General features: G+C 35.7%; 212 protein-coding genes, 1 pseudogene and 4 riboswitches (2 of these 217 only partly in view). Of the genes and pseudogenes, 61 read left to right on the top strand and 152 right to left on the bottom strand.

What is annotated here, in order from left to right; all coding sequences use genetic code 11:
- From opp4B to ilvD, 12 genes are all read right to left on the bottom strand, one after another.
- Positions 1 to 828: the 5' portion of an oligopeptide ABC transporter permease gene (opp4B, locus tag AQ616_RS08565; protein ID WP_017797800.1), read on the bottom strand. The gene continues 135 nt to the left of window position 1, outside the view; the window shows 828 of its 963 coding nt (coding positions 1-828); the start codon lies at positions 826 to 828; its stop codon lies off the left edge, out of view.
- 7 nt (positions 829 to 835) lie between these two features.
- Positions 836 to 1,771: an ABC transporter ATP-binding protein gene (locus tag AQ616_RS08560; protein WP_017797801.1), complete on the bottom strand. Its 936-nt coding sequence runs from the start codon at positions 1,769 to 1,771 to the stop codon at positions 836 to 838.
- Complete coding sequence (locus AQ616_RS08555; RefSeq protein WP_017797802.1) at positions 1,758 to 2,765, bottom strand: ABC transporter ATP-binding protein; 1,008 nt, start codon at positions 2,763 to 2,765, stop codon at positions 1,758 to 1,760. Before AQ616_RS08555 ends, AQ616_RS08560 begins: the two co-directional genes overlap by 14 nt.
- A gap of 586 nt (positions 2,766 to 3,351) precedes the next feature.
- Positions 3,352 to 4,368, bottom strand: a complete 1,017-nt coding sequence (gene ilvA, locus AQ616_RS08550; protein WP_017797803.1) for a threonine ammonia-lyase — start codon at positions 4,366 to 4,368, stop codon at positions 3,352 to 3,354.
- A 52-nt stretch (positions 4,369 to 4,420) separates the two neighbouring features.
- On the bottom strand, positions 4,421 to 4,999 hold the full coding sequence (gene leuD / locus AQ616_RS08545; RefSeq protein ID WP_017797804.1) for a 3-isopropylmalate dehydratase small subunit: 579 nt from the start codon (positions 4,997 to 4,999) through the stop codon (positions 4,421 to 4,423).
- Between the two features lie 13 nt (positions 5,000 to 5,012).
- Positions 5,013 to 6,419, bottom strand: coding sequence for a 3-isopropylmalate dehydratase large subunit (leuC, locus tag AQ616_RS08540; RefSeq protein WP_069685551.1), 1,407 nt, complete (start codon positions 6,417 to 6,419; stop codon positions 5,013 to 5,015).
- Between the two features lie 16 nt (positions 6,420 to 6,435).
- Positions 6,436 to 7,536: a 3-isopropylmalate dehydrogenase gene (gene leuB / locus AQ616_RS08535; protein WP_069685550.1), complete on the bottom strand. Its 1,101-nt coding sequence runs from the start codon at positions 7,534 to 7,536 to the stop codon at positions 6,436 to 6,438.
- A 15-nt stretch (positions 7,537 to 7,551) separates the two neighbouring features.
- Positions 7,552 to 9,099 (bottom strand): 2-isopropylmalate synthase, encoded by a 1,548-nt coding sequence (locus tag AQ616_RS08530; protein ID WP_069685549.1) that lies wholly within the window; start codon positions 9,097 to 9,099, stop codon positions 7,552 to 7,554.
- Positions 9,086 to 10,120 (bottom strand): ketol-acid reductoisomerase, encoded by a 1,035-nt coding sequence (ilvC, locus tag AQ616_RS08525; protein ID WP_017797808.1) that lies wholly within the window; start codon positions 10,118 to 10,120, stop codon positions 9,086 to 9,088. Before ilvC ends, AQ616_RS08530 begins: the two co-directional genes overlap by 14 nt.
- Before the next feature lie 51 nt (positions 10,121 to 10,171).
- Positions 10,172 to 10,696, bottom strand: coding sequence for an acetolactate synthase small subunit (gene ilvN / locus AQ616_RS08520; RefSeq protein ID WP_011067015.1), 525 nt, complete (start codon positions 10,694 to 10,696; stop codon positions 10,172 to 10,174).
- Complete coding sequence (gene ilvB / locus AQ616_RS08515; protein ID WP_069685548.1) at positions 10,693 to 12,414, bottom strand: biosynthetic-type acetolactate synthase large subunit; 1,722 nt, start codon at positions 12,412 to 12,414, stop codon at positions 10,693 to 10,695. Before ilvB ends, ilvN begins: the two co-directional genes overlap by 4 nt.
- A gap of 796 nt (positions 12,415 to 13,210) precedes the next feature.
- Positions 13,211 to 14,896, bottom strand: coding sequence for a dihydroxy-acid dehydratase (gene ilvD / locus AQ616_RS08510; protein WP_017797810.1), 1,686 nt, complete (start codon positions 14,894 to 14,896; stop codon positions 13,211 to 13,213).
- Positions 14,897 to 15,115: 219 nt separating this feature from the next.
- On the opposite strand from ilvD, the gene AQ616_RS08505 reads away from it, so the two are divergent.
- Together AQ616_RS08505 and serA are read left to right on the top strand one after the other, a co-directional pair.
- A complete protein-coding gene (locus tag AQ616_RS08505; RefSeq protein WP_017797811.1) occupies positions 15,116 to 16,273 on the top strand; it encodes a pyridoxal-phosphate-dependent aminotransferase family protein in 1,158 nt (385 codons plus the stop codon).
- Positions 16,274 to 16,276: 3 nt separating this feature from the next.
- Positions 16,277 to 17,863, top strand: a complete 1,587-nt coding sequence (serA, locus tag AQ616_RS08500) for a phosphoglycerate dehydrogenase (RefSeq protein ID WP_017797812.1) — start codon at positions 16,277 to 16,279, stop codon at positions 17,861 to 17,863.
- A 176-nt stretch (positions 17,864 to 18,039) separates the two neighbouring features.
- On the opposite strand, the gene AQ616_RS08495 is transcribed toward serA, so the two are convergent.
- Positions 18,040 to 18,819, bottom strand: coding sequence for an HAD family hydrolase (locus tag AQ616_RS08495; RefSeq protein WP_069685547.1), 780 nt, complete (start codon positions 18,817 to 18,819; stop codon positions 18,040 to 18,042).
- Positions 18,820 to 18,965: 146 nt separating this feature from the next.
- Between AQ616_RS08495 and AQ616_RS08490 the strand changes: the two genes are divergently transcribed.
- On the top strand, positions 18,966 to 20,060 hold the full coding sequence (locus tag AQ616_RS08490) for a branched-chain amino acid aminotransferase (protein ID WP_017797814.1): 1,095 nt from the start codon (positions 18,966 to 18,968) through the stop codon (positions 20,058 to 20,060).
- Between the two features lie 328 nt (positions 20,061 to 20,388).
- On the opposite strand, the gene AQ616_RS08485 is transcribed toward AQ616_RS08490, so the two are convergent.
- Positions 20,389 to 21,303, bottom strand: coding sequence for an aldo/keto reductase (locus AQ616_RS08485; RefSeq protein WP_069685546.1), 915 nt, complete (start codon positions 21,301 to 21,303; stop codon positions 20,389 to 20,391).
- A gap of 378 nt (positions 21,304 to 21,681) precedes the next feature.
- Complete coding sequence (locus AQ616_RS08480; RefSeq protein ID WP_017797817.1) at positions 21,682 to 21,891, bottom strand: alpha/beta-type small acid-soluble spore protein; 210 nt, start codon at positions 21,889 to 21,891, stop codon at positions 21,682 to 21,684.
- A 208-nt stretch (positions 21,892 to 22,099) separates the two neighbouring features.
- On the opposite strand from AQ616_RS08480, the gene AQ616_RS08475 reads away from it, so the two are divergent.
- Both AQ616_RS08475 and AQ616_RS08470 read left to right on the top strand, forming a co-directional pair.
- Entirely contained in the window at positions 22,100 to 22,579 is a 480-nt protein-coding gene (locus tag AQ616_RS08475) for an SRPBCC family protein (RefSeq protein ID WP_017797818.1), read from the top strand.
- A gap of 77 nt (positions 22,580 to 22,656) precedes the next feature.
- Positions 22,657 to 23,523, top strand: a complete 867-nt coding sequence (locus AQ616_RS08470) for a YitT family protein (RefSeq protein ID WP_017797819.1) — start codon at positions 22,657 to 22,659, stop codon at positions 23,521 to 23,523.
- A 178-nt stretch (positions 23,524 to 23,701) separates the two neighbouring features.
- On the opposite strand, the gene AQ616_RS08465 is transcribed toward AQ616_RS08470, so the two are convergent.
- The 4 genes from AQ616_RS08465 to mbcS all read right to left on the bottom strand — a co-directional run bounded on the left by AQ616_RS08465 (position 23,702) and on the right by mbcS (position 28,602).
- On the bottom strand, positions 23,702 to 24,997 hold the full coding sequence (locus tag AQ616_RS08465) for an O-acetylhomoserine aminocarboxypropyltransferase/cysteine synthase family protein (RefSeq protein ID WP_017797821.1): 1,296 nt from the start codon (positions 24,995 to 24,997) through the stop codon (positions 23,702 to 23,704).
- A 77-nt stretch (positions 24,998 to 25,074) separates the two neighbouring features.
- A riboswitch (SAM riboswitch) is annotated at positions 25,075 to 25,181 on the bottom strand.
- Positions 25,182 to 25,308: 127 nt separating this feature from the next.
- Positions 25,309 to 25,617: a hypothetical protein gene (locus AQ616_RS08460; protein ID WP_017797822.1), complete on the bottom strand. Its 309-nt coding sequence runs from the start codon at positions 25,615 to 25,617 to the stop codon at positions 25,309 to 25,311.
- 59 nt (positions 25,618 to 25,676) lie between these two features.
- On the bottom strand, positions 25,677 to 26,630 hold the full coding sequence (locus tag AQ616_RS08455; protein ID WP_017797823.1) for a dipeptidase: 954 nt from the start codon (positions 26,628 to 26,630) through the stop codon (positions 25,677 to 25,679).
- A gap of 379 nt (positions 26,631 to 27,009) precedes the next feature.
- Complete coding sequence (gene mbcS, locus AQ616_RS08450) at positions 27,010 to 28,602, bottom strand: acyl-CoA synthetase MbcS (protein WP_069685545.1); 1,593 nt, start codon at positions 28,600 to 28,602, stop codon at positions 27,010 to 27,012.
- A gap of 182 nt (positions 28,603 to 28,784) precedes the next feature.
- Between mbcS and AQ616_RS08445 the strand changes: the two genes are divergently transcribed.
- Positions 28,785 to 29,789, top strand: coding sequence for a YcjF family protein (locus AQ616_RS08445; RefSeq protein WP_017797825.1), 1,005 nt, complete (start codon positions 28,785 to 28,787; stop codon positions 29,787 to 29,789).
- A 79-nt stretch (positions 29,790 to 29,868) separates the two neighbouring features.
- On the opposite strand, the gene AQ616_RS08440 is transcribed toward AQ616_RS08445, so the two are convergent.
- The 12 genes from AQ616_RS08440 to AQ616_RS08385 all read right to left on the bottom strand — a co-directional run bounded on the left by AQ616_RS08440 (position 29,869) and on the right by AQ616_RS08385 (position 40,772).
- On the bottom strand, positions 29,869 to 30,432 hold the full coding sequence (locus AQ616_RS08440) for a GNAT family N-acetyltransferase (protein WP_069685544.1): 564 nt from the start codon (positions 30,430 to 30,432) through the stop codon (positions 29,869 to 29,871).
- Between the two features lie 101 nt (positions 30,433 to 30,533).
- Complete coding sequence (locus AQ616_RS08435; protein ID WP_017797827.1) at positions 30,534 to 31,943, bottom strand: SpoVR family protein; 1,410 nt, start codon at positions 31,941 to 31,943, stop codon at positions 30,534 to 30,536.
- A gap of 278 nt (positions 31,944 to 32,221) precedes the next feature.
- Positions 32,222 to 33,394 (bottom strand): sporulation protein YhbH, encoded by a 1,173-nt coding sequence (gene yhbH / locus AQ616_RS08430; protein ID WP_017797828.1) that lies wholly within the window; start codon positions 33,392 to 33,394, stop codon positions 32,222 to 32,224.
- Positions 33,395 to 33,516: 122 nt separating this feature from the next.
- Entirely contained in the window at positions 33,517 to 34,305 is a 789-nt protein-coding gene (locus AQ616_RS08425) for a sulfite exporter TauE/SafE family protein (protein WP_069685543.1), read from the bottom strand.
- A 316-nt stretch (positions 34,306 to 34,621) separates the two neighbouring features.
- Positions 34,622 to 34,861 carry a sulfurtransferase TusA family protein gene (locus tag AQ616_RS08420; RefSeq protein WP_017797830.1) on the bottom strand — a complete coding sequence of 80 codons (240 nt, stop codon included), beginning with the start codon at positions 34,859 to 34,861 and terminating at the stop codon, positions 34,622 to 34,624.
- A 31-nt stretch (positions 34,862 to 34,892) separates the two neighbouring features.
- The gene (locus AQ616_RS08415) at positions 34,893 to 36,014 is read right to left on the bottom strand and encodes an MBL fold metallo-hydrolase (protein ID WP_069685542.1); all 1,122 of its coding nucleotides are present in this window, start codon (positions 36,012 to 36,014) and stop codon (positions 34,893 to 34,895) included.
- Positions 36,015 to 36,066: 52 nt separating this feature from the next.
- A complete protein-coding gene (locus tag AQ616_RS08410; protein WP_069685541.1) occupies positions 36,067 to 36,645 on the bottom strand; it encodes a sulfurtransferase TusA family protein in 579 nt (192 codons plus the stop codon).
- Between the two features lie 19 nt (positions 36,646 to 36,664).
- Positions 36,665 to 37,141: a DsrE/DsrF/DrsH-like family protein gene (locus tag AQ616_RS08405; RefSeq protein ID WP_084822452.1), complete on the bottom strand. Its 477-nt coding sequence runs from the start codon at positions 37,139 to 37,141 to the stop codon at positions 36,665 to 36,667.
- A gap of 148 nt (positions 37,142 to 37,289) precedes the next feature.
- Positions 37,290 to 37,550 carry a metal-sensitive transcriptional regulator gene (locus AQ616_RS08400; RefSeq protein WP_017797834.1) on the bottom strand — a complete coding sequence of 87 codons (261 nt, stop codon included), beginning with the start codon at positions 37,548 to 37,550 and terminating at the stop codon, positions 37,290 to 37,292.
- Between the two features lie 172 nt (positions 37,551 to 37,722).
- A complete protein-coding gene (locus AQ616_RS08395) occupies positions 37,723 to 39,618 on the bottom strand; it encodes a PrkA family serine protein kinase (RefSeq protein ID WP_069685540.1) in 1,896 nt (631 codons plus the stop codon).
- 390 nt (positions 39,619 to 40,008) lie between these two features.
- Entirely contained in the window at positions 40,009 to 40,308 is a 300-nt protein-coding gene (locus AQ616_RS08390) for an iron-sulfur cluster assembly accessory protein (RefSeq protein ID WP_069685539.1), read from the bottom strand.
- Between the two features lie 23 nt (positions 40,309 to 40,331).
- Positions 40,332 to 40,772, bottom strand: a complete 441-nt coding sequence (locus AQ616_RS08385; RefSeq protein WP_069685538.1) for a putative periplasmic lipoprotein — start codon at positions 40,770 to 40,772, stop codon at positions 40,332 to 40,334.
- Positions 40,773 to 40,964: 192 nt separating this feature from the next.
- On the opposite strand from AQ616_RS08385, the gene AQ616_RS08380 reads away from it, so the two are divergent.
- Complete coding sequence (locus tag AQ616_RS08380; RefSeq protein ID WP_069685537.1) at positions 40,965 to 42,194, top strand: MFS transporter; 1,230 nt, start codon at positions 40,965 to 40,967, stop codon at positions 42,192 to 42,194.
- Between the two features lie 61 nt (positions 42,195 to 42,255).
- Positions 42,256 to 43,044 (top strand): Cof-type HAD-IIB family hydrolase, encoded by a 789-nt coding sequence (locus AQ616_RS08375; RefSeq protein WP_069685536.1) that lies wholly within the window; start codon positions 42,256 to 42,258, stop codon positions 43,042 to 43,044.
- 279 nt (positions 43,045 to 43,323) lie between these two features.
- On the opposite strand, the gene AQ616_RS08370 is transcribed toward AQ616_RS08375, so the two are convergent.
- From AQ616_RS08370 to AQ616_RS08280, 18 genes are all read right to left on the bottom strand, one after another.
- The gene (locus AQ616_RS08370; protein WP_069685535.1) at positions 43,324 to 44,151 is read right to left on the bottom strand and encodes an aldo/keto reductase; all 828 of its coding nucleotides are present in this window, start codon (positions 44,149 to 44,151) and stop codon (positions 43,324 to 43,326) included.
- Positions 44,152 to 44,230: 79 nt separating this feature from the next.
- Positions 44,231 to 45,172 carry an MBL fold metallo-hydrolase gene (locus tag AQ616_RS08365; protein WP_069685534.1) on the bottom strand — a complete coding sequence of 314 codons (942 nt, stop codon included), beginning with the start codon at positions 45,170 to 45,172 and terminating at the stop codon, positions 44,231 to 44,233.
- Between the two features lie 317 nt (positions 45,173 to 45,489).
- Positions 45,490 to 47,082 carry a long-chain-fatty-acid--CoA ligase gene (locus AQ616_RS08360; RefSeq protein WP_069685533.1) on the bottom strand — a complete coding sequence of 531 codons (1,593 nt, stop codon included), beginning with the start codon at positions 47,080 to 47,082 and terminating at the stop codon, positions 45,490 to 45,492.
- A gap of 59 nt (positions 47,083 to 47,141) precedes the next feature.
- Entirely contained in the window at positions 47,142 to 48,308 is a 1,167-nt protein-coding gene (locus tag AQ616_RS08355) for an acyl-CoA dehydrogenase family protein (RefSeq protein WP_069685532.1), read from the bottom strand.
- A 15-nt stretch (positions 48,309 to 48,323) separates the two neighbouring features.
- Positions 48,324 to 49,106: an enoyl-CoA hydratase/isomerase family protein gene (locus tag AQ616_RS08350; protein ID WP_017797845.1), complete on the bottom strand. Its 783-nt coding sequence runs from the start codon at positions 49,104 to 49,106 to the stop codon at positions 48,324 to 48,326.
- A 12-nt stretch (positions 49,107 to 49,118) separates the two neighbouring features.
- Positions 49,119 to 50,087 (bottom strand): NAD(P)H-dependent flavin oxidoreductase, encoded by a 969-nt coding sequence (locus AQ616_RS08345; protein WP_069685531.1) that lies wholly within the window; start codon positions 50,085 to 50,087, stop codon positions 49,119 to 49,121.
- 291 nt (positions 50,088 to 50,378) lie between these two features.
- On the bottom strand, positions 50,379 to 51,992 hold the full coding sequence (locus tag AQ616_RS08340) for a long-chain fatty acid--CoA ligase (RefSeq protein WP_069685530.1): 1,614 nt from the start codon (positions 51,990 to 51,992) through the stop codon (positions 50,379 to 50,381).
- Between the two features lie 58 nt (positions 51,993 to 52,050).
- Complete coding sequence (locus AQ616_RS08335) at positions 52,051 to 53,172, bottom strand: CaiB/BaiF CoA transferase family protein (protein WP_069685529.1); 1,122 nt, start codon at positions 53,170 to 53,172, stop codon at positions 52,051 to 52,053.
- A gap of 14 nt (positions 53,173 to 53,186) precedes the next feature.
- Positions 53,187 to 54,344, bottom strand: a complete 1,158-nt coding sequence (locus AQ616_RS08330) for a thiolase family protein (RefSeq protein ID WP_069685528.1) — start codon at positions 54,342 to 54,344, stop codon at positions 53,187 to 53,189.
- 110 nt (positions 54,345 to 54,454) lie between these two features.
- Entirely contained in the window at positions 54,455 to 55,222 is a 768-nt protein-coding gene (locus tag AQ616_RS08325; protein WP_416375725.1) for a 3-hydroxyacyl-CoA dehydrogenase, read from the bottom strand.
- Entirely contained in the window at positions 55,219 to 55,830 is a 612-nt protein-coding gene (locus AQ616_RS08320) for a TetR/AcrR family transcriptional regulator (RefSeq protein ID WP_017797851.1), read from the bottom strand. Before AQ616_RS08320 ends, AQ616_RS08325 begins: the two co-directional genes overlap by 4 nt.
- A 241-nt stretch (positions 55,831 to 56,071) precedes the next feature.
- Positions 56,072 to 57,490, bottom strand: coding sequence for a hypothetical protein (locus tag AQ616_RS08315; RefSeq protein ID WP_069685526.1), 1,419 nt, complete (start codon positions 57,488 to 57,490; stop codon positions 56,072 to 56,074).
- 649 nt (positions 57,491 to 58,139) lie between these two features.
- On the bottom strand, positions 58,140 to 59,090 hold the full coding sequence (locus AQ616_RS08305) for a 5-oxoprolinase subunit C family protein (protein WP_069685524.1): 951 nt from the start codon (positions 59,088 to 59,090) through the stop codon (positions 58,140 to 58,142).
- Positions 59,083 to 59,856: a LamB/YcsF family protein gene (locus AQ616_RS08300; RefSeq protein ID WP_069685523.1), complete on the bottom strand. Its 774-nt coding sequence runs from the start codon at positions 59,854 to 59,856 to the stop codon at positions 59,083 to 59,085. Before AQ616_RS08300 ends, AQ616_RS08305 begins: the two co-directional genes overlap by 8 nt.
- Before the next feature lie 19 nt (positions 59,857 to 59,875).
- The gene (gene pxpB, locus AQ616_RS08295; RefSeq protein WP_017797856.1) at positions 59,876 to 60,589 is read right to left on the bottom strand and encodes a 5-oxoprolinase subunit PxpB; all 714 of its coding nucleotides are present in this window, start codon (positions 60,587 to 60,589) and stop codon (positions 59,876 to 59,878) included.
- A gap of 26 nt (positions 60,590 to 60,615) precedes the next feature.
- Entirely contained in the window at positions 60,616 to 61,839 is a 1,224-nt protein-coding gene (locus tag AQ616_RS08290) for an NRAMP family divalent metal transporter (protein WP_017797857.1), read from the bottom strand.
- Between the two features lie 380 nt (positions 61,840 to 62,219).
- Positions 62,220 to 63,374 (bottom strand): toxic anion resistance protein, encoded by a 1,155-nt coding sequence (locus AQ616_RS08285; protein ID WP_069685522.1) that lies wholly within the window; start codon positions 63,372 to 63,374, stop codon positions 62,220 to 62,222.
- A gap of 17 nt (positions 63,375 to 63,391) precedes the next feature.
- Positions 63,392 to 64,015: a 5-bromo-4-chloroindolyl phosphate hydrolysis family protein gene (locus AQ616_RS08280; RefSeq protein WP_017797859.1), complete on the bottom strand. Its 624-nt coding sequence runs from the start codon at positions 64,013 to 64,015 to the stop codon at positions 63,392 to 63,394.
- Between the two features lie 311 nt (positions 64,016 to 64,326).
- Here AQ616_RS08280 and coaW point away from each other — a divergent pair, with 311 nt between their 5' ends.
- The 3 genes from coaW (at position 64,327) to AQ616_RS08265 (ending at position 66,558) form a co-directional block, all read left to right on the top strand.
- Entirely contained in the window at positions 64,327 to 65,115 is a 789-nt protein-coding gene (gene coaW / locus AQ616_RS08275) for a type II pantothenate kinase (protein ID WP_069685521.1), read from the top strand.
- Positions 65,116 to 65,205: 90 nt separating this feature from the next.
- Positions 65,206 to 66,282, top strand: coding sequence for an MBL fold metallo-hydrolase (locus AQ616_RS08270; protein ID WP_069685520.1), 1,077 nt, complete (start codon positions 65,206 to 65,208; stop codon positions 66,280 to 66,282).
- 15 nt (positions 66,283 to 66,297) lie between these two features.
- A complete protein-coding gene (locus AQ616_RS08265) occupies positions 66,298 to 66,558 on the top strand; it encodes a DUF3006 domain-containing protein (protein WP_069685519.1) in 261 nt (86 codons plus the stop codon).
- 56 nt (positions 66,559 to 66,614) lie between these two features.
- Here the strand turns inward: AQ616_RS08265 and AQ616_RS08260 are convergent, their stop codons facing one another.
- Genes AQ616_RS08260 through pdxS form a run of 3 tightly spaced genes read right to left on the bottom strand, consistent with a single transcriptional unit; the run spans position 66,615 to position 68,371 of the window.
- Positions 66,615 to 66,803, bottom strand: coding sequence for a CsbD family protein (locus AQ616_RS08260; RefSeq protein ID WP_069685518.1), 189 nt, complete (start codon positions 66,801 to 66,803; stop codon positions 66,615 to 66,617).
- A 54-nt stretch (positions 66,804 to 66,857) separates the two neighbouring features.
- Positions 66,858 to 67,460, bottom strand: a complete 603-nt coding sequence (gene pdxT / locus AQ616_RS08255) for a pyridoxal 5'-phosphate synthase glutaminase subunit PdxT (protein ID WP_017797864.1) — start codon at positions 67,458 to 67,460, stop codon at positions 66,858 to 66,860.
- Between the two features lie 23 nt (positions 67,461 to 67,483).
- A complete protein-coding gene (gene pdxS / locus AQ616_RS08250) occupies positions 67,484 to 68,371 on the bottom strand; it encodes a pyridoxal 5'-phosphate synthase lyase subunit PdxS (RefSeq protein WP_069685517.1) in 888 nt (295 codons plus the stop codon).
- A gap of 125 nt (positions 68,372 to 68,496) precedes the next feature.
- Between pdxS and pdxR the strand changes: the two genes are divergently transcribed.
- From pdxR to AQ616_RS08225, 5 genes are all read left to right on the top strand, one after another.
- Complete coding sequence (gene pdxR, locus AQ616_RS08245) at positions 68,497 to 69,897, top strand: MocR-like pyridoxine biosynthesis transcription factor PdxR (protein WP_069685516.1); 1,401 nt, start codon at positions 68,497 to 68,499, stop codon at positions 69,895 to 69,897.
- Between the two features lie 48 nt (positions 69,898 to 69,945).
- Positions 69,946 to 70,575: a Bax inhibitor-1/YccA family protein gene (locus tag AQ616_RS08240; RefSeq protein WP_069685515.1), complete on the top strand. Its 630-nt coding sequence runs from the start codon at positions 69,946 to 69,948 to the stop codon at positions 70,573 to 70,575.
- Positions 70,576 to 70,609: 34 nt separating this feature from the next.
- Positions 70,610 to 72,031 (top strand): alanine/glycine:cation symporter family protein, encoded by a 1,422-nt coding sequence (locus AQ616_RS08235; protein ID WP_069685514.1) that lies wholly within the window; start codon positions 70,610 to 70,612, stop codon positions 72,029 to 72,031.
- A 264-nt stretch (positions 72,032 to 72,295) separates the two neighbouring features.
- Complete coding sequence (locus tag AQ616_RS08230) at positions 72,296 to 73,405, top strand: nitric oxide synthase oxygenase (protein WP_069685513.1); 1,110 nt, start codon at positions 72,296 to 72,298, stop codon at positions 73,403 to 73,405.
- A gap of 69 nt (positions 73,406 to 73,474) precedes the next feature.
- Entirely contained in the window at positions 73,475 to 74,899 is a 1,425-nt protein-coding gene (locus AQ616_RS08225) for a dipeptidase (protein WP_069685512.1), read from the top strand.
- Positions 74,900 to 74,978: 79 nt separating this feature from the next.
- On the opposite strand, the gene purU is transcribed toward AQ616_RS08225, so the two are convergent.
- The gene (gene purU, locus AQ616_RS08220) at positions 74,979 to 75,881 is read right to left on the bottom strand and encodes a formyltetrahydrofolate deformylase (RefSeq protein WP_017797871.1); all 903 of its coding nucleotides are present in this window, start codon (positions 75,879 to 75,881) and stop codon (positions 74,979 to 74,981) included.
- Positions 75,882 to 76,131: 250 nt separating this feature from the next.
- On the opposite strand from purU, the gene AQ616_RS08215 reads away from it, so the two are divergent.
- Positions 76,132 to 76,599 carry an Hsp20/alpha crystallin family protein gene (locus tag AQ616_RS08215; protein WP_017797872.1) on the top strand — a complete coding sequence of 156 codons (468 nt, stop codon included), beginning with the start codon at positions 76,132 to 76,134 and terminating at the stop codon, positions 76,597 to 76,599.
- Between the two features lie 326 nt (positions 76,600 to 76,925).
- On the opposite strand, the gene AQ616_RS08210 is transcribed toward AQ616_RS08215, so the two are convergent.
- The 16 genes from AQ616_RS08210 to AQ616_RS08135 all read right to left on the bottom strand — a co-directional run bounded on the left by AQ616_RS08210 (position 76,926) and on the right by AQ616_RS08135 (position 91,199).
- Positions 76,926 to 77,216 carry a YppG family protein gene (locus AQ616_RS08210; RefSeq protein ID WP_017797873.1) on the bottom strand — a complete coding sequence of 97 codons (291 nt, stop codon included), beginning with the start codon at positions 77,214 to 77,216 and terminating at the stop codon, positions 76,926 to 76,928.
- Between the two features lie 109 nt (positions 77,217 to 77,325).
- Positions 77,326 to 78,291, bottom strand: coding sequence for a Gfo/Idh/MocA family protein (locus AQ616_RS08205; RefSeq protein ID WP_017797874.1), 966 nt, complete (start codon positions 78,289 to 78,291; stop codon positions 77,326 to 77,328).
- Between the two features lie 204 nt (positions 78,292 to 78,495).
- Complete coding sequence (hxlA, locus tag AQ616_RS08200) at positions 78,496 to 79,119, bottom strand: 3-hexulose-6-phosphate synthase (protein WP_069685511.1); 624 nt, start codon at positions 79,117 to 79,119, stop codon at positions 78,496 to 78,498.
- Between the two features lie 15 nt (positions 79,120 to 79,134).
- Positions 79,135 to 80,085: a sugar kinase gene (locus AQ616_RS08195; protein ID WP_017797876.1), complete on the bottom strand. Its 951-nt coding sequence runs from the start codon at positions 80,083 to 80,085 to the stop codon at positions 79,135 to 79,137.
- A 15-nt stretch (positions 80,086 to 80,100) separates the two neighbouring features.
- Complete coding sequence (gene rpiA, locus AQ616_RS08190) at positions 80,101 to 80,781, bottom strand: ribose-5-phosphate isomerase RpiA (RefSeq protein WP_069685510.1); 681 nt, start codon at positions 80,779 to 80,781, stop codon at positions 80,101 to 80,103.
- Between the two features lie 19 nt (positions 80,782 to 80,800).
- Positions 80,801 to 82,087: a TRAP transporter large permease gene (locus AQ616_RS08185; RefSeq protein ID WP_017797878.1), complete on the bottom strand. Its 1,287-nt coding sequence runs from the start codon at positions 82,085 to 82,087 to the stop codon at positions 80,801 to 80,803.
- On the bottom strand, positions 82,087 to 82,572 hold the full coding sequence (locus AQ616_RS08180; protein ID WP_069685509.1) for a TRAP transporter small permease: 486 nt from the start codon (positions 82,570 to 82,572) through the stop codon (positions 82,087 to 82,089). Before AQ616_RS08180 ends, AQ616_RS08185 begins: the two co-directional genes overlap by 1 nt.
- A 19-nt stretch (positions 82,573 to 82,591) precedes the next feature.
- A complete protein-coding gene (locus AQ616_RS08175; RefSeq protein WP_069685508.1) occupies positions 82,592 to 83,620 on the bottom strand; it encodes a TRAP transporter substrate-binding protein in 1,029 nt (342 codons plus the stop codon).
- A 38-nt stretch (positions 83,621 to 83,658) separates the two neighbouring features.
- Positions 83,659 to 84,291, bottom strand: coding sequence for a bifunctional 4-hydroxy-2-oxoglutarate aldolase/2-dehydro-3-deoxy-phosphogluconate aldolase (locus AQ616_RS08170; RefSeq protein WP_017797881.1), 633 nt, complete (start codon positions 84,289 to 84,291; stop codon positions 83,659 to 83,661).
- A 13-nt stretch (positions 84,292 to 84,304) separates the two neighbouring features.
- Positions 84,305 to 84,871, bottom strand: a complete 567-nt coding sequence (hxlB, locus tag AQ616_RS08165) for a 6-phospho-3-hexuloisomerase (protein ID WP_017797882.1) — start codon at positions 84,869 to 84,871, stop codon at positions 84,305 to 84,307.
- A gap of 13 nt (positions 84,872 to 84,884) precedes the next feature.
- The gene (locus AQ616_RS08160; RefSeq protein ID WP_069685507.1) at positions 84,885 to 85,886 is read right to left on the bottom strand and encodes a LacI family DNA-binding transcriptional regulator; all 1,002 of its coding nucleotides are present in this window, start codon (positions 85,884 to 85,886) and stop codon (positions 84,885 to 84,887) included.
- Positions 85,887 to 86,085: 199 nt separating this feature from the next.
- Positions 86,086 to 86,343, bottom strand: a complete 258-nt coding sequence (locus AQ616_RS08155; RefSeq protein ID WP_069685506.1) for a hypothetical protein — start codon at positions 86,341 to 86,343, stop codon at positions 86,086 to 86,088.
- A 126-nt stretch (positions 86,344 to 86,469) separates the two neighbouring features.
- Positions 86,470 to 87,930 carry an aldehyde dehydrogenase family protein gene (locus AQ616_RS08150; protein ID WP_069685505.1) on the bottom strand — a complete coding sequence of 487 codons (1,461 nt, stop codon included), beginning with the start codon at positions 87,928 to 87,930 and terminating at the stop codon, positions 86,470 to 86,472.
- A 13-nt stretch (positions 87,931 to 87,943) separates the two neighbouring features.
- A complete protein-coding gene (locus AQ616_RS20190; RefSeq protein WP_260049339.1) occupies positions 87,944 to 88,351 on the bottom strand; it encodes a methyl-accepting chemotaxis protein in 408 nt (135 codons plus the stop codon).
- A gap of 899 nt (positions 88,352 to 89,250) precedes the next feature.
- The gene (locus AQ616_RS08140; protein WP_069685504.1) at positions 89,251 to 90,372 is read right to left on the bottom strand and encodes a M20 peptidase aminoacylase family protein; all 1,122 of its coding nucleotides are present in this window, start codon (positions 90,370 to 90,372) and stop codon (positions 89,251 to 89,253) included.
- Complete coding sequence (locus tag AQ616_RS08135) at positions 90,372 to 91,199, bottom strand: MurR/RpiR family transcriptional regulator (RefSeq protein WP_069685503.1); 828 nt, start codon at positions 91,197 to 91,199, stop codon at positions 90,372 to 90,374. Before AQ616_RS08135 ends, AQ616_RS08140 begins: the two co-directional genes overlap by 1 nt.
- A gap of 117 nt (positions 91,200 to 91,316) precedes the next feature.
- On the opposite strand from AQ616_RS08135, the gene AQ616_RS08130 reads away from it, so the two are divergent.
- The 4 genes from AQ616_RS08130 to AQ616_RS08115 all read left to right on the top strand — a co-directional run bounded on the left by AQ616_RS08130 (position 91,317) and on the right by AQ616_RS08115 (position 96,795).
- Positions 91,317 to 92,723, top strand: a complete 1,407-nt coding sequence (locus tag AQ616_RS08130) for a YfcC family protein (RefSeq protein ID WP_017797889.1) — start codon at positions 91,317 to 91,319, stop codon at positions 92,721 to 92,723.
- Positions 92,724 to 92,880: 157 nt separating this feature from the next.
- A complete protein-coding gene (gene menC, locus AQ616_RS08125) occupies positions 92,881 to 93,993 on the top strand; it encodes an o-succinylbenzoate synthase (protein ID WP_069685502.1) in 1,113 nt (370 codons plus the stop codon).
- Between the two features lie 219 nt (positions 93,994 to 94,212).
- Positions 94,213 to 95,019, top strand: a complete 807-nt coding sequence (locus tag AQ616_RS20060) for a collagen-like domain-containing protein (protein WP_084822451.1) — start codon at positions 94,213 to 94,215, stop codon at positions 95,017 to 95,019.
- 381 nt (positions 95,020 to 95,400) lie between these two features.
- The gene (locus tag AQ616_RS08115) at positions 95,401 to 96,795 is read left to right on the top strand and encodes an L-cystine transporter (RefSeq protein WP_069685501.1); all 1,395 of its coding nucleotides are present in this window, start codon (positions 95,401 to 95,403) and stop codon (positions 96,793 to 96,795) included.
- A 68-nt stretch (positions 96,796 to 96,863) separates the two neighbouring features.
- Here AQ616_RS08115 and AQ616_RS08110 read toward each other — a convergent pair whose 3' ends face one another.
- The 4 genes from AQ616_RS08110 to AQ616_RS08095 all read right to left on the bottom strand — a co-directional run bounded on the left by AQ616_RS08110 (position 96,864) and on the right by AQ616_RS08095 (position 99,882).
- Positions 96,864 to 97,628, bottom strand: coding sequence for an SDR family NAD(P)-dependent oxidoreductase (locus AQ616_RS08110; protein ID WP_069685500.1), 765 nt, complete (start codon positions 97,626 to 97,628; stop codon positions 96,864 to 96,866).
- 191 nt (positions 97,629 to 97,819) lie between these two features.
- Positions 97,820 to 98,170: a fluoride efflux transporter CrcB gene (crcB, locus tag AQ616_RS08105; protein WP_017797896.1), complete on the bottom strand. Its 351-nt coding sequence runs from the start codon at positions 98,168 to 98,170 to the stop codon at positions 97,820 to 97,822.
- Positions 98,167 to 98,556: a fluoride efflux transporter CrcB gene (gene crcB, locus AQ616_RS08100; RefSeq protein ID WP_069685499.1), complete on the bottom strand. Its 390-nt coding sequence runs from the start codon at positions 98,554 to 98,556 to the stop codon at positions 98,167 to 98,169. Before crcB (AQ616_RS08100) ends, crcB (AQ616_RS08105) begins: the two co-directional genes overlap by 4 nt.
- A 432-nt stretch (positions 98,557 to 98,988) precedes the next feature.
- Positions 98,989 to 99,882, bottom strand: a complete 894-nt coding sequence (locus tag AQ616_RS08095) for a 3-hydroxyacyl-CoA dehydrogenase (RefSeq protein ID WP_069685498.1) — start codon at positions 99,880 to 99,882, stop codon at positions 98,989 to 98,991.
- 340 nt (positions 99,883 to 100,222) lie between these two features.
- On the opposite strand from AQ616_RS08095, the gene AQ616_RS08090 reads away from it, so the two are divergent.
- Positions 100,223 to 100,495 (top strand): hypothetical protein, encoded by a 273-nt coding sequence (locus AQ616_RS08090; RefSeq protein ID WP_069685497.1) that lies wholly within the window; start codon positions 100,223 to 100,225, stop codon positions 100,493 to 100,495.
- Positions 100,496 to 100,553: 58 nt separating this feature from the next.
- On the opposite strand, the gene AQ616_RS08085 is transcribed toward AQ616_RS08090, so the two are convergent.
- Positions 100,554 to 101,678: a zinc-dependent alcohol dehydrogenase family protein gene (locus AQ616_RS08085; protein WP_069685496.1), complete on the bottom strand. Its 1,125-nt coding sequence runs from the start codon at positions 101,676 to 101,678 to the stop codon at positions 100,554 to 100,556.
- A gap of 395 nt (positions 101,679 to 102,073) precedes the next feature.
- Here AQ616_RS08085 and AQ616_RS08080 point away from each other — a divergent pair, with 395 nt between their 5' ends.
- Positions 102,074 to 102,640, top strand: a complete 567-nt coding sequence (locus tag AQ616_RS08080) for a glycerol-3-phosphate responsive antiterminator (protein WP_069685495.1) — start codon at positions 102,074 to 102,076, stop codon at positions 102,638 to 102,640.
- On the opposite strand, the gene AQ616_RS08075 is transcribed toward AQ616_RS08080, so the two are convergent.
- From AQ616_RS08075 to AQ616_RS08050, 7 genes are all read right to left on the bottom strand, one after another.
- A complete protein-coding gene (locus AQ616_RS08075; RefSeq protein WP_069685494.1) occupies positions 102,597 to 103,415 on the bottom strand; it encodes an HAD-IIA family hydrolase in 819 nt (272 codons plus the stop codon). The two genes, AQ616_RS08080 and AQ616_RS08075, sit on opposite strands and share 44 nt — an antisense overlap.
- A gap of 27 nt (positions 103,416 to 103,442) precedes the next feature.
- A complete protein-coding gene (locus AQ616_RS08070) occupies positions 103,443 to 105,140 on the bottom strand; it encodes an ABC transporter permease (protein ID WP_069685493.1) in 1,698 nt (565 codons plus the stop codon).
- Positions 105,137 to 106,261 (bottom strand): ABC transporter ATP-binding protein, encoded by a 1,125-nt coding sequence (locus tag AQ616_RS08065; RefSeq protein WP_017797904.1) that lies wholly within the window; start codon positions 106,259 to 106,261, stop codon positions 105,137 to 105,139. The genes AQ616_RS08070 and AQ616_RS08065 overlap by 4 nt, the downstream gene beginning before the upstream one ends.
- Before the next feature lie 13 nt (positions 106,262 to 106,274).
- Positions 106,275 to 107,309: an ABC transporter substrate-binding protein gene (locus tag AQ616_RS08060; RefSeq protein ID WP_069685492.1), complete on the bottom strand. Its 1,035-nt coding sequence runs from the start codon at positions 107,307 to 107,309 to the stop codon at positions 106,275 to 106,277.
- Between the two features lie 229 nt (positions 107,310 to 107,538).
- Positions 107,539 to 107,685: a hypothetical protein gene (locus AQ616_RS19595; RefSeq protein WP_168156635.1), complete on the bottom strand. Its 147-nt coding sequence runs from the start codon at positions 107,683 to 107,685 to the stop codon at positions 107,539 to 107,541.
- A gap of 104 nt (positions 107,686 to 107,789) precedes the next feature.
- Positions 107,790 to 107,966, bottom strand: coding sequence for a YjfB family protein (locus AQ616_RS08055; RefSeq protein WP_069685491.1), 177 nt, complete (start codon positions 107,964 to 107,966; stop codon positions 107,790 to 107,792).
- An 83-nt stretch (positions 107,967 to 108,049) separates the two neighbouring features.
- Positions 108,050 to 109,066: a flagellin N-terminal helical domain-containing protein gene (locus tag AQ616_RS08050; RefSeq protein WP_069685490.1), complete on the bottom strand. Its 1,017-nt coding sequence runs from the start codon at positions 109,064 to 109,066 to the stop codon at positions 108,050 to 108,052.
- Positions 109,067 to 109,681: 615 nt separating this feature from the next.
- Between AQ616_RS08050 and AQ616_RS08045 the strand changes: the two genes are divergently transcribed.
- On the top strand, positions 109,682 to 109,942 hold the full coding sequence (locus tag AQ616_RS08045; RefSeq protein WP_240490480.1) for an aspartyl-phosphate phosphatase Spo0E family protein: 261 nt from the start codon (positions 109,682 to 109,684) through the stop codon (positions 109,940 to 109,942).
- 401 nt (positions 109,943 to 110,343) lie between these two features.
- On the opposite strand, the gene AQ616_RS08040 is transcribed toward AQ616_RS08045, so the two are convergent.
- Positions 110,344 to 112,314, bottom strand: coding sequence for a methyl-accepting chemotaxis protein (locus tag AQ616_RS08040; protein WP_069685488.1), 1,971 nt, complete (start codon positions 112,312 to 112,314; stop codon positions 110,344 to 110,346).
- Positions 112,315 to 112,657: 343 nt separating this feature from the next.
- On the opposite strand from AQ616_RS08040, the gene AQ616_RS08035 reads away from it, so the two are divergent.
- Positions 112,658 to 112,909, top strand: a complete 252-nt coding sequence (locus tag AQ616_RS08035; RefSeq protein ID WP_017797910.1) for a GlsB/YeaQ/YmgE family stress response membrane protein — start codon at positions 112,658 to 112,660, stop codon at positions 112,907 to 112,909.
- Positions 112,910 to 113,079: 170 nt separating this feature from the next.
- On the opposite strand, the gene AQ616_RS08030 is transcribed toward AQ616_RS08035, so the two are convergent.
- Positions 113,080 to 113,952, bottom strand: a complete 873-nt coding sequence (locus AQ616_RS08030) for a transporter substrate-binding domain-containing protein (RefSeq protein ID WP_069685487.1) — start codon at positions 113,950 to 113,952, stop codon at positions 113,080 to 113,082.
- A 249-nt stretch (positions 113,953 to 114,201) separates the two neighbouring features.
- Between AQ616_RS08030 and AQ616_RS19785 the strand changes: the two genes are divergently transcribed.
- Both AQ616_RS19785 and AQ616_RS08020 read left to right on the top strand, forming a co-directional pair.
- Complete coding sequence (locus AQ616_RS19785) at positions 114,202 to 114,555, top strand: hypothetical protein (RefSeq protein ID WP_017797912.1); 354 nt, start codon at positions 114,202 to 114,204, stop codon at positions 114,553 to 114,555.
- A gap of 236 nt (positions 114,556 to 114,791) precedes the next feature.
- Positions 114,792 to 116,954: a YhgE/Pip domain-containing protein gene (locus tag AQ616_RS08020; protein ID WP_084822450.1), complete on the top strand. Its 2,163-nt coding sequence runs from the start codon at positions 114,792 to 114,794 to the stop codon at positions 116,952 to 116,954.
- Between the two features lie 442 nt (positions 116,955 to 117,396).
- Here the strand turns inward: AQ616_RS08020 and AQ616_RS08015 are convergent, their stop codons facing one another.
- The 6 genes from AQ616_RS08015 to AQ616_RS07990 all read right to left on the bottom strand — a co-directional run bounded on the left by AQ616_RS08015 (position 117,397) and on the right by AQ616_RS07990 (position 124,721).
- Positions 117,397 to 118,857: a CoA-acylating methylmalonate-semialdehyde dehydrogenase gene (locus AQ616_RS08015; protein WP_017797914.1), complete on the bottom strand. Its 1,461-nt coding sequence runs from the start codon at positions 118,855 to 118,857 to the stop codon at positions 117,397 to 117,399.
- A gap of 21 nt (positions 118,858 to 118,878) precedes the next feature.
- Positions 118,879 to 120,222 carry a GntP family permease gene (locus tag AQ616_RS08010; protein ID WP_069685486.1) on the bottom strand — a complete coding sequence of 448 codons (1,344 nt, stop codon included), beginning with the start codon at positions 120,220 to 120,222 and terminating at the stop codon, positions 118,879 to 118,881.
- Between the two features lie 22 nt (positions 120,223 to 120,244).
- Positions 120,245 to 121,444 carry an iron-containing alcohol dehydrogenase gene (locus tag AQ616_RS08005; RefSeq protein WP_069685485.1) on the bottom strand — a complete coding sequence of 400 codons (1,200 nt, stop codon included), beginning with the start codon at positions 121,442 to 121,444 and terminating at the stop codon, positions 120,245 to 120,247.
- Between the two features lie 143 nt (positions 121,445 to 121,587).
- Entirely contained in the window at positions 121,588 to 123,369 is a 1,782-nt protein-coding gene (locus AQ616_RS08000; protein ID WP_084822449.1) for a sigma 54-interacting transcriptional regulator, read from the bottom strand.
- 175 nt (positions 123,370 to 123,544) lie between these two features.
- The gene (locus tag AQ616_RS07995) at positions 123,545 to 124,279 is read right to left on the bottom strand and encodes a tyrosine-protein phosphatase (protein ID WP_069685484.1); all 735 of its coding nucleotides are present in this window, start codon (positions 124,277 to 124,279) and stop codon (positions 123,545 to 123,547) included.
- A 34-nt stretch (positions 124,280 to 124,313) separates the two neighbouring features.
- Positions 124,314 to 124,721 carry a secondary thiamine-phosphate synthase enzyme YjbQ gene (locus AQ616_RS07990; RefSeq protein WP_017797919.1) on the bottom strand — a complete coding sequence of 136 codons (408 nt, stop codon included), beginning with the start codon at positions 124,719 to 124,721 and terminating at the stop codon, positions 124,314 to 124,316.
- A gap of 139 nt (positions 124,722 to 124,860) precedes the next feature.
- Between AQ616_RS07990 and AQ616_RS07985 the strand changes: the two genes are divergently transcribed.
- Positions 124,861 to 126,174, top strand: coding sequence for an alpha/beta hydrolase (locus AQ616_RS07985; RefSeq protein WP_084822448.1), 1,314 nt, complete (start codon positions 124,861 to 124,863; stop codon positions 126,172 to 126,174).
- Positions 126,175 to 126,188: 14 nt separating this feature from the next.
- Positions 126,189 to 126,659: a DUF3887 domain-containing protein gene (locus AQ616_RS07980; RefSeq protein ID WP_069685483.1), complete on the top strand. Its 471-nt coding sequence runs from the start codon at positions 126,189 to 126,191 to the stop codon at positions 126,657 to 126,659.
- Positions 126,660 to 126,987: 328 nt separating this feature from the next.
- On the opposite strand, the gene AQ616_RS07975 is transcribed toward AQ616_RS07980, so the two are convergent.
- The 17 genes from AQ616_RS07975 to AQ616_RS07900 form a co-directional block, all read right to left on the bottom strand.
- On the bottom strand, positions 126,988 to 127,473 hold the full coding sequence (locus tag AQ616_RS07975) for a hypothetical protein (RefSeq protein WP_069685482.1): 486 nt from the start codon (positions 127,471 to 127,473) through the stop codon (positions 126,988 to 126,990).
- Between the two features lie 33 nt (positions 127,474 to 127,506).
- Positions 127,507 to 128,283 (bottom strand): hypothetical protein, encoded by a 777-nt coding sequence (locus tag AQ616_RS07970; RefSeq protein ID WP_069685481.1) that lies wholly within the window; start codon positions 128,281 to 128,283, stop codon positions 127,507 to 127,509.
- A 52-nt stretch (positions 128,284 to 128,335) separates the two neighbouring features.
- Positions 128,336 to 128,716 carry a hypothetical protein gene (locus AQ616_RS07965; RefSeq protein ID WP_069685480.1) on the bottom strand — a complete coding sequence of 127 codons (381 nt, stop codon included), beginning with the start codon at positions 128,714 to 128,716 and terminating at the stop codon, positions 128,336 to 128,338.
- A 657-nt stretch (positions 128,717 to 129,373) separates the two neighbouring features.
- Positions 129,374 to 130,222 (bottom strand): Cof-type HAD-IIB family hydrolase, encoded by an 849-nt coding sequence (locus AQ616_RS07960; protein WP_017797925.1) that lies wholly within the window; start codon positions 130,220 to 130,222, stop codon positions 129,374 to 129,376.
- 98 nt (positions 130,223 to 130,320) lie between these two features.
- A complete protein-coding gene (locus AQ616_RS07955) occupies positions 130,321 to 131,676 on the bottom strand; it encodes a tripartite tricarboxylate transporter permease (RefSeq protein ID WP_017797926.1) in 1,356 nt (451 codons plus the stop codon).
- A 2-nt stretch (positions 131,677 to 131,678) separates the two neighbouring features.
- On the bottom strand, positions 131,679 to 132,140 hold the full coding sequence (locus AQ616_RS07950; protein WP_017797927.1) for a hypothetical protein: 462 nt from the start codon (positions 132,138 to 132,140) through the stop codon (positions 131,679 to 131,681).
- A 320-nt stretch (positions 132,141 to 132,460) separates the two neighbouring features.
- Positions 132,461 to 133,531: a galactitol-1-phosphate 5-dehydrogenase gene (locus AQ616_RS07945; protein ID WP_069685479.1), complete on the bottom strand. Its 1,071-nt coding sequence runs from the start codon at positions 133,529 to 133,531 to the stop codon at positions 132,461 to 132,463.
- A 20-nt stretch (positions 133,532 to 133,551) separates the two neighbouring features.
- On the bottom strand, positions 133,552 to 133,710 hold the full coding sequence (locus tag AQ616_RS19585) for a hypothetical protein (RefSeq protein WP_168156634.1): 159 nt from the start codon (positions 133,708 to 133,710) through the stop codon (positions 133,552 to 133,554).
- A gap of 54 nt (positions 133,711 to 133,764) precedes the next feature.
- The gene (gene deoC, locus AQ616_RS07940) at positions 133,765 to 134,436 is read right to left on the bottom strand and encodes a deoxyribose-phosphate aldolase (protein WP_069685478.1); all 672 of its coding nucleotides are present in this window, start codon (positions 134,434 to 134,436) and stop codon (positions 133,765 to 133,767) included.
- A gap of 24 nt (positions 134,437 to 134,460) precedes the next feature.
- Positions 134,461 to 135,495 carry a zinc-binding dehydrogenase gene (locus AQ616_RS07935; RefSeq protein ID WP_069685477.1) on the bottom strand — a complete coding sequence of 345 codons (1,035 nt, stop codon included), beginning with the start codon at positions 135,493 to 135,495 and terminating at the stop codon, positions 134,461 to 134,463.
- A gap of 118 nt (positions 135,496 to 135,613) precedes the next feature.
- Complete coding sequence (locus tag AQ616_RS07930; RefSeq protein ID WP_069685476.1) at positions 135,614 to 136,873, bottom strand: galactitol-specific PTS transporter subunit IIC; 1,260 nt, start codon at positions 136,871 to 136,873, stop codon at positions 135,614 to 135,616.
- Positions 136,874 to 136,939: 66 nt separating this feature from the next.
- Complete coding sequence (locus tag AQ616_RS07925) at positions 136,940 to 137,218, bottom strand: PTS sugar transporter subunit IIB (protein ID WP_069685475.1); 279 nt, start codon at positions 137,216 to 137,218, stop codon at positions 136,940 to 136,942.
- Positions 137,218 to 137,706 carry a PTS sugar transporter subunit IIA gene (locus AQ616_RS07920; RefSeq protein WP_069685474.1) on the bottom strand — a complete coding sequence of 163 codons (489 nt, stop codon included), beginning with the start codon at positions 137,704 to 137,706 and terminating at the stop codon, positions 137,218 to 137,220. Before AQ616_RS07920 ends, AQ616_RS07925 begins: the two co-directional genes overlap by 1 nt.
- A 38-nt stretch (positions 137,707 to 137,744) precedes the next feature.
- A complete protein-coding gene (locus tag AQ616_RS07915) occupies positions 137,745 to 139,805 on the bottom strand; it encodes a BglG family transcription antiterminator (RefSeq protein WP_069685473.1) in 2,061 nt (686 codons plus the stop codon).
- 581 nt (positions 139,806 to 140,386) lie between these two features.
- Positions 140,387 to 141,241, bottom strand: a complete 855-nt coding sequence (locus tag AQ616_RS07910) for an ROK family protein (RefSeq protein ID WP_069685472.1) — start codon at positions 141,239 to 141,241, stop codon at positions 140,387 to 140,389.
- 19 nt (positions 141,242 to 141,260) lie between these two features.
- Positions 141,261 to 141,758, bottom strand: coding sequence for a PTS sugar transporter subunit IIA (locus tag AQ616_RS07905; RefSeq protein ID WP_017797937.1), 498 nt, complete (start codon positions 141,756 to 141,758; stop codon positions 141,261 to 141,263).
- A 166-nt stretch (positions 141,759 to 141,924) separates the two neighbouring features.
- Positions 141,925 to 142,728, bottom strand: coding sequence for a histidinol-phosphatase HisJ family protein (locus AQ616_RS07900; protein WP_069685471.1), 804 nt, complete (start codon positions 142,726 to 142,728; stop codon positions 141,925 to 141,927).
- A 367-nt stretch (positions 142,729 to 143,095) separates the two neighbouring features.
- Here AQ616_RS07900 and AQ616_RS07895 point away from each other — a divergent pair, with 367 nt between their 5' ends.
- The 5 genes from AQ616_RS07895 to AQ616_RS07875 all read left to right on the top strand — a co-directional run bounded on the left by AQ616_RS07895 (position 143,096) and on the right by AQ616_RS07875 (position 148,562).
- Positions 143,096 to 143,401 carry a PTS sugar transporter subunit IIB gene (locus AQ616_RS07895; protein WP_069685470.1) on the top strand — a complete coding sequence of 102 codons (306 nt, stop codon included), beginning with the start codon at positions 143,096 to 143,098 and terminating at the stop codon, positions 143,399 to 143,401.
- Positions 143,402 to 143,458: 57 nt separating this feature from the next.
- Positions 143,459 to 144,775 carry a PTS cellobiose transporter subunit IIC gene (celB, locus tag AQ616_RS07890; protein ID WP_240490479.1) on the top strand — a complete coding sequence of 439 codons (1,317 nt, stop codon included), beginning with the start codon at positions 143,459 to 143,461 and terminating at the stop codon, positions 144,773 to 144,775.
- A gap of 34 nt (positions 144,776 to 144,809) precedes the next feature.
- Positions 144,810 to 145,121, top strand: a complete 312-nt coding sequence (locus AQ616_RS07885) for a PTS sugar transporter subunit IIA (RefSeq protein WP_017797942.1) — start codon at positions 144,810 to 144,812, stop codon at positions 145,119 to 145,121.
- A gap of 13 nt (positions 145,122 to 145,134) precedes the next feature.
- Complete coding sequence (locus tag AQ616_RS07880; RefSeq protein ID WP_069685469.1) at positions 145,135 to 146,532, top strand: glycoside hydrolase family 1 protein; 1,398 nt, start codon at positions 145,135 to 145,137, stop codon at positions 146,530 to 146,532.
- A gap of 83 nt (positions 146,533 to 146,615) precedes the next feature.
- Positions 146,616 to 148,562: a BglG family transcription antiterminator gene (locus AQ616_RS07875; protein WP_069685468.1), complete on the top strand. Its 1,947-nt coding sequence runs from the start codon at positions 146,616 to 146,618 to the stop codon at positions 148,560 to 148,562.
- Positions 148,563 to 148,657: 95 nt separating this feature from the next.
- Here the strand turns inward: AQ616_RS07875 and manA are convergent, their stop codons facing one another.
- From manA to AQ616_RS07850, 5 genes are all read right to left on the bottom strand, one after another.
- Complete coding sequence (manA, locus tag AQ616_RS07870; RefSeq protein WP_069685467.1) at positions 148,658 to 149,617, bottom strand: mannose-6-phosphate isomerase, class I; 960 nt, start codon at positions 149,615 to 149,617, stop codon at positions 148,658 to 148,660.
- 179 nt (positions 149,618 to 149,796) lie between these two features.
- On the bottom strand, positions 149,797 to 150,912 hold the full coding sequence (locus tag AQ616_RS07865) for a Ger(x)C family spore germination protein (protein WP_069685466.1): 1,116 nt from the start codon (positions 150,910 to 150,912) through the stop codon (positions 149,797 to 149,799).
- Positions 150,902 to 151,975 (bottom strand): GerAB/ArcD/ProY family transporter, encoded by a 1,074-nt coding sequence (locus AQ616_RS07860; protein WP_069685465.1) that lies wholly within the window; start codon positions 151,973 to 151,975, stop codon positions 150,902 to 150,904. The genes AQ616_RS07865 and AQ616_RS07860 overlap by 11 nt, the downstream gene beginning before the upstream one ends.
- Positions 151,962 to 153,287, bottom strand: a complete 1,326-nt coding sequence (locus tag AQ616_RS07855; protein WP_069685647.1) for a spore germination protein — start codon at positions 153,285 to 153,287, stop codon at positions 151,962 to 151,964. Before AQ616_RS07855 ends, AQ616_RS07860 begins: the two co-directional genes overlap by 14 nt.
- A 260-nt stretch (positions 153,288 to 153,547) precedes the next feature.
- A complete protein-coding gene (locus tag AQ616_RS07850; RefSeq protein ID WP_017797949.1) occupies positions 153,548 to 155,080 on the bottom strand; it encodes a DHA2 family efflux MFS transporter permease subunit in 1,533 nt (510 codons plus the stop codon).
- Between the two features lie 57 nt (positions 155,081 to 155,137).
- Here AQ616_RS07850 and AQ616_RS19580 point away from each other — a divergent pair, with 57 nt between their 5' ends.
- Together AQ616_RS19580 and AQ616_RS07845 are read left to right on the top strand one after the other, a co-directional pair.
- On the top strand, positions 155,138 to 155,302 hold the full coding sequence (locus tag AQ616_RS19580; protein ID WP_168156633.1) for a hypothetical protein: 165 nt from the start codon (positions 155,138 to 155,140) through the stop codon (positions 155,300 to 155,302).
- A 250-nt stretch (positions 155,303 to 155,552) separates the two neighbouring features.
- Positions 155,553 to 156,446 carry a TetR/AcrR family transcriptional regulator gene (locus AQ616_RS07845; RefSeq protein ID WP_069685464.1) on the top strand — a complete coding sequence of 298 codons (894 nt, stop codon included), beginning with the start codon at positions 155,553 to 155,555 and terminating at the stop codon, positions 156,444 to 156,446.
- Between the two features lie 77 nt (positions 156,447 to 156,523).
- On the opposite strand, the gene AQ616_RS07840 is transcribed toward AQ616_RS07845, so the two are convergent.
- Positions 156,524 to 157,204: a ribonuclease YeeF family protein gene (locus AQ616_RS07840; protein WP_017797951.1), complete on the bottom strand. Its 681-nt coding sequence runs from the start codon at positions 157,202 to 157,204 to the stop codon at positions 156,524 to 156,526.
- A gap of 391 nt (positions 157,205 to 157,595) precedes the next feature.
- Here AQ616_RS07840 and AQ616_RS07835 point away from each other — a divergent pair, with 391 nt between their 5' ends.
- Positions 157,596 to 158,309, top strand: coding sequence for a DUF6612 family protein (locus tag AQ616_RS07835; RefSeq protein ID WP_069685463.1), 714 nt, complete (start codon positions 157,596 to 157,598; stop codon positions 158,307 to 158,309).
- A 186-nt stretch (positions 158,310 to 158,495) separates the two neighbouring features.
- On the opposite strand, the gene AQ616_RS07830 is transcribed toward AQ616_RS07835, so the two are convergent.
- The 3 genes from AQ616_RS07830 to AQ616_RS07820 all read right to left on the bottom strand — a co-directional run bounded on the left by AQ616_RS07830 (position 158,496) and on the right by AQ616_RS07820 (position 162,737).
- Complete coding sequence (locus AQ616_RS07830; RefSeq protein WP_069685462.1) at positions 158,496 to 159,059, bottom strand: sigma-70 family RNA polymerase sigma factor; 564 nt, start codon at positions 159,057 to 159,059, stop codon at positions 158,496 to 158,498.
- A gap of 329 nt (positions 159,060 to 159,388) precedes the next feature.
- Positions 159,389 to 160,987, bottom strand: coding sequence for a BCCT family transporter (locus tag AQ616_RS07825; RefSeq protein WP_017797954.1), 1,599 nt, complete (start codon positions 160,985 to 160,987; stop codon positions 159,389 to 159,391).
- Between the two features lie 172 nt (positions 160,988 to 161,159).
- The gene (locus AQ616_RS07820; protein ID WP_069685461.1) at positions 161,160 to 162,737 is read right to left on the bottom strand and encodes a glutathione ABC transporter substrate-binding protein; all 1,578 of its coding nucleotides are present in this window, start codon (positions 162,735 to 162,737) and stop codon (positions 161,160 to 161,162) included.
- A 643-nt stretch (positions 162,738 to 163,380) separates the two neighbouring features.
- Between AQ616_RS07820 and AQ616_RS07815 the strand changes: the two are divergent.
- The 4 genes and pseudogenes from AQ616_RS07815 to AQ616_RS07800 all read left to right on the top strand — a co-directional run.
- Positions 163,381 to 163,650 (top strand): annotated as a pseudogene (locus tag AQ616_RS07815) (TIGR04197 family type VII secretion effector); the annotation flags it as partial.
- A gap of 74 nt (positions 163,651 to 163,724) precedes the next feature.
- On the top strand, positions 163,725 to 164,069 hold the full coding sequence (locus AQ616_RS07810; RefSeq protein ID WP_069685460.1) for a DUF3958 family protein: 345 nt from the start codon (positions 163,725 to 163,727) through the stop codon (positions 164,067 to 164,069).
- A complete protein-coding gene (locus AQ616_RS07805; RefSeq protein WP_069685459.1) occupies positions 164,069 to 165,610 on the top strand; it encodes an LXG domain-containing protein in 1,542 nt (513 codons plus the stop codon). The genes AQ616_RS07810 and AQ616_RS07805 overlap by 1 nt, the downstream gene beginning before the upstream one ends.
- Before the next feature lie 16 nt (positions 165,611 to 165,626).
- A complete protein-coding gene (locus tag AQ616_RS07800) occupies positions 165,627 to 166,247 on the top strand; it encodes a hypothetical protein (protein WP_017797959.1) in 621 nt (206 codons plus the stop codon).
- Positions 166,248 to 166,314: 67 nt separating this feature from the next.
- Here the strand turns inward: AQ616_RS07800 and AQ616_RS07795 are convergent, their stop codons facing one another.
- The 3 genes from AQ616_RS07795 to AQ616_RS07785 all read right to left on the bottom strand — a co-directional run bounded on the left by AQ616_RS07795 (position 166,315) and on the right by AQ616_RS07785 (position 170,137).
- Positions 166,315 to 167,835 carry a sodium:solute symporter family protein gene (locus AQ616_RS07795; protein ID WP_069685458.1) on the bottom strand — a complete coding sequence of 507 codons (1,521 nt, stop codon included), beginning with the start codon at positions 167,833 to 167,835 and terminating at the stop codon, positions 166,315 to 166,317.
- Positions 167,836 to 168,031: 196 nt separating this feature from the next.
- Complete coding sequence (locus tag AQ616_RS07790; RefSeq protein WP_069685457.1) at positions 168,032 to 169,402, bottom strand: LLM class flavin-dependent oxidoreductase; 1,371 nt, start codon at positions 169,400 to 169,402, stop codon at positions 168,032 to 168,034.
- Between the two features lie 66 nt (positions 169,403 to 169,468).
- Complete coding sequence (locus AQ616_RS07785) at positions 169,469 to 170,137, bottom strand: carboxymuconolactone decarboxylase family protein (protein WP_069685456.1); 669 nt, start codon at positions 170,135 to 170,137, stop codon at positions 169,469 to 169,471.
- Positions 170,138 to 170,341: 204 nt separating this feature from the next.
- A riboswitch (SAM riboswitch) is annotated at positions 170,342 to 170,450 on the bottom strand.
- Between the two features lie 426 nt (positions 170,451 to 170,876).
- Here AQ616_RS07785 and AQ616_RS07780 point away from each other — a divergent pair.
- Complete coding sequence (locus tag AQ616_RS07780; RefSeq protein WP_017797964.1) at positions 170,877 to 172,094, top strand: hypothetical protein; 1,218 nt, start codon at positions 170,877 to 170,879, stop codon at positions 172,092 to 172,094.
- Between the two features lie 169 nt (positions 172,095 to 172,263).
- Here the strand turns inward: AQ616_RS07780 and AQ616_RS07775 are convergent, their stop codons facing one another.
- On the bottom strand, positions 172,264 to 173,721 hold the full coding sequence (locus AQ616_RS07775) for a catalase (RefSeq protein WP_069685455.1): 1,458 nt from the start codon (positions 173,719 to 173,721) through the stop codon (positions 172,264 to 172,266).
- Positions 173,722 to 173,869: 148 nt separating this feature from the next.
- Between AQ616_RS07775 and AQ616_RS07770 the strand changes: the two genes are divergently transcribed.
- Positions 173,870 to 174,073 carry a hypothetical protein gene (locus AQ616_RS07770; protein ID WP_017797966.1) on the top strand — a complete coding sequence of 68 codons (204 nt, stop codon included), beginning with the start codon at positions 173,870 to 173,872 and terminating at the stop codon, positions 174,071 to 174,073.
- Between the two features lie 83 nt (positions 174,074 to 174,156).
- Here the strand turns inward: AQ616_RS07770 and AQ616_RS07765 are convergent, their stop codons facing one another.
- Positions 174,157 to 174,840 carry a copper homeostasis protein CutC gene (locus AQ616_RS07765; RefSeq protein ID WP_017797967.1) on the bottom strand — a complete coding sequence of 228 codons (684 nt, stop codon included), beginning with the start codon at positions 174,838 to 174,840 and terminating at the stop codon, positions 174,157 to 174,159.
- A 175-nt stretch (positions 174,841 to 175,015) separates the two neighbouring features.
- Between AQ616_RS07765 and AQ616_RS07760 the strand changes: the two genes are divergently transcribed.
- The 5 genes from AQ616_RS07760 (at position 175,016) to AQ616_RS07740 (ending at position 181,533) form a co-directional block, all read left to right on the top strand.
- Positions 175,016 to 176,158, top strand: a complete 1,143-nt coding sequence (locus AQ616_RS07760) for a CdaR family transcriptional regulator (protein ID WP_069685454.1) — start codon at positions 175,016 to 175,018, stop codon at positions 176,156 to 176,158.
- Between the two features lie 138 nt (positions 176,159 to 176,296).
- Positions 176,297 to 177,565: a GntP family permease gene (locus AQ616_RS07755; RefSeq protein ID WP_017797969.1), complete on the top strand. Its 1,269-nt coding sequence runs from the start codon at positions 176,297 to 176,299 to the stop codon at positions 177,563 to 177,565.
- 18 nt (positions 177,566 to 177,583) lie between these two features.
- Positions 177,584 to 178,726 (top strand): glycerate kinase, encoded by a 1,143-nt coding sequence (locus AQ616_RS07750; RefSeq protein WP_139136340.1) that lies wholly within the window; start codon positions 177,584 to 177,586, stop codon positions 178,724 to 178,726.
- Between the two features lie 338 nt (positions 178,727 to 179,064).
- Positions 179,065 to 179,166: riboswitch (purine riboswitch) on the top strand.
- A 196-nt stretch (positions 179,167 to 179,362) separates the two neighbouring features.
- Positions 179,363 to 180,181 carry a purine-nucleoside phosphorylase gene (locus tag AQ616_RS07745; RefSeq protein WP_017797971.1) on the top strand — a complete coding sequence of 273 codons (819 nt, stop codon included), beginning with the start codon at positions 179,363 to 179,365 and terminating at the stop codon, positions 180,179 to 180,181.
- 131 nt (positions 180,182 to 180,312) lie between these two features.
- Positions 180,313 to 181,533, top strand: a complete 1,221-nt coding sequence (locus tag AQ616_RS07740) for a NupC/NupG family nucleoside CNT transporter (protein ID WP_017797972.1) — start codon at positions 180,313 to 180,315, stop codon at positions 181,531 to 181,533.
- Positions 181,534 to 181,811: 278 nt separating this feature from the next.
- On the opposite strand, the gene AQ616_RS07735 is transcribed toward AQ616_RS07740, so the two are convergent.
- From AQ616_RS07735 to AQ616_RS07725, 3 genes are read right to left on the bottom strand one after another with little or no spacing between them, the layout of a single operon-like run.
- On the bottom strand, positions 181,812 to 182,300 hold the full coding sequence (locus AQ616_RS07735) for a hypothetical protein (protein ID WP_017797973.1): 489 nt from the start codon (positions 182,298 to 182,300) through the stop codon (positions 181,812 to 181,814).
- Positions 182,300 to 183,091, bottom strand: a complete 792-nt coding sequence (locus AQ616_RS07730; protein ID WP_017797974.1) for a DUF3100 domain-containing protein — start codon at positions 183,089 to 183,091, stop codon at positions 182,300 to 182,302. The genes AQ616_RS07735 and AQ616_RS07730 overlap by 1 nt, the downstream gene beginning before the upstream one ends.
- A gap of 12 nt (positions 183,092 to 183,103) precedes the next feature.
- Complete coding sequence (locus AQ616_RS07725; protein ID WP_069685452.1) at positions 183,104 to 184,378, bottom strand: M20/M25/M40 family metallo-hydrolase; 1,275 nt, start codon at positions 184,376 to 184,378, stop codon at positions 183,104 to 183,106.
- A 332-nt stretch (positions 184,379 to 184,710) separates the two neighbouring features.
- Between AQ616_RS07725 and AQ616_RS07720 the strand changes: the two genes are divergently transcribed.
- Positions 184,711 to 186,252 carry an AbgT family transporter gene (locus AQ616_RS07720; protein WP_069685451.1) on the top strand — a complete coding sequence of 514 codons (1,542 nt, stop codon included), beginning with the start codon at positions 184,711 to 184,713 and terminating at the stop codon, positions 186,250 to 186,252.
- A gap of 15 nt (positions 186,253 to 186,267) precedes the next feature.
- Positions 186,268 to 186,687: an OsmC family protein gene (locus AQ616_RS07715; protein ID WP_017797977.1), complete on the top strand. Its 420-nt coding sequence runs from the start codon at positions 186,268 to 186,270 to the stop codon at positions 186,685 to 186,687.
- Positions 186,688 to 186,754: 67 nt separating this feature from the next.
- On the opposite strand, the gene AQ616_RS07710 is transcribed toward AQ616_RS07715, so the two are convergent.
- Together AQ616_RS07710 and bla are read right to left on the bottom strand one after the other, a co-directional pair.
- Complete coding sequence (locus tag AQ616_RS07710; protein WP_017797978.1) at positions 186,755 to 187,546, bottom strand: SDR family oxidoreductase; 792 nt, start codon at positions 187,544 to 187,546, stop codon at positions 186,755 to 186,757.
- Between the two features lie 133 nt (positions 187,547 to 187,679).
- Complete coding sequence (gene bla, locus AQ616_RS07705; protein ID WP_084822446.1) at positions 187,680 to 188,597, bottom strand: class A beta-lactamase; 918 nt, start codon at positions 188,595 to 188,597, stop codon at positions 187,680 to 187,682.
- 160 nt (positions 188,598 to 188,757) lie between these two features.
- Between bla and AQ616_RS07700 the strand changes: the two genes are divergently transcribed.
- Both AQ616_RS07700 and blaI read left to right on the top strand, forming a co-directional pair.
- On the top strand, positions 188,758 to 190,542 hold the full coding sequence (locus AQ616_RS07700; RefSeq protein ID WP_069685450.1) for a BlaR1 family beta-lactam sensor/signal transducer: 1,785 nt from the start codon (positions 188,758 to 188,760) through the stop codon (positions 190,540 to 190,542).
- 20 nt (positions 190,543 to 190,562) lie between these two features.
- The gene (gene blaI, locus AQ616_RS07695; protein ID WP_017797981.1) at positions 190,563 to 190,949 is read left to right on the top strand and encodes a penicillinase repressor BlaI; all 387 of its coding nucleotides are present in this window, start codon (positions 190,563 to 190,565) and stop codon (positions 190,947 to 190,949) included.
- A gap of 95 nt (positions 190,950 to 191,044) precedes the next feature.
- Here the strand turns inward: blaI and AQ616_RS07690 are convergent, their stop codons facing one another.
- A complete protein-coding gene (locus tag AQ616_RS07690) occupies positions 191,045 to 192,247 on the bottom strand; it encodes a M20 family metallopeptidase (protein ID WP_069685449.1) in 1,203 nt (400 codons plus the stop codon).
- Between the two features lie 506 nt (positions 192,248 to 192,753).
- On the opposite strand from AQ616_RS07690, the gene AQ616_RS07685 reads away from it, so the two are divergent.
- A complete protein-coding gene (locus AQ616_RS07685) occupies positions 192,754 to 193,422 on the top strand; it encodes an N-acetylmannosamine-6-phosphate 2-epimerase (RefSeq protein WP_017797982.1) in 669 nt (222 codons plus the stop codon).
- 216 nt (positions 193,423 to 193,638) lie between these two features.
- On the opposite strand, the gene AQ616_RS07680 is transcribed toward AQ616_RS07685, so the two are convergent.
- A complete protein-coding gene (locus AQ616_RS07680) occupies positions 193,639 to 195,153 on the bottom strand; it encodes a CoA-acylating methylmalonate-semialdehyde dehydrogenase (RefSeq protein ID WP_017797983.1) in 1,515 nt (504 codons plus the stop codon).
- A gap of 32 nt (positions 195,154 to 195,185) precedes the next feature.
- Positions 195,186 to 196,553 (bottom strand): aspartate aminotransferase family protein, encoded by a 1,368-nt coding sequence (locus tag AQ616_RS07675; protein WP_069685448.1) that lies wholly within the window; start codon positions 196,551 to 196,553, stop codon positions 195,186 to 195,188.
- A gap of 251 nt (positions 196,554 to 196,804) precedes the next feature.
- On the opposite strand from AQ616_RS07675, the gene AQ616_RS07670 reads away from it, so the two are divergent.
- On the top strand, positions 196,805 to 198,460 hold the full coding sequence (locus AQ616_RS07670) for a PucR family transcriptional regulator (protein WP_017797985.1): 1,656 nt from the start codon (positions 196,805 to 196,807) through the stop codon (positions 198,458 to 198,460).
- 154 nt (positions 198,461 to 198,614) lie between these two features.
- On the opposite strand, the gene AQ616_RS07665 is transcribed toward AQ616_RS07670, so the two are convergent.
- From AQ616_RS07665 to AQ616_RS07620, 10 genes are all read right to left on the bottom strand, one after another.
- A complete protein-coding gene (locus AQ616_RS07665) occupies positions 198,615 to 199,850 on the bottom strand; it encodes a Zn-dependent hydrolase (RefSeq protein ID WP_069685447.1) in 1,236 nt (411 codons plus the stop codon).
- Positions 199,851 to 199,868: 18 nt separating this feature from the next.
- Positions 199,869 to 200,090: a hypothetical protein gene (locus tag AQ616_RS07660; protein WP_017797987.1), complete on the bottom strand. Its 222-nt coding sequence runs from the start codon at positions 200,088 to 200,090 to the stop codon at positions 199,869 to 199,871.
- A 31-nt stretch (positions 200,091 to 200,121) separates the two neighbouring features.
- Entirely contained in the window at positions 200,122 to 201,600 is a 1,479-nt protein-coding gene (locus AQ616_RS07655; RefSeq protein ID WP_017797988.1) for an NCS1 family transporter, read from the bottom strand.
- A gap of 130 nt (positions 201,601 to 201,730) precedes the next feature.
- A complete protein-coding gene (gene hydA / locus AQ616_RS07650) occupies positions 201,731 to 203,143 on the bottom strand; it encodes a dihydropyrimidinase (protein ID WP_069685446.1) in 1,413 nt (470 codons plus the stop codon).
- 28 nt (positions 203,144 to 203,171) lie between these two features.
- Positions 203,172 to 204,443 (bottom strand): NAD-dependent dihydropyrimidine dehydrogenase subunit PreA, encoded by a 1,272-nt coding sequence (gene preA / locus AQ616_RS07645; protein ID WP_069685445.1) that lies wholly within the window; start codon positions 204,441 to 204,443, stop codon positions 203,172 to 203,174.
- A 17-nt stretch (positions 204,444 to 204,460) separates the two neighbouring features.
- Positions 204,461 to 205,777 (bottom strand): NAD(P)-dependent oxidoreductase, encoded by a 1,317-nt coding sequence (locus AQ616_RS07640; RefSeq protein ID WP_069685645.1) that lies wholly within the window; start codon positions 205,775 to 205,777, stop codon positions 204,461 to 204,463.
- A gap of 839 nt (positions 205,778 to 206,616) precedes the next feature.
- Positions 206,617 to 208,008, bottom strand: a complete 1,392-nt coding sequence (locus tag AQ616_RS07635) for a sugar porter family MFS transporter (RefSeq protein ID WP_017797992.1) — start codon at positions 208,006 to 208,008, stop codon at positions 206,617 to 206,619.
- 207 nt (positions 208,009 to 208,215) lie between these two features.
- Entirely contained in the window at positions 208,216 to 209,640 is a 1,425-nt protein-coding gene (gene araA, locus AQ616_RS07630) for an L-arabinose isomerase (protein WP_017797993.1), read from the bottom strand.
- Between the two features lie 37 nt (positions 209,641 to 209,677).
- Entirely contained in the window at positions 209,678 to 210,373 is a 696-nt protein-coding gene (locus AQ616_RS07625) for an L-ribulose-5-phosphate 4-epimerase (protein ID WP_017797994.1), read from the bottom strand.
- 20 nt (positions 210,374 to 210,393) lie between these two features.
- Positions 210,394 to 212,004, bottom strand: coding sequence for a xylulokinase (locus tag AQ616_RS07620; protein WP_069685444.1), 1,611 nt, complete (start codon positions 212,002 to 212,004; stop codon positions 210,394 to 210,396).
- A 314-nt stretch (positions 212,005 to 212,318) separates the two neighbouring features.
- Here AQ616_RS07620 and AQ616_RS07615 point away from each other — a divergent pair, with 314 nt between their 5' ends.
- Positions 212,319 to 213,407: a GntR family transcriptional regulator gene (locus tag AQ616_RS07615; protein ID WP_017797996.1), complete on the top strand. Its 1,089-nt coding sequence runs from the start codon at positions 212,319 to 212,321 to the stop codon at positions 213,405 to 213,407.
- Between the two features lie 309 nt (positions 213,408 to 213,716).
- On the top strand, positions 213,717 to 214,844 hold the full coding sequence (solA, locus tag AQ616_RS07610; RefSeq protein ID WP_084822445.1) for an N-methyl-L-tryptophan oxidase: 1,128 nt from the start codon (positions 213,717 to 213,719) through the stop codon (positions 214,842 to 214,844).
- A 53-nt stretch (positions 214,845 to 214,897) separates the two neighbouring features.
- On the opposite strand, the gene queE is transcribed toward solA, so the two are convergent.
- Both queE and AQ616_RS07600 read right to left on the bottom strand, forming a co-directional pair.
- Positions 214,898 to 215,620 carry a 7-carboxy-7-deazaguanine synthase QueE gene (queE, locus tag AQ616_RS07605; protein ID WP_069685443.1) on the bottom strand — a complete coding sequence of 241 codons (723 nt, stop codon included), beginning with the start codon at positions 215,618 to 215,620 and terminating at the stop codon, positions 214,898 to 214,900.
- Positions 215,617 to 216,054 carry a 6-pyruvoyl trahydropterin synthase family protein gene (locus AQ616_RS07600; protein WP_017797999.1) on the bottom strand — a complete coding sequence of 146 codons (438 nt, stop codon included), beginning with the start codon at positions 216,052 to 216,054 and terminating at the stop codon, positions 215,617 to 215,619. Before AQ616_RS07600 ends, queE begins: the two co-directional genes overlap by 4 nt.
- A gap of 193 nt (positions 216,055 to 216,247) precedes the next feature.
- A riboswitch (PreQ1 riboswitch) is annotated at positions 216,248 to 216,295 on the bottom strand.
- Between the two features lie 227 nt (positions 216,296 to 216,522).
- On the opposite strand from AQ616_RS07600, the gene hxlR reads away from it, so the two are divergent.
- The 5 genes from hxlR to AQ616_RS07575 all read left to right on the top strand — a co-directional run bounded on the left by hxlR (position 216,523) and on the right by AQ616_RS07575 (position 220,358).
- Positions 216,523 to 216,897 carry a transcriptional activator HxlR gene (gene hxlR, locus AQ616_RS07595; RefSeq protein ID WP_017798000.1) on the top strand — a complete coding sequence of 125 codons (375 nt, stop codon included), beginning with the start codon at positions 216,523 to 216,525 and terminating at the stop codon, positions 216,895 to 216,897.
- Between the two features lie 170 nt (positions 216,898 to 217,067).
- On the top strand, positions 217,068 to 217,700 hold the full coding sequence (gene hxlA / locus AQ616_RS07590; RefSeq protein WP_017798001.1) for a 3-hexulose-6-phosphate synthase: 633 nt from the start codon (positions 217,068 to 217,070) through the stop codon (positions 217,698 to 217,700).
- 9 nt (positions 217,701 to 217,709) lie between these two features.
- Positions 217,710 to 218,267, top strand: a complete 558-nt coding sequence (hxlB, locus tag AQ616_RS07585) for a 6-phospho-3-hexuloisomerase (protein WP_069685442.1) — start codon at positions 217,710 to 217,712, stop codon at positions 218,265 to 218,267.
- A 455-nt stretch (positions 218,268 to 218,722) separates the two neighbouring features.
- Positions 218,723 to 219,502, top strand: coding sequence for a DeoR/GlpR family DNA-binding transcription regulator (locus tag AQ616_RS07580; RefSeq protein ID WP_017798003.1), 780 nt, complete (start codon positions 218,723 to 218,725; stop codon positions 219,500 to 219,502).
- Between the two features lies 1 nt (position 219,503).
- Positions 219,504 to 220,358, top strand: a complete 855-nt coding sequence (locus tag AQ616_RS07575) for a Cof-type HAD-IIB family hydrolase (protein ID WP_017798004.1) — start codon at positions 219,504 to 219,506, stop codon at positions 220,356 to 220,358.
- A 170-nt stretch (positions 220,359 to 220,528) separates the two neighbouring features.
- On the opposite strand, the gene AQ616_RS07570 is transcribed toward AQ616_RS07575, so the two are convergent.
- The 12 genes from AQ616_RS07570 to AQ616_RS07515 all read right to left on the bottom strand — a co-directional run.
- Positions 220,529 to 221,323: a hypothetical protein gene (locus tag AQ616_RS07570; protein WP_069685441.1), complete on the bottom strand. Its 795-nt coding sequence runs from the start codon at positions 221,321 to 221,323 to the stop codon at positions 220,529 to 220,531.
- A gap of 47 nt (positions 221,324 to 221,370) precedes the next feature.
- Positions 221,371 to 221,991: a hypothetical protein gene (locus AQ616_RS07565; protein ID WP_069685440.1), complete on the bottom strand. Its 621-nt coding sequence runs from the start codon at positions 221,989 to 221,991 to the stop codon at positions 221,371 to 221,373.
- A gap of 24 nt (positions 221,992 to 222,015) precedes the next feature.
- Positions 222,016 to 223,614, bottom strand: a complete 1,599-nt coding sequence (locus tag AQ616_RS07560; RefSeq protein ID WP_069685439.1) for an LXG domain-containing protein — start codon at positions 223,612 to 223,614, stop codon at positions 222,016 to 222,018.
- Positions 223,615 to 223,649: 35 nt separating this feature from the next.
- On the bottom strand, positions 223,650 to 223,934 hold the full coding sequence (locus tag AQ616_RS07555; RefSeq protein WP_069685438.1) for a YwqI/YxiC family protein: 285 nt from the start codon (positions 223,932 to 223,934) through the stop codon (positions 223,650 to 223,652).
- 2 nt (positions 223,935 to 223,936) lie between these two features.
- Positions 223,937 to 224,329, bottom strand: a complete 393-nt coding sequence (locus AQ616_RS07550; RefSeq protein WP_017798009.1) for a YwqH-like family protein — start codon at positions 224,327 to 224,329, stop codon at positions 223,937 to 223,939.
- 452 nt (positions 224,330 to 224,781) lie between these two features.
- Positions 224,782 to 225,615, bottom strand: a complete 834-nt coding sequence (kduI, locus tag AQ616_RS07545; RefSeq protein ID WP_069685437.1) for a 5-dehydro-4-deoxy-D-glucuronate isomerase — start codon at positions 225,613 to 225,615, stop codon at positions 224,782 to 224,784.
- A gap of 25 nt (positions 225,616 to 225,640) precedes the next feature.
- Complete coding sequence (locus AQ616_RS07540; RefSeq protein WP_069685436.1) at positions 225,641 to 226,396, bottom strand: glucose 1-dehydrogenase; 756 nt, start codon at positions 226,394 to 226,396, stop codon at positions 225,641 to 225,643.
- A complete protein-coding gene (locus AQ616_RS07535; protein ID WP_069685435.1) occupies positions 226,396 to 227,412 on the bottom strand; it encodes a zinc-dependent alcohol dehydrogenase in 1,017 nt (338 codons plus the stop codon). The genes AQ616_RS07540 and AQ616_RS07535 overlap by 1 nt, the downstream gene beginning before the upstream one ends.
- Positions 227,413 to 227,459: 47 nt before the next feature.
- Entirely contained in the window at positions 227,460 to 228,767 is a 1,308-nt protein-coding gene (locus AQ616_RS07530) for a TRAP transporter large permease (protein ID WP_017798013.1), read from the bottom strand.
- A gap of 24 nt (positions 228,768 to 228,791) precedes the next feature.
- Entirely contained in the window at positions 228,792 to 229,277 is a 486-nt protein-coding gene (locus tag AQ616_RS07525; protein WP_017798014.1) for a TRAP transporter small permease, read from the bottom strand.
- 14 nt (positions 229,278 to 229,291) lie between these two features.
- Entirely contained in the window at positions 229,292 to 230,311 is a 1,020-nt protein-coding gene (locus AQ616_RS07520; protein ID WP_069685434.1) for a TRAP transporter substrate-binding protein, read from the bottom strand.
- Positions 230,308 to 230,686 carry the end of a C-terminal binding protein gene (locus AQ616_RS07515; RefSeq protein WP_069685433.1) on the bottom strand. Its footprint extends 611 nt past the window's final position, so 379 of the gene's 990 nt are visible here — the last part of the coding sequence; the start codon falls outside the window, past its right edge; the stop codon is at positions 230,308 to 230,310. The genes AQ616_RS07520 and AQ616_RS07515 overlap by 4 nt, the downstream gene beginning before the upstream one ends.

Below are 230,686 nucleotides of genomic sequence, written 5' to 3'. Positions count from 1 at the left end.
GAATAGTACACCCATTCCAGGATAACTAAAAATTCTCTCCACAAAGACCGTACCAGTAATTAATAACGTTATTTCCCATCCAAAGAATGCCGCGATCGGTAATAATGAATTACGGAAAATATGCTTGTTATATACTCTTCTTTCAGTTGCTCCTTTTGCTCTTGCGGTTATAATAAAATCTTTCTGCTTCGTATCTATAATCTCACTTCGCAAATATTGAACAGTGGATACAACTTGAATGAGAGCCATTGATAAACCAGGTAAGAAAGCATGATGGAACTTACTAACATAGTATTGGAATGATCCAGGTTCTAGACCAGGTTGAACACTTCCGCTTGTCGGTAACCAACCTAAGTAATAACCAAAAACCCATAACATGACGAGCGCAAAAATAAATAATGGTGTCGCAAAGCCTACATACGTGTAACCGGATATACCCTGATCTAATAAACTATCATTGTAACGCCCACTTATAATGCCCAATGGTAATGCAATTAAATATGTAAATATTAATGTAACGACAGAAAGAATAATTGTATTCTCCATTCGTTGCCCAATTAATTCAGTAACTGGCATCTTAAATCGGAAAGATTGCCCAAAGTCACCCTGCATAATTCCAGCTATCCAATCTTTATATTGAACATACCAAGGATTATTTAACCCTAAACGTTCTCTTTGTTCAGCGATTGTAGCTGGATCGACATTTGGATCTAATAAGCCTGATAAAGCATCTCCAGGCATCATTTGAGCCATTAAGAAAACTAAAACACTTAGTAGTATGATTTGAGGAATTGTTATAAATAAACGGCGAACTGTAAATTTCCACATAGATGAATCAACCTTTCTGTTGTGGCAGAGCAACTTTATGACTTTCAGAGATAGACTGTAAATTGAACGCTAATCCCGCTTGATCAAAATAATCATTATATGCGTTGTTATACTCGTCTAAAATTTTATTACGATAGTTGAATTGCTCTTCTCGATTTCTTGGATTAATATCAGGTATTGCTGCAATCAATCGTTTAGTATAAATATGCTGGGGACTTTCAAAAATATCATTTCTAGTCCCTTGCTCTACATACCTACCTTTGTACATAATTGAGATATCATCACACATATGTTTTACAATCCCTAAATCATGACTGATAAACAAATAGGTCAGGTTGAGTTCACTTTGAATATCTTTCAAAAAGTTTAATACTTGTGCTTGTACAGACACATCAAGAGCAGATACAGGTTCATCCGCTATGATTAACTTGGGTTTTAAAGCGATTGCTCTTGCAACTCCAATCCGTTGTCTTTGCCCCCCAGAAAATTCATGAGGATACTTATAAATACTATCCGGGCTAATTCCTACAATTTCCAATAAACTTTGTACTCGCATTATTTCTTCTTTTTTTGTTAGTTTCTCAAAATTTCTAATTGGCTCAGCAATAATATCAATAACCCGTTTTCTAGGATTTAAAGATGAGTACGGATCCTGAAAAATCATTTGTACATCTTTCCTAAATGCTTTATCTTTACTTTTTTGACTTGTAATATCTTTTCCATTAAAGAAAATTTGTCCACCGGTAACTTCCTCTAACCCGATAATCGCTCTACCTGTAGTAGATTTGCCTGATCCTGATTCACCGACTAGTCCATAGGTTTTTCCTTCTTCTAATTCAAAAGAGACCCCATCAACCGCTTTTATATGATCTACTGTGCGGTTAAATATCCCACCTTTAATAGGAAAATAGACTTTTAGATCTTTGACCTCAAGAAATGCCATTGGATTGTTCCTCCTTGACTTCCTCTGGGAAGTAAAAATTCTCGTAGCAAGTACATCTAACAAAGTGACCTGGCTCTACTTCATGTAGATCCGGATTCTCCTCATGTGCAGATTCATCAATCCATGGAATTCGAGCAGCAAAACGACAACCTTTTCTTGGTAGATTTTTTAAATTCGGCACGATACCTTGTATAACATGAAGTTTATCTTCCCCTTCTTGGGGTACAGAGTGTAATAAAGACTTTGTGTAAGGATGTAATGGATTTTCAAACAACGTGTGCACTTCCGCTATTTCAACAATTTGACCTGCATACATAACTGCCACACGGTCAGCCATTTCAGCTACTACACCTAAGTCATGCGTAATCAATATAATTCCCGCATGGATTTTTTCTTTTAAATCCCGAATCAAGTCTAGTATTTGAGCTTGAATGGTTACATCTAACGCTGTTGTAGGTTCATCCGCAATCAGTAATTGTGGTTCATTTGCAATTGCAATTGCAATAATAACTCTTTGTCGCATACCACCAGATAACTCATGAGGAAATTGCTCATAAACATTTTTAGGCCTTGGTATGCCAACCATCTCAAGAAGTTCTATCACTTTAATTTTCCGTTCATTTTGTCCCATTTTTTTATGTAGCAAAAGTACTTCTTCAATTTGTTTTCCTATAGGCATCAGTGGATTTAATGCAGTAAGTGGATCTTGGAAAATCATCGCCATTTCGTCTCCACGCATTTGATCCAAATTAGACTTAGACATGTTAACGATATCTTTATTATTTAAAAGAACTTTCCCTTCAATTTTTGCTCGATTATGTAATCGCATAATAGAAAATGCCAGTGCGCTTTTACCAGAACCAGATTCACCAACAATTCCTAATACCTCATTTTTATGCAAGGTTAGACTAACATCATCTACCGCTGCATAGTATTCACTTTCAATACGAAAAGATGTTTTTAAGTTTTCAATCTTTAACAGTTCTTTACTCAATCTTAATCTCCCCCTAATGAAATTAATTTATATTATATATGTCTAGAATCTATTGGACGGTTACAAATTTCATCAGGATAATACCTAACTTAAACGCATGCTCTATTTTTATAAGAACTTACGATATAACCTACTACCCTTTGATTTTTTATTGTTGTGATTTTTCTAATAATTAAATGTAAATATAAATTTGTTAAGATAAATACTTTAACTGTATAACGTAGATTTACTTGAGACGATTTATTCAACTAGAAATATAATCGTAAACAAATCTTAATATATTAAAAAATTATAGTTCATAATTTTTAGAAAAGCAATAAGTTTTGATAAAAATTAACATTAGTAATTTACAAAAAACTTCGTTTCACCTTCTAAAATGCTTTAATACCAAGCTGCTTCACAATTTCTTTATGGTGGAAATTTATAATTTTTTTACGACAGAAAAGTGTCGTTTTATGGGTTTGATTAACCTAAAATGTTACAAAATTCGTCTTAACTGAATCTCACTTTTTAACTTTTAAACTTATTTTCTTATACACAGAAAAAGTCCTTTAACCCTTCTTCCTAGGCCAAAAGACTTTTTCTTTTACAGAGCAACATAAGCTTTTTCACGATTATTATTGATATGACTGGATAGATGTTGTATTTTTTGCATATTACTGATGTCCAAGTTTCCTCCACTAACTATAACACCACAATGTCTGGATGAGATGATGTCATTATGTGCAAATAATGCAGCTAAAGCTGCAGCACCAGCACCTTCCATTAACGTCTTATTTCTTTCCAACATGTAAATGATCGCTGAAGCGATTTGTTCATCATTTACTGTAACAATATCATCAACATAGGATCGAATAAGTGGCAATGTCAATTCACCTGGATGTTTTACTGCTATTCCTTCTGCTATTGTCGAAACATTTGATAAAGAATGTACTTTGCTCGAATGATAACTTCGATGTATTGCAGCAGCACCTTCAGCCTGTACGCCGATTATTTTGATATTCCTATTCACATGTTTAGCAGCAACTGCAATGCCACTTATTAATCCTCCACCACCAATTGGCGCAATAATTGTATCAATACGGTCCTCTTGGCGAAGTAATTCCATTGCAATTGTTCCTTGACCAGCCATAATATCATAATCATCAAAAGGGTGGATATAAGTAGCACCAGTTACTTTTTGATGTTGAAGTGAAGCTTCATAAGCTTCCTGAAAGCTTTCACCAACAAGGTTTACTGTTGCTCCATAATTTCTTGTCGCATTAATTTTCGCTAAAGGCGTTCCTTCAGACATAAAGATCGTTGCCTTAATACCTAATTTTGCTGCGGCATGAGCTACACCTTGCGCATGATTTCCAGCTGAAGCTGTAATTACGCCGTGTTGTAGTTCTTCTTTTGAAAGTTGCATTAATTTATAACTTGCTCCTCGAAATTTAAATGCCCCAGTTTTTTGTTGGTTTTCCATTTTACAGTAAACATGTTTTCCAACAATATCATCCGTTGTATGTGATGTTACTAATGGTGTACGATGAACAATCGGTGTTAATTTTTTCATAGCTTGGTATACTTTTTCACCAGTTAAGCGATCCCCAACACAACTCACTCTCCTTCTATTCTGTAACGATAAAATAAAATCTCATTCAGCGGAATATACCTTATTTTGCAGATTCATAAGCTGCAATCTTTTCTTCTTTTAATAAAGTTAAGGCAATATCATCCCAACCATTGATTAATTTCTCACGTTGGTATGGTGTAATTTCAAATGAAGTTGTCGTTCCATCAGAGGCTTGGATAGTTTGTTGTTTTAAATCAACATCTAATGTTAACCCATCTTCTGCCTTATGCATCCATGACTTCACTTGCTGCTCATCCATCTTAATAACTAATATGCCATTTTTTAACGCATTATTATAAAAAATATCCGCAAAGTCTGGAGCAATAATGACTTTAAACCCATAATCGGCAAGTGCCCACGGGGCATGTTCACGACTCGACCCACACCCAAAATTATCGCCAGCAACTAAAATAGTAGCATCTTGATAGTTAGGATCATTTAAGACAAAATCACTTCGCTCTGTTCCATCATCATTGAACCTCCAATGAAAAAATAGAAACTGCCCAAAACCAGTTCGTTCAATTCGTTTTAGAAATTGTTTTGGAATGATTTGATCCGTGTCTACATTAGCTCTATTTAATGGACAAACCTTTCCACGATGAAATTCCAATGGATCCATTTAAGATCTCCTCCTAACTCGGGACGCTTGCATAGGTTCTCACATCAACAAAGTGCCCTTCTATTGCTGCTGCTGCAGCCATTTCTGGACTCACGAGATGTGTTCTAGCCCCGTTTCCTTGTCTTCCTTCAAAATTTCGGTTGGAAGTGGAAGCACATCTACCTCCAGCTGGCACTATATCATCATTCATCCCTAGACACATACTACATCCGGAATTTCTCCATTCAAAACCAGCGTCCATAAAAATTTGATCTAACCCAATTTCTTCGGCTTTTTGTTTCACAAGAAAAGATCCAGGCACTACCATCGCACGAATACCAGATTTCACCTTTTTTCCTTTCACAATCGCTGCGGCTTTTTTCAAATCACTTAGTCTTGAGTTCGTACATGAACCAATAAATACATGGTCTACTTCAATAGAAGTCATTAATTGATTTTCTTTTAATCCCATATATTCAAGTGCACGTTCTACTTCGTCTGGGTACGTTGCTTTTTCAATAGATGGTGTAGTCGAGCTTATAGGTACACACATACCCGGATTTGTCCCCCATGTAACCTGGGGTTCAATTTCATTAGCATGAATAATAACCGTGTGATCGTAGACAGCATCTTCATCCGTAGCTAATTGTAACCATTCAGCTGCTAATTTATCATATGCGTCTCCATCTGGAACCATTTCACGTCCTCGTAGGTAATCTACAGTAGTTTGATCTGGACTAATTAAGCCCGCTCTAGCACCTGCTTCAATAGACATATTACAGATTGTCATTCTTTCTTCCATAGACATTTTACGAATAAGCTCACCTGTATATTCCATTACATAACCAGTACCAAATTGAACACCAAACTTTGCAATAATCGCTAAAATTAAATCTTTTGCAGTTACCCCTATTCCTAGTTCACCTATAACTTTGACATTTAATGTTTTTGGTTTGTCTTGCCAAATGGTTTGTGTGGCTAAAACATGTTCTACTTCACTTGTACCTATCCCAAATGCCAAAGCACCAAATGCTCCATGTGTTGAAGTATGACTGTCTCCGCAAACAATTGTTTTTCCTGGTTGCGTTAAACCAAGCTGTGGCCCAATGACGTGTACAATTCCTTGATCTGGATGGTACATATCAGCAAGTTTTATTCCAAATTCTTCACAATTTTTCTTCAGTGCTTCCATTTGCTTTTTGGATATTTCATCTTTAAATGATTCCCTATTCACAGTTGGAACATTATGGTCCATAGTTGCAAAGGTTAAGTCAGGTCGACGAACCTTACGATTATTTAAACGAAGTCCCTCAAAAGCTTGCGGAGAAGTTACTTCATGAACTAAATGTTGATCAATATAAAGAAGACTTGGTTTCCCTTCTTCCTCATGAACAATATGATTTTGCCATATCTTTTCGAAAATAGTTTGTGGTTTTTGCACGTCTTACACCTCCGTCCTATACATACGATTTACATATAGAATCTGAAATACTTTTTGTTGTTACATTTTCTAAAACTGCTTCTGTCATTTGCTTTGTACCAACTTGAACTCCGCCTGGTATATGGATATCCGCTGTATGAAAACCTTGTAATAAACAATCATTTACCGCTCGCTCTATTTCTTTTGCTTCATCTACTAAACCAAAAGAATGCTCTAGCATTAATGCAGCAGATAAGATCATCGCTAATGGATTAGCAATTCCTTTTCCCGCAATATCAGGAGCTGAACCGTGAACAGGCTCATATAAACCAAGTCCATCAGAACGTAAACTCGCTGATGGAAGCATTCCTAAAGATCCAGTAAGCACTGACGCTTCATCACTCAATATATCTCCGAACAAATTCTCCGTTACGATTACATCAAAGAAACTTGGCTGTGTGACAAGCTTCATTGCAGCTGCATCAACAAGAAGATGGGTTACTGATACATCAGGATATTCTTTAGACTTTTCCTCAACGATTTCTCTCCATAGCTTGCTAGACTCTAAAACATTTGCCTTATCAACGGATGTAAGATGTTTTCTTCGAATTCTTGCAGCTTCAAATCCACGCTCGACAATTCGTTCTATTTCTTCTCGCGTGTAACGAAGCGTATCGACTACACCATTAGGGGTCCGTTCACTAGGTGTGCCAAAATAAATTCCTCCAGTTAGCTCTCGAATGATTAACATATCTGCCTGATTTACAATTTCTTCTTTTAATGGTGATGCATATAATAAGGAAGAAATTGTTTTAACTGGTCGTAAATTGGCAAAAAGTTCAAGTTGTTTTCGAATCCCTAATAATCCTTTTTCTGGTCGTAAATGAGATGGGTTGGCGTCCCATTTAGGACCACCAACAGCTCCCATTAAAATTGCGTCTGCTTTTGAACAGGCATCTACTGTTTTATCGGGCAATGGTGTATTATAATCATCTATGGCATTTCCACCAATCGCATGTTCTTCAAATGTAAATCGGTGGTTATATTCGCTTGCTATCGCTGTTAATACTTGTTTAGCAGAATCAATAATCTCTCTACCTATTCCATCACCAGGAAGCAAAATGATATGTTTCTCCATTTCTTTTTCCTCCTTTTATGACTCATAGACAAGTCGAGATAGATTTGCTTTCTTTTGAACGTAATACCGATTTACTGCCTGTATAAATGCTACTGCTGATGCTTGCAATACATCCTGAGCAGATCCTCTTCCATTAATTGTTTCGCCATTAATTATAATTTGAACATGGGATTCTGCCAGGGCGTCTTTACCACCACCAACTGAATTAATCTGATAATCTACCAATGTGATATTTTCTGCAATCAAATAATTTATCGTTTTATATAATGCCTCCACACTACCATTTCCTTGTTGTGTTGCTTCAATTAGTGACCCATTGGGAGATTCTAAGATGACATTTGCTTTTGGAGTATCCGCTGTATCATAAGATACTCCAAATTGTATTAACTTGTATTTATCAACTACAGTTGAATCTGTTTTAATATCCATCAAAATGGTATATAAATCATCATCTGTTACTTCTTTCTTTTGATCTGTTAATAATTTAAATTGGTCAAATGCCGTTTTGAGCTCTTTTTCTGATAGTTCAACACCGAACTCTTTTAATTTATCTTTAAACGCATGCCTTCCAGAATGTTTTCCAAGAAATAGCGTATTGGAGGACACTCCTACCATTTCTGGAGTAATAATCTCATATGTCTCCGTATTTTTTAATACACCATCTTGGTGAATACCGGATTCATGAGAAAAGGCATTTCTTCCAATTACCGCCTTATTTGCTTGCACATACATACCAGTTAGTTTTGCTACCAAATCACTCGTCCGTTTCGTCTCTTTCAGATTTAATCCTGTTTCAAATGGATAATAATCGGAACGAATTTTTAACGCAACAACCACCTCTTCTAACGCTGCATTTCCTGCTCGCTCACCAATACCATTGATCGTTCCCTCTACTTGTGTAGCCCCATTTTCCACAGCCGCTATTGAATTCGCTACTGCCATCCCAAGATCGTTGTGGCAATGACAAGACAAAGCAACTTGATCAATGTTTGAAACTGTTTCTTTTATAAATCGAAATAATTTCCCATATTCTTCAGGAGTTGTATAACCCACCGTATCCGGCAGATTAATCACGGTTGCTCCAGCTTCAATAACTTTTTCAATAATTTGAGCTAAGAAATTCCAATCCGAACGAGTTGCATCCTCAGCAGACCATTCAATTTCATCAAATCGTTCTTTTGCATAAGCGACCATGTTAACCGCTGTTTCAATCACTTGTTCTGGTGATTTCTTCAATTTATAAGTCATATGAATCGGAGATGTTGCCAGGAAAATATGAATCGCAGGTTTCTCTGCTCCTTTTAACGCTTCATATGCGGTATCGATATCAGATTTTACCGCACGAGCAAGCGCAATGACTGATGAATTCTTGATCGTTGAAGCAATTTGTTTTACCGATTCAAAATCCCCTTTAGAGGAAGCAGGAAACCCTGCCTCCATCCGATCCACACCATATTTTTCAAGTTGCTTTGCTATCTCAAGTTTTTCCGCTTTATTCAAGTTAACTCCTGGAGACTGCTCTCCATCTCGTAATGTTGTGTCAAAAATCTTAATTCGGGACATGAACGTTCACATCCTTTTTCTTAGCATTAATTGGCTGTTTAACAAATGGCATCAACTCACGTAACTCCCTTCCCACAGTTTCAATTGGATGACTATTTTCTCTGCGATTAATCGCATTAAATTGTGGTCTGCCAGCCTGGTTTTCTAAAATCCATCCTTTAGCAAATGATCCAGTTTGAATATCATCAAGAATAGATTTCATACGTTCTTTTGTTTGATCGTCTACCACACGCTGTCCCGATACAAAATCTCCCCATTGTGCTGTATCCGAAATAGAATAACGCATATTTTCTAATCCACCTTCATAAAGAAGATCAACAATTAATTTCATCTCATGAAGACATTCAAAGTATGCTACTTCTGGTTGATATCCAGCATCCGTTAATGTTTCAAATCCTGCTTTGATTAGACTAGTAACTCCTCCGCATAATACTGCTTGCTCCCCGAATAAATCTGTCTCCGTTTCTTCTTGGAAACTTGTTTCGAGTACTCCTGCTCTTGCAGCACCAATTCCTTTTGAATAAGCAAGTGCTACGGCTGTTGCTTCACCAGTATAATCTTGGTGTACTCCATATAGTGCAGGTACTCCAGCTCCCTCTTCAAACGTGCGGCGAACTAAATGTCCAGGTCCTTTTGGAGCAACTAAGAATACATCCACATTCGCTGGAGGTACAATTTGTGTGAAGTGAATATTAAAGCCATGTGCAAATACAAGTGCGTTCCCTTGCTCAAGATTATCTTTAATACTCTCCTCATACACTTTTGGCTGCATTTCATCCGGGAGTAGTACCATTACGACATCTGCCTGATTACTTGCCTCTGCTACAGACAACACATTAAATCCATCTTCTTCCGCTTTTTGCTGTGATTTTCCTTGACGTAATCCTACGACTACATCATATCCAGAATCCCTTAAATTCATCGCATGTGCATGCCCTTGTGATCCATAACCAATTACTGCAATCTTTTTATTTTTTAATACTGCATCCTGAATGTCTTTTTCATATAATACTTTTGCCATTTTAATCTCCCTCTCCATTTATCATTATTTTTAATTTGTGTTCAAAAGTAATTAACCTTTTGCCACTAGATTGAAATCACTGATCGATTGTTCCGGCTGCTGCCCTCTCAAGAAAGCAGTTAAGCCTGTTTTTGTAAGTTCCTTAATTCCATATGGTCTTAACAGAGCAATTAAAGCATCCACCTTATCTGGTTTACCTGTTACTTGAATAATTAGGCTATCTTTACTTACATCAATCACCGCTGCTCGAAATGGTGTAATAATACTTTGGATTTCAGCTCTTGTTTGATTGGTTCCAACCACTTTTATAAGAGCTAACTCTCTTGCAACTAAGGCTTTATCAGTTACATCCATCACTTTTAATACGTCGATTTGTTTATTTAATTGTTTAGTTAGTTGTTCTAGTTTTTGTTTGTCATTAATTTCAACAACGAATGTCATTTTGGATATACCTTCTGTTTCTGATGCTCCTACAGAAATACTTTCAATATTGAATTGCCTTTTATGAAGCATCCCTGTAATGCGGTTCAGCACTCCTCCTCTATCCTGTACAGTAGCGATGATAATTCTCTTCATCTTCTCACCCCAATCATTTCTTGGATTCCTGTACCTGGAGCAATCATTGGATAAACTGATGTTTTTTGAACCACTCTGCAATCAATAACTACTGGGCCATCATACGCAAATACTTCAGATAAGATATCGGGTACATCCGCTTCCTTTTCTACCCTCATCCCTCTCACGCCATAACTTTCTGCTAATTTCACAAAGTCTGGGTTTTCTGAAAACAAAGAGTGTGAATATCTTTCTTCGTAAAAACTTTCCTGCCATTGACGCACCATCCCAAGTGCTTCATTGTTTAAAATTATTACTTTTACTGGGAGATTCTGCGATTTCAAAATGGACAATTCTTGTAAAGTCATTTGAAAACCACCATCTCCAACTACTGCTAATACTAAACTGTTTGGTTTAGCAATTTGAGCTCCAATTGCTGCAGGAAAACCAAATCCCATCGTCCCTAACCCACCAGATGTCACCCAATTATGGGGATCCTTAAATGAATAATATTGTGCCGCCCACATCTGATGCTGACCTACATCTGTTGTTACAACAGCTTCTCCATTGGATAATTCATATATTTGCTCCATTAACCATTGGGGAGAGATTAATTGATCCGAACGATCGTACCATAACGGGAAATCCAACTGATTATGTTTCAATTGATGCAGCCAATTTTGATGATTGCATTTTTCTGTTTTATTTTTTAAAAGAGCTGTTAACGCTCGTTTTGCATCAGCAACTACCGGAATATTCGTCTTGATATTTTTACCAATTTCTGCAGGATCGATATCAATGTGCACGATTTTCGCATTTGGTGCGAAATGTTTAATATTCCCTGTCAACCGGTCATCAAATCGTGCTCCAATATTTATTAACAAATCACATTCATATATCGCCATATTCGCTGCATATGTTCCATGCATCCCAGCCATTCCTAGAGATAATGATTCCTTTCCAGGATAGCTTCCTAACCCAAGTAAGGTTGTAACTACCGGCAGTTGATAGTGATCAGCAAATTGTTTTAATTCATTGGAGGCATCGGAGATAAGAATTCCCGCTCCAGCTAATAGTACCGGCTTCTCCGCTCGTTTTAATGCTTCATTTACTTTTGTGATTTGTAATGGATTCGGTGTGATTGTTGGCTGATAACCAGGTAAATGAAAATCTGCTTCATAATCATTCACTGTCACTGTTGAAGAAATATTCTTAGGAATATCAACAACGACTGGTCCTGGTCTACCTGTTGTCGCAATGTGAAATGCTTCATTTACAATACGAGGCAGGTCAGCTATTTCATTCACTTGGTAGTTATATTTGGTAATAGGTGTGGTGATTCCCATTACATCTGCTTCTTGAAACGCATCTGTTCCAATAACTCCTTTTGCAACTTGACCAGTAAATATGACAAGAGGAATAGAGTCCATCATCGCATCCGTTATCCCAGTAATTAAATTTGTCGCCCCTGGTCCTGAAGTAGCTATCACAACTCCGGGTTTGCCAGAGACCCTCGCATAACCTTCTGCTGCATGAATAGATCCTTGCTCATGTCGCGAAAGCACATGCTCAAAAGATGTTTGATTTCGATGTAACGCATCGTAAATCGGTAATACAGCACCTCCAGGATAACCAAAAACTACTTCGACATTTGCTCTTTCCAATGCTTGCACAAACAAATCAGCACCCGTCACTAAATTACTTTTAACCTCTACCTGCTGGTTTGCATCTACTTTCACAACAGTACCCTCCTTCAGTTAATTTATCTGCTAACAAAAAGACCCTTCTCACCCACATACATGTTCTCTATCATGCATGGGATGAAAAGAGTCTTCTTTTCACGGTACCACCCAGTTTCACAGAATCCTCACGAATCCTGTCTCATCAGCTGCATATCAGCTGTTGGATAACAGGTACACGTTTATGTGCACCCGGCCACATCTACTTAGATAAAAACTATTCAAGTCTAGCTATTGTAAGAAGCAGCTAAACATGAAAAATCTGTTCCATATGGCACTCAGGGACGATGTCAGATCAAAGCACATTTCTGGGCTTCCAGCAACCCCAGCTCTCTGTGAATGCAACTCTTTTGATCCTTTATTCCCGTCAACGAATTAACGATATTAAATTCACATTATGCAGATGTCAGAATAATTCTTCTTGTTAGTTAATTGTTATATTGCGGTTAATCATATCTGGTTTTTTTTATGTCGTCAATAGGTTTTCAAAAGTTTTTTAATTATTCCGGATTGTCAGATTTTATGAATGCGTTTACATCATTAACGTGATTAGGTATAGAGTTTTTTATTACATTTATGTAATAAAGTGAAAAAGAACTGACTTTGTTAGATGGAATATATGTCAGAAAACCTTACATATCAATATTTATGGGTAGTAAGAATGAAAAAATTAGCTTTCTCGATAAAAAGCATTAGTTTTGTCTAATTATAGAATTGACTTTTATTTATAAAACGAATAATCAAAAGAAAAAAGCTACCAATGAAGTCTGATTTGACCTCACTGACAGCTTTTGGTTTAGTCTCGATGTAAATAATCTGTTACCGCGCCTTTGGATGAGCAAGTTACATTATGCACGTACTTTCCAAGAATCCCTTTCTTATGTAGTTCAGGGGCTTTCCATTTTCCTTGACGTAGTTTAATTTCATCTGCTGAAACGTCCATGAAAATCTCTCTTTTATCAGAATCTATAGTCACCATATCCCCTTCTTGCAGGAATGCAATCGGTCCACCATCTTGTGCTTCGGGACTTATATGCCCCACGACAAGTCCATGTGTACCACCAGAGAATCTACCATCCGTCAATAAAGCTACCGATTCTCCCATTCCTTTACCTACAAGAATACTAGAAACAGACAACATCTCCGGCATCCCCGGACCACCTTTTGGTCCAACATAGCGAATAACTAATACATCTCCCTCTTTTATTTTGTTATCCAAAATTGCTTGGGTTGCCTCTTTTTCTGTATTAAAAACACGCGCAGGACCTGTGTGTCTTTTCACTTTAACTCCAGATACTTTCGCCACTGCTCCCGTTGGAGATAAATTTCCCTTTAAGACAATCAGAGGACCATCTTCTCTTTTTGGATTATCAAATGGCATAATCACTTGTTGGTTTTCTTTAAGATTAGGAGCTTCTGCTAGATTTTCTGCGATAGTCTTCCCTGTTACGGTTAGACAGTCGCCATGTAAGTAACCATTTTCATATAACAATTTCATTACTGCTTGTACCCCACCAACTCGATGAAGATCTTGCATAACGAAACGCCCGCTTGGTTTTAAGTCTGCTAAATGAGGAACTTTTTTCTGAATACGATTAAAATCATCAATCGTCAAGTCCACTTCTGCTGCATGAGAAACTGCAAGTAAATGCAAAATCGCATTTGTAGAACCACCCAATGCCATAACGACTGTAATAGCATTTTCAAAAGCTTTTTTTGTAAGTATATCTTTTGGATAAATGTCTTTTTCTAATAAATTCTTAATCGCTTCTCCAGCTGCCTCCACATCGGCTCGCTTTTCTTCTGATTCAGCTGGGTTAGAAGAGCTTCCAGGTAAACTGATTCCTAAAGCTTCCGCTGCAGATGCCATTGTATTTGCAGTATACATTCCTCCACATGCTCCTGCGCCTGGACAAGCATGACATTCTACTCTTCTTAATTGACCATCGTCAATAGTACCTGCATTATGTTGTCCTACACCTTCAAAAACAGAAACAATATCTATGTCTTTCCCATCAATATTTCCTGGTGCAATGGTGCCACCGTATACGAATACAGACGGAACCCCTGCATTAGCAATCGCAATTAAGCACCCTGGTATATTCTTGTCGCATGCTCCAATTGCTACTAATCCATCTAAATTTTCCGCTCCAACAACGGTTTCGATAGAATCAGCAATGATATCTCTACTTGGCAAAGAATAATTCATACCTTGCGTACCCATGGAGATTCCATCTGAAACTGTTATCGTATTAAAGATTAATGGAACAGCATCAGAATGCCGTACTCCTTTTTTTGCAAGAAGAGCTAAATCATTTAAATGTATGTTACACGGGGTTACTTCTGCCCATGTACTCGCTACACCAATCATCGGCTTTTTAAAATCTTCATCTGTTACACCGACCGCACGAAGCATCGCTCTATTTGGAGCTCGCATTGTACCGTCAAATGCTTTACTTTTTATCCGCAAATCTTTTCCCATAAATATTCCACCCTTCTTTTCGGACTATTATATGACTAATATTTTTATAGTTCAATGAATTTCGTCTTTTTAATTTATTTTCTGATAATCAAGCACCTTAAAACTATCGTTGTGTTTTTGAATTTCAGAAATATATTGACAATGGTTTTCAGATTGCTATATTGATAACAACACATCAAATACTTTGCTGATTTACAGCATTAAAAAGGAGTAATAATTATGCTTACTGACCAACACCTCCTTCGTATACCTGGTCCAAGTCCAATACCACCTAGTGTACAACAAGCTATGAATGGCACGATGATTGGACACAGAGGTAAGGAAACAAAAGAACTATTGCAACGTATATTACCTAGATTAAAACCAATTTTTGGCACAAAACAGGATGTAATTCCAATTGCTGGCAGTGGTACTGCAGGGCTGGAAATGGCAGTTACAAATGCTGCAAAACCGGGTGACCATGTACTAGTTATAGTTACTGGGGCATTTGGCGATCGCTTTACAAAGATTTGTAACGCATATAACTTACATGTAAACCGAATTGATGTACCATGGGGAGAGCCAATTGATCCATCTTACATAGAATCATATTTACAAGATCATCCAGAAATTAGTGTAGTTTTTGCAACATTTTGTGAAACTTCTACAGGAGTTTTAAATCCTATTCAAGCTTTAGGGAAAGTAATTCATCATAAATCTAATGCTTTATTGGTTGTAGACGGTGTCTCATGTGTAGCTGGAGTAGAAACAAAAATGGATGAATGGGGAGTAGATATCCTCGTAACTGGTTCTCAAAAAGCATTTATGCTACCAGCTGGTCTAATGTTTATCAGTGCTAGTGAACGTGCCTGGGAAGTCATTGAGAACAATCCACAACAGCGTTTCTATCTTGACATGCGAACCTATAAAAAAAGCTTAGCGGATACTTCTACTCCATTTACACCTGCTTTGTCTTTATTATTTGGTTTGGATCAAGTATTGAACTTAATTGATCAAGAAGGATTAAGTAATGTGTTTAGACGACATCTTCTTGTACGCGATATGACGAGAGAGGCTTTTAAGGCATTAGATATTCCGCTTTTAACCACAGACGAATCAGCTTCACCGACTGTTACTGCTGTTCAACCAAGTGATTTTAATTCTGAAGAACTCAGACAAACATTAAAATCACATTTTAATCTATCACTTGCAGGAGGCCAGCAACATCTAAAAGGAAAAATATTTCGGATAGGACATATGGGATATTGTTCCCCAGCAGATACTTTGCAAACAATCAGTTTAATTGAAATTGGTTTACAACTGATCGGAAAGAATATTGAATTAGGACAAGGCACAGCTGCAGCTCAGCAAATTTATATACAGCAGGAGGTAAGATAAATTATGGCTTTTCAAGTACTTATTAGTGACCCATTAAGTGAAGATGGACTCAAACCACTTCAAGAGGCTGAAAATATTGAACTCGTGATTAATCCGGGATGGAATGAAGAAGAATTATTAGACCAAATTGATGCTTTTGATGCCATATTAGTTCGAAGCCAGACGCAAATTACCCGTTCCTTAATTGAACAAGCGAGTAATTTAAAAATTATAGGTCGCGCTGGTGTTGGTGTCGATAATATAGATCTAGACGCTGCTACAGAGAATGGAGTTATTGTCGTTAATGCTCCAAATGGTAATACAAACTCTGCAGCAGAGCATACAATGGCAATGATTATGGCCTTATCACGAAATATCCCACAAGCTTACCATGCGTTAAAACAAAAACAATGGGATCGAAAACGTTTTGTAGGCGTTGAGTTAAAGCAAAAGACTTTAGGTATTGTCGGGTTAGGAAGAATCGGTGCTGAAGTAGCTGCACGAGCAAAAGGTCAGCGAATGAACGTCATTGCCTACGATCCATTCTTCACAGAAGAAAAAGCAGAGCAGATGGGAGTTCAATATGGGACACTAGAAGATGTATTACGTGCTGGAGATTTTATCACCGTGCATACACCACTGCTTAAGGAAACAAAGCATTTAATTAACAAAGATGCTTTTCACCTAATGAAAGATGGTGTACAAATTATTAATTGCGCTCGTGGCGGAATTATCGACGAAGACGCATTATACGATGCAATTCAGTCAGGAAAAGTAGCAGGTGCTGCACTTGATGTCTTTGAACAAGAACCTTTTACAGATCATAAGTTATTAACACTACCTGAAGTGGTTGCTACACCTCACTTAGGTGCAAGTACGGTAGAAGCACAAGAAGTGGTTGCTATCGATGTTAGTCATGATGTACTTCGGTTCTCTCAAGGGAAAGCAGTTCGTAACCCAGTAAATATGCCATCAGTTCCAAGCGAGATTATGTATAAAATTGAACCATACTTCCACCTCGCTGAAAAACTTGGTACATTTATTACGGATTTAACAAAAGAAGTGGTAAGCGAAGTGAAAATTACGTATGCTGGTGATTTAGCGGATATCGAAATTGCACCATTAACTCGAAACGCTGTTAAAGGACTTCTAAAGCGCTACTTAGGAAGTAGGATCAATGATGTAAATGCACTGTTCCTAGCTGATCGAAAGGGTATTGAAGTTAGTGAGAGTAAAACGTCGTCTAAAAAAGGGTTTACAAACCTAATCACAATCGAAGTTTCAGGAAAGTTTGGGACTAGAAAAGCAGCAGGGACATTATTAAACGGATTAGGTCCACGCTTAGTTCGTGTAGATGAATATCGTGTAGATATAACACCAGAAGGTCATATGGTCGTTATCCAACATCGTGACCAGCCAGGAGTAATTGGTAGAATGGGGAGTACCATCGCAAAACATAATATTAATATTGCTACGATGCAAGTGGATCGATCAGATATTGGTGGTGACGCTATTATGATTCTTACCATAGATCGACATCTAGCGGATGAAGCATTAAACGAGATTGAAAGCCTAGATGAAATTAAATCCGTTACTGCGATTGATTTATAAATAGTCTTAACCTAATTTCCCAAGAAACTATGGGCGCCTTTTGCGGACACGATTCAACTAACTTGGCTATTTCCAAGTAGATTTTAAATTTGTGCTGTTTCCGCTGGAGTCGCCCATTTTCTTTTTTTATAGTATTAAATCTACTTCCTACACATATTGCATTAATTCAGATGAATTTATAAAATTAGCGTTAATAATTCGTCTAAAGATTTTATTTCATACGTAGGTTGAATATCCGTTTCATTGTTTTGATTAAATCGATTTAGCCATACAGAAGGAATTCCTTGATGATTCGCTCCAATAATGTCTGTATGCAAATTATCTCCAACCATCAACACATCTTGAGACCGTAACTCTAGTGTTGATAATGCTAGATTAAATATCACTGTATCAGGTTTACCTACACCCACATCACCTGAAATAATAATATGTTCAAAATAAGGTACTAATTCCGGCGATAAATCCAATTTTAGATTTTGTAAGCTAGGCGAACCATTTGTCAAAAGTAACAGTGGTAACTTCTTTTGTAACTTTTCCAGTACTTCTATTGCTTCAGAAAATACACAGGCTGTTTGTTTTCTATTTTCACGAAAAGCATTTGCAAGCTGATTTGCATAGTTCTCATCTTCAATTCCAAAATCTCGTAGGCCTTGATTCCAAGATTCTTTTTGATAATGCGGAGCAATTTCTTTTAAATTTTCAAAGCTGCTTCCTTTATCATCAAACGTAGCCCATAGACCTTCAAAAGGATTTATACCAATTTTTTTAGTGAATTCATAGGTTTCGTATGATGCATACAGGTTTCGAGCATGCTTTCTTACACTATCCTCTAGACTTTTAGCATCAACACCTTTAGCTTGATTTGCCTTTTGACATGTGAGATCAAATGCATCTTGTACACTTTTTTTATCCCACAGCAATGTATCATCTAAATCAAACATGATTGCTTTAACCAAAATATATCCTCCCTTATCCAATAATTCTCTTTAATAAACAATATATTACTAATTTAACATAATTAATTTAAAATTTAGGCTTGATAAAATCTTTTTTATGTCTTATGATAAATAGAAATTTACCAACAGCAAGGGAGACGTTTGATATGGAAGAACAAACAATTCGCGTACAACGAAGTGAAACAAAGAAAGAGAAACCTCAGTCCGATCAGTTGATTTTTGGAAGATCTTTTACGGATCATATGTTTGTCATGGATTACTCTGATCCTTTGGGATGGCATAATGCGAGTATTGTACCATATCAACCACTAACGATTGACCCTTCTTCAATGATTTTTCATTATGGTCAATCTGTTTTTGAAGGATTAAAGGCATTTCGTACCGATAGCGGAGATATTCAATTATTCCGTGCGGAGAAAAACCTAGAGCGTTTAAATCGGTCAAATGATCGTCTATGTATTCCGCAAATCGATGAAGAGTTCACACTAAAAGCAATAAAACAGTTAATCTCCATCGATAAGGATTGGGTTCCGAGCGCAGAAGGAACATCCCTATATATTCGTCCGTTTATTATTTCAACAGAGGCTTATATTGGGGTAGCACCATCGATGAGTTATAAGTTAATCGTCATTTTATCTCCAGTAGGTGCTTATTACAAAGAAGGAATAAACCCGGTCAAAATTGCTGTTGAAGATCACTATGTACGAACGGTGAAAGGTGGTACTGGTGAAGCAAAAACTGGTGGAAACTATGCATCAAGTCTAAAAGCACAAGAAATTGTAGCTAAACAAGGGTTTGCACAAGTTCTTTGGTTAGATGGTGTTGAGAAAAAGTATGTTGAAGAAGTTGGAAGTATGAATGTCTTCTTCAAAATTAATGGAGAAGTTTTCACTCCTCAATTGAACGGAAGCATTCTTTCAGGAGTGACTCGTAGTTCTGTTATTGAACTATTAAAACATTGGGGCGTTCCTGTATCTGAAAAACGAATTTCAATTCAGGATTTATATCAAGCTTATTTAGACGGCGAGCTAGAAGAAGCTTTTGGATCAGGTACAGCTGCTGTTATTTCACCAATCGGTCAACTTACTTGGGAAGGTAAAGATATGATTATCAATAATGGTGAAACCGGCGAACTTTCTAAACGCATTTACGATACAATTACTGGTATTCAATATGGCGATTTAGATGATCCATTCCAATGGGTTCAAGGCATTGAAGCAAAGAGTCCAGTGAAACATTGAAAAAACCGTAATAAATATTAATATGATAAATCCCCCTTATAATTGTATCAAAAGGGGGATTTTGTTCATTAATACTATATTGGTTACAATTATCATATAGACTTGTTCTACTTACCCCTAAAAGTTTCCATTTTGTATTGACTTTTCTGCATCCATTACTACTTCTTCAATCTTCCTTTCTTTCTTTCTCATCATTTTTCTCATCCTGGATTTTCTGTCTTTCTTCTAATTCTATATTACGAATATAGAGTGGTAATGATGTTATAAAATAGTATTATCTTTAAATAGACGTGATTTTATAAACAACATAATCATGTCCTCTACTCTTTTATAGTAATTTATTACCTGCAGCTTGCCATAATCCATACCATTCTTGCCTAGTTAAATCTACTTCCGATGCTTTTACAATATTTGTAAGTCGAATTGGTGTCATAGTACCAATAATTGTTAGTATATTTGCAGGATGGCGTAAAATCCATGCTACTGCAATTGCTGACTTACTTACATCATACTTATCCGCCAACTGTTGTAGTTCTGCATTTAACTCTGGATAGTCATCACTATCAACAAATAACCCATCAAAGAAACCATGACGGAAGGGTGACCACGCTTGTATGGTAATATCATTCAAACGACTATAGTCTAAAATACTACCATCACGATCTGATGCTTGCTCAAAGTTCGTATTTACGAAAAGTCCCTGATTCATCAATCCTGAATTAGTAAGACTTAATTGGAGTTGATTCGTTATAATAGGTTGTTTTAAGTACTTTTCCAATAATTTAATTTGCATCGAATTATGATTACTTACACCAAAGAAACGCACCTTGCCACTTTCATGAAGTGCTGAAAATGCTTCAGCTACTTCTTCTGGTTCCATTAGAGCATCTGGACGATGTAGTAAAAATACATCTAAATAATCCGTATTCAATCTTTGTAAACTTTCCTCTGCTGATTTAATGATATGTTGTTTTGAAAAATCATAATACCCATTTCTAATACCTGTTTTCGATTGAATGATGATATCTTCTCGTCGTACTTCACGAGGGAGACCTTTTGCAAAAATTTCCTCCGATTTACCTTTCCCATAAATATCTGCATGATCAAAGAAATTTACACCATGCTCTATTGAATTTGAAATAACTCTTTCAGCTTCGGCTTTTGTTAGTTTGTTCATACTCATACAACCTAAAGCAATAGCAGGTACTTCTAATCCACTTTTACCTAATTCCATTTTTTTCATCTGATCACCTCTAAAACTACTATATCATTTAATAGAGCATTTAAGGTGATGTTTAGTAATCGTGCAACTGTCTTTTGAAAGAGAATTATTAAAGAACTACAGTCCAAAAGCATTTATCCTATCTTTTGGATTGCTTTTATTTTGGGAACATATATGAAATTTACTTTACCTATTTGATTTGTTACCTTTACTTTTGGGAATATATCGCGATTTATTTTACTTTTTTGATTTATTTCTTTTACTTCTGGGAACATAAACAAATTTCTCTATGCACTCCATATAATTACTATTCGAATTTTCAACCTATGATAGAGAAGGACCGTGCTAAATAGCACAGCCCTCTTAGATCATCAATGTTCTGTTACTCAGATTGACGATCTAGTGCTGGTCATCATTTCGATAAGCCATGCTATCTTCAGCAATGCTTATCATTCTTTTGACCATCTCGCCACCCACCGATCCGTTTTCCCGTGCTGTGGTATCAGCACCTAATTGAACGTGCATCTCACTCGCGATTTCTTCTTTCATTTGGTTTAATGCACGATCTGCCTGCGGTACTAACAACTTATTTCTACGTCTGTCAGCCACATGATCACTCCTCGGTGTAATTGAACAGCAGTTATACACACTGTTCTTTCATCATTTTTTGTCAATTTATCTTTTTTATGCTCGGAAAACACTTCCAGCCTAACTGTTATCTTATTTTCACAGTAAAGGAAAAATTATCGTTCTAATCCTACATTTAATTTCATACATTACCCATGTGCGATTTTTTAGTACTGGGAGGAAATAGTAAATGGTAAAGTGTTATCATGAAGTTAAATTAAACAGTAATAGTATACAGGTTTGGGAATTTATTGAAGACTGGTCCAATTGGGTAGAAATTGTTCCCGGCTATCAAAGTCATCAAATCGTATCTAATGAAGAATCGATTTGGAAAATACATGGCGAATTTGGCTCTTTAAAAAAGGACACACACATCCATGTACGCATTTTAGAAATAAAAGCTCCTTCATCCATTCTTTTTAAGGTTGATGCTTTAAAAGAACAATGTATTGGTGAAGGTAGCTTCCATGTAAAATCATTTAATCAGAATGACACCATAGTTTCTGTAAATATGAAATTAACAATAAAAGGCTGGAAAGGTACGATGCTTTATCCCGTCGTAAAGCAATTACTCCCAAAAATATTGGAAGATTTCATGGAAAAAATTTCGACAAAAATAAAAACACCAAATAAACAACAACGTTCCATGAGAGTGAATATTCCAATATAAATAAAGATAGTATTTACTCCTCTCCCCTCCAGTGATACAGTATAAGAGGTATGTTTGAGGGAAAGGATACAGTTTACATGGATAAATTAAAACAAAACAAAGTTATAAGAGAATATTTGTATATTATTGTCGGAGCAACACTTGTAGGACTTTCTTATAATATCTTCTTTTTACCTGCAAGGCTTGCTGCAGGCGGTATTTCTGGCATTAGTACAATTTTATTTGAATTATATGAACTAAGTCCTGCATTAACACAATTAGTTATTAATATTCCAATTTTTATTATTGGTTGGATTGCATTAGGAAAAGACTTTAGTTTCAAAACATTGGTTGGAACATTCTGGGTTCCTTTTATTATATTTTTAAGTGCTGAAATACCTGTTACAGTGACGAATCCACTTTTGGGTGCGTTATATGGTGGTTTATTACTTGGTGTAGGGTTAGGTATTGTATATAAAGGAAATGGATCTACTGGTGGAACAGCAGCAATTGCCCAGATTGTTAAAAAGTTCACCGGTATATCTAGCGGATACTCCCAGTTTATTGTTGATGGACTTGTCGTAATAGGTTCCATTATTGTATTTAGTGTCGAGCTTACTTTATTTGCACTAATGGCTATTTATATTTCTGGAAAAGCAATTGATTTCGTACAATTGCGTACTTCGTCCACTAAATTAATTATGATCATTACCGAAGATGAAGAAGGCGTTCAAAAACTGATCCAAAATGGAATCGATCGTGGACTTACAAAAATCCGTTCCGTAGGTGGTTACTCCAAACTTGATAAAACCATGATACTTTGTGTTGCAGAACAAACTGAAGCAGTAAAATTAAAAAGACTCTTACAGACTGAATCTCCAGAGTCCTTTGTCATATTTATAAATGCATCTGAAATTCTTGGAAAAGGATTTTCACTCGATCGTTATTCTGGACAAAAATTATAAGGTTTTATTATACAGAACTACAATTCAAGAGATTGTAGTTCTGGTTTTGTCTTACTTGGTTTTTTAACGTTGAATAACTTAATTCTGGTAGCGATAATTGAATGTCCTCTCAGTGTATTCGTGCACTTCTTGTTAAAAGAATTCGTATTACCTGTTCTACGGATCGTGCCATCTCAAATTACCCCCTACTTTTTTGAAGAGCTTGATGAATATCGCTTTTTATATCCTCCACATCTTCTAATCCAACTGATATACGAATCTGATCTGGTGTCACACCCGTCCTTTTTTGTTGTTCTGGGGTTAATCTTGCGTGTGTCGTACTTGCAGGATGAATTACCAGCGTCTTCGAATCGCCAATATTTGCAACGTGTGATAATAAATTTAACGATTGAATAAACGTTTTCGCTGCTTCATGCCCTCCTTCTATTCCAAATGTAAAAATCGCTCCGGCCCCTTGAGGTAAATAGGTTTTTGCAAGTTCATATTGATGATTTCCTGATAATCCAGGGTAATTTACCCAGGTTACTCTTTCGTGTTCACTTAAATACGTAGCAATTTGTCTCGTATTTATTACGTGTTGCTTCATTCGTAATGGTAGTGATTCTAATCCTTGAATAAATAACCACCCATTAAACGGAGATAATGCTGTCCCAATGTCATGTCCTAATTCAAATCGCGCTTTTGAAATAAATGCATTGGCATTTTTTAGTTCGATATAAGATTGATTGTTTAAAGAACTTTTAGGTGTTGTAAATTCAGGGAAATTTCCGTTTGCCCAGTTAAATTCCCCTGAATCAACGATAATCCCACCGATAGATGTTCCATGTCCTCCTATAAACTTTGTAGTTGAATGGACTACAATATCTGCACCAAATGTAAATGGCCGTTGTAAATATGGAGTAGTAAATGTAGAATCAACGACTAAAGGTATTCCATGATTATGCGCTATAGTGCTTAACGCTTTGATATCAGCTATTTGCAATCCAGGATTACCAATTGTTTCCGTAAAGATTGCCTTCGTATTCTCATTAATGGATGAGGATATTTCCGAGAAGTTTGTGCCATCGACAAAACGGACCGTTACACCAAAGCGTTTAAACGTCTCAGAAAATAGATTATAAGTACCACCATACAACTCATTTGTTGCCACAATTTCATCGCCTACTTTCGCAAGTGTTAATAAAGCAATGGTAATAGCGGACTGTCCAGAAGAAACTGCAAATGCATCAATTCCTCCCTCTAATTCTGCTATGCGCTTTTCCAGAACTCGGTTTGTTGGATTTGCATTACGAGAATAAATGTAGCCAGCTTCTTGCATTTGAAAAAGAGACGCAGCTTGTTCCGGACTTTCGAACCCATAGGATGTAGTTTGATAAATAGGTACCGCCCTAGCATTCGTTTCCTTATCAAACTCCTGTCCTCCATGTTGAGCAATCGTATTAAAATTTAATGTTCCATCAGATTTATTAGTCAATATTATTCCTCCCTCTTCATTCAAAAAACCTCTATTCTGCAATAAGAATAGAGGTTAGCAACTAAAAAGTCATTCTATTCTTATCTTCCAAGCGACTCGCTTGATGGAATTGGCACAGTATCCTATGAAGAACCTGTTGCCGAGGTTTCTTAGGGCCATATCCCTCCACCTCTCATGATAAGAAAAAACATATATAAAGTTATTGGTAGAATAATAATGCAAAATGTACGAAATGTCAATAAATTTTTTCGTATTAATCTTAGTGTGATATGAAAGTAGTATGTCAACCAACGCATCACTTTTATCATTTATTATGAATGATCTTCACTATGTTCAATCTTTTCTAAAACCGTTTCTACTTTTGTATGTCCATGTATCTCACAATAGTAAACAATAGTACGTATATGATGATAAATTTTACAAGGTCTTGTTTCTTTAATAAAATTTCGACGATATTCAATATAATGAGTATCTACATGTATTTTTTCTACATGATTTTCGATTTCTTTCCATTCATGTATCGTATTCTTTGGAGTATCCAATTCCAAAGGCTCAGCAGAAGTCTCTATATGATTAATACTAAATAATAATACCAGTGTTAAAACGAGGAATCGTAACATGGAAAGCACCTGCCATTCTTTTCATTTCTAATGGCTAGTATTAGAAAAATCAAGGCTTCTTATACATGAGGTAAATGATTAATAAAGTTTTGATATATAAATCCTCTTACTAAATGCTCAGAATAATGCTTTTGTAACTCATCTCGCAATAACTCATACTTAGAAGCATCCTCGAGTCCTTCAATAAAATATGAAATACCATCAAAATCTGATCCAAATCCAATGTGTTTCTCACCACCTAACGCACATATATGATCTATATGATGAAAAAGATCCGTTAGTTTAGCAGACTCTGCATTTTTTACAAGAAATGGTGGATACAACGCAAGCTGTATTTGTCCGTTGCAATCAATCAACGCCTTAATTTGATCATCATATAAATTTCTTGGATGATCGCAAATTGCGCGAACATTAGAATGTGAAGCAAAAGGATATTTTGCACTTTTCATTACATCCCAAAAGCCTTCTACGGTTAAATGAGAAACATCCGTAAAGACCATGTGGTTATTGTTCATTTCAACAACCGACTTACCTAATCTTGTTAATCCACCACCTCGTGGTTCCTCCGCACCGTCTGCACATAAATTAGCATGATTCCATGTTAACCCAATCGAAAGAACTCCTAAACGATATAGATATCTCAATTTCACCAAGTCATTACCTATTGCTTCTGCTCCTTCTAACGTTAGGACTGCACCAATTTGATGTTCTTTAAGATTGTTAATTTCATCCCATTGTTTAATATGTTTTATTTGCGGATGTTTCTCAATAATCTCCGAATAAAACAAATCTATTTGTTCTAAAGCATGTTGCCATTGCTCATTTGTCGGTACATCTGGATGTATGAAAACAGCAAAGAACTGTACTTGTACCCCACCTTGCTGCAATCTTTCTAAATTTGTATTTAGTTCATGATCATTTTCAAAATTCAATACCCTTTTTGGTTGTTGAAAGCCCCTTTTTGCCATCTGCAATTTAAGAAGTGCATCACAATGTGTGTCGATAAATCTCATTACTTTCACCCTCCTTTACATATACAATACATTAAAAACCACCTATATTATTGACTTTGTAAGATGAATCAATTTCATAATTACCAAGTTATATAAATAATTACTGAGAGTAGATATTAATTTTCGGATTCTAGCAAAAACCTGGCTTTGATTGGAATGAAAGATGGTGACTCCTGCAGGAATTGCACGAGCTGAAGATCCACTTAAAAAGTGTTCTTCTTTTCAAGTTAGCTGAGGCCGTGCCTGTTAAAAAGCGTTCGTCTGCAATGAAATCAAACAGAGCATTATTCGAGTTTCACACACAATATCTTGATTATGAAATTGATTCAAGTAAAAAACCCGAATTCATTTTCATAAATTCAGGCAACTCTAATCTATTCTAACGCTTAATATCATCCATCACGTTTTGTTTTTCTTTCTGTCTTAGTTCCACTCTCCGTATTTTACCTGAGGTAGTTTTCGGTAATTCAGATACAAATTCTATTTTCCTAGGATATTTGTATGGAGCAACACTATTTTTCACATGATCTTGTAATTCTTTTACTACTGCATCATTTCCAATTATATCTTCTTGTAAAATAATAAATGCTTTAACAACATTTCCTCTTTCCACATCCGGACTTGCTACAACAGCACACTCTTTAACCAAGGAGTGCTTAACTAATGCATCTTCTACCTCAAAGGGTCCGATCGTATATCCCGAAGTAATGATAATATCATCACTTCTTCCTTCAAACCAGAAATATCCATCTTCATCAATTCGCGCTTGATCACCAGTTACATAATAATCCCCGCGTCGTGATTTCATTGTGCGTTCTTCATCCTTATAATATCCGATAAATAGAGCAGGCGTATCTAGCGGTATAGCAATATCTCCTACTATTCCATTTTTAACCGGATTTCCGTCTTCATCAATTACCAGTACGTTATTGCCCGGTGTTGGTTTCCCCATTGATCCTGGCCTTACTTCCATTCCTTTTAAAAATCCAAGTAATAATGTATTCTCTGTTTGTCCATATCCATCACGTACGGTAACATTAAAATGGTTGCGAAAACGCTCAATCACTTCTCGATTCAATGGTTCCCCCGCAGATACTGCACTGTGTAAAGCATCTAACTGGTATTCAGATAAATTTTCCAGTTTTGCCATTAAACGATATTCAGTTGGTGTACAACAAAATACATTTACTTGATGTCTTTCAAGGATTTCAAGATACTTGTTTGGCTCGAATTTCCCCTGATAAACGAGAGCAGTACCACCCTTATATAACACGGATAAGAATGGACTCCACACCCATTTTTGCCATCCTGGAGCAGCTGTTGCCCATACTGTATCTCCCTCTTCTATACTAAGCCAATGTTCTGGCGCCGTTTGCATATGAGCATAGCCCCAGCCATGTGTATGCATAACTGCTTTTGGATTACCCGTTGTTCCTGATGTATAAGGTAAGAAAGCAATATCATCTTTTTTAGTAATCGTAGTCTCTAATTTGGAAGAAGCTGTTTGTTTCAAATAATCTAAAGACAACCATTCAGATTTCTCCTCCCCAACAGAAAACTTTATTAAATCATGAAATTCCCCTACATTTTGGAATTCGCTAGTGTACGCTGAATAACTTACAACACCCTTCACTTCACCATGAGTTATACGATATTGTAAATCCTTTGATCGAAACATTTCAGAACTGGGAATAATAATAATTCCTGTCTTTAGTGCTGCAAGATAAATTTCATAGGTTTCCATCAATCTCGGAAGCATGACAAGAATCTTATCACCTTTTGATAATCCATTTTCTAGAAATAAGTTCCCTATTTTGTTGGCATTATCAAATAATTGTTTGTACGTTATCTGTTTAGATTCACCTTTTTCGTCTTCCCATTTCACTGCAATTCTCGTTTGATCTTCTGCATATTTCTCAAAATCATTTATAATATTGTACTGCTCTGGTGCAATTAAATCAGATTGCTTCATCAATTATTTCCCCCTCCTCAATTTAGTACCTACTACTATGTTCTGATTATTATAGCAGAAACTAACATTAATTCAAAACGATATTAATATTCAGATCATATATCGTACTTACTAGCTAGAATCGAATAACTGGTGTATGATTCGATATATTAGGGAATAGTACAGTTAAGGAGTGTGAGAACGTGCAAGAATTTAATGAAAAAGATTTTGAACAGGCTTATAATCAAGAAACTTCTAAAATAAATAATCAGTTAGATAAAGAGATATTATTTGCAATGATAGGTGATGTAAACACTGGGAAATCTTCTACCATAAACCAATTAATTGGTGATGAAGTAGCAAAGGTTGGAGCAAAACCAGGAGAAACGACTGGAATTGATAAGTATATTTATCGAGATAAAATTATTTTTGCAGATACTCCAGGTCTAGATGATATTAATCATAAAAATTCGGAGGAAACTATTTCTTTCTACCAACAAGCAGATGTTGTTTTATTTTTCTTAAACGCTGCAGGTACTGTATTTTCTGATGGGGAACGAAAATCCTTCGAACTAATTGAAAAACACAACAAAAATATTGTATTTGTATTAAATAAAATTGATGCTGCAGATGATATTCCGACTCTTGTTCAATATATAAAGAAGCATACGAAAAATCGTTACACTGTCGTACCGATATCATCACGTACCGGTGAAAATATTCATCAATTGCGCGATGAAATTTTAAGTATTCTTAAAAAAAAACATAAAGAAATTCAGTTCGCACGACTAATCAAAGAAAAGTCTGCTACTGCAAACAAATGGATTTTAGCAGCTTCCGGATCTGCAACAGCTGTAGGCGCTGTTCCATTACCAGGTTCTGATTTCGTTCCGCTTACTGGAATACAAGTTGGTCTAATTGTTCGTTTAGCTGCCCTTTACGAAAAACCTCTCTCCAAAAAGAAAGCAAGAGAACTTACCATTGCTACCATTACAGGTAATATTGGTAGAACTATCTTTCGACAGGTGACAAAATTTGTTCCAGGTGCAGGCTCTGTTATAGGTGGAAGTGTTGCTGGTGGAATGACTTTAGCCTTAGGTTATGCAGTGAAATATGCATTTGAAAATAATATTGAATTAAATGCTGATACATTAAAATCGTTATATACGTACTTTCAGGAAAAAGATAAGAAAGCTTCTCGTCAATAGCAGCGAGAAGCTTTTTTGCACGAATCAGTTTCATAATAACTGAACTAACCACGTCAGGCTTTGCTTGCGCCTATGTTAATTACACATATTCATTTCGCAATATAGAGTACATCTTTATATCTTCTTGTTTTCCTTTACGAAACATTGATTTTCGCAGCGTACCCTCATATGTCATCCCTACTGTTTCCATTAGACGATAAGAAGCAATATTATCCGGTACACACCTTGCTTGAATCCGTTCTAACTCCATTTCTTTAAAGCCAAAGTTAATTATTTTCTTTACTGCTTCAGTACCTAGACCTTGCCTCCAAAATTCTCGAGATATTGCATAAGCTAATTCTGCACTGTAATGATTTTTATTCCAAACTAAATCAATTGTTCCAATTACCTGATTTTTTTCTTTCCATACAATTGCCCAAGGACCAACACCATTTTCCTCGTATTGCTTAAATGCGAACTGAATAAAAGCATGAGTATCTTGTAACGTTCGATGGGCGTCCCAAGTTAAATGTGTTGTTAACATTGGATCCGATGCATAAGCATGGATATCATCTATATCACTTTCCTCCACTTGCCTTAAGATTAATCGATTTGTGTCTAATCTCGGATATGGTGTAAACAAATCCTGTATCGGCAATTTCATCTCTCCTCCCATTTAAGTGAAAATTATAATTATTATAAAGGATTAGAACTACGATGTCACCAAGAGGAGGGATAAAAGATATTTTTATTTTTCCCCGTTTGTTATATTTTTCGTTTTAGCATTTCTTTTCCATCATACGTGTATAACATTTCTTTTTCTTCCAAAACGGTCTCTAAATGAATGGTTCTTCCCCATAACTGATAAATATATGGCATTACGTGTTCCAAGTATTTTATATCTAACTCAATTCCCTCGTACCCGTGTACAAGATACAGTTCACCATTGCGAAGATAATCTCCATTCTCTACCGTAATATACGGAAAACCACCATTAACCCGCATGGAGATAAGTTGATCGCGAATTTGCTGATGATCTTTTTCCGTAATGCGATAATCTCTTCCTTTTTTCTCAAAAAGATACATATCTTCTTGCGCAACAAGATCTTTTGTTAAGTAATTACGAATAAACGAAATATCCGATTCAATTTCTCTGACTTCAAAGATTTTTTCTCTTCCACCATTCGGTTTGTAACCATTTTCTATCATTTCTTTTGTAGGATGGTTATATCGATCCTCGATGTCTTCAAATATTTTTATGCCTAAATAATATGGATTTATGGAAGTTCGAGATGGCTGTACTACGCCTGCATTTAATTTAGAGTATTCAATAGTTTCATTCGTTGTTAAATCAAGTTCTCGCATAATACGTTGGTGCCAATAAGATGCCCAACCTTCATTCATAATTTTTGTTTCCAGTTGTGGCCAAAAGTAAAGCATTTCTTCACGCATCATCGTTAAAATATCCCGTTGCCAACCTTCAAGTTCACGACTGTATTTTTCAATAAATAGAAGAATATCTTTCTCTGGTTGTGCTGGTATTTTCTTCGTTTTTTTTCTTTTCTTTGGTTCTTGTTTTAATTGATCTTCATCTAATTTCCATAAATCATCATACTCAGATACTCTCGATTTTGTAGTATCCTCTATTTCTTCCTCCTCGTTTTGTGGTAATTTAGAACGAACGATAGATGGATCAATATGCTCTTGAATCGATAATACTGCATCGAGAAAACTTTCCACTTCGTCTTTACCATAAACCATTTCATAATGAGCAATTCTCTCTGCAGTAGCAGTCATACTCTCCACCATATCACGACGTGTATTAGAAAAACGAATATTATTTTTAAAGAAATCACAATGAGCAAGAACATGTGCAATAATCAATTTGTTTTGCACCAAGCTATTTGTATCTAATAAAAAAGCGTAGCATGGATCTGAATTAATGACTAATTCATAAATTTGGCTTAATCCTAAATCATATTGAAGTTTCATTTTATGAAATTGTTTTCCAAAACTCCAATGGGTAAACCTGGTAGGCATACCATATGCACCGAATGTATAAATAATATCCGCTGGGCAAATCTCGTACCTCATCGGATAAAAATCAAGCCCAAATCCCTTTGCCACTTCCGTAATTTCTTCAATTGCATATGATAATTCTTTTGTCTGATCCAACAAATATCCCTCCTCAATCACTTATTAATAGTCTATGATACAGAGCTAAAAAATTTACGTAGAATTGCCAGAGTTTTAAATATCTAGATTTTAAACAAGTAAAAAATGCTTGTGAACAATAAAGTGAAACATACAGTCGGTTTTTTACTACTCTCAGTATAAAGGGATTTAATAATCATTAGAGAATAAAAATTAACAATGCTTCGCTTATAATCCCTTTCAAAGAAAATATTAAAAGGCTCAAAAGCATGTGTTACCTTACTTTTGAGCCTTTACCACTATACTTTTTCGGACTGCTTATGAAAGAAACTTTTCATCGCATGATAGACATCTGCTTTTTCTTTTAATATATAATGCTTAAATTTCGGATCTTCAATATTCTTATAGGCATTCATTAACGTAGAATAGCGATTATAGCCATTAACCTCGCCATATCCAAACATATTCGATTTTTCCATAATTTCATGGACTAGATCTATACAAGTAGCATTATCTGAGCTAATATTCTCACCATCAGAAAAATGGAATGGATAAATATTATAGCTTCTTGGATTAAACTTCTCTTCAATAACTTCTAATGCTTTATAATAAGCAGAAGAACAAATCGTTCCACCACTCTCTCCTTTAGAAAAGAAATCTTTCTCAGAAACAACTTTTGCTTCGGTATGATGCGCTATAAATTCAAATTCTACAGTATCATACTTCGTACGCAAAAAACGATTCATCCAAAAGAAAAAGCTTCGTGCCATATACTTCTCAAAAGTCCCCATAGAAGCACTTGTATCCATCATTGCTATAACAACTGCTTTAGAGTCTCGCCTAATTACTTCATTCCATGTTTTAAAACGGAGATCATCATTATAAATAGGAGTAATTTGCGCCTTCCCTTCACGTGCATTTCGTTTTAATGCAGTTAAAATAGTACGCTTCTTATCAACATTTCCCATTAGACCTTTTTTACGAACATCATTAAATTCAATTTTTTCTGTGGTAATTTCCGCTTCATCTTTCTGTTCAAGATTTGGTAGCTCTAACTCTTGAAACAATGCTTCTTCAATTTCCGCAATAGATACCTCAGATTCATAAAAATCGGTTCCTGGCTGATCTCCTGCTTTCTTTCCATTACCCTGCCCTTGTTGTCCTTGTTGGGAAGCATTCGGATCACGAGCTACGACATCTCCAACTTCTGATTCTCCATCCCCTTGCCCGACATGTTTTGATTTCTCATAATTATATCGAATTTTATATTCATCTAGTGAACGTATCGGTATCTTCACGACATCGCGACCATTGGACATAATAATATTCTCTTCACTAACCAGATCAGGTAAATTGTTTTTAATCGCATCTTTAACTTTATCATTATGTCGTTGCTGATCTTGATATCCTTTACGATGGAGAGACCAGTTTTCCTGGGAAACTACAAAATTATGCTCATGTTCTTCCGGCATGTTAACCCTCTCCTATTATTATAATTTTCAGTATTTTCAAGCTATAAAATACTTTCTTTATCCTATGCAATAGAATACAAGTTATTTCCTAATAATTGAAAATAGGGCTAACAAGTCTAGCCCTATAAATTAAAAATAATATCTGTCCATATTTTGATTGCAGTTCCAGTAATTAATATCGCTAGAATCCACTGAAGTAACGATGTATTAACTTTTTGTCCTATCTTCGCTCCAAGTGGTGCTGCAATTAAACTTGAAATAATCATAATAACAGCTGGAAGCAGCGGGACCTGACCTGTCGAAATCTTACCGATTGTTGAACCAATAGAGGAGATAAAAGTAATTGCTAAGGATGATGCAATTGTAACTCTCATTGGAATTTTTAAAAGGGTAAGCATAATCGGTACTAATAAAAATGCTCCAGCTGCCCCCACAATCCCTGCTCCAATTCCAACAATTAATGCCAACACACTCGCTACTACTCTATTAAACTGGATCTGATCAGATTTAGCATTAACCGTTTTTCTTGGAATAAACATCATGATTGCTGCTATTATTGCTAATAAACCATAAACAATATTGATGATTCCTTCAGAAAAAGAACTAGACCCGAAACTTCCAATAATACTACCAATTAATACACTCACACCCATATATCCAATTAACGAACCGTGTAAATAACCAGTGTTACGATAAGCCCAAACACCACCAATAGTTGCAAAAAATACCTGTACGGCACTAATTCCTGATACTTCATGCGCAGTGAAAGCAGTTAAACCTAGCATAGACGGGATGTATAACAACAGTGGATATTTTATGATCGATCCACCGATCCCAATCATTCCGGAAATTAATGATCCAATAAATCCAATCATAAAAACCGTAATCATTAATAAAATATCAAATTCCACAATTTTCCCTCCTCACAAAAGAAAGGGGTTGAGACAAAAATATTTACACAAAAGTTAAATCCGAATGAATAGGTTTTGAAAACCCGCTTCAGAAATATACTTCGCTTTCCGTGGGTGACTTATGAGCCTCCGGTTGCTTCGCAATCCGGGGTCTCACCTAGGCCTTACTCCCACAGGACAAGGAAGACCTCGACAGCATTGCATCGCACGCAGAAAATCGATTTTTGATTTTCAAGGAGATTCCGTATATTTCTTACGCTTATTCTAGCTATCATTCATTTGACTTTTGAAAAAAACTTTTTGTTATGTCCAATCTCTATTGTTTGTCACGAGCTTTTTTAATCCAAAATTTGAATACACCGTCTTCTTCCCTAGACTCTAGTAGTTCATGACCACCTGATTTAGCCCAAGCAGTCAAATCATTTTTTGCACCTGGGTCGGTTGCGTGGATTTCGATAATCTCACCTGAATTAATTTTTCCTATTGCTTTCTTTGTTCTTACGATTGGCATTGGGCATGCCAATCCTTTTGCGTCTAACACTTTTTTTACATTCATTTTTTATCCTCCTAATCAGTTAAAGTTTAAGTTAGCGAATAGCACATCGGTTTGGACCAATCTCCATTTCACGCTGTTTTTCTATATCTGGGTTAATTTTACCTATATTGGTTTCACGAATTTGTTGATAAGCATTTGGTTGTGGCGGTAAATTTTTTGTAACAGATCTTGTAAACGCTTCTTCGTCCATATTCAATCCGTGGTTTTCTGCATATAGCTTGGCTAATTTTTTCGCTACAGTACCATCCTCATTCAACTCTTCCATAATCATAAAATGTGCTGGCAATACAATTAATTCACCAGACAGTTCTTTATACTTGTTATACAGGCTATCTCTTAAATTATCACTCCATGATTCAGCTTTTCCGGCTAAGTCTGGTCTTCCGATGGAATCAATAAATAAAATATCGCCTGTCAATAGATACATATCATCAATAATCAACGATGTTGAACCAATCGTGTGCCCTGGTGTATAAATTGCTTTTATATCAATCGTTGAAGAACCAACTGTCAGTTGACTGCCGTCTTCTAGTCTTTCATATTGAAAGGTAACCTCTTCTGCATCCCGTGGTGGTAGCCAATAAGACCCACTTGTTTGTTCTGCAAGTTTGCGTCCTCCGGAAATATGATCTGCATGTAAGTGCGTATCAATCGCGTGTATAATTTTGACTTCTTTTTCTTCCGTAAATTTCATATATTTATCTATCATTCTTGTCGAATCGATAATTGCCGCTTCTCCATCTGAGATAATCATATAAGATAAACATCCTTTTCCGATTCGTACAAATTGATACAATTCACCTTTACCACTTAAATCACCTAATTTTATTGGCTCTAAATGCTCACTCCATGCTTTCATTCCACCTTCAAGATAGAAAACATCAACATCTTTCTCAACAAGCATTTCCGCTACCATCACCGAAGAGCCTTCTTTTGCACAAACCACCAGAATATCTTTATCAGATGGCAGTTCCGTTACTAAACCATCGACACCTTCTAATAATTCAAAATAAGGAATGTTCTTGTACGTAAGTTTTTCACCTTCTATTTTCCAATCTTCAAAATCTGATTGATTACGAACATCCAAAATAAACAATTCTTCTTTTTGCAAAATGCGCTGTGTTAATTCATCTGTGCTCATCTTTGTTATCATTTTTATACCCCCATCTGTATCTGAAATATTAAAAATAAAATGCCTTCTCGGCTTAAATATCGCTTTGCATATACCCTGACCATTCACTCATCCCTGGTTTGACATTAACTACATTTCCAAAACCGCTATCAGTGAGCTTTTGAGCTGCCATCCCGCTACGTGTACCAGTTCGGCAAATAATATAGATTGTCTTGTCTTTATCTAGTTCGTCCTTGCGATTATCTATTTCTCCTAAAGGAATGGAAATCGCCTGTGGAATATGGCCAAATGCATATTCTGCTTGCTCACGCACGTCTACCAATATTGCTTGATCGGTATGATAGTCCAATAACTTTTTCATTAATTCTTCGTTATCTATAGTTTTTGAGAATATCATTTCTTCTTTTTCCACCTCTGTAGTCTTTCGTAAATAATGCTTGAGTACATTACCTTCTTCGATTGTTCCCAAATATTGGTGTCCAGCACTGTTTGTCCAAGCCTGTATATCCGCTTTTGAACCTTGATCAGTTGCAAGAATTTCAACTATTTCCCCTGCATTCACATTATTCATCGCTTTTTTCGTTTTTACAATTGGCATTGGACATGCAAATCCCTTAGCATCAACTTGATGATCTGTTTTCAAGTATTCCATCATAGTTTCCTCCCTTAGATTATATGAATAGGTTAATTTGTCCCTCCTCAGCATCACCAATATATGCAGCCACTCCTGCGTACTCGATGTAATCTATCAATTCTTCTTTTTGAAGTCCTAGCAAATCCATTGTCATCGTACATGCAATTAACTTCACATCTTGTTCTTGAGCAAGATTAATCAAATCTGGTAATGGCATCGCATTATGCTTTTTCATTATTTGCTTTATCATTTTGGGTCCCAATCCACCATAATTCATCTGGGATAATCCCATTTTATTTGCACCACGTGGCATCATTTTCGCAAACATTTTTTCCATGAAACCTTTTTTGAGAGGCATTTGTTCTTCTTTTCTTAGCGCATTTAGTCCCCAAAATGTATGAAAGATGGTTACCTCATGGTCATATGCTGCTGCACCATTTGCAATAATGTATGCTGCCATTACTTTATCGTAATCCCCACTAAACAGGACAATGGTTGTCTTCCTCTTTTCCAATTCTTTTCTCCTCCTTCTACATACCTATACACGCATAGGTATTTTACTATCGCAATAAAAAACGAGTGAACAGATAACATCTAACATCAATTACCAATACCCGTATACGTATATATTATTGGTAAAAAAAGGGCTGCCAACCTTTTTACTATCTACTCTTTACAAGCATGTTGACAGCTTCTTTTACTAATTCATCACTATCTTCACCACGTTCTTCTGCGTTTCGGACACACTCAATTAAGTTAGTACTAACTAAAACACCAATCGTACGATCAATGGCAGTACGACTTGCAGACAACTGTGTAATAATATCCTTACACTCTTTTTCTTCTTCCATCATCTTTAAGACTCCCCGAAGTTGCCCTTCAATTCGTTTTAATCTATTTTTAGTTTGAACATCATATTCCATTATTTTCCCTCCTTTTCTTCTACATTATTATAACATTGCCCTTATTTTATACCCCTATAGGTATAATGTCAATGTATAAACTTTTAATTTTGGAATCAGATCAAGTTATAAAATGAAAAACCCAAAAAGTTAGTGTATCGAATCTAACTTTTTGGGTTTTTCATTTCTATTTTTATCTATTCAATAAACTTCCAACATACCGAAGTAATTCATTAGCAGAAACTGAATTATAACCATGTTCATCAATAAGACGAGCAATTACTTCATTTATTTTCTTAAGTTGGGATTCATCCGGTGTTTTTGACGAGGTAGTGATTTTAACAACATCTTTTAAATCTGCAAATAGCTTTTTTTGAATTGCTTCTTTTAAGCGTTCATGCGAATTATAATCAAAGCGTTTTCCTTTTCTTGCATAAGCTGATAATCGTATTAAAATTTCTTCTCGGAATGCTTTTTTCGCATTTTCTGAAATTCCTATTTGTTCTTCAATCGAACGCATTAATTTTTCATCTGGATTCATTTCTTCTCCAGTCAATGGATCACGAAGCTTATTCTTATTGCAGTATGCTTCCACGTTATCGAGATAATTGTCCATTAATGTCTTTGCAGATTCTTCGTATGAATAAACAAATGCTTTTTGTACCTCTTTCTTTGCAATTTCATCATATTCTTTTCGTGCAATCGAGATATAATTTAAATATGTTTCCAAATCATCTTTTGAAATGGATGGATGTTGATCCAAACCTTCTTTCAATGAACGAAGAACATCTAATGCATTAATGGAAGGGATTTCTTTACGAATAATAGTAGAAGATATACGATTAATGACATATCTCGGATCTATTCCATTCATACCTTCATCTTGATATTCTTTCCGTAGTTCTTCAACATCTACTTGATTAAACCCTTCTACATTCTCTCCATCATATAGACGCATTTTCTTAACAACATCCACGCCTTGCTTTTTCGATTCTTTTAATCTACTTAAAATAGAAAAGATTGCTGCTGCTCGTAAAGCATGTGGTGCTACATGTACATGTGATATATCACTTTCCTTAATCATTTTTTGATATATGCGTTCTTCTTCACTTACTTTCAAATTATAAGGTATTGGCATAACAATCATTCGTGAATGTAATGCTTCGTTTTTCTTATTCGATATAAAAGATTTATACTCTGATTCATTCGTATGCGCGATTATCAGTTCATCTGCCGATATCAGAGCGAACCTTCCAGCTTTAAAATTCCCTTCTTGTGTTAAGGAAAGCAGATGCCATAAAAACTTCTCATCACTCTTTAAAATTTCTTGAAATTCCATCATACCACGATTCGCTTTATTCAGCTCTCCGTCAAAACGATAAGCGCGCGGATCCGATTCAGAACCAAACTCTGCTATTGTAGAAAAATCAATACTTCCTGTTAAATCAGCGATATCTTGTGATTTTGGATCGGATGGACTAAACGTCCCAATCCCGATTCTTTTATCTTCAGAGAAAAATATCCGCTCTACTTTTACATTTTCAATTTTCCCACCATATTCTTTATCTAATCTCATCGTATTTAATGGTGATAAACTACCTTCAATACGAATACCATATTCTTGGAAAAAATCTTCTCTTAAGTGTTGTGGGATTAAATGTAGAGGATCTTCATGCATCGGACAACCTTTAATCGCATACACTGCACCTTCATCTGTTCGAGAGTAATGTTCTAACCCTCGCTTCAACATGCTAACAATAGTTGATTTCCCACCGCTTACTGGACCCATTAATAATAAAATACGTTTTCTAACATCGAGACGTTTGGCGGCTGGATGAAAATATTCTTCTACTAATCGTTCGATTGCGGACTCTAAGCCAAAAATGGATGACCCAAAAAACTCATACATTCTACGACCATCGCGCTCCTCTACTCCTGCACTTTTAACCATATTATACACACGTGAATGTGCGGTTTGAGCAACTTCTGGACGGTTCTTTACAATTTCTAAATAATCTGCGAATGTACCTTCCCATTCTAATCGTTTTTCTTCATCTCTCAAGTTTTTCACTTTGTTTATTATATCCATCGATGACTCCCTCCATCTTGCAACGATTTCTATATCCTATGCATAGGCAGTTTAAATCATGCTTGTACGAATTATTTTGACGAATAGTCCTTATGAGATAACTCCAAAATCGACAAATATAAAAACAAAAGCGAAAGCGCCCGTGTAAAGCGTAGCGAGTTCGCCACCGTTTTTAAGGAGTGGTTTGACAATGGTCGAAACTCCTTTGAGATAAAGGAATCACGGTCAGGTAACGAAACGATGATTAGTTTCACCAAAGTATAAGTGCGACTAAGCCTTATAAGTAACATTCGGTAATTCTTCTTTTTACAAGAGTATAATCTTTATACTTTCTTATATAATTAAAAAAGTCTGTAGATAGCAAAATTGCTCTACAGACTTGAATTACGATTAATGATGATGGTGGTGTCCTTTCGTTGGATTTGTTATTACAAATCCCTCATCTTCTACAAAAAAGTATTGAATCCAAATTCCATCTAAAAATTCTTCTCTAGAATCTAATATAACATCAACATCTTTATCGGTTTGTACAACTACATCATGTTCACCGGGAGTATCTAAAGACATCCCATAATGAGCGTGATCACCATGCATATGAGAGATATATATACGAACTTTTTTATCAGAACCGTCCTCTAACAACATACGTTTTAACACCTTTGCTGCATTACGATTAATTTTTACTTTCATCTTGTCATCTCCATTCCTTTAGTTTAGCTAATAACTTCTTCATTATATCTATCAAAACTCATTCGATCACTATTGACAAGAATATAGCTTGCTTCACCGCGAATTATCGTCCAAACAACCACTTCTTGATCATTCGTTTGAGCCACTACAATATGCCAATCATCATTACCATACTGCTTTTCTACTTCCTTTAAATAAGAATCTTGCATTTCTTTATTACGTAATTCTTTTAGATTCATCATGTTTACACCATAGCGGTTTCTTACATCTTCCGCCATTTCTTGTGTTAGTTCTTCAGCGGAATGTTGTGCCAAATACTCCTCAGAAAAATATCTAGCAACTAATTCATCGTCTTCCACAATTGCAGCTTCATATGCATCCGCTACTACCTTTACGGAAGTTGGACTAAGGCAGCCTACTAATAATAGCGGGATACATAGGATAATTGGCAATATTTTTTTCATTTTTTAACTCCTAACTGACAACATTCTAGTATGATTGTAAGCGATTTGTTGAATTTTGTGAAACTAAAAGTCGAAAAATAATAGAAAATAAGAACTAAATTTATGATACTGCTACTCCTATCTTTAACAGATTGTGTTATAATAAAATGTTATTTTCTGAAAATACATACATAGTAGGAAGGTGCTAACTTCATGAATTTTTCTTCTCGTAGTAAGGTTGCATGGATTGCCATTATTACGGGGGTTGCGGTTATGGGTGATGCCATGTTATTTATCGTGCTCCCGTTATTTTGGCAAGATTTTGGACTTACGGAAATATGGCAAATTGGAGTATTGTTATCGATTAATCGTTTTATTCGATTGCCATTAAATCCATTAGTGGGCTTTTTTTATAAACATTTCCAACTGAGGACAGGCGTTTTTATTGCACTCATTCTTGCCGTAATTACCACATTATCTTATGGTATCTTTGAAGGATTTTGGATGCTTGTTATTATGCGGGCTTTATGGGGAGTAGCCTGGTCGTTTATAAGATTAGGAGGATTTTTAACAGTCATAGATGTAACAACTGATAATAATCGTGGATGGCATATGGGGTTGTATAATGGATTATGGGGATTAGGTGGTCTTACCGGTATGTTAGCAGGAGGATTCTTAGTCGATCAAACTTCTATTCTATTTGTAACTATGTTATTTTCCATTATTAGTTTACTAGCAATACCAGTGGCTTGGTTTGCGGTCCCTCCTAATAGAGGTGAGAAACAAGATTCTCCCGCTCCTATTTCAGTCCAAAAAACAAAATGGCTGACTCCTTTCACTGTACTCGTTCTAGCTACAGGGATTACCCAAGGCTTTATTATTATGGGATTATTTAATTCAACTATCAGTCCTTTACTAGAAAATGTATATCAACGTCCAATACAAATAGGAACTATTATTCTAGGAGTAGCTACGTTAGCTGGTACTATGCAAGCTATCAGATGGGCATGGGACCCATTTATTGCTCCAGCCATCGGTAAAATGATCGATCAGCGTACTCTCATTTATCCAATTATTCTTGTCCCGCTAATTGGTGGATCTATTCTATTATCAGCAATGGCATATACTTCTTCCATTGCAATGTTAATTTTATTTATATTCTTATTCCAATTATTATCAACAATATTTACCACTACCACAGACACACTCGCGGCTCGTGCTGCCGTTCGTACGGATCGTGTTAAAATGATGACCGCTCATACGGTAGTTGTAGATGTTGGTTCAGCATTAGGTCCGATGGTTTCATTCATAATTTTAATGTATTTGCCACTTTCTGCAGTGTACATTTTTGCTAGTTTTTTAATGATAACTTTAGCCATTTTTTGGATTGTATTTCGCAGGCTTGAATTAGAAATAGAAAACGTACAAAGTAATATAAGTTGAATACTATTATTACTTTCTCCATAATAGAGTCGTATGACATCGTTAAGAATAGAGGGATATAATGGTTAAAGAATCAGGTATTATATTTTTTGATATTGATGGAACACTTCTAACTGAAGGAGATAAAATATTACCGCCATCAACAAAGGACGCAATATTTCAATTAAAAAATCTTGGACATGAGGTTGCGATTGCTACTGGTCGAGCACCATTTATGTTTGAAGATATACGAAAAGAACTGGAGATTGAAACGTACGTCTGTTATAACGGTCAATATGTTGTATATGAAGGTAATGTTATTTATGCAAATCCACTAAAAGCAAGTTCCTTAGAAAATCTTACTCAGTTCGCACTTGATCGTGATCATCCAATTGTGTTTATGAATCATGAATCCATGAAAGCGAATGTACCAGAAGACCATGATTATATTCAAGAAAGTATTAAAAGCTTAAAATCAGCACATTATCCTACTCATGATCCAGCTTTTTATAAAGGCAGGGAAATATATCAAGCACTTTTATTTAATACAGCTGGAGAAGAAAAACAATATGAAAAATCGTTTAATGATTTTCAATTTGTTCGTTGGCATGATAAATCCGTAGATATATTGCCAGCAAACGGGTCTAAAGCAAATGGGATCAAACAATTATTAGCTTACTCGGACTATCCTGTTGAAAGACAATATGCATTTGGTGATGGTCTTAATGATATCGAAATGCTTACAGAAATCCAAAACAGTGTAGCTATGGGGAATGGGCAACCAGAAGCAAAGGCGGCAGCAAGTTATATTACTAAAGACGTAGACAAAGATGGAATATTACATGGATTAAAAATGGTTGGATTAATATAATTAAAAATTAGACCCTTGCAATTAGAATTTAAACTAATAGCAAGGGGATTTTCTCCTGCGATAAAAAATTATACGTACTTACCAGTCATCTCTAACTCTGACATGGATACACTCTTAAAAGAAATTCTCTCCTGATAGTACTGATAAAATAAAAGACTACAATTGATGCCTAGGTAGCTATGTATTATGAAGAAGCTTTATGGGCTTTTATTTCTGTTTTGCGTTTTTAGAGCTGCTTAATAATTGTTTCGGTAATACATAGGACAATTCCTTGCTATATCAATCAAAACTATCTGGATTACTACCAGAACGATCATTTTGATTCATCGCATCAATCTGGTTCATTTCTTCATCTGTTAAAGAAAAATCAAAGATATCCGCATTCGCTATTATTCTTTCTTTTGTAATTGATTTAGGTATCGTAATCACATCATGCTGAATATCCCAACGTAGAATAACCTGTGCTGCAGATTTACCATATTTCTTAGCTATTGTTTGAATAATATCCTCTTCTAACAATTGCCCTCTTTTCAACGGAGACCAAGCTTCTAGTTGAATATTATGTTGATGACAAAATGCACGTAATCCTTCTTGTGTTAGATGCGGGTGAAATTCAACCTGATTCACTGCTGGAATAATTTCAGCATTCGCAAATAACTTTTCTAGATGTTGTACATGGAAATTACTTACACCAATGGCTCTTACTTTGCCTTCACGATAGAGTTCTTCCATCGCCTTCCATGTTTCTACAAAAGTATCTTTCACTGGCCAATGGATTAAATATAAATCCAAATAATCAGTTCCTAATTTATCTATACTTCTTTGAAATGCCTGTTTGGTAGAAGTATATCCTTGCTCATCATTCCATACTTTAGAAGTAAGAAAAACATCGTCACGAGGAATCCCAGAATTTTTGATCCCCTCCCCTACTCCTTTTTCATTATCATAGAAGGAAGCAGTATCAATACTGCGGTATCCATTTTCCAAAGCTGTTCTCACTGCCTCTTCTGCAACTGATCCGTCCTCAACTTTATAAACTCCTAAACCGAATCCTGGCATTTCTACTCCATTATTTAATGTAAATGTATCCTGTAAATGCTTAATCATGTAGCGCACCTCCATATTCATTGTTACTACCATCATACATGAAATACCTTTTTTTCTTAAATATATTGACATTCAATATTTAGTTTGCTCTATATCGATAGACTCCATTAATTAACTCTTTGGTACACTCTCCTGCTATTCTTAAATATTCTAAGTGGGCAATTGTCTCACCAACAGCAAATCGGGAATCATGTACAGACAGTTTTTTTGGAAACAGTTTGTCGGTTGCTTCATAAACGGTAGTTTCTACTTTTATCTCTTCCAATAAATAGGATAGTCGATCTTCATGATGTGATTTTATTTCTTCAATTCGTTTATTGGCATCTGGGAACGGATTACCATGAGAAGGAATCACCCATTCTACTTGTAACTTTTTAATCTTTTCTAGTGAAGCTAAATAATTTTTTAATGGGTTTGCCTCACCATGAAACCAATATGAGATATTTGGGGTAATCTTTGGTAAAATATGATCTGTTGATAAAAGGACATTTTTCTCTTGGTTATAAAAGGTTACTAATCCATCTGAATGACCTGGCGTATAAATAATTTCATACTCATATGTACCGAACTGAATTTGTTCTCCTTCTTTTAAGTGCCCATGAACAGTTGGATACGGAGTTACATATGGATAAAAAGATGATGTGTTATCCGCTAATTGCGATGCTATTTCTTTCGGGATACCAGCTAATTCATAATTATCATTTAACTGTTGCAGAAATGGTTTTTCCCAAGAGGATAATGCTGCACGCTCATCAACCTCTGTCATCCATAAATTTGCTCCCGTTTGTTGTTGCAATCCCCCTGCATATCCAAAATGATCTGGATGATAATGAGTAATGATAATATCGGAAACATGCTTTCCTCGAAGTTCTTCATTCCAACGTTGTACAGTTTGGTTACGATGTAGTCCTGTATCCATCACTTTCACGCCATAATCTGTTTCTCCGATAAAACAATTTACATGATTTAATCGAAATGGTAAATCTAAGGTTACTTTTTTAATTCCAAGCTGATCTAACAAACAAATCCCTTCCTTCACTAAGCTGTTGATGGATATATGAAGAAGAGATTGGGAGATGGTCAAAAAACGGATGATAGCTAGAATAAGAACAAGAAATACACGGAGAATCCGCTGAGAGCAAGGCATAGGTGAAACCCCGGTAATAAGCATTCGGGGGCTCACAGCCGCCTTAGGATAAGCGCAGTATGTTTCTGAATAGGTTTTCAAATCTACTCTCATCTATTAGGTAAATACTTTTCTCCCAACCTCTATCGAACAAAAAATCTAGTTACTTAACTCTCTCCAAGTTATCAACTTTTCAGCTTCAAAACGCTACATTAATTTACTCTCTTTGCTCTCTCCCAGTATAACTCTCTTAAACGGAATTTTTGTAGCTTTCCTGTAGCTGTTTTTGGTAATTCTTCAACAAATTCAACTTTTTTTGGAGCTTTAAAGTGAGCAAGATTCTCCCGACAATACGATATGACTTCCTCTTCTATCATAGTTGAATTTGGCTGTGGAACAATAATTGCTAAAGGTACTTCTCCCCACTTTTCATCAGGAATTGCAATTACTGCTACTTCTAATACATCTGGATGTTTATAAAGAACTCCCTCCACTTCTGTAGATGAAATGTTCTCTCCACCAGAAATAATTAAATCCTTTGCTCGATCTCGAATTTCAATATAACCATCTGAATGAATGACAGCTAAATCACCCGTGTGGAACCATCCGTCTTTCATCGCTGCATCGGTTCTTTCCACATCTTTATAATAACCTCTCATCACTACATTTCCACGAGTGACAATCTCCCCTAACTCCTCACCATTCCAGGCAACTTCTTCTCCATCTGGACGAATGACCGTTGTTTCACCATTAAACGCAAGCTCAATTCCCTGTCTCGCTTTAATGGTTGCTTGTTTATCTGTGGATTTGTCATTAAAATCTTGTTTCCATTCACAATATAAGATAAAAGGTGATGTTTCTGTTAGCCCATATACATGTATCATTTCTAAACCTAGAATATCTTGTGCTTTTTGAATTAATGCCGCTGCAGGAGGAGATCCAGCTGTTGCCATCCTAAGTTTCGACTGTAAATTTAATTGTTTTGCTTTCGGCTCATTCACCAACATATTTACCACTGTAGGTGCCCCGCACAGCATGGTTATCTGTCGTTGTTCAAATATATCTAATATTAATGACGGGTCCACTTTGCGCAAACAAACATGCGTACCACCTGCAGCAGTTATTGCCCAAACTCCTCCCCAACCATTAGCATGAAACATCGGTAATGTGTGCAAATAGCGATCATCATGAGAAACATTAATATGATAAAGAAAGTTGGCTGCATTTATATAGTTGCTACGATGGGTTAGCATGACACCTTTTGGATTCGATGTCGTACCACTCGTATAATTAATCGTCATTAACTGATTTTCATCAATTTCTACTACTGGTAATTCTACCTTATCATTATCATGATGTATGAACGATTCATAAAGTGTCCCTTGTAAGGAAGTGTTCTCTCCATCAACTTCTACAATAATAATTTCTTCTAAGGTCAAACTATTTTGAATATCTTCAATTGGACCAGCGAATGCCTCATCAACAATTAATAACTTAGCATCACTATGATTAATGATATAGTTTAAATCTTTTGCTGAGAGACGATAGTTTAATGGAACCATCACTGCTCCAATCTGACATATTCCATAGAAGCATTCCAGCATATAATGTGTATTCGGAAGCATCACAGCGACATGGTCACCTTCTTTAATACCTTTATCGAGTAAACCTTTAGATAATTGATCAACTCGGCGGCCAAATTCTTTATACGTAAACGATTTGTCTCCATCAACGATAGCTATTTTTTCCGGATAATATTTAATTGCTCTCCGTTTCCAATCTAGTGGGGTTAGTGGTGCTAGCATTTGCAAACAACTCCCTTATAGTAAGATTTGTTCCATACTTCTCACTTTAAAACAGCCAATTACTTTGACAACAATTCTCTACTAATGATTAGCTTCATCACTTCTGATGTACCACCATAAATACGTTGGACTCGAGCATCCGCATAAGCCCGGGCTACAGGATACTCTAGCATATATCCATATCCTCCAAATAACTGCAGACAACGATCAATCACTTCTCCTTGAACTTCAGTACAACTCAGTTTTGCCATACTAGCTGTAGCAGTGTCTAAATTCCCTTCTATACACCTCGTAGTACATTCATCGGCAAAAGACCGTTGGACACGTACTTTGGTTTGCAACTCAGCCAATGTAAATTGTGTATGCTGGAATTGATCAAGGGTTGTTCCGAATAACTCTCTTTCCTTCACATAGGTAACCGTGTCAGTAAGTACACCTTCCATACAAGCAACGGCACAATTTGCAACAATTAAACGTTCACGAGGCAATTCGTTCATTAAAATGGAAAATCCTTGATTCACTTCTCCGAGAATGTCACGATCATCTAGCAGAATATCTTCAAAATATAATTCAGAGGTATCGCAAGCATGTAATCCTATTTTTTCAAGATTCTTTCCTTTGGTAAAACCATTCTTCCTTGTGTCAACGATAAATAACGATATACCTTTGGATGGTTTTACATCAGATTTCGTTTTCGCTACGACAATTGCAAAATCACAATGCTGACCGTTCGTAATAAATGTTTTCGAACCATTTAATACATATCCATTTAGTCCTTCATCAAAATTGGCTGTTGTATTTATTCGTTGAAGATCGCTCCCCGCACCCGGCTCAGTCATTGCGATTGCACCAACTAATTCACCTGAAATCATTCTCGGCAAGTAATATTTCTTTTGTTCTTCGGTTCCATATTGCAAGAAATAGTTTGCAAGAATCGTATCATGCACTGATAGATTTGCTGCTATCGAGCTATATCCATGTCGGCAAAACGATTCTATTATTGTTGTGGAATAAAGAAAGCTAGCACCAAGACCTCCATATTCTTCTGGTACTTCTGCAAGTAGAAATCCTTGTTCTCCAAGCTTATTCCAAAATTCTCTTGGAACCATTCCTTTTTCTTCCCACGTGGAATAATATGGTGCGACCTCCTGTTTGCAAAAGGTCTCCACGCTACGTTTTAGCAAATCTAGTTCTGTTTGTTCCGATGAAGAAATAGATAAATTCATTACTGTCCTCTCCTTTTACTTCCCTTTAAAAGCAGGTTTTCTTTTTTCAAAGAAGGCAGCAATCCCCTCTTTATTATCTTCTGACTGTAAAAGTAAGGTTTGCACAGCTAATTCCTGTAAATCATTCGTATCCTGGTTGTATTCACTAGCATGATTCACCATGTGCTTTACAAATTGATTTGCTAACGGCGGACCATGTACAATAAATTGCGCAAATTCCGTCGCTTCTTCTAATAGATCTCCTTCTACTACCCGGTTTACTATTCCTCGCTCATAAGCTTCTTGTGCAGTTACTTGCCTCCCAGATGAAATCCACTCTTTTGCAACTGCTGTTGGTAGTTTATCAGCGAGCCCTTTTAACAGACCTAAATCTGGAATAATCCCTACATTTGTAAAACTACAAGCAAAACTAGCATCTTTCTTTGCTACTATAAAGTCTGCCGCAATTGCAATGCTAAATCCCGCTCCTGCTGCAAATCCATGCACGGCACTGATTACATATTTATCTAAGTCTTTCATCGTTTGGATAATTTGCAATGCTTTCTTCATATAATTCATAATTTGTGCGGAATTATTTAATGTGTGCAATACTTGTAAATCCCCACCAGCAGAGAAGCCTTTTCCTTCACCGGTTAATATTACTACCTTTACTTCAGGATCTTTCTCTGCCTGATGTAGTGCAGCTATTAATTCTTCCGCCATTTCTATTGATAATGCATTTCGTTTTTCTGGTCGATTCATTACTATATAAGCTATTTGATTTTCTTTTTGATAAAGAACAGCAGACGAAATTGTCACTTTTTCACCCCTTTAATTTTGTTCAATAGCAATCCCCATTTTATTTTTTGCCTGTTCATATTGTTGCTGTAGTTCATCTACTACTTGTTGAATTGACTGTACTTTCGTTGTTCCTGCGACACCTTGACCAGCCCCCCAGATGTCTTTCCATGCTCTTATTGATGGATCTCCGAGCTCAGAGAAATCTATCTTCTCTTTTTTTGGTAGTTTTTTAGGGTCGAGCCCTGACTTAACTATACTAGGTATTAAATAGTTTGCTGGAATCCCACTAAATGCAGGAGTATAGAGTATATCTTTACTGGTTGCCTCAATCGTTGATTGACGATATTCTTCATTTGCTCCACTTTCTTCTGTTGCAATAAAGTGAGTACCTATATAAGCAAAATCAGCGCCTAATATTTGCGAAGCTAGCACCTGCTCTCCTTGTGAAATAGCTCCTGCTAAAGCAATCGGTCCATTAAAGAACGTCCGTACTTCTTGAATAAAAGCAAACGGATTTAACGTTCCACCATGACCACCTGCACCATTGGCAACAAGAATTAATCCGTCGCTTCCTTTTTCTAAGGCTTTTTTGGCAAATTTAAGATTGATTACATCAGAGAGTACCATTCCACCGTATGAATGGACAATTGAAACTACTGGAGATGGGTCACCTAACGATGTAATGACAATTGGAGGTTGATGTTTTTCTATCAACTTTAAATCCTCGTAAAACCGTTTATTCGATGAATGACTAATAAAATTAATCCCCCAAGGTGCTATCTTTTTATTCGGATTAACAGCTCTTTTCTCATCTAATTTTGTATTAATTTCTGTCATCCACTCATCCAAAATATCCGTAGTGCGGGCATTCAATGCTGGAAAAGTACCAATTATCCCTGATTCACATCCACGAATCACCATATTCGGATTTGAAATTAGAAACATCGGCGCCATCATTATCGGTAATGTCATCTGATTCTTTATATCTGTTAATTGCATAATTAAATCTCCTTTTTTATACTTGAATCAATTAAGGGTATGTGTGAAATCTGAATATAATGCTCTGTTTGATTTCCATTACAGTGGACGCTTTTTAGCAGGCACGACCTCAGCTAACTTGAAAAGAAGAACACTTTTCAAGTGGATCTTCGGCTCGCGCTATTCCTGCAGTAGTCGCCGTCTTCCATTACAATCAAAGCCAAGTATTTCCTATAAAACCGGATATTAATATTTACTCTCCCTAATTATTTATAAAACTTGGCAATTATGAAATTAACTCATTATTTTTCACTAATCTTTTATAGATAACGTTTCTTTTACTTGATCTCTCAATGCTTTTTTTAGGAATTTACCAACAGATGTTTTCGGAATTTCCTTCATGAATATCACTTCATCTGGCAACCAGAATTTTGCAAATTGAGGTTGTAAAAATTGCAATATATCTTCCTTTGTTAGTTCTTTATTTTCTTTACACACCACACATGCAACTGGGCGCTCTTGCCATTTAGGATCTGGTATCGCTACTACGGCTGCTTCGAATACATTTTCATGTGCCATTAAAGCGTTTTCTAAATCGACAGAGGAAATCCATTCTCCTCCGCTTTTAATAAGATCTTTTGTCCGATCTACAATTTTAATGGTACCTTCTTCATCTAAAGTGACCACATCACCGGTGTGTAGCCATCCATCGTGAAATGCGTCCCCACTGCGATCATCTTTATAATATTGATTGGCAATCCACGGACCTCTAATTATCAATTCCCCCATATCTTCTCCGTCTCGGGCAATATCTCCATTTTCGTTAATAACCCTAACTTCAATGCCAGGTACGACCATGCCTTGTTTAGATCGTAATTCAAGTCGGTCCTCCTCGTCCATATTGAATTGATAACTTTTTAATCTGGATACTGTAACTAAAGGTGAAGTCTCTGTCATCCCGTACGCATGTAAAAATGGTATATTATACTTTGTTTCAAATGTTTTTATCATACCCTTTGGAGCAGCAGATCCACCACAAAGAATGTTTCTTAAACTTTTCATCGAGTAATTGCCTGACTCTAATTCTTTTAGCAACCCTAGCCAAATCGTTGGAACTCCAGCAGTGGTTGTTACTTTATATTCATCAATTAATTGAGCTAAGACTTGGGGCGTTGGCATTGGACCAGGTAATACTTGTTTTGCTCCAAACCAAGTAGCAGCAAATGGCATACCCCAAGCGTTCACATGGAACATCGGTACTACTGGCATTGTTGTATCCATTTCTGATAATCCGACTGTATCTGTCATTCCTAAAGCCATACTGTGTAAGTAAATACCTCGATGTGTATACACAACACCTTTAGGTTTTCCGGTTGTTCCTGATGTATAACAAATTCCTGCAGGATCTTGTTCGTTTAGTTCCGTAGTAAATTCATACTCCGCATTTGCTCTTTCTAATAGTGATTCATAGGAATAGACAGAACTTAAGCTAGTTTCAGGAAGATTTTCTCGGTCTGTCATAACGATATAAGCTTCCACATGTTCTAATTGATCCTCCACTCTTTCAATCAATGGCAATAGATCTTCATCAACTAGAATCACTTTATCTTCAGCATGGTTGATAATATAAACTAAATCTTCCGAAGCTAATCTAATATTTATTGTGTGTAATATTGCTCCCATACTCGGAACAGCAAAATATGCTTCAAGATGTCGATGGTGATTCCACGCAAATGTACCCACTTTATCACCTTTTTTAATACCAAGTGATTCTAAAGCATGGCCAAGGCGTTTCATACGTTGTATCGTTTCTTCATAAGTAAACGTCTGTACACCAGCTAACGTTCTTGATATCACTTCTTTCTTTGGAAAATATTTTTCCGTATGTTTAATCATCGATGCTAAAGTTAATTGTGTGTTCATCATAACAATCTACCCCTTCATTATTTTTTTAGATTGATGGAAACAACTGCATCAAAATGATTTATTTAATGGTTCTTGCTGGGTTTAATAGTTCTTCATTATGCTCACCAAGAGAGGGCGACTTAGATCGGATTTCTCCTGGGGTTTCTGACATCTTAATTGGGATTCCGATTTGTTTCATCCCTCCTTTATCAATAATCATCTCTCGGTGAGAAACATGTGGATCTACTACTAGTTCATCTAGGGTTTGTAATGCTGTAACACATGCTTCTTCCCCATCAAATAAAATCATCCATTCATCTAATGTTTTTTTCTTGATGATATTTTGGATAGATGTAATCATTTCACGTTGTATCTCAAGTGAAGCATGTAATTGTGATATAAACTCATATTTACCTATAACTCTACAAAACGTTGACCAAAATTTATCTTCTAATCCTCCCATGGACAAATAGCGTCGATCTTTCGTCTCATATATTTGATAACATGCGTAACCACCGTAAAGCAGTGATTTCTCACGGTCCACCGACTGCCCGTGAAAGGTTGCAGGTAACAGCATATGCAGCCATGAAACCGCCCCATCTAACATGGAGACATCAATATACTGGCCTTCTCCAGTATTCTGACGATGAATATATGCCATTAAAATTCCGATTAATGCTGGATAAGCCCCCATTCCTATATCTGCAATTTGAACAGATGGTAATACTGGTTTTTTGCTGTTATCGCTCATCATTTGAAGGATACCTGCCGTACTTAAGTAATTAATATCGTGTCCTGCTTTATCTTTATACGGTCCTGTTTGGCCATAACCAGTTAGAGAACAATAAATTAAACTAGGTTGATATTCTTTTAGTGTGTCGTAGTCAAGTCCAAGATTTTTCATTACTCCTGGACGAAAAGATTCTATTAAAATATCAGAACTAGATAGTAATTCTAAAAAGCTTTGTTTATCCTCTTCATCTTTTAAATCTAGACAAACACTCTTTTTGTTTCTATTTATTGACTGAAAAAGCACACTATCTTCATTTCCGTATTTAGGATCAAAATTACGTAGATAATCACCGCCATTCGGTTGTTCTATCTTGATTACCTCCGCTCCAAAATCTGCTAGCATCATCGAACAATATGGACCAGGAAGTAGCCTTGTTAAATCTAATACTCTTATATTGGATAACGGCATACTGCTCCTCCTCTTTATGATTCATCCAATCTTTCGATAATGGTTGCGTTTGCCATTCCATGCCCTTCACACATGGTTAGAAGACCATATTTCCTACCTGTTCTTTCCAGTGTATGTAACATGGTAGTCATTAATCGAGCACCACTAGCACCAAGTGGATGTCCTAATGCAATCGCTCCTCCATCTTTATTCAGCTTCTTCGGATCCGCTCCAGTCTCTTTCAACCACATCAATGGTACAGAAGCAAATGCTTCATTCACTTCAAATACATCAATTTCCTCTAACTTTAACTTCGCTTTTTCAAGCACTTTTTTTGTAGCTGGAACAGGACCAGTAAGCATTAATGTTGGGTCTGATCCAATTACAGAGCGCGCAATAATTCGAAAGCGTGGTTTTAAGCCCAGTTCTTCTGCTTTTTCTCGGGACATAATCAATAATGCAGCCGCACCATCACTAATTTGACTCGCATTTCCAGCAGTCACACTACCATTCTCTTCAAACGGCGACGATAGTCCAGCTAATTTTTCCATCGAAGTATTTTCTCTTGGTCCTTCATCTGTATCTAAGATCACTTTTGTTCCGTCAGCTCTTGTGATTTCTACAGACATAATTTGTTCGGAAAAATAACCTTTTTTTCTTGCTTTAATTGCTTTTTGATGGCTTTCTAAAGCGAATGAATCCATTTCTTCTCTGGAAATATTCCATTGCTTTGCAATCCTCTCTGCAGACAATCCTTGATTAATAATGTCGTATTTCGAAGTTAATGATTTACTTAGCTTTACTCCCTGTTGGTTTGATCCCATAGGAACACGCGACATACTTTCTATTCCAGCAGCGACAACTATATCCATGTCTCCACTTAAAATTGCCTGTGCTGCAAAATGAATAGCTTGTTGACTCGAACCACATTGCCGATCAATCGTAGTACCAGGAACTTCTATCGGGTATCCTGCGATTAAGGCTGCTTGTCTACCAATATCAAAAGCTTGTTCTCCGCTCTGAGTGACGCAACCCATAATGACGTCTTCAATTAATCCTGAATCCAATCCAGTACGATTTATTAACTCTTTTAACGGCATTGCTGCCAAGTCTTCTGCTCTAATTTCACTAAGTGAACCGTTTCGTTTTCCAACTGGTGTACGAACCGCTTCTACTATTACTGCTTCACGCAAACGAACTCCTCCTTTTAAATGTTTTTCACTATCTCAAGAGAAAGACCATTGTCGCCCCCTAAAAAGGGGCGCATTTTGTATGTTGCTTTTCAGACACTATCGATTTTCTATTACTTTGGTTGCATTCGGAGTGCTCCGTCAAGACGTATCACTTCTCCATTTAACATAGGATTTTCGATAATACTTTGTGCAAGTTTTGCATATTCGATAGGTTTACCTAATCGTGCTGGAAAAGGTGTCATTTTTCCTAATTCATCTTTTGCTTTCTCTGGTAGCTTTTCAAATAGAGGCGTTAAAAATAAACCAGGAGCAATGGTCATAACCCGAATACCATGTGTAGATAAATCTCTAGCAATCGGAAGCGTCATGCCTGCAACTCCTCCTTTTGAAGCACTGTATGCTGCCTGTCCAATTTGACCTTCAAACGCAGCTACAGAAGCAGTATTAATAATAACTCCTCGTTCTCCCTCTTCGTTTGGTTTATTTAGTGCCATTTTATCAGCAGCTAGTCGAATCACATTAAACGTACCGATTAGGTTAATTTCTATGACGTTTGAAAAATGTTGTAATGAATGAACACTTTTTTTCCCAATCGTTTTTTCTGCAATTGCAATACCAGCACAATTAACAACTGCATGAATGCCATTACCTTGTTCCACTACATTATCCAATGCTTTTTGAACACTAATTTCATCAGTTACATCGACTTGGTAATAACGAACACCATCTCCCAATTCTGTCGCTAAACGTTCTCCATTCTCTTTATTCAAATCAAAAATAGCTACTTTTCCGTTTTGATTTTTTAGTCGTCGTACGGTCGCTTCTCCCAGACCTGATGCACCGCCTGTAACAACTGCAGTCATTTGATTTATAATCACAGACATTCTCCTTTTCTGACTTGTTTTACTACAATATTTAATAGATATTCGGCCATTTGTTCTAGCATATCTTGCTTCTGTTTCTTACCCTCATTGTCATACCATTGCGTTAACCAATTCATTGCTCCTAGATAAATATTACGCGTGATCTTCGGATCTAATGCTTGAAATACGCCTTCTTCTATCCCAATTACTATTAATTGATCCAATAATTCCGTATAGTTTCGATGGAGTTGCAGAATAATTTCTAATTGTTGATGTGAAAAAAATTGCTCAGGTTTATGCATGAGTTCAAATCCATATTTATCTTCTAACAAATGGTCCATATGTGCGATCATTGCTTTTTTTAATTTTTCTCTTGGATGTAGTGGTTGATCGTGGATGTTTTTTAAGTTTTCAATGCTATTTTTAAGAAGTAGTTGATGGCTTTGAAATAATAAATCTTGTTTATCCTGAAAATAATAATATACAGTGCCCTTTGTAATTAAAAGCTTTGCAGCAATGTCTTCTATAGTGGTGCGATAGTAACCTTTTTCAGCAATAATTTGCATCGCTGAATGTATGATTTCTTTCTTTTTCTTCTCCGTTTTCTGTTCACGTAGAGACAAAAGATCCCTCCTTTTCTCTTCTACATTATTGAAATCGCTTTCATATTTACATTCTAGTAAGTATAAATTTGAATGTCAAGTATAATTTCTGAAAATTTAGTCATGAGGTGATTCATTCCGTTGAGGTTCACGGACTGTTGCGTGCAGGATAGATTTTAATAGCATATCTTTCTATATAAAAAGCAGATAACTAATCGCCTATTCTCAATAAACGATGTTATCTGCTTAGATAGTTACTATATTAAGTCGTAAGGAAAACCATGATTTGAATATATGCCATCACCACAATATAAAAGACTAAGGCAAACCAACCATTAAAACGCAGGCCATTTTTAAAACCGCTAAGCCCATTCGAGCCACTTAATATAATAATTGGCATAATCACTGGCGATAACATTATAGAAATCGAACTTCCCAATGTTACTGCCAAAACAATTAACTCAGGTGGATATGGCAAATGGATCGATTGTAAAATTCCTGCAACGAGTACCATCACAGTTAGTGGCCCAAGTCCAAAGAATCCTAAAATGATTACCATAATTGGCAATAAATATAAAACATTAACAAATGGAATTACATCTTGGATAGAATAAATGCCAGTCACTACATTTTCAGCAAACGAAGTATAACCTAAGGAAGTAATTAACATTCCAGCTCCTAGCATTACGCATAGTTGATAAGACTTACTTGCCATTTCATCTTTAATATACCTCGTTGCAATTTGAGCTAATTTATATACTCTACGCTTCATTATGTAATAACAAACTATCCAAATTACAATAGTTAAAGGAATTAGGACTAAGAGCTCTATTTCAACGAAAAAGCTCAATATAAAAATAGAACCAAATAACGTAATAAATAAAATAGCAAATTCACGAACTACTCGATTCATTTCTTTTTTATTTTTAGAATGATGCAGAACTTCATCGATTTCTTTTTGTAACCCTGCTGTGAAATTCACTTGATAGCGTTTCTGTTCTTTCGTAGTAAATACAAGTGTTAAAAGTGTGCCGAATATAGCTACAGCAACCCCTTGTAGAATAGCTGAACTTAAAGAAGCATCCATAATTTCAACCACGTAGGCAAACGATGGAATACTCAACACCCACATAACCGAAAGAGCAAATCCACGAAGTAACGCAGTTCCTTTAAAATATTCCCAAGCTTCTCCTTTCTCATCTTTTAAAATCATACTGACAAATTGATACATCATTGGAATCGCACCAAATAATAAGAAGTATGCAATGATTTGAGTAAAAGAAACCATCCCAAGGTAAAACTTTCTGCTGGAATTTAACAACCGATGCCCGAAGCTGATAATTGATTCTAGAAAAGCTTCCTCTCGTAATACCCAACTGACCATAGGAATTACTACCAACAAGCCGATCATATTGCGCATTTGTTGTAGTCCTTCTCTGAGTCCATTTATGAGATTCGTATCTGTAAAAAGAAAAATTACCATTCCTGTTACGAATAGCCCTAAAGGCATTTTTAAATTTGACGGTCCATAATAAAATGTAGCAAATAAAACAATGGCAAATCCACAAACTGCCATAATTACAACTAAGCTATCTAGCTCTTGGAAATACGTAAAGAAATGAAGGATAGTGAAACCTATAATTCCTGTTGTTAAACCCGCTGTTACAGCTCGATTACGCATATAAATTAACTCCTATACAATTGAGTCAATTTCATAATAAGATATTTGATGCGAAATTCAAATGTAGCTCTTTTAATTTCCATTACAGACGGACGCTTTCCGCAGGCACGGCCTCAGCTAACTTGAAAAGAAGGACGCTTTTCAAGTGGATCTTCATCTCGTGTATTTCCTGCAGAAGTCGCAGTCTTTCATTACAATCAAAGCCAAGTTTATGCTATAAACCGAACATTTTTATATAACTTCCACTTAGATGTTCGTATTTTACATTAAACTTAGCAATTATGAAATTGACTCATACAATTACTTTCTATATTTAACTATACACCCTTTGTCAAACCAAATAATAAGCGACTCTTTTACATAGTATTGAAAGATCAATATCTTTTCCAATAGTTGAGAAGCCTACGGGAGTTTGTTAAATTTATGGGAGTGTTAAGTTGGAGGATTGAGGTTGATTATTTTCTCGGATTTCCAATACGTTTTGGTTATAGGATTAGTCTATTCACTACTTTTACAGATTTCTCAAGTTGTTTTGGATTTTACCTCTTTGCCAGACAACGCAAATCAATAACAAAAGCTAATCATCCCGATGTCGTGAATGATTAGCTTTCATTATTTTCCTCTGTATTTCTGGCTGAAGTTATAAAGATTAAGAAATTGCTAAATAACGTAAAAAGCTTTCTTGTCTTTTATAGAGTCGTTGTGCCTCAGCCAAAGAAATTAATTCAAACGTAAATGTAGCTCCACTCATTCTTTGAATAACCTGTGGTAAATCGACAGAAATCACCGTAGCAATACGAGCATATCCTCCGCTTGTTTGCCGATCAGCTAATAAAATAATTGGTTGTCCATTTGCTGGAACTTGGATAGTACCTGGTAGTATGGCATCTGAAATAATATCCGCACTATCTTCATCAATATGGGATATTGGCTCTCCTTCTAATCGATATCCCATTCGATCTGATTGTGAAGACATTTTATATGTAGAAGCAAAAAAAGTATCATACGTAGTTGATGAGAAAAGCTGTTGATCCGGCCCTTTAATAACTCGAATTGGTCGTTCATTATCATAATCCGGAATATCTTTATATTTTAGGTGTCTACCAGCGCGAGCATTTACTTCATAACTATTATGATGGCTAAGAATATCTCCTCTTTGTAGATAACGGCCATGGAAACCTCCCAATTTAGCCTTTACAAAAGTAGATTTACTTTCCATTATTAATGGTACATCAATTCCACCTGCTACAGCTAAATAAGCATAGCTTCCATGTACCGGTTGCCCAAAGGAAAGAATTTGTCCTTTACGAGCTTTATAAGACCGCCATGGTTGAATCGATTGATTGTCTAGCTTGGCAGATAAATCCGCTCCACCTATTGCAATAATTATATCTGCCAAGATTTTTATTTTTGGTCCCATAATTACGATTTCTAAGCCAGCTTCATTTCTATCATTTCCAACTAATACATTGGCCGCTTGAAGTGCAAAAGCATCCATCGCTCCTGATACAACTACTCCATATTGCTGAAATCCAGTTCTTCCAAGGTCTTGTACTGAAGTAGCTAAACCAGGCTTCATCACTTCGAAGCATTTAGCCATGGTGTATCCCTACTTTTTTAATAGATATGCCTTGGTTTTTAAGTTCACGTGATAACTGTCTAGAAAACTCCAATGATTTTGGACCATCACCGTGTACACAAATGGTATCAGCAATAATACTAACATCTGTTCCATCAATTGCTGTTACTTTATTATCTTTCACCATTCGTATCACACGTTCTACAGCTTCGTCCGTATCATGGATCATAGCGTTCGAAGATATACGAGGAGTTAGACTTCCATCTGGTTGATAAGTTCGATCAGCAAAAACTTCATTTGCAACATGAAGTCCAACCTCTTTTCCCATTCGAATCAATTCTGAATTAGCAAGTCCGAATAAAATTAAATTCGAATTATAATCATATACTGCTTGTGCAATAGCTTTAGCAATTGCTGCATCTTTTACTGCCATATTATATAGAGCTCCATGAGGTTTGACATGGTGAAGTTTATATCCTTTTACCTGCGCAAAAGCTTGTACTGCTCCAATTTGATAGATCGTTAGTTGATAGACTTCTTCTGGTGAAATTTGCATTGGTCTTCTGCCAAATCCGATCAAGTCTTGTAATCCTGGGTGTGCACCAATTGCTACGTCATTGTCATTCGCCATCTCAACTGTGCGGTGAATAATATTATGATCCCCAGCATGATACCCACATGCGATGTTGGCTGAAGTAATGAATTCCATTACTTCTTCATCTCGTCCAATTGTATAAGCACCATAACTTTCACCGATGTCACTGTTTAAGTCTACTTGATATTGCATCGTCATTTCCCCTTAAGATTTAAGTCTCTATCGTAGGATGAAAACTTCCTGTCTCCACCTTTTTTGTAATTTCGTCGAATTCTTTACGGTCAATTGGTATAAAACGAATATAATCTCCTGCTTTTAATAATATAGGAGGTGCATCCTCCGGATTATATAAAGAAATTGGAGTCTGACCAATAATTCTCCAACCACCTGGTGACTCCAATGGATATATTCCTGTTTGCTCTCCTGCTATTCCAACACTACCTGCTGGAATACTTCTCCTTGGTTTTTCTAAACGCGGAGTAGCAATTTTCTCTGACATTCCTCCCAAATACGGAAAACCAGGTATAAATCCCATCATATAAATAAGATAATCGGAATTAGCATGAAGTGACACTACTTCTTCTGTAGTTATTCCATGGTATTGTGCCACTTCATTTAAATCCGGTCCTTTCTTCCCTCCATAATAAACAGGAATATGAACTACGCGAACTGGAGAAATATCTGCATTATTCATTTTTTCTCTTACATTTAAAATTTTTTCCTCCAATGACTCATAAACAAATTCAAACGGATCATACCAAATCGTTACTGCTGTATAGGTAGGAATCCATTCAAGTACGCCTTTGATATGCGATTTTTCTAAAACAGAGCAAAAATCTCGTATCTCGTTATTGACTGCTTTATGAATAGACTTCCCAAATTGAACTCTTACTCCTCTATCCCCATAGGGTTGAACCTCAAACATCTTGAACCAACCACTTTCTATGAATTTTACATATTAAATAGTTGTGGGATTTGTGTGATTAAAGTTTGGATTCCTAAATAAGTAGTTAGGATAACTACAATAGCACCAAAGACAGTTAACCAAACTGGATGTTTATATGTTCCCACGATTGATTTTTTATGTGCTGCAAATAGAATGGAACCTAATGTTAATGGTAAAATTAAGCCATTTACTGCACCTGCTAGTACTAATAATAAAGCAGCATCTCCTATGAACACAAATACAACGGTTGAGAAAACGATAAAACCAATTATCCAATAACGGTAGTGTTCATCAATTTTTTTATGAAACGTTCGTAAGAATGAAACAGACGTGTAGGCTGCACCAATCACAGAGGTGATACCTGCTACCCATAGTGCTAATCCAAATAATCGTAATCCTATTTCACCTGCGGCATGTTGGAATACAGATGCAGCAGGATTCACTGGATCGAGTCGTAAACCAGCAGAAACTACTCCAAGAACTGCTAAAAACAGCAGAATCCGAATTATGGAAGCTACAAGGATCCCCATAACCGATGTTCGTGTTACTTCAGGTATACTCTCTTTACCAGATATCCCTGCATCGAGTAACCGATGTCCACCTGAGAATGTAATATAACCACCGACAGTTCCACCAACAACGGTAATAATTGCATAGACATCTAATTCAAGCGGTATAAATGAGCGATGAATTGCTTCACCTACTGGTGGTTGACTGACAATCATCACGTAAGCAATCAGCAAAATTAATAATCCACCAAGCCATTTAACAATTTGGTCCATTGCTGCACCGGCTTCTCTAGATAAAAATACAAAAATTGCAATACCTGCTGTTATAATCGCTCCGAGTCTAGGATCAATGCCTAACAATGCATTGGTTCCTAAACCAGCTCCACCAATATTACCGATATTAAATGCTAAACCACCGATAACGACAAAGATGGCTACGACAAATCCTAAACCTGGTAATACTTCATTGGCAATTTCTTGTCCCCGCTTTTTAGAGACTGCAATTATTCTCCATACGTTTAATTGTGCCCCTATATCTAAAATGATTGACGCTAAAATAACAAACCCGAAACTAGCTAACAATGTTTCCGTAAAAATGGCAGTTTGTGTCAAAAAACCTGGTCCAACAGCTGAAGTTGCCATTAGAAAGGCTGCGCCAATCAAGGAATTTCTTCTATTCTTTTTTTCTTCCTTTGACATCAATTGAGAATTTTTTTCCATGATGTCCACTCTCCTTCCAATACAATTAATTTACAGCAATTAGTTTCTCCGATTTAACCTAATTTATTTGATAATTTCTAAAAAATGGAAGGTGGCTGGAAAATTTCAACTCATTATATCACAGGATGTTTTTTATGACACCCCGAAATTTAAATTTAAAAAAGATTATTTTGTGCATTATTTCTGATATTTTTTCCTTACTATTCACAGCTTATACTTGTCAGTTTGAGTTAACTCTGTAACTAAACTTGTTATTCTACATTCTTCTGATTATTTTTTATTTTCAGTACTTTTCTTCATCTCATTGCAATTTTTTAGTATCTTCCCAAATAAAAAAAGCATCGTTAACGATTCGTCGCTAAAACGATGCTTCAAACATTTTATTCTTTAAACTCTAACATTTTCTGTTTGAGTTCTTCTTCCATTCCCATTAATTCTTTTTCTGCTTCTGTTCTTTTCTTACGTCCTTCAGATTGAATTTGCAACGTTTCCTCAATCGTTGACATTAATTTTTCTTGTGTTTGTTTTAATGTATCTAAGTCGATAATTCCTCGTTCGTTTTCTTTCGTAGTTTCTACTGCATTTTCATTTAATAGTTCAGCATTTTTTAATAATAAATCATTCGTTGTTTTCGACACTTGCTTTTGTGCTTCCATAGCATGACGTTGACGTAATAATGTCAGCGCTATAGCAACCTGATTTTTCCATAAAGGAATTGCAGTGAGTACGGATGATTGAATTTTTTCTACTAATGCTTGATTTGTATTTTGAATCAAGCGAATCTGAGGTGCACTTTGCATCGTTATTTGCCTACTTAGTCGTAAATCATGGGTTCGTTTTTGCAGGCGATCTGCAAATTGCCTCATATCATTTACTTCTTGTACATCCATTTGACTTTGACTTTGATCAGCTTTGCTACGCAACGAAGGAAGAAGTTCTTGTTCGATTTCTTCTTGCTTTAATTCTCCAGCTGCAATATAGATATTTAGTGCATCATAATAATCCCTATTTGTTTGAAATAGTTTATCTAACATCTCATTATCTGATGTTAAAATATCTTTGTTACGTTCTAAACGTACACTTATTCGATCTATCTGTGCACTTGTTTTTTGATAACGAGATATTACTTCATTTACTGACTTAGAAAATTTCCCTAAGACCTTGGCGATAATCCCCTTCTTTTCTTGCTGTAATTCACTTGGATCTACTTGCTCTAGCCTTTTCATTAAATTTTCTAAAATAGACCCTACTTGACTTATATCTTTTTCTTGAACATGCTCTAACATTTCATGTGAAAACTGAATCAGCTTTGATTGAGCTTCGGTTCCAAACTGAACGAGCGCTTGATGATTGTTTGTATCTATTTGAGCAGCTAAGTGTTCTGCTTTTTTTCTGTTCTCCTCCGGCAACTGATCTACCAGTCTTTTGTTTTGATTTGGAGATTTATCTATTTCATTATTAGATGCCTTTGATTCTCCAAATGGATTATTTAATAATTCATCCATCGCATCTTGTCCATTTGTTTGAGCTGTCATAAGTGAAACCTCCTAAACTATTTTTTCGTCCTATTTAAAGATTGCTTTGCCACATCTAATTCGTAATCCAAAGTGTCCAGATCTTCATTAAGCATTACATGTAAATCCTTTTGAATCGTCCCTCCCAATTCGGTTAACGTATGCCTCGTTTGTTTTAGAGACTGTTGCATTTCTATAGATTTGGAAGGCTGATTATATAGATAAGCATACTTTTCAGCTAATTCTACAAGGGAGTCAAGATGATTGTAAAAGAATGACTCTGCTTGGTAAAAACGTGCTGGCTCTTTTCTAGCGTTACTATAAATTTTCTGTGCTGTTCGAGCAATGGATAAATTTTCACGTGCATGCTGTAATGAACGAACTCGAAACAATGCTTTTTGCATTCGAGATATTTTCTGCTTTGCTTCTTTTAGATTTGTATCAATATATTTATACTCTTTCTTTTTCAAACCATGTCGTTTTACAAAACGATACTCCAGAAGTTGTTTTGAAGAGACATACATTACAACTCCGCCAATCGCTGCAAATAAACTAGTTAATAAAACGGTTTGACTATATATAAAAAAGCTAACCAACCAAATAGCTGTCATACTACTAAAACCAATCATACTTTGTATAAAAAATTGAAATACTGCTCTCATCCCATCACTCCTAGATCATATAGCCGTCTTACATCATACTTATATTATACTATTACGAATGAAAGCTTTAAAAGTTTCACCTTCTCTTTTTTCTATTATTTCCATATAAGGAAGATGGAATTCCTTGTTTTCTAATTTTAAAGTCATCACTTTCCATTAATAAAAGATCGTTCCAACAATAGCTTTTCTCTGATGTTTAGTGAAACTTACTTACCTGGGTGTGAGCGTTCGATAACTCCGGTTTTACGGACACTTATTCACCGTGGTAAACTATTAGCAATAACTTGAGCGAGATAGAAAGGGGTATGTAGGTGAAACGAATCGGGATCGATGCTGGAGGTTCGCTAGTAAAAGTAGCATTTGAAGAAAAAGGAAAAATGCATCTGAAGACATACTCATCTTATAAAATGGATGAAGTGATTCAGTGGTTAAAGACTTTATCTCCATATGCTTCATTCCATATAACCGGCGGAAGAACAAATCAATTAAATTTAGAAGGATATCGTGTCTATACGATTCCAGAATTTAATGCCATCGTTGAAGGAACATCCTATCTACTTCACCAAGAACGCAAACTACCACAAAACAACTATTTACTTGTGAATATTGGTACAGGTACTTCGATTTTTTATAATGAAAATCGTATTTCTGGAACAGGAATTGGAGGAGGTCTATTAACCGGACTCGGCAAACTATTAACAAATGAATCTGATTATAATCAACTTATCCAGATGGCAAAACAAGGTGACCGTACAAAAAGTGACTTGCTGGTCAGAGATATTTATAACGATTCGATTTCTCCTATCGATGAAACACTTACCGCTGCTAATTTTGGAAAAGTCGGATTTAATCATTCAGGTTCAAAAGAAGATCATATAGCTGCTCTAATACAATTAATAGGAGAAACAATACTTTTGATATCCAATGCAGCTGCACAATCAGTAAATACGAGCCAGATTGTTTTTATTGGCGGAACACTAACAAATAACCAACCATTAAAAGAAGTATTGCTTCATTTCCAAGAAAAAATGAACTATACCGCCACCTTTTTAAATAACGGAGGTCATGCTGGAGCAATTGGGGCCATGCTATCTACCTAATGTTATTTATCATACCTTTGTTGGATAGTCCCCCCTCCCATCTTTTGGTAATCTATTAGTCTAAACAAACAAAATGGGAGATAACAAACATTGAGAAAAAAAATAGTTCTAGTCTTATCAATCTTATTATTTCTGATTGGCTGTGGAGATACTCATACATCTGAAGCCAATAACTCTTCTAATTTACCTATAGAAAATGGAAACTTAAAAGTACACTTTATTGATGTTAAACAAGCTGATGCAACTCTATTTTCCTTTATTAGTGAAGATGAAAATTATGCTGTTCTGTTTGATACCGGAGATTGGCAAGGAGTTGAAGTAGTTCCTTATCTACAGGAACAAAATATATCTCATCTTGATCTTGTCATTATCAGTCACCCAGATGCGGATCATATCGGACAATTAACAGATGTAATTGAAAATATTCAAGTCGATGAAGTATGGATGTCTGGAAATGAAAGTACTTCCCAAACTTATTTAGATGCAATGGAAGCTATATTAGATCAAGATATTACCTATCAAGAACCCCGTACTGGTGAAGAGTACACAATAGGACCACTTGATATAGAGATATTATATCCAGAAACCATTTCAGGTAAATCTAACGAAGAATCCGTATCAATTCGATTGGATTACGATGAGGTTTCCTTTGTACTTACTGGAGACGCCGGTAAACAAGAAGAACTTGAAATGATAGAATCAACCGAGTCACTAGATAGCACGGTCTTACATCTTGGTCATCATGGTTCTGATACTTCCTCAGATGCTGATTTTGTAAGAGAAGTCAATCCAGAGTTAGCCATTTATAGTGCGGATCAAAATAATTCATATGGGCATCCGAGTGAAGAAGTAATTCGACTATTAAATAATAAGGATATTGAATGGTATGGCACTGATGTCAATGGTACGATTATTGTTGAAACAGACGGACAAGAATACTCCGTACAAATGGAACGTTCTCATGATAATTCTAAATCTGAATGTGTAAATATTAATGAGAGCACAATAGAAGATCTTCAAGAAATAGTTCATATTGGATCTTCCCGAGCAGAACAAATGGTAGACGAGCGTCCGTTTGAATCACTTCAAGAACTTGATGTCATAGAAGGAATTGGTCCAAGTCGAATTGCAGATATTGAAGAACAAGGAATCATTTGTAGTTTATAATAAGGAGTTTTACATTTGAAAGGAATCATTGATCGTTTTGAAAAAAACCTCGCTGTTATTCTCGTTGAAGGACAGAACAAAGAATATCATATCCAAAAATCTGATCTACCAACAAATTGCTCAATAAACTCAGTAGTGCAGATAGAGGAGAGAAATGGACACATATATATAACCTCTGATATGCCACAAGAAAAACAACAGCAAGATAAGGTAACTGTACTTCGTAAAGCACTACTTAACAAGGAAAATCCTAGTAAACTAAAACGAAAGAAATAACACGAATAAAGCTAGAGGGCCAATCATTTATCGTCCCCCTAGCTTGATCACTTTAATTACTTATTCTTATTCTTATTCTTATTCTTTACATCAGCAATCGTGTCTTGAGCTTCACCTTTCGCTTTATCACGTTTACCTTCTGCTTTTCGTTGGGAATCATCTGTTGCACTTCCCCATTGATCCTTTGCTTCACCTTTAACTTTATTTCCAATTGCTTTCGCTTTATCTTTCATACCATCACTCATGACGAAAACCTCCTATCATGTTTGTTAGTATTGGTTTTCCCTTATTGTTATTGATTAAACATGATTGACGTTTCTGCTTGAAGAAATCATATTTATAAACATCTCCAAAAAACGATCATCGTCCGTCAATTCGGGATGAAATGCACAAACAAGATAGTTTTTTTGACGTGCAGCTACGATTTTATCATCATATGCAGCTATTACTTCTACACCTTCGCCAACAGAATCGATATACGGTGCACGGATAAATACAGCATGATAGCTTTCTTTCATATTTTGGACTTGGATATTAGATTCAAAACTATCTTTTTGTCTACCAAATCCATTTCGTTCAACAGTTATATCCATGAGTTGCAAAGTAGGAGTATAATCCCTTCCAATCGTTTCTTTACTTAATAATACTAATCCTGCACAAGTTCCAAAAATAGCTTTTCCGTCAGTTGCAAAGTTCTGTATAGGTTCATATAAATGATTTTCTTCAATCAGTTTCCAAATAGCTGTACTCTCTCCACCAGGAATAATTAAGCCATCTAATTGATGTAAATCCGTTGGTTTCTTGACAACTACAGGTTGTTGTTTTAATTCTTTTAATCGGCTTACATGTTCACTAATCGCTCCTTGTAAGCCTAATACTCCTATACGATAAGGACTGAACATTCTATACACCACCTTTAAAGTTATTACCAGCCACGTTCTTGCATACGCTGATCAGCAGCTAAAGAATGCACATCGATACCAGTCATTGCTTCCCCTAGATCTTTCGATACTTCTGCAATACGTTCATAATCATCATAATAAGTAGTTGCTTGGACAATCGCATGGGCGAACTTTTCAGGGTGATGCGATTTAAAAATACCAGAGCCAACAAATACACCGTCTGCCCCTAATTCCATCATCAACGCAGCATCTGGTGGTGTAGCTATTCCTCCTGCTGCAAAATTAACAACTGGTAATCTTCCATTTTCTTTAATTTGTAGAAGTATCTCATATGGTGCTCCTAGATTTTTCGCCTCTGTCATCAATTCATCTTTGCTCATATGAACGACTTTTTTGACTTGTGCTTGAACTTCTCGCATATGACGAACCGCTTCAACAATATTCCCAGTACCAGGTTCTCCTTTTGTACGTAGCATTGCTGCGCCTTCACCAATTCTCCTAGCTGCTTCCCCCAAGTCTCTGCAACCACAAACAAACGGCACCGTATAATCAGACTTATTTAAATGGAATACTTCATCTGCTGGAGTTAGCACTTCACTTTCGTCAATATAATCAACTCCCAGTGATTCTAATACTCTTGCTTCTACTATATGACCTATTCGTGCTTTCGCCATGACAGGGATCGAGACAGACTGAATAATTTCTTCTACTAAGCTTGGATTTGCCATCCTTGCCACTCCTCCAGCAGCGCGAATATCTGATGGCACGCGTTCTAAAGCCATAACAGCTACCGCACCTGCCTGCTCAGCAATCTTGGCCTGCTCACTATTAACGACATCCATGATAACTCCGCCTTTTTGCATTTGAGCCATCCCTCTTTTAACTCGATCTGTACCAAGTTTTCTTTCCATAAATCTCACTCCTCATAATAGATTTTCTAGTGGTTTTTTATTATTATAAAAATAGATTGATATGTTTAAAAGCACCAATTTTTCATAATTTGATAAGGTCAGTTAGTAGAGAGGAGTTATTTAACATGGAAATGCTCAGTATACATTTGGATAGATCCCTAGGTACTCCATTATACGAACAAATATATATGTATATAAAACAGGAAATAATCAATTCTCATCTTTCATACGGAGAAAAGTTACCGTCCAAACGTAAATTATCAGAATTTCTTGAGGTCAGTCAGAATACAATTGAATCTGCATTTGATCAACTTATAGCTGAAGGATTTATTGAATCGATACCACGAAAAGGATATTTTGTATTGGCCCAGGGAGATTTAGAATATATTTATCAAGAGAAACACACTACTTCCACAGAAAATACTTCTGAAAATGAAATCAAATATGATTTTTACCCAAGTCGCATTGATACAGAAGCTTTTCCATTCGATCAGTGGAAGAAGTATGCAAAACAAATGATTGATAAACAATATCATCAACTATTATTACTAGGAGATGCACAAGGAGATGTTGAATTAAGAGAAGAAATTGCAAACTATCTTTATCACGCAAGAGGTATCCGTTGTGACCGTGATTCCATTATCATTGGTGCTGGTGTCGAAATATTATTACAGCAACTAATTTCTTTGTTCTCAAAAGAAACGTTATTTGGTATCGAAGACCCTGGTTACCAGCTGATTTTACATATTGTAAAACATTTTGGTCATCAAGCTTTTCCATTAGAAATGGATGATCAGGGGATTATGATGGAGGAATTGGAAAAAGCAGATCCATCATTAATATATGTAACCCCTTCTCATCATTTTCCATATGGATCTGTGCTATCTATTAATCGCAGAAATCAATTACTTCAGTGGGCAGGAAACAAACAGCAACGTTATATTATCGAAGATGACTATGATAGTGAATTTCGTTATACAGGAAAAACAATCCCGCCGCTGAAAAGTATGGATGTGAATGATCGTGTCATTTATTTAGGTTCCTTTTCGAAATCCTTAATCCCTTCACTGAGAGTAAGCTATATGATTTTGCCAAAACAGCTATTGCGTTTCTTCAACGACAAGCTTTCGTTCTATCATTCCACTGTCTCCAGAATCGATCAACAAGTACTTGCACAATTTATGAAGAATGGAGATTTTGAAAAACATCTCAATCGAATGCGAAAAATATATCGAAGAAAGTTGGAATTAGTTCTCGAACTTATAAGGCCTTACCATCCTATTATTCAGCTTGTTGGTGAACAATCTGGATTACATATTGTTTGTGAGGTAAAAAATGGGAAATCGGAACAGGAAATACTAGACAATGCAAATAAAGCTAATCTAAAGGTCTATCCGATTACAGCTTACACTGCTACGGATTGGTCAACGGAATATCCACAATTCATTATCGGATTTGCAGGGATACCATATAAACATTTACAACATGCGATTGAATCATTTTTAGACATCTGCCTGTCAAAGTAGAAATATGGTATAATTAGCATCTGTATTTTTTTAAAAAGGTGTGACATGATGAATAAACAAGAAATTATACAACGCATACTCATTGTATTCACGTTAACGTTAGCTGTAGCGTGTATAGGTATTTACATGGGACAATTCATACCTCAACAATGGATGCTGCCACTACTGATTATTGAAATTATCATGTTAATAGCTGCTGTACTTTTACGACGTTGGGGCCGAATTGGTTATATATTCTTATTTTCATTTGTGATAATATCCGGAATAACCATGTTTCCAGCAATTTACTATTATCTAAGTGAGATAGGTGCTATCGTTGTTTTATTTGTGTTTTTGTTAACTTTAATGATTTTTACCATTTTAGGAATAGTTGGCTGGGTATTAGAGAAAGATTTGTCTTTTATGGGTTCTACATTATTTATAATTTTACTTGTACTGATTGCTTTTAGCATATTTAATTGGTTTGTTCCACAATCTGATACAGTATTAGTAATCGTGGCTTGTGTTTCTGCTGGGCTATTTTCGGTATATATCGTTTATGACTTTAACCAAATCAAACATCGAGCATTAACCGCAAAAGATGTTCCAAGTGCAGTATTGAGCTTATACCTTGATTTTGTTAACCTTTTCCTCGACTTATTACGAATTGTAGCTTATGTTTTCAAAAGAAGAGGTTAACGTCGCTTGTCACCACTAATAGAAAGGAAGATTAATGTTGGAAGTACTTCAAACAATTATAGATCATGTAAATAATTTTTTATGGGAATACGTTTTAATCTTTGTGTTAATAGGTTTGGGGCTTTACTATACTATCAGAACAAATTTTGTTCAGTTTCGTTTGTTCCCTGAAATGTTTCGAGTTACTGGAGATAAGCGTTCCTTTGATGCTTCAGGGAAAAAAGGAACTAGTTCCTTTCAAGCATTTGCGATAAGTGCAGCATCTCGCGTTGGAACAGGAAATATGGCTGGTGTTGCAACCGCAGTTGCTTTAGGTGGACCAGGAGCATTATTTTGGATGTGGATTATTGCTCTTTTAGGTGCAGCATCTGGTTTTGTGGAAAGTACTCTTGCACAGCTTTATAAAGAAAAGGACTCTAATCAATATCGTGGTGGTCCAGCCTATTATATTGAAAAGGGCATGAAGAAACGTTGGCTCGGTATTGTATTTGCAATTACGATTACATTTACATATGGACTCGTATTTAATTCGGTACAATCCAATACAATTAGTTTAGCATTCGAAGGACAATTTCAAATTGATCCTCTTTGGATAGCTGTTATATTAACTACACTCGTTGCCGTGATTATATTTGGTGGATTAAAGAGTATAGCTAATGTATCACAAGTTATTGTACCTTTTATGGCTATACTGTATATCGTCCTTGCTTTGATCATACTAGTAATGAATATTCCTGCTATTCCAGACATGTTTGCACTTATTTTTTCCAATGCATTCGGTATTGAACAAGTAGCTGGCGGTGGATTTGGTGCAGCAATTATGATGGGAATTAAACGTGGACTATTTTCTAATGAAGCAGGTATGGGGGCTGCTCCTAATGCTGCTGCAACTGCTGAAGTTAGCCATCCAGTTAAACAAGGGTTAGTTCAAGCATTAGGTGTATTTTTCGATACTATTCTAGTGTGTACAGCAACAGGATTTGTTATCTTAACTGCCGGAGGTTTTGCAGGTAGTGATGATGATGGCATACAAATTACACAAACTGCATTTACCCAGACTCTTGGAGAATGGGCAGGAATATTTATTGCCGTAGCAATTTTCTTATTTGCATTTAGTTCTATCCTCGGTAATTATTACTATGGAGAAAATAATATTGCATATATTCGTAATACGAAAATTGGGTTATTTATTTATCGTATTGCTGTTCTAGCAATGGTTGTCTTTGGAACGCTGGCTTCATTTGATATGGTATGGTCGTTGGCAGATGTAACGATGGCATTGTTAGCATTAATTAACTTGTATGCAATTACCGTCCTATTTAAAAAAGCAAATATTCTACTTAAAGACTATGTAAAACAGCGTAAACAAGGGAAAGATCCAGTGTTTTATAAAGATACTTTAGATGACCAAACTGGTATTGAATGTTGGGATCGAGAATTCCACAAGAACCAATAATATGTAACGGAAAGCATCGCTTCATGCGGTGCTTTTTTATATGTATCATTTGAAACTCGTGCTTTCCTGCATGAGTCGCCGTCCTTCATTACAATCAATAGCCAAGTATTTTCTATAACCAGAACATTAATTCACGTGAACATTTTCTGTCACATTTATCTTTTACACACCTATATAGAATGCTACATAGGTGACAATACCTACATTGCTTCGATAGAATAGGTATGTCAAATACACTCGAAGATTAATAGGAGGTTTATTCCTTTGACGATAGAAAAAGTTTCTCAAGAGGCAAAGTTGTTTTTGACACAATACTGTGATGAAACAGATAAGCCACATGACTATTTAGCTAAACGAATCGCTCAAGTCAACTCGGAAATAGAAAAAAAAGGATACTATACTCAAATGTACGACGAAATTGTCTATGGCGCTAAGTTAGCATGGCGAAATTCCAATCGATGTATTGGTAGACTTTTTTGGGAACGGATAGAAGTCGTTGATGCACGAAATGTTGACACTTACGAAGAAGTTTTTGAATACCTCCTCAGCCATATACAATTATCGTTCAACCACGGAAGAATCAAGCCATACATTACCATCTTCCGTCCAGAACAAGACAAGAAGAACATCATAAAAATTTGGAATCATCAACTATTAAGATATGCAGGTTATCAAACGGACGAAGGTATTATTGGAGATCCAGATTCCATTGAGTTCACAAAAATTTGTGAACGTTTGAATTGGAAAGGCGCACGCACAAATTTCGATATTCTACCACTCGTAGTACAAATTGGAGACCAACATCCACAATGGATGGAGATTCCAAATGAGATCATTCCAGAAATACCAATCGAACATCCTGATTATCCGGAGATAGCTTCTTTAAATTTAAAATGGTATGCTATTCCAATTATATCTGATATGCGTTTAGAAATTGGCGGGCTCGATTATATTGCAGCTCCATTCAATGGTTGGTATATGGGAACAGAAATTGGTGCCAGAAATTTTGCCGATGAATATCGTTATGATATGTTACCAAAGATTGCTGAAAAGATGGGAATTAATACCAAACATGAAAGTAATCTTTGGAGAGATCGAGCATTGGTAGAATTAAATGCTGCCATTCTTTACTCATTTAAAAAGCAAGGGATTACGATTACAGACCACCACACTGCAGCTAAACAATTCGAAGTTTTTGAAAAGCACGAGGCTGTCAAAGGTCGGGATGTCACAGGTAAGTGGACTTGGCTTATACCGCCTGTTTCTCCTGCAACTACACATATATGGCATAAACCCTATAGAAACGATATTTTAAAACCTAATTTCTTTTATCAAAATAAATTTTATCAACCAACATCTTGTCCCTTTCATTAATAAAGCCTAGTGAATGTTAGTTTCACAAGGGCAGGATAAATAAAAAGCTTTTGGAGGAAATTTCTTATAATGAACCTTTCATCTATTTTTTTATTAGGAATCTTATCTATTTTACCAGGTGTAAGTGGTGCCGATTTATGGGATCACATAACCAAACCTTTCCAACTCATACATGATATTCAGGAAGAACAACCTGTTCATGAGCAATCTATTGTTGTTGATGGTCATATTGACACAATGATGAATGTTCTTGACGAAAATACATGGCTTCCAACTTTAAATATTGAAGAGCCGACATCGCTTCATATTGATATAGAAAAATTAAAAGAAAGTGGTATAGATGTAGGTTACTTTGCTGCATTTACAACAGATTACGGTTATACAGAAAGAAACTTAAGTAGAACATTAGCTTTAATAAATGCTTTGTACTGGACCGTTGAAAACAATCAGGAGTCCATGACTATCTCACCATCTCTCAATGAAATTAAAGATACACTTGCTAATGACAAAATTGCAATTGTACCAACTATAGAAGGCGGTTATTCTTTTTCACAAGAAAATAGTAAAGAACTTGTGCAACAGTATAAGGATCTTGGAATAAAAGCAATCGGATTTAATTGGAACTATTCAAACATTCTTGGTGAAGGAGCAGATGAAGTATACTTAGATGGACGTTCTTCTTCAGGCGGGTTAACGACAACAGGCGAAGAACTCGTTCAAGAAATGAATCGCCTAGGAATGATTGTAGATGTTTCTCATATGTCTAGAAGTACGTTTTGGGATGTGATCGAAACAACAGAAGCTCCTATTATGGCGACACATTCTGGTGTCGAAGAATTGAGAAGTCATCAAAGAAATCTAACTGATGAGCAATTACAAGCACTCAAAGAAAACAATGGCGTTGTTGGAATTGTATTTTATCCAGTATTTTTATCCGAAAATAACCAAGCTACTATCAATGATATTGTAGACCATATTGATTATGTCGTCGATTTAATAGGAATAAATCACGTTGCAATAGGTTCTGATTTTGATGGCGCAGATCTTCCTTCCGATATGACCGATAGTACTGACTTTCCCCTTCTGACTAAAGAATTGGAGAATAGAGGATATTCAAATGATGATATCCGAAAAATTCTTGGAGAAAATTCCTTAAGAGTAATGAATGATGTGGAAGAAATTTCAGAAGTTGAAAATGTTGCATCAAGTTCGACAGCTAATATTCTTCCTGAATTTCAAATGGGAGATCATATAAACTCTTCAACACCTACTTTCAAGGCAACCATTGAAATGGATGATTCCGCTCAAGTGGAAGAAGTTAATATTATTGTTGATGGACATAGATTTAAAGCAGAGTATGACGCAAGTTCTGGAGAGGTCTCTCATACAGTTACAGAAAAATTAACAGAATATTATCATGTCATCACCTTTGAAGTTGTATTAAATAATGGTGACACTATTCGAGATACTGCGATAGTATATTTAGATAATTAACTAAATAAGAACGAGCTCTGGACATAGTTAAAAGAGGTACGATATCCTGAAATTACATCCTAAAGCTCGTTCTTTTATTTTATTCAAAAATGATTGTCTTATTTTCATGGACAAGGATACGATCTTCTAAGTGCCATTTTACAGCTCGTGAGAGAACGCGTCTTTCAATTGATTGACCAATTTTCTTTAAATCGGCTGCATTTTGTTCGTGATTTACACGGTCAATATCTTGCTCAATAATCGGTCCTTCATCTAAGTCATTTGTTACATAATGTGAAGTTGCTCCAATCATTTTCACCCCGCGATCATATGCACGTTCATACGGTTTTGCCCCAATAAAAGCTGGTAAGAATGAATGGTGAATATTAATTATTTTATTTTCATATTTCTCAACAAAATGAGGACTAAGTATTTGCATATATCTTGCTAAGATAATCATCTCAATATCATATTTCTTTAGAATTTCATTTTGCTTGTCCTCAGCTTCCTTTTTTTGTCCTTTCGTGACTGGAACATGATAAAAAGGAATCCCAGCGGCCTCCACCATTTCCCTTGCAGTTTCGTGATTACTAATTACTACTTTAATATTTGCTAATAAATCTCCACTTTGCCATTCCCACAATAATTCAAGTAGACAATGAGGTTCTTTCGAAACAAAGATGGCTACATTTTTAAACTCACTCATCATAGCTATACGCCATTCCATTTCCATACGTTCAGCAACGAATTGAAACTTTTCCTTCAATTGTTCTACCTGTTCAGATAAACCTTTGATTTCAAATTCTAATCGCATGAAGAATTCTCCACCCTCTGGATCAACAGTATACTGATTGGAAGCTACAATATTTGCTCCTTGTTCATGTAAGAATGTTGAAACTGCTGCGACAATTCCTTGTTTATCTGGACATTTAATTAATAGTCGCGCTCGATCTTTATACCTTTCTTGAAATGTATCTAATTTATTTTCTGAATATCGGTACATATGAATCACAACTTTCTATCATCTTTTACTTTATCCTGCATGTAACGGGAATTTATAACCCCTACCTGATGAAGTTTTACTTTATAGTACTTTAAAGTATGAAAGAGCTATCAGTCAAGTTATGGCTTTATGTAAATATAATATTAGCAATTCCTGTAGGATTTATTATGACTCTCCGACTTTCGCCCATCCTAAATGATTATGTTTTGCATACAGTATAGATAGAACATCCAGAGTAGGGGGTATTGAAATGACTTCAGACAATAATTCATCTGATCCGAATAAGAAAAAGATATTACCTGAGAACTGGGATATTGACTTTAAACCACTACATCAATTTATGGATCGCATGGACTCTTTGTTCAATCATTCATTTAAGCAATTTAATGGTCATGTATTTCATCCCTTTTATGTAGATACCATTGAAACTGATGAAGCTATGATTATTAAAGCAGAGCTACCAGGGTATACACGAGAGCAAATTGAATTAGAAATAATCGGGAATCGCTTAAAGATAGTTGTAGAAAACAGAATATCAAATGAGCTACACTCAGATTCATTCTCCAAAAAGGAATCGTCAACTGAAAAAAAAGAAAGAACCATCACAATCCCATTTAATATTCCTAAAAAAGAAACAACAGCAACTTTAGAAAAAGGTATTTTAGCAATTACGATACCTAAATTGAATACAAATCGACATTTCTTAAACATTGAATAAACACACCCGTTTAGCAACGTAATGAGTACGCCGCTGTTATAGGGAAGATTCGACAATGGTCGAACTTCCTTTTTTCTTTGATCTATAGGTAATCACGGTGAGGAGACGAACCGATGATAACTTTCACCCTAACAAGGTAAGCCTCATAAGTAACATTTAGCAAGTCTTATTTAGTTATTTCGTTTTCTACAGCACGCACTCAAATATTATAATTTCCATTGCATAATAAAAAAACAGAGGCAGCGTCCATTAGAACGTAACCTCTGATTCTTTATTTGTTCCGAATATAAGGACAGTAATACCCCACTTAAAAAAGTTTCACTTTACTATTTTAATTTCTTCATGACTCCACTAATTAATGGACTGACGTTTTGATATACTTCCTGTAATTGACCAGCCGTTGTCATTAACTTACCGTAATCCCATTCACCTTTGTCATCTTGAAACATCGTTTTCACATGATTAGCAGTGCCTTGTATTTGACTATACTTATTTGATTGACCTGGTAAATACTTATTTTGTGGAGATAATCCAAAACCTCTTCTTCTTATTGCAGTCGGTTGAGGTCTACGTGGTCGTGGTCCAAATATTGGTCTTTCTGAACGTCTATCAAACATTTGTACAGTTCCCCTCCTCCGAGATACTTTGCTATAATTTATGCAAATATGTTTCATTGGAAAGGGCAATCCGTCTATCTCTTCATAAAAGACATTTTTTTGTCTCCTATTAATCGAGTCCAATTTGATTTCTTGCAGCTTCCATTACACTAGCTACATGAAGGGAATGTTCTAGGAGTTGGTCTCTTGCCACATAATCCTCGTTTGTAATAATCTCTTGAAAACGTCTAAATTCATACGTTAATCTAGGATCATCTTGTTGAACAGAAATAACTATTTCTTCATCTTTTTTCTTCAACGTTACTTTTTGAACTCCATTAGCCCCTTGAGAAACATAGAGATATCCTTCTTCGCCTTGAATCATTACAAAATTAACTCCAGTCGTATCTTTTGCTCCTACACAACTAGCTTGGAAAGTCGGATAAGATAACACCGCTATTCCAGAAGTATCTATTCCATTGCTATGTTGATTCGCTGAATAGTTAACTTTTTCTGGCTTTCCAAATAAGTTAAGCACGAAATGAAGATTATAAATGTTTATATCTGCCAATGCACCTCCAGCAAATTTAGGATCAAATATATTCGTAACCTCTCCATTTTTTAGTTGATCATAACGACTAGAATACTGGCTATAATTGCATTGCACTAGCTTAATCGGCCCAAGACTGTCTAAATGTTCTTTAATTAGTTGATAATTGGGTAAATGTAAAGTTGGAATAGCTTCAAATAAAAATACTTCTTTTTCCTTTGCAAGTGAGAATAATGCTTTAGCTTCTTCATGAGATGAAGTAAAAGGTTTTTCACAAATGACATTTTTTCCATATTCCATCGAAAGACGAGCTTGTTCAGCATGTAAACTATTAGGCGAGGCAATATAAATGGTATCAATTTCAGAATCACTTAACATTTCCTCTAAATTCGTATATATTTTTGCAATATCATAACGATCTGCCAGGCGCTGTGCTTTATCTTTAGTCCGTGAAAAAGCAGCAACACATTGCACATCTTGTAACGATTCAATTGCTTGTAACATTTCCTCTACTATTTTCCCAGAACCAATAGTTGCTATATTCAATTTACATCTTCCTTTCTTCCATAGTAATTCTGTTTCACCTACATTGTAATCCAAATCAATAGATAGATATAGTCTTTTTCATCTAAAAACAAAAAAGACAGGATACTCCAATCCCTATCAAAGCCATATTTCCTACCTTATCTATATAATAAAATCTTCCCGTCTTTTCTTTATCGTCTCGCAAAACGGGAAGATTAACTGAGATTATCTATCTTCCATTATGTTTCTTATTGTATTTGCAGCTAACTCCGGATTCTCTTGTCCAGTAATAGCACTGCCAATTATAACAATATCTGGTTTGTGTTGTTTAATATCTGGTAATGTTTTCGAATTGATTCCTCCAGCCACTGCTACTTGTACAGGAATTCCCTCGATTAAAGAAAATAAATCGGTATGAAAGACCCCTTCTGATTGTTTATCTTTACCCACATGTAAACCTACTAAATCAGCCCCAGTCGATGATAACTCTTTTACTCGATCTGCAGATTGGATTTCTAACAAGTCTATCATTATTTGTCCATTCATTTCTTTTGCAACTTGTAAAGTCTCTTTAATGGTAGAATTAGCTGCGAATCCCATTACAGTTACAATATCTGCCCCTGCTGTAAATGCTTGCTTTGCTTCATATTTTCCGGCATCACATATTTTCATATCTGCTAGAATCTTTTTTCCAGGATATAATTCTTTTATTTCTTTTATAATCGAGACGCCATATTCTTTAATTACGCCAGTTCCAATCTCGATAATATCAATATGTTGTTTCACACTTTCTAGTATGCGAATACTTTCCCCACGTGTTAGTCGATCTAATGCTAATTGTAATTTCATAAATTCTCACCTCGATTACCGTTCTATTCTCTCTACTTCTCCTAGTCGTTCTTGAACATCTTCATAATATGGAAGCCCTTCGTTATCACCTGTAATACCAACAACCATCGATCCTATTGTATTTGCAAAATTAAGTGTTCGCTTTAAAGACCATTCATGAAGATAACCATAGAGAACTCCAGCATTAAATCCATCTCCTGCACCGACCGTATCTACGACTTTGCTAGCTTTAACTGGAGCTGCTTTAATCGTTTCACCAAGAGAATAACCTACTGATCCGTTTTCTCCTTGCTTAATCGTTACATAAGAGATCCCCATTTTTTTACACGCTTCAATAATTGCTACCGGGTCCCGTTTTCCAATAATAATGTCCATTTCCTCGTCACCAGCTAACAAAATATCAACATCCGGTAAAATTTCTAACAATACCTTCCGAGCTTGTTCCTTCGACCACATTTTTAAGCGAATATTTGGGTCAAAAGATATTTTCACCCCATGTTTCTTTGCCAAATGTATAGCCTGCTTCCATACTTTTAATGCTGCGTCACCAATAGCAGGGAATATTCCTGTTAAGTGGAGAATTTTTGCATTTTTAAAGTATGATTCATTTAAATCATCTGGTGTCATCGACAACGTAGGTGATTTATCACGATAGTAAAATGTTTTTACACTGCCATCTTCCATAATTTCTTTAAAGTTAATCGATGTTGGATAGTGGTCGATAAAATCTATTTCCGATGTATCAATGCCTTCTCCTCTTACAAAATTACGAATGGATTTCCCAAATTCGTCATTACCAAGTCTGGTTATATATCCAGTATTTAGCCCTAACCGTGAGCATCCGATAGCTAAATTCAACTCCGCCCCACCAATTGTTTTATGAAATCCATTTACAAATTTCATAGGTCCAGTAGATTCTGGGTTGAAAACTACCATCGCTTCTCCTAACGTTATAATATCTTTCATATATACCCCTCCCAATCACCTTATATTTTCCATAACATAGATTTGACCGTTATCTGCAATAATTGCTTTATCTACCAAATGGGTGAAAATTCCAGTTTCAATTACTCCTACGATTTGTTTCAATGATGCATGTAAGGTCACTGCGTCGTCTATCTTTTTAAATTCACAATCAATAATATAGTTCTGATTATCCGAAACAAAAATTTCTCCATTCAATAAACGCAATTTGGTATGGCAACCAAGTTGTTGTAGCCTTTGTTCCGTAGCCTGCCATCCAAATGGCACAACTTCAACTGGCACTGGGAACGTTCCTAGCTTTCTTACTTTCTTTTCACCACTAGCAATTACGATAAAGGTGTCAGCAACCAAATCTATCATTTTTTCTCTAACTAATGATCCGCCTCCACCTTTAACCAAATGAAGCTGTTCATCGATCTCATCTGTTCCATCAATCGAAATATCTACGTTTTGATACGAGGCAAAAGTTGTTAAAGGGATCTTAAGCTTTCTAGCTAATCGTTCTGATTTTTTCGATGCAGGAATACCTACTATTTGCAATCCTTCTTCTTTGATTCTATCTGCCAAACAATAGAGGAATTCATTTACAGTCGATCCAGATCCAATTCCAATAACCATGCCTTCTTTGATGTACCTTACCGCTTCTCGTGCTGCAATAAGTTTATCATTGTATTCCACTATATTCGCCTCTTTCTAGTTAGAATAAGCTAGGATTAATCATTTTCGGAATATAGAAAGCAATATCCGGGAAAAATGCGATGAATAACAAGACTACTAAAACAATTGCAATATAAGGGATTACTGCCACAAAAGAACGTTCTGTCGACATATTTCCAATTTTCGCAGCCAATAATAGACATAACCCGTATGGTGGCGTAATTAATCCAATTGCTAACGTAATCACTACAATTAATCCTAAATGTACTGGATCGATCCCCAATTCTAGTGCAGTAGGTAAAATAACAGGAACAAATAAAATCATTGCCGGAATTGCATCCATAAAAGTTCCTATAAATAAGAAGAAAACAATAATAATTAAAATAAATAACCATTCTGCGCCAATATTATTCGCAAAGAACTCTTGAGCCATTGCTCCTAATTGGTAATAACTCATTAATTCACCTAATGCACTCGCTGCAGCTAGAGCGAATAACGATAAAGAACTAAGTGCCAAGGTGTCGAATAATATCTTTGGAAAATCTTTGAACTTCAACGTTTTATAGTAAAACATACAAATAACAATCGTATAAAGTGATGCTACGGCAGCTGCTTCTGTGGCTGTAAAGAATCCGGTGATAATTCCACCGATAATGATTACTGGTGTAAGTAATGCTGGTATCGCTTCCAATAATAATTTAAAAAATACTTTCATCTCCACTTTTGCATCTTTCGGGTAATTTCTCTTTAGTGCGATGAAATAAATAAGAACCATCATTCCAACACCAATTAGAATACCAGGAATAATCCCCCCTAAAAATAATGCCCCGATGGAAGCATTCGTAAGACCAGCAAAAATAATCATTGGAATACTAGGGGGTATGACAACGCCAACTGTAGAGGAAGCTGCAGTAACCCCTACTGCGGTTTCTTTATCATAGCCTTTTCGTAACATGCTCGGTATTAGAACTTTTCCTACACCAGCAGTATCTGCTTGTGCTGCTCCAGAAACACCGGCAAACATCATCGAAACTAATACATTCGCATGAGCAAGCCCTCCACGTATTGGACCAACAATAGCTAACGCTAACTCAATCAACTTCTCTGAGATTTTCCCTGAGTTCATTAAGTTTGCTGCTAGAATGAACAAAGGCACAGCCAGTAGGACAAAGGAATCGAGGCCATTCACCATTTTCATTGCAACTGTAGCTTCAGGTGTATAAGGAATACCACTAATCCCAAGTAAAGCTACTATTCCAATAACAAAAGCAATCGGTACACCGATAATCATTAATACTAAGAAAATTGCTAATAACATAATTCCCATTATTCATGTACCTCCTTTGCTTTGATTATGCGAATGTGCTCTACGAAATGAGAGGTAGTATATATAAGCATGGTAGCTGCCATCACTGGAATTACTAACCATACATACCCCATTTTCATTTGTGGTATCGACGACCAAGTATAATTCCAAAACTCGCTTACCACCTGTACTCCTAATAAAAAAATACATATATTAAAAATGAAAAGGATTGCATCATTAAAAATACTAAGGTAAGCCCTTTTTTTGCCTTTAAGCTTTTGAACTAGAAAGTCAAAATTAAAGTGCTCTCTCCGATTTACCATAACTGCTGATCCCATAAACACGGCCCAAATAAATGAATAATTAGCCGCCTCTTCTGTCCAGACCACAGAAATTCCTAAATGTCGAGTAACGATTTGTAATACAATAATTCCAAAAAACACACAGAGAAAAATAACACCAATGGTAATTTGTATTTTCTCTATAGCATTTGTCATCTTTTTCATGGTGAATCCTCTCCTTTCGTTAGTCTTCTAAACTTCTAATCTGCTGAAGCAGTCCTTCCACTTCAATCTCTTTAGCAAAATCATTTAAAATCGGTGTTGCAATATCAATGAAAGGCTGACGATCAATTTCATTAACTTCCGCACCATCCTCAATTGCTTTTTCCTTATATTCTTCATCTTGTTCCATCGTTGCCTCTCGTTCGGCTACCACAGATGCTTCTGCCGCTTGCAAGATGATTTCTTGTTGTTCCTTCGTATAATTATCGAACTTTTCCCCATTTGTTAATAAAAAGCGAGTCGTGTAGTCATGTGCTGTCTCTGTAATGTATTTACCATTACTTGTTGTGTGATGTGCTTGTTGCACGAAAAACGGATATGCATTCTCTGAGGAATCTACGACATCCTGTTGTAATCCTTGATATAACTCACCCCAAGATATTCCTGATGGGATTGCTCCAGTAGCCTTCCAAAAATCAGAAATTACTCCTGAGGTTTGTGTACGCAAGGATACCCCTCGTAAGTCCTCCACTGATTCAATTGGTTTCTTGCCATAGTAATGTCTTACACCTGCTGACCAATAACCTAGCAGTTTAAATGAATTGTCTGATTTCTCATTAATGATTTGTGCCATTTCTTGTCCAACTTCTCCATCAACTGCCGCTAACCAATGTTTATAACTATTAAACAAATATGGTGCTGAAAACAAATCTACTTCTCTAATTCCTGTTTGTGTCATGAACCCGGGAGAAGCTAATATAACATCCGCTGCCCCTAATTGAAGTTTCTCTACTAACTCCGATTCTTCTGTTCCAATCGTACCTGCATGAACTTCTACTTCCATTTTTCCACCTGATTCTTCTTCCACTACTTCTTTAAACTTGAGCAAACCAGTCTGATATGGATTATCTGGTGAAGTCTGGTTATGAGCAGCAATAATTTTAATTTTGCCATCTTCTCCTGCATCAACTTCATTCGTATTGCAAGCAGAAAGTACTAAAGCTATTAAACTTATAAACAAAATCATGAAAGCGATTTTATTTTTTCTCATAAAACGTTCCTCCCTCTTGATGTATTAGCAATTGTTTTCTAGACTTGATTAGCGCTTTGAATATATTGTTTCGCACGTTCAGTTAATTCAGCGTAATCTTCTTTTGTTTGAAGTAACGGAGCATTTACTAAGCTGCTTCCTGTTCCTACAGCTACACTTCCTGCTTTTAAATAATCACCGATATTATCCAAAGTGATTCCACCGGTGACCATCGCTTTCACGTGTGGTAATGGCCCACGAATATTCTTCACATAGTTAGGACCAACTGCATCGATAGGGAAAATTTTCACCATTCTAGCACCATGTTCATATGCAGTTAATACTTCTGTCGGTGTAAACACACCAGGGATATGTTCTACACCATACCGTTGACAAATTTCTAGCGTTTTTATATTTAATGTTGGGGATACAATAAAAGTTGCTCCAGCTAAAATTAATGCCCTTGCCGTCTCTGGATCAAGCACTGTGCCTGCTCCAATTTGAATTTCTTCATTTACATTCTGTACTGCTGTTTTAATTACATTTTCAACATTCGGTGTTTCAGCTGTTATTTCCACATGATGAATTCCACCTTTTGCTAACGCTTCCAAAATGGATACAATATTATCCGAATTTGCTTTTCGGATAACTGCTACTACTTTTTCTTCTTGAATACCTTCTATTACTGACATAAATAATCCCACCTTATTCTAAATTAGTATGTTTTTGGTTTAGACTTTCTACACTTCGATTGGCTGGATACATATCTAATAAATACACTACAATAGCATCTAATAATAGATGAGCAGATTGATCAAACTGACTACCAAGTGGTTGAATTGTATCTGGTTCTTGCGACAAACGTTTTTTAGTTGCGGCTGGCACACGGACGATATAATCACTTTGTGAGCCGATTGAAGATTCTTTATTTGTTGTTACTAAACCTACTTTCGCATCAATTTCCTTTGCTTTATTTGCATAATTCAATAAGGAAGTTGTCCCTCCAGAACCAGAAATTAATAACAATAAATCATTTGATTCTAAGCTGGGTGTATTTGTTTCTCCTACAATATAAATCTGATAACCACTATGCATAAGGCGCATACCAAACATTTTTCCTACTAACCCAGAGCGGCCGGTTCCCGCAATAAATACTCGAGGTGCTTGTTGGATACCTTCCGCTAATTCAATTACTTCTGCTTCAATAACTTGTCCCAGAACTTCCTGAATTTCTCTAGCGATAGTATTTATTTTTTGTTTCACGATAATCATCTTTCCTTTCTATTCAACAAGATTTTCTCCGATTCACCATTGGTTCGAAACGGAAGGTTTCCCTTGTACTTATATCTTGTGGATTTTTGATTTGTGTAAATAATAGCTCAGCAGCTTTCTTTCCCATTTCAAAAGCTGGCTGTGAAATCGTTGTTAATGCTGGCTGATAAAATTCTGCAAATGATACATCATCGACATTTACTAATGCTACATCATCTGGAATTCGGATATTTTGATAATTCATAAAGGATAGTACTTCATGTAAAACGCGATCATTTATCGCAAAAATTGCGTCTGGCGGTTCAGATAATTGAAAGAGCTCCGTCAACTTTTTTTGTATTTCATTAATTTCACCACAAGCAATATATTCATCAGATAATGATTTCCCATGTTTAGCTAGCTCATTTTTAAAACCAATTAATCTTTCCATTCTCGGTGTCAAATTCTCTTTTAACGGTGATGTTACTATGGCAGGTCGTTGATAATCTTTTAATAAATCCACTGCTAGAGTTGCAGCTTTATAGTTATCAAGTAATACAGTAGGAATATCTAATCCATCTACCAATCTGTCCATAAATACTAATGGATATTTTTCCTCTAAAAGTCCTTGATAAAGCGCAACATTATCACCGGTTGGAAAAGCAATGATTCCATCTACTTGTTTTGCCCGGAGCATATCTATATAGGTTTTCTCTTTATCAGAATTATCGTCTGCATTACATACAATGACATGAAATCCTTTTTCATGGCAGAAATCTTCTATTGCTCGAATGACCTGAGTTGAAAATACATGAAGAATATTTGCAACAATAACCCCAATGGTAGTCGATGATTTTTGTTTTAGGCTTCTGGCCACCATATTCGGACTATACTTTAGCTCTTTAATTGCAGACTCAATTTTTTCTTTTGTTTTTTGTCCCATATAATCATAACGACCGTTCAAATACTGTGATACTGTGCTTTTTGATACACCTGCATGTATCGCAACATCAGAAATTGTAATTCTTTTTGTCATAAGTTAATCCCTTCTATGCTCTATAACTAAAACGGTTTAGTAAATCGATTTAGTAACAGTATAAGATAAATGTAACCGTTTTACAATACTAATTTTTGGATTACTCTTTTTAAATAAGATATAGCAATTATGCTGTTGACTCGAATACAAAAATAAAAAGCCAACTCTTCTAAAAAAGTTGACTTCCAATTTATTTATATTACCATCCGTATGGTGAGTAGTAACTATACGTCGGATATGGAGGATAGTAGTAATATGGTGCTGATAACAATTCACCTGCTAATAATCCTCCTGCCAATCCTCCTAAAAAAGGCGCTCCGCCAAATCCAAAAAATGGTCCTACATAGCCTCCGTGGAAAATGGGACGTCCATGAAAGCCTCCACCATGAGGTCGTGACTCTATATACGATTCATATGGTTCTATATAGTTATTTTGATCAAATTGATAATTATTCAATTTGTTATCCCTCTTTCCTCCAAAATATATATCTTTCTAATGTATTCTATGCAAGTGTCTATATTTTGGATGGGCAGATTATTACGATACAAACCGAATGTCCAAATAACTATAGTTATAATTCTTTTAGGAATATGGGAATTGGCGTTTCGTATGTTGAATAGAGATCCATTTTGTTGTCGTGAACGCTTCTAAACTCCACTCTCCATTTAAACGACCTACTCCAGAATTTTTCACTCCTCCAAATGCCACATTCGGCTCGTCATTAATTGTTCCGTCATTAATATGGATCATACCAGATTCTAATTGTTTCGCTACTTCTGCACCTCGATTTACATCTCTCGTATGCACGGCACCGCTAAGACCATATGAACTAGCATTTGCATATGCGATGGCCTGTTCTTCTGATGTAACTTTCATAATCGCTACAACTGGAGCAAAGAATTCTTCATTGGCAATTTGCATATCTGGAGTTACTTCTGTAAAGATGACTGGCTCTACTACATTACCTTTCACCTGCCCTCTTACTAATGGGTGGGCACCTTCTTCAATCCCTTTTTCTATAAGGTTAACTGTATTTTTTACTTGGCGCTCATTAATTAAAGGACCGATGATTGTATTTGAATTTGCAGGGTCGCCGCAAGTTAATGTTTTAACTTTTTCCACGTACTTCTGAACAAATTCATCATATACATCTTCGTGAACAATAATCCGATTTGCAGACATACAGATTTGTCCTTGGTGCGTAAATCGACTAAATACTCCAGCACTTACTGCATAATCAATATCTGCATCTTCAAGTACGATTAATGCACTGTTACCGCCTAGCTCTAAATGAACTTCTTTTAGATTACGAGAAGCCACTTCACCAATATGCTTACCTACTTTTGTAGATCCTGTAAAGGATATCGCACCTGGAACGGGGTGATCTACAAAACGATCACCTATCTCAGAAATCTCCGTTGTTACTACTTGAAGTACGCCTTTAGGAAGTCCAGCCTCTTCAAATATCTTTGCTATCATTGTTCCACCCGTAATTGCTGTATGTTCGTGCGGTTTTAATACAACCGCATTACCTGTAGCTAATGCTGGAGCAACTGACTTCATAGAAAGGAAAAACGGGAAGTTAAATGGACTAATCACACCTACAACCCCTACTGGTACTCGATAAACACGGTTTTCTTTACCATCTATCGGTGATGGTAAGATACTTCCGCTCATTCGCATTGGAAAAGAGGAGGCTTCCTTAATCATATTGGTAACAAGTCCAATTTCAAATTCGGCTTTCAGACGAGTTCCACCTATTTCTTGAATAATAATATCGACTATTTCTTCATGATTTTCTTCCATATAACTAACAGCTTTATTCATGATTTTTTGTACGTTAATCGGATTTTCCTTAGCCCATTTTTTTTGCACTACTTTTGCTGATTCATATGCCATATCTAGATCTTGTAAGGAAGCTGCACGATATGAAGCAATAACCTCTCCATTAAATGGATTCGTATTTTGAATCGTAGCCTGACCACTTCCATCTTTCCATACACCATTTATATATTGTGATTCTAGTTGCTTATAAATTGACATGATACACTCTCCTCTAATTTCGTATTTCTGTATTTTCCTTAGCCATTGTAGCTAAGCTTTGAATATTGCTATTTACTTCTTGCATTGTAGCTGTAAGTTCCTCTATGGCAGCAGATTGAGAGTCTGATTCAAGATTTGCTTTCTGAATATCTTTATCAAGACCATCGATAACGGATTTAATTTTATTCGTAATCGTATAGATTTCATCTACTTGTATTTTTGAATTAGCAGCCATTTTGCGAACTTCGCTAGCAACTACAGAAAAACCTCTACCATATTCTCCTGCTCGAGCAGCCTCAATAGCTGCATTTAAACCAAGTAGATTACTTTGGTCGGCAATGCCTTTTACCGTTTGAGAAAACTCTTCAATTAACTGGACACTTTCTCCAACCTCAATTGATTTTTGTGATACAAAGTTCATATTCTCTGACAATTGAGAAATAGATTCCGCCATATCTGTTATTGTTTTAGTAATATCTTCAAAAACATTAGATAAATTCCCGGAAACATCTGACAATTGTTGTGCCTTATCAACGTTCATTCCTAACCCCACACCGCCAACAATGTTTCCAAATTCATCTATTATAGGTACTGCTTTTGAAATTAATTTAACACCTAGAATATGAGCAGGAACCACCATTGACTGATTCTTACCTTCTTGGATCGCTCTCGTTACGATATCTCCCTCTAATAATGGGTCTCCTGCTGAAACATCCAATGAAAATGTTTGACCTGGATAGTTCTTTAATAATTTCTCCGTATCATATATTCCAATCGTTATATCATCATTGACTAACTGTTGAATATAAGGTCCAACCTGAATAAACGCTTCTAGTAATGGATGATTTTTTACATTTATTGAATCCACGCCTTTTTCCTCCTTCAAAAACATTTTAATTAACTTCTAGACCTTATATCGGTTATAAATATACGTTTTTGAAGACTACTACCTATTTCCGAAACTTTCAAAATTACTTTACTGTATTGTCAAAGTCTGAGAATGAATTTAGTTCATTAGGCTTGTACGATAATCAACTTAAAAAATAAGAGTTTGAGACTTTACAAAAGAGTTGCCTAACAGATGGATGGTGCTTAGAATAAACTCAAGAAATATACGGAGATTCCTGTGGGAGTAAGGCTCACCAGCCTCCCACGGAAAGCGGAGTATATTTCTAGAGCGGGTTTCAAAATCAATTCTTCAGTTTTACTCTTCCACACTTCCCTCTAATTCTAGTAAGGATGAAGGTTGTATTAGGAGGGTAAACTAAAAATCCCTATCAAGAATATTGACTCTCAAATCGGGATTCTAATTAAAAGTTACTAATTATATACATACAGTATTGCTTTTGTAAGAATTTGCACTCCATTTTCAAGTGCATTTTGATCAAATGTCATAGTTGGATGATGAAGCCCTGGGGTTAAAGCACATCCTAATCCAAGCATCGTTGCTTTCAATTTCGGGCGTTTAATTGTATAAAAGTGAAAATCATCCCCGCCAGGTGTTACTAATGGTTCAAGTAATTTGTCTTCTCCTAGATGTGAAGAAATTGCTTTTTGCATTATATGGATAGCCTCTTCATTAATTTCTGCTGCAGCAATCCCATGTACATCTGTTATTTTAATGTTAATATCATATAAATCTCGGACCGCATCAAAGATATTATGGACCTTTCTTTCTAGATGTTCCATTACTATATTGGATTGCGCTCGTAAGTCAAGACTAAATGAAGCGTTTCCTGGGATGATATTGGCGTTCTTTCCCCCAGACTGAAACTTCGTCATTTTTACAGAATGGGGAACACGTGGATCCAAGTGAATTTGACGGATCATGTTAACGATTTGAGCTCCGACTTCAATCGCGTTATGATTGAGATGTGGTCTAGCTCCATGGGCATCGTCACCTTGAATTTCCCCATGAAACATTCTTGTCGCACCATGCACAATAACTGGCGTTGCTGTCCCCATTTTCGCTTCTTGGTCTGGACGAAGATGTACACCGAATAAATAGTCTACATTGTCTACAACTCCTTTTTCCACCATTTTTAGTGCACCACTACCATTTTCTTCAGCTGGTTGGAAGATAAATTTGACTGCAATTTTATCCTTAATATTTGTAATTTCTTCTAATGACCACAGTACACCAAGAACCATTGCCATATGTGCATCATGACCACAAGAATGATTCGCTTGAAATCTCCCATTCACTTCTTGCCATAGTGCATCCATATCCGCTCGAATACCTACAACTGGAAGGCCTTTATTAAAATCGCCATATTCTCCAATTATTCCTGTACAATCAGGAAAGGTAGTCACGTTACATCCCGCTTTTTCTAAGTAATGCTTAATATAATTAGTCGTTTCTACCTCTTCCCAACTAATTTCTGCATGTTGATGTAAATAATGAAATGTATCTCTTACTCTTTGTTCAATACTATTTATCATTAATCTTCTCCGTCCTTTATATAGTACTTAAATGTCGGTGGTACTTTACCTCGATCTTGAACCTGGTCGATCAACTCAGATAAGATGGAATTCATAACTGACATCGTAGTTGGTCCTTTCTGTAACAGAACATTAGTATTCTCTGATGAGTATATCGAAATTACAAAATCAGCATATTCAGCTGCTGGTGATGCCCATGAATCAGTTATCACGATTACAGGAACTCCTATTTTTTTAGCTTCTTCGGCTAAACGTATGGTGTCTACTGCATATCGAAAGAAAGAAAAAATGATGATACAAGAATTTTTAGACATTAATTCGAGTACCCCTGCATCGCTTTCCGGTCTAAATAATGAAGCATTCCCTAAAATGTAATTCAAGTTAAACGAAAACCAATGTGCAAAACTAAATGAATGATAGTAACCTGCAACTACCACTTTCTCACTTTCTAATATTTTCTCTACAACATCGTTCAATACATCCACATCTATTATATTCTTCATCTGCTTTAAATTCTTAACATCTTCTTCGATAAAATGTTTAAAATTATTTTCTTTCGTTAATATGCTCTCCTTGTCCTTGATATTTTCTAGATTCATTAAATGATGTCTCACTTCTTTTTGCAGCTCAGAATATCCTCGATAACCTATATAATGACAAAATCGTATAACCATTGTTTCACTTACATCTATCATACTCCCTACTTTTTTAGCTGGATGTATGGCAAATACAATCGGTTCGGATAACAGATATCTCCCTACTTTCTTTAATCCTTTAGTCATTTCTGGGAGCTTCTCTTTCGTTCTTTCTACATATTCTCGATTCATAAACGTCACCTGTGTTAAAGTTTTTACATTATTTTATATTGATTTAAAGTATAAACTTTATTATAATTTATTTCAACTTTAAATATTTCGACTTTTTAAACAAAGAGGAGACAAAATATGACTAAACCAAAGAAAAAAAGAAAACTCATCTTACCTGATGCTTATGTGATATTATTTGTTATTCTCATCATCGCAGCATTACTGACGTACATTATTCCAGCTGGATCATTTGACCGTGAAACATCTGAGAATGGAATTGATGTAATTATTCCAGATAGTTATAGTCAAATAGAACAACAGCCTGCTTCGGTGATTGATATCTTTCGCTCTATTCAAGACGGCCTCATTGGTGGAGCTGGTTTAATATTTCTTGTATTAATCATAGGTGGAGCTTTTGCAGTTATTGAAAAAACAGGTGCTATCGACAACCTAATTATGAAAACAATTCGAGGAACACAAAATAGAGAATGGATGTTAATTATTATCGTAGCTAGTTTATTTTCTATATTTGGAGCACTTGGTATCATTGTCAATGCAGTAATTGCATTTATCCCAATTGGAATTATTTTAGCTAGAGCAATGAAGATGGACGCAATCGTAGGGGTATCTATTATTTACCTAGGTGCTTATTCTGGTTTCGCTATAGGTTTCCTTGATCCGATGACAACTGGGTTTGCACAACAAATCGCTCAACTTCCTCTATTTTCAGGTATCAGTTTTCGCTTAGTTATATATGTCACTGTTGTAAGTGCAACAATAGCTTATATTATCTGGTATGCAAATCGTGTTAAAAATAACCCAAACAAAAGCATTTTACGTGAAAATCGTTTTCCTAAATATGATGAACGGGACATCGAAGAAGTAGATGGAACATTAACAACTATTCACAAAATTGTATTGACAATACTTGTTCTTGGTATCGCAACATATGTCTATGGAGTATTCCAGTTAGAATGGTCCATTAATGAAATGGCAGGAGTATTTATTGCTATCGCCGTGTTAACTGCTATTATCTCGAAAATGGGCGCAAATCAAATGGTAGAGGAATTTATGCACGGTGCCAAAGGAGTTCTATATGGTGCATTAATCATTGGCATGGCTCGTTCCATTGTCGTAGTATTAGAAAATGGGTATGTACTTGATTCGATTGTAAATGGAATGGCAATTGTGATGGAACCTTTTTCAAGTGTGTTTGGAGCAATTGCTATGTTTATCGGTAATGGCCTGTTTAACCTTATTGTTTCATCTGGTAGTGGACAAGCAGCAATTGTGATGCCTATCTTGACTCCTCTTGCAGACTTGATGGACGTACCAAGACAAGTAGCCGTACAAGCCTACTCCATGGGAGATGGATTCACGAATATAATTACCCCATTATCCGGAGTGCTAATGGCTAATTTAGCTATCGCAGGCATCCCATGGACCAAGTGGATCAAATTTGCGATTCCATTAGTTATTATCTGGTATATCATTGGCATTATTTTCTTAAGCATCGGTGTTATGATAAATTGGGGACCGATGTAGTATTCACACCAAGATTATTTTTCTAAAATACGATATTCTTATATAGTAAAAACTTATCAGGATGAACCAGACTACACCCTTTTACTTCAATTTCCATAAATGAAGTATAAATATCGGACGATGAAGAATATGTAAATCAAATAAAGGAGTCAATAAAATGAAATTTCAAGAAATAACCATGCATAAAGTAAGTATGCGTATGAAAAACCCATTCACAACAAGTTTCGGTACAGAACAAGACCGTAGCTTTGTTATTATCGAAGCAATAGATGAACTTGGAAATATTGGCTGGGGAGAATGTGTCACCTCAGATTCACCATTATATATTGAGGAATTCACAGATGGAAGCTGGGTTATGTTAGAACAATTTCTCGTACCACTTGTTTTGAAACATGAGTGGGAACATCCAGATGAATTAGCTGATTTGTTTTCTCCTTTTAAACGAAATAACCTCGCAAAAGCTGTGATTGATGCAGCTGCTTGGGATATATATGCAAAACGACAAGGAATCTCATTAGCAGATGCTCTTGGTGGAACCAAAAAAGAAATTGAAGTTGGCGTCAGCCTTGGTATTGAAGATGATATGGAAAAACTACTTACGAATATAAAGGAAAAAGTAGATGAAGGATACAAACGAATTAAAGTAAAAATTAAACCAGGTAAAGATGTTGAGGTAGTAAAAGAAATTAGAGAACATTATCCTGCCATACCGCTAATGGTTGATGCAAACTCTGCCTATACATTAGATGATATAGATTTATTAAAACAACTGGACCCATATAACTTAATGATGATCGAACAACCATTAACTGCTGGAGACCTTATTGACCACGCGGAATTACAAAAACACTTAGAAACGCCAATATGTTTAGACGAGAGTATTCATTCTTATGATGATGCAAGAAAAGCAATACAACTTGGTAGTGGAAAAATCATTAATATGAAAGTTGGTCGTGTTGGTGGGCTATCTATCATGAAAAAAATCCATGACCTTTGTGAGGAAGCTGATATCCCGATGTGGTGTGGTGGAATGCTTGAATCTGGAATTGGACGAGCCCATAATATTGCAGTAACTTCGTTAGCAAACTTTACGTTACCAGGTGATACTGCCTCTTCTTCTCGTTACTGGCATGAAGATATTATCGAACCTGAAGTACTTGTGCATAACGGTATTCTACAAGTACCAAGTGAGCCTGGTATTGGATATAACGTAAGTCATGAAAAATTAGCAAAATATACAGTATATAAGAAAACATTCAACTTAAATTAACTAAAAGTTTTTTGCTCAAACCTATATTAGCAATGTAATATAACAAGCTTCATTATATATGTTTTATGTACATATTTTACTGAAGTACAAACTTGTGTTTACTTGTACATGATTCACATCCTTCCTTAGTATATTTTTATCGCCATTATTGTCCACACCTCTTTATCACAACAAGAATAATTTAATTATTACTAAAGTGATAAGAAAGTTTGGGGAAAAATGGCAAGAGAGAACAATGATAGGAAAAAAAATCAAAAATTGAATACACAGTTGTCCGGCCTTCTAGTAGAAATAATCATAACTATTATAATCTCTAATCCCTCCAGAACAATAGGCCCCACTGGAGCTACCGGACCTACGGGCGCAACAGGACCTACAGGGGCTTCGGGGCCGACCGGGGCGGATGGCGTTGACGGCGCTACCGGACCAACCGGCGCTACAGGACCGACCGGTGCGGATGGCGTTGACGGCGCTACCGGGCCAACCGGCGCTACAGGACCGACCGGTGCGGATGGCGTTGACGGCGCTACCGGGCCAACCGGCGCAACAGGACCGACGGGTGCCACAGGACCTACAGGCGCTACAGGTACTTTCTCTCCAGCTTATGGATATGTATTTAATACCGGAGCTCAATCCGTTGTTTCTGGAGGAGATATTACTTTTAGCGCAAATGGCCCTTTATCTGGTGGAGTTGCTCATGCCTCTGGAACTATAACTGTCACAGTTACAAATGGTGGTGACTATTTGATTTCATATGCAGTTAACGTACTAATTTCTGGAATAAACACTGCTTTAGCTTATGCAATAGTTCTAAATGGGGCAATCCAAGATACAACAAGGTACGGCCAAACCGGTGGTCAAAATAATACAACAAGGCTAGCTATAGGCTCAGCTATATTAACCATACCAAGTGGTTCTACATTGACACTTCGTAACATTGGGACTACACCTGACACGCTAGTTACAACATCCGATGGGGTAACTATTGTTAATGCATCATTGAATTTAACTAGACTAACTTCTTAGCACAACATAACTTTGCAACAAAGTGAAATTTATATTTGTTAGACACAAATGATATTTAATTGAAGGTTTGAAGACAGAGGGGGAATCTCACGCTCCCTCTTTTTTCAATTATATAAAGTAGTTTATTTTAAATAACACAAGTTTCACGAGTTGTAACTAACAAAATCTATTTGGTTCTAGGTTTTTACTTTTAAATCGCTACTATTCCTTGGTCCTAACTAGACTCACTGATATTCTTATATATGTTTCTTTTGATCCATATTACATAATCTAAAAAGACAGCCAAACATTTTTTCTTGATTAAGACATAGAATCATTGTATAGTTTAATTCACAGTAAATTCATATGAATTATACGCATTTATAAGGAGGGTAATTATTAATGGATAACTTGTTTATTTTAATCAATGTTGTAGTGTTACTGGCACTTATTGGATTACTAATTTATATGCAGAAGAAACATGTATCATTCTCCAAACGAGTCTTTACTGGTATGGGAATAGGGATTGTCTTAGGAGCAATTCTGCAAGCTATTTATGGAGAAGGTTCATCTATATTAACTGGGACACTTGATTGGTACAGTATTGTTGGGAGTGGTTATGTAAGATTTCTTATGGTAATTGTTGTACCACTTGTAATGATATCGATTATTCGTGCCATTATAAACTTAGATAAGACAAAAGAACTTGGAAAAATGGCTGGTTGGATAATCGGAATACTTATCTCTACAACATTAATTGCCGCATTAGTGGGTATTGGGTCGGCATTAGTATTTGATTTAAGTGCCGAACAAATTGAAGCTGGTCAAGCAGAAACAGATCGTGGACTTTCGATTGAACAAAGCTTTACTGAAATGGAAGGACAAACAACACCACAACGAATTCTAAACTTTATTCCTAGTAATATATTTTTAGATATGACTGGTGAGCGTCCGACTTCTGTTATCGCAGTAGTAATTTTTTCCGTCATTATCGGTATTGCCACTCTAGGTGTTCAACGAAAACAACCAAAACATGCAGCAATATTTACAAAAGGAATTAACGCCATATTTAGTGTCATTATGCGAATTGTAACTCTCGTTCTTCGCTTAACACCGTTTGGGGTACTTGCTTTAATGACAAATATGGTTGCAAGTACGAATTATCAAGGAATTATTCAATTAGGTAAGTTCGTTATTGCATCCTACGCCGCTTTACTCTTGATGTTCATTATTCATTTAGTACTTGTTGGCGTATTCGGACTTAATCCGATGACCTATTTGAAAAAAGTCATTCCAGTCCTTGGGTTCGCATTCACGTCACGATCAAGCGCTGGAACGATTCCATTAAATATTTCCGCGCAAAAGAATGCACTCGGCGTAGATGATGGAGCAGCGAATATTTCTGCATCATTTGGAGCTACAATGGGACAAAATGGTTGTGCGGGTATTTATCCGGCAATGTTAGCTGTTATGATTGCTCCAACAGTCGGTATTGATCCTTTATCCCTTGATTTCATTATTCAATTAGTGTTAATTACAGCTATCAGTTCATTTGGTGTAGCTGGTGTTGGCGGAGGAGCAACCTTTGCAGCAATTATTGTTCTATCCTCTATGGGATTACCAGTAGGTCTGGCAGGGTTATTGATCTCCATTGAAGCATTAATTGATATGGGCCGTACCGCTCTGAATGTAAATGGAAGCATGGTATCAGGAACATTAACTTCAAAAGTGATGCGAAACCTTAACCATGAAACGTATCAAGATAAGAAATCAGTCGTTGAAAACACAGGTATTTAATTGTAGCTTTAGTATAAGAGTCATTTAGAAAACAGCAGGTTGGCTCAAACCAACACTGCTGTTTTCTATTAATCAGCTTGCATTCCGCCGTCTACATTGTAAAGCGATCCATTTACAAAGGATGCATCATCAGAAGCTAAAAACTTCACAACTTGAGCGACTTCTTCTGGTGCTCCAAATCTTCCTGCTGGAATACCTTGTTTTAAAGCTTCCCCAGATTTTTCCGGCTCCCCAGGAGTAAGGTTATTCTGAATATCAGCGAGCATTTGCGTATCAATTGCAGCTGGTGCTACAGCATTTACTCGTATTCCATCTGGTGCTACCTCTAATGCAGCTGTTTTGGTAATACCAGCAACTGCATGTTTAGAAGCAATATATCCGACCATACCTGCTGACCCAATATAAGCAGCATTTGAAGCTGTATTTACAATACTTCCATACCCTTGCTTTTTCATTTGTTTAATCACATGTTTCAGACCTAAGAATACACCGGTTACATTAATCGACATTATCTTTTCAAATGTAGATTGATCCAATTCCGTAATTGTTGAAACCGGTCCATTAATCCCTGCATTATTAAAGAAAACATCAATTTTCCCAAAGCGATCTACTGTTTGTTTCACATAACTTTCTACGTCTTCTTCAATAGTCACATTGCCCGCAATTGTAAAAACACGATCGTCTTCTACATCAAGAGATTCCTTTGCCTTTAATAATGAATCTTCATTGATATCTACTAAAGCAACCTTTGCCCCATAATCTAATAGAAGTTTTGCAGTTGCTTGTCCTATTCCCCCAGCACCACCAGTAATAAGTACTACTTTTCCTTCCAAGATTATCCACTCCCTTTTAATAATGTACTTCTCTTTCGTAACTTGCTTTCTTTATCATTTTATGAAAACGTTTACAAAATTACAAGTGATTTGATTGATTATTTGCACTTATTTTACAATGATAAGTATTCTACTCAGTTACTTATATAAATACCTTTTTCCGTTACAAACGGTGCATAGCAATTATGAAATTAAAAAATAATCCCAAGCCACGCACCGAATAAACTCAAAATAACAGTTGTAATTATATAGAAGATAGCTTGTTTCCATTTCTTATGCTGCAACATTGAAACTACCTCTGTACCAAATGTAGAAAAGGTTGTAAATCCTCCACATATACCAATTCCAAGAAATGCCCACCAGCCTACACTTAAAAAGCCCGCTATATAATATTGCAAACATAGACCTAATATAAATGATCCAAATATATTAGTTATCCATGTTCCTAAAGGAAAAAAAGGATATTTATTCAACCATTGACTCAAACCATATCTTGCCGCAGCTCCAAGAGAACCTCCAATACCAACTATCCATATTGTCATGACATACCTTCTTCTTTTTTAGATGTTAATGCAATACGCGCACCAAAGTAGGCGAGTCCAACTCCTAATACTACACTCCCTAAAACGTATATAACTGCTAACATATATTCAGCTGACTGTAAAAGTAATATTGTTTCTACAGAAAAGGTAGAGAATGTGGTATAAGATCCAAGTAAACCCGTTCCAAATAGAAGTGACCATTCTTTTCGTACATAGTGCTTCCTTGCAAAAAATGTTAATAACCAACCAAGTGCAAAACATCCAATTAAATTAATGAAAAATGTCCCAATCGGAAAGCCACTGTTTGATGACATCCATTCCCCTAGCAAATAACGCAATATAGATCCAATAAAGCCCCCAAGCATAACGATAAGTACATTTTTCATATATTCACCTACTTATTAGAATATTCTTCTATAATAGATTACATTATAATCCATACTATACTATTTGATGAAACCTTTCTTATTTTTTATCATATAATTATTATTTAGAAGTGATAGCAATGAAATGACATTACAACAATTGAATTATTAAATGAAATCCCAGAAATTGAACGTCGTACAAACGGAGCAACAGTATTTGATAATCGAATAGGTAACTACTAATTAGAGAGGTTTGGAAAAGGAAAATTATTCTTAAAAAATATGGAAAGTCCATTTGTGTACATAAAAAAAGACGATACATATGTATTCTGAAACCATTACAATCAACAGGATATCTACCAACAATACGAGGAATTACGGAAAGTTTGGCAAAAACACTAGACCAGTTAAAAGGAGATTACTCATCCAAAAATGAATAATCTCCTTTTTCATTTACTTCAAGAAATCTTTTTCTAAATACGCTGGATTCGGATACTTATAAAATCCCTCTCCAGATTCAACACCAAGTTTCCCTTTATCTAAGTATTCTTCTTTTAAGAAATTGGCAATTGCTTTTGCATCTTCATCGTCATTTTCTCCTTTTGCTTTCGACAAGTTATATGGGGTACGAATGCCAACTACGTCTAATACAGCAAAGGGCCCACGCGGTGCTCCCATTGCAGCCATCCATGTTTTATCAATCGTCTCTGCATCTGCAATTCCATTTACAAGTAACCCTTGGGCAGCATCTAATAAAGGAACAAGTAGAGAATTTAATATATATCCAGGTTGTTCTTTATAAATTGGTAAAGCAATCATGCCAATTTGTTTTGCAAATTCTACTAAATCATCAAACACATCCATATCTGTTCGTTCATGCTTCATAATTTCAGCTGTATTGTTTTTCCAAATTTCATTTGCAAAGTGGAGCATTAAAAATTTCTCTGGTCTTCCTGTTGCATCTGCAAATTGGCTAGGAAGCATTGTCGAAGAATTGGAAGCAAATATAGTATGCTCAGGAGCAATTCTTGCTAATTTACCATAAAAATCCGTTTTTATATCCATCACTTCAGGAACTGCTTCAATGACAAGATCGGCATTGCCAGCAGCATGTTCAAGATTTGAATAAAAAGACATACTTTCATAAGCTCTATTAACCTGCTCATCCGTCGCTCCTACATCTTTTTTATAGCGTTCTTTTAACTTCTGAATTCGTTCTTTTGCTGTTTCTATAGCCTCATCGCTTATATCAAACACACTGACATTAAAACCTTTGTAAGCAACTTGAAATGCAATTTGGCTCCCAAGTACTCCACTACCAGCAATAGTTACATTTTTATAATCCATATTAATACCTTCTCTCTTTGAAATTGTTTTTTTAGAGCATAGATTATTCATGTCCCGATATTTATTGAAAACATCCTGTTTTTATTGAGTATACATCTATTGAAACTCACCTATAATTACATATTGAAAGTAAACTAAGTATACGTTAAAACTAACTTTTATCTTACCTCTTTTAGAAGTTCTTTTTCTTTTTGGGCACATAAACCGCTTTTTATGTGTATCTATTCTATTCTCTATTATAACCAATAAATTTTATTCGATAATACTAGTATACAAAATAAATAACGGTTATCGCCTAATGTGAATATAATAAAATAAAAAGATTAAACGAGGAATGGCTATGACAAATAACAACTTTAATTCATCCGGAGTTACAGAAGAGGATATCGCAATTGCAAGAAGTTTAAAGTTAGGGTTAATTGCAGGGCTACTCACCACAGTGGGAGACGCTATTGCGACGTACGCTGCAGGAGTTGCCATTGAAGAGTCTATACAAGCAAATATCGTTCAAAACACAAAAACAAAACAACAAGACGAACGGTTAAACAGAATTGAAAGAAATCTAGAATTGATTCAACAGCAATTGGCAGAGAGACGAGATGAATCCAAATAGTTATCTATTCAAATAAGAAAGCCGTAGCCTATTATTTAAGGTACGGCTTTCTTATTATCTAAAATTGAATAATAATACGAGAAGCGTCCCCTTTGGCTAGTTTATCAAAGCCTTCATTAATATCATCCAACTTTATAAATTCGGTCATTAATTGGTCTACTGGCAGTTTTTCTTGTTTAAATAATTCCATGAATCTTGGAATATCACGATCTGGCACACAGCTTCCAACATAGGAACCTTTTAATGTTTTTTCTTCTGCCGTTAATGTCACATAGGGAAACGAAAACTGATGTTGTGGATGCGGTAGTCCTGTGGTTACAGTTGTACCCCCACGTTTGGTTATACCATATGCAACTTCCATTGCAGGTACTGCTCCAGCTGTTTCAAATGCATAATTCACTCCACCATTTGTTGCTACCTTAATTTGTTCGATTACTGTCTCATCTTTCGAGTTAAAAACATCGGTAGCTCCTAATTTTTTCGCTTGTTTTAATTTATTTTCATTAATGTCGACAGCTATAACACGGGAAGCACCCGCAGTTACTGCCCCAAGCAATGCACTTAGTCCGATACCACCTAAACCAACAATTGCAACAGTACTGCCAAGCTTAATATTGGCTGTATTGACGACAGCACCTACTCCTGTAATTACTGCACAACCAAATAGCGCTAGCTTTTCAAAAGGAATATCCTTATCTACTTTTACTATGGAATTCCTAGATACAACCGCATATTCAGAAAAAGCAGAGACACCAATATGATGGTGGATGGTATCGTCCCCTTGACGTAATCTTCGTTCACCATTGAATAATGTTCCTTCATTATTCGCTTTCGCCCCAGGCTCACATAATGCCGGCCTACCTTCTTTACATGGGAGACAATGACCACAGCTCGGTACAAATACACATACAACGTGATCTCCTTCTTCTAAATCTTCGATACCTTCCCCTACTTCTTTTACCACTCCAGAAGCTTCATGACCTAACACCATCGGTAATGGTCTTGGTCTACTTCCATTAATAACGGATAGATCCGAATGACATAAGCTAGCTGCCTTTATTTCTAACAATACCTCTCCACGCTTTGGAGCATCTAACTCGACTGTTTCAATTCGAACTGGCTGACTTTCAGTGTATGGATGTTTTACTCCTGATTTACGTAGTACCGCTGCTTTTGTTTGCATAATATTATCCCTCCAGCAATTTTATCAATCTATTATTCATAAAACTCTTTTGTGGATGAAAGAAATTTAGGAAATTCCTCAGAATCACGCACGAATACCTTGTCGCATGTATTATTCACATTTAAGGAAGCGCTTTAATTTAATCATAGTAATTGATTGCATCTGTTGCAATGATTATATTCTACTTAACATAAAATTACAAAAATAACAGTAAAGTGTACTTCTTCTCTTCTCTTATTCCTATCACCATTATACGTGACTTGCTTTATACATCCATCTACCGAATAAATCCTGTCCATATAGAATAATATGATATAGATAACAATATTTACATTACAAAACTGTATTTTTTACAGATAATTACTCAACAAATTTAGTAGAAAGGACGGGATAGATTGGCTCATATTGTGGATATTGTTCAGTCACAAGTTATTGCCTCTGTGAAAAAGGAACAAGATATTCAATATGCGATTACTTCAAATGCGAATGTTATATTTTTATTGACAGGGAATCTTCTCTCTACAAAGCAATATATTGATAGATTAAAAGAAGCAAATAAATCGGCCTTTATTCATCTTGATTTTATTGATGGGTTAACCAATTCGAGAAATGCCATCCAATATATTGCTAGAGAATGGAAACCTCTTGGCATAGTCACTACAAAAAGTAATCTAATTAAATATGCAAAAGAAGAAAATTTAGCGACCATACAACGCATTTTTGTAATTGATAAAAATGCTTTATCAAAGGGAGTCGAAATCGCAAATTCTGTTCGTCCAGATGCCATTGAAATACTCCCCGGATTAATGCCAAAAATTATCGATCAAATTACAAAACAAACCCACCTACCAGTAATTGCAGGTGGATTGATTAGTGAAAAACAAGAAATTATGAATGGACTTGAAGCCGGTGCACTTGCTATTTCTTCCGGAGATCCTTCCCTTTGGAATTTAGATTTGTAGTTGCATCTATTAAATCTCGAATACTATCAACTATAAATTCAGGCTGGTATTGTGACTGGTTCACTATTTCTTTAGTTGTGATGCCCGTAAGTACTAATACCGTATGCATCCCACTTTCGATGCCCATCTTTATATCTGTTTCTATTCGGTCTCCTATCATAAAGCATTGCTCAGGTGGGAGACGCATCAACTCTTGTGTAATAAATTTCGCCGCTTGAACAGAAGGTTTTCCTAATATCAACTCAACTTTTTCGCCTGTTGCTCCTTCTAAAGCTCCAATCATTGCTCCGCAATCTGGAATTTCACCACTTGCGACTGGACATGTTCGGTCAGGATTTGTCGCGATGATTGTTGCTCCTTTTTTCCAAGCTTGAAACGCAAGGTTGAGCTTTTCATATGTGAACTCTCGATCCCAACCAATAATAACATACGATGTTTCTACTGGATTCCACGTACATCCTATTCCTATTTTTTCTATTTCTTCAATCAAAGGATTTTCACCTATGACCATAACATTTGCTTGTTGTGCAATATTCTTCTCTAAATATCGAGCGACTAGGTAATTAGAGTTTACGACTTGATTATCTTGTACTTCGATACCTAACGCCCTTAGTTTTTGTACATAAGTGGCAATACTTTCGATTGATTTGTTCGTAAAGTAAATAATCTTGTCGCCACGTTGAATGAGTTTTTGTACGGTATCCAAAGCCCCAGGAATTAATTGATTATCAATATAAATCGTACCATCTAAGTCAAATATGAATCCCCTTTGCAATAATATTCCTCCCCATGATGAAATACACTATTTACTTGAAGATGAAATTTTATTGGCAATCATTTGCAGTGTTACTACCATTAATACTAAAATAATCGACATTGCCGCGGCAGAATAATACTCCGCGCGCAGTACATTTTGAAAAATAGCCAAACTCATCGGTGCCCACTCAGCAGGCGCCATTAATATCGATATACTTGTTTCTTTAATCACCGTTACAAACACTAAGATAGACCCAGCTGCAATTCCCGGTAACATTAACGGTCCAAGAATCGTTATGGCAGAAGTAAATGTAGAAGCACCTAAATTCACTGCAGCTTCTTCAATGTCTTTTTTTATTGATTTCATTGTTCCAACAGTTGATCGCACCATATATGGCAGCCTTCTTATCGCATAAGCTACAATCAGAATGAATGCTGTTCCTGTTAATTGTAATGGTGCAACATTAAATGTTTGGATTAATGCCACCCCAAATGCAATCCCGGGAACAATAAGCGGAATCGTCGTCATAAAATCCAATGAAGTAGACTTCTGCCTAACGACGAAATACGATACAAATACAGCAACTACCACACTAATGATTAAAGCGCCAAATGCTAAAATTAAACTGTTTTGTATATTCCCTAATGATGAGGAAAAAATTGTTTTGTAATGATCGAGTGTATACCCTGTTGGTAATGGGTCTTTACCCCATGTTGTCGCAATTGACTGGAGAAATACCGTAAGCATTGCAAGCAAAGGAACAAATACAACAAATCCAGAAAAAATGGATAACGGAATCGTAACTTTTTTATTTTTGTTTAATTTAATTTGCTTTGGTTTTCCAGAAACCGTATCGTAATTTCTTCCTTTTAAAAAGAAATTTTGTAACCAGTATACAATGGCAGCAATTGCAATCATAATTACCGTTAAGATAGCAGCTCCACCCCAATTAAAGAATCCAGCAATTTCTCGATATGCATCCACAACAATTAAATTTAAATCCGTTGGAGCTAAAATGATTGGTGTTCCAAAATCGGAAAAACTGACCGCAAAAATAACCATTAACGTCGATAGCATTCCTGGAATCACTAAAGGAAATGTCACCGTCTGAAAAGTCAACCAGCCCTTTGCCCCCATATTTCTGGAAGCTTCTTCTAAGGAAGCATCACTAATTTTAAACGCGGCAACCATTGGCCACAGTGCATATGGAAAGAAGAAAAAGATCTGTACAATAGCAATGCCTGTCATCGAATACGGATCAATAAATAATCCTTCACCGCCAAGTGCTTGATAAATATATGTGACCCACCCGGAACGTCCAAACATAATAATAAATGCATACGCCGAAATAAATGTTGGTACAACGAGTGGTATCGTACATAATGCACTTATCGTTTTCTTCCATGGCATATTTGTCCGTGCAATCCCATATGCGATTGGAACACAAAGTAAAATGACCGCAACCGAAACGATAAAAGACAAGAGAATGCTATTTTTCAGGCCAGCAAAATAATGCCCATTTGAAAAAATCGCCTTAAAATTTTCCAACGTTCCGTTTTGAAATTGTTCCAACGTAGTGCGCAAAGTTTCTGTATTTATAAACGAACCAAATAAGTTGATTGGGTCATTTGTAAAACTAACCAAAAATACTGCAAGTAATGGTAGTATTAAAAACAAAAGAAAAAATGCGTAGATGAACCATTTGATAGCTGTCATGCTTGAGAATTTCCGGAGTTTTTTCATATTAATAACACCCTCTCAGGTAAAACTCCAAGTTGCACTGCTGTACCATTTTTCAAAATACTATCTCCAGATTCATATGTGGTATCAATAATAAGTAACTGCCCTCCCACCTTGACCTCATAACGGACAACGGATCCTAAATAGGTCGCAATTTGGATGGTTCCTTCAAATTGATTATCATATACATGCTGATCATTATTTTTAATGATAATTATATTTTCTGGCCGAATAATCACTTGCACTTCCTTTTCGTCAGTCTCTTGAGCTGATTGAACTGTTTGGTCACCAATTTGAATCGTTGTCCTACCAGATTCTGAAGAGATAACTTGACCAATAATAATATTTGAAGTACCTACAAAGTCAGCGATAAACGATGTTTTCGGATGACTATATAAATCCGTTGGTGTTCCAACTTGTAAAATTTCTCCATCTTTCATCACCGCTATACGATCAGCCATGCTCATTGCTTCCTCTTGATCGTGGGTTACAAAGATAGTCGTAATTTTTAAATCTTGTTGGATCCGTCGAATCGTATTCCGCATTGTATGCCGAAGTTTTAAATCTAGATTTGATAATGGTTCATCCATTAACAACACTTCTGGTTCCATGATTAATGCTCTTGCCAGGGCTACCCGTTGTTGCTGTCCACCAGATAGTTCCCCAGTTAATTTATGGGCGTGATCTTGCAACTCCACATATTCTAAAATTCCCATTACTTTTTCTTCAATTGGTTTTGAATACTTCACAATCCTACTATTAAGCATTCGCGTATAAACCGCTATTTTTTTAAATGGATTACCTTTCCGTAACTCTTTAATATTTAAACTATAGGCAACATTATCGAATACATTCATATGTGGAAATAATGCATAACTCTGGAATACCATGCCGCAATTTCGTTGATTTGGAGCAAAGCGATTTACTTCTTGATTGCCAATTTTAATTGATCCGCTTGTTGGATTTTCAAAACCAGCAATACAGCGCATTGTCGTCGTTTTTCCACAACCGGATGGACCTAAGAGAGCGAAAAACTCACCCTCTTTAATATCCAAATTTATATTTTTAAGTACCGTTACTTTACCAAAATCCTTTCGCACATTCTCTAGAAAAACTGCCCCCATGATTGATCATCCTTTACTTAATTTTGCTATTCCATTCATTTCGTATTCGATCATAATTTTCATTCACCCAGTCGATATCAAGTTCTACCGCATGATTACTAATATTATCAACGGACAAAGGTGTCTTCGATTCTATGTCTGGATTAATCGGAATATGATACCAGTCCGCAAGAATTTGCTGTGCATCCTCACTCAGCATAAACTCCATAAATTTCTGCCCGCCTTCAGGATTTGGTCCATCTTTTACTAGTGTCATTGGATTAGACAGTATTGGCGTTTTATCTGGAACAATAAAGTCAACAGTCTCTCCATTCGCTTGGTGTTCATATGCCATAAAATCAAACCCAACCGCAACATGCGCTTCTCCCATCGCTACAGCTTTTGTAGGCGCAGAACCAGAATCCGGAATTGAATTTGCTTGATCCTTTAGTTTTTGAAAATATTCCCATCCCTCTTCTTCACCGTATTGCATCATATAACTAAGTACCATAAGAGTTGATGTACCAGATGCTGCTGGATTCGGAAATTGAATCTTTCCTTCCCACTTCGGATCCAACAAATCTTCCCAAGTCTTTGGTGCTTCTTCTTCAGAAACCAGATCTGTATTATAAGAGAATCCAAGTACGAATAACTCTACCCCAGTATAATACCCATCCTGATGTTTCATTTTGATACCGTTTTCAATTACTTCCCAGTCTTCAGCACTTTCCGGAATATAGGAAGTAATAATTTCCTTATCAACTGCGGATTCAAACGGAAGAATCCCTCCTCCGCCATACCAGACGTCTGCTTGTGGATTACCTTTTTCAGCCATCATTTGATTAACCAATACATTGGTCCCTGCATAATGAACATTTACCTTATCATCGTGAATTTCTTCATATTTCTGTGCAAGTTGCTTCGTCAAATCAGGTGTCTCCGGTGAATACAACGTGATACTATCGCCTCCACCATTATCACCATCGCCACTATCTCCCCCATCTGCACAAGCTGTAAGCAGAAACAATGGTAACCCTAACACCAAACAAAAAACTAAAATCTTTTTCATATAAGACAACCCCCTCTTGCTATATTTATATCTCATAAAAAAAGAGAAAAGACCAAATAATCCCTAAAACATAGGGTAAAATTTAATCTTCTCTCGTCATCTCTTGAGATATATGAAGTTATACACATCATAGCAAGCGTCTAGGCATTTGTGAATAGCGAAAGATAGGAAGTTTTGCAGAAAATTGAAGTGTTGATTTATACTTTTTCAAGAAAACAATACCCATATATCAAACACAGATCGCACTATTTGATTTCCATTGCAGACGGACACTTTCCACGGGCCCAGCATCAGCTAACTTAGAAAATAAGTACACTTTTCCAAGTGGATCTTCTGCTCGTGCTTTCCCGTTGGAGTCGCCGTCTTTCTCACTCAAAGCCTTGTTATGCTTCTCAAACAATATAATATTAACTCAAAGCGTCTACGATATTGAATAAATTCGTAGACGTTTTTTTATGTTTTTCTGTATACAATAATTTTTCATCCTTTTAAGTCGATGGATTGACCTAAATGAGGATGCATTGGTTGATCAAGCATTTTTAATAGATTGGAACCTTGTTGTTCCGATTGGTTCATTACCTTATTCATCAGTCCAAAAGATACTTGCTGTTGTACATTCGCTTGACTCATTGCGATAGATAGCCCTGCTATATCCATCAATTGTCACCTCGTCTGTTCAATATTTCTACTTAAAAGAAAAGACCCTACTAGAAAAGTAGAGTCTTTATAACAAGATTATATTATTGAAGTAATTGTAATACACCTTGTGGTTGTTGGTTAGCTTGAGCAAGCATTGATTGAGCAGCTTGAGAAAGAATGTTATTCTTCGTGAATTCCATCATTTCTTTAGCCATATCAACGTCACGGATACGAGATTCTGCAGCAGTTAAGTTCTCAGCAGAAGTTCCTAAGTTGTTGATAGTGTGCTCTAAACGGTTTTGTACTGCACCAAGGTTAGAACGTTGAGCAGAAACTGTTTGAATAGCTGCATCTAGTGTAGTGATTGCTGCATCTGCTTCGTCACGATTTGAAATGTTAATTCCTACACTGCCAGTAGTATCTGCTTCAAATGCGGCATCTGCTGCAAGTACTAAGTTTCCAGCTCCATCATAATAACCAGCTGCTTGTACATCATCTTCAGTTGCAGGAGTGCCGCTTAAATCATCCCCAACTTTTATTGCATCTTCAAAAGTTGCTGTTGATCCATCAGAGAACTCAATCTCTGTATCACTTGTTGCAGTATAAGTATCTCCAACTTTTAGTGCTGAAGCCGACATTTCACCTACAGAAATGCTAATGTTTTGTCCTGAGTTAGCTCCAATTTGGAATGTAGCTGAGAAATCACCATCTAATAAAGTCTGAGTATTAAATTCAGTATCAGATGAAATACGAGTAATTTCTTCTGCTAATTGATCTACTTCTTTTTGAAGTTCTGCACGGTCTGCTTCAGTATTAGTGTCACTTGAACTTTGAACAGCTAGTTCACGCATACGTTGAAGGATAGAATGAGTTTCATTTAATGCACCTTCAGCAGTTTGAATTAAAGAAATACCATCTTGTGCGTTTTTAGTAGCCATTTCTAGACCACGAATTTGTCCACGCATTTTTTCAGAGATTGCTAGACCTGCAGCGTCATCTCCAGCTTTGTTGATTTGAAGACCTGAAGAAAGTTTTTCTAAAGATCCTTGAACTCCGTTTTGATTTGCTCCTAATTGGCGATGCGCATTAAGAGCAGAAATGTTGTGATTGATAATCATAATTTTCTACCTCCATGTAGTTGTTTTTTCAGGTCACATCCTTGTGTCCTGATAATCTATATTAACCATTTAGGTCAATATCAAAGTAAACCGAAACTAATTGCGACTTGCTTGAGCTTCCCCCTCAAACACATGTCTTTCTTTAACGTTAAGGCCCTAACCAATCATCTCTTTGATGATCTATTTACTATATCGGATAAACTGATAAAAGGTTTAATAGTTTTTATAAAAATTTTTTTTCTTATGTATTTGAATTCTTTAACTAACATGTTGCCATTAAATAGTAAAACGATTTAGTACTTCGTTCCCTTCACAACTGAATCACTATTCATGTATAATGATTTAAATTCAAGATTCCTTAATTCCTTTTTTCATTTAAAACCAAATATATAATTACATATCTATTTGTAATGAAAAATGGTGACTTCTGCAGTTATAGCATAAGCAATCACTTGAAGAAGTGTTTTCCGAGTTAGTTGACCCATAATTGCAGATAACGGTTACCTACAATCAAAATAAAACCGTATATTCTTTCATTTTTTACTTATATTGACAAAATATTTAAACAATATTACAATAGGTAATAAGAACTATTGATTGTATAATGTTTTGTCTATGGTGTATTTGACATTCTTTAGTTCTTGCCGTATCCAGCAGCAAGAAGTTGATAATTGGAGAGGGCGTGCAATGATGACCAAAGTAGACAAGTTAAATCAGCAAGTAGAAGCTACACGAAGAGAAATGTATGCAGCATATGAACGTAATCCCAAAGATCCTTATGTACTTCATCTATCACAAACGCTAGACAGTCTATTAAATGAACTCACACACGCTTTGCAAGAACATACCCGAAGAGATGTTAGTCGAAATTTGTAAAAATTATAATGCGATCATCTTTCATTATTAAAATACATTAATCAATTTCATAATAAGATTTTTTATGTGAAATCCCAATGTTCACTGTTTTGATATTCTTTGCAGACGGACGCTTTCCACAGGCACGGCTTCAGCTAACTTGAAAAGAAGAACACTTTTCAAATGGATCTTCAGATCGTTATTCTGAGCAGGAGTCGCCGTCTTCCATTACAATTAAAGCCAAATTATTGCTATAATCCGAACATTAAATATAATCACACTAAAAAATATTTCAGATTCAACTTAGCAATTATGAAATTGACTCACTTATTACAAAAAGACAGGAGCTTAACATGGTAATACGGATAGTCTTTCATCGTCCGTGTTTCCATCATAATCTCCTGTCTTTTTTGTGCTATACGTTAATAGTTATATTTTGCGATTTTTTCGGTTAACTCTTCTGCCATATCTGTTAAAGATTTAGCTGATGCAGAGATTTCCTCCATGGATGCAAGTTGTTCTTCTGTTGAAGCTGCAACTTCTTCCGATGATGCTGCGTTACTTCTTGCAATATTAGCTAAATCATTCGCCGTTGCAGTGACTTGTTGCACTGCTGCAGCCATTTCTTCAGAGATGGCTGTTACTTCTTCTACTTGTGGCCGAATTTTAATACTTGTCTGCATAATTTGTCCAAATTTATCAATTGCATCATAAGAAACTTCTACTCCAGAAGAAACCTTATCCGTTACGAGTGACATTCCCTCCACTGTAGTTTGGATATCATGTTGAATTCCTTCAAGAATTACATTAATGTCATTCGCAGAACTCTGCGATTGTTCCGCTAGTTTACGTACTTCATCTGCGACAACAGCAAACCCTCTTCCATGCTCTCCAGCTCTTGCTGCTTCAATTGCCGCATTAAGTGCTAAAAGATTGGTTTGCTCCGAGATATCCGTAATCGCGCTTAGGATTGTAGTTACTTCTTTGGAACGTTCTAATAAAGACTCAATCATTTGATTAGAGTTATTAACAGACTCCTGAATTGCATTCATTTGTTCTAAAGTATTGTGTACCGCTTGTCCACCAACCTCTGCTTGACTGTTCATTTCTTCCACATATCCGGATACCGATGTTGCACTATCAACAATTTTTTCTACTCCTGTTGATACTTCTTCCAATGAATTGGCACTTTCTTCCGTACCATGTAATTGATGTTCAGCACTAGAAGATATTTCTTGAATTGCTGATGAAACTTGTTCGGTTGTGCTGGTCATCTGATCTGCATTGGCATTTAATTCTTCTGCAGAAGCAGCTACTTGTTGTGCATTAAATTCCACATCATGAATTAATTCTCTTAAACCATCTTGCATTTGATTGAATGCATTACCTAATTGCCCTATTTCATCTGTTGTTTTTACATCAATTGCCTGAGTCAAATCCCCAGTACTGATGATAAGTGCTTTTTCTTTCAACTCACGAATTGGTTTCAATATGGAACGTATAACTAAGAAAATTAAGACTCCGCCTATTATCAGTGAAGCAACAATTACAATTACTGTCGTGAAAAATACAGATAATGCTGCATCTTGTACTTCATCTTGATCCATTGTCCCCCCGAGTTTCCAACCTGTTAGATCGTTTGTCGCAAAATAAACAAACTTATTTATACCTTGAGAAGAGTAGGAAAATTCATCATTTGTGCTTTCATAAAGTTTGCTATATATTTCTTCTTCTGCCTTTGTTCCTTTATCTAGTTCTGGATGATAAATCACATTTTGTTGTTGATCGAGAAGAAACGCATAACCATTATTGCCAATGTCTATACCAGAAGCAATTTCTTCGATAAAATCAAAACTTAAGTCTACTGCTACAACTCCTGAACCATCTTCAATAGCTTTCGATACAGTTACTACCAACTTTCCTTCTCCTACACCGATATAAGGATCAGAAATGATAACATCATTCGTATTTTCCATGGATGCTATGTACCAAGGACGTTCTCTTGGATCATAATTGCTATCTTGAACCAATTGAGGTTCTTGTATAAATTCTCCTTCTTCTGTACCAACATATATACTCGCTGCTTCTGGATGTAACTCCACATATTGTGAAAACTGTTGAAATACTTCTTCACTTTCATTTTCATACATGGAATCATTCATATTGTCTGCAAAGATTTGTACATCATGTACTTTCGATTCCATTGTATTATCTATTGTTCTATTTATTATATCTATATTCTCATTAATCCTTGTTTTCAATTGACCTTCAATCTGATCCACAGAGCTAAAATATGTTAGCACACCAATAATATAACCCGGTATTAATAAAAACCCTGCAAATGCCAATATTAGCTTAAAACGTATGCCTTTCTTCTTAAATAATTTTTTCACTATAGCATCTCCTTTATTTATACAAAATAGAAATTATTTTGTATCTCTCTACTTATTTTCGGTGTGACGATCATAAAATAAATAGAATATACGGAAGATGGAATATTGAAATATTTCTGTTATTTAATGTTTTATGGATTTAATTTGTTTTAAACAACTAAAATGACACTTTGGATGTAGTTATAAAAAATAAGTTTTTGCTAATTTTTACTGTTTTTTTACATATATTTCTATTATTTAGTCATACTATTGTACAAACCAAAATTCTTCGTGTTGGTTTAAACATTCAATAAATAGGATATATAGTTATTAGTAATAACATCTCAAGAAAGGAATGATACACATGTTAAGTTTTATTTGGAGTTTAATCATAGGTGGTATACTTGGTTGGATTGCTAGCTTGATTGTTGGAAAAGATTTACCAGGTGGTATAATTGGAAATATATTAGCAGGATTTGTTGGTGCATGGTTAGGTTCATTTATTTTAGGAAGTTGGGGACCAGAAATCGGCGGGTTCTTTATTGTTCCGGCATTAATCGGTGCAATCATTCTAATCTTTATTGTTAGCTTAATTATGCGCGCTGTAAGAAGATAATTATCGAAGCATTTCAAGTAAGACTAATAAAAAGATTCCAGTATCTGATTCAAAAGATAACTGGAATCTTTTTGCTTGTTTTGGAGCTTTGCGCTTATTCAGATCCTTCAATCTTAAATTCTAAATAGGGGGAAGACTACCATGATGACCTTTTTCACAAAAACCATTTGTTATAGATCTAGACCCTCTATTTCCTCCATTTCTAGATTAGGCTTTTTAGATGCGTCTTCCTCAAAATACTGAATTGCCAAATCAGAGAGTGTTCCATCATTACGCATTTCTTTAAGAACTTGATTTATTTCAGTTGTTAGCTGAGTTTCACCTTTTGGGATTACTATAGATTGCTCCGTTGTTCTAAATCGTAATTCAGGATGTAAATGGATATCAAATTCAGGGAACTCGGCGATACCAAATTTCTGCAGATAATAATCATTGATTACTACATCTGTTCTACCGTTATGTACATCACGTAAATATGCTTCATTTGGTGCGTTTCCGTAAGTAACAACTTCCGCTCCAAAATGTTCTGCAATTTGGCTATAGACTGTTGTTGCTCCACCACCAGCTTTCTTCCCTTGCAAATCTTCTAATGAATTAATTTCAGAATTATCATCTTTACGAACTACCATGGTAGTATAAGAATATTTATATGGTTCACTGAAATTAAATTCTTTCTTTCGTTTCTCTGTTGACTCAATTTGATTGGCAGCAACATCAATTCTTCCACTTTGAATTGCTGAAAGCATACTATCAACGCCCATTGTTTCAAAAGTAATATCCAAGTTCAATCTTTTGGCTAACTCCCGCATGACTTCAACATCAAATCCAGTTAAAGTATCACCTTCATAATACGATGCAGGAAATAATGTACCCGACGTCCCAACAACAATCTCCCCATCAGTATTAATTTCTTCCCACCTTTCATCATCGCTGGTACTCTTTCCATTTTCATTTTTGTCTGTCCCATCTTCACTGGAACTACCACATGCACTTAATAACAAGATAGAAAATAAAATAATTAGTATGATATTTATTCCTTTCAAGATTGCACCTTCTTTCGCTTTTGTAATTATAACAAAACTCTACTTAAAATAAATTGTGTTGTCAAAATGTTTATGAATGTAGTTTATCAAATTTTATGGTAGATATTTAATGAATAATTACCAGTGTGAACAAGAAATTTTACAACACTACAAATGTTTACTTTTACAACATAATAAAACAACCAATTTAACATTAGGCCACTGTACTGCATATGTTGCTATATAGGATTGTAGAAAAGAGGGATGCATATGAATAATGATTTTCATGAAGATCAAGTAGTACACCAAGAGCAGCAACTTGTGCCTTATCACACGAATGCTTATAATTGGAACGCACCTTATGGCTATTATCAGAGTTATCGTATAGAAAATGGTGCTCCTATTCATGACGGTGAACGCTTCATCTGGTTAGCGCCATTTGTTGGTGGATTAGCTGGAGGATTATTAGGTAGTGCCCTATTCCCTGGACCTGGATATTATGGGCCACCAGGACCTCCTGGGCCGCCGGGGCCTCCAGGACCACCAGGACCTCCATGGGGATACGGACCATATCCACCAGGTTATGGGCCAGGACCTTATTATTATGACGGACCATATTACTAATCTTTATCAACAACTTTTTAAAGTATAGTATCAGAAATGTTCTATACAATAATACAGTGATGATAAGCCCTTGTTAAATAAAAAGGGCTTTTTTTTGTTATATATCGAACTATCGTTCACAAGTTAAAATGAAAAGGCTAACAAAAAATATTTCCGAGTACTTACTAGTTTTCGTATAATAAAGTTTGTTATAGTGATAATCGTATGAACAAATTAACTTGATAGGAAGTCATAAAATGAAGAACATATGGAATATTTTTTCGACGGATGTTCGTAAAACAGGTACGAATTGGGTTGCACTTATTATTCTAGGCGGTTTATTGATTTTACCGTCCTTATACGCTTGGCTAAATATTAAAGCTGCTTGGGACCCTTACAGTCAAGTCGATGAAGTACCGGTTGGTATTGTAAATGAAGATGTCGGCGCAGAAGTGCGTGGAGAAGACATACATGTTGGAGACGAGCTTATATCTACCTTAAAAGAGGATAACTCCATGAATTGGCAATTTGATAACCGCGAAGGTGCGATGGAACATATTGAAAACGGGGACTATTACGCAGTGATAATTATCCCAGAAGATTTTTCCGAAAAGCTAGGAACGGTTACTACCGGAAATCCAGAAAAAGCAAATGTAGAATACTACGTAAATGAAAAGGTAAACGCAATTACCCCACAAATGACCAACCGTGGCGCAAGCACGATTGTTGATAATGTAAGCAGTCAGTTTGTATCGACGGTGAATGGCGTTATTTTTGATTTATTTAATCAAATTGGTGTGCAACTAGAAAATGATCTACCTGACATTGAACGATTTGAAGAGTACTTATTTAATGTTGAAGAAAGTTTACCTGAAATTGAAGAACTATTAACAAGTACATTAACAGATGCAGAGAATGCTGCTGATTTAATTAATGAGGCACAAGGATTAATTCCTCGTGCAGAAGAAACAACAAATGATGGACTAAATACAATTGATAATACGATAGCATTTCTTGATAATGCAGAGGGGCGTTTAAACGAAATGGCTCCGCAAATCCAAGAAGATTTAGAGACGATACAGCAAGTAACACAATCAACAAATGATTTCTTACAAGATGTTCAAGATTCTAATATCGATTTTGGCAGTGGTAATGCAATCGTGGAACAAGTCGACACACAAATTAATGATGGATTAGAGCGTCTTACAACGATAGAAGATGCTCTAAATCAAGTACAAGAACAGCTTGATCCTGAACAACCAGAATACGAACAAATTCAAGATTCACTTGATCAGATTGTATCATTAAGAGAATCATTAGAGAACGTTCAAACAGATGCCAATGAAATTAACACCGTGTTGCAGAATACAGAAGACGAAGTATCCACTTTACTCAATGATTTAAAAGAACGTTCGCAAACGGTTAATGAACAAGTAGATGCCTTTGTTGTTGAATATACGGATACAATTGAACCAACGGTACGTCAAACAGTTGATGAGGCTAAAGGGACGTTACAAGAGGCAAGAGGAATATTGATTGATATTCAATCAACCATCCCAGAAGTCGAATCTATTCTTGCTTCTACGGATGGGAATCTACAAGAAGGAACGGATACGATTAATACCGTACTCGGTGAATTCCCTTATGTAAATACGAAAGTAAATGAATTAGCGGATCGCGTCCGTGAAATACAAGATGAAGCCGATTTACAGGAAATTATTGATTTACTCCAGAATGATCCTGAGGCAGAGCAAAGCTTTTTCCAAGAACCGGTAACATTGGATGAGACTCAAGTATTCCCAATTGCGAATTATGGTGCGGGTATGACTCCATTCTATACTGTTCTCGCTATTTGGGTTGGCGGTCTATTATTAATTTCACTGTTGTCCACCGAAGTTCACCATGTTTCGGAGTTTACGTTACGTCAAGAGTATTTTGGAAAGTTGATGACTTTCTTACTCATTGGGATTATTCAAACCATCATTATTACATTTGGAGATATTTTTATTCTTGGAGTAGAAATGGCACATCCAGGATGGTTTATTTTGTTTGGGCTATTCATTAGTTTCATTTTCATTACGATTATTTACACGCTTGTCTCTGTATTTGGAGATGTTGGAAAAGCAATGGTAATTGTTTTTCTTGTATTACAGATTGCCGGTTCTGGAGGAACATACCCTGCGATGCTATTACCCGAGTTCTTCCAGACAATCAATCCATTCTTGCCATTTACGTATGCAATCGACTTATTACGTGAAGCTGTCGGCGGAATTATCTGGAGTAAAGCAATCAAAGATATGCTTGTGTTAGCCTTATTTGGTTCTGTTTTCTTTGCTTTAGGAGCATTCTTTAAGCAACCCATTAACAAACATACGAGAAAACTAGCAAAAAAATCACGAGAATCAGGTTTATTCCATTAATAGAACAGGTTGGGACATAACAAAAAGTTTTAGTCAAAAGATAGAAGATACTAGAATAAGCGTAAGAAATATACGGAGACTCCTTGAAAATCAAAAATCGATTTTCTCCATGCGATGCAATGCTTTTGAGGTCTTCCTTGTCCTATGGGAAAGAGGCCTAGACGAGCATCCCCCGATGCATAAGCATCCGGAGGCTCGCCAGCCGCCTTAAGATAAGCGCAGTATATTTCTGAAGCGGCTTTTCAAAACCAATTACTTTTGTCCCAACCTCCTCTCTTTATTGATAGAATGCTGCTAAATTTATGAGTTGTTTTTATATCCACAGCCTTAACTAATTTGGAAAAGAAAATCACTATCCTAACAGCCAAGAAACTCTTAAGTAGGAATTAACTCATATTCTATTCCTAACACTTACTACTTCTAAATTTTTTACTTTGTATACCTACACCCATTTGGTAGTAAGTACTTTTTTACGTGTATAAAATTGTAATCCATCTTTTCCGTTTGCATGTAAATCCCCATAGAATGAATCTTTCCAACCAGAGAATGGGAAGAATGCCATTGGTGCAGGAACACCAATATTTACACCAAGCATGCCAGCATCGATAGTCTCTCTAAATCTACGCACGCTTCCCCCATCTCTTGTAAAGATACATGCCCCATTTGCAAATCTAGATTCGTTTGCTAAATCTACACCTTCCTCTAAATTATTCACACGGGCAATTGACAACACTGGAGCGAAAATTTCATCTTGCCAAATTTTCATTTCTGAAGTTACATGATCAAATATGGTTGGTCCGACAAAATAACCTTCTTGCTTAGCTGCTTCATCTGTACGACCATCCCGAACAAGATTTGCACCTTCTTCCTCACCAGAATGAATATATTGTAACGTACGTTCCTTATGTTTATCACGGATTACCGGTCCAAGGAATACCCCTTCATCTAACCCATTTCCAATTTTTATTTCATTCGCTTTCTGCGTTAATAAAGCAACAAACTCATCAGCAACCTCTTCTTCAACTGCTACTACAGATGCAGCCATACATCTTTCTCCTGCAGAACCGAATGCTGCATTCAATATTTGAGTTGTCGCATTTTCAAGGTTGGCATCATTTAGTACAATCGAGTGATTTTTTGCTCCTGCGAGTGCCTGTACACGTTTTAAATTCTCTGTTCCTCGTTTATATACGTATTCGGCTACTGGCTGAGAGCCAACAAAGGAAATAGCAGCAACTTTTTTATGATCAAGTAATCCATTTACGACATCATGAGCACCATGTACTATATTGAATACTCCTTTTGGAAGTCCTGCTTCTTCTAGAAGTTCTGCCAAACGGTTCGCTAATAATGGCGTACGCTCAGATGGTTTCATTACAAAGGTATTCCCGGTAGCAATCGCCATCGGAAACATCCAGCACGGTACCATCATTGGAAAATTAAACGGTGTAATTCCGCCAATGACCCCAATTGGGTAACGATATACACCGGATTCTAAATCAGTTGCAATTGAGGGTAGCTGTTCTCCCATCATTAATGATGGGGCTCCAGTCGCAAATTCTACATTTTCAATTCCACGTTGTACTTCACCATACGCTTCTGTGTAATTTTTTCCGTTTTCCACCGTAATTAACTGCGCTAGCTCATCCCAATGTTCTACGAGTAATTGTTGATATTTAAATAAGATTCGAGCCCGTTTTGGAACAGGTACTTCCTTCCAAGTCTTAAATGCTTCATTTGCCACCTCTATCGCATTGTTTACATCTTCACTTGTTGAAATTGGCACTTGTGCAATTACTTCTCCTGTCGCTGGATTGAAGACATCCTCTGTTTTTTCTGTACGAGAGTCAATCCATTCTCCACCAATATAGTTTTTAACGATTTTTACTGTAGTTTGTGTCATATAAAGCCCTCCTAAGTAAATTTAAAATATGGTGTACAAAATAACTGCCAACGCTAGCACAATAGTAGGTAAAATTACACTCACCATTAAAATTGGTTTATACGCCCTTCCATGTGATTCTCCACATATCGCACGAACTGTGGTTACAACATATCCATTGTGCGGAAGAGAATCCAATCCTCCTGAAGCTAGAGCGGATATACGATGCATCGATCCTGGATCTAACCCTTGTGCTAAATAAATAGGAGCTAGGATAGGCAACGCAATTCCTAATCCGCCTGAAGCAGACCCTGTAATAGCACAAATGACAGTTACACCTATAGCTAAACCAATCAATGGCGGTCCGGGTAAATTCACCAAACCAGTGATTAACGAATCAAATGCTGATACTTGAGCAGCAACACTCCCAAATCCTACTACGGCACAAGTATTAGCTAAAGCTACTAACGCATTTTGCGCTCCCGTTGCAAGTGAGTTCCAAAATTCAGTAAGAAAACGAAGCATTGTCAAACATGCAACTGTGATACCTACTAATAAAGCGATTAATAATGCAATTGTTGGGTTCATAAATTGTCCTAATACATTTAAAAGCACAATGACTAATACAAGTGGAATACTGGAAATAATGATATTTGGCAAGTCCTCTTTTTTCGGATCAGATTCCTGTTGTGCAAGATTAGCTTCCATACTTGCAGCTGATTCCTCTCGCCCTCCATTTGGCAAAGAGAAGGTTTCTCCTTTGGCAGTAGCTTTTTTCACCATAGAACCTAGCCATAAACCACCTAAAGTCATTATCAACAGTGCACATACGACACCAATCCATCCGCCTGCTGTTGGAGTAGTGCCAAAAAATTCAGTAGGTATAATATTTTGAATTTCTGGTGAACCAGGTGCAGTCATCGTAAATGATATAGAACCGAAAACGAGAGCCGCAGGAATGAATCGGTGTGGTAAATTTGCTGATCGAAATAAAGAGACAGCGATAGGATATACAGCAAACCCCACTACAAATAAACTCACACCTCCGTATGTCATAATAGCTGCAGCAGCTACAACTGCAAATACTGCTCGTTTTGGTCCCAATAGCTTTTTAATCCATTGAGCAATACTATCCGCTGATTTCGTCTCTTGCATTATTTTACCAAATATTGCGCCTAATAAGAAAACAAAAAACCATGACGCAAAATAGCCCGTAAATCCGGTCATATAATTATCCATTAAGGCAATATCAAGTCTTAATCCCCCTGTTAGTGCTACGATCACTGAACTAATAATAGCTCCAATGATGATATTTACACCTTTCATTGTAAGGTAAATTAAAACTATTAGTGATACCAATAATCCAATCATACCTAGAAATTCCATCATTTCTCCCCCTGTTCTCGGTTTAATTACTTACCGACTTATGTGATGAAAATTGATAGCTATAACAAGTTTGATACAGTTTCTCTATTTCTTGTTTTGTAGGTATTCTCGGATTGTTCTCCGGGCTGCCACTCGCTAATGCATCCACTGCCATTTTGCTGATCACTTGTTGAAACTCCGATTGATTAATCCCCCAACCTTCTAAGTTTGGAATATTTAGATCAAAACACAACTCTTTCACCGACTCTACTGCAATATCTGCTGCCTCTTTATCAGATACTCCCGAAAGATCAGGTTCAAAAAACTTTCCTAAATCCGCAAGCCGCTTCACACAATGTTCTTTACTAAACTCAAGCACAGCAGGAAGTAACATGGCATTGGAAAAACCATGTGGAACATGAAACAAAGCACCGATTGGCCTCGACATTCCATGGACAAGACAAACAGAAGCGTTCGTAAAAGACATACCTGCTTGTAGAGAACCTAAAGACATCTCTTCTCTTGCTAGAACATTGTCTCCATTCTCATATGCACTTTTTAAACTGTTTACAATTTTTCCCATCGAAGAAAGCGCTAACATATCTGTCATCGGTTGAGCTTTTCGAGAGATATATGCCTCAATTGCATGACTTAATGCATCGATTCCAGTCGCCGCCGTAACGGATTTCGGAGAAGATAACGATAATAATGGATCCACAATAGCAACATTTGGCATAAAAACTGGTTGTTTAATCATCATCTTTACATTATTACTCGTGTTTGTAATTATCGTAGCATCGGTCGCTTCTGAACCAGTACCAGCTGTTGTCGGAATGGAGATATGTGGTAAAGGTGGTAGTTCTGCTAATTTTTTCATTCCCATATAATCCCCAATATAGCCACCATTCGTTGCAATCACTGCAATTGCTTTTGCTGTATCGATACAACTTCCTCCACCTAGGGAAATAACAACATCACATTGTTCACTCTTTAATAATTGCAATGCTTCTTCCACATATTGATCTGTGGGCTCGGATTCAACCCCTAAATAGACAGCGCATTCAATTTCTTCCTTACAAAGTAAATCTCTACATTCACTTACATACCCCAACTTTTCCATTATTTTATCGGTAATAATAATTGCCTTATGGCCACGTGCTGCTGCTTCTACCCCTATCTTTTCAAACGCATTTCTCCCATAATTTATTGTCTCCGGCGTACGAAAAACTGCATACTCTTGCATTCTCTCTTCCCTCCCCTTTTTCCTTTCTCTCATTACTATGCAAAAATCATGCCAAATAATAATGACTTCTATGCCAATGACTAACAAAAAAGGTGTAGGGAAAACACTACACTATTGTAGTATTGTGTAGGAATTTATCTACACTACATCTCAATACCAAACTTCTTTAATTTTTGATAGAGCGTGGTTCGATGTATACCTAATTTCTGAGCCGTTTTGGTTTTATTCCCACCAGTTTGTTCTAATGTAATTTTTATTAACTCACTTTCTCTCATATGTTCTTGGTGTTTGACTTGATGCATGGGTGATAACTGATTATCTATCGTAAACTCTTCTCTTTTCATATAGTTTGGGAGATGATGATAGTGAATCATGTCACCCTCAGTTAATATGACAAGCTTTTCTATTGTATTAATAAGCTCTCGAATATTTCCATACCACTTATATTTCATTAGTACTCCCATCGCTTCTGCCGTTATATCTTTTTTCTGTATGTTATACTTTTTACAAATCGTTAGTAGATAAGAAGATATAAGTAATGGAATATCTCTTTCTCTTTTTCGAAGAGGAGGAATATGTAATTCGATTACATTAATGCGATAATATAAATCTTCTCTAAAGGTACCCTTCTCTACCATCACTTTCAAATTACGATTTGTAGCAGCAACTACTCTTGCTTTTAATGGTTGCTTTGTCAATCCACCTACTTTTTCATACTCTTTTTCTTGGATTACTCTTAGTAATTTCGTCTGCATGGTAAGAGGCATTTCTCCAATTTCATCAAGAAATAACGTTCCATTGTCCGCAAGTTTAAATTTCCCTATTTTTCCTCCTCGTTTTGCACCCGTAAATGAGCCATCTTCATAACCAAATAACTCAGATTCAAACAATTGCTCAGGTATTGCCCCACAATTCACACAAACAAATGGTCCAGATTTATAATCACTCAAATGGTGAATACTCTTTGCAAATAGTTCTTTTCCTGTCCCGCTATCCCCTGTTATTAATACAGTTGCCTCTGTCTGGGCAACTTTTCTTGTCATCCGTTTTAATTTAGCTAACTCTTCACTTTGGCCGATAATTTGTTCCAAATAATTATCGCTCTGCAATTGATGACTAATTTCTTTCTTTGGATACTTTTCGTTTTTCATTTTTTGTTTTTTCTCTTGGTAACGATCATAGATTTGATATAGTTCCGTTACTCCTTCAAATATCAGCATTCCAATCGCACCTACTAATTCTCCATTCCTCCATACCGGGATTCGGTGTACTACCATTGGCTGTCCCTGTATGTATTGAATTACACCACGTTCTGCTATTCCTGTTTTCACTGTACGATGAAGATTTGTATTTTCAATTACTTCTTGAACCGGATGTCCAATTGCATCCTTTTTATCGACTCCAGTAAAACGACTATAGGCTTCATTAAATTCGACTATTATTCCGTTTCTATCTACCATTGCCACACCCTCATAGGCACTTTCGAGAATAACCTCTACGATCTCTGCAGAATGAAATGATTGATCTAATTCATTTATATAGTGTACTAATCCCCGTTGAATCTCATTAGAGGTTAGTATCCCTATTACTCTATGTTCATCGTCCACTACTAAACAATTGGATGTCGGAAGTTTACACACGTCTATAATAAATTGATCAGCATGAACAAGTTGAAAATGATTTCGAGACATGTATTCAGTAACTGGCATATTTTCTCCATGATCTAAAAAAGCTTGTACAATTGATTTACCTGTAATGATTCCAATTGGCTTGCCATTATCTATTACTGTAATAAAGTCTGCATCTATCTTATTAAATAATTTGGCAGCTTCTTTCATAGAATTAGTGGAAAGAACATATATCCATTTTTTTATCATCCAATTCGTAACTGTTAAGTCCTTTATAATCTGATGTCCCTGTTTCAAGCTTATCTCCCCTTTCGTTTTAATCTTAGTTTCTATTATACATTGGTTTCAGTGTAAGTTTAAAAATTCAAAATTTAATTGATATAAATATTTGTCACTAACATTTCACTGTTTACTATATATTAAAAAAGTTACCCAGTATTCTCACCATACTGGGCAACTACTTATATCGATTTTATTCTTCTATAAACGAAGTTCTTAATTGCTCCCTCTCTTTCTCACTAAATCCAATTTTATGGAGGAAGCCTTCCGTACTTCCATAGTTATCATATAAATAACGTAAAAATTGTTCCATATATTCTGGTTCACATAATAACATACTTCGAAATTGTTTCTTCGTCATAAGAGGAGGAGTACTACGTAATGCTTCTTCTGTTACCGGTTTATACTTACTCGTAAGTGCATAATCTTTTATAATCAAATCATGAGATACACCTGCTAAATCTAGCAACATTGCAGCTAAGACACCTGTTCGGTCCTTTCCAACTCGACAGTGAAATAATACTGGGTTGTCCCCTGCATGAATAAAATGTTGAAATACTTCTTTAAATTGCTTTTGACTCGAATCCAACATCATGCAATACATATCGACTAACGATTTTGGTATCTTCGTAGTGAACGTGGCTGGGTCTAATAACGGGATATTGATATAGTCATATGATAGTTGATCAATGTGCTTGTACTTTCCTTCAAAGGACAAACGAAGGTCAATAATCGATTGAACACCTTTTTCTCTAGCTAAATACTTTTCACTTTCTAAAGGTAGAGCATGTAACGAATCACTCCGAAAATATTTCCCCCACTTCGTCATATTACCTTCTTTCGTTGGATAACCGCCAAGGTCTCGAATATTCGCAGCACCATCGATATCAATATGTCTTGCTGGATTTAAAAGTAAAGCATCATTCATACTAAGATTCCCCTCTCAATAGCTTCTATATATCTTAGCCTTCTATTATTTTAACGTACACTGTTCTGTTTCTTGGTCCATCAAATTCACTAAAATAAACACTTTGCCATGTTCCTAAAATTAATTTTCCATCAGAGATAATTAATGTTTCATTTGCTCCAACAAGGGATGATTTCATATGACCATCGGAATTCCCTTCAAAATGCACGTATCCATCTTTATTTGGAAAAGTTTCATTTAAACCAAGAGAAAGATCTTTCTTCACATCTGGATCAGCATTTTCATTTATCGTTATTGCAGCTGTTGTATGAGGACAAAATACAACCATGATTCCTTCTCGGACATTACTTTGCTTCAAAATATCATTCAAGTAATTATCTAATCGGATAAAGGTTTGTTTTTGATCCGTTTGTATTTGAAATGATTGTACATTGCTTGCCATTCCAATCCCTCCTAGTTATTTCTATTATGCATATCATAACGAATAATCGGTTTAACAACAAATAATTGAGTATATTTGAAACTTTTTTGACGGTTCATTCGTATACATATTTATCCAATTATATAAAAGGGAGGAATCTATGCGAACTCGTATTGTTATCATCTTGTTTATTATATTATTGCTAGTAGCTTGTTCTTCCGATAGAACTTTGGAAGAACAATCAGAAGAGATCATCGACAACTTAATTGCAGGGAACTTTGAAGATGTAAGGGATAACTATTTTAGTCAACAGTTACAAGAGACTTATTCTAAAGAGGAACTTCAAGATTATTGGCAAGCAATGCCGATAAATGGGAACGCAAAAGTAGAATTGGAATCAAGCGAGCAGCAATCATTTCATGTTGTTGAAGGTGTTGTAGAGCAGACAGAATCTTCTATAAAGGTACGTATGACATGGGAACAATCAGAACTTGTCGGATTTCATATGGAACCTATGCAAAAGAAGAAAACGTTACCAAGTAATGTAGAAGAAGAAAAGATGATAATCGGTGAAGGTACTGATTTTGAGCTAGAAGGCACGTTAACTTTACCAACGAATCGTGATGAGGACTTACCCGGTGTTATTCTCGTCCATGGATCTGGACCATCAGATCAAGATGAGACAGTTTATGCATATGCTCCATTTCAAGATCTTGCCTATGGCTTAGCTGAACAAGGCATAGCTGTACTCCGTTATCCAAAACGCACGTTTGTATATCCAAATATGGAAGCTACATTCGGTAATGATTTGACTGTGAATGAAGAGACCATTGATGATGCGGTTCTTGCAGCAGAACTATTAAAAGATGATGATCGAATTCAAACAGACGCTATCTTCGTCATAGGTCATAGTCTTGGAGGGATGCTTGCTCCAAGAATCGATCAACAAGCTGATACAGATGGTATGGTTATATTAGCTGGATCACCAAGACCGTTATGGGAAATTATATATGATCAGAATATGTATTTCCTTGATAAGCTAGTGAATGAAGAAGAGGAAAAAAATAAATCGATTCAAATGTTGGAAGAAGAAAAACGGGTTGGCGGAGCTTTAATCGATATGACGGATGAAGAAGCGAAAGAAACTGAGGTCTTTACTATCAACGGTTATTACTTAAAAGAAATGGATGAACATAGTGTTGGTGAGATCGCGCTTCACTCCAATAAACCAATGTTACTTTTACAAGGAGAAGCAGACTTTCAAGTAACGATGGAACAAGATTTTACTATGTGGCAACAATTATTAGAGGAAAAAATCGATGTGACATTTAAAAGCTATCCAGAGTTAAATCATTTCTTTATCACTTCTGAAGGCACAAATAAAGGAACTGTAGAAGAGTATTCGATTCCTGGTCATGTAGATGAACAAGTGATTGAAGATATTGGAAAATGGATTCATGAACAAACCAATTAGAAAGGAGCAATTATATGAAGAAACTACTATTTATACTTATTGCAATGTTATCAATACTGCTAGTCGCTTGTGGAGTGAATGATGATACGTCAGCTAATAATGAACAAGAAGAAACTTCTAAAGAAGAAGAGACCAATCAAGAATCTGATGATAATCAAAGCGAATCACCTGAGTTTGATGAAGAGAAGACAGCAACTGCAGAAGCATTTCTAGACAAGATTGTAAATGAACAAATAACAGAAGCTTATAATGATTTGAGTGAACAAATGAAGGAAGAAATTACAGAAGAACAATTAGAAGAAGTATGGAATACCGTGACAAGTGATATCGGTTCTTTTGTTAGTTTTGAACTAGTGAGTTCGACAGAGGAGCAAGGAATTAACATCTTTATTTACGATGGATTATTTGCTGGCGGGAATGCACAGTTCAATGTTGCTTTGGATAATGCAAATGAGATTGTTGGTTTTTATATTTATCCAAAGTAACCTCGCCCCTTGAGATTAACAAGGTGGCAAATCTCTCGTTGATAGTGAGGTTGGGACACAACAAAAAGTTTTAGTCAAAGGACGAATGATAGCTGGAATAAGCGTAAGAAATATAAGGAGACTCTTTGAAAATCAAAATTCGATTTTCTATGTGCGATGCAATGCTGTCGAGGTTTTCCTTGTCTTGTGGAATTGAGGTATAGGTGAGGCCCCGAAATCCGGAGAAACCGGAGGCTCACCTAAACGAAGTATATTTCTAAAGCTGATTTTCAAAGGGCATTCATTCGGATTTATCTTTTGCTTAAATACTTTTGTTCCAATCTCTCTTTCAATCTTTTTCTGATTCAATTATATTATCGTTTTGAATGGAATTATTTTTCCTAAGCAAGTCCATGTCATCTTTAGCTTGGATAATAATAGCATCCATCTCGATTTGTAATTCTTGATTTATGTTGTTTGGCGAAATTTCGATATCTTGAATAATTTCATCAGCATATTGTTCTAACTCTGAGGATCGTTCCATAATTTGTTGGTCAAGCAATATTTGTAGCTCTTGATCAACGGTATCCATCTGCGAACGAATTTCCATTTGAAGTCGCTCTAGCTGTTGTTGTTTTACTCGATTTAATTCTTCTTCCATCGTTTTTACCGATTCATCCGTCTTGGTGTCAAACCAACTACTGATCAAAGATTGCATATCAGTATTCGCAAAAGTTACATGAATAGTACAGCCAATCAATAGAAAGAAAATAACCAATGTTTTTCTGGCTACCGACTTCCATTTTAAATCTGAATTATGTCTCTTTCGGTTCATAGTATTGGCCTCCTATCACTTTTAAAAATTTGCTTATTGATTAATTCCTTCAACAACAGCATCTAAAGCAGCTTTAGCATCATCTTCAAGTTCTTTTGCTTTTGCTACAATAATTGCTTCTTGTTCAGTTACCAGCTCATCAAGCAAAGTGGTTACAGATGCTCGTAAATCATCGATTGTCCACCCTAACCAATTAGATAAATTTTCAATTGTTGCTGTTTCATGACTACTCACTTCAGCTGCAAGTTCTTCCTGTGCAGCTCGAATTGCTTCTTCTAACTCCTGCACCGCATTCTCTTTAGCAGTCGTCAAGTCTGTAGTTAATTGTGTTACTGCTTCATCACCAAGGTCAGATGTATAATTGGTTAAATCATTTGTAGCAAATGCCTCGCCTTCACTAGCCAATCGATCAATTTCTAGATAAGCATCTAAAAACACATTATAATATTCATAACCAATACTTTCTAAAATTGCCGCTTTCTCTGCATCTATTCCTTCAATATGATCTAATTTTGCAGAAATGATTTCTTCAAGAGACTGGCCAGTAGATAATTCTCGTGATAAATCAATATTTATCGCTGCATCTGATTTTACTTGAGCATATTCCGATTCCAATTCACTAAAACGTTCAGTTGTCATACTTTCCACTTCAGATTCGATAGAAGCTACACTTTCATTAAATAGTCCGTTGTACCAATCACGTAATCCTTCACCAGCTGGTGTACTCGCAAACACAACACCTGAACTAATCACAACACTTGTTGCGAACAATCCTGCAATGATCTTTTTCTTTAAACCTTTTACTTTCATTTGTTTGACCCCTCTCTACTTTCAATAATATAAATAGGATAACAAATAAAACCTAATATTCAGATAAAATACTTTGCAAAAATTCATTCCAGTCAGCATCTATTTCTACTTTTAAATCACGCTTTACTTGATTCTCTATTTCTTTCCAATCTTTCTGTAGTAACACTCGTTTTTCTTGTCCCAACTGTTTTAAATAAAATTGTTGATAGTCATCTATTTGTTGCAAAGATTGCTGTTTTGTTTCTGTTAGATACTTAGTTAAATATTCCTGATGTTCAGCTTTGTTTACTGTATTCACATCAAGAAATAAGTCCTGAAATATGGTGCTATGGTAGTCCCAAACTGCTAATCGAACATCTCCCTTCTCAGCAAATGTAGTAGAATAGGATAAGCCGATGAAGAGCACAAACAAGATGATTAACCGTTTTTTCACCAACACATCCCCTTTCTTCATAAGATAATTTGTGGATTTCTTTGTTGTCTATCTAACCTATTACCTATACTAGCAAATTACTGCCTAACATAAATCCTAGAATGCTCCCATTTTTATAATAGTTAAATAGTTTTGAATTATTTAAAATTAACCTTTGGTTGAAATGCTTTATACCTATTAACTAGTAACTTCATCAATCATAAAAGGAATATCCTACCATCAATTAGGACTATCGATGCTATTGTAAATTACTGGGATTTATAAAATAAACCTAGGAACTTTGTTGGATAGAATTGATAGAGGTTAATATAACTTAGGGGATTTTGTCGAAATGAAAATAGTATTTCTTAATTTTCTTTGTTTATTACTCTTACATTGTCGAAATCGAACTTTCAAAAGGAATAAAGCCCTAATCATATTAGGCAAAAAGATTGGTTAAATATTAAAGTATTTATCGTTTTATAGCTTTTGGATGATATATTATACTACCTATCAAATAGTATAATCAGAAGAAAATAGACGACTTCTAAGGGAATAATAGTAATCAAGGATTTGTATGGTAAAGTACTGCTTATCGATGATAACTTTGTTGCAACACCCTCAAAAACCGCCTATTTATAACCAATAATTACTTCTGAAATTCTGTGTTAAACCACTTTATTTTATTAAATGGTTAAGCGCGTATGCTACACCATCTTCTTTATAATTTTTAGTAGTTATATCGGATTTTTCTTTTACTTCTGGCTCTGCATTTCCCATTGCGATACTCTTACCGGCTACTTCAAACATTGGGATATCATTAAAATTGTCACCGATAGCAACAGTATTCTCCATCGGAACTTGAAAGTATTCCGCTAGACTCAGTAATGCATTCCCTTTACTGGCATCTTGGTTAGAAATTTCTAGTTTTTGGCGACCTGCTCCAGTGATGGAAATGTCTTCTCTATTTTGTAGTTCTTTATTTAAATTAGCTAATAAATCAAGTTGGAACGACAATATAAACACTTTATATACACCCAATGATTCATAATTAATGGAATGGTAATCTTCTACAGTTTGTAAACCAAATTGATCTTTCTGTGTTGCAATCATCGCTCTCATTTTATTTCGTTCTTCTTCACTAATATTCGGGTAATCATCGACTTCTTTTTCTAATATAGCAGTAATATCTCTTTCTAAATAAATTCCTTCATTCGTATAGATCTCATAATACAGTCCTTCTTTATCTGCTTTTTCCATTAGTTCATGCACAAGACTTGGCCGCATCGATAAATGCTCAATTACCTTATGATCCGCATAAGTAACTGCTCCATTACCCGTGATGAGTGGTAAATCTAATCCTGCTTGCTTGGTTAATTCTTTCGTATCATGTAGCGATCTACCAGAACAAATGGCGACGATATCACCTGCTTCTAACCTGTTCCGAATTGCTTCACTACTTACTTGATTTATGTTTCCTTCGTCTGATAATAATGTTCCATCTAGATCGATTGCAATTAACTTCATACTTTATCATCCTTTAAATTTCATTTATCCTGTTAGTATTTCCAAAAAGAAAGGAGTCTACTTCAGTAGTTGAAGAGGAGACTCCTTTACCAATCTATTTACATTCCTAATAATGTTCCTACAATCCAACTCGATCCATAGAATACCATAAACTGTACACCAACACCTACTCCTAGGAATCGATTCAGTATACCACCAACCATCGCCATCGCAAATGTCACTGTAATTCCGACAATGCCTCCTTCATAAAAGGCTAGTAGTGTAACTATTCCAATGAACATACCGATAATTGCTTCTTGGTTAATATGTTTTAATACGAGAACAGTTGCTTTCCTCGCAAAATTCATAGAAAAAGGATAAGCAATAACAGCTGCAATAACGATTCCAATCAAACCAAATATTAAAAACTCAAATGGCTCCATCATCGTATGTAGGTTATTAACTGGTTCTGTAGTGAAAACTGGTGGCGCATTGAATAATGCCTGTGCAGGACCAATTGCCACTGGACTTAATGGAATTCCAAACGCCACGAGTGGAATGATGGTCTCAGCAATATATGTGGATTCGGTTACCCCGTTCATCGTGGAAAGACTTGTTGTCGACTTCTTGTATTGACCTTTCACTCGTGATCCGACTAGTTCGCCCATTAATGCAGTCATTCCTACTGGACTTAAAGCAAAGGTTAACGATGATAGAAAAGAAGTACCCGCCACAGCAGATGTTTGTTTTTTTGTTAATACTTTAAATGGATTTGGAAAATAACCACTCCATGATTTTTTCTCAGGAGCAAGTTTATATTCATTTTTTTCATGCCTAGTAATCATTGGACGAGCACTGCGAGACAATGCTAATAGTATATCCGTCAACATGGGCCCGATCGCAATACCAAGGAAGAAACTTATGGATAGGCTGGCTTCTAAAATCGTTGTACTTACAAGGTTCAGCCCTTGAATAACAAGGGCAAGTGGTACGATTAAAATAATACTGGCCCATCTTCCTTTAGAAAAATATCCTATCAATACAGCTGCTAATGTAAAAATAATCCCAGCATTTTCTTGGAAAAACTCGCCGAATTGACTTAAAAATACTGCAAATAAAAGCGCAACTGGCAAGGCGATAAATGCACCGATGATACCTCCTGAAATCATTTTGCGTAACGCTATATGTGGTAAGCCAATGCGTCGCATAAAGTCAGCATGCTCAAGCATTGGTGTTGCAGTTGTATCACCAGGGACTCCCATTAAAGCCGTTGGGATTGCATGGGTTAAATGCTTAGACAACACCGCAGCCATAAAGAATGCAAACACACCTTCAGGTGGAGCACCCAATAACACGACAATTAATGTCGCTGGGACAAGTACCGCTGTCTCATCTGATCCTGATATCAATCCAATTAAAGTGAAGATAATACTTCCTAAAAGCGCAAGTAGTATTGCTATCATTAATGTTTCCATTATTAATCATCCTCCTTTTTTCGTGAGGATGTCATATCTTGAGAAACTTCCTTTTCTTCTTCCATGAACATATCGTAAAATCCTTGTTCTTTCATTTCTTGTATAATAACAGGGTCATTCTTGATAGCTTCCCGTTCTTCATGTATATCAAATTGCAATTTTTCATAAACCGAAGATAACTCATCACTTGTACTAGCAGTTTCATTCAACTTCCTCTTTGGTTTAAATAAAAACGTATTGAAAATTAAACCTGCTACACTTCCAACAATTCCTAATAATAAGGAATAAGACTCTATCATTTCTTCCGCAGCAATATTCGGGAAGATAACTTCCCTACCTAGAAAAAAACCTGCTAAGCTCAGACAAACACTTATGATAATTGTCATCATCAAATGTTTTCCGTACACAGTATCTCCTATGACTTCTACATAGGATTCATCATGATTCGATGGTGATTGATCCACTTTTTATACCTTCTTTCTATCTAACACTATGAAAAGTTAGAATGTAATTCGTAAATAAATAGATTATACTATACTGGGTGAAATTATTCTAGATACTAGTACCAGATACTAATCTATAGGTTTTGGATGCTGCTACGTACGAGATATATTTGTGTTACATGTTTCTAGCTTTCATGATGTTTCTCCGTACATATATCTCTTATGTTACCCTTATTCAAGCACTCGCACTAATTCTCGCCAAATAAACTTCGCCAATCCAATATCTTTAATTTCCATCACAAACAAAAAGCCGAAGCTACTACACTTCGACTTGATTTTTACTATTCTCCTATCTTCAGTTCCTTTTTACCAGGATGAAAGATTACTTTTACAGCATCGGAAAGTCTATTGGTTATTTGATGAAATATCTCTGGCCCAGCTTCGAGTCCAAGTCGGTGAGAAATCATCGGTTTTACATTTAGTTGGCCGGTGCCCATGTAATGTAAAGCTGCATCCCATTCTTTTCCTGGAAAAGGTGCCGATAGTGCATTCCATGAGCCAAGAATTCTTAGCTCGTTTCGAACAATCATCTCGAAATAATATCGTTTTAGTGTAATATCGCCGTAAGGAATTCCTAAAAAGACTACTTCTCCACCTTTTTTTGGTAAAGCAAGTACTTGTTCACTTGTGATCGGCGAACCAGCTGATTCCACTGCAAGGTCAACACCAAGATCACCGGTATAATGTTTTACGATTTCCTCAGCATTTTCTTCCATCGGGTTTACTACAATGTCCGCACCAAGTTCTTGAGCAATTTTTAATTTGTGGTCATCAATATCGATTGCAATTACTTTTCTGGCACCGAAAATTTTAGCCCATTGTACTGCTAATAATCCAATGCTCCCGACACCCATAATAGCTACAGAACTACCTGGTGTAATTGATGTTCGGTAAAATCCATGTGCAACTACAGCGGATGGCTCAACAAGTGCTGCAGTATCATCATCAATCGAATCTGGCAATATCTTGACATGCCTTTCTGGTAGTTTCGTATATTCTGCATATGCACCTGGATCTCTTGCTCCAATTACTGTCAGGTCCACACATCTAGTTGGACTTCCTTCCTTACAGTAGTGGCAATTTCCACATGAAAAAGTAGGGCAAGCCACAACACGATCCCCTGATTTAAAATTCGTGACACTTTTTCCTACTTCCACTACTTGACCTGCAAACTCGTGTCCGAAAGTCATTCCTTCCACGTAGGGACCTAGCTTTTTATATCGAGAGGTATCTGAACCGCATATGCCTACAGCTTTTACTCGAATAATGACCTCATCATCTTTTTCAATGATCGGCTTTGGTGTATCTTCGTAGCGCAGATCCTCTACACCATACAAATTCAAAGCTTCCAAGATAAAGCTCCTTTCTATATCTAATTATTCGATTCTTTGGTAGATTTCTTTTTATTTTTAATTAGAAAGTATGCCGCTATCCCAACAACAATTGAGTTGAAAAGCAGTTGATATTCAAAATAAAATTGACTGATACCTCGCATTGATCCAAGCATAAAGTCTAGTAATGCATCAACCATGTAAATCCCTCATTTCAATAGTTTTGTTCAAGCAACCTTCCTTTTCTAATCTTGTTAATAAGAGCTTGTTGATGTTTCTCCACGGATTATTTGTACGGCACCACTAGAACCAATTCGTGTGGCACCTGCATCAATAATTGCTAGAGCATCTTCGTACGTTTTTATGCCTCCGGCCGCCTTAACTTGAATTTTCCCTTTACCGACTTCATTTAATAATCGAACATCTTCTACCGTTGCTCCGCCACCATTAAATCCAGTAGCTGTTTTCACAAAATCCGCTCCTGCACGGATGATACATTCCGTAACGTTAACTTTCTCTTCTTGGTTCAATAAAGCTGTTTCAATTATTACTTTCGTATTTAAACCGTTAGCTGCTTCTACTACACTTGCAATATCAGCCTCTACTGTTTGATAATCTCCAGATTTTAAAGCTCCTAAGTTAACAAGCATATCGATTTCTTCTGCACCGTTACGGATAGCTTCTTTTGTTTCTTCCACTTTCACATGTGTAGTTGCTCCTCCTAAAGAAAATCCAACCGGCACACCAACCTTTACATCATGCTCAGCTAACCAGTTAACTGCAAATGGTACATAATATGGTTGAACAAAAATTGTTTTAAATCCATAATCGACTACTTCCTGTACGAAACTCTCTATCTCAGACTTACTTGAAGTTGGATGTAATAATGTATAATCAATGATTTTAATTAGATCGCTCTTTTCCATAATGAATCAAGCCTCCTCATGAAGTTAATCTTGTAATGGTTTTAATAGTACTTTTATTGCTTCTCCGCCTTTTATCGCTTGGTATGCTTCATCCCATTGATCAATCGTGAATTCATGCGTCACTAATGCTTTTGCATCGACTTTCTTTTCTTTCATTAACTGAATCGATGGTTCCCAATCTGCTGATTTTTGACTTCTACTGCCCACTACTTGAATTTCTTTTTGAATGACTTTCCCCATATCAAAATTCACATGTGACTCTGGGAAAATTCCTACTTGTGCATAGCTTCCCTTTTTCCGTAGTAAGTCGAGGCCTTGATTAGCTGCGTGAATCGAACCAGAACATTCCAATACAACATCCGCTCCATAACCATCCGTTAATGTTGCAATTTTTTCCTTAATATCTTCCTCTTGAATATTGATAACATGGTCAACGCCAACTTCTTTCGCTTTATCTAGACGGATTTTGTCATTGTTAAGTCCAGACATCATAACAGTTGCTCCATAGCTTTTAGCAACCTGGGCAGCTAATAACCCAATCGGTCCCGGTCCAAGCACAACAACTAAATCGCCCTCTTTAATATTTGTTTTTTGAATGGCATGGTACGTGCATGCCAATGGTTCTGTCATCGATGCAGAACGATCATCCACTTCCTCCGGTATATGGTGAAGACTTTCTTCTCTAGCAATCAAGTAATTCGTAAATCCACCATTTTGCTGCGTGCCTAATCCTTTACGATGATTGCATAAATTATAATCACCTGTTTGACAATAGCGACACTTTCCACAAATATAAAAAGTTGTTTCTGAAGTAACACGATCACCGACTTTAAAACCAGTAACCCCTGATCCAACTTCCACAACTTCACCGGAAAACTCATGCCCTAAGGTTACTGGAGCAGCTACTTTATAATGGCCTTCATACGTATGAATATCCGAACCACAAATTCCTGCGTAGGCTACTTTTATTTTCACTTGATAATTGGATACGTCTGGTTCTTCAACATTTTGAATGTGTAAATTACCTTGTCCTAACTCTGTTTTCACTAATGCCTTCATGTTGATGTACCTCCTATAAAGATGTATACTTTTTGCCTTTACTCCCCACAAAGTTATAAGGTTAAAAAGATCGATAAGCTACTGTAGCGTAGATCCTTTTTCAATCTGAGATAAGTCATTAATTGAATAAATCAAAGAATCTCCAGATGACCCAGTTTACGATATTTCCACCTTGGTCAATACTTGATACCATCGCAGAACCTTCTGGTAAATTGATTTCTGCACTTGTTGCCATATCAGTAAATAATGGAGCAATATCCGTCGCTACGTATAAGGAAACTGCAATCATAATCGTACCTACGATGACAGAGTGAATAATATTTCCTCGTGCTGCACCGACCACAAAAGCGATAACAAATGGTATTGTTGCTAAGTCACCAAATGGTAAAACTGCATTTCCTGGTAAAATAACTGCTAGTAACACAGTCACTGGCGTTAAAATTAAAGCTGTCGCAATTACAGATGGATGTCCTAACAGAACAGCAGCATCCAAACCAATATTGATTTCACGATCACCAAAGTGTTTATTTAACCATTCACGTGCAGACTCGGATACCGGCATAAGACCTTCCATTAAGATTTTTACCATACGTGGCATTAATACCATTACGGCTGCCATGGAAATACCGATATTGATAATCTCTCCAACACCATAACCAGCTAATGCCCCAATAGCTGCACCTAGTAGAAGTCCGATAACCATAGAATCTCCAAATACACCAAAGCGCTTTTGAATAGAATCCGGATCTGCATTTAATTTGTTTAATCCAGGAATTTTTTGAAGCCCTTTTACAACAAAGATAAATGGCGCATAAGAAATAGTGCTCCCTGTTGCTACGGATACACCTGGCATGTCATAAAATTCTTCAACCATTGGTTGTGTCCAATCCGCAATTTTCAAACATACGATTTGGAAAATAGTCGCTGCAATCAACCCTTGGATAATACTATCTGACACAGCGTATACAACTGCACCCATAAATGTATAATGCCAGAAGTTCCAAATATCAACGTTCATCGTTTTCGTTGTTTTAGTAACAAGCATGATAACGTTTACAGATAAACCCAAAGGAATAATAAATGCAGCAATCGCTGATGCCCATGCAATAGATGAAGTTGCTGGCCATCCTATATCAATTACATTTAAGCTCACCCCTAACCGATCGACCATTCCTTGAGCGGCAGGGCCTAAGTTTAACGTCAATAAGTCTATTACTAGAAAAATACCTACAAATGCCACACCAATCGTCAAACCAGACCGAAATGCTTTCCCTGGTTTTTGACCGAATAATAGCCCTATTAAGAAAATTGCAACTGGCAAAATTACGGTTGCACCTAATCCTAAAAACGCTTGAATAAAATCAACAAAGCCTTGCATGATAACTCCCCCTCCACGTTTATGATAAAGCTCGACTCTGGTAGTTTAGAATCGAGCGATTTCACCTTATTTTTTAAGTTCTTCTAAAATTTGTTTCTTTGTATCTTCCACACCAATTCCTGTTAAGAAATTACGAGCATTAATAACCGGGAATGAATACTCTTTCTTCGTCATTGCAGTTGTTACTAATAAATCCGCTGTTGATTCATATGTGCTAACTTCAGCGATTTTAATTTGTTTTATATCAACTTTGATATTGTTTTCTTTGGCTAATTCTTCGATTGCATTGTTTACTACGGTAGAAGTTGCAATACCTGCGCCGCATGCTACTAGTACTTGCTTCATTACGATTCACCTCCTTTAAAGGAATATAAATTTAACTTATTTGCTATTAATTGTTTTGCATTGCGTTTATCTTTTTCCACAATTAACTGTTGCAAGAATGATTCGTCTTGAAATAGCTTCATTAAATCTTGTAGAAGTGTTAATTGAGAGTGTGGTTCATCCATTGCGAGCATAAAGACAACCTGTACTGGTGTCGTTTCTCTATCGTCTCCCATAATGACAAAGTCAACCGGTGATTTTAGAACACCAACACTAATCGTTTTTCTGTTCACGTGTTTTGCATCGGTATGCGGAATAGCAACCGAAACACTTGTTGTTGGCAATCCTGTAGCAAACTCTTTTTCACGTTCTACGATTGCAGGTATAAAGCTTTCCTTTACGTATCCCAGATCTACAAGATTTCGTCCCATTTTTTCTAATACTTGCTCATTTTTTTCTACATCTAAATCTAGTAAAATAACATCTTCCTCAAAATGTAATTCACTCATTTATGTCACACCCCTACCTTCACTTTCTTTTGCTGTAATTAACTTCCCGTAACATAAGCTTCAATTAATTGGTGAATATATTGCTTTGAATTAGCCTGAACAAGTTTAGGTAATATCGTCTCAGATGAAGCAACCTTCATTAATTGCATTAAAGCATGTATATGTTGTTGTTTATCCACAGCCGCAATCATAACCATAAGTTTAATTTGATGTCCTTCTTCTCCATATTTCACACCATTTTTTATCCGAAGTAAGCTCATTCCTACTTGTCTTACCCCATCCTCTGGGGCAGCATGAGGAATCGCTACATGCGGTCCGATGGCAATATAGGAATCTTCTTGAGAATGTTGAATCGCAGCTTCTACGTAATATTGCTCAATATGCCCTGATTTCAGTAGTGGTTCAGCACAAAGACGAATTGCATCTTCAAAAGATGGAACTGCCTCCCTGAGCGTAATATATTCCGGGATGAGAAATTCATGTAAATCCAACTCTATGGAAGTGCTCAATTGTCTTGTTATTGCCGCATTTTCATCTCGATGAATATATGCATATAGTTCTTTTCTTAATTGCTTTTCATCATTTACATCCGCATACTGCCCAATTGTTTTTAAGATGTCATCCACATTAATTTCGTTTGGAATATAGTCATACACTTCTAACATTACTTGCTTGCGTAATCGTTGTTTATCTTCTGGACGTAGCATTGTTTTTGATATAAACAGATTCTTCTCCGTCTCTAAAGCGATTGGTGAAAAAACAACATCATACTCTAGCCCGTAGGTTAAAAATTCTCGGACTGATAATGAATCTAAGAATACGAACTCCGGGAAAAGTTCTTTTAATTGATGGAACATTAACCTTGATACAGAAACCCCCTGCGGACATACAACAATTGCCTTTACTTTCTCCGTCATACTTTCTCCTTGCATATGCATCCAACCACTGACAAGCATAACAATGTAAGTAATTTCATTTTCAGGAATCTTACTTCCCATTACTTCACTAATTGGATCTAATGCCCGTTTAATCAAATGTCGAATTTGTTCAAATTCTTCATTGTACGTGCTCTCAAATACGATTGCATCGGTTAATTTGTACTTAATCCGATAATAAGCAGGAGTGAGATGCTGCAATAGTTTATCTATTAGCTGCTCACGATCCTGAAAGATAATGCAGGCATTTTTTTCAAATAGTCGAACCATTTTATCAATCGCTGGTACTAAATCTGGGATAGAATCTTCTATTAAAAGTTCATTACGATGCACACTGCCAGTTAATAAATTTAATGTAATAAATAACTTCTCTGGAACTGGAAGACTCTTATCATATAAAATTTCTTCTGTTGCTTGGTATTCCTTTGTATTGGATAATTCATCATAGCGAATGGATAATGGCTGAATCTGGAACCCTTGTCGAATCCGTCGTAATATTAAAGAAAAAATAGTTGGCATCGTCATTAATTTTTCATCTGTAAATTCGATATTGAGCTTATTTTCCACTCTTTCTAAACGGCGGTGGAATTGTTCAAGTAAACTACCTTCGAGTTGCAGTACCTCATGTAACTTTTCCTTTTCATCGGAATGAAGAATAATGTCATTCGCTAACCAAATCATTACTTTTCTAGCTTGAAATTCATCTCCTTCAATTTGGTATCCATCTTTACGTGAATACTGAATAGCTAATTGATAGGAATCTAATTGCTTCTGGGCTTGTTTCATATCATTTAAAATCGTATTTTTACTAACGAATAACTTCGATGTAAAATGTGCTAAGGATAACGGTTCTTTACCACCAAGGATCATAATTAATAGAAACTTCACTCGATCCACTTCCGACAAAATCACTTCATTGTTTGATATTGGTGAGACTCTTGATGTTACCGTGGCAGTAAGTATGGACTGATCAATAATAAATTGACCTTTGCGTGTGCGCTCAATCTCTGGTAATTGACTCTCCGTTAACCAATGATTTATTTTTTGAAAGGTGTAGCCTAACTGCCGACGAGAAAGATTGTACTTTTCTGCTAATTTCGAGCTTGTGACACTTGTATCTTTAATTAATTCATTAAAAATTTGCTCTTCTCTTTCTCCCAACACGGTTGCTGACCTCCTTTGATATTTATCATAACAGTTGATTTTTCAGCAATGTATACGTTTTCATCACAAATATTAGAATCATCATTGTACAATATTGTGATGATTAGAAATAGATTACAACATTATTGTTTTGAAGAATACTAATAATGTCGTATTTCATCGAATTTTCTTTGTTAATATATGGGTCATGGATAGTGATTTAGCTTTAAAACTCTCTTGAGAAATATACTGCGCTTATCCTAATGGCGACTGCAGAGCCTCCGGATACTCCGTATTCCGGGGTCTCGTCTAGGCTAGGCCAGCTTCTCATAGGACAAAGAAGAGCTCTACAGCATTACATCGCACGCAGAAAATCGATTTTTGATTTTCAAGGAGTCTCCGTATATTTCTTACGCTTATTCTAGCTTTTATCCGTTTTTATTGAACAAAAACTTTTAGTTATCTTCTATCTTTAGACAAAGAGCTACGAACCTATTTTTACTCTCATTTAAGGGGCATAACGACAATGCCTTTACAATTTCCGTTGCATAAAAAAAGAACTGTCGTTATGACAGCTCTTTCTGATTTTTATTTATTCAATATTATTCTTGCATTGCTAGAGCGATGGCACCTTTTACTCCTTGATTATCATTAAGTGCTGGTGCAACGATCAGCTGATTAACATCTTTTACTTCTATATAATCATTTAATAGATTGATAAATTGCTTACGTATCATCGGATACAATTTTTCTTGTTTCATTACTCCCCCGCCAATAATAATTTTTTCCGGCGATAGAATTACAAAATAATTCATGATTGCTTGTGCGAGGTAATATGCTTCTAATTTCCAAACGTCATCTTGTTCAGCTAAATTCGTACTTTTTTTACCGTAACGCGTTTCAATAGCTGGACCTGCGGCAAGTCCTTCTAAACAGGTATTATGACTAGGACAAGCACCTTCAAAAGAGTCTTCAGGGTGTTTTTGAATCAGAATATGCCCCATTTCTGAATGATCGTACCCTTGAAAAATGATTCCATTTTGTACGAAACCTGCTCCAATTCCTGTCCCAACAGTAATATAAAGACAACTTCCAGCATCTTTGGCAACTCCATAATTATATTCACCTAGCGAAGCAACATTCACATCCGTATCGATAAAAACAGGTATTTTTAGACGACTTTTTAAATCTTGCAATAATGGGAAATCCCGCCACGCCAATTTAGGAGTCTTCCCGATTGTGCCATAATGTTCACTTACTGCCCGCAAATTAATAGGACCAAACGCTCCAACACCGAGACGTTCTACTTTATGTTCTCGAAAAAACACATCTACTTGATTTAGTGTCTCATCTGGAGTAGTGGTAGGAAAAGTTATACGTTCTAAAATTTCACCATCTTGACTGCCTATAGCACAAACAAATTTTGTACCACCTGCTTCAATAGCTCCAATTCGCATGGATTTTTTTCCTCCTCAACTAGTTAACTACTTGTAAAATCTGATTCTCGCCAGCTATTACTTTCGTTGCTTTAAGAGTTTTAACTTCTCGTACATCAGCAGTATTGGAAATGATGATAGGTGTAATACTACTGGAAGCATTTTCTTCAATGAGTGCTATATCAAAGCTCATTAATGTATCGCCGACTTTTACTCTATCTCCATCATTAACATGGGCAGTAAAACCTTTTCCATCTAAGTTAACAGTATCTAATCCAATATGTATTAGAATCTCTGCATCATTTTCTGTTTGAATACCAATTGCATGTTTAGTTGGAAATACTTGTATAATCTCACCATCAACAGGGGAAACTACTTCCCCTTCAGAAGGCTTCACTGCAACACCATCACCCATCATCTTTTGTGAAAAGACTGGGTCAGGAACATCTTCTAATGGTATGATTTCACCCGTGATCGGTGCAACTATCGTAATTTCTTTTGGTTCTTTCTCTTTCTTTTTAAATAATTTCTTAAACATCTTTCATTTCCCCTTCTGCTTGTATAATATCGTAGATGAACGTTTACATTTGCTATTCTATCTAATTCTCAAAATAATAACTATATTATACTAGCTTTATCATTTTCCCAACAACTTTAACTATCTTTCTATGCTGTTTCAAAGTGTATTTTTTAACAATATACTATTAAATATCCTCTATTCTTATTGGCTCTGGTTTTCGCTTGTCAAATGTATAAATATAGGAAAACCCAGCTTCTTTTGCCATTTTCACTGCTTCATTAAAATAATTTCCTACCGTTTCTACTCGGTGTGAATCCGAGCCGATCGTTAATATTTCCCCACCGATTTGTTTGTATAGCTTCAACAACTCAATCCGCGGAAAAGTTTCTCCGACCGTCTGACTTGCTAATCCAGATGTATTTATCTCCAGTCCAATACCTCGCTCCACTGCTCGATGAAGTACATGACGAATAATCTCTTCCATATCTTTTAGTTTATAATTTCCGATTTTAGCTATCGCGTAACGTTTCAATAAATCAAAATGCGCTAAAACATCTATATCTGCATATGTTACTAGTTTTAATATTTCTTCAAAATAACCTAAATAAGCTGTGTGATTTTCTTTATCAAATAAATAATGTCTCAATTTTTCTTCTTTGATATTATGTATAGATCCTAATATAAAATCAAATTCAACCACATTTAATGCTTCCTTATATTCATCCTTCATCAAGTGCGGTTCACATAGTTCTATCCCCATCTTAATATTGAGCTTATCTTGCCATTTCGATTTTGCATGTTGAATATCTGAAATATATTTTTTGAAATCCATATGTCCATATGTTGGTGCTTTCGGATTCACTGAAAAATGCTCTGTAAAACAAATTTCATCGATACCTTTCTCGACTGCCTTCGCACATACTTCATCCATAACTGCTTTAGAATCAAAAGAATTATTTGTGTGATGATGATAATCAATCCAGTACATCCAATACCTCCTTTATTCTTCTTCTTTATAGACTACCTTATTTTTTATAAAAGTTATATAAATCAGTTTTTCTATGAACTGTTACGTTGATGATTATAGAGAAAACCTGGCTTCTTGATAGTAATGGAAGATGGCGACTCCTGCAGGAATTGTACGAGCTAAATATCCATTTGAAAAGTGTTCTTCTTTAAGTAAAACAATATAAGCTCTGTATTAATTTTCATTTACTCATTATTTCTTCAAAGTGTAGTAAAAATGAAGGTTACAATCTTTTCCGTTACACAACGGAAAAAGAATCGATATATTTGTAACCGTTTTCTTATTACAATAGAACTATAGATAGACAAACACAAGGAGGAAATCAACGATGAAACATATTCTATTAGCTTGCTCATCAGGCATGTCGACGAGTTTACTTGTATCAAAAATGGAAGAAGCAGCTGCCAAACAAGAAATGGAAGTAAAAATTTGGGCCGTTGCTCAAGATAAAGCTTTTTCCGAATTAGAAAATGCAGACGTTCTTTTAATTGGTCCACAGATGCGATTTCTTAAAAAGAAGTTCGAAAAAGCTGGTGCAGAAGCTCAAGTACCAATCGATGTTATAGATCCAGTAGCTTATGGACGAGTTGATGGAGAAGCTGTGTTAAACAAAGCAATATCATTAATGTCATAACTTACAACAAGAATTGCTCCTAGAGAGAACAATAATGACAAAAAGGGGGAATTACAATTGGAAAACAATAAGTTTATGCAAATGTTAGAGAATTTTTTACTTCCGATTGCAGATAAATTAAATAACAACCGTTATTTATCTGCTTTACGGGATGGATTTATGGTAGCATTACCTCTCATTATCTTTGGATCTATATTTGTCGTAATCGCAAACTTGCCATTCTTAGACAAACTATTAGGAGAAAGTGCATTTGCCGCCTATCAAGATGCACTTGGACCAGCTTCAGCTTCCACATTAAGTATTATGGGATTATTTGTTATTATAGGGATAGGTTATAAATTAACAGAACATTATGAAGGGGAAGCAATTTATGGTGGTGTGGTAGCGATTGCTGCATTCATTATCCTTACACCGCAAGTATTGGAAGGAGTTGCTGGAGTTATCCCTTCTGCGGCTCTTGGTGCACAAGGAATGTTCTTAGGGATATTTACAGCTTTTATATCTGCAGAATTTTATCGATACTTTGTAAAAAAAGATTGGATGATCAAAATGCCTGCAGGAGTTCCATCAGCTGTAGCAAAATCATTCAGTGCACTCATTCCAATTGCACTGACTCTAACCGTATTTCTTGTAATTCGAATAGCAGTGAGTTTTACACCTTTTGATACGGTTCAAAATTTCATATATACGATTATTCAAGAACCATTAACACAATTAGGTAGTGGTCTTCCAGCAACCATTGTAGCTGTGTTACTCATACAACTTTTCTGGTTTTTTGGACTGCATGGACAGATCATCGTCAACTCAGTATTTGACCCAATTTGGTATACCTTAAACGAACAAAATTTATCTGCTTTCCAAAGCGGAATAGAACTGCCAAATATTATAACGAAGCAATTTATTGATTCATTCTTAGTTGGTATGGGTGGATCAGGGATGACGCTAGCAGTAGTAATCTTAATCATATTAATTGGACGTAGTCGACAATTAAAAGAGCTCGGTAAATTAGGTGGACCCCCAGGAATATTTAATGTAAACGAGCCGATTATCTTTGGATTGCCAATTATTATGAATCCATTGGTGCTCATACCATGGCTGATTGCTCCTGTAGTAGTCACAATAATCACCTATATTTCCATGTCGATTGGGATTGTTCCTAAACCTGCTGGAATTATTGTCCCTTGGACGACACCACCATTATTAAGTGGATTTTTAGCAACTGGTAATGCATGGCAAGGAGCTGTGTTACAAGCAGTAAACTTATTAATCGTAATGGGAATATGGTGGCCATTCTTAAAAATCTTGGATAAAAACTACTACGAAAATGAAAAAACTAGCGATAGCAATACTGATTCAGTGAAAAGAACTTCATAAATCAGGATGTCTAGCTAATACAGAGGTGATGTACATGAATCAGACACAATTAACAGAAACAGCATTTCAAATCATCCTTTATGCAGGCAATGGAAAATCAAGTGCGATGGAAGCAATCCAAGCTGCAAAGGAAGGCAATTTCACAGAAGCAGATACACTTATCCAAACTGCAAGTGATGAATTAACAAATGCGCATAACTTTCAAACGAAACTATTACATGATGAAGCAAATGGAGATAAAAAGGACATCAATCTTATCCTTATTCATTCACAAGATCATCTAATGAATGCAATGACCATTAAAGATTTAGCTATCGAAATTATTGATATTTATCGAAATAAGTAGTGGAGGTATTACTATGACGGAGCAAAACTATCAATTTCCTGACGGATTCTGGTGGGGCAGTGCAACTTCAGCAACACAGATCGAAGGAGCTGCAAATCAATATGGAAAAGGACAAAATATATGGGATCATTGGTATAACGTACAGCCTGAACGATTTTACAATCAAGTTGGCCCAGAACATACATCTGACTTTTACCATCGCTATAAAGAAGACATTGCTTTAATGAAAGAATTTGGACATAACTCGTTTCGTCTATCCATTTCTTGGTCGCGATTAATCCCAGATGGGATTGGTAATGTAAATGAAGAAGCTGTTTCCTTCTATAATAATGTTATCGATGAATTAATTGCCAATGATATTGAACCTTTTGTTAATCTATTTCACTTTGATATGCCCCTGCCAATGCAAGAAATTGGTGGATGGGAAAACCGTGAAGTTATTAAAATGTATCAACAATATGCGAAGAAGGCATTTGAACTATTTGGCGATCGCGTAAAAAGATGGTTTACCTTTAACGAACCAATTGTACCAGTTGAAGGCGGATATTTATATAATTTTCATTATCCAAATGTAGTGGATGCAAAAAGAGCAATCCAAGTTGCCTACCATACTATAATTGCTCATGCGACTGCAGTTCAAACATTTAGAGAATTGAATGTTACAAATGGAAAAATTGGCATTATCCTAAACCTAACACCTTCTTATCCAAGAAGTGAACACAAAGCTGATCAAAAAGCTGCGCATATCGCTGATTTATTCTTTAATCGCAGCTTTTTAGATCCTGCTGTACTTGGCGAGTACCCAGAAGATTTAATTAACCTTTTAAAAGAACATGATCACCTTCCGCAATCAGAGGATGGGGATGCACTACTAATCAAAGAAAATACGATTGATATTTTAGGTGTGAATTACTACCAACCTAGAAGAGTAAAGGCAAAAGAGTATTTGCCGAATCCGTATAGTCCTTTTATGCCTGATTGGTTTTTTGATTCCTATGAAATGCCAGGAAGGCGTATGAATGAATATCGTGGATGGGAAATCTATGAAAAAGGAATCTATGATATTATGATCAATCTAAAAGAAAATTATCATAATATCGAATCATTTATTTCAGAGAATGGGATGGGTGTTCAAGGAGAAGAACGCTTTCTTGAAAACGGACAAATTCAAGATGATTACCGTATCACCTTTATACAAGATCATTTGAAGTGGCTACATCAAGCAATCACTGAAGGTTGTAATGCAAAAGGCTATCACCTTTGGACTACAATGGATAACTGGTCATGGTCAAATGCTTATAAGAATCGCTACGGTTTCTTTTCTGTAAATATTGATACGATGGAAAGAACTCCAAAGAAAAGCGCCTATTGGTTTAAACAAATAAGTGAACAAAATGGATTTCAGGCATAGTTATAAATAAAGAATAGATAGAAGGAGTTGTTTTCATGATACAAAACAGCTCCCTTCTCTACGTTTGAAGGAGGTGGATTACAATGGACACTAGGTTACGTGTAATGTTAAAGGAATTTATCCAAGCAAAATCTCCATTAACGAGCACTTTTATTGCTAATATTAACCATGTAACATCTCGAACAACGAGAGATGATATTAAAAAATTGAATCAACAACTTCACGTGTATGGAGCAACAATTCAATCTATTAAAGGAAAAGGATATCAATTATCCATTCAAAATGAAGATGAATTTCATCGTTTCTTAACCATGGAATGGAATCAGGAATCTAATTCCAGAAACACTCCAAATACTCCCGAACAACGTGTCAAATATATTGTTAGACGATTATTATTTACAATGGACTACATAAAACTAGAACAATTAGCAGATGAGATGTATATTAGTAAATCTACCATTCAAAATGATATGAAGTTAGTACGGCAACAATTGAAACCTTTCGAACTAGATATCCATGTTAAACCTAGTCATGGTATTAAGATCATTGGAGAAGAAATAAAAATACGATTTTGCATGGCAGAATTTTTTGTTGATCGAGAAAACGATTCACATGCGGATGTAAAACCGCATTATGAATTTGTTACATTACCGCATCATCAGTTGAGAATGATTAAAAATATAATCATCCAACAATTGGGCTCACATCAAATGACCTTATCAGATATTGCCATTCACAACCTATTTATTCATATTGCTATTGCTGTCTTACGTATTAGAGACGGACACCCCATCGATTTCAATGCAGCACACATGGAAGAAATGCAAGATATGAAAGACACAAAAGCATATTATGTCGCAGAGAAGATTGTGGAAGATACAGAAAAACAATTACAATTATCTTTTCCAAAGACAGAAACAATTTATGTCGCTTTACATCTTCTGGGTACAAAAATGGTTGCCTCTACCAAAATAGACAGTACAGATATTGAATCTATCTTAGATCCCTCTATTTATAAACTTGTGGTGCTCTCATTAGAAAAGATTGAAGAGGAAATGCATCTCGATATAAGTAAAGATAAAGAGTTAATGATTAGTCTAGGGATGCATCTAAAGCCAGCGATGAATCGATACAAGTATGGAATGAATATTCGCAATCCTATGCTTTCACATATTAAGAAAAACTACCAACTCGCTTTTCAAGCTGCTGTCTATGCAGGAGTTGTCATCGAAGAGAAAACAGGTATAACAATTGATGAAAATGAAATCGGTTACCTTGCGCTACACATTGGTGCAGCAATGGAAAGAAACAAATTAAAAAAAGGACCAAAGCGTTGCCTAGTTGTGTGTGCATCTGGTATGGGTACTGCGCAATTAATTTATTATAAACTCAAATCAAAGTTTGAAGGAAAAATGGAAGTGGTGGGTACTACCGAATATTATCGTTTACGTGATTACCCACTTGATGATATCGACCTAATTATTTCCTCTATTCCTATTAAGGAAGATATACGAATTCCAGTCATTGAAGTCAATGCAATAATTGAAGAAGATGATTTACAACATATTCAATCATTTATATCTGGCAAAGAAACAAATCTACTATCCAAATATTTGCATGAGGCGAATATCTTTTTAAACTTAGAAGTTGCTTCTAAAGAACAAGTACTAAAGTATATGACCGTACATCTCCAAGAGAACGAATACGTAGACACAGATCTTTTAGATTCCATTTATGAACGAGAAAAAATTGCACCGACCTCATTTGGAAATCTAGTGGCTATTCCACATCCACTAACACCGAAGTCGGAGCAAACTTTCATTTCTATCGCAACGTTAAAAGAACCTATTGTATGGGCAGATAAAACTGTACAATTTGTTTGTCTATTAAGCGTAAAAAGAAACAGTCAGGAGGATTTACAATCCCTATACGAAACCATCGGGAAAATCATCGACCGCCCTTCTATTGTCCAAAAGCTTGTGCAAACAAAGGATAAGAATACGTTTATAGAGATAATTAAGCAAGTTTAAAACAGCTCTAGAATACAAAAAGTGAGTCCCCATCGTTTGGAGACTCACCCACCTATACTTCATTAAAACGTAGCAATTTCCCACCTATTTCGATATTAGGAAGGATGAGATACGATACATTCTGCATTTCCTTCTAGTTCATATTTTTTTATGCCTTGAGGCAATATAAAGTTTGAACCTTTTTCAATAGTAAACTTCTTATCCCCTATTTTAATCGTACCTGTTCCTTCAACTACGCTTACTTGTAAAAAGTCTTTATCGAGTAATTTTGTTACATTTCCTTGTATCTCCCAATGATATACTGCAAAGTAGCCCGTTTCAATTAACTTTCGAATTGATAAGTCTTCTTGCACTTCTTCTGATGGTTTAATTTTAACGTCTTGATGCGGTACCATCGTCACTTCTTTCGCTTTTTCTAAATGTAGTTCACGTTTATTTCCCTCTGAGTCTTTACGATCATAATCGTACACGCGATATGTAATATCGGAGCTTTGCTGGGTTTCGAGAATAACAATCCCTTTTCCGATTGCATGTATAGTACCGCTTGGAACATGGACAAAATCTCCCTTTGCAACAGGAACTCGTTTTAATAATTGATTCCAATCACCTTGATCAATCATCTGATTTAATTCTTCTTTTGTCTCTGCATGGTGACCTAGGATGAGTTCCGCGCCAGGCTCTGCATCCAATACGTACCAGCATTCAGTTTTACCATATGATTCATGTTCAACTTCTTGAGCATATGTATCGTCAGGGTGAACTTGCACAGATAAATCATCATTCGCATCCAATATTTTAATGAGTAATGGATACGCTTCATTCGAGTCATATATTTTATTAAATAACTCCCCATGATGTTCCCACGCATCTATAAGTGTTTTCCCTTGTAAAGGACCATTTATGATTTTACTTGGCCCGTGCTTATGAGCAGAAATCACCCATGCCTCGCCCGCTCTTTCATATAAGCTCTCGTATCCAAATAATTCTTGTAGCTTTTGCCCTCCCCATATTCTTTCTTGCATTACTGGTTCTAAAAATATCGGTTCTTGATACATATTGTATTCATCTCCTCAAACGCTTTCGTATAACTATTATTATAACAAATCCGAATGAAGCCTTGTTTGATTTTTATTGTAGAAGGTCGCTAAGAATTGCGTGGTTCCATTCTAATCAAAGGTAAGTAATTTTTATAACCGAAATATTAATAAAATGTTCAATAATAGAAGGGACAGTGTTATCTCACACTATCCTCCTCCCAGTCTTTAAAATCATCGTTATTCAAGTTTCTAATTTTACCATTATTCTCAATTACAGCCTCTACTTCTACGTTCACATTTATATTTGGATATAATTCGTTTAGAAAGTTTTTTAGTTCAGAATTAGTATAGTTTTTACGTAAACGATCGCTAATACCTAATATATCAACTTGTTTCTCTTGCAATTTCTGTACGAGTTGAAGCGTAACGTTCTTCATTTTTTCTTCAAACATTCGTTGAATATCTTGATCGGTCAAGTGATCATCTGCTTCAGCAACGATTACAACAAACTCTAATTTTATCGTTAGATCAATATTTTCTCCATTTACTGTATAGTCATATTTTACATCTCTTTCTACCAACTCTACATTAGTTGTATCATCTATAGTTACAAATGTTTTTATCACATTTTCATCATTAAGTAAATTCATAATCATTACCTCAACAGAACTTATCCTATCAACAATTTGTCCGTTTTTTAGAATAGAAGCTCCTAAGTAATCCATTGTTAAATCTTGATTCGAACCAATTAACGGTATCGCAATATCGCTAGTATGAGAATGTATTCCCCGGTAGACTTCCCATAAGCTCACTTCAGGATCATAAATATCCCAACCAACCTGCTTTTCTAAAAAGCCAAAAATAGGTGTTCCAACTTCTTCAAAATTACTAATCATTAATTCGAAATACTCATTCATATCCTCCTTGATAAATGCTACAGATGGCGTAGCAGGCATATCTCGCATTCTCATGAAAGTATTTATTATATTCTCGACCCCTTCTTCTCCAAGCTTTTCATCTATTACAATAAAATCGATGTGCTCCGAATCAATGGTCGTTTCAATCTTTTTTCGAATTTGTTCAATAGCGTCTACTAATGTTTTACCTTTCCCATCCACTTTCGCCAGATTTCTTTGCTCAGAAACAACAGATACAGGAATGATATAATACACATGATATAATTCTTCTTCTTTCGTAACTCCCATCATAATTGGCATTGAACGATAGTTAATATCTCGTGAGTCCCAGCACCCACTGAGTAACATCAAAATAAATAACGTACTTAGAATCTTTATCCAATAATTATATTTCATGCTTTTGCCTTCTTCCTATCCAAAAGATGAAAATCAAAAGACTAATTATAGAATAGAATCGAAATGGTACGAGCCACAAAATATGACTTTGTACTTGCTCCCACGTAGATATCATATTCGCAACAAAAGTAATTCCTATAACAATTACTACTAATGCAATCGACGCATGGAGATTACTTACTTGAAAAATACTTTGATACATCATTCGTAATATATGTAATAACATACCTAAAAATAAAGTAGCGTAAATGAGTAGACTTAAGCCAAATAAACTAGTAAGAGTTTCAAAAATAGACCACTCGACATCAACAGAAGCCAACATTTCGATATATGGAAAAGTAAAATTTCTTGCAACTTCATAACCAAATACCGACATAGGGGAATAAGCAGATATAAATATAATTGGAATCAAAAACCACGATGACCAAAATATAATTTTAAAATTATATTTATTCTTCTTTGGTAAGAAGGCTAGAAATAAAAATGTCGGAGATAGAATCAGAAACCCCGTAATAAAAGGAATATCCAATAAAAAGTCAATATTATCAACCTTCATTGGAAATATGTAATACCATTTTGCATTATAAAAAGACAATAAGAAAATAATTACAATAACAAACCCCGAGGTTGCCATAATTAAAAAAGCTGTACGAAAAATACTTTCCATCGATCCTAGACCGATATAAGTCGCTGTTACAATAAATAAGATCATAACATATAAAATTGGTGTCTGATTTAGAAATAACACAGTTGTAAATTCAGCATAAGTACGAACAGCAGTAATTACTGTTCCAATTAAAAATAAGCTTAATGGGATAAAAACTACTATTGAAACTAACCAACGGTTTTTAGGTAAATGTTCTAAAATATTGGGTTTCTTTAATTTCGATATCCCATATAAAAAGAGTCCTATTATAAGAATGTATGAAATCCCATGTAATAGAACAACCAACCAATGTCCATTTTCGACCGTATCAAGAATTAGTGTTGGATAAAGAAGAAACATTAATCCTAAATTCACAATAAAAAAATAGGTTATAATCAATAGATTACTGATTTTCACTTTGAATCCCTTCCTTTTTCCATCGGACATAAGGTACTCCAAAATTTGTAATCCGGGCAATATAAGCACACAGTACTAATAGTCCAATAACATGTCCTAGAATTCCAAATAAAGCCGAAAAAATCACAATTACATACTTCATAAGACGTAGAGTAACTCCATTCTCAAAACTTATAATTATTCCATTGGCAATAGTGGTTGCAGCAATAACGATGATCAATACTCCACTCACTAGACTTGCTTCTACAATTGCTTGCCCCAAAATGATTCCACCAACAACTCCAATCGTATTAGATATGGAAAGTGGTAAACGTACTGCAGCTTCCGTAATTAATTCAATTAGTAATAACATAATCATTATTTCTATGAAAGCAGGGTAAGGTACAAATTGCCTGCTTTCTGTTATGGAAAGTGCTAATTGAATTTTTAACATTTCGGGATTGATTGTTATCAAGGCAACATATAATCCAGGTAAAAGAAGTGCAATCAAAATCCCTATAATACGTAAAGCATACAAGGCATAAACAAATACACTTAAATAATTACTATCACTTGGCTGTTTGAATACATCAAAAACTGTATTGAATAATACCAATGCAAACGGGTAGCCATCCATAAAAAAAACAATTTTTCCTTGCTCTAAATATTCTATTGCATTTTCTGGTAATTCCGTAGAAGATATACGTGTAATTAAATCAAACTTTGAAAATCCAAGTGCAACATGAATATCTTTCACCTGTTTAATTTCATTTGGATATCCCTCAATTTTCTTCTTGATTTTTTGTACCATTTTTTCTTCTGTGGTTCCCTTTAACATAATAAAAGAAAAACGACGATTTCTTTTACCATGTTGGGTTGTGATTACTTCAACATCCTTTGATCGATACTTACTACGCATTAGTCCAATGTTTTGTTGACTATTTTCTGTAAAAGCATCCTTTGAACCATAAATAATTGACTCATTCACAGGTACATCTATACTTCGATATAAAGATTGTGAGAATGGATCAATAATTAGAGACACTTCTCTATTACGATTCCAAACAACTAATTTCCCTTCATACAAAGCTTGAATCAGTTTACTGGATTGAAGTTTCTCCCATGGCATTTTTTCTGAACGAAAAGTATATTTCCCTGATTGATTCTCATCTTCCTCATGAACTAATGTATCAATCATTTTCCAAGTTTTAGAAAAGTCCACCAAGCTTTCAAAACCTATGACGTCATAAAGAGTATCATTTATTACAATCGCCTTCACTTTCAAATCTTTGTTTTTCTTTTTTAGTTCATCTACCTGGTTGATGAAATCCATTTTTAGCACCCTTTCGCTTCTCCTACCTTTATTAATGAACCAGGAAGCGAATTTTCATGCAAATAAATCTAAATTTTAGGTGGCAAATGGTTATGATCACTATGAAGACATTACTTATGATCTTCCATTATGTATAAGGATTTATTCACCAAGATTTTTTTAAAAGGGGAAGAATAGTATCATAAAATAAACTCATATACTAAAAGAGCATTGTCATTATAAATGACAATGCTCTTATTACATCAAAATTTTATACGAAATTAAGAACTATACTCTGTTTTATTTCTAGTTTTTAGTTTTTCTTTGGTAATCATTTTCCCATCTGTACCAATTCTACGAATAAAGAAAGATAAGACTAAAGCTATTCCCATAATTAATAAGGAAATAAAGAAAGAAAAGTTAATTCCCTGAAGCATTGCTTCATTCATAATCTCTGCTTCCATTGTTGCCATCGCTTGTTCAGATGGCATTTGACTTGGGTCTATACTATTCATTGCAGATTGTGCTAGTTCTTCCGCTTTTGTTTCTGTTCTATTATTCATAATTGTAATAAGTAAAGCTGAGCCAATTGCTCCTGAAACTTGTTGCAACGTATTGTTCATCGCTGTACCATGAGGATTCTCATGCATTGGTAACTGATTTAAACCGTTTGTCATAACAGGCATCATTACCATCGACATACCGAAACTACGTATCGCAAATACGAGCATCATCTGTCCAAACGTTGTTTCCAAGTCCAATTGAGTAAAAAAGTAAGTCGTTGACATCGTAATTAACAATCCTAGAATCGCTAATGTGCGTGCACCAAACTTATCAAACAGTCTTCCCGTAATTGGAGACATGAATCCCATTACGAGTGCACCAGGTAACATTAATAATCCAGCTTCAAATGGTGTAAATCCTCGAACTGTCTGTACGTATAATGGCAGTAAAATCATTCCGGAGAATAGTGCCATTGCTAAAACGATCGAAATCGCAGATGATAATGCAAACATTGGGTATTTAAAAATCTTAAACTGTAGCATGGGCTCTTCCATTTTTAATTGGCGCAGAACTAAAGCAATGACAGAAATGACACCTATTATAATTGTTCCATATACATATGGGCTACTCCAACCTTGTTCTCCAGCAGAACTAAATCCATATAATAACCCCCCGAAACCAAAGCTAGATAATATAATTGAAAATACATCAAGTTTAATTTCACGTTGAGGAGTTACATTCTTCAGCTTGAACATCCCAATAATTAATGATAGTAATGCAATTGGAATAACAATATCAAATAAAGTTCTCCAGTCATAATGTTCTACAATCCATCCTGATAATGTCGGGCCTAGAGCTGGTGCAACGACCATTACCAGACCGAATGTACCCATCGCAGTTCCACGTTTTTCAATTGGAAAAGCAGTTAGCATAACGTTCATCAGTAATGGCATCATTACCGCTGAACCTGCAGCTTGTATTAATCTTGCAATAAGCAGTACGGCAAAGGTTGGAGATATACTCGCCAACACTGTTCCGATTGTAAATAACGACATTGCCGTTAAAAATAAACTTTTATTTGTAAAGCGTTGAATCAAAAATGCACTCGCAGGTATTAATATACCATTTACCAGCATATAACCATTTGTTAACCACTGCACAGCAGTTGGGCTAACTTCAAACTCGTTCATAATGGATGGCAATGCAACATTAAGCAAAGTCTCATTTAAAATTGCAACGAATGCACCAATAAATAATATTGCGATCATACCGTAAGGCGGTTTTTTATGAAGTGATTCTACATTCGTCATCATCTTACCTTCTTTCTTATATATATTTCATAGTAGCTATAGCTTCAATTATAGTGCGTGTTCAAAAAGGATGATGGAAAGGACCAAGAAGATCGAGGCGGCGTAGCTTTGAGTACCGAAACGTATGCAGTTAATACGCAAGGAACGGAAAAGCAAGCCAACGAAGAAATTGGATGTGTCATTTTCATCGGACTTTATGAACAACCTCTTAAAACAAATTAATAACTTAATTATCTAGACTCATAGTATAAATATACAAAAATATCATCTATCTACTCATTCTATCAATTCAGTACTCATCCGTTTTTAGGAAACTTTTTTCATTTTATACCCATAGTTCAAAAAATGCAATACTTAAGTTTGTTAAATTTCATTAAAGTTGATATATCAAATCTTTTTAGATAAAATTAAATTATACTAGCGTTATAAAAAGGAATTTATTCACTTAAATTTTCAAATAAGGATAGATTTGATGAATCATAAAAAAAAGCAAATTATTGATGCTGCTCAATCGTTATTTATAAAAAAAGGATTTACTTCTACTTCTATTCAAGATATTTTGAACGTGGCATCTATATCAAAAGGCACGTTCTATAACTATTTCACTTCTAAAAATGAATGCTTAATCGAGTTGTTACAATTAATAAGAGAAGAAATAGTTTATGAACGTAAACATCTGGAAACTTCAAAAGAGGCTAGTGATAAATCTGTTTTTATTAAACAAATCGCAGTGCGGTTTCATATTGATAGAAAACATAATTTACTTGCGTTATTTTCATCATTACCTACTGCATCCAAAGAGGATGATGAACTTCACATTTATATCAAAACTCAGTATTTACAAGAGATCGTTTGGATTGCAGAACGATTAACTTCTATTTATGGAAAGTTTATAAAAAAACACGCTTTTGATTACGCCGTAAGTTTACTTGGAAATTTACATTTCACTTCCAAAGTTATGTACGATGTGAAACCTCATATTTTAGAAGTAGAAACCATTATTAACTTCTCTTTATCCCAGTTAGACAATATTATAAATACTCATTCAAACGATAAGCCTATTCTTTTCCAAACGGAATATTTTCATCCTTATATGGAAAAACCAAATGGTTCTATAAAAGAATTCAAATTCGAAATGAAACAAATATTAGCAAACTTAGAACAACAAATTAATCATGCTAATGAACCAAAAACAAGTCACTTTATTGATTTCTTGTATGGAGAATTAGAAGCACAAGAACCAAGAATTTTCCTTTTAGAAAGTGTTATCCAATCTTTAATTCATGCATTTGAAGGGTCTGATAACGAAAAAAATGCCAGGCACTTATTAACCTTGCTTTGCTATATGGAAAAACAAGAATCATAAAAAACGCTGTCTAACAAGTCGTAACTTCACTTGTTGACAGCGTTTTTTTATTATAAATCGTTCAAATAAATGGCTTTTTACCCCTGTCTCTTCAATCGGTCTATAAACTCCTGATGAAATTCATAATGAAATAATTGTTTCGCTTCATATGTTCCTACACTTATATCTCGATTGGTAAGCAATCCATTTAATTCAGACATATATTTATTTACGTTTTTTATATCTACAAACTGGTTATTCAAGATATTTGCAGCATTATGATCAAATTCGTACATCTTGTCCACTGTATCCAAGACATGTTTTCTAGAACGACTAATATTTTCATGAAATTCTTGGTCATCTAAATTAGGGATGGAGACAATATCCCTAATAGAAGAAAGACTACGATTAACGGAGTCGGTAAGTGACATGGTCACATTGCCAGCTTTTTTTAATGACTGCTCCACATCTCTACGTAAAAACTCTTCATCAATCCTGCCACTATCACTTGGTTCAATTTGATATAAATTCATTCTTATTTTTCTTAAATTTGCATCATAATTTTCAATCATATCCAGTACGTATTGTTGTAAAGGCAAGTGTGTCTCACGATAAAAAGTACGTACCGATTCAGCAGCTTCCCCTGTAAACATCTCCTCAGACTCTAATAGACTATTTACAGCTTTTTTCATTTCATCAAGCTTTTCACGAGATTGATCCAGCATAGATTGTGTTTGATCAATTTGTGTATGTAGTTGTTTAATATCCATTGTTTTCATATCTAACACACCACCTTTGATGAATGCCAGTTATTCCTATCCATTTCTACATTCATTCAAATCATTCTCATACTATTATAATAAAAGATATCCTAAATGATAAGTAGTTTTCTGATAATTAAATCAATTGAACTAAAACGTAGGGTGACTTTTTATCAAAATAGTGCTTTTCACATAGAAACATTTGTGTAATGAATTTCATATCAAGCTATTTTATATGCAAATATATCTGAATGTTGCGCTATTTTCATAGAAGTTTATATGTATTCTTTATATCATTGTTCGACAATTTCTCTTTATTATATCCTACCATATGTATATCCAACAATAATAGACACCTTTAGACCCATATAGTATACTTAGCACGATGATGCTAAAAGGACGTGAAGTCATGAAGAGATTGGTTTTGCTTTTATTATTTACAATTATTATCTTATCAGCTTGTTCAGAAAATAAGGAAGATATTGTTGAAAAAGCACTACAAACAGAAGATACTTTAGAAAGTTACGCTACAGATTATGGAATTGCAATCAATGTCGAGACAGAATTTCGTAATGAATCTTCTTCCGTACAAGGAAATGCAACCATTGTGGAAAATCCAGCAGCACTACATCAGGTTTTCACATCAACAACGTCGAATAATGAATCCTCCGTAGAAGGATATATGGTTAAAGAAGATAGTTATATTAAAGAAGGTGATTCAGAATGGATCTACCAACAAATAGAACCAGACGCTATACAATTTGAACCATCCTATCACGATATTCTTAGTATTATTGAGCAAGTACATGAAAATACGGAGTTTACAGAACAAGATAGTACATATCAACTTTCATTTGAGGGATTTAACCGACAAATATATGATGCGTTATCAAGCCCCTTTAGCGTAGAACTTACAGGCTTCGAGCTTGATGATGATGTAGAACAAAAACTAGTCATTTTAATTAACAAAGATGACCACACCATACAATCATTACAATACGATATTGTAGCAGAGAATTCGGATACAGGAAAGGTCACAATGGACATCCACATGGACTACAATAATTTTAATGAAGTGGAAGAAATCACTATCCCTGAGGAAGTGAAAGATTCTGCTTCCTAATATGGATGAAGCACAAGCCGACTACCAACAATTGATAGCCGGCTTTATTTATGGAAGCACATCGTTGCAGGGAGTGTGTTACTTTCCTTCCAAGTCTGCTTCACCATACTTATCTCATATATACGCAGCTTAAGGTAAAAATAATCCTTTTTTATGTTCATCAGTTTGAATTTTCCAAAATCCTTATTAAAATTTTTTTAAATTTTCCCATCCTGCTGATCGAAGTTTCTTTCTAACCTCTCTTGCCCAACCTTTGACTGCTACTAATGTAACTTTTTCTTGATTGGCTATTTCCTGTTGAGACATTCCCTCTATTACATAATAACGTACCCATTTCCATTCTTTTTCTGTAAGTAAACTACGTATTACTTTCCAGAATTCTCTATTTATGTCCATTTCACTTCTAACTTCCGCCTCGTTGTCTATCAATATATGACTAACTCCCGTAGGATTACGATAATTTCCAGATGTGGTATCTACTTGATATTGTTTTTTAAACTTTTCCAATAGCTCCTTCTCTTTCCCCCCTTTTCGAATTGCGTCGATGAGTCGATTTCTAATCGTATAATTCATATATGTGGAAAGTGGTCCTTTATCTGGTTGATAGTTTTCATATGCTTTCCACATTGCCACCAAACCTTCTTGAAAATATTCCTTGTCTTTGTCGTCGATTTGCAATTGATGTATTTGGTAGTACACCCTCCGCTCATTTTGCTTTAGAAATTCCTCTAAATCCCTGTTTTCATTCATTTTTATTCCTCCTGTAAATGTAAAGTACTATTATCATAGCTAACTGTTTTTAGAAATACATTTTTGCTAAAACGTCTTTTCTTAGTAAAAAAACACCGTTCTAAAGATATTTTTTAATTTTGCTTACACCTACCATAGATAAAATTGAATTTTGACGTAAGTTTTAGCAAGTTAAGATACAATTTTATTTTCAGTCATATTTGTTAGGAAAGAGTCTTTTAGGACGCTCTATTTCTCAATTGTTAATAGGATAGGTTTAAATGAATACAAAAAATCCGAACGATGGTTATTGATAAACGCATCGTACGGATTTTTTGTACTGCAAGAATCTAGTCGAAACTTCTCTTACCTTTATTCTTATTATAATACTTCTTATCTTCTTCTCTAACATTTGTAATCCATGCACGATCCTTATCCATCATTTTCTTGGCCGCGTAAATCGTCAAGAACTGAATAAAGATGATCGGTAATCCCATTAGACCAGATACAACTTCTAGCGGTGCTAAACCACCAATTCGCATTAAGATAAGTGCTACAATTGTAATAATAGCTGCAATTATAATACGCAAATTCCTTGAAGGTTCAGCTTTACTCATATTTTCCGTACCTGCATAAGATGCAATCGTATACGTTGTTGAATCGAGTGTTGTAGTTAAGAAAATCATAGCGATTATGATAAATACAATCAATACTATATTTCCTAATGGTAAGGAAGATAAAATTGCCGGTATCGCCGCCAATGGGTCTTGATTAGATATAATATCTAAGACCGCAACTTCACCATTTAAATATTTATATACACCTAATCCTCCTAATACTCCTGATGCAATCCAAGAAATCATTGTTGGAGCAAGAAGATACGTTAGAATCATTTCCTTAATCGTACGCCCTCTAGATATTTTTGCAGCAAACACACTGTGTAACATCGCCCAAGTAGCATTATAAGCAAACCAGAAAATAGTATTACTTTCGATATGTGATGTTTCTCCACTACCCAAAGCATTGGTATGGAAAGAAATATCGGCATAATTAGAAATTAAAAATCCAACCGTATCTGTAAAGTAATTGAGAATAAATACTCCTGGACCAATAACCATAATAAATAATGCGAATGCTCCAGCTAAGTACATATTCAAAGTACTTAATCGCTTAATTCCTTTTTCTATACCCAGGTAAGCACTAATAGAGAATAGTAATACCCAAACCACGGTGACAATTAATGTTAAACCAAACGATAGCTCTATATTTAGTAATTCTGCTAAATTATAGGTAACAATCGGTGCTCCTAAACCTAATGTAACTGCAGCACCTGATAAGATACTAATTAGGAATAAAACATCTAGCACTATACCACCGATTCCATCAGTAAATCGATCACCGAATAGTACTCGACATGCTTCAGATATACGCATCATTGGCCGTTTTTTAACATGTAAAATATATCCCATTGCTGGAGCAGCCATTACAAATACTGCAAATACTTGGAAGCTCCAAAGAAACATGCTATACGCACTTCCCCATAAAATGGCAGCATCTGAACCAACTTCTGCTCCAAACGGTGGACTTACTGCCACATTACCCCATTCTATCATCGCTGTACGCATAATCGTTGATCCTAAACCCATTGCAACTAAAATGGATGCATACTCAAATAATGTGAAACGTGGCTTTTCCATCGGATCTCCTAATACAACTTTTCCATATTTTGAAAATGAAAAATACAGACCAGCCACGAGTAATATTATTCCATACCAAAGATAGCCCCAACTAAAAGAATCTACTACTGTATTAAATATGGAATTTAAAAGCGATAAAGATTCATCTTCATATAAAGATAATGGAATACTAATTCCTATAATAATAATGATAGCAGGTAGAAAAATCTTATAATCTATAAGTCCTTTCCTTGAACTTTTATCTTTACTCACGGTAAGTACCTCCTACTAAATGAATTCAACTGTGTTTACCACATAAATTTACAGAATAAACATATACAGTAGGAACTATTGGTAAAAAATTACCTATTACGTATAATTTATATATAGATATTAAAAAACCGAACCAACCATGTTCAGGTCAGTTCGGGCGTAAGCACTATTGTTATTCTTTTTTTGTTACATCACGTAAATATGGAAAACTACTTGGAAACTGATAGAAGCCTTGTACTTCATCACGCAAACCTGCAAGTAATACGGAGTGATAAAGTGGAACGATTGGAGCTTCGTCAATAATTATTTGTTGTGCTTCCTGATATAATTCGAGCCTTCTTTCTTTATTTCCTTCTTGTCTTGCTTCTTCCAATAATCCATCCACTTCCTCATTTGCATAAAAAGAGCGATTCCCTGGATCACCTATATTTTCAGAATGGAACATTGGATACAATCCATAATCCGCATCTAATGTTACAGTGCCCCAACTTCCAACAAACATATCAGCTCCACCATTACCAGTAGTCTCAAGATAATTACCTATTTCCGTCATTTGTATTTCCACATCAATGCCTATTTGTTGAAGATTTGATTGAATTACGGTTGCTATATCACTTGTAGTCGTATCATAAGCCATAACTGTTGTTTCAAATCCTTCTTCATAACCAGCTTCACCTAATAACTCTTTTGCTTCTTCAACATTTTGTTCAATTGGCAGCAATTCATCACTATGCCCGAAAACAGTTGGAGCAAGTGGACCTTTTGCAGGTATTGGGATTCCATTCATTGCACCATTAACGATTTCATCTTTATTGATACTCATTGCGATTGCTTGTCGAACTCTTTCATCTGTAAAAGGTTCTCGTTCTACATTAAACCCAACATAGGTCATGCTCGCACTTTCTGACTGTTTCACATAAGTTCCTTTATTAGAGTCAATTTCTTCTACATTATTAGCATTTACTGGATAGATAATATCTGAATTACCAGTTTGAATTTCTGCTACACGTGTTTGATCTTCCGGAACAGATCGGAAGGAAATAGCTTCTACACCGGCCTCTTCACCCCAATAATTATCATTTTTAGTCAGGGTGATTTCACCATCTATTGACCTTTCATCAAACTGAAAGTATCCCGTACCAACAGGTTGTTCATTAATGGTTGTAAAAGGTTGCTCGCCATTTTCAATTGCTTCATTATCTTCTTTAATTGATTCTAAGCTAATCATATGACCACCTGGATGGGCCAAGTGAGATGGCAATGCTGAAAAAGGATATTCCGTTTTAATATGCACGGTATATTCATCTACTACCTCTACTTCTTCAATCATATCGAATAAAAAGGCTAACGGAGATCCAATTTCTGGATCAAGCACACGATCTAAATTTGCTTTTACAACCTCTGCATTAAAAGCACTACCATCGTGAAACAATACATCTTCACGTAGTTTCGCCTCCCATACAATATCTTCAATCTGCTCTAAACTTTTTGCTAACGCTGGTTGAAGCTCTAATTCTGTATTTTGTTCCCATAGCGTATCATACATCGGATTCATCACATATAACGAATTCCCATCATTTGCTGCATGTGGATCTAACGAGACCGGTTCGGCTGCCAAACTTACATTTAGTTGGTTGTTTTTACCTTGGTCGTTATCACTCGATTCTTCCTTAGAACTACCGTCATCTGAACAAGCAGCAAATACAATTGAAAAAACTATAAAAATACTAATCATAACGCTTTTCTTCATTATTCCCACCCCATTTTATCTAATTGTATGTATAAGAATATATAATTCCCATAAGAATAATAAGGTTTATTATAGTTGAAGATATACCTCTATTAAAGAGATATGCCTAATAAATCAAATTATAATATTATTTTATTCGTATTAGTCCTTATCCTTTACACGAATTTCGAGACCGGAAAATTTCTTCGCAAAAAAATATAAAAGAATGTCATGATAAGTGAAATCAAAATATAAAGAACAAGCAACCATCCAATTAATAAAAATAATGATAAAAGCCTTTCCCCTACTAATGAAAAATTTTCATTCAAATCACTAAATCTAAGTAACATGATCATAATCAATAGAAACAATGGAAAATATAAGTATGCCACTACTTTCAAGTAACACTGGTAATCTCTTGTTTCTGGACCTTAACTTTTATTTGATACCCATCTTTACAGCTCCTTCCAACATTGTTATATAGTAATTTTTTCCTGATTTTTATATAAATAAATCAATTTTAGGTAATTAGCATGGTTTTAGTGTTATTTATTCAGTTTCAATTGAAAATTGTTCTTCTACTGCTATAATAAGACTGAAAATAAATACTATACGAAAGAGTACTATGTATTAGAAAATTATAATACAGCTAAATAAGGAGTGAATTCCATTGTTTATTAGTAGCTTTGCAAGTGCCGAAGAAATCGCAACAAAAATGCAAAATGCCTCTGATGCAATATCTAACGCCACCAACAAAACAATCCTCAAAGCGACCAACACCACTGTATCTGTAAATACAAAAGCACAAGAGGCAAATGAAGAGGCCGTACAATTAGCTCAATTATTCAATCAATCCTTCCGAACGACTATCCAGAATATCCAGTCCGTAGCTAGTGATTTCGAAAGATTAGATGATGATCTTGGTAATGGTTTTGCAGGTCCTTTTTTCATTAATGAATATATAAATGACCTAAAAACTTATAATAATGCCAAAAAAGGTTGATAAACATGAACAAAGTGGAAGCACTAAATAAGCAAATCTCTCAAATACAAGAAGAACAACTAGCCATTTCAAAATCGTTTACAGAAATTGACAATGAAGAAAATGAATTAGTAGAAATAATGAAACGAAATAGGCGACTATTTGATCAGCTAAAATATTCATGGCACAAAGACAGAGAACTTAGTGAGACTTTTGATAATAACAAGAATGAACTCGATCACTATACAAGCAAAATCTCAGAAATTATTTATCAAAAGCGAGTTGAATTATTAAAGAAGAAAAAAACTCTTCACTTGTCTGAAGAAGATTTAATGTATCAACGAAGGTTGCTTCACATGGAGGGTAAATAATGAGCCTTAGTATGTATCTAGGTGAAACAGATGATCAAAGGAATAGTATGAACGCAATATGTATTGAGATTATACAATCGATGGAACAAACGAAGTCTTCAATATATTCATTTCATAAAGCTTTACTTTTACAGGGGATAACATATACCTCAGCAAAATCTTATCTCATTGATGTGTACCTCCCTCTAACTCAAGGTATCATCTACCTTTGTGAAGAGCTAATTCGTCAGAATGATAATTATCCAAGCGAATTTCGAGAGCAAGTAGCAACAACGGATGTCATTGAACAAGAAGTAATAGAACAAATTCAAGAAATTGATAAAAGTATTGAAGCTTTGCGTGACGCAACAGTTGTACTACCATTTCAAAACATGATGATTCAAATTTATATACGAATGAAACAAAAACTCCAAGAGAAACTAGAGAATCTTTATGCGTATAATTCGAGTTCCAGTAGTAACTTTGACACAGCAATAAGTCTTGCTAAAGCAGTGATGACTGGCCTTCAACAGGTTCAAGATGGGAATGGATTTAACAGCGATAATGGTACCTTTCAAACGAAAGGAATGGATTTAAGTTGGATTTCCACAATAGATGATATTCATTACACTAGAAAAGCAGAAGAGCACTACGCCGAGTACCTTCAACAATATCCAGAGGATAAAGATAAAGTAATTGAAATTATTAAATATGAAGAAACTAATAATCAGTATGTTGATCAAACTAATGATTTTCTCTCTCCTCTTGAAGACAAAGATCAAATTGAAATTAAGTTTCTCATGTATACCTCTGAAGAACCTTATCGTACAATGTCTTTAAAGTATTTAGACGAAGTGACCATTGCCGATCCTGAGGCTGGTGGTGGGGCATTCTACCGATCTAGTGATAATAGCATCACAATGGGTAGCATGACAGAGGATCGTACCAATGCCAGAGGTGCATACTTTACTTTTTTTCATGAGCTAGGTCATGCTATTGATTATAATCATGGAGTAGAGAATGGTATGGATGGGTTTTACTCGGATCATTACACATCAAATGGTAAGACATTAGCTAATCAAATGCACGGTGATGTATCAAACAGAGTACAAAGCGAGATTAATCATAGACTTGATGATTCTAAATATGACCATCTATCTTCGACAGAAAAACAAGCTATAATAAATAATATTACAGAGGAATTCATTTATGAAGGTCCATCTAGTGTTTCATTAACAGCTGAAGAAGAAACGCTATATGGTGAAGTACAAACACAAATATCCCGTGAATTACAAGCAGATGAACATAATAACGCATCTGATGTTTATGGTGGTGTAACCGTGAATGAAATAGTTGGCAGATGGGGTCACCACGACAATTCTTATTGGATAGATGAGAATTCAGAAGAAAGAATCAATGAACCGAATAAAGAAGGGTTTGCAAGTTACTACGCAGCTTACATGCTTGAAGACTCTGAATTCAAAGATCAGCAGTTAAATAGTGTTGGTGAATTCTTGCCAAATTCTAAGGAGCATATGGATGAAATGCTTAATAACATGTAGTAAAAGGTGGGATCACATGTCCAAATCTATCAAATATCTACTACTAATCGTAGCCTCTTTTTTCTTAATAAGTTGTCAGCAGTCAGAAGGAACTAGCGGAAACGACAAAACTGATTCAGATACTACAAAAGAACAAAATAAAGTCGATGAGGGCGAGGATGATAACATGAGTGAAATAGATATCTATGACTTTAAAAACATTGAAAAAGCACCAAAAGCTGCTGAAAAACAACCTTTAGACAATGTGATCAAAATTTTCTTTGACGAAACAAGTATAGACGATCCTTATCAAGCAATAGCTATTGATATTAAAAATAATGAAATTTATAAAAATCCTATTATCAGTCGTAGAGGGTTACGTGCACAAGACGGTGTAATCGAAGTGAATAACACTGCTGAAGTTAACAACATATTAGAAAAACACAATGTACAAAACTGGGAAGAAGATTATACATTTGAAGATGCTGAAACATATGAAGATGGTTACAGTTGGAGGCTATGGTTACAATATGAAGACGGAACCATTGAGAAACATGGTGGAAAAGGTACAGACATAGTTAAACTTACTCCCGATAACTTTACCGCATTTGTAGATGAGCTTAGGGAATTTGAGAAACGAAAAATAGAGGGAAAATAATATAATAAAAATACGAAAGATTCTCCTATATGAGAGCTCGTTCGTATTTTTATTTTGACTCCATCATTTACAATACTTGCTGTTGCTCAATTTGTTTAACTTTCCTATGACTGTTCATATGTTCTGCCCACAGACTTCCAGCAATCATAACTCCATAGCCAAGCATGGAACTATAAAGCAATGCGGTAAACACATGATCTTGAATCCCAAAACCAGTAAGAGTCATAAAGCAGCTTGCACCTACGATTACGGAAGCTATGGCACCAACACGATTTGCTTTTTTCCAAAAATAACTTAGTGTTAGTGGGGCTACTACTCCACTAATGATCGCCGATGTCCCGAATTGTAGCAGTAATGATAGAGATTCTGGACGGTTGAATGACATATATAACGAAATTAGTCCGATAATAAATAATGCAATTCGAGCTACTCGGACTGCTTTCCGATCTATTTGCATTACAGATAGATTTTTATTCTTATAAAGAAAAGGAGCGATAACTACTTTATAGATATCATTTCCGATACTTGCCGTCATACCAAGATACAAGCTATCTGTAGTCGATAGAATCGCCGAAACCATTCCCATTACAATCAATACAATTAGAACCGTTGGGAAATACTCCAATACATATGCTGGGACTGCACTATCGGATGATGTTAATCCTGGTATCAGAACTCTTGCGGCTAAACCAGCGAACACAGAGAATGTAGATAAAAAAAACAGGGTTGCTCCCGCAGATAATGTAAATGTGCGAAGGTCTTCTTTCTTCCCTACAGATAATACTTTATTCATTAATTGTGGAAGAAGGACGAAACTAAGTAAAAACCATTGAATTGCCATAATGGCGAACCCACTATAAAATGGACTGTCTGCAGCTGTTGGAGCTGTTAAAGCAGGATTAGCATTATTTAATTGTCCGGTTAAATTTCCTAAAGTTCCCCATCCTCCCCCGATTGTCCAAAAAAGAGAAAGAAATAAAAGCACGGAAATAACCGACATCACAATACCTTGAATTCCATCTGTAATTAGTTGTGCATATGCTCCACCCATACTAATATATAAAATCGTTAATGTAACTCCAAAAAAGATTCCCCAATAATATGGTATTCCTATAATTGTTTCAAACATTGTTGCTAAACCTACGTTTTGGGCAACTATATAGTAGATGTTAAATAGAATTAATAACGCTACAATGACTTGTAAAGCTTTACTATTATATCGATTACCTAGCCATTGGGGGAGCGTTAAACTACCTTCATTGTTTTGCCCCTGTTCCCAAAACTTTTTTGTTACAAGTAATAAGCCAATCCATGTGACTCCAAAACACCCTAAAGTATACCAAAGTACAGGTGTACCATACATATACGCCCATCCAGGCACACCAATAAATAAATTAGCGCTAGAATAGGTTGCACCAAAGCTAATTCCAATTAGCCATGGACTCACCTTACCTTTAGCAATGGAAAAACCCTTCATTGAACAACTATATTTAGCTCCTCGCTTACCAAACCAAACAATGAGCAAAAAGTAGCCAAAGAGACACGCTCCGATGATCCACGCAAGAGTCGTTTGATTATCAGTCAGCATTCGTGTCCTCCTCCATTCCTTTTGGGTAGAATTTATTCCAGATAATCAAACCAATTATCCAGAAGACGACAACTCCAATAAAATAATATGTGACCATCTGCTATTCACTCCTTTTCAAACGATTGTAAAATTATAGACCCATGTCAACGGAAGTGGCATGGTTTTAATTTACTAATCTAGTTCACACCTAAAAATATTATGTATGAACCTTTCTTGGTTGCTTCGCTACATGATTTTCAGCCAATCGCTTTTTCCCTTTACCGAATATATTTTCACGTAATGTATTTCCTTCATACTCCGTACGATAGATTCCACGATCTTGTAATATAGGTATTACATGATCTACAAAATCTCTAAATGTATCTGGAGAAGTTGCTAATGCAACATTAAAACCATCTATATCACCTTCAACAGCCCACTTTTGTATTTGATCAGCGATCTGTTCTGGAGTACCTACAAACTTTGGACAACCATTTCCAAGTCCATGATTTTTTATTGCTTCACGTAATGTCCATTTACGATATGGGTCTTTCGTATACAGGTCTAGATTCCCTTGTACTGCTTCTGTTTCAATATCTTCAATATATTGATCTGGATTATACTCTGAAAAATCAATTCCTGTATGTCCTGATAGTAAGGATGCCGTACCTTCATAGCTGATATGGTTTACGAAGTCCTCATACTTCGCAATCGCTTCTGCTTCTGTTGAGCCAACAATTGGTAACATCAATGGGAATATTTTAACGTCATCTGGATTTCTTCCTTTTTCTTGAGCACGTTTCTTAATATCGGAAGAATAATTTTTCAACGATTCAATAGATGTTTGCTTTGTAAAAACTGCCTCTGCATGTTTTGCCGCAAAATCTCTTCCCTTTGGTGATGCTCCCGCTTGGAATAATACTGGCGTTCGTTGCGGCGAGGGTTCAACTAAGTGCGGTCCTGGCACATTAAAAAACTCCCCACTATGATTAATTAAGCGAACTTTCTCTGGGTTAGCAAAAGTATCATTGGCACGGTCATAAATCACCGCATCCTCATCCCAACTATGCTCCCAAAGTTTGTATACCACATCTAAAAATTCATCCGCTCGATTATAACGCAATTCTTTCGGTAACCTTTCTGTTAACCCCATATTGACTGCTTCACTTTCCAAATAGGAAGTAACGACATTCCATCCAACTCTTCCTCCTGTTAAATGGTCCAATGTGGATAACTGACGTGCTAGTACATAGGGTTGTGCATAGGTAGTAGAAATTGTTGGCGCAAAACCAAGATGCTCGGTAACTGCGGCCATTGCTGTAATAGGAAGTAAAGGATCATGTGCAGGAAGTTGAACTGCGCCTCTCGTCGCTGCGTCATGGCTTTTCCCATAAACACTGTACGTCCCTAATACATCAGCAATAAATAACGAGTCAAATTTGCCGCGTTCTAGAATTTGCGCAATTTCCGTCCAGTAACCTAAACGATTATGATTTATTCCATAATCTTTCTCATGTTTCCAAAGCCCCGTTGAATGAGGGGAAGGTGAATTTTGCACGAATCCATTAAAATGAATTTGTTTTGCCATATGCTCAGCTCCTTTTTAGTATCTGAATAAGATAATTACATTAATTAACATTGGGAATCTATTAAACTACTCTTCATCGTAAGCATTTAATGCATTGACACTGTGCGCTAATGCAGAACCTGCTTTAAGAGCAACAGCTACAAAAATAGCTTCTGATAACTCTTCTTTACTGGCTCCAGCTTCCTTTGCATTTTTCGTATGCAAGTCAATACAATAAGCACATCCTGTTGTATGCGCAGAGGCTACTGCAATCAACTCTTTTTCCTTCAATGTAAGTTTACCTTCTTTTAAAACCGCTCCATCAAATTTCAAGAAAGCTTTGAAAGCATCATCACTTATCTCACCTAGTTCTTGTAGTCGTTTAAAGTAGGAAGCTTTATATAACTCATCATCATCATTTCCGTCATATGCATTCAATCCATTTACTGCGTGCGCTAATGAAGAGCCTGCTTTTAATGTTGTTGCAACAAATATTGCCTCAGTTACTTCTTCTTTATCAGCACCTTGGTTTTTCACATTTCCTACATGGAGTTCAATACAGTATGGACAACCTGTAATGTGAGCAACTGCCACTGCAATTAATTCTTTTTGTTTCACGGAAAGCTTCCCTTCTTCGAGCGCTTTGTTGTTGAAGGCAAAGAACGAATTAAATACACCTGGTGCAAATTCCTTTAATTCTTGGATACGACTGAAATACGATTTTTTATAAAGACTCTCTGTTTTTGTAGTTGGCATAATACACTCTCTCCTTTTCGTTTTAATAAAAATTTCGATTGCTTGGCTTGTGTAACTGTTTTGATCCGCCTCCTAAATAAAGTTAACTTATTGGTTTAGTCATATTTAAAGTCACATTGTTCCAGTTTTTCTTTACACTCCCCTTTTGAAAAAAGAAAAACCCTTCCGATGAGGAAGAGTTTCATTTAGTGGGCATAAACACTTTTCTCATCTATCAAGCATAAGCTTGCTGGAATGAGCACCATGTTACTTAACTGTAACTGGTTGCTGCGGGATCAACGGACCAGGTTCCTCCCCCGACTCTTGATAAGGAAAATATTATATAGTTGTGTAAGATTTGTATATTAGCATAACGAACCAGCAAATAACTGTCAATAGTTAATTTTCAATTAATTCAATGTAATGAAAAATTTAAACCAATTGGACTATATTGTATATGTTTTTATTTATTCTGGCTTAGACTTTTATTCGACTTGTGGGATTCGGAAGAAATTACATGTTCACCCATTCGACTACGTAGACTTTTGTCTGTAACATAGCTGCTTTTATGGAACCGTATTAAAATGTACCTTCATAATACAATTTAAAACTACCATAACTACCTAGTTTTAATAAGTTATAATTCTCTATACGTCGCCAGTTCATCTACTAAGTTAACCTAAAATTGTAGTTTAAACCCTTTGCTTTTCGGCTAAACAGAATAACATACTAATATCGGCACAATGAAAAGGGTGAAGTTATGACTACATGTTCAACTAGTAGGAGTATTGGTTTAATTTCAGCTCCAGGTTATCCCAACTATATTGCAGCAAAATTAAAAGAAGAACTCCCAAATCTACTACAGTTTTACGTAGACGATGATTGCGAATGGGAGGTTCAATATATTGAAGACCCACTTACAGGTACTGGTGAATCTATTGACATTCTAAAAGCTACTCAAAATAAGAAGAAAAAAAACGACTGGGACTTTGGAATTTGTCTTACAGATTTACCTTTATTCAAAGAAAAACGGCTAATTATTGCAGAAGCAAATCAAGACGAAAACATAGCATTAATTAGCATGCCTAGTCTGGGCTCAACAAGGATGATTAAAAGACTACGAGAGTCCATATTACAGTTAGTAAACGAAATGTATTATGGCAGCTCTGATGGCGATAGAAAAAAGGCCGAACTTCATCTTCAATCTATGAATGAAGATTATAAAGAATTGAAGAATAAAAGTTCAACACGCTTAATCGGAAAACGTTTCTTAGAAAGAATTTCCCCTATTAAACGAGAAACACCTGATGAGCATGAGACGCATGGTGAATGCAATATCGATGTTCGTTTTACTGTTCCACGGAAATGGAGTATTGCTATACGAATCATTTCCGGAATGGTACGAGCCAATCGCCCATGGTCACTCTTTCCAGCATTTATGAAAGTAATTATGATTGCATTTACTACCGGAGCATACGCGCTGGTCTTCCCAACACTATGGCAGTTGAGTGATTATTATTCATTACCACGGATGATTTTACTAACTTTTATTGCTATTACGTCCATGGTAAGTTGGATTATAGTAGCCCATAAATTGTGGGAACGACCTCAAGATGGTAAAGATGACTATATTCGAAAACTATATAATGCTACTACCGTTTTTACCTTGCTATCAACTGTATGTTTGTATTATATTATTCTATACGTTTTATTTACTTTTGCTGTTAATATTTTTATTCCAGCAGAATTGCTTGAAAATCAAATAAATGAGGAAATTAACTTTACGAGCTATCTGTACATCGCATGGACAGCTACTAGTATTGCAACGATTATAGGTGCACTTGGCTCTGCCTTAGAGAATGAGGATGTAGTTCTATCTTCGACATACGGTTATCGCCAACGTCAAAGACATAAACAGATTAAAGAACAAAGAGAACAAGAAGAAGCAGAAGAAGGTCATAAAAAGACAAGACAGTAAGTAATAATGATTATTAATAATTTGCACCTCTAACAACTAACTTGGGGGTGTTTTTATATTGTAAACCTATCTACCTCCGAATTAAAAAAAGAGAGCTTATATGAATAGAGAAGTAAAACTCAAAATAAACCGGTTGAATTTTTTAACGACACGATTTTATATTACATTATTAATCTTCTTTCATCATTGTTACAGCTCTATTCAGCTTTCTCGCTAAATCTTCTGAAGCTTTCTGCATATAACCCTGAACAGTATTATATACTTCCGGTGATACAGTAGTTAATCCGCCTGCCATATTATTAATTAAATCTTCTTGTTGTTGGTCTGATAGAGAATCGTAAAACATACCAGGTTGTGTGAAATCATCCTGTTTTTCGATGTCCGATCTCTCTAATCTACCTTCAACATAGCGTCCATCACCACTTGTCACAAGGTTACCTGGCCACCAGTCAGATTCATGATTAACTGGTACATTACGAAAATCAGGACCTATCCGATAACGTTGTGAATCCCAATAAATATTTGCTCTTCCTTGTAACATCTTATCATCTGATAGTTCTACACCTTCTTGTAAATTAGATGGAGAAAAAGCCGCTTTTTCAACTTGCTCCATATAATTATCAGGATTCCTATTCAATACCATTCTTCCCACTGGTTGGAAAGGGAACTGTTGTTGATCCCATATTTTGGTATCGTCTAATGGATCATATGGTAGATTGGCAGCATCTTCAGGATCCATGATCTGTACATATAACCCAAATTCAACTGGCTCCCCTCTTTCAATGACATCATGTAAGTCCTGTCCTGCAATATCCGGATTCTCTCCCGCTAGTCGTACTGCTTCATCGTTACGAATATACTGTTCTCCAGCCAGCGGTGCCCACGTGTATTTAACAAAATATCGTTTTCCTTCTCCATTTTTCCAAACATAGGTATTTACACTATGCCCAGGCAAATGACGTAGACTTTTCACTGTACCAAGGTTGGAGTAAACAAGTAGTGTAAAGAGAAGTGATTCAGACGCACGTGCCACAAAATTCCAGTAGCGTGTGGGATCGATTAAGTTATCTACCGGAGATGGTAAAAACGCTTTAATCGCTTCTGGAAAACGAATTGTGTCGCGAACAGAGAAAACAGGAATATGATTACATATCAAATCGAATATGCCGTTATCTGTATAAAATTTAGTGGAGAATCCTCTTACATTACGGGATGTATCTGGGGTTCCTTTTGTACTAACTGCTAAGGAGAACCGCACAAATACCGGCACTTCTGTACCCGGTGTCTGCAAGAAAGATAATGTTGTATAATCACTCATAGAATACAATGTTTCAAAATAACCAAAAGCTCCCCAACCTTTTACATGTACCGGTCTCTCTATTATCTTCTCATGAATAAATGTTTGTAATGTTTCGTGCTCAATATTGTCCTGTTTTAAAATTGGTCCACGTTTTCCGACAGTCTGTGAATGAATCTCTGCTGGAAGATCAATATCCCAGTTAAAAGCAGCAGGATTCGTATGGGATTTATCACCTGCATTTCCTTCATATCCATGTGGTCCTTGACTCCCATGCCCCTGTGAATAATTACGAGAATTTTTCAATTCATCGTTATTCCCATCAGTCATGATGTAACCTCCTAACACCAATTAAATAAACCTTTATCAAATTATGTTCCAGAGGAGTGAAATAGAACGTTTAGAGTATAAATTCGATAAACATATTTGTTTTAATCCATTTGATTAAGGGGATAGTTTAAAAAGGAGATTGATAACGATGCGCTTTGCACCATTTTTTATCCTAGCTATCTTTGGATATTTCTTCATCATTATTCCTCTCATTTATTTGATAGATTTCATATTTATTAAAGATGGTATTACATTTGGCAGTCTCAGAAACAATGCAATTGGATTTTTTCTAGCATTACTCTTTATTTACTTTATATTGTATAGGAGAAAAAAGAAAACGAAGCAAAAATAAAACCTATGCATATATGTAAAGAGCATAGGTTTTTGATACTATTATTGTAAATCTAGGTGTAATTTCCACGTTCATTCATTGGTCTATGAAATACGTTTGACTACCTGTAATTTCTCCGCATCTAACCCTTTTGAAAAATCCCCATCCGTCTGGATACCGGTTCCAAAATGGTACTGGTCAGCTTGAACAAAATAGTGTATTTCATTGAAATTATCCATATTTAAGCCCCCACCTGGTAAAATGCTTGGCCCTCTAGAGGAATTCGCTAATTCGACTAAACTCTTTAATGATTGCTTTCCTTCTAAACAATTTGAAGAACCACCAGAAGTTAAAATACGCTGTACATTACTACATTCAGCAATAGACAAATAAGCTTCTTCTAATGAAGGTACTTCATCAAAAGCACGATGAACCGTAATATCCAGCTCATCTGAGATACTTGCTGCCGTCTCTAAAGCATCCATGTTTATTGTACTGTCACGGTGCAAGGCACCAAAAACAATTCCTCTCCCACCTAATTCAACTATATTTCGAATATCTTCATATATTGTGTCTAACTCACACGCAGTATAAATGAAATGATAACTATGCGGTCTCACCATTATTTGTACAGGAATATTTACATGTTCTAGAACTTTTTTTATCGTCCCATAACTAGGAGTTAATCCTCCCTCTTTCATCCCAGACACTAACTCTAATCGATCCACTCCAAACTTTTCTGCTTGTATTGCTTCCTCCACTGTCTGCACAATTGCTTCGATATACATTTTGTCACTCCTATCTTTTGAATTCACCTATATGGTGGCAAAATCAAAAATTCTCTATTAAACTCACTGTAATTAATATATTCATCCTGTCAAGTGGCTATAGTAGATAGTATAATTCATACTAAACTTTCTATTGCTAACAAATCCTTTATACTATACATAGAAACAAAAGGAGTTGAAGACCATCTTAACCGAACAATTAGCAAACGAAATCGTAAAACGTACTATGTCCATTATACATGCCAATATAAATATTATGGATCAAACAGGTACAATCATCGCTTCAGGTGTACCTTCTAGAATCGGACAGTTACACGATGGAGCCGTTCAAGTAATTAAAGAAAAACATACGATTGAAATTGATACTTCAAGAACCAATCATTGGCATAGCTCTCAGCCAGGGATTAATTTACCTATTACTTTTCAAGAAAATATTGTAGGTGTAATCGGAATAACCGGACATCCAGATGATATCCGTGACTATTCTCAGTTAATCCAAATGGGTGCAGAACTTACGCTAGAACAGGCTTTCTTAACAAATGAAATTCAGCAAAATAAACAAATTCGCCAAAATCAAATCACTAATATTCTTTTAGGAACCGAACAAGATCAAACATATATTCAAGAAAGAGCACACTATGCAAAACTAGATATCAAAACAACCTATGCTGTTATTATCATATCTACACCAGTATTAGATAAAAAACATACAAAAGATGTAGAAAAACATATTCACTCTTGGCTTAATCAAGAAGATGAGTATATACCATTATTTACAAATCAACACCTTATACTAAAAAAAGAAATCCAACCATCTAGCAATACTCCTTTAAAGGATATTTTAATAGAAAAGCATAAGACTTCAGCTATCCCCCATATGACTATTGCAGTCGGGCCTTATTTAACGGGAGTAAACGGTTGGAGACAATCCTATCAAGAAGCACAAAAAATAATCGAAGTTGCAAATACACTATATCCATCAGGCGGGGTATGGAGTTATCAAGACTTAAATCTTGCAATTTTGACTTATGATTTGCTCAAGAATACCCCGCAGTCAACAAAGCAGCTAATTGCGACGTGTCACCGCATTCTTACAGAGAATGATGGTACACAACTTCACCAAACATTAAAAACATATATAGAGGAAAACGGAAAAATGTCTATCACCTCCGATAAGCTATTTATTCATCGAAATACATTAACATATCGACTAGACAAAATATATCAAATAACTGGAAAAGACCCTAGAAATATTAATCACCTTCTAGAGTTAAAAATGGCTCAACTTTTATATAAACTTGAATCAAACAATAATTAACATCGTCATTCATGCAAACGCACAATAATAACACAAAGAAAACGCTGCCTTTTTGTTCAAATGACTAATGATATCCGATGCTGATAACGCTTACAATGAAGGTAGTATTAAAACTACATGTAATGAAGGTGAACAGCTATGGAAATAGAAGTAAGTGCATTCGGTGCAATTATCGGTTTAATTATATCAATTATAATGATATTAAAGAAGATCCCGCCTGTATATGGTCTTATGACAGGGGCACTAATTGGCGGATTAATAGGTGGTACAAATATTGTTGACACCGTTAGCTTAATGGTTAGCGGTGCCCAAGGAATTATTCCATCCGTATTAAGAATCTTGGCTGCAGGAATTCTCGCTGGTATCCTTATTGAATCAGGAGCAGCAGCTAAAATAGCACAATCCATTGTTACTAAGTTTGGTGAAAAACGCGCTCTATTAGCACTCGCATTAGCAACAATGTTCTTAACAGCAGTCGGTGTTTTTGTTGATGTAGCAGTAATAACCGTTGCTCCAATTGCTCTCGTAATCGCTTCTAATGCGGGTCTATCTAGAATAGCGATACTACTTGCAATGGTCGGTGGAGGTAAAGCAGGTAATGTGATGTCTCCTAATCCAAATACGATTGCAGTTTCTGATGCGTTTAATGTTCCGCTTATATCTGTGATGGGGGCAGGAGTTATTCCTGCTATATTCGGTATCGTTGCTACGTATATTATCGCGAAAAAGATTTCATCACGCGGTACAATGATTGAAGAAAAAGAAATCGAACAATCCGAGGAAAACACTTTACCATCATTGTTTACATCCTTACTTGGTCCAATTGTTGCAATTGTCCTACTTGCATTGCGACCTCTCTTCGATATTAATATCGATCCAATAATTGCACTTCCTGTCGGAGGGTTGATTGGAATTATTGCAATGGGACAATGGCGTAACACAAATGATTATATTAAAACTGGATTAGAAAAAATGGCACCTGTAGCTATTCTGTTAATTGGAACAGGTACACTAGCCGGAATTATCCAAAATTCACGTATTGATACAGTATTGATAAACGCATTAGAAGGACTTGGTTTACCAGCATTCTCGCTCGCTCCCGTCTCTGGAATATTTATGTCCGGTGCAACTGCATCAACTACAGCAGGGGCTACAGTAGCAAGTAGTGTATTTGCTTCTACCTTACTCGAAATGGGAGTAGCAGCATTGGGTGGAGCAGCAATGATTCATGCTGGTTCAACCGTAATTGACCATATGCCACACGGAAGCTTCTTCCATGCGACAGCAGGAAGTGTGGGGATGCAAGTAAAAGAACGATTAAAATTAATTCCTTATGAAACATTGGTAGGTTTAACTATCGCAATTGTATCTACGATTATATACGGAATTATACCGTTGTTCTTTTAAGTTAAGGAGTGAATGGAATTGAAGAAAAAGAAAATCGTAATCGCACCCGATTCATTTAAGGAAAGTATGACAGCACAACAAGCTGCAGAAGCAATTGCTAAAGGTGTTAAATCTGTATTTCAAGATAAGTTAGATCTCGAGCTAATACCAATGGCAGATGGCGGTGAGGGAACCATTCAATCCCTTGCCGATGCACTTGACGGCACCACACATTCCAAAAAAGTTACTGGACCTTTAGGAAATTCAGTTATCGCTAATTACGCAATTTCTGGAGATAAAACGACTGCAATTATCGAAATGGCCGAGGCTTCAGGAATTGCACTTGTCCCTAGTGAAATACGAAACCCTTTAAAAACAACGACCCATGGTACAGGACAATTAATACAAGCAGCTCTTGACCATAATGTAGAAAAAATCATTCTTGGCATTGGCGGAAGTGCCACCAACGATGGCGGAGCAGGAATGGTAGAAGCATTAGGTGGTAAATTGTTAAACAGCGAAGGAAACTCTATACCTTCAGGGGGAGGAAGTTTAATCGATCTCGATGACATCGACTTAAGTAATTTAGATAAAAGGTTACAGGATGTACAAATAATTGTTGCTTGTGATGTAGATAATCCACTATTAGGAGAGTACGGTGCAAGTGCAATTTATGGACCACAAAAAGGGGCAGATAAAAAAATGGTATCTGACCTTGATTCTGCTCTCAGCAATTACCATGATGTGTTAGAACGGGTTACAAAAAAGTCTGTCAAAGATATCCCAGGAGCTGGTGCAGCAGGAGGACTCGGAGCTGGATTACTAGCATTTCTTCATGCAAAGCTCGAACCTGGAGTAGAAATCGTCTTAAAAGAAACCAATTTTTACGAACGGGTGGTTGATGCAGACCTTGTCCTCACCGGTGAAGGAAAAATCGATGGACAAACCATCTATGGTAAAACCCCTATTGGGGTTGCCAAGGCTACAAAAAGATTCAACATTCCTGTTATAGCTTTAAGCGGAACCTTAGGTACTGATTATGAAAAAGTCTATAACCATGGAATCGATGCAGCATTTAGTATTGTTCAAGGTCCTTGTGATTTAGAAGATGCCTTAAAAAATGGACCGAACTACTTGGAAGGATTGGCAAGGAACGTGGCAAAATTACTAGTTATTCATTAAAGAAAATTTTATGGTTACCAGCCCTTGTAAATATGGCACAATACTTTCACCATAAAGGGAACTTTATTCAATGGGGATCGATCTTTCCCTACGTAATGAATGGTAGTTCACCTTCTTAATTTTGGATAAACCAAAAATTCTAAAAGGGACACTCGCATTTTATGAGTGTCCCTTTTAATTAATATGACAGTTATTCATTGTTGACAATTTAAACGAACTAGACAATATAAAATCTATACTCAACATTCATTTTTGACTAAAACACGAACATTAATTGTATTATTGTTTAAAATGTTCACTTTTTGCTTGCTAACATACTTTTAATTTGCTATATTAATAGCGAAATTAAATATTGTACTCGTATATGTTCAGTAATATGGTCTGAACGTCTCTACCAAGTTCCCAAAAAGAACCGGACTACGAGTTGAAGTTATATGTATGGACAAATGAGTTAATTGCTCTCTTGTCTATCATGTTTTGGTGTGGTATTTCACATTGTAAACAAACTTTGACTCTAGTAGGCCTGGAAAAGGTAGAATTAATTCTATCTTTTTCAGGCTTTTTTACTTTAGTATTCGGGTTCATTTATCAAACTTCGCATCAGTTTTATAACACAGTATTTAGGAGGAAACAGAAATGCATAAAACAGAAGAAATATTAGAAGCAAAATCATTTATCTCGGAACAAACAGGCATTAAACCAGAAATAGGAATGATTCTCGGATCAGGATTAGGAAGCCTCGCTGAAGAAATAGAAGACGCTGTTGTTATACCTTATGAAACTATTCCTTACTTCTCCAAATCAAATGCAGTTGGACATGCAAATGAATTGGTGATTGGACATTTACAAGGTAAAAAAGTAGTAGCTATGAAAGGTCGCTATCATTATTACGAGGGATATACTTTGGATGAAGTTACTTTTCCTGTACGGGTCTTAAAAGCATTAGGGGTGGAAAAACTAATCATCACAAATTCTTGTGGTGCAGTTAATACTGATTTTAACCCTGGTGAACTAATGTTAATTAGTGACCACATTAACCTTGTTGGTACAAACCCATTAATAGGCAAAAACAATGAAGACCTAGGTACACGCTTCCCAGATGTTTCCGAAGTTTATAGTCGTAACTTACGAGCTTTAGCTCGAGATGCAGCCCAAGATTTGAACATAACATTACAAGAAGGTGTATACGGTTGGTGGAGTGGCCCTGTTTATGAAACACCTGCAGAAATTCGAATGATTCGTATACTTGGCGGAGATGCAATTGGTATGTCTACCGTACCAGAAGCACTTATTGCCATTCATTCTGGACTAGAAGTATTAGGAATTTCTTGTTTAACCAATATGGCTTGTGGGATATTAGATCAGCCTTTAAGTCATGAGGAAGTTATTGAAGTAGCGGGTCAATCTCGTGACAAATTCGTTCAGTTAATACAACAAACATTAAAATTGCTGTAACTCTATTGATACCTTATAAGTTTATCTATACGTACATCAAGAAAAAATCGATAATCCAAGATACAAAAATACTGTTTGCTAACTATTAATCTTGGATTTACTAATAAACACAAAAATGAAGAGGTGTAAATATGAGTTTCATATGGGGATTAGCTGGTTGCTTAGTAATTACTCTACTCTCATTTCTATTATCTGAAAAAAAGAAATCTATTAATATAAGGACCGTTTCTATTGGGTTTATCTTACAAGTAATTTTTGGATATATCGTGTTAAAGTGGGAGTTTGGAAAGGATACCCTTGCTTACGTGTCAACAGCGATAAATGACATTATTGATTATGGCCATGAAGGAATTGCCTTTGTTTTTGGCCCATTAGCGGATAGAGGTGGAGATGTCGCCGTATTTGCAGTGAACGTCCTAGGAATGATTATCTTCCTCACTGTTCTCATCGCATTGTTATATCACTTTGGAATCATGCAATACATGGTGCGCTTCATAGGTGGTTTTATCTCAAAAATCATGAAAACATCTTATGCTGAATCAGCAGCTGCTGCAGCTAATATTTTTGTTGGGAATACACAGGCACCTTTAGTAGTAAAACCGTATATCGCTAACATGACTAGATCACAGCTGTTCTCTGTAATGGTTGGTGGGTTGGCGTCTGTCTCAGGTGCAATTATGATAAGCTTAGCAGCAATGGGAATTCCCTTAGAATACCTGCTATCAGCGGCAATTATGTCCGCTCCTGCAGGAATTATGATTGCAAAGGTCATCATACCGGAGTCAGAAGAAATAAATGAAAATGAATGGAAAGAAACTGTACTTGCCTCGAGTGAAGAGAAGACTAATATTATTGATGTTATTTTCACGAGCTCGAAGGAAGGATTACATTTTGCAGTGAACGTCGGCTTGATGCTAATCGCCTTTATTGGATTAATAGCATTAATAAATGGAATTTTGGGCTGGGGCGGCTCACTATTTGGCTTTGAAAATTTTTCTTTGGAATTAATTCTAGGTTATCTATTTGCACCAATTGCCTTTGTTATCGGTATTCCATGGGACGAAGCACTTGTAGCTGGAAATTTACTTGCACAGAAGTTATTATTAAATGAATTTGTTGCATTTGCTCAGCTTTCTACGATGGTTGATAGCTTATCAGACAGAGCTTTAGCAGTACTGACATTTGCTTTAAGTGGATTTGCTAATTTTGGAGCAGCTGGAAGTATTGTCGGGATGCTCTCTAACATGGTCCCACAACGTAAGACTGAGATTCAAAAACTTATGCTGAAGGCATTAATTGCAGCCACATTTGCTAACCTTTTGAATGGTGCCATTGTATCAATGTTTTTCTAAGATTCACATCATAAATTAGAAGAATCTAGGCAAAGACATGCTCAAAAGAATAAATGTAGACTTATGAAGTCGGAGTCTACTGGCGAAACTGATAAAAGTTTTATAAAAAAGGAATGGGATACACAAGAATAATGTGTTCCATTCCTTTTTATAAAACATTTAATTTAAAATAGAAGATTATATTATTAAACGTTATAAATGTATGCCTATAGGCTACTTAAACAAAATCAGACATATACTGGCAGTTTATCCCGCATTCTCACTCTATAGCTAAACATTTAATTCCCTGCTAGATAAAGCCCTAATGTCGCAATTAATGCACTTCCAATGTAAGTTCCTGTAAAAACAAACACCGCTACAATGGCTACCCTCCATGAAGTGTTTTTCAAATCAACTAATCTATTTGCTACTGATATACCAGCAAATGTTAATATAGGTGTCGTAATTGATAAGAAATCAACTGCTTGTATAGCTTGTATAAAAAAATCTGATAACAGACACATCAATAACGAAACAATAGATACCCATCCCAAAACCGGGAATTCACGCAAGATCGATATAGAAGTTTTATTTACTAAATCAGATATCAAAATCCCAATCATCGAAAATAACCACAGGACACCTAATCCTAACACCGTCATACCAGTTACCGGCATAGAGTTTGGGTCTTTCAAGTGCTTTATTTCCTGTGTAAACATAATCAATCCTACACTCAAAAATATGATCAGACCAAATTTAATATATTTATTAGATAATAGTCCCGTCATTACTTCTCACCTCGAACTAGAAGTTTATACATAAATTGTTGTAATGGAGCAGCTAAAAATACCATCGTAAATGTTCCAAGAAAACTAGTTAATAACTGGCTTGCTGATGCATAAGCCAAAATAGTACTCTCCATTTCTGGCATTTGTGCTACAAGACTTGCCGAAGAAGCACTCATCATACTTCCAGAACCAACACCAGAAGCCATCGCTAATGCCTCTACTCTTATTCCCAAACCTAAAAGAATGGGAGCTAGAATACTAAAGAAGATAGCTCCAAATAACGTACCAATAATGTATAAAGATAAAACTCCTCTTCCCTCTTTTGAATCTAAAGTATATTTTTCAGAGATATAAGCAAGCTCACCTTCTCTTCCAATACCTAGCGTTGCACCTATTGCCTCTCTACGTAAACCAATCATTATTGCTATTGGCAAACCAAAAATAACCGTTCCCAAGTTCCCGAATTCTTGGAAAATAAATACCCACCCAATTTGTAGTATTTCTCTAATCTGAGGGGCAACGTCTGCTCCATAACGAGCCATTAAAGGGAGCATAATAAATATCAAATACTTCCCAGAAAACTCAATGTTTACTTTACTATAAATTTGTTTCCAAAAACCTTTTCGAAAGAACTGCAAACCTAATATCATCGTTATTACAATAGCAAATACTAAAGGCAATACCCCAATAGAGATGTCTCCTATAGATATACTTTGGAAACCTATCATCTCAGAAATTGTAATGATAACTAATACAAACGCAATCAAATAAACCAAATCTTTTATTTTCAACTGTATCGCTCCCTATATTTGATCAGTTTCCTTCACAATATGTTGAATGACATTCATATAATCTTGATAAGTTCGACGATAAATTTTAGAAGTGTCGATATTTCCGTCTAATTTATCGATGACTTGACTTAAAAATCTTGGAAAAACCTCATAAATAAATTCCGGATCAATATCTATGAAATCATCACCATGAATCGTACCCGTGAAACCACTGTATCCAATCTGTATACAAGGAATCATATAAGACAGATCTCCAATATCTCCTGCAGCACTAATAGCATTATTATTCCAGATCTCTTCTATCTCGTTATTTTCATCAAATGCTTCACCAACAAATGTTGAAAGATACCTATCTTGAATAAACGGTAAATATCCCATTTGAGTTTTTGTCTCTACTTCCCCGTTTAGCGCAATAGCACTACCTTTGGCAGCTGCATCTAATTTACCAGCTACCTCTTTCATATAATCAACGGACCTTGTACGTAAATCGGTGCCTACAGTTATCTGATTAGGTATGACATTCGTAGACATATCTGACTCCATTACAATTGGATTAATTCTTACATTTTCCCCATCCTTTAATTGTTGTCTCCCTAACCCAACTGCTGTATTGAATAAAGTAGATATATTATAGGCATTTATTGATGAAAATGGATCAAAACCTGCGTGTGTCGCTTTTCCTTTAAACGTATATTTTTTATATAGAAATCCAGCTAAATCACAATTAATCTCAATTGTTCGTTTTGAAAACTCTCCTCCTATTGCATGCACACAAAATCCAATATCAATATCATCAAATACACCAAGTTTCATTGCTTCTGGCTTTCCACCATAATGACTGATTTTCTTTTGGCTCATTAACTCTTCTCTATACTCTAGATCTAAATATTCTTCCGCAGGTACAAAGATAAAAGTGATTTTGTAGGTTAAATCTTTATACGCTTTAGATTGATATAAGTAATTATAAAGACTTAGTGCAATCGCAACTTGTGTATAATGGCCACAATTATGTGCAGCACCTGTTTGTTCATCTGCGTACATATGAGAAGGAGCATAAACAGCATCTAATTCTGCAATAAAAGCAATATTAATATCCGCATGTTCACTTCCTAGCGACGTTCGAAAACCTGTCGTACTAAAGTAGTCCAACTTAATATTTGGATTAATTGTTGTTAAATAATTAATGATTGTTTGCTTTGTATTCTCTTCTTTATAACCTAATTCAGGATGATGATAGATCTTTTCTGCTATACTTTTTATTTCTTCATAATTATCTTTAAAGTACACCTTTTACCCTCCCCCTTTATAAAAATCATTAAATTTCCAATGACCAACAAACAAATTCCGAACATTTCTTAAGTTTAATTATAAAATTGTTCGTTTTTCATCAATAAATCTATCAATACTCACTTCAATTGTCAATATAAAATTCTTAAAATTATTACAAAAACTGACAAAATAATATTTAATTCGACAAAATTAACCAATAGCATAAAAAGTTTTATAGAATTGCAACTAATATTCTGGTTCAAACTAATACTGAATCAATCTACTAGACATAATTAATCTCATCTGTATACTAGGATATGTATTTATAGTCATTCATATAGGAGGAAAAAATGAGTCATAAGAATCAATCCAAATCGATAAAAGCATTAAATACGATAGAAAAGTTAGGGAATAAACTCCCTCACCCTGTAACAATATTCATCTTATTCACCTTAATTGTCATTGCCTTATCACATATTTTATATCTCATGGGAGTGTCAGTTTCATTCGAAGGTGTTAATAATGAAACAATGGAAAGAGAAACACTTTCAGTAGAGGCAATCAGTTTACTTACACCAGATGGTATTGCCCACATGTTTTCCAGCGTTGTCGGTAATTTCACTTCATTTGTAGCACTAGGACCAGTACTTGTTGCAATGCTTGGCGTTGGGGTTGCTGAAAAAAGTGGATATATTAGTGCTTTAATGACTAATACTGTATCTAAAGCGCCAAGACGTTTTGTTACACCGATTGTTGTATTAATGGGTGTACTTTCCAATGTAGCTGCATCTGTAGGGTATGTTGTACTTGTACCATTAGGAGCAATCATATTTTTAGGTTTTAATCGTCACCCTTTAGCAGGGCTTTCTGCAGCTTTTGCTGGTGTAGCTGGTGGATACTCTGCCAATTTAATAATAGGTACAAATGATCCTTTACTAGCCGGTATTTCTACAGAGGCAGCGAGAATTTTAGATGCAAGCTATGTTGTTAACCCAACAGATAATTGGTTTTTCATGCTGGCATCTACATTCATAATTGTAATTTTAGGTACAATTATTACAGATAAACTCGTTGAACCTAAATTAGGAAAATACACTTCAGGTGAAGACTGCAATGATGATAATACCAAAGTAACTCAAGTAGAGAAAAAAGGACTTTTCTGGGCAAATATATCAATATTAATAACGATTATTGCCATAGCATTACTAGTTATTCCAGAAAATGGACCTTTAAGAGGAGAGAATGGAAGTATTATTACTTCTCCATTTATGAGTAGTATTATTTTTCTAATGATGTTAATCTTTTTAATTCCTGGTATTGTTTATGGAATTGTTACGAAAACTGTTCGGAATGACAAAGATATAGCGAGCCTAATGACTTCCTCTTTAGAGACAATGGCCGGATTTATTGTATTGATATTTTTCGCCGCACAATTCGTTGCATTTTTCAATTATACTAACTTAGGTACTATTATTGCTGTAAACGGGGCTAACCTATTGGAAGCAATCGAATTAAATGGCGTATTCTTACTTATTGCTTTAATTTTGATTACCGCCATCATTAATTTATTTATCGCAGCTGACTCTGCAAAATGGGCAATTATGGCACCAGTGTTTATTCCAATGTTTATGCAGATGGGGATCTCTCCAGAAGTAACACAAGTAGCATACCGAATTGGCGATTCTGCAACAAATATTATCGCTCCATTAATGCCATTTTTTCCACTTGTTGTAGCATTTGCTCAAAGATATGGAAAGCAAAATGGAATAGGTACTGTAATTTCACTAATGCTTCCCCATTCAATAGTAATTCTGATTACATGGATGATATTCTTTGCTATCTGGTACATTCTTGGAATACCTGTTGGACCAGGAACAAGCTTAAACTATTAAGAAAGGATGATAAAGATGAAAGTGACTACTAAATGGACTGGCGGTAGAGCATTTACTGCTACGGGTGATTCAGGATATGAAATAAATATGGATGCAACAGAAGCTTACGGGGGCCTAGGTAAAGGCGCTACTCCAACCGAAATGCTTTTAAGTTCATTAGCAGGTTGTATCGGTATTGATGTAACGATGATATTGAGACCACACCTTGATAAAATAACAAAGATAGAAATAGAAACTGACGGTATTAGAAAAGAAGAAGCTCCGAAAGGATTTACGGATATTGTTGTTACTTTTATTATCGATGGTGATATTGATAGCAAAAAAGTATGGCGTGCAATCAATTTAGGTGAAGAGAAATATTGCTCTGTATCCGATTCATTAAAAGCAAATATCTCATTTGAATTAATTCTAAATGGAGAGAGCAAAACCATATAATTTAAAAAAGCGCTTAGAGATTAAACTCATTCTAAGCGCTTTTTTTATATCTTAAATAAGATGAAATCTACAACGCCTTCACCATACCGCCATCAACTAATAACGATTGTCCAGTTATATACGTATTGGCACCCGAACATAAGTATACTACTAAATTGGCGAATTCTTTGGGCTTCCCATAGCGTCCTATTGGAATGGATGATTCCGCTTTTGATTTTACGTCTTCATAACTTATGTCTTGCTGTTCTGCTACAAATTCATCTAAATGCTTTACACGATCTGTTCCAATTCTCCCTGGCCCAATCGTGTTGATTAAAATGTTATCCGGGGCTAATTCTTGTGATAAACTCTTCGCCAAACCAATAATTCCTGCTCTAAATGTATTAGATAGGATTAAATTATCAATAGGTTGTTTAATAGACGATGAAGCAATATTTACAATATGCCCACTTCCCTGTTTTCGCATATGAGGCAATACTTCTCTTATTAAACGCACGAAGCTAAGTAAGTTTAATTCAAATGCACCGGTCCAATCCTCATCACTTACACTATCAAAGTTTCCGGCAGGCGGACCTCCAGCGTTATTAACAAGAACATCAACAGTTCCATTTAATTCAATTGTCTTTAACACTAATTCTCTTACAGACGTTGGATTAGTAATATCGCAAACAATATAGTTCACATTGTGATTTCCAGTTACTGAACGAATTTCATCTTGTGCTTTCTCTAATTCTTCTTGATTACGACTCGAAATAATAACCTTTGCCCCTTCTGCAGCAAATTGCTTTGCAGACGCCTTTCCTAACCCTTTACTAGAAGCCGCAACAATTACTGATTTCCCATGCAAACCTAAATCCATAATGTTTTCCCCTTCCCCTTCTCTAAAAAGAGAAATTTAATCTCATTTTAGATACCCTTTTTAATTATTGTACCAATAGTTCCATTCCAGTCAAAACTAGAATTTTAGGTCTACTAGCTATTACTAAATCAAGTTAATTACTTAACTCCTTAACCACTACCTTCGTCGCTTTTTCTATTAATTTATCATCATAATCTGCATCTTCTACATCGCGACTAGACATTATTGCAATAACAATTGGTTCTTCGTTATCTTCTGGCCAAATGATACCAATGTCATTTCTCGTTCCATATCCTCCTGCTCCAGTTTTATCTCCAACAGTCCAACCTTCAGGTACACCGGCACGAATTAGCGCATCACCTGTCGTATTGTTGATAAGCATGTTTGTAAGAATTTCTCTTCTATCTGCATCTAGCACATCTTCTAATACATATTGTTGAAGACTGTTTGCCATTGCTTTCGGTGTACTTGTATCACGAATATCACCTGGAGTTGCCTCATTTAATTCTGTTTCATAACGATCTACTTCAATTGTTTCATCACCAATATCTCTTAACTTAGTCTCTAATTCATCAGGACCACCTATGGCTTCTAAAAGAAGGTTTGCAGCAGTATTATCACTATAACGAATCGCTGCATCGGAAATTTCTAGAAGAGTCATGCCTTCATCCACATGTTTCTCCGTAATTGGTGAATACGTAACCAAATCTTCTTCGGTATATCTAATCACTTCTTGCAATTCTGGATCTGACTTTGTTTGCAAAATGGCCCCAACAACCAAAGGTTTAAATGTTGAAGCATACGCAAACCGATCATTTTCTTGATAATTAATTTCTTTATTTGACCCTGTATCGATGGCAAACACACCTAACTTTACATCAAATTCGTCTTCCAATTTTTTAAAGGCCTCACTTCCTTTATCAGTTTTCTCTTCAACTACTTTTGGATTTTCTTCTTTACTTTCTGCTTCTTTCGAACACGCCATCAATACTGCTCCTACTAACATTAATAGTAGTAGTAGTACGCTACTTCTTTTTAAAATACTCATCATCGAGTTCCCTCCTTGAAAGTTTTAGATTACATCCGTAATCTTATATTACATATGTAATCTTAATAGGTCAACAATAATTTATAATTATTGAATACTACATATTAGAGTGCTACACTCTAAATATTACAAATGTAATAATAATCGAAACGGAGACGAGAAAATGTTTATAGACTTCCTAGTAATTGGATTTATCATTTCAACTGTCACAATTACAATTATTTTGTTCACTAGAAAACTATTTTATAGACAGATGTCCTCTATGTGGAGATATAACATATGGTTTTTACTACTCGTCGCGCTAGCAATTCCTTTTCTGCCAAGTCAACTTTTACATGCAATTCAATTGTCAATTCCTTTTGAGAATAATCTACCTTCTTCTTGGAGTAGAGCTAATTTAGATCATAATGAAACAACTTCTGCTATGAACTCAAACTGGATGCAAGATTTCAGCGTATCGGTAAATCAGTCTAGTCCTGATTTCTTAAATATTTCACTAATGCTAATATGGATATGTGGAACTTTTATTTTTACTATTTTCGCTATTCAAGCATTGCTTAAATTAAGAAAAATAAAAATATCTATTGATAAAATAAAAAATAAAGATGTAACTGCAATATTTGAAAGCTGTAAAAAACAACTACACATCTCAAAAGATATTACATTAGGAACATCTTCATCTGTTCAATCACCCGTAACTTTTGGTTTCACTCATACCTATGTCGTATTACCAAGTCACATAGACAATCAGATGTCAAAAGAAGATTTACAACATATCTTCTTACATGAATTACATCATGTTAAATATAAGGATATTCACACTAATTACTTGATGATGTTTTATCAAATTATTTATTGGTTCAACCCTTTGGTATGGATAGCACTTAAAAAGATGCGCTTAGATCGTGAAATAGCTTGTGATACCTCTGTTTTAAATATGCTTGACGACTATGAACAAAATATAAAATACGGCAGAGCCATGATTAACTTCATCGATTTCACAGCAAAAAAACGTTATAACCATTTAACCAATGAATTCAATGGTTCAAAGAAACAGGTAAAACAACGATTGGAAGAAATTATGGCTTTTCAAAAAGAATCGAAACTGTTGAAATTAAAAAGTATGATTATCTTTATTGTTGTCGGTTTATTGATTACTAGTCTTATTCCATTCGTTTCCGTATTAGCTCATGACAGCAACCAATATGAAAATTTCACAGCAAAAAAAGTAATGTATGAAGATTTAAGCTCTTATTTTAACGAGAGTGATGGGAGCTTTGTGTTATATGATTTACGAGAAGATGAATTTTTAATTTACAATAAGGAAAAGAGTACAATGCGGGTTTCACCAGCATCTACCTATAAAATCTATAGTGCATTAATCGCATTAGAGGAAGGTATTATAACAAGTGAAGATAATACAATTGAGTGGAATGGTGTAGAACAAAACTATGAACAATGGAATCAGGATCAAACACTGACATCTGCGTTAACCTATTCTGTTAATTGGTATTTCCAAACACTTGATAAGGCATCTGGGCTAAATACAATTAAGGATTACTTAACATATATGAACTACGGTAATGAAGATATATCTGGCGGTATTGACGACCACTGGCTAGTGTCTTCATTAAAAATATCTCCTGTAGAGCAAGTGGAGTTACTCCAATCTTTTTATAATAATGCATTTGATTTTCAAGAAGAACATATTCAATCTGTGAAAGATGCTTTAAAAGTGGAAGAGACAGAGGCCGTAACGTTATATGGAAAAACTGGTACTGGAAATATAAACGGAAAAGATATCAATGGATGGTTTATCGGTTTTGTAGAAACCCATAATAAGACATATTTTTTTGCTACAAACGTTCAGGATATAGCAAATGCAACTGGTAGCAGAGCAACAGAGATTACATTATCCATCCTTAGAGATAAGCAAATATACTATTAGGAAATTGAAGGAGAATTTATATGAGTAAAGATGTCCCTAATATTTCAGAAGCGGAATGGGAAGTAATGAATGTCTTGTGGGAATCATCACCAAAAACAGCGAATGAAGTAATCTATTCCTTACAAAAGAAAACTGAATGGAAAGCAAAAACAGTTCGAACTTTACTAGATCGTCTTGTTAAGAAAAATGTAATTGGAGTCAATAAGAATCAACGAATCTATACGTTTTATCCACTTTATTCTCAAGACGAATGTCAAAAAGCAGAAGCAAAATCATTTATCCAACGTATTTATGGAGGAACTGTCAAATCAATGCTTGTTCAGTTTATGGAAGATGACAATTTATCAGAGAATGAGATTAAAGAGCTAAGAGAAATTCTAAATGATAAACCAAATAAAAGGAAATAAAAATACTTTACTGCCATTATCATGGCAGATTAGAGTGAAAAACTACCGAAAAAAAGCTGAGACTCTATTAGAATCTCAGCTCTTAGTTTCCAAATCTATAACTCTACTACCTTCTCACTCTTACTATGTTCTTGCATATACGTTAATGTAGCTCTTCCTAACACTTTTGCCGCAATAAGTAATCCTCTTTCATCAATATCGAATTTAGGATGATGATGTGGATAAGACTCTTCTCTTCCTTTTATCTCAGCTCCCGTAAAGAAAAATGTTCCTTTCACCTGTTGAAGGTAATAAGAAAAATCTTCACCACCCATAACTTGAGGTGATTCTTGCACCACTTCTACTCCAGGGATGTCTTTTGCTAGTTCTGCGACAAATAGCGTTTCTTTTTCATGATTGTCAAGGGTTGGGTACCCTCTACGATAATGTAGGATACCTTTAGCACCAGACAACTCACAGGTCGCAGAAACTACTCTTTTCATTTCTGCTTCAATCAAGTCTCGAACACCCTCATCAAACGTTCGTACTGTTCCCTTTAATTCCGCTGTATCAGCAATCACATTATTCGCATTGACTGCTTCAAAAGAACCAACCGAAACAACCGCTGAATGAAGCGGATCGACTTTCCGACTAACAATCTGTTGAAGGTTGTTTACTAGCTGACTACCAACAACAATACTATCCTTAGTTTGATGCGGATAAGCTCCATGTCCACCTTTCCCTTGAATATCAATTTCAAAGAAGTCAGCCGCAGCTTGTAGTGGACCAACTCGATAATTCACTTCACCTAATGGTGTCTGTGCTTGAATATGTGTTCCAAAGATAACATCCACTCCATTCAAACACCCATCTTCAATCATGGATTTTGCTCCACCAGGAATAACCTCTTCTGCATGCTGATGAATAAAAACAACGGTACCCTTTAATTCTTCTTTTATCCCATTCAATGCTTTTGCAAGCCCTAAAAGTGTGGCCGTATGTGCATCATGCCCACATGCATGCATAACTCCATCATTTTTAGATTGAAAAGACAATCCTGTTTCTTCTTTAATCGGTAATGCATCAAAGTCAGCTCGCATTGCAACTGTCGGCCCTGGCTTACCTCCTTCTAAATAAGCAACAACTCCATTTCCACCAACATTTGTACGAACTCGATGACCTAACTTCTCATGATATTCTGCAATATACCTTGGAGTATGTACTTCTCGAAATGAAAGCTCCGGATATTGATGCAGATATCGTCGTAGTTGCACGATTTCTTCATAAAGGGAATCTAGGGATTGATAAAGTTTTTCCATATTAACTACCTCTCTCTATTTACTGTTTTATAAAAAAATCAGAAAAATTAATATATATTATTTAAATATTAGAATCCTGAATCTACTTTGTCAATGATTCAACATAATATTATTTTGTTAACACCATGACAAAGAGAATTAACTAAAGATAAAATTACGTGTAGAATAGCTTAAGAATTATGAAGAAGATGCGTACATTCTTTAAAATGAGGAATATATGATTTATCCTGATTATCATACTAGTAGATCTCAAGAGGACGATATCTCAAAATAAAACAATTCATAACATGTGTGATCACTCTAATCCCTTTCCATGAGCTATTTCAGTGTATTATAATAAATATGAAATCGTGGAATAATTAAATTGTTTCAATCTACATTTGCGTCCACACTAGAGCTGTATGTAGCTACTTGGTTTATTCATAATATATCTAATTATTGCCGATTATTACACATAGATGTATAAGGGACAGCTTTACTATTTTTTTTAAAAGGATGATAAAAATATGCTAGATCAAATTAAAAATAGCTTGATTGTATCTTGTCAGGCATTATCTGAAGAACCATTGCATAGTTCCTTTATTATGTCAAAAATGGCACTTGCTGCAAAACAAGGTGGTGCAAAAGGAATTAGAGCTAACTCAAAAGAAGATATTATGGAAATAAAAAAAGAGGTTAATCTTCCAGTAATAGGTATTGTTAAAAGAGATTATAATGACAGTGAAGTTTTTATAACTGCTACTTATAAAGAAATTAATGAGCTATTGGAAAGTAACTGTGAAATGATTGCTATAGACGCTACTACAAGAAATCGTCCAAATAATATCAAACTCAAAGATTTAGTAGATTATACAAAACAATTAAATAGCAATGTTGAACTAATGGCAGATGTAGCGACTATAGAAGAAGCAAAGAATGCAGAAAAACTAGGCTTTGACTGTATCTCTACCACTCTATATGGTTATACAAAAGATACTTCTGATTTTAAATTGTATGATAATGATTTTAGTTTTCTTAAGAACATATTATCAGAAGTAAAAATACCGGTTATTGCAGAAGGAAATATAATAACTCCAGAAATGTTCAAACGATGTATAACACTTGGTGCCTATGCGTGCGTAGTAGGTGGTGCTATAACTAGACCAAAAGAAATAACGAAGCGGTTTATTGGATAATACTGTAAGGTTAGAACGCTAAAAGGTTTTGATCAAAAGACGGTTGATAGCTAAAACAAACGAAAGAATTCTACAGATATTCCTGTGGGAGCTAGGCATAGGTGAGTCCCCGATACATAAACATTCGGCGGCTCACCAGCCACCACTGGATAAGTGGAATATATTTCTTAAACAGTCGTCATACTATTATCCCAGTCAACACTCTTATAGAATCAATCAATCTTTCGTACCCGGAAAATCAAATGTCAATTCATCTGATTCTTCTTGATCAAACCATCTTTCTGATATTGTCTTTGTTTTTGTAAAAAATCTTGCCGTATCAGGTCCGAACATTTGACCTTCACCGTACCTGGAAGATTTCCATCCTCCAAAATTATAGTATCCGACAGGAATTGGTATTGGTACGTTAACACCCACCATGCCTACTTCGATTTCTTGTGTAAACTTACGTGCATCCCTACCACTATTGGTGAATATAGTTACTCCATTTCCATACTGATGGTCATTGATTAAACCAATTGCTTCTTCTAGTGTCTCAACATTTACAACTATTCTTGCAGGACCAAATACTTCTTCTATATATACTTTCATATCTGGTTTTACTTGATCTAGAAGTGTTGCTCCCAGATAGAACCCTTCTTTATTCTCTACATCTGGATTTCTACCATCCACAAGCATATTCGCACCTTCCTCGAGAGCCATTTCAATGTCACGTAGAATGCTTTGTTTCGCTTCTTGACTAATAACAGCTCCAAAATCAGCATGTTCATCATCAAATGATCCAGCTTGTAATTTCTCTACTTTTACTTTTAGTTTCTCCTTAAATGTTTCCGCTGTTTGTTCCCCTACTGGCATGACAGTGGAGATAGCCATACAACGTTGTGATGCTGATCCATATGCAGCTCCGATAAAGGAATCAACAGCCTTATCTAAATTTGCATCTGGCATGACAACCATATGATTTTTCCCGCCACCAAATGCATTCACGCGCTTATGGTGTTTTGTACCAGTTTCATAGATAATTTCAGCGACTTTTGAAGAACCGACAAAACTGATTGCTTCGATATCTTGATGTGTGATTATTTCTTGAACCGTATCTTTATCTCCATTAATTACATTCCATACACCTTTTGGCAGTCCAGCCTGTTCCCAGAGTTCAGATAGAAATAAAGCAGAATAAGGTACCTTTTCAGATGGTTTTAAAATCATTGCATTTCCAACGGCTACAGCCATTGTGCTCATCGCAAGCGGTACCATCACAGGGAAATTAAATGGAGAAATACACGTTACTACTCCTAAAGGCTGCTTAATAGAATAAGCGTTAATTTCACCACCCACATTGGCAGAGTGTTCCCCTTTCAATATATGTGGTGCTCCGATAGCAAGGTCAACAGATTCAATCCCTCTTCCTATTTCCCCCTTCGCATCCGAGATTGTTTTGCCATTTTCCAAACCTATTAATCGTGCTAATTCTTCTGTATGTTCTACTATTAAATGTCGAAAGCGATGTAATACTTCTACTCGTTTCCCTATAGAAGTATTGCCCCATTTTTTAGCAGCTTGTTTAGCAAAATGAATTGCTTCATTTACTTCTTCTTTTGTCGCATAAGGAACCTCCGCAATTTTCTTCCCTGTTGATGGACTGTAAACATAACCAACTTGATCACTCTTTCCTTTTACTTTTTGTCCATTAATATAATGATTAATCGTATCTAAGGTTACAGATTCCATTTGATATTACCTCCTACATGATATCTAATTCCTTATGATTGATTCTCTGAGAATACTTTTTGCAGTACAGCAATCATAAACTCTACATCTTCTTCAGAACTAGAAAGTGGTGGGCTCAATGTTAAGATATTATTATATCCAGCCACGGTATCTCCGTTTTTACCAATAATCAGTCCATTGTCTTTACAATCAGAAATAATTTTTGCTAATCTTTCTTTCGATGCAGGTTCTTTTGTTGTTTTATCCTCTACTAACTCGATTCCGACAATCATCCCAATCCCACGTAAATCCCCTACAAAAGGATGGTTCTTCAAATCATCTAATCCTTGTAAAAGTTTGTCTCCTGATTCTGCCGAGCGTTCATATAAATTTTCATGTTCCATAATTTCGATATTCTTTAACGCCAATGCACATGCTGCCGGGTTCCCGCCAAATGTATTTACATGTCGGAAATGACTGGTATCATCTCCATTTTTAAATGTTTCATAAATATCTTTCCGAACGGCAGTAATAGATAACGGTAGATAAGCACTTGTTAACCCCTTAGCCATCGTTACGATGTCTGGTTTTATACCAAAGTGCTGGTGCCCAAACTTTTTCCCTGTTCTTCCAAATCCACAGATTACCTCGTCTATGATGAGAAGCACACCATGTCGATGACAAATTTCTTGGACTTTTTCCACATAAATTGGATGTGGAATAAGGACACCTCCGCCTGTAATGACTGGCTCCATGATTACTGCAGCAATTGTTTCTTTTTGCTCCCAAATAATTGTATTTTCCAGTTCCTCCGCTCGTTGGAGGTTATAATCTTCTTCCGTGATGCTATCTGGTTTACGATAATTATCTGGTGGAGACACATGTAAAAATCCTTGTATAAGCGGTTCATATTTATATTTTCTCATTGATTGCCCTGTAGCTGATAAAGCTCCCATAGAACTTCCGTGATACGCACGATAACGTGAAATAAATTTATGACGATCTACTTCACCGTTTTGCCGGTGATATTGTCGTGCCATTTTAAATGCAACTTCATTTGCATCAGAACCACTATTTGAATAAAAAATCATATAATCATCATCTAGCATCTCATTTACCTTCTCTGCTAATTCTATGGCTGGTTCATGACTCATTGTCATTGGTGCATAAGCTAACTTTTTGATTTGTTCATATGCTGCTAGTGCTAATTCTTCACGACCATATCCAACATTTACACACCAAAGACCCGACATTCCATCTAAATACCGGTTCCCTTGAGCATCAGTTATCCAAGATCCTTTCCCTTCTTCAACAACCATCGGAGGATTTTTCACGTTATAAGGAGAAATATGATGCCAAATTGAATTCCTATCTCTAGACGTAAGATCAGATACATTTGATACTTTCTTAGTAGATTTCAATATAACTCATTCCTTTCTTAAAAAAATTCATTTCGAAACTAGAGTGTAGAACGTACATAAGAATGTAACTATTTCGCTAGAAAAAGATACCTCTCTTCTTTTTTACAAAACGTTAAATTCTTAACTTTCTAATTTGACATATTATTTTGTATATTTCATAATTAATTCTATTACGATTTAATTTTGTATTCACTTTACAATGTGTCACATCTTCTAATAAAAACATTAACGATATGAAAGGTGGCCTTTATATGGAAAAGTGGAAAGTAAGAATATCCGATATACTAAAAAGAGAACTGTTTAAACATGCAAAGCCAATTGCTGGAATCAATGGATTGGATCAAGAAATTAAATGGACCCACATATTAGAGGTCGGTGATGTTGAGTCACTGATCAACGGTGGAGAGCTAATTCTAACCACCGGATCGGGCACAAATTTCGACTCTCCTGAGGGGGTTGGTTTTATTGAAAAGTTACGTAGTAAGAGTGTTTCTGGAATCTGTATAGAACTTGGAACCCATGTCCGAAGTATCCATCCTGACATAATCTCATACGGAAATAGCTATGAATTTCCCATCATCATTTTTGAACAGATTGTAAAATTTGTCGATATTACCCAAGATCTCCATACCTTAATCATTAACCAACATCATCAAATGCTTCATCAACTAAATTCATTCTCACAAAAAATTAATGAACTTTCTTTATTACCAAATGGAATCATAAAAATATTACGAGAATTATATCTTCAATTAAACCATCCAGTCGCACTCGTTACTGATGAAATCAAGTCCCACTACTATCCTCCGATGATGAAAGACGATGTTCCGATCCTTCAATCTTTCGAAAAGACGTTAAGCGCAGGCCATTCGTTTGAAACACATGTCTATGACAATCATTATTATTTTCTTTTTCCAATTAAAGGACTTGGTCATACATGGGGATACCTATGGCTAAAAAGTTCCTCCATTGATGTAGATGAGTTCGCCCTTTCAATGATTGATAGAGTCCTACTTGCTATTGCCCAAATTATGCTTCGAAACAGAACCGTGGAAGAACGTAAACAAAATCAAGAAGAAGAAATTGTTCGTTCCCTTTTAAAAGGAAACCATTTTTATTCCTCAAGTAATCAAAAATTCTTACCAGAACCAGCTCAAAACCTAAATTATCGGTTAGTGCTTATCAATCTCCAACATCCAAACCAAGCAAAAGAGGAAGATTGGGAAGAAGTAAAGTTACAACAAACGATGATTATTCGCTCTCTTTTTAAAAGATTTGGCTTCATTCCTGCCATGTCCGTGAGCAGAAATGAAATTGCAGTGATTGCTTCCTTTTATAAGCATATAGAAGCAAAAAAAGATACAGAACGATTTATAAACACCGTAGAAGAAATGAAACAGATACAAGAGAAAAATGTATTTAATGGCGATGCATATACTTTTGGAATTAGTAATTTAAAGCATGATTATAATCACTTATCTACAAGCTACCGTGAAGCCAAAACTGTTACGATTATTCAATCCCTCAACCTTCTCCAAACGTATTTTTTTGAAAAAATTGGTGTGTATCGTATTCTATTAGACAATCCGCAGCAACATTTTTTAGAGGCTTATATCCAAGAATATTTAGGGCCTATTTTAGCTCATGACAAAGATACTAAAAGTGAATTACTGGAGACGGTTTCTACGTATATTAATTGTTTAGGATCTAAAAAAGAGACTGCTGAACAACTATTTATCGTCAGACAGACGCTATATCACCGTCTAGAGAAAATTGAACAACTATTAGGTGAAGATTTCATGGAACCAGTTAATCGTCAAGCCATTGAATTAGCATTAGCTGCCTATAAATTTTTAAAAAAATCGGTTCATCATAAAGCATTAAACTATAATAGCTTATTTATTTAGTTCAATAGCTTAGTCAACATATTTTGAATGCTTTAGAAATTATATTTAATCAGTGGGGGCAATTTGTATACCCTCACTGATTAAAGTAAATGTAATTAAATGAATAAATAAGAATAATATGGCCTTCTAGTTCAACATTTCTTATTTCTTAACCCTAAAAACCAATTAGATCTAACACGGTTTGCAAGACGACATTCACACCTTTTTCACAGTCTTCCCAGTAGGTTAGCTCATCTTCAGCATGACTCTTCCCATTTACACTCGGCACAAAAACCATAGCCGCTGGTAGATAAGTAGCGATAAACTGCGCATCATGTCCTGCACCACTCGGCATTCGTTTATAAGAGTAATTTAGAGATTTACATGATTTTTCGATAGATTCCACTAATTGATCATTGAACCACACCGTATCACGATCCCATAATTTGGTTGTCTTAACTTTACATACTTCATTAGGTACTGAATGAGATAATCCTTGAATAATTTCCTCAACTTCTTTGATTACACTTACTTCTTTATGACGTGATTCTATGCTAAATACAACTTTATTAGGGATTACTGTATGAATATTAGGACTAACATTCACTCTACCAATTGTGTACACGAGTTCTGAATCCAATTTACTCATTTTTTCACGGATTTCATTAATGAGACTATTGGTAGCGAATAGTGCATCTTCTCGCATATTCATCGGTGTCGTACCGGCATGATTCGAATCACCTGTCACTTCAATTTCATAACAACACATTCCTACTACACACTCTACGACCCCTATTTCAAATTTTTCCTTTTCCAGTACTGGGCCTTGCTCGATATGAAGCTCAATTAGTCCAGTAGCCTCATCTAAGCGATTTTCTTTTCCCCCTACAAATCCACTATTCTTCAACGCTTCTCCAAAAGTTATCCCATGTTCATCTGTGGATGCTAGCATTTTTCCTTTATCAAATTTCCCCGATATTACGCCCGATGCCATCATGGATGGTTCAAATCGCGCTCCTTCTTCATTCGTAAAATTCGCTACAATAATCGGAATCTGTGGCTTTATATCATTCTCCATCATTGTCTGTACTACTTCAAGACCAGTTAATACCCCAAGAACACCATCAAACCGGCCACCTTTTTTTACAGAATCAAGATGAGAACCAATAACAACGGGTGGCTTACCATTATCGATACCATCTAATCTCGCATACATATTTCCCATGTCATCCCATTTCACCGTCAATCCTAGGTTTTCACAGAGATTTTTAAAGTGATTTCTCACCTGAATATCTACATATGAAAGTGCTAATCGTGTAACACCGTTATTCTCCGTTCTACCATAATCTGCAAACTCCTCTATCATTTGTTTTAACCGTTCTCCATTAATTAGTACTTGTTGTTTTTCCATCTTTACACCCTTTTCTAATTAATTTTTCTGTAATTGCTTCTTGATTAAGATTGTCGTCACATACTTTCTACTATTCGCATCTTTAAGTAGTATCGATTGTTTATCCGCAATATCATCTGTCTTCGTAAATTCAACGATATCCCCTTCTAATGTACCTTTGATTAAATGAATCGTATAACCATCATTAATAAACGCATCGATTTTCAATTTTTCATCCATGAATTCCTGATAGGTTGACATATCTTCTTATCCCTCCAACATGAAGTTTTCATTAAACTAGCTTATGAACCGAATTAGAATCTTCCGCTTCATTGTCTTCGATTGTCCAGTCCCTGCCAACAGTAATCCCTAAGTAATCTGCATCACTCGGATTAATTATTTCTGCTTGCGGGTATTTATTAAAATACCAATATTTCGCCAACACATAGTAAGCACCTGCCGCTACAACAAATCCAATAATAAATGAATAGGTCATAAACAATGTAGCAATAACCCCACCAATGCCCCAGGAGATAAACCCAACGACGTTAATACCTTTGGAATACTGATATTGACCATTATTTTTGTAAAGATCTGGGACATTCACTCGGCGTTTTCGTAGCAAATAATAATCAGCAAAGAGAATACCGCTCACAGACGATAAGACCGCCCCGATGATTAACAGCACTTGAGTTAGAACTTCATATACACTCCACGGCTGTATAACACTACCAATTATCCCAACGACAAATACAGAAATAACATTAGAAACTCTTGGACCAAAGACGTTCGAAAACACCGCAGCTGCAGGCAGTATATTCGCAGCTGTATTGGTAGACCATTGAGTTAAAACAATCATAAGTAAAAGCATTGCAAGCATCCATCCTGAAGCGGTCTCTTGTAATGCTGTTACGGGATTCGATGTTCCAGAAACAATAAATGCTGCAGCTCCGATCATAATCATAAATGCCTCTGTTAGAGGAAGGGCAATTAGACTTCCAACGACAGTTGTTTTATTTCGCTTGAACCAATTCCGTTCATATTTAGGAGCTTTAAAGTACCTTGAGATTGTCGGAATGTCACATCCAAGTGTTGCCCAATATCCCATATTCGCAAATATGACAACCATAAATGCAGTTACAGCAGCCCCTCCAGTTACTGGGCTAGACACCCATGCCCATACATTTTCTCCCTGTGCATTAATTTCTCCGGTTAAGTTTTGGTAGATAATCAGAGAGAAAATAACGATAAGTGGTGCTGATATGTCAGCAAAACGCTCTATCCATTTAATCCCCGAAGCGGTATTGATTAATTGAAAAAGTGCAAAAATAATGTAACATAAAAGCCAATTATCGAATCCTGCTACCATTGTATTCATGATGGCATTGATTGCAGTAGCACCAAAATAAGTGTTTATCCCGAACCAAAAAGAAGCAGTAATCGCTCGTGTTAACGAGGGAATATGCGTACCGATGATCCCAAATGGTGCTCTCATATAAACCGGAAAAGCCAATCCGTGTTCTACGCCAATATCACCAATAAGAGATATAAAGCCCCCAATTGCTATACATCCAACTAATGTGGCAAGTACCACCCAGGTAAGTGGAATTTCTTGTATTCCCGCAGCTCCTATATCAAATGTAGCCAAAAGAATGGCCATCCCTACCCACATTGCAAAGAACCCAATTACACCAATGGATTTCTTCTCATGATGAATCGGAAGTAAATCTGGCGACTTTAAATATGAATGCTTTTTTGTTTTTTTCTGCATTAAGAGCACCTCCTCCCATACTTTACTTATTTAAATCATTCTGTTTAATTTTTATTGCAGACCAGTTCAAAAAGAATGCTGCTTCATTGATGAATCAATCAAGGCGCTATAAATTCAATGGTAGTAATTTTTATTTTGTTACTACACTCTCTTTTTGTATTGCTTTATTAAATGTGGAGCGTTTCAAGAAATTACCCATACCTGGCTTTCCTACAAATTGTTTATCTTTAATGACATATTCACCACGAGATAATACAGAGACCGGCTCTCCAGTCACCTTCATTCCCTCTAGCGCATTGTAGTCAACTGCCATATGATGTGTCTCTGCTGAAATATAGCGTTCCGCATCTGGATCAAAAAGAACTATATCAGCATCGCTTCCGGGCGCAATTGTTCCTTTTTGCGGAAATAGACCAAATAACTTAGCAGCCTGTGTAGAGATCATATCCACAAATTGATTTAACGATATACGTCCTTTTTTGACTCCTTCTGAAAAGAGAACACTAAATCGGTCCTCTACAAATGGTCCACCATTTGGTATTTTTGTAAAATCATCTTTCCCTAAATCTTTCTGTCCAATAAAGTCAAAAGAACAGTGATCAGACCCAATCGTTTGTAATTGTCCGCTCTTCAATGCATTCCACAGTACATCCTGATTGGACTTGTCACGTAACGGAGGAGACCAAACGTATTTTGCACCTTCAAAGTTTTCTTTTTCCATATAAGATTGGTCTAGCACAAGATATTGTGGACAGGTCTCCCCAAATACACGGAATCCTTTACTGCGAGCATCAGCAATTTGATCCACTGCTTCTTTACAAGTTACATGCACGACATATAATTGCGCATCAGCAAGCGCTGTTAGTTTCGCTGCACGCCCTGTTGCTTCTCCCTCTAATTCAGGTGGCCGAGTTAACGCATGATAAATCGGATCGGTATTTCCTTGTTTAAGAGCTTCTTTTGTCAAATGCTCAATGACATCTCCATTCTCCGCATGCACCATAACCAGCCCTCCGTTATCTCTAGCAGTTGCTAACGTTTGGAATAGGGTCTCATCATCAGCTTGGAAGACATTTTTATACGCCATAAATACTTTAAATGATGTAACACCCTCTTCTTCTATAACACTCGGTATCTCTTTGAGAACATTTTCACTAGCTTCTACGATTTGCAAGTGAAAACCATAATCAATCACACTACGTTCATTCGATTTTTCATGCCACTTATCTAGTGCACTCTTCAATGTATTTCCTTTTTCTGTTAAACAAAAATCAATAATAGTTGTTGTTCCGCCATGAGCAGCTGCAATAGTTCCCGTTTCAAAATTATCCTTTGTTGTCGTTCCTCCGAATGACATATCCATATGTGTATGTGGATCAATTCCACCTGGGAAGACATATTGTCCAGTCGCATCAATCACTTCTGCATAAACATCACTTAAATCATTTCCAATTGCTTTTATCTTCCCATCTTCAATTAAAATATCCGCCTGATACGTATCTGCCGCTGTCACAATCTTTCCGTTCTTAATAATTTTCTTCATTGCTAATTCCTCCTTTTTTTAAAAATTTTCAGGAATTTCTTTGAAGCATACTTATTGCTGATTCTCGATCGTTCCATGACATCGGTGGTTCAGTTGAAGTAAGATTAACCATATCGATAGCTCCTTCTACCGGACAAACGATAGAACAGAGATTACAGCCGACACAGTCATCCTCGCGAACTTGTAGATAGTCATTCCCATCTCCATCCTTTAGCATATCGATACATTGATGCGATGTATCTTCACATGCAATATGACACTTATTACAATTAATACAAATATCATTATTAATACGTGCAACAACCTTCGTATTTAAATCCAAATTGCTCCAATCGGTATATTTATTCACGGAAGCACCAACAATCTCACTCAGACTCTCAATTCCTTTCTCATCTAAATAATTCGATAGCCCTTCCGTTAAATCATCTATAATACGAAATCCATGATGCATGGCAGCTGTACAGATTTGTACTCCTCCTGCGCCCATCAACATAAACTCCACGGTATCCTGCCAAGTTGAAACCCCGCCTATTCCAGATATCGGAATATTAATCTCTGGATTCCGTGCACTTTCTCCAATCATATTTAAAGCAATTGGTTTTACAGCTGGTCCACAGTATCCACCATGAGCTCCTTTTCCATTTACATTCGGTATCGTATCCCATGTATCCAGGTCGACACCTATTAAACTATTAATCGTATTAATCATACTTATCGCATCGGCTCCACCACGAACGGCAGCTTTGGCTGTCTCTCTGATATCCGTAATATTCGGAGTTAATTTCGTAATGACAGGAACAGTAGCTGCTTCTTTGGCAAATCGAGTCGTCATCTCCACTAAATCTGGATGCTGACCAATTGCAGAACCCATCCCACGTTCCGACATACCATGCGGACAACCGAGATTCAATTCAATTCCATCAACGCCAACTTCCTCTACCTTCTTGACAATTTCGTACCATTTCTCTCGTTTTGGTTCTACCATTAAAGAAGCAATAATTACTCGGTCGGGATACATTTGCTTCGTTTCATAAATCTCTTTTAAATTAACTGCCAACGGTCGATCTGAGATAAGTTCGATATTATTGAACCCTGCAACCCTTTGTCCATTAAAGTGTGTAGCTCCAAAACGTGAAGTAACATTTAAAATAGGTTCTCCTAGTGTTTTCCATACAGCCCCACCCCAACCTGCTTCAAACGCACGTTGCACTTGATATCCTGTGTTCGTAGGCGGCGCAGAAGCAAGCCAGTATGGATTCAGCGATTGAATGCCAGCAAAATTGATACTTATATCAGCCATGATTCATCCTCCTTCTGTTATGCACTCTCGATTTTTTCTTGAAAACGTTGATGAATAGCTAGCGCAGTTTCTTTCCCTTGTTGAGCAGCAGATACAACCATTGCTTCGCCTACACCTTTACCAAAGATGACATCTCCTACTGCATACACCTTTGGATTGCTCGTAATAAATGTCTCTGAATCTGCCTTCACCACTCCGCCTTCATGTTCTAAACCGAAACTCTCAATCATCTGAACATGTCTGTTTTGTCCAATTCCTTTTACAATAAGGTCGACATCCATTAGAAATTCTGATCCAGGAATCTCAACAGGCCTTGCTCGTCCATCTTCACCGGCATCTTGTAACTCCATTCGAATGCATTCTAGTTGCCTAACGTGACCATCACTATCTCCAATCAACCGTTTTGGAGTCGTCAACCACCGAAATTCCACACCTTCCTGTTTTGCAAAATCATATTCAAAATCATACGCAGTCATTTCCGCTTCTGTACGACGATATAAAATCTTCACATTATCTGCTCCAAGTCGTATGGATGTCGTCGCCCCATCAATCGCGGTATTTCCAGCTCCAATCACTGCAACTCGTTGATTAACAAATTCTTCTTCATATATTCCATGTTTTGTTCGTTCCACTAGATCAATGGCATCATAAATACCATCAAGTTCTTCACCTTCAACCTCCAGCTTCGGCACTTCTGCCATACCAATAGCAAGTACAACGGAATCATAATTTTCAATTAAATCCTCAGCAAGGATATCTTTACCGATTTCTATATTCGTCCGAATCTGTACACCTAAGTTTTTCACTTGTTCCACTTCCCATAGAGAAATCTCTTTTGGCAAACGGAACGGAACAATCCCAAATGTATCCAAACCTCCAGCTTCACTTCGCTTTTCGAAGATAGTGACTTCATAACCTAAACGAGCTAAATCTCGCGCTGCGGAAAGTCCAGCTGGCCCACTTCCTACAATAGCAATACGCTTCCCATTCTTTTTACCTGATTTGAATAACTCTGCCTCGTTTTTAATTGCCCAGTCCGTAGCAAAACGTTGCAAATCACCAATTGGAATTGGGTTTGTTGAATGATTTAATACACAAGCTCCTTCACAGAGTTCCTCTGTAGGACAAACACGTGCACAACTAGCACCTACTGGATTCGATTCCATAATCGTGGTAGCTGATCCCTTCATATTTCCTGAGGCAATCTTCTTAATAAACGTCGGAATATCAATGTCTGTTGGACAAGCAGTAATACAAGGTGCGTCATAACAATAAAGACATCGATTCGCTTCATCTAAAGCTTCTTGCTGATTAAAACTCGGTTTTGCTTCCATAAAGTTTTCTTGTGTAGAATTAACATTATTAAGATGCTTTAATAAATTACTCAATGATAAACCTCCTTCATTAAGGTAAACACAGTAATGTGAGAAAAAGTGACATTTGCATTCAACATAGAATACAACTACCAAAAGTCTTTTATTCATTATTAAGGAAGTGAAATACTAGAAATGATATTGACTGAGTGCAACGAAGAGGAACTAATGAGTTATATAGTTTAGAAAATTCTAACTATAGTATTCTATTATAAAATGGATGCCATTGACTAACATTGGACAAAAAGTTAAACCTTTACCTCATTTATTATCCATAATGTAAACATAATATGTTAGTTTTTCTGACATAAAATGCGCAATTTGAGGTGTAAACCGAATAAGATAAAAAAGAAGCGTTCTACCCAGCCATTTGGATTGAACGCTTCTTTCATTTATAGTTGATACCACTACTTCAATTAAAACTTAAGAACCTTAAAAATATACAAACTGTCTCCTTTTATCCAAAAAAATGGCCGGTATGCACCCGACCGTTTTTTATAATCTGATTCTATTTCATAAATGCTAGGTTTAATTTAAAATGCGAACATTTTGTAATATTTATATATTAATGTTCGGATTATAACAATATGCTGGCTTTGATTGAGATGAAAGACGGAGACTCCTGCAGGAACAGCACGAGCTAAAGGACCACTTGAAAAGTGTTCTTCTTTTCAAGTTAGCTGAAGCCGTGCCTGCGAAAAAGCGTCCGTCAATGGAAATCAAACAGCGCAACATTCGGATTTTTCACCAAATATATTAATTATGAAATTGATTCACCTCTATAAAAAATTCAACATTAATTAAACTGTTTTCTTTTGAAGGTGTTTACTTTCCCCTATCTCTTCAATTTCCTCCAGTGAACGACCACGAGTTTCAGGGACACATAATCGAACAAATAGTACACCTAACAGACAAATCGCACCAAAGATTGCGAATACTGCTTCTTGTGCCATTGAAGCAACCATAATTGGGAATAATAATCCAACCAGGAAAGAGCCAATCCAATTAAACGATGAAGCTAACCCTGACGAACGTCCACGAATAATTAGTGGGAAGATCTCTCCTACTATCACCCATGTTAAAGGAGCCCATGTGAATGAATAAAAAGCAACATAAATACTTAAAAATACAACTATCATCATTGGACTTGCATTTGGAATTACAAGATTTAATATCGCTGGTAAAATAAACGATAATCCCATAACAGTTCCACCAAGTGTTAATAACGTACGTCGATTAAACTTGTCAGCAATCAGTAAAAATAGTAGTGAACCTAGAACTAGAATTACCCCTTGAATAATCGGCCACATGAGAGCTGAACTTGCTTCATTTCCCGTTGCATTCTCTACAATGAGTGGGATGTAATAGAAAATAGCATTTGCACCTTGGAATTGTTGAAAAGCAGCAACACCTAAACCAGCAATTACTAGATAACGATATTTACCACTTAACAGTGTACCCCAAGATGTTTTTTGACTTGCTTTTTCTTCCCATTTAGAAGATTCTTGGATTTTAGAAATTTCGCTTTCAATTTTTTCTTTAGGACGAATATAACTTAATACTTTACGCGCTTCATTAATTTTATTATTTTTGATTAGAAAACGAGGTGATTCTGGTAATCTTAATACCCCGAAAAATAGAATCAACGCTGGTACCGCTGCCAAACTAAGCATTAATCGCCAAGCCATTGTTTCCGGCAAATCTTTTAATACAAACGCAACAATATACGACAGCAACATTCCTGAAACAATCATCGTTTGATTAATTCCTGATAGACGTCCACGTAGACGCGCAGGCGCCATCTCAGACATATATGCTGGTACTAAAGCTGAAGCAGCTCCAACAGCAAGTCCTAATATAATGCGTGAAACAATCATGAATAAAATACCATTATGAGGGGATATCCCTGCCATTATCGAACCTAACGCAAATATAATAGAAGCTATTAAAATCATTTTACGTCTTCCTATACGGTCAGATATTTGACCAGACAGTGCACCCCCAAATATAGCACCTAGCATTAACGAAGACGTAATCCACCCTATTGCAGTAGGATCGTTTTGAAGATTCCAATCGCTTTGTAGAAAAGGTAAAGCCCCTGTCATAACACCAATATCATAACCAAAGAGAATACCACCAAAAGCCCCAAAAAAATAAATGAACTTACTTGATATTTTCTTTTCTTGAATCATTAACATTCACTCCTATAATGCTTAAACTCAGAAGTCCCACTAATAAAACGCTAACAAAATTAAAGATAATCTATTTTCGATATATTAAACGCTTTCATATTTTCTATAAATATGGGTTTTCTGTCTACTATCTAAGCTGCATTTATTTTTTTATTTAAATTACTATATTCACCCAAGGAAGGGTTACTTCCCTGGATGTTTTTTATATTACTTAATAATTATATAATCCAAACCTACAAGTTTAGCGTAAGACACAATTTGATCTGTAGTTAAATTCAATGACACAACTGTATGATGACCTCCACCATTTTCTATCCATGCCTTCACCCCATCTTGGAAATTTGGTTTTACTTCCCAAAGTACACGAGCTACTGGCAGGTTTGGAGCAGAAGTAGTTGGCTCAAACGCTGTAACTTCATTAATAAGAAGTTTAAAATGCGTACCAAAGTCAGCCATTGAGACAACGATACCGTCTCCAGCTTTTCCATCAAATACTAGTCTGGCAGGATCTTCGCGATCACCAATATCTAAAGGAAAAACAGTAATCTTCGGTTTACTGGATGCTAAGGTTGGATCTACCTCAAGCATATGTGATTGAAGGATAGCCTCTTTACCCTCAGCTAACTCATACGTGTAATCCTCCATAAATCCAGTAGATTGATTATGACTCATTACTTTTAATAAACGATCAAGAGCTGCCGTTTTCCAGTCGCCTTCACCAGCAAATCCATAACCTTGTCCCATTAATCGTTGAACTGCAAGCCCAGGAAGTTGCTTCATCCCATACAAGTCTTCAAAGTTAGATGTGAAGGCATTGTAACCACCGTCATCAAGAAAACGTTTAATGGCAATTTCGTAACTTGCTTGGACTCTGACACTTGCCTCCCAAGCTTCTTTACTGTAATTTCCATAATCAAACTCGTAACAATCTTTGTACTCTGCAAATAATGCATCAATTTCTTCTTCTTTTACAGCATTGACATATTGAACTAAATCACCAATTGCAAAGTAGTCTACTGTCCAACCAAATTGAATTTGTGCTTCAATTTTATCTCCATCCGTAACCGCAACGTTACGCATATTATCACCGAATCGAGCAACTTTAATATTGAAACTTTCATTATATGCTGCTGCAACATCCATCCATTCTGCAATTTGGCGTTGCACTTCAGATTTACCCCAATAACCGACTACAATTTTATTTTGTTTATTTAATCTTGCATTGATAAATCCATACTCACGATCTCCGTGTGCTGATTGATTTAAATTCATGAAATCCATATCAATGGTATCCCATGGTATACTTTCATTAAACTGTGTCGCTAAATGGAGTAAAGGCTTTTGTAATAGTTTTGTTCCACGAATCCACATTTTTGCAGGTGAGAATGTGTGCATCCATGTAATGACACCCGCAACCTCATCTCGATAGTTCACTTCTTTCATCACATTGGTAATTTGATCAGCGTTAATAGCTAAATCTTTTAAAATAATCGGATATGGCAAAGCACCACTTTTATTTAACGCATCTGTAATTGTTTGTGCTTGCGCTTTCACTTCTAGTAAAGCTTCCTCTCCGTATAATTGTTGAGAGCCAACTATAAACCAAAATTCTTTATCTTTTATCGTTAACATATTCATCCTCTTTTCATAGTTTAATTGTATCGCTCTATTATTTTTGTCCGTAGTAAGCATCTCCACCATGCTTACGTAAATAGTGTTTATCTAAAATCCGATTCGGCAATTCCGGTGCAAACCGGTTTAGTTCGCGAGCAAACAAATTCATTTTTGCCACTTCTTCTAGTACCACGCTATTTACAACTGCTGATTTAACATCTTTACCCCAAGTAAACGGTGCATGACCATGAAGTAAAACACCTGGGATTTCTAACACATCTAGTCCACGTTCTTCAAAAGTTTCTATAATTACATGTCCTGTTTCAGCCTCATACCCACGGTCAATCTCTTCTTGAGTCAAAAATCGAGCACAAGGTACCGCACCATAAAAGGTATCTGCGTGTGTAGTTCCCATCACCGGTACATCAAGACCTGCTTGAGCCCAGATAGTTGCCCAGGTAGAATGCGTGTGAACAATGCCACCTAGTTCAGGGTAACGTTTGTAAAGGACTGCGTGAGTTGCTGTATCAGATGAAGGATTTAGTTCCCCTTCGACAACATTTCCTTCTAAATCAACAACAACCATATCGCTGGCTTTCATTGTTTCGTAATCAACACCACTAGGTTTTATGACAAACAAACCACTTTCACGATCAAAGGCACTAGCGTTTCCCCATGTATATTTAACAAGGCCCTGTTTAGGCAAATCTAAATTTGCTTGAAAGACTTCTTCTTTTAACTGTTCTAACATGTCGGATCCTCCTACCTCATTTATTCTTTAAAATTGTCTACTGCAGCTTCTTCTATGGCTAAACCTTTTTTATAACGTTCCATAAACTTTTCAAAGCCTTCCACATCTATTCCATCAGGATAAATTTCTTTCGCAGATGCATTTTTAAAGACTTTTCCATCAAGGAATTCTTCTAAACTCTCATTTTGTTGTCTATTTCTCATGTAAGAAGCTAGAATCGCAACTCCCCATGCTCCACCGTCTCCAGCTGTTTCCATAACAGATACTGGGACATTCATAGCAGCAGATACAATCTTCTGCCCTACTAATGGCGTTTTAAATAAGCCACCATGTGCTAGGATGGAATCAATTGAAACCTTTTCCTCTTTCGTCAAAATATCCATTCCAATTTTCAAAGCACCAAATGCTGTAAATAGGTGTGTTCGCATAAAGTTTGCTAGATTAAAATTACTTTCCGGAGAGCGGACAAATAACGGTCGCCCTTTTTCTATTCCTGTAATATTTTCCCCTGAAAGGTATCCGTAACTAAGTAAACCACCACCATCTGGATCCGCTTTCATCACTTCCCCTAACATTACTTCAAATAATTGATCTGTATCCACAGTCTGCCCCATCGCTTCATAAAATTCACGGAACAAACCAATCCAGGCATTGAGATCGCTCGAGCAATTATTGGCATGAACCATTGCAACTGGGCTACCACTCGGTGTCGTCACCATATCAATTTCCGGGTAAACATTCTCAAGTTCATTTTCCATCACAATCATGGCAAATACCGAAGTTCCTACAGAGACATTTCCTGTGCGCTTCCTTACACTATTGGTAGCGACCATCCCCGTACCTGCATCACCTTCGGGTGGACAAAACGGTATTCCTGGTTGTAGATTTTTTGATTTATCAAGAATTTCCGCTCCAACTTGAGTTAGTTTTCCGGCCTCTTCTCCCCCGTTAAGAACATTTGGAAGGATGTCATTCAATTGCCACGGGTACTGTTTACTATCAATTTTTTTATTAAATAGTTCCATCATTGGCTGATTATAGTCTTTCGTTGATTTGTCTATTGGAAACATCCCAGAAGCATCACCAATACCAATCACTTTTTCTCCAGTTAATAACCAATGAATAAAACCGGATAAAGTTGTAATTACGTCAATACGAGGGAGATGTTTTTCCTCATTTAATATCGCTTGATAAAGATGAGCAATACTCCATCTTTCTGGAATATTGAAATGGAATAAATCCGTTAGTTCTTTTGCTGCAACAGTTGTTGTTGAATTGCGCCATGTCCTGAAAGGCACTAATAGCTCTCCAGTTTTATCGAAGGCCATGTATCCATGCATCATTGCAGACACTCCAACAGAACCTATCGTACGGATAGTAATGCCATAATCTCGCTCTACATTTTGTTTCATTTCACTATAAGCTGTCTGTAGTCCTGTTACTATATCAACTAAGTTGTACGTCCAAAAACCATTTTCTAAATCATTTTCCCATTCAAAACTACCAGAAGCTACAGTTCCAAATTCATTATCTATTAAAACTGCTTTTATTCGAGTAGAACCAAATTCGATACCAAGTGACGTTTCACCCTTAGCAATCAACTCTTTGATTTGTGCTTGATTTTCCTCCAAGTTAATCCCCCCTCTGATAGCGTCTTCATAAATTAATATGAAAAATTATGCGCTTTCTTTTTAATTCGTGGTATTTATTCACTCTGATTAAGTACAGTTTAAAACTTGTGCGTACATTTGTCAAACGCAAATAAATATATACGAACAAGTTATTTGTTCACCTTTCTATTTCTAGTAAAAATTAATTCTCTAAACCTTCATTTGATATCTAGAAACAGCTATCTTCTTTTCAACACTTCGAAACTATGTCAAAATATGTACATACAAGTATCTCAACAGGACGTTCAGGCACGAACAAAAAGGAAGTGTTATTCATGAAACCTAAGTATCAAGTCATCATAGACGATATGAAAAGTAAAATTATTTCAGGAGAATACAATGTATTAGAAAAAATTCCTACAGAATCCGCCTTGCAACATAGGTATAATGTAAGTCGTCACACTGTCCGTAAAGCTATTCTAGAATTGTCTAATGAAGGGTTTTTACGAAGTGAAAAAGGATCCGGCACTTATGTAAGCAACCTTTATCAATCTAAACTTAGCGGAAATACTAGTAACAAAAAAACAATTGGTGTAATTACGACTTACATCTCTGATTATATTTTTCCATCGATTATTCGAGGCATTGAACGTAGACTAAATGAAGATAATTATTCTTTACTATTAGCTAGTACAAACAATGATGTAGAACAAGAAAAAAAAGCATTAGAGATGATGCTATCTTATGGAGTAGATGGCTTAATTGTTGAACCAACGAAGAGTAATTTATATAACCCAAATATATCCTATTATTTATTACTTATGGAGCAAGATATTCCTTTCGTTATGATTAATGCTTATTATGAAGAATTGGATGTACCATTTTTACGTTTAGATGATGTACAATCCAGTTATCTCGCAACCAAAGAGTTGATTTCAAAAGGACATAGACAGATTGGTCTGATTTCAAAAGAGGATGATTTACAAGGAAAGTACCGGATGAAAGGGTATATTAAAGCTCTTGGAGAAACAAAATTGCGTTTTCAACCTGAAAATGTGTTCTCTTACAATACAGAAACAAAAGCAAACTTATCTAATGACTTAAAAGATTTTATTAGTGAGAATAGAGATTTTTTAACTGCAATTGTATGCTATAACGATGAGGTTGGTTTAGTTGTTGCCAATTTATGTAAACAGCTCGGGATATCCATCCCAGAGGAATTATCTATTATTGGACAGGACAATTCATATATTGCTCAAAATGCGAATATCAAACTTACAACCTTGACGCACCCCCAAGAACAAATGGGAAATGATGCAGCAGACTGGGTTATTAGGAAATTACAAGGAAAGAAAGACTTACCTAAAGAGCATTATTATCAACCAGATTTAATTAAAGGGGAAACTATAAAAGAAATAGATTAAAGTAAAGCTTCCTTCAATGAGTGGAGATTCGTTCTTCCTCCATTGAATGTTATTCCTGCAAAAAAATTATCCGTTAGCAATGGAGATTAAAAAGAGTAACATTCGTATTTCAAATATAATTTCTTATTACGAAATATTCTATGCACTAAGTAATTCAGTTATTCTTCAAGTCAGTTACTTTTTATTGCCGTTTTATTTATAAAATCAATCATTTTTCGCATATTTAGAATACATTCAAATTCTTAAATTGAATCCTAAACCAACATCCATTAAAATGTTCGTACACATAGTAAAGGAGATGGGTTAATCTTGATTTATGACATTGCAATTATTGGAGCAGGATCAATGGGATTATCAGCAGGATACTATCTTTCAAAAGCTGGAAAAACGGTAGCACTTATTGACTCGAATGATCCACCTCATACAGAAGGTTCTCATCATGGAGAAACCCGTATTATACGACATGCATATGGTGAGGGCGCAGCATATGTACCTTTGGCATTGAGGTCGCAAGAATTGTGGAACGACCTTAATCAAACGTTTAATCAAGATGTGTTCCACCAAACAGGTGTATTAAATATAGGACCGGAGAATTCTGTATTTTTACATAATGTGATACAATCTGCTCGTCAATATAATTTACAAACTGAGATTCTATCAGCAGAGCAAATAAATAATAGATGGCCAGGATATCACTTACCAAATCATTTAATGGGGGTTTATGAAATTAATTCTGGAGTGTTAATGAGTGAAAATGCCCTTCAGACTTATCGAGACCTTGCTACAGCACTTGGCGCTACAATTTATACAAATACATGTATTCACCGTTTGGATGTAACGAATCAACGCATCACAATTCATTCATCTAGTAATACGATTAAAGCAAAACAGCTTATCATAACTGCTGGGAAAGGAACGAATCAAATCCTATCCTTACTTGGCTATCAGCTTCCGTTATTTCCAATACGTAAAACGTTCTCGTGGTTCTCAGCAGCCGAATCTATTTATCATTCTGATATCTTTCCTGCTTGGTCCTTTGATAATGGAAACGAAACATATTACGGCTTCCCGAGTATTGATAAAGCTGGTATAAAAGTTGGCAGACATGATGGTGGCCAACCTGTGAAGGCAGATGAACCTTTGAAAAAATTTGGTACATATTCCGAAGACGAACAAGATGTCAGCCAATTTGTTCATCGATATATGTCTCCTGAATTACAGCATAGACAAGGAAAAGTATGCACTTATACGAATACACCAGATGGCAATTTCATCATAGATCGACTTCCAAACTATCAACATGTACTAGTCGCTTGTGGGTTCTCTGGTCACGGATTCAAATTTAGCAGCGGCGTAGGAGAATTATTGAGTCAATTAGCCATTCGAGGAAAAACTAGTTTGGATATATCCCATTTTTCTTTAAATAGATTCGCATGAATTTAAAAACAAGGAACGCTGGCAACATCGGTTCCTTGTTTTTTAATATAGGATTAAACCCCCCGCTTGTTCCCCCACAAATAAGTGTGTAATTGTGGTAATACTCGAACATCCTTAAGTAACTTATTTTCCATCACACGATCGATCAATTTCTCATATTTCTCCAATAGATCAGATAATAAGCTTTCATTCTCATTCGCTTCTAGATTATCATTTCCTACCTGTAGAAATAATGTAACAGATGGATATCTTTCATGTATTTGTTCTGCGTAGGCCAAATCCTCTTCATCAAAAATAACGACTTTCAAACTAAAATGTCCATCTTGTTCCTTATGTAATCTCTCAATAATGTAATCAAGCGTAGTAAAATTAGTTTTCATTCCTGAACTTGGTGGCTTAGGAGATAATGTTAGATCATCTATTTTTGTAAACCAATTTTGCCATCTACTTCCCTGTGTTTCCAGAGCGACTTCTATTTGGTGTTGATGCAATAAATCGACCAAACTATCTATTTGCTTCAATAATCCAGGGTTTCCACCTGAAATCGTTACGTGGCCAAATTTGTTGCCTCCTACTTCTTTTAAAGAATCAAAAATTTCTGCTGGTTCCAACATTTGAATCGAGTCTTTTTCCGATCCATCCCATGTAAATTTAGAATCACACCAAGAACAGGAATAATCACAGCCTGCAGTACGCACAAACATCGTTTTTCTGCCAATGACCATACCTTCCCCTTGAATAGTAGGACCGAATATTTCTAAAACAGGAATCTTCATGTTGATTTCTCCCCTCTCGGACGATAGATACAGTAACTAGTAGGAGTTTCTCGTAAATAAACCTGTATACATTTCGGTTTATTTTGCAAACCATCTAAATAATCCTGAATGATTTCATAAATTTTACGAGAGACTACTTCTGTGGTTGGAAAGTCAATTGCTTGTTCATCTGAAAAAGCAGAATCATGATTGATTACTCCATGATCAAAGCGTTTATGAATCAAATCCTTAATCTGTTTAAAATTTACTAAAAATCCAGTTTCATCGAGTTCATCTCCAACAACTGTTATATTTGTAAAATACGTGTGTCCATGCATTTGTTGACACTTACCTGCTTGATCTTGTGGAATATAATGAGCTGCTGAAAAATGAAAATCCTTATTAAGTTCATAAGCATACGAATGGGGGATAACAGGATATATTTGTTGCATCATTTCAATCTCCCCCTTATTTGTTGAACAATAGAAACTTTCGGCTTTTTAAACATATTATTTCCCCTCTCTTTTCCTCAAATATGAATCCATCCCATATAAAAAAGAAGAAGAAAATAATGTTTGCTGATGAGTGACCGTTTTACTTTCACAGTCCATACAATCAAAAAAAACAACACAAAGAAGCGTGTTGTTTATCTCCTTAGTTTTTTATAGAGGGATTTAAATCGCGAACCTCTCCTACAATACTGCAGTGTTCTATTTAATTCACAACGTTAGATTAACATATTTCCGCTTGAAAATATAGGTAAGTTTACTTTGATTTTAATAGTTTTACCAATGTTCTATACTTTGAATATTTTATTTTATGAACATTTAAATAATTCCTCTTATTTGATGCACACAAATATAAACGATATAATTTTTTACAATCGTTCAGATAGCTATCGTTATTTTGAAAGGAGAAAAAGCATGGGACATGTTTGCAATAGAGATTTCAACTGTGAAAAAGAATTAACATTAGCAGTAATTGGCGGTAAGTGGAAAATGCTAATTCTTTGGTATTTAGGAAAAGAAGGTACGAAGCGATTTAACGAGTTGAAATCACTCATGCCTAATATTACCCAGCGTATGCTCGTAAATCAGCTTCGAGAATTAGAATCTGACTTTATTGTTCATCGTGAAGTTTATCCCGTCGTACCTCCGAAAGTAGAATATTCGCTGACGGAACGAGGAGAAACATTAATGCCGATATTAGAAGCAATGTATGATTGGGGTAAAGATTACAAAGATTTTTTAGAAGACCATCTAGATCGTTCTAAAGAAAATTCAACGAATAACACATAATCAACCATGTACAAATGTATATGGTTTTTTATTTGCAACAAATAATCCTGATTTTTACAGTATACTTTTTGTCACTATATGAGTTAAAAGTGCGTACTTCCGTTCATGATAGTTAGAACTTATAATGGACATCATACTTTAAAGTTAACCAAAGAAAGGAAGAGTTCAATATGAAATTACAACTAGCATTAGATCTTGTCAACATTCCAGAAGCAATCGAATTAGTAAAGGAAGTTGAATCATATATTGACATCGTAGAAATTGGCACACCCGTCGTTATTAATGAAGGACTTAAAGCAGTTAAAGAAATGAAGGCTGCTTTCCCGAACTTAACGGTATTAGCTGATCTCAAAATTATGGATGCAGCTGGATATGAAGTAAGTCAAGCTTCTCAAGCAGGAGCTGATATTATTACAATTCTTGGTACAGCCGAAGATCAATCGATCAAAGGAGCCGTGGAAGAAGCAAAAAAACATAACAAAAAGATCCTTGTCGATATGATTGCCGTAAAAGATATTGAAACACGTGCAAAAGAATTAGATGAACTAGGTGTAGATTACATCTGTGTACACACTGGCTATGATTTACAAGCTGTAGGTAAGAACTCTTTTGAAGATCTTGCAACCATTAAAAGTGTTGTTAAACAAGCCCAAACAGCTATCGCAGGCGGAATCAAGCAAGAAACACTTACAGAAGTAATTAAGCACCAACCCGACCTCATCATTGTAGGTGGCGGAATCACAAGCAAAGAAGATAAACAAGCCGTTGCTCGTGAAATGAAAGAATTAATCCAATTAGGATAGTGATAAATAATGAAAACAACACAGTATGCTTCTGAAATCGTACAGGAATTAAGCCAGTCAATCCGGTTAATTTCTGATAATGAATCAGAGAAATTAATAGATAGTATCACAGAATCCAATAAAATTTTTGTCGCTGGTGCCGGAAGATCTGGGTTTATGGGAAAATCTTTTGTGATGAGAATGATGCATATGGGAATTGATGCATATGTAGTGGGAGAAACCGTAACTGCTAATTTAGAAGAAAACGACTTGTTAATTATCGGATCAGGTTCAGGAGAAACAAAAACCTTAGTTTCCATCGCTGAAAAAGCCAAAAACTTTAAGGGCACGGTTGCGGTAGTAACTACTGCACCGGAATCCACAATTGGAAAGTTAGCAGATATTGTAGTTCATTTACCCGGAGCTACGAAAAATCACACAGAAAATAATTATCAAACTATCCAACCAATGGGCTCTCTTTTTGAGCAAACAATGATGTTATTTTACGATGCTCTAATTCTGAAGTTTATGAACAAAAAAGGATTAGATTCTCAGACCATGTACGGCAAGCACGCAAATCTCGAATAATTCACAGAGAGTTATATAATTAATCACAAAAATAGATCATATTTTGGGATTAATTACGTAAATCTGCTTGCTAGTTAGCCCTGGTTTGCTATTAAATGCAAACCAGGGCATTTTGTTTTCCAACTTATTTTAGATTTAACTTTGTTCTGTTTATTTTGATTTCTAAAGAATTATAGCTTTTAGAACCACTCTATTCACTACTTTTCTTCGGATTATAAGGCTTTTTTCGTTTTTAGAGCCACTTTATTCACTACTTTCTTCGGATTATAAGTAAGTTATGTTTTTTTACAACTGCTCTCTTTTCTACTTCTCACAAACTTTAGGCTTATTTTGGTTTTTACAACGAAGCTATATTATAAATTTATATCCAATCTTATAAAATTACTTATTTTTGCTTATTTATAATTACAAACACTTAATTTTATTGTATAATTACTTAAAAGGAGGAGATTTCTTTGTATCAAGAAGAAAGATTGTTATCTATATTGGATTATTTAAAAGAAAATAAAAGAATTTCCGTTGAACAAATATGTTCACTTTTCAATATATCGAGAGATACTGCGCGTAGAGATCTGGTGAAGCTTGAAGAAGAAAGCAAAATTGTGCGCACTCGTGGTGGAGCTCTCCTCCCTTCCATCCATACAGAAATTAAAAATTACTCCCATCGACTAAACATTGTTTCAGATGAGAAAAAGGTGATTGGTAAAAAAGCAGCATCGTTAATTTATCCGGGTGACAGGATAATCTTAGATGCTTCAACTACAGTACAATCATGTGCTGAGCATATTAACAATACCGAATGTACGATAATCACCAATTCTATTAATCAAGCAGAAGTATTATCCTCTAATTCAAATATCAATATTCAGTTGTTAGGTGGGATTTTGGAAAAAGAGCATCGATATGTATATGGCTCTTCTGTAATAGATAAACTCTCCGAATACAATGTAGATAAAGTTTTTATTGGAGTTGTAGGTATCTCTGAAAGTGGATTAACAATTGCACATGAAGAAGATGGTGCAGTGAAAAGAAAAATGATACAACAGGCTAAGCAGGTAATCGCATTAGCTGACAATACTAAATTAGGAAATACGGATTTTTTCCGATTTGCGGATTTACAAGATATTGATTTATTAATTACAGATAAAACACCGCCACAAGCATTTAGGGAATTGCTGCATAAACATCATGTTGAACTTTTAACAGCAGAGATTAATGATCAAGGAGATGAATGATATGGTGAATTTAATTGCCGTAGACTTAGATGGTACACTACTTAACGAACGGAATGAAATCAGTAAGACAAACTTAGAGTCGATTAAATCTGCTCAGGCCAACGGAGTAGAAGTAGTAATTGCTACTGGGAGAGCACATTTTGACGTTCAATCTATTTTTGAAACAACTGGAATAAATACCTGGATTATTGGTGCGAATGGTGCAACGATACATCGACCAAATGGAGAATTATTTCATTCTACATCCATAAACAAGAATGATGCTATTGATGTTCTCCGTTGGCTGGAGCAAGAAAATTTTTATTACGAAATTCTTAGTAACCAATCTATATTTACTCCTAAAAAAGGCAGAGATCTTTTAGCCGTTGAAATAGACAAGGTAATTAGTGCAAATAAAGAAGTTAGCATCGATGATCTTCAAGCAGCTGTGAATAAACAATTTAGTCAATATGGTTTTTCGGTTATCGATTCTTATCAAGATTTGATTGATTATGATATTGACTTTTATAATGTTCTGGCTTTTTCATTTCACCAAGAGAAACTTCAAAAAGGTTGGGCACATTTTGAGCAGTTTGAGGGTTTATCAATTGTAAAATCTGCTCAAAATAACTTTGAACTAGAGCACAAGAATGCTTCAAAAGGAAATGCACTTAAAATGCTTACAAATAAGTTGAATGTAGATTTAACCAATACAGCTGCAGTAGGTGATAGCTTTAACGATATATCTATGTTAAAACTAGCTGGAAGAAGTGCAGCAATGGGGAATGCTCCTAAAGAAATACAAGATTATTGTAATGAAATTACCCTTTCAAATACTGAAGATGGAGTTGCACACTTCATCTATTCCTTAATTTAGTTCAATTTTTCTAGCATCCAGCTATAGCTCTTATCGGCGTGACGGATTAGCGGCGTGACGATAAGAGTTTAGCATATAAGAGAGAGATTTATAGTATTTTTTTGGAGTGTTCGAATGAGAACACTCTTTTTTCATTTCGATCACTTCAAAAATGATAGTCTTAATGGAAATTATTCATTTAAAAACTTTTTCATAGCCTTATCAATTTCCTCAAAATACGATTGTACAGGAATCGGTTGAAGAACTACTTCCTTCTTTATTTCCACGTTTTCATAATTCAAGTGCCAAATATAATTATTAGCCGGTAACAAGAATTGAACTTCATCAAACTCTGACTGGTCTTTTACATAATTGGATACCATAAAAGAAATATTATCGAATTCTTGACCGTTCTTCAGAAGATCACCTGCGAATTCACGCAAAGGAATAGCTTGATTTTCATCTTCTTTCATTGCATGTAAAATTTCAGGATCTGTAGTATGTAATTCATCAAACATCTCATCTGTCATTTGTATTGGTTGCCATCCCTCCACGTTAATTTCGATATTCGCCATTCCATAATGATTACGAAGAATATCATAAAATCCATCTCCACTGTGATGGAATGAAAATGTATGCTCCCCCGTCTGTATTCTTTGAAGAAGTGCATTATTGTTGTTTAACGAATGAATAAGCAAAACTTGTTTTTCTCGCATTTGAATGCAACGAACTTTTTTCTTTGAATGTACAAGTAGATAAAGTAAATCCTCTAATCCTTTCGCTAGATTGGATTCTCTGTTATCATCCCAATAGCCTTTCTGTTTTAGTTTCGTTTCCGTTTCATCTATGAAACGAGTAAATTCAGTTTCATTTTTTATTAATTCCTGCTCATTTATCACTTGTCTAGCCATTGAATCATAACCACACAGTGCAAGAGCAGAAACAAATTCATGCATGGAAAGTCTAATTTCTTCTGTTCTTTGCATCGTTTGCCCTCCTTTAATTACACAAATCAGATTTTCATATTAATTTATCACTCAAACAATCCTATTACACCAAATGCTTGCCACAATAATAACAAAACAAAAACAATAGCTATTAATTTATTTATAAACAGTGGCAGCTTTAATAATGTAATTTGTACATAATAATTTATTCCTGAAAAGAAAATTGCTATGTATTTGAAAATGTAATCAAATACTGTTGATTTCTCAGAATAGACATTCGCTTCATAAAACCCTATCGCAACTGGATGAAAAAAAACAGAGTAAAGGGCAACCATGAAGTTTGTCATTAATATCAAGAAAATTATTGTACTTGGATAAGGAATATTTGCACCTAAGAAAATTAGTGAAAACAATGATAGGAAGATTATCACAATCGATAATGCAATCCACTCTTTTGGTTGTTCTTTATCAAATTCTATTTTTTTAATTTTTTCATAAGGTTTAAAGCAATTTATTGTTGAATATAAAATGATAAATGGTTCCGCAAAAATTATAAATATAAATATCGAAACTTTACTATCGTCGTTCCATGCAAAATAATTAATAAAGAACATAAGTACGATAAGAAATAGTACTATATTTAATTTCACAAAGGATTTAATCCCAGAACCTATAGAGAATATTTTTTCTTGATATTGATTATTCACATCGATAGCTCCCCGTCCTAAAAATTAATTAAAAATACCGGAAACAAAATTACCTACACTGGATACTAGTTTTTCTGATTTTTCTTCAACCCAATCTACAGCATCATTACCCCAATCTTTTACATCTTCATAACGATCATCAACCCAACGACCAGCACTTTCTCCCCAATCTTTCACAGTATCTTCAGCAAGCCATGAACCGACAATACCAACTCCGGCTCCAACTGCGCCACCTATTATAGTACCGACTCCTGGACAAATCAATGTCCCTATACCTGCACCTACCGTCGTAACCCCTGCAACCCCTGCATCTAAACCTATGCCTGCTGCAAACCGTCCTGTTTTTTCAGCACCCGATTTATGTTTATTTTCATCACTATAATACTCCCCTGAATTCGTACCAATGGAAAACGCTATTCCAACATAAGGAATTCTTTTAGCAAATTTAGCTAAACCACCTTGTGTTGATAATTGATTTGCGGTTCCTTTAACATCCACTTTCATTCCATAATTCTTTAGTTCATTTTTATCAAATACTAAAACACTAGAAGAATAACTATCTGCTATTTTCCCAAAACCTATTCTGTTCGTAGCACTATTTAAGCCTATAATTTCTCTAAGTACACCACTAGGAGATCTACCCGCTTTTCCAATATAACGTTTTAAAGGATTAATGGAATTTTTGTCTCCATATTGCAATAACTTGTAGACTCTCTCTGCTAATTTTGAATTATATTTTCCACTCTTGTTTTGTGTCCAAGCATCGGTTGCTCTTACAATAAAGTTCCCTTTACCGTCTTTCTCCATTGTAAGCATACCGCTATTTAAAATTTGAAAAGCAAGAGCGCCTTTCGCTACATTATATGCACCATTGAACTTACCTAAATTAGATAACCAGGTTGCTATCTCTCCTTGTATAGTCGAATCTCTTTGTTCAACGGATAGTTTGGTTGCACTATCAATCATATCTTGTATTACATTTGACTCTAAGAAATAATCTTCTACTTCTTCAATCTGAGATGAAGTTAAAAACACCCCATTTTTAGTCCAGCCCTTAATCTTTGAAATAAAAGCTGATATTTCATCCAATGAAGCTGAGGAACTTTGTAAATTTGAAGTGCTATTCTCATCCAGATCAGCAAATTTAGTTAGTGTATCGCTTAGTACAGTTCGTGTACTTGCTATTTGATAATCAAATTGAGATGTTCTCACAGAACTATTAGGGACCAAGTCACTGACTTCATTATAATGACTGTTAATATCATTTACAATTTCATGTGTTAAATCTTCTAATCTCGTTAAACCATTCTTTATATCACTCTCTATAAACTCTTCACGCACAAGACCATTCTCATTTTCAAATGAAAGAACTAATTTCTTTATCTGCTCCAATACTTTGATATACTCTTCCAAAAACAAGTTAAATAGAGTGACAGCAGGAAAGTGCAATGTCATAAAATGTTCTTTAATTGCATCTCCTCCCTCTCCCTTCAACGCATCATTAAGATCTATTATCTTATTCAATCCATCACGGATGCTTAGAATTTGCTCTTTTTCTTTTGTTTTTATATCAATGATCTTTTCTAAACCACCTATAACCTCATCAACTTTGATTACTTTCATTGTATAAACTCCTTATCCACTTGATACAGTTCTTTTTATTTAACAGGAAGAGGTCCTATTTGTTTCGCAAGATTTTCATCAGTTTCTACGTAAGCTTGAACAGCTTCATCTACACTGGATTCTACTTTAATCAGTGCATCCTTATAATTATTTAATGTAGAATAGTAGTTTTCCTCAATCGACTGAATCTTTATTAGGAAGTCTAAATCAGATGTTGAAAATGTCGGATTTGGATTGCTAGTTTCTAAATCTTCTGTTTTTCTTTTTAAATTGTTTAATATAGGTGTTACTTTATCCGGGTCAACTTTAATCTCTGGCATAATCAATCCTCCTCCATTTGTCTTAATGTACGAATCCTATTTTGATTCGTTTCAATTAAACTAGATAAATTTGCATTCGTACTCTTTAATTGCCTAATTGCCTCAGAAATATTATCAAGTAGCACGTTAACATCGTTATTCATTATATTGTTATATTCCTTTTTAATACTTTCCCTTTTATTCATAAAGTCATTGGCATGTTTTCCATGCCATAAATCCGTTGTTATTTCAGGGCGATTAGCCTCTCCTTTTTGCATACTGAGTTCATCTTGATCTCCTAATATTTTTGTATACGAGTTTTCAAGCCGATTAATTTTTTCATTATTTGCTTGTATCGTAGCATTATAATTTGAGATTTCACTTGTTAACTGACTTATTTGAAAAGAAGCATCCATAGCATTTCCCTCTTTACATTAATATAGTTATAATTTCTCAGACTCTGTTATTAAAACAAGTATAAACAATTAGGAAAAATGATTAAATCAATAGTAGAAAATAATCACAAAATGCATCTTTATTCCTATATATATTCCATTAATATGTATTTAAAATATTCCGTTTTACTTATATTACTAATATAGATAAGTACAAATAAAATAGTCCACACTTTTTTGGTGCGAACTATTTTATCCTTCCATTTACTATTGTTTAATATCAACCATAACTCTAAACCTTGCTGCTATAATCGAACTTAAGTGTAATTTAATTTGTGATAAAGCAGTCGATATAAGTAGCAAGTCCTGGACGATCTTAAATATTCATTAGTTAAATAAACACCTTTCCCAATAGAGAAGACGTTCAAAAAATAAGGTTACTATTCTATCAAATGGCTTATAGTAGCTTCATATTATTTTAGCTCGTTCTTGTCTACATGATCCATATCATCAAAGGTATAATTTTCACCGGCCATTGCCCAAATAAATGTATAATTTTTAGTTCCAACACCTGAGTGAATAGACCATGGTGGTGAAAGAACCGCTTGCTCATTTGATACTATAATATTCCGTGTATCATTTGGCTTGCCCATAAAATGCATTATCTTTTCGTCTTCTTCTAAATCAAAGTATAAATAAGCCTCCATTCTTCTGTCATGAACATGCGGCGGCATGGTATTCCACATATTATTTTCTGATAAGAAAGTCATCCCCATCATTAATTGACAACTTTGAATTCCATCTGCATGTATAAATTGATAAAGATCTCGTTTATTCGATTGGGCGTCATCTCCCAAGTGTCTATGAGTTGCTTCTTGTAAAGATTTTTTTTGAGTAGGATAATTCTTATGAGCAGTTGCAGACACGATATAAATTTTTGCTGGATTATTTGAATCTATACTTTCAATTAAAATGTTTTTATTTCCTTTTCCTACATATAAACAATCTCTATGATCTAACTCATATACTTCACCATCGACAGTAATTTTCCCTTTACTATTTGAAATATTAAAGAAGCCTACCTCTCTTCTCTCTAAAAAGAATTCTGTTTTCAACGTTTCTTTATCTTCTAACCGTAAAGGAGAGTTTATTGGAACAGCTCCCCCAACAATTAAACGATCATAGTGAGAATAGACCATATTTATATTTCCTTTTTCAAAAAGATTGTTTATTAAAAAATCCTCTCTAACTCGCTCATTATCATAATTTTTAAAATCTCTTGGATTTGTTGCATATCTTATTTCCATTTTAACATTCCCCTTCCTAAGATTATTATCTTCCTAAATATCCACCATCCACAGCTACAGTAAATCCATTCATATAATCAGATGCTCGTGATGCTAAAAATATTGCGGTACCTTTTAAATCATCTGGTTTCCCCCATCTACCTGCAGGAATTCGTTCTAAAATACTATTGTAACGCTTCTCATCTTCAATAATTGCTGTGTTCATATCTGTTTCAAAGTAACCCGGTGCAATACAGTTAACATTAATTCCAAATTCCGCCCATTCATTAGATAAAGATTGAGTAAATTGCTTAACAGCTCCTTTACTCGCAGCATAAGCTGGCACGAGATAACCACCTTCATATGAAAGCATCGATGCTAGATTAATAATTTTTCCACTCTTCCTCTCTAGCATATGTTTACCGAATGCTTGGCAGAGAAAAAATACAGCATTTGTATTAATATCAATAACAGCATCCCAATCATTCTTTGGAAATTCAGCAGATGGATGACGAATTTGTACGCCAGCGTTATTCACTAAAATATCAACTTTTCCAAATTCTGCTATTACTTTTTGGACCACTGTTTCGTACTCTTGAAAGTTCGATAAGTCAAAATTAATACCTATCACATCAACCCCTTCTTTTCTTATTTCATGAAGTACGTCTTCACCAATATTTCTAGCAATTATAACTATATTTGCCCCAGCACTAGCCAACCCAGATGCAATACTTTTCCCAATTCCTCTATTTCCACCTGTTATTACAGCTACTTTTCCTGTCAAATCGAACAATTCATTCACTACAATTGCCTCCTATTGAATTCATACATTACTTTCACTGCATCTGTTTGCCTTGTTAATAACTCAAAGCCTTTCTCGGCTTCTTCTGGTTGTAGGACATGCGTTATTATTTCTTCATACTCCTTATGATCGCCTACTAAGTCAATCGCTATTTGAAAATCTTTATCTGTATATACTCGCACAAATTTAATAATTAATTCTTTAAACATTCCTTGTCTCATATCAAGAATGGGGGGTTGCTTATACATAGCTACAATAATTATATTGCCCCTTACTTTTACAACATCTGTAATAGCTTCGACTACAGAAGGATGCCCCGCACAATCAAAGACATAATCTACACCAACATTACCGGTTTCTTCTAATATTTTTTCCGTTATACTATCAGATAATGGATCAATCGTTTGAAAACCAAGTTCTTTCGCCTTCTCTATACGTAATTTATTCGGTTCAACAATTATTAACTTCTTTGCTCCATAAGATCTTAAAGTTAAAGCTACACAAAGACCTATGGTTCCTGCTCCGAATATTACTACACTATCACCAGATATATAATTACCTTGTCTTATCGCATGCACAGCAACTGCAACAGGTTCAATTAGCGCACCTAATTTCATTGAAATGTTATCTTTCAACGGTACGATGCTATGTATAGGAACTTTCACATACTCACCCATTCCACCATCACAATCAATACCAACTAGCTTTAAGTTCTCACATACATGGCTATAGCCATTTCGACATGGATGACATTCACCACAGCGCAATAAAGGATTAACCGTTATCCTAGTTCCCTTCTTTAAAGTTGGGTGACCTTCTTCAATGGTACCCGAGAACTCATGTCCCATAACTAAAGGGGCTTCTGCACGTGGATGTACGCCTGCAAATATACTTAAATCACTTCCACAAATCCCAGCATATGAAGTTTTTATAATTGCCCAACCCTTGGTTAGAGTTGGTTTTTGATTTTTCTGAAATAAAATATTCTTTGGTCCAGCATAAATTACTGTATCCATAACACCTTTCCTTCCATCTGAATATTTAATTTTCTACAATATAATTTCTAATCTAATACCCCAAATAATTTAGGAATAGAAAGAGATATAGCTGGAACAAAAGTAACCAATAATAATAAGACAATCGTCACAAGAAAGAATGGTGCTAATGGCTTAATAACATTTTCTATAGGTAATTTAGCAACTCTAGCTCCAACAAATAGAACTGGTCCAACAGGAGGAGTAATTGTTCCAATACTTAAATTTAGTACCATCATAATCCCAAAATGAATTGGATCCATTCCTAAATCTAATGCAATAGGTAAAAAAATGGGTGTAAAAATAAGTACTGCCGGTGTCGGATCCATAAAGGTACCAATTATAAGTAAAACGATATTCATGATTAATAAAATAATAATCATGTTATCCGAAATGGAAAGTAATAGATCTGCTATTAGTCCTGGAATGTTTGTAAAAGACATTACCCAAGACATAATGGTAGAAACACCTATTAAAAACACCACAATTGAAGTTGTTCTAGTAGCTTCTAATAAAATGTTTGGTAAATCTCTTATCTTAATTGACCGATAAACAAATGATAATAGTAAGGAATAAACTACTGCTATAGCCGATCCTTCCGTGGCTGTGAACACCCCGCCTACTATACCTCCAATTACTATTACAATAAGCAAGAGGCTTGGTAACGCATCCAATATCACTAATAATTTTTGTTTCCAACTTATTTTTATTTGGCTTTTATAACCTCTCTTCTTAGCAATAATGAGGGCTACAAGAATACAAGCAATCCCCCACAATAGTCCAGGTACGTATCCGGCTAAAAATAAAGCCGCTATAGAAGTACCACCACTTACAAGTGAGAAGACAATCATTATATTGCTAGGTGGTATGAGCATACCTGTTGGGGCTGAGCCTATATTTACAGCTGCACTAAACTCTCTTTTATACCCTTCCTTTTCTTGTTGCTCTCCCATCGTACTTCCGACTGCAGCAGCTGCAGCTACAGCAGATCCACTAATAGAACCGAATAACATATTAGCTAAAATATTTGTATGCGCTAATGATCCAGGCATTTTTCCACTTAAAATTTTCGCACAATTGATTAATCTCGATGCTATGCCTCCATTATTCATAATTACTCCTGCTAACACAAAGAACGGGATTGCTAGCAACGTAAATGAATTAATACCAGTGAACATTCGTTGTGCCGATGTGAGAAGACCATTATCAAACTCTAGTATTGTAAACATAGCAAGAACAGAACTTACTCCTACACTAATTGCTATTGGTACCCCTATAATGAGTAGAAACACAATACCCACTAGGAGAATTAATCCTGCTTGAACAGCTATATCCATATAGTAATCTCCTTCCTATTAGAACTAAAGCTGTTCTATGGTTTTGTTGTTCTTAATAATATTAGTGATATTATATATACAATAAAATACAATAAATAAACCACTAATCGGTATGCCTGCGTATAAATATCCTACCGGTATTTGTAGTGAAGCAGAAAGCTGATTCCATGCTACATCTACAGCTAAATATCCCCCTATCAGGAGTACAGTTAATGCAAATAGAATCGTGATAACTTCTATTAGAATCTCAATCATCAATTTAACCTTAGTCGGAAATTTATTCTTTATAAATTCAACAGCCATATGACCTCTTTCCCCAAAGACAAATGCAGCACCAAATAAAACTAACCATACAAAACAATATTTTGCTAACTCTTCTGAGAAAACACTAGGGTTATTCAAAATAAACCGAGTAAATACTTGCCAAGTAACTAGCAATACTAAAAAACCAAATAATCCAATGCAAATGACTGCAAGCGTTTTATCTAAAGCTTTTTTTACTGCTTCCATATACATCACTCCATCTATTCAACTGCTGTTCTTACTTCCTCATATAACTCTTTAGCAGTTTCAGTAGTCAATTTTTCTTGGATTAAAGGCTCTACTTCTTTTTGAAAGACAGAAATATCTACATCGTTAAATTCAGAACCTTGTTCTTCCGCTTCTTTTTTAGCAGCTTGTACATCCTCATCAAATTGATCTACTTCCATATCGATTGCTTTAGATAATTCTTCTCTAAATATTTCTTTGTGTTCATCACTCATCCCATTGAATAGATTTGAATTAATAATTAGATAATCTGGAACCATCAAGTGTTGCGTATAGCTATAGTAAGAGGCTACTTCTCCATGTTTCAAGTCATTATAGACTAGTTCGTTATTTTCTCCACCGTCTAGAACTCCTGATTGAATAGCTGTATACACTTCACCTTGCCCCATCGGAGTACCTACTCCTCCCATTAACTCCATCATTTTAACGTTTGTATCACTTTCCATAACACGAATTTTTAATGCTTTCATATCTTCTGGTGTATGTATAGGCTGTTTATTATTATAAACATTACGTACTCCTCCATGAAAAGCACCTAAAACTGTCATACCGTCTTCCTCGACTGATTTATATAAGTCACCTACAATTTCCTGGTTGTTAACCACAGACATTTGATGTTCTACTGAATCAAATACATATGGCAGATTAAATACGGAAAAATCCTCGTTAAAGTTTTCCATCAAACTTCCGCCAACAATAGACATGTCTATTGTCCCTGATTGAACAAGTTCAATTGTCTCTCTTTGGGCACCTAATAGCTCATTCGGAGAAACCTCCACTTCGTATTGACCATCCGTTAATTCATTTAACTTCTCGCCAAAAGCTTCCATCGCTTTAAATTGTGGGTGACTTTCAGGTTGATTAAATGCTACCTTTAATAATTTTGTGTCTCCACTTTCTCCATCTGCTGTTGCATCATCACTTCCACAAGCAGCTAGCATGATAGTAGAAGCTAGTAGAACTACCATTAAGAATGATTTTCTAAGTTTCCTCATTGAATACTCTCCTTTTCGTTTTTGAAATTAATTGGGTAATATACTTGATCTCCATTCATATATCGAATAGATTCCTCTGCAACTTTTCTTTTTAGTTCTAATGCTGCTTGCTCTGAATACCATCCCATATGAGGTGTACAAATAAAATTATCATGTTCTAGTAACGCTGATTCTGGTTGTAGTGGTTCGTTCTCCGCAACATCTACTGCAGCCCCAGCAATCCAATGATTAGTTAATGCCTTGTTTAGAGCTTTTTCATTAATAATTCCACCTCTAGAGACATTGATTAAATAGGCTGTTGGCTTCATTTTAAGTAACTCTTTTTCATCTATTAAATTGCGTGCTTTATCTAAAGGACAGTGAATTGAAACAACA

The organism is Oceanobacillus sp. E9, assembly GCF_001741975.1.
Lineage (GTDB): Bacteria > Bacillota > Bacilli > Bacillales > Amphibacillaceae > Oceanobacillus > Oceanobacillus kimchii.
Note: the sequence above shows the minus strand (reverse complement) of the source record. Positions and strands in the feature narration are given on the sequence as shown.

What these genes read in the sequence shown, in the direction of transcription:
- AQ616_RS08560 (WP_017797801.1), bottom strand. Translation starts at nt 1,771, where the DNA reads ATGGCATTTCTTGAGGTCAAAGATCTAAAAGTCTATTTTCCTATTAAA.
- leuD (WP_017797804.1), bottom strand. Translation starts at nt 4,999, where the DNA reads ATGGATCCATTGGAATTTCATCGTGGAAAGGTTTGTCCATTAAATAGA.
- leuB (WP_069685550.1), bottom strand. Translation starts at nt 7,536, where the DNA reads ATGGAGAAACATATCATTTTGCTTCCTGGTGATGGAATAGGTAGAGAG.
- AQ616_RS08530 (WP_069685549.1), bottom strand. Translation starts at nt 9,099, where the DNA reads ATGTCCCGAATTAAGATTTTTGACACAACATTACGAGATGGAGAGCAG.
- ilvC (WP_017797808.1), bottom strand. Translation starts at nt 10,120, where the DNA reads ATGGCAAAAGTATTATATGAAAAAGACATTCAGGATGCAGTATTAAAA.
- ilvN (WP_011067015.1), bottom strand. Translation starts at nt 10,696, where the DNA reads ATGAAGAGAATTATCATCGCTACTGTACAGGATAGAGGAGGAGTGCTG.
- ilvD (WP_017797810.1), bottom strand. Translation starts at nt 14,896, where the DNA reads ATGGGAAAAGATTTGCGGATAAAAAGTAAAGCATTTGACGGTACAATG.
- AQ616_RS08505 (WP_017797811.1), top strand. Translation starts at nt 15,116, where the DNA reads ATGCTTACTGACCAACACCTCCTTCGTATACCTGGTCCAAGTCCAATA.
- serA (WP_017797812.1), top strand. Translation starts at nt 16,277, where the DNA reads ATGGCTTTTCAAGTACTTATTAGTGACCCATTAAGTGAAGATGGACTC.
- AQ616_RS08490 (WP_017797814.1), top strand. Translation starts at nt 18,966, where the DNA reads ATGGAAGAACAAACAATTCGCGTACAACGAAGTGAAACAAAGAAAGAG.
- AQ616_RS08485 (WP_069685546.1), bottom strand. Translation starts at nt 21,303, where the DNA reads ATGAAAAAAATGGAATTAGGTAAAAGTGGATTAGAAGTACCTGCTATT.
- AQ616_RS08475 (WP_017797818.1), top strand. Translation starts at nt 22,100, where the DNA reads ATGGTAAAGTGTTATCATGAAGTTAAATTAAACAGTAATAGTATACAG.
- AQ616_RS08470 (WP_017797819.1), top strand. Translation starts at nt 22,657, where the DNA reads ATGGATAAATTAAAACAAAACAAAGTTATAAGAGAATATTTGTATATT.
- AQ616_RS08460 (WP_017797822.1), bottom strand. Translation starts at nt 25,617, where the DNA reads ATGTTACGATTCCTCGTTTTAACACTGGTATTATTATTTAGTATTAAT.
- AQ616_RS08455 (WP_017797823.1), bottom strand. Translation starts at nt 26,630, where the DNA reads ATGAGATTTATCGACACACATTGTGATGCACTTCTTAAATTGCAGATG.
- mbcS (WP_069685545.1), bottom strand. Translation starts at nt 28,602, where the DNA reads ATGAAGCAATCTGATTTAATTGCACCAGAGCAGTACAATATTATAAAT.
- AQ616_RS08440 (WP_069685544.1), bottom strand. Translation starts at nt 30,432, where the DNA reads ATGAAATTGCCGATACAGGATTTGTTTACACCATATCCGAGATTAGAC.
- yhbH (WP_017797828.1), bottom strand. Translation starts at nt 33,394, where the DNA reads ATGCCGGAAGAACATGAGCATAATTTTGTAGTTTCCCAGGAAAACTGG.
- AQ616_RS08420 (WP_017797830.1), bottom strand. Translation starts at nt 34,861, where the DNA reads ATGAATGTAAAAAAAGTGTTAGACGCAAAAGGATTGGCATGCCCAATG.
- AQ616_RS08415 (WP_069685542.1), bottom strand. Translation starts at nt 36,014, where the DNA reads ATGATAACAAAGATGAGCACAGATGAATTAACACAGCGCATTTTGCAA.
- AQ616_RS08410 (WP_069685541.1), bottom strand. Translation starts at nt 36,645, where the DNA reads ATGGAATACTTGAAAACAGATCATCAAGTTGATGCTAAGGGATTTGCA.
- AQ616_RS08400 (WP_017797834.1), bottom strand. Translation starts at nt 37,550, where the DNA reads ATGGAATATGATGTTCAAACTAAAAATAGATTAAAACGAATTGAAGGG.
- AQ616_RS08395 (WP_069685540.1), bottom strand. Translation starts at nt 39,618, where the DNA reads ATGGATATAATAAACAAAGTGAAAAACTTGAGAGATGAAGAAAAACGA.
- AQ616_RS08390 (WP_069685539.1), bottom strand. Translation starts at nt 40,308, where the DNA reads ATGAAAGTAAAAATTAATCGTAATGCAGCAAAGGTGTTAAAACGTATG.
- AQ616_RS08385 (WP_069685538.1), bottom strand. Translation starts at nt 40,772, where the DNA reads ATGAAAAAAATATTGCCAATTATCCTATGTATCCCGCTATTATTAGTA.
- AQ616_RS08380 (WP_069685537.1), top strand. Translation starts at nt 40,965, where the DNA reads ATGAATTTTTCTTCTCGTAGTAAGGTTGCATGGATTGCCATTATTACG.
- AQ616_RS08375 (WP_069685536.1), top strand. Translation starts at nt 42,256, where the DNA reads ATGGTTAAAGAATCAGGTATTATATTTTTTGATATTGATGGAACACTT.
- AQ616_RS08370 (WP_069685535.1), bottom strand. Translation starts at nt 44,151, where the DNA reads ATGATTAAGCATTTACAGGATACATTTACATTAAATAATGGAGTAGAA.
- AQ616_RS08360 (WP_069685533.1), bottom strand. Translation starts at nt 47,082, where the DNA reads ATGCTAGCACCACTAACCCCACTAGATTGGAAACGGAGAGCAATTAAA.
- AQ616_RS08355 (WP_069685532.1), bottom strand. Translation starts at nt 48,308, where the DNA reads ATGAATTTATCTATTTCTTCATCGGAACAAACAGAACTAGATTTGCTA.
- AQ616_RS08345 (WP_069685531.1), bottom strand. Translation starts at nt 50,087, where the DNA reads ATGCAATTAACAGATATAAAGAATCAGATGACATTACCGATAATGATG.
- AQ616_RS08340 (WP_069685530.1), bottom strand. Translation starts at nt 51,992, where the DNA reads ATGATGAACACACAATTAACTTTAGCATCGATGATTAAACATACGGAA.
- AQ616_RS08335 (WP_069685529.1), bottom strand. Translation starts at nt 53,172, where the DNA reads ATGCCGTTATCCAATATAAGAGTATTAGATTTAACAAGGCTACTTCCT.
- AQ616_RS08315 (WP_069685526.1), bottom strand. Translation starts at nt 57,490, where the DNA reads ATGCGTAATCGAGCTGTAACAGCGGGTTTAACAACAGGAATTATAGGT.
- AQ616_RS08305 (WP_069685524.1), bottom strand. Translation starts at nt 59,090, where the DNA reads ATGGCTAAATGCTTCGAAGTGATGAAGCCTGGTTTAGCTACTTCAGTA.
- AQ616_RS08300 (WP_069685523.1), bottom strand. Translation starts at nt 59,856, where the DNA reads ATGCAATATCAAGTAGACTTAAACAGTGACATCGGTGAAAGTTATGGT.
- pxpB (WP_017797856.1), bottom strand. Translation starts at nt 60,589, where the DNA reads ATGTTTGAGGTTCAACCCTATGGGGATAGAGGAGTAAGAGTTCAATTT.
- AQ616_RS08290 (WP_017797857.1), bottom strand. Translation starts at nt 61,839, where the DNA reads ATGGAAAAAAATTCTCAATTGATGTCAAAGGAAGAAAAAAAGAATAGA.
- AQ616_RS08285 (WP_069685522.1), bottom strand. Translation starts at nt 63,374, where the DNA reads ATGACAGCTCAAACAAATGGACAAGATGCGATGGATGAATTATTAAAT.
- AQ616_RS08280 (WP_017797859.1), bottom strand. Translation starts at nt 64,015, where the DNA reads ATGAGAGCAGTATTTCAATTTTTTATACAAAGTATGATTGGTTTTAGT.
- AQ616_RS08260 (WP_069685518.1), bottom strand. Translation starts at nt 66,803, where the DNA reads ATGAGTGATGGTATGAAAGATAAAGCGAAAGCAATTGGAAATAAAGTT.
- pdxT (WP_017797864.1), bottom strand. Translation starts at nt 67,460, where the DNA reads ATGTTCAGTCCTTATCGTATAGGAGTATTAGGCTTACAAGGAGCGATT.
- pdxS (WP_069685517.1), bottom strand. Translation starts at nt 68,371, where the DNA reads ATGGAAAGAAAACTTGGTACAGATCGAGTTAAAAGAGGGATGGCTCAA.
- pdxR (WP_069685516.1), top strand. Translation starts at nt 68,497, where the DNA reads ATGGAAATGCTCAGTATACATTTGGATAGATCCCTAGGTACTCCATTA.
- AQ616_RS08240 (WP_069685515.1), top strand. Translation starts at nt 69,946, where the DNA reads ATGAATAAACAAGAAATTATACAACGCATACTCATTGTATTCACGTTA.
- AQ616_RS08235 (WP_069685514.1), top strand. Translation starts at nt 70,610, where the DNA reads ATGTTGGAAGTACTTCAAACAATTATAGATCATGTAAATAATTTTTTA.
- AQ616_RS08225 (WP_069685512.1), top strand. Translation starts at nt 73,475, where the DNA reads ATGAACCTTTCATCTATTTTTTTATTAGGAATCTTATCTATTTTACCA.
- purU (WP_017797871.1), bottom strand. Translation starts at nt 75,881, where the DNA reads ATGTACCGATATTCAGAAAATAAATTAGATACATTTCAAGAAAGGTAT.
- AQ616_RS08215 (WP_017797872.1), top strand. Translation starts at nt 76,132, where the DNA reads ATGACTTCAGACAATAATTCATCTGATCCGAATAAGAAAAAGATATTA.
- AQ616_RS08210 (WP_017797873.1), bottom strand. Translation starts at nt 77,216, where the DNA reads ATGTTTGATAGACGTTCAGAAAGACCAATATTTGGACCACGACCACGT.
- hxlA (WP_069685511.1), bottom strand. Translation starts at nt 79,119, where the DNA reads ATGAAATTACAATTAGCATTAGATCGACTAACACGTGGGGAAAGTATT.
- AQ616_RS08195 (WP_017797876.1), bottom strand. Translation starts at nt 80,085, where the DNA reads ATGAAAGATATTATAACGTTAGGAGAAGCGATGGTAGTTTTCAACCCA.
- AQ616_RS08185 (WP_017797878.1), bottom strand. Translation starts at nt 82,087, where the DNA reads ATGGGAATTATGTTATTAGCAATTTTCTTAGTATTAATGATTATCGGT.
- AQ616_RS08180 (WP_069685509.1), bottom strand. Translation starts at nt 82,572, where the DNA reads ATGAAAAAGATGACAAATGCTATAGAGAAAATACAAATTACCATTGGT.
- AQ616_RS08175 (WP_069685508.1), bottom strand. Translation starts at nt 83,620, where the DNA reads ATGAGAAAAAATAAAATCGCTTTCATGATTTTGTTTATAAGTTTAATA.
- AQ616_RS08170 (WP_017797881.1), bottom strand. Translation starts at nt 84,291, where the DNA reads ATGTCAGTAATAGAAGGTATTCAAGAAGAAAAAGTAGTAGCAGTTATC.
- hxlB (WP_017797882.1), bottom strand. Translation starts at nt 84,871, where the DNA reads ATGATTATCGTGAAACAAAAAATAAATACTATCGCTAGAGAAATTCAG.
- AQ616_RS08160 (WP_069685507.1), bottom strand. Translation starts at nt 85,886, where the DNA reads ATGACAAAAAGAATTACAATTTCTGATGTTGCGATACATGCAGGTGTA.
- AQ616_RS08150 (WP_069685505.1), bottom strand. Translation starts at nt 87,930, where the DNA reads ATGTCAATTTATAAGCAACTAGAATCACAATATATAAATGGTGTATGG.
- AQ616_RS20190 (WP_260049339.1), bottom strand. Translation starts at nt 88,351, where the DNA reads ATGAACTTTGTATCACAAAAATCAATTGAGGTTGGAGAAAGTGTCCAG.
- AQ616_RS08140 (WP_069685504.1), bottom strand. Translation starts at nt 90,372, where the DNA reads ATGATAAATAGTATTGAACAAAGAGTAAGAGATACATTTCATTATTTA.
- AQ616_RS08135 (WP_069685503.1), bottom strand. Translation starts at nt 91,199, where the DNA reads ATGAATCGAGAATATGTAGAAAGAACGAAAGAGAAGCTCCCAGAAATG.
- AQ616_RS08130 (WP_017797889.1), top strand. Translation starts at nt 91,317, where the DNA reads ATGACTAAACCAAAGAAAAAAAGAAAACTCATCTTACCTGATGCTTAT.
- menC (WP_069685502.1), top strand. Translation starts at nt 92,881, where the DNA reads ATGAAATTTCAAGAAATAACCATGCATAAAGTAAGTATGCGTATGAAA.
- AQ616_RS20060 (WP_084822451.1), top strand. Translation starts at nt 94,213, where the DNA reads ATGGCAAGAGAGAACAATGATAGGAAAAAAAATCAAAAATTGAATACA.
- AQ616_RS08115 (WP_069685501.1), top strand. Translation starts at nt 95,401, where the DNA reads ATGGATAACTTGTTTATTTTAATCAATGTTGTAGTGTTACTGGCACTT.
- crcB (WP_017797896.1), bottom strand. Translation starts at nt 98,170, where the DNA reads ATGACAATATGGATAGTTGGTATTGGAGGTTCTCTTGGAGCTGCGGCA.
- crcB (WP_069685499.1), bottom strand. Translation starts at nt 98,556, where the DNA reads ATGAAAAATGTACTTATCGTTATGCTTGGGGGCTTTATTGGATCTATA.
- AQ616_RS08095 (WP_069685498.1), bottom strand. Translation starts at nt 99,882, where the DNA reads ATGGATTATAAAAATGTAACTATTGCTGGTAGTGGAGTACTTGGGAGC.
- AQ616_RS08090 (WP_069685497.1), top strand. Translation starts at nt 100,223, where the DNA reads ATGACAAATAACAACTTTAATTCATCCGGAGTTACAGAAGAGGATATC.
- AQ616_RS08085 (WP_069685496.1), bottom strand. Translation starts at nt 101,678, where the DNA reads ATGCAAACAAAAGCAGCGGTACTACGTAAATCAGGAGTAAAACATCCA.
- AQ616_RS08070 (WP_069685493.1), bottom strand. Translation starts at nt 105,140, where the DNA reads ATGAAAAAACTCCGGAAATTCTCAAGCATGACAGCTATCAAATGGTTC.
- AQ616_RS08065 (WP_017797904.1), bottom strand. Translation starts at nt 106,261, where the DNA reads ATGGGGGCAGTTTTTCTAGAGAATGTGCGAAAGGATTTTGGTAAAGTA.
- AQ616_RS08060 (WP_069685492.1), bottom strand. Translation starts at nt 107,309, where the DNA reads ATGAAAAAGATTTTAGTTTTTTGTTTGGTGTTAGGGTTACCATTGTTT.
- AQ616_RS08055 (WP_069685491.1), bottom strand. Translation starts at nt 107,966, where the DNA reads ATGGATATAGCAGGGCTATCTATCGCAATGAGTCAAGCGAATGTACAA.
- AQ616_RS08050 (WP_069685490.1), bottom strand. Translation starts at nt 109,066, where the DNA reads ATGATTATCAATCACAACATTTCTGCTCTTAATGCGCATCGCCAATTA.
- AQ616_RS08045 (WP_240490480.1), top strand. Translation starts at nt 109,682, where the DNA reads ATGGTGTATTTGACATTCTTTAGTTCTTGCCGTATCCAGCAGCAAGAA.
- AQ616_RS08035 (WP_017797910.1), top strand. Translation starts at nt 112,658, where the DNA reads ATGTTAAGTTTTATTTGGAGTTTAATCATAGGTGGTATACTTGGTTGG.
- AQ616_RS19785 (WP_017797912.1), top strand. Translation starts at nt 114,202, where the DNA reads ATGAATAATGATTTTCATGAAGATCAAGTAGTACACCAAGAGCAGCAA.
- AQ616_RS08020 (WP_084822450.1), top strand. Translation starts at nt 114,792, where the DNA reads ATGAAGAACATATGGAATATTTTTTCGACGGATGTTCGTAAAACAGGT.
- AQ616_RS08015 (WP_017797914.1), bottom strand. Translation starts at nt 118,857, where the DNA reads ATGACACAAACTACAGTAAAAATCGTTAAAAACTATATTGGTGGAGAA.
- AQ616_RS08010 (WP_069685486.1), bottom strand. Translation starts at nt 120,222, where the DNA reads ATGGAATTTCTAGGTATGATTGGATTATTGGTATCACTAATAGTTTTA.
- AQ616_RS08005 (WP_069685485.1), bottom strand. Translation starts at nt 121,444, where the DNA reads ATGCAAGAGTATGCAGTTTTTCGTACGCCGGAGACAATAAATTATGGG.
- AQ616_RS07995 (WP_069685484.1), bottom strand. Translation starts at nt 124,279, where the DNA reads ATGAATGATGCTTTACTTTTAAATCCAGCAAGACATATTGATATCGAT.
- AQ616_RS07990 (WP_017797919.1), bottom strand. Translation starts at nt 124,721, where the DNA reads ATGGCAAGCAATGTACAATCATTTCAAATACAAACGGATCAAAAACAA.
- AQ616_RS07985 (WP_084822448.1), top strand. Translation starts at nt 124,861, where the DNA reads ATGCGAACTCGTATTGTTATCATCTTGTTTATTATATTATTGCTAGTA.
- AQ616_RS07980 (WP_069685483.1), top strand. Translation starts at nt 126,189, where the DNA reads ATGAAGAAACTACTATTTATACTTATTGCAATGTTATCAATACTGCTA.
- AQ616_RS07975 (WP_069685482.1), bottom strand. Translation starts at nt 127,473, where the DNA reads ATGAACCGAAAGAGACATAATTCAGATTTAAAATGGAAGTCGGTAGCC.
- AQ616_RS07970 (WP_069685481.1), bottom strand. Translation starts at nt 128,283, where the DNA reads ATGAAAGTAAAAGGTTTAAAGAAAAAGATCATTGCAGGATTGTTCGCA.
- AQ616_RS07960 (WP_017797925.1), bottom strand. Translation starts at nt 130,222, where the DNA reads ATGAAGTTAATTGCAATCGATCTAGATGGAACATTATTATCAGACGAA.
- AQ616_RS07955 (WP_017797926.1), bottom strand. Translation starts at nt 131,676, where the DNA reads ATGGAAACATTAATGATAGCAATACTACTTGCGCTTTTAGGAAGTATT.
- AQ616_RS19585 (WP_168156634.1), bottom strand. Translation starts at nt 133,710, where the DNA reads ATGGTTGATGCATTACTAGACTTTATGCTTGGATCAATGCGAGGTATC.
- deoC (WP_069685478.1), bottom strand. Translation starts at nt 134,436, where the DNA reads ATGGAAAAGAGCGATCTAATTAAAATCATTGATTATACATTATTACAT.
- AQ616_RS07935 (WP_069685477.1), bottom strand. Translation starts at nt 135,495, where the DNA reads ATGAAGGCATTAGTGAAAACAGAGTTAGGACAAGGTAATTTACACATT.
- AQ616_RS07930 (WP_069685476.1), bottom strand. Translation starts at nt 136,873, where the DNA reads ATGCAAGGCTTTGTTGATTTTATTCAAGCGTTTTTAGGATTAGGTGCA.
- AQ616_RS07925 (WP_069685475.1), bottom strand. Translation starts at nt 137,218, where the DNA reads ATGAAGCAAGTACTAGTAGCATGCGGCGCAGGTATTGCAACTTCTACC.
- AQ616_RS07920 (WP_069685474.1), bottom strand. Translation starts at nt 137,706, where the DNA reads ATGAGTGAATTACATTTTGAGGAAGATGTTATTTTACTAGATTTAGAT.
- AQ616_RS07910 (WP_069685472.1), bottom strand. Translation starts at nt 141,241, where the DNA reads ATGCGAATTGGAGCTATTGAAGCAGGTGGTACAAAATTTGTTTGTGCT.
- AQ616_RS07905 (WP_017797937.1), bottom strand. Translation starts at nt 141,758, where the DNA reads ATGTTTAAGAAATTATTTAAAAAGAAAGAGAAAGAACCAAAAGAAATT.
- AQ616_RS07900 (WP_069685471.1), bottom strand. Translation starts at nt 142,728, where the DNA reads ATGTACTGGATTGATTATCATCATCACACAAATAATTCTTTTGATTCT.
- AQ616_RS07895 (WP_069685470.1), top strand. Translation starts at nt 143,096, where the DNA reads ATGAAACATATTCTATTAGCTTGCTCATCAGGCATGTCGACGAGTTTA.
- AQ616_RS07885 (WP_017797942.1), top strand. Translation starts at nt 144,810, where the DNA reads ATGAATCAGACACAATTAACAGAAACAGCATTTCAAATCATCCTTTAT.
- AQ616_RS07880 (WP_069685469.1), top strand. Translation starts at nt 145,135, where the DNA reads ATGACGGAGCAAAACTATCAATTTCCTGACGGATTCTGGTGGGGCAGT.
- AQ616_RS07875 (WP_069685468.1), top strand. Translation starts at nt 146,616, where the DNA reads ATGGACACTAGGTTACGTGTAATGTTAAAGGAATTTATCCAAGCAAAA.
- manA (WP_069685467.1), bottom strand. Translation starts at nt 149,617, where the DNA reads ATGTATCAAGAACCGATATTTTTAGAACCAGTAATGCAAGAAAGAATA.
- AQ616_RS07865 (WP_069685466.1), bottom strand. Translation starts at nt 150,912, where the DNA reads ATGAAATATAATTATTGGATAAAGATTCTAAGTACGTTATTTATTTTG.
- AQ616_RS07855 (WP_069685647.1), bottom strand. Translation starts at nt 153,287, where the DNA reads ATGGATTTCATCAACCAGGTAGATGAACTAAAAAAGAAAAACAAAGAT.
- AQ616_RS07850 (WP_017797949.1), bottom strand. Translation starts at nt 155,080, where the DNA reads ATGACGAATGTAGAATCACTTCATAAAAAACCGCCTTACGGTATGATC.
- AQ616_RS07845 (WP_069685464.1), top strand. Translation starts at nt 155,553, where the DNA reads ATGAATCATAAAAAAAAGCAAATTATTGATGCTGCTCAATCGTTATTT.
- AQ616_RS07840 (WP_017797951.1), bottom strand. Translation starts at nt 157,204, where the DNA reads ATGAAAACAATGGATATTAAACAACTACATACACAAATTGATCAAACA.
- AQ616_RS07835 (WP_069685463.1), top strand. Translation starts at nt 157,596, where the DNA reads ATGAAGAGATTGGTTTTGCTTTTATTATTTACAATTATTATCTTATCA.
- AQ616_RS07830 (WP_069685462.1), bottom strand. Translation starts at nt 159,059, where the DNA reads ATGAATGAAAACAGGGATTTAGAGGAATTTCTAAAGCAAAATGAGCGG.
- AQ616_RS07820 (WP_069685461.1), bottom strand. Translation starts at nt 162,737, where the DNA reads ATGAAGAAAAGCGTTATGATTAGTATTTTTATAGTTTTTTCAATTGTA.
- AQ616_RS07810 (WP_069685460.1), top strand. Translation starts at nt 163,725, where the DNA reads ATGAACAAAGTGGAAGCACTAAATAAGCAAATCTCTCAAATACAAGAA.
- AQ616_RS07805 (WP_069685459.1), top strand. Translation starts at nt 164,069, where the DNA reads ATGAGCCTTAGTATGTATCTAGGTGAAACAGATGATCAAAGGAATAGT.
- AQ616_RS07800 (WP_017797959.1), top strand. Translation starts at nt 165,627, where the DNA reads ATGTCCAAATCTATCAAATATCTACTACTAATCGTAGCCTCTTTTTTC.
- AQ616_RS07795 (WP_069685458.1), bottom strand. Translation starts at nt 167,835, where the DNA reads ATGCTGACTGATAATCAAACGACTCTTGCGTGGATCATCGGAGCGTGT.
- AQ616_RS07790 (WP_069685457.1), bottom strand. Translation starts at nt 169,402, where the DNA reads ATGGCAAAACAAATTCATTTTAATGGATTCGTGCAAAATTCACCTTCC.
- AQ616_RS07785 (WP_069685456.1), bottom strand. Translation starts at nt 170,137, where the DNA reads ATGCCAACTACAAAAACAGAGAGTCTTTATAAAAAATCGTATTTCAGT.
- AQ616_RS07780 (WP_017797964.1), top strand. Translation starts at nt 170,877, where the DNA reads ATGACTACATGTTCAACTAGTAGGAGTATTGGTTTAATTTCAGCTCCA.
- AQ616_RS07775 (WP_069685455.1), bottom strand. Translation starts at nt 173,721, where the DNA reads ATGACTGATGGGAATAACGATGAATTGAAAAATTCTCGTAATTATTCA.
- AQ616_RS07770 (WP_017797966.1), top strand. Translation starts at nt 173,870, where the DNA reads ATGCGCTTTGCACCATTTTTTATCCTAGCTATCTTTGGATATTTCTTC.
- AQ616_RS07765 (WP_017797967.1), bottom strand. Translation starts at nt 174,840, where the DNA reads ATGTATATCGAAGCAATTGTGCAGACAGTGGAGGAAGCAATACAAGCA.
- AQ616_RS07755 (WP_017797969.1), top strand. Translation starts at nt 176,297, where the DNA reads ATGGAAATAGAAGTAAGTGCATTCGGTGCAATTATCGGTTTAATTATA.
- AQ616_RS07745 (WP_017797971.1), top strand. Translation starts at nt 179,363, where the DNA reads ATGCATAAAACAGAAGAAATATTAGAAGCAAAATCATTTATCTCGGAA.
- AQ616_RS07740 (WP_017797972.1), top strand. Translation starts at nt 180,313, where the DNA reads ATGAGTTTCATATGGGGATTAGCTGGTTGCTTAGTAATTACTCTACTC.
- AQ616_RS07735 (WP_017797973.1), bottom strand. Translation starts at nt 182,300, where the DNA reads ATGACGGGACTATTATCTAATAAATATATTAAATTTGGTCTGATCATA.
- AQ616_RS07720 (WP_069685451.1), top strand. Translation starts at nt 184,711, where the DNA reads ATGAGTCATAAGAATCAATCCAAATCGATAAAAGCATTAAATACGATA.
- AQ616_RS07715 (WP_017797977.1), top strand. Translation starts at nt 186,268, where the DNA reads ATGAAAGTGACTACTAAATGGACTGGCGGTAGAGCATTTACTGCTACG.
- AQ616_RS07710 (WP_017797978.1), bottom strand. Translation starts at nt 187,546, where the DNA reads ATGGATTTAGGTTTGCATGGGAAATCAGTAATTGTTGCGGCTTCTAGT.
- bla (WP_084822446.1), bottom strand. Translation starts at nt 188,597, where the DNA reads ATGATGAGTATTTTAAAAAGAAGTAGCGTACTACTACTACTATTAATG.
- AQ616_RS07700 (WP_069685450.1), top strand. Translation starts at nt 188,758, where the DNA reads ATGTTTATAGACTTCCTAGTAATTGGATTTATCATTTCAACTGTCACA.
- blaI (WP_017797981.1), top strand. Translation starts at nt 190,563, where the DNA reads ATGAGTAAAGATGTCCCTAATATTTCAGAAGCGGAATGGGAAGTAATG.
- AQ616_RS07690 (WP_069685449.1), bottom strand. Translation starts at nt 192,247, where the DNA reads ATGGAAAAACTTTATCAATCCCTAGATTCCCTTTATGAAGAAATCGTG.
- AQ616_RS07685 (WP_017797982.1), top strand. Translation starts at nt 192,754, where the DNA reads ATGCTAGATCAAATTAAAAATAGCTTGATTGTATCTTGTCAGGCATTA.
- AQ616_RS07680 (WP_017797983.1), bottom strand. Translation starts at nt 195,153, where the DNA reads ATGGAATCTGTAACCTTAGATACGATTAATCATTATATTAATGGACAA.
- AQ616_RS07670 (WP_017797985.1), top strand. Translation starts at nt 196,805, where the DNA reads ATGGAAAAGTGGAAAGTAAGAATATCCGATATACTAAAAAGAGAACTG.
- AQ616_RS07665 (WP_069685447.1), bottom strand. Translation starts at nt 199,850, where the DNA reads ATGGAAAAACAACAAGTACTAATTAATGGAGAACGGTTAAAACAAATG.
- AQ616_RS07660 (WP_017797987.1), bottom strand. Translation starts at nt 200,090, where the DNA reads ATGTCAACCTATCAGGAATTCATGGATGAAAAATTGAAAATCGATGCG.
- AQ616_RS07655 (WP_017797988.1), bottom strand. Translation starts at nt 201,600, where the DNA reads ATGCAGAAAAAAACAAAAAAGCATTCATATTTAAAGTCGCCAGATTTA.
- hydA (WP_069685446.1), bottom strand. Translation starts at nt 203,143, where the DNA reads ATGAAGAAAATTATTAAGAACGGAAAGATTGTGACAGCGGCAGATACG.
- preA (WP_069685445.1), bottom strand. Translation starts at nt 204,443, where the DNA reads ATGGCTGATATAAGTATCAATTTTGCTGGCATTCAATCGCTGAATCCA.
- AQ616_RS07640 (WP_069685645.1), bottom strand. Translation starts at nt 205,777, where the DNA reads ATGGAAGCAAAACCGAGTTTTAATCAGCAAGAAGCTTTAGATGAAGCG.
- AQ616_RS07635 (WP_017797992.1), bottom strand. Translation starts at nt 208,008, where the DNA reads ATGATTCAAGAAAAGAAAATATCAAGTAAGTTCATTTATTTTTTTGGG.
- araA (WP_017797993.1), bottom strand. Translation starts at nt 209,640, where the DNA reads ATGTTAACGATAAAAGATAAAGAATTTTGGTTTATAGTTGGCTCTCAA.
- AQ616_RS07625 (WP_017797994.1), bottom strand. Translation starts at nt 210,373, where the DNA reads ATGTTAGAACAGTTAAAAGAAGAAGTCTTTCAAGCAAATTTAGATTTG.
- AQ616_RS07615 (WP_017797996.1), top strand. Translation starts at nt 212,319, where the DNA reads ATGAAACCTAAGTATCAAGTCATCATAGACGATATGAAAAGTAAAATT.
- queE (WP_069685443.1), bottom strand. Translation starts at nt 215,620, where the DNA reads ATGAAGATTCCTGTTTTAGAAATATTCGGTCCTACTATTCAAGGGGAA.
- AQ616_RS07600 (WP_017797999.1), bottom strand. Translation starts at nt 216,054, where the DNA reads ATGATGCAACAAATATATCCTGTTATCCCCCATTCGTATGCTTATGAA.
- hxlR (WP_017798000.1), top strand. Translation starts at nt 216,523, where the DNA reads ATGGGACATGTTTGCAATAGAGATTTCAACTGTGAAAAAGAATTAACA.
- hxlA (WP_017798001.1), top strand. Translation starts at nt 217,068, where the DNA reads ATGAAATTACAACTAGCATTAGATCTTGTCAACATTCCAGAAGCAATC.
- hxlB (WP_069685442.1), top strand. Translation starts at nt 217,710, where the DNA reads ATGAAAACAACACAGTATGCTTCTGAAATCGTACAGGAATTAAGCCAG.
- AQ616_RS07575 (WP_017798004.1), top strand. Translation starts at nt 219,504, where the DNA reads ATGGTGAATTTAATTGCCGTAGACTTAGATGGTACACTACTTAACGAA.
- AQ616_RS07570 (WP_069685441.1), bottom strand. Translation starts at nt 221,323, where the DNA reads ATGCAAAGAACAGAAGAAATTAGACTTTCCATGCATGAATTTGTTTCT.
- AQ616_RS07560 (WP_069685439.1), bottom strand. Translation starts at nt 223,614, where the DNA reads ATGAAAGTAATCAAAGTTGATGAGGTTATAGGTGGTTTAGAAAAGATC.
- AQ616_RS07555 (WP_069685438.1), bottom strand. Translation starts at nt 223,934, where the DNA reads ATGCCAGAGATTAAAGTTGACCCGGATAAAGTAACACCTATATTAAAC.
- AQ616_RS07550 (WP_017798009.1), bottom strand. Translation starts at nt 224,329, where the DNA reads ATGGATGCTTCTTTTCAAATAAGTCAGTTAACAAGTGAAATCTCAAAT.
- kduI (WP_069685437.1), bottom strand. Translation starts at nt 225,615, where the DNA reads ATGGAAATAAGATATGCAACAAATCCAAGAGATTTTAAAAATTATGAT.
- AQ616_RS07535 (WP_069685435.1), bottom strand. Translation starts at nt 227,412, where the DNA reads ATGGATACAGTAATTTATGCTGGACCAAAGAATATTTTATTTCAGAAA.
- AQ616_RS07530 (WP_017798013.1), bottom strand. Translation starts at nt 228,767, where the DNA reads ATGGATATAGCTGTTCAAGCAGGATTAATTCTCCTAGTGGGTATTGTG.
- AQ616_RS07525 (WP_017798014.1), bottom strand. Translation starts at nt 229,277, where the DNA reads ATGGAAGCAGTAAAAAAAGCTTTAGATAAAACGCTTGCAGTCATTTGC.
- AQ616_RS07520 (WP_069685434.1), bottom strand. Translation starts at nt 230,311, where the DNA reads ATGAGGAAACTTAGAAAATCATTCTTAATGGTAGTTCTACTAGCTTCT.